General features: G+C 68.2%; 205 protein-coding genes, 1 tRNA gene, 1 pseudogene and 1 riboswitch (1 of these 208 cut by a window edge). Of the genes and pseudogenes, 110 read left to right on the forward strand and 97 right to left on the reverse strand.

Annotated features, from left to right (window positions below; all coding sequences use genetic code 11):
- The 18 genes from HWX09_RS20410 to HWX09_RS20495 all read left to right on the forward strand — a co-directional run.
- On the forward strand, positions 1-175 hold the 3' portion of the coding sequence (locus HWX09_RS20410) for a DUF3683 domain-containing protein (RefSeq protein ID WP_027785406.1). The gene continues 3,851 nt to the left of window position 1, outside the view; the window shows 175 of its 4,026 coding nt (coding positions 3,852-4,026); the start codon falls outside the window, past its left edge; the stop codon is at positions 173-175.
- An 85-nt stretch (positions 176-260) separates the two neighbouring features.
- The gene (locus HWX09_RS20415; RefSeq protein WP_027785405.1) at positions 261-704 is read left to right on the forward strand and encodes an HIT family protein; all 444 of its coding nucleotides are present in this window, start codon (positions 261-263) and stop codon (positions 702-704) included.
- Complete coding sequence (locus HWX09_RS20420; protein WP_027785404.1) at positions 701-1,114, forward strand: DUF971 domain-containing protein; 414 nt, start codon at positions 701-703, stop codon at positions 1,112-1,114. The genes HWX09_RS20415 and HWX09_RS20420 overlap by 4 nt, the downstream gene beginning before the upstream one ends.
- A gap of 52 nt (positions 1,115-1,166) precedes the next feature.
- A complete protein-coding gene (gene ubiE / locus HWX09_RS20425; RefSeq protein WP_027785403.1) occupies positions 1,167-1,898 on the forward strand; it encodes a bifunctional demethylmenaquinone methyltransferase/2-methoxy-6-polyprenyl-1,4-benzoquinol methylase UbiE in 732 nt (243 codons plus the stop codon).
- Between the two features lie 41 nt (positions 1,899-1,939).
- The gene (locus tag HWX09_RS20430) at positions 1,940-2,974 is read left to right on the forward strand and encodes a TIM44-like domain-containing protein (protein WP_027785402.1); all 1,035 of its coding nucleotides are present in this window, start codon (positions 1,940-1,942) and stop codon (positions 2,972-2,974) included.
- A 164-nt stretch (positions 2,975-3,138) separates the two neighbouring features.
- Entirely contained in the window at positions 3,139-3,765 is a 627-nt protein-coding gene (locus HWX09_RS20435; RefSeq protein WP_027785401.1) for an SCP2 sterol-binding domain-containing protein, read from the forward strand.
- 12 nt (positions 3,766-3,777) lie between these two features.
- The gene (gene ubiB / locus HWX09_RS20440; RefSeq protein WP_027785400.1) at positions 3,778-5,355 is read left to right on the forward strand and encodes a ubiquinone biosynthesis regulatory protein kinase UbiB; all 1,578 of its coding nucleotides are present in this window, start codon (positions 3,778-3,780) and stop codon (positions 5,353-5,355) included.
- A 17-nt stretch (positions 5,356-5,372) separates the two neighbouring features.
- Positions 5,373-5,999 (forward strand): SAM-dependent methyltransferase, encoded by a 627-nt coding sequence (locus tag HWX09_RS20445; protein WP_027785399.1) that lies wholly within the window; start codon positions 5,373-5,375, stop codon positions 5,997-5,999.
- Between the two features lie 95 nt (positions 6,000-6,094).
- Entirely contained in the window at positions 6,095-6,415 is a 321-nt protein-coding gene (locus tag HWX09_RS20450) for an FmdB family zinc ribbon protein (protein ID WP_027785398.1), read from the forward strand.
- A 61-nt stretch (positions 6,416-6,476) separates the two neighbouring features.
- Complete coding sequence (locus HWX09_RS20455) at positions 6,477-7,127, forward strand: DUF502 domain-containing protein (RefSeq protein ID WP_027785397.1); 651 nt, start codon at positions 6,477-6,479, stop codon at positions 7,125-7,127.
- A gap of 67 nt (positions 7,128-7,194) precedes the next feature.
- Complete coding sequence (gene aspS / locus HWX09_RS20460) at positions 7,195-8,997, forward strand: aspartate--tRNA ligase (protein ID WP_027785396.1); 1,803 nt, start codon at positions 7,195-7,197, stop codon at positions 8,995-8,997.
- Positions 8,998-9,153: 156 nt separating this feature from the next.
- Positions 9,154-9,648: a dihydroneopterin triphosphate diphosphatase gene (gene nudB, locus HWX09_RS20465; RefSeq protein ID WP_027785395.1), complete on the forward strand. Its 495-nt coding sequence runs from the start codon at positions 9,154-9,156 to the stop codon at positions 9,646-9,648.
- Positions 9,645-10,919: a cardiolipin synthase ClsB gene (gene clsB / locus HWX09_RS20470; protein ID WP_027785394.1), complete on the forward strand. Its 1,275-nt coding sequence runs from the start codon at positions 9,645-9,647 to the stop codon at positions 10,917-10,919. The genes nudB and clsB overlap by 4 nt, the downstream gene beginning before the upstream one ends.
- A 200-nt stretch (positions 10,920-11,119) precedes the next feature.
- Positions 11,120-11,719: a TetR/AcrR family transcriptional regulator gene (locus HWX09_RS20475; RefSeq protein WP_006485742.1), complete on the forward strand. Its 600-nt coding sequence runs from the start codon at positions 11,120-11,122 to the stop codon at positions 11,717-11,719.
- Between the two features lie 58 nt (positions 11,720-11,777).
- Complete coding sequence (locus HWX09_RS20480; RefSeq protein WP_027785393.1) at positions 11,778-13,565, forward strand: acyl-CoA dehydrogenase C-terminal domain-containing protein; 1,788 nt, start codon at positions 11,778-11,780, stop codon at positions 13,563-13,565.
- Positions 13,566-13,678: 113 nt separating this feature from the next.
- Entirely contained in the window at positions 13,679-16,114 is a 2,436-nt protein-coding gene (locus HWX09_RS20485) for a 3-hydroxyacyl-CoA dehydrogenase/enoyl-CoA hydratase family protein (protein WP_027785392.1), read from the forward strand.
- 31 nt (positions 16,115-16,145) lie between these two features.
- Positions 16,146-17,345 carry an acetyl-CoA C-acyltransferase gene (locus tag HWX09_RS20490; RefSeq protein ID WP_027785391.1) on the forward strand — a complete coding sequence of 400 codons (1,200 nt, stop codon included), beginning with the start codon at positions 16,146-16,148 and terminating at the stop codon, positions 17,343-17,345.
- 91 nt (positions 17,346-17,436) lie between these two features.
- The gene (locus HWX09_RS20495) at positions 17,437-18,204 is read left to right on the forward strand and encodes an enoyl-CoA hydratase (protein ID WP_027785390.1); all 768 of its coding nucleotides are present in this window, start codon (positions 17,437-17,439) and stop codon (positions 18,202-18,204) included.
- Between the two features lie 45 nt (positions 18,205-18,249).
- On the opposite strand, the gene fdhD is transcribed toward HWX09_RS20495, so the two are convergent.
- Positions 18,250-19,104, reverse strand: coding sequence for a formate dehydrogenase accessory sulfurtransferase FdhD (gene fdhD, locus HWX09_RS20500; protein ID WP_089499158.1), 855 nt, complete (start codon positions 19,102-19,104; stop codon positions 18,250-18,252).
- A gap of 114 nt (positions 19,105-19,218) precedes the next feature.
- Here fdhD and HWX09_RS20505 point away from each other — a divergent pair, with 114 nt between their 5' ends.
- Positions 19,219-19,701: a nitrate reductase associated protein gene (locus tag HWX09_RS20505; protein WP_027785388.1), complete on the forward strand. Its 483-nt coding sequence runs from the start codon at positions 19,219-19,221 to the stop codon at positions 19,699-19,701.
- A gap of 34 nt (positions 19,702-19,735) precedes the next feature.
- Here the strand turns inward: HWX09_RS20505 and HWX09_RS20510 are convergent, their stop codons facing one another.
- Positions 19,736-20,131: an acyl-CoA thioesterase gene (locus tag HWX09_RS20510; protein ID WP_027785387.1), complete on the reverse strand. Its 396-nt coding sequence runs from the start codon at positions 20,129-20,131 to the stop codon at positions 19,736-19,738.
- A gap of 176 nt (positions 20,132-20,307) precedes the next feature.
- Between HWX09_RS20510 and HWX09_RS20515 the strand changes: the two genes are divergently transcribed.
- A complete protein-coding gene (locus tag HWX09_RS20515) occupies positions 20,308-22,179 on the forward strand; it encodes an ABC transporter ATP-binding protein/permease (RefSeq protein WP_027785386.1) in 1,872 nt (623 codons plus the stop codon).
- 216 nt (positions 22,180-22,395) lie between these two features.
- Here HWX09_RS20515 and murU read toward each other — a convergent pair whose 3' ends face one another.
- Together murU and HWX09_RS20525 are read right to left on the reverse strand one after the other, a co-directional pair.
- Positions 22,396-23,118 (reverse strand): N-acetylmuramate alpha-1-phosphate uridylyltransferase MurU, encoded by a 723-nt coding sequence (gene murU / locus HWX09_RS20520; RefSeq protein ID WP_027785385.1) that lies wholly within the window; start codon positions 23,116-23,118, stop codon positions 22,396-22,398.
- Positions 23,119-23,140: 22 nt separating this feature from the next.
- Positions 23,141-24,190: a phosphotransferase gene (locus HWX09_RS20525; protein ID WP_027785384.1), complete on the reverse strand. Its 1,050-nt coding sequence runs from the start codon at positions 24,188-24,190 to the stop codon at positions 23,141-23,143.
- Positions 24,191-24,413: 223 nt separating this feature from the next.
- On the opposite strand from HWX09_RS20525, the gene HWX09_RS20530 reads away from it, so the two are divergent.
- Genes HWX09_RS20530 through rsmA form a run of 4 tightly spaced genes read left to right on the forward strand, consistent with a single transcriptional unit; the run spans position 24,414 to position 30,070 of the window.
- A complete protein-coding gene (locus tag HWX09_RS20530; protein ID WP_027785383.1) occupies positions 24,414-26,774 on the forward strand; it encodes an LPS-assembly protein LptD in 2,361 nt (786 codons plus the stop codon).
- A 51-nt stretch (positions 26,775-26,825) separates the two neighbouring features.
- Entirely contained in the window at positions 26,826-28,184 is a 1,359-nt protein-coding gene (locus HWX09_RS20535; protein ID WP_027785382.1) for a peptidylprolyl isomerase, read from the forward strand.
- Between the two features lie 11 nt (positions 28,185-28,195).
- Positions 28,196-29,194 carry a 4-hydroxythreonine-4-phosphate dehydrogenase PdxA gene (gene pdxA / locus HWX09_RS20540; RefSeq protein WP_027785381.1) on the forward strand — a complete coding sequence of 333 codons (999 nt, stop codon included), beginning with the start codon at positions 28,196-28,198 and terminating at the stop codon, positions 29,192-29,194.
- A 48-nt stretch (positions 29,195-29,242) separates the two neighbouring features.
- Entirely contained in the window at positions 29,243-30,070 is an 828-nt protein-coding gene (rsmA, locus tag HWX09_RS20545) for a 16S rRNA (adenine(1518)-N(6)/adenine(1519)-N(6))-dimethyltransferase RsmA (protein ID WP_027785380.1), read from the forward strand.
- Between the two features lie 84 nt (positions 30,071-30,154).
- Here rsmA and HWX09_RS20550 read toward each other — a convergent pair whose 3' ends face one another.
- Positions 30,155-31,090, reverse strand: a complete 936-nt coding sequence (locus HWX09_RS20550) for a DMT family transporter (protein WP_027785379.1) — start codon at positions 31,088-31,090, stop codon at positions 30,155-30,157.
- Positions 31,091-31,485: 395 nt separating this feature from the next.
- Here HWX09_RS20550 and gloA point away from each other — a divergent pair, with 395 nt between their 5' ends.
- On the forward strand, positions 31,486-31,869 hold the full coding sequence (gene gloA, locus HWX09_RS20555) for a lactoylglutathione lyase (protein ID WP_006477863.1): 384 nt from the start codon (positions 31,486-31,488) through the stop codon (positions 31,867-31,869).
- A gap of 108 nt (positions 31,870-31,977) precedes the next feature.
- Here the strand turns inward: gloA and HWX09_RS20560 are convergent, their stop codons facing one another.
- The 5 genes from HWX09_RS20560 to glyQ are packed head-to-tail and all read right to left on the reverse strand — an operon-like array spanning position 31,978 to position 37,419.
- Entirely contained in the window at positions 31,978-32,865 is an 888-nt protein-coding gene (locus tag HWX09_RS20560) for a SprT family zinc-dependent metalloprotease (RefSeq protein WP_027785378.1), read from the reverse strand.
- A 45-nt stretch (positions 32,866-32,910) separates the two neighbouring features.
- Positions 32,911-33,675, reverse strand: coding sequence for a lysophospholipid acyltransferase family protein (locus tag HWX09_RS20565; protein WP_027785377.1), 765 nt, complete (start codon positions 33,673-33,675; stop codon positions 32,911-32,913).
- Positions 33,676-33,718: 43 nt separating this feature from the next.
- Positions 33,719-34,282, reverse strand: a complete 564-nt coding sequence (gmhB, locus tag HWX09_RS20570) for a D-glycero-beta-D-manno-heptose 1,7-bisphosphate 7-phosphatase (protein ID WP_027785376.1) — start codon at positions 34,280-34,282, stop codon at positions 33,719-33,721.
- Between the two features lie 10 nt (positions 34,283-34,292).
- Positions 34,293-36,392, reverse strand: a complete 2,100-nt coding sequence (gene glyS, locus HWX09_RS20575; RefSeq protein ID WP_027785375.1) for a glycine--tRNA ligase subunit beta — start codon at positions 36,390-36,392, stop codon at positions 34,293-34,295.
- Positions 36,393-36,414: 22 nt separating this feature from the next.
- The gene (glyQ, locus tag HWX09_RS20580; RefSeq protein WP_080681364.1) at positions 36,415-37,419 is read right to left on the reverse strand and encodes a glycine--tRNA ligase subunit alpha; all 1,005 of its coding nucleotides are present in this window, start codon (positions 37,417-37,419) and stop codon (positions 36,415-36,417) included.
- A 286-nt stretch (positions 37,420-37,705) separates the two neighbouring features.
- On the opposite strand from glyQ, the gene HWX09_RS20585 reads away from it, so the two are divergent.
- Positions 37,706-39,379 (forward strand): hypothetical protein, encoded by a 1,674-nt coding sequence (locus tag HWX09_RS20585; RefSeq protein ID WP_034185489.1) that lies wholly within the window; start codon positions 37,706-37,708, stop codon positions 39,377-39,379.
- A gap of 46 nt (positions 39,380-39,425) precedes the next feature.
- On the opposite strand, the gene lnt is transcribed toward HWX09_RS20585, so the two are convergent.
- From lnt to HWX09_RS20625, 8 genes are all read right to left on the reverse strand, one after another.
- On the reverse strand, positions 39,426-41,126 hold the full coding sequence (lnt, locus tag HWX09_RS20590; protein WP_027785373.1) for an apolipoprotein N-acyltransferase: 1,701 nt from the start codon (positions 41,124-41,126) through the stop codon (positions 39,426-39,428).
- 53 nt (positions 41,127-41,179) lie between these two features.
- Positions 41,180-42,067, reverse strand: a complete 888-nt coding sequence (locus HWX09_RS20595; RefSeq protein ID WP_027785372.1) for a transporter associated domain-containing protein — start codon at positions 42,065-42,067, stop codon at positions 41,180-41,182.
- Between the two features lie 306 nt (positions 42,068-42,373).
- A complete protein-coding gene (locus tag HWX09_RS20600; RefSeq protein WP_167375372.1) occupies positions 42,374-42,523 on the reverse strand; it encodes a hypothetical protein in 150 nt (49 codons plus the stop codon).
- 70 nt (positions 42,524-42,593) lie between these two features.
- Positions 42,594-43,226: a gamma-glutamylcyclotransferase gene (locus HWX09_RS20605; RefSeq protein WP_027785371.1), complete on the reverse strand. Its 633-nt coding sequence runs from the start codon at positions 43,224-43,226 to the stop codon at positions 42,594-42,596.
- An 11-nt stretch (positions 43,227-43,237) separates the two neighbouring features.
- On the reverse strand, positions 43,238-44,014 hold the full coding sequence (gene ybeY, locus HWX09_RS20610) for an rRNA maturation RNase YbeY (protein WP_027785370.1): 777 nt from the start codon (positions 44,012-44,014) through the stop codon (positions 43,238-43,240).
- 132 nt (positions 44,015-44,146) lie between these two features.
- Positions 44,147-45,190: a PhoH family protein gene (locus HWX09_RS20615; protein WP_027785369.1), complete on the reverse strand. Its 1,044-nt coding sequence runs from the start codon at positions 45,188-45,190 to the stop codon at positions 44,147-44,149.
- A 33-nt stretch (positions 45,191-45,223) separates the two neighbouring features.
- A complete protein-coding gene (gene miaB, locus HWX09_RS20620) occupies positions 45,224-46,597 on the reverse strand; it encodes a tRNA (N6-isopentenyl adenosine(37)-C2)-methylthiotransferase MiaB (RefSeq protein WP_027785368.1) in 1,374 nt (457 codons plus the stop codon).
- A 214-nt stretch (positions 46,598-46,811) separates the two neighbouring features.
- The gene (locus tag HWX09_RS20625; RefSeq protein ID WP_027785367.1) at positions 46,812-47,744 is read right to left on the reverse strand and encodes a LysR family transcriptional regulator; all 933 of its coding nucleotides are present in this window, start codon (positions 47,742-47,744) and stop codon (positions 46,812-46,814) included.
- 146 nt (positions 47,745-47,890) lie between these two features.
- Between HWX09_RS20625 and HWX09_RS20630 the strand changes: the two genes are divergently transcribed.
- The 3 genes from HWX09_RS20630 to ribB all read left to right on the forward strand — a co-directional run bounded on the left by HWX09_RS20630 (position 47,891) and on the right by ribB (position 51,137).
- Entirely contained in the window at positions 47,891-49,066 is a 1,176-nt protein-coding gene (locus tag HWX09_RS20630) for an MFS transporter (protein WP_027785366.1), read from the forward strand.
- 219 nt (positions 49,067-49,285) lie between these two features.
- Positions 49,286-49,972 (forward strand): XRE family transcriptional regulator, encoded by a 687-nt coding sequence (locus HWX09_RS20635; protein ID WP_027785365.1) that lies wholly within the window; start codon positions 49,286-49,288, stop codon positions 49,970-49,972.
- Positions 49,973-50,159: 187 nt separating this feature from the next.
- Positions 50,160-50,308, forward strand: a riboswitch (FMN riboswitch).
- A gap of 118 nt (positions 50,309-50,426) precedes the next feature.
- Positions 50,427-51,137 carry a 3,4-dihydroxy-2-butanone-4-phosphate synthase gene (gene ribB / locus HWX09_RS20640; RefSeq protein ID WP_027785364.1) on the forward strand — a complete coding sequence of 237 codons (711 nt, stop codon included), beginning with the start codon at positions 50,427-50,429 and terminating at the stop codon, positions 51,135-51,137.
- Between the two features lie 71 nt (positions 51,138-51,208).
- Here the strand turns inward: ribB and HWX09_RS20645 are convergent, their stop codons facing one another.
- The 5 genes from HWX09_RS20645 to HWX09_RS20665 form a co-directional block, all read right to left on the reverse strand.
- Positions 51,209-51,895 carry an HAD-IA family hydrolase gene (locus tag HWX09_RS20645; RefSeq protein ID WP_027785363.1) on the reverse strand — a complete coding sequence of 229 codons (687 nt, stop codon included), beginning with the start codon at positions 51,893-51,895 and terminating at the stop codon, positions 51,209-51,211.
- Between the two features lie 188 nt (positions 51,896-52,083).
- The gene (iolG, locus tag HWX09_RS20650) at positions 52,084-53,070 is read right to left on the reverse strand and encodes an inositol 2-dehydrogenase (protein ID WP_027785362.1); all 987 of its coding nucleotides are present in this window, start codon (positions 53,068-53,070) and stop codon (positions 52,084-52,086) included.
- A gap of 75 nt (positions 53,071-53,145) precedes the next feature.
- Positions 53,146-53,973 (reverse strand): TIM barrel protein, encoded by an 828-nt coding sequence (locus tag HWX09_RS20655; RefSeq protein ID WP_027785361.1) that lies wholly within the window; start codon positions 53,971-53,973, stop codon positions 53,146-53,148.
- Positions 53,974-54,011: 38 nt separating this feature from the next.
- Positions 54,012-55,031, reverse strand: a complete 1,020-nt coding sequence (locus HWX09_RS20660; RefSeq protein WP_027785360.1) for a hypothetical protein — start codon at positions 55,029-55,031, stop codon at positions 54,012-54,014.
- A 143-nt stretch (positions 55,032-55,174) separates the two neighbouring features.
- Entirely contained in the window at positions 55,175-56,239 is a 1,065-nt protein-coding gene (locus HWX09_RS20665) for a LacI family DNA-binding transcriptional regulator (protein WP_027785359.1), read from the reverse strand.
- A gap of 165 nt (positions 56,240-56,404) precedes the next feature.
- On the opposite strand from HWX09_RS20665, the gene HWX09_RS20670 reads away from it, so the two are divergent.
- The 3 genes from HWX09_RS20670 to HWX09_RS20680 are packed head-to-tail and all read left to right on the forward strand — an operon-like array spanning position 56,405 to position 59,086.
- Positions 56,405-57,487, forward strand: coding sequence for a fatty acid desaturase family protein (locus tag HWX09_RS20670; RefSeq protein WP_027785358.1), 1,083 nt, complete (start codon positions 56,405-56,407; stop codon positions 57,485-57,487).
- A 35-nt stretch (positions 57,488-57,522) separates the two neighbouring features.
- Positions 57,523-57,831, forward strand: coding sequence for a non-heme iron oxygenase ferredoxin subunit (locus HWX09_RS20675; protein ID WP_027785357.1), 309 nt, complete (start codon positions 57,523-57,525; stop codon positions 57,829-57,831).
- Positions 57,832-57,835: 4 nt separating this feature from the next.
- Positions 57,836-59,086 (forward strand): FAD-dependent oxidoreductase, encoded by a 1,251-nt coding sequence (locus HWX09_RS20680; protein ID WP_027785356.1) that lies wholly within the window; start codon positions 57,836-57,838, stop codon positions 59,084-59,086.
- Between the two features lie 60 nt (positions 59,087-59,146).
- Here HWX09_RS20680 and HWX09_RS20685 read toward each other — a convergent pair whose 3' ends face one another.
- The 3 genes from HWX09_RS20685 to glpD all read right to left on the reverse strand — a co-directional run bounded on the left by HWX09_RS20685 (position 59,147) and on the right by glpD (position 63,074).
- Positions 59,147-59,863 (reverse strand): MIP/aquaporin family protein, encoded by a 717-nt coding sequence (locus HWX09_RS20685; RefSeq protein ID WP_027785355.1) that lies wholly within the window; start codon positions 59,861-59,863, stop codon positions 59,147-59,149.
- An 80-nt stretch (positions 59,864-59,943) separates the two neighbouring features.
- Positions 59,944-61,446, reverse strand: a complete 1,503-nt coding sequence (glpK, locus tag HWX09_RS20690) for a glycerol kinase GlpK (RefSeq protein WP_027785354.1) — start codon at positions 61,444-61,446, stop codon at positions 59,944-59,946.
- 104 nt (positions 61,447-61,550) lie between these two features.
- Positions 61,551-63,074 carry a glycerol-3-phosphate dehydrogenase gene (glpD, locus tag HWX09_RS20695; protein ID WP_027785353.1) on the reverse strand — a complete coding sequence of 508 codons (1,524 nt, stop codon included), beginning with the start codon at positions 63,072-63,074 and terminating at the stop codon, positions 61,551-61,553.
- A 162-nt stretch (positions 63,075-63,236) separates the two neighbouring features.
- Here glpD and HWX09_RS20700 point away from each other — a divergent pair, with 162 nt between their 5' ends.
- A complete protein-coding gene (locus HWX09_RS20700; protein ID WP_027785352.1) occupies positions 63,237-63,605 on the forward strand; it encodes a hypothetical protein in 369 nt (122 codons plus the stop codon).
- 88 nt (positions 63,606-63,693) lie between these two features.
- Here HWX09_RS20700 and HWX09_RS20705 read toward each other — a convergent pair whose 3' ends face one another.
- The gene (locus HWX09_RS20705) at positions 63,694-63,891 is read right to left on the reverse strand and encodes a hypothetical protein (RefSeq protein ID WP_006477892.1); all 198 of its coding nucleotides are present in this window, start codon (positions 63,889-63,891) and stop codon (positions 63,694-63,696) included.
- A gap of 301 nt (positions 63,892-64,192) precedes the next feature.
- Entirely contained in the window at positions 64,193-64,972 is a 780-nt protein-coding gene (locus tag HWX09_RS20710) for a DeoR/GlpR family DNA-binding transcription regulator (RefSeq protein WP_027785351.1), read from the reverse strand.
- A gap of 211 nt (positions 64,973-65,183) precedes the next feature.
- Between HWX09_RS20710 and HWX09_RS20715 the strand changes: the two genes are divergently transcribed.
- From HWX09_RS20715 to HWX09_RS20725, 3 genes are all read left to right on the forward strand, one after another.
- The gene (locus HWX09_RS20715) at positions 65,184-66,824 is read left to right on the forward strand and encodes a gamma-glutamyltransferase family protein (protein WP_027785350.1); all 1,641 of its coding nucleotides are present in this window, start codon (positions 65,184-65,186) and stop codon (positions 66,822-66,824) included.
- Between the two features lie 340 nt (positions 66,825-67,164).
- Positions 67,165-67,992, forward strand: coding sequence for a ferritin-like domain-containing protein (locus HWX09_RS20720; protein ID WP_027785349.1), 828 nt, complete (start codon positions 67,165-67,167; stop codon positions 67,990-67,992).
- 70 nt (positions 67,993-68,062) lie between these two features.
- Positions 68,063-68,569, forward strand: a complete 507-nt coding sequence (locus HWX09_RS20725; protein WP_027785348.1) for a hypothetical protein — start codon at positions 68,063-68,065, stop codon at positions 68,567-68,569.
- Here the strand turns inward: HWX09_RS20725 and HWX09_RS20730 are convergent.
- The 3 genes from HWX09_RS20730 to HWX09_RS20740 all read right to left on the reverse strand — a co-directional run bounded on the left by HWX09_RS20730 (position 68,563) and on the right by HWX09_RS20740 (position 72,249).
- Positions 68,563-70,029 carry a DEAD/DEAH box helicase gene (locus tag HWX09_RS20730; protein ID WP_027785347.1) on the reverse strand — a complete coding sequence of 489 codons (1,467 nt, stop codon included), beginning with the start codon at positions 70,027-70,029 and terminating at the stop codon, positions 68,563-68,565. The genes HWX09_RS20725 and HWX09_RS20730 overlap by 7 nt on opposite strands.
- A 137-nt stretch (positions 70,030-70,166) precedes the next feature.
- Positions 70,167-71,465 carry a cytochrome c gene (locus tag HWX09_RS20735; RefSeq protein ID WP_027785346.1) on the reverse strand — a complete coding sequence of 433 codons (1,299 nt, stop codon included), beginning with the start codon at positions 71,463-71,465 and terminating at the stop codon, positions 70,167-70,169.
- 19 nt (positions 71,466-71,484) lie between these two features.
- Positions 71,485-72,249 (reverse strand): c-type cytochrome, encoded by a 765-nt coding sequence (locus HWX09_RS20740; RefSeq protein WP_027785345.1) that lies wholly within the window; start codon positions 72,247-72,249, stop codon positions 71,485-71,487.
- A gap of 378 nt (positions 72,250-72,627) precedes the next feature.
- On the opposite strand from HWX09_RS20740, the gene HWX09_RS20745 reads away from it, so the two are divergent.
- Positions 72,628-73,560 carry a CopD family protein gene (locus tag HWX09_RS20745; RefSeq protein ID WP_027785344.1) on the forward strand — a complete coding sequence of 311 codons (933 nt, stop codon included), beginning with the start codon at positions 72,628-72,630 and terminating at the stop codon, positions 73,558-73,560.
- Between the two features lie 175 nt (positions 73,561-73,735).
- On the opposite strand, the gene dgoD is transcribed toward HWX09_RS20745, so the two are convergent.
- On the reverse strand, positions 73,736-74,884 hold the full coding sequence (gene dgoD / locus HWX09_RS20750; RefSeq protein WP_027785343.1) for a galactonate dehydratase: 1,149 nt from the start codon (positions 74,882-74,884) through the stop codon (positions 73,736-73,738).
- Between the two features lie 146 nt (positions 74,885-75,030).
- Between dgoD and HWX09_RS20755 the strand changes: the two genes are divergently transcribed.
- Positions 75,031-75,714: a FadR/GntR family transcriptional regulator gene (locus tag HWX09_RS20755; RefSeq protein ID WP_034185441.1), complete on the forward strand. Its 684-nt coding sequence runs from the start codon at positions 75,031-75,033 to the stop codon at positions 75,712-75,714.
- Between the two features lie 28 nt (positions 75,715-75,742).
- Here HWX09_RS20755 and HWX09_RS20760 read toward each other — a convergent pair whose 3' ends face one another.
- Entirely contained in the window at positions 75,743-75,991 is a 249-nt protein-coding gene (locus HWX09_RS20760; protein WP_027785341.1) for a DUF1272 domain-containing protein, read from the reverse strand.
- 148 nt (positions 75,992-76,139) lie between these two features.
- Between HWX09_RS20760 and HWX09_RS20765 the strand changes: the two genes are divergently transcribed.
- Complete coding sequence (locus tag HWX09_RS20765; protein ID WP_027785340.1) at positions 76,140-76,487, forward strand: GFA family protein; 348 nt, start codon at positions 76,140-76,142, stop codon at positions 76,485-76,487.
- A 39-nt stretch (positions 76,488-76,526) separates the two neighbouring features.
- Here the strand turns inward: HWX09_RS20765 and HWX09_RS20770 are convergent, their stop codons facing one another.
- Both HWX09_RS20770 and HWX09_RS20775 read right to left on the reverse strand, forming a co-directional pair.
- Positions 76,527-79,634 carry a transglycosylase domain-containing protein gene (locus HWX09_RS20770; RefSeq protein WP_027785339.1) on the reverse strand — a complete coding sequence of 1,036 codons (3,108 nt, stop codon included), beginning with the start codon at positions 79,632-79,634 and terminating at the stop codon, positions 76,527-76,529.
- A 246-nt stretch (positions 79,635-79,880) separates the two neighbouring features.
- Positions 79,881-80,768: a LysR family transcriptional regulator gene (locus HWX09_RS20775; protein WP_027785338.1), complete on the reverse strand. Its 888-nt coding sequence runs from the start codon at positions 80,766-80,768 to the stop codon at positions 79,881-79,883.
- 575 nt (positions 80,769-81,343) lie between these two features.
- On the opposite strand from HWX09_RS20775, the gene HWX09_RS20780 reads away from it, so the two are divergent.
- Positions 81,344-81,628 carry a PAAR domain-containing protein gene (locus HWX09_RS20780; RefSeq protein ID WP_027785337.1) on the forward strand — a complete coding sequence of 95 codons (285 nt, stop codon included), beginning with the start codon at positions 81,344-81,346 and terminating at the stop codon, positions 81,626-81,628.
- A gap of 86 nt (positions 81,629-81,714) precedes the next feature.
- On the opposite strand, the gene HWX09_RS20785 is transcribed toward HWX09_RS20780, so the two are convergent.
- Together HWX09_RS20785 and HWX09_RS20790 are read right to left on the reverse strand one after the other, a co-directional pair.
- On the reverse strand, positions 81,715-82,026 hold the full coding sequence (locus tag HWX09_RS20785) for a cupin domain-containing protein (protein ID WP_027785336.1): 312 nt from the start codon (positions 82,024-82,026) through the stop codon (positions 81,715-81,717).
- A 59-nt stretch (positions 82,027-82,085) separates the two neighbouring features.
- Positions 82,086-82,769 (reverse strand): DJ-1/PfpI family protein, encoded by a 684-nt coding sequence (locus tag HWX09_RS20790; protein ID WP_027785335.1) that lies wholly within the window; start codon positions 82,767-82,769, stop codon positions 82,086-82,088.
- Positions 82,770-82,886: 117 nt separating this feature from the next.
- Between HWX09_RS20790 and HWX09_RS20795 the strand changes: the two genes are divergently transcribed.
- Both HWX09_RS20795 and HWX09_RS20800 read left to right on the forward strand, forming a co-directional pair.
- Complete coding sequence (locus HWX09_RS20795; protein WP_027785334.1) at positions 82,887-83,861, forward strand: GlxA family transcriptional regulator; 975 nt, start codon at positions 82,887-82,889, stop codon at positions 83,859-83,861.
- A 175-nt stretch (positions 83,862-84,036) separates the two neighbouring features.
- Entirely contained in the window at positions 84,037-85,008 is a 972-nt protein-coding gene (locus HWX09_RS20800) for a LysR family transcriptional regulator (protein ID WP_027785333.1), read from the forward strand.
- A gap of 232 nt (positions 85,009-85,240) precedes the next feature.
- On the opposite strand, the gene HWX09_RS20805 is transcribed toward HWX09_RS20800, so the two are convergent.
- The 4 genes from HWX09_RS20805 to HWX09_RS20820 all read right to left on the reverse strand — a co-directional run bounded on the left by HWX09_RS20805 (position 85,241) and on the right by HWX09_RS20820 (position 89,656).
- A tRNA-Met gene (locus HWX09_RS20805) sits at positions 85,241-85,317 on the reverse strand.
- A gap of 159 nt (positions 85,318-85,476) precedes the next feature.
- Positions 85,477-87,135 (reverse strand): MFS transporter, encoded by a 1,659-nt coding sequence (locus tag HWX09_RS20810; RefSeq protein ID WP_027785332.1) that lies wholly within the window; start codon positions 87,133-87,135, stop codon positions 85,477-85,479.
- 227 nt (positions 87,136-87,362) lie between these two features.
- Positions 87,363-88,910 carry a sensor histidine kinase gene (locus HWX09_RS20815; RefSeq protein WP_027785331.1) on the reverse strand — a complete coding sequence of 516 codons (1,548 nt, stop codon included), beginning with the start codon at positions 88,908-88,910 and terminating at the stop codon, positions 87,363-87,365.
- Between the two features lie 17 nt (positions 88,911-88,927).
- Complete coding sequence (locus HWX09_RS20820) at positions 88,928-89,656, reverse strand: response regulator transcription factor (protein WP_027785330.1); 729 nt, start codon at positions 89,654-89,656, stop codon at positions 88,928-88,930.
- 186 nt (positions 89,657-89,842) lie between these two features.
- Here HWX09_RS20820 and recA point away from each other — a divergent pair, with 186 nt between their 5' ends.
- The 9 genes from recA to HWX09_RS20865 all read left to right on the forward strand — a co-directional run bounded on the left by recA (position 89,843) and on the right by HWX09_RS20865 (position 99,002).
- Positions 89,843-90,913, forward strand: a complete 1,071-nt coding sequence (gene recA / locus HWX09_RS20825) for a recombinase RecA (protein WP_027785329.1) — start codon at positions 89,843-89,845, stop codon at positions 90,911-90,913.
- Positions 90,913-91,776, forward strand: coding sequence for a recombination regulator RecX (gene recX / locus HWX09_RS20830; RefSeq protein ID WP_027785328.1), 864 nt, complete (start codon positions 90,913-90,915; stop codon positions 91,774-91,776). Before recA ends, recX begins: the two co-directional genes overlap by 1 nt.
- A gap of 145 nt (positions 91,777-91,921) precedes the next feature.
- Positions 91,922-92,530: a DUF2889 domain-containing protein gene (locus HWX09_RS20835; RefSeq protein WP_027785327.1), complete on the forward strand. Its 609-nt coding sequence runs from the start codon at positions 91,922-91,924 to the stop codon at positions 92,528-92,530.
- A 68-nt stretch (positions 92,531-92,598) separates the two neighbouring features.
- The gene (sucC, locus tag HWX09_RS20840) at positions 92,599-93,765 is read left to right on the forward strand and encodes an ADP-forming succinate--CoA ligase subunit beta (RefSeq protein ID WP_006491644.1); all 1,167 of its coding nucleotides are present in this window, start codon (positions 92,599-92,601) and stop codon (positions 93,763-93,765) included.
- Positions 93,766-93,829: 64 nt separating this feature from the next.
- A complete protein-coding gene (sucD, locus tag HWX09_RS20845; protein ID WP_006477916.1) occupies positions 93,830-94,711 on the forward strand; it encodes a succinate--CoA ligase subunit alpha in 882 nt (293 codons plus the stop codon).
- 156 nt (positions 94,712-94,867) lie between these two features.
- Positions 94,868-95,572, forward strand: coding sequence for a TerC family protein (locus HWX09_RS20850; protein ID WP_027785326.1), 705 nt, complete (start codon positions 94,868-94,870; stop codon positions 95,570-95,572).
- Between the two features lie 97 nt (positions 95,573-95,669).
- Positions 95,670-96,266: a pilin gene (locus HWX09_RS20855; protein WP_027785325.1), complete on the forward strand. Its 597-nt coding sequence runs from the start codon at positions 95,670-95,672 to the stop codon at positions 96,264-96,266.
- A 156-nt stretch (positions 96,267-96,422) separates the two neighbouring features.
- The gene (locus HWX09_RS20860) at positions 96,423-98,201 is read left to right on the forward strand and encodes a Wzy polymerase domain-containing protein (RefSeq protein WP_027785324.1); all 1,779 of its coding nucleotides are present in this window, start codon (positions 96,423-96,425) and stop codon (positions 98,199-98,201) included.
- A gap of 450 nt (positions 98,202-98,651) precedes the next feature.
- Positions 98,652-99,002 (forward strand): TonB family protein, encoded by a 351-nt coding sequence (locus HWX09_RS20865; RefSeq protein WP_027785323.1) that lies wholly within the window; start codon positions 98,652-98,654, stop codon positions 99,000-99,002.
- A 96-nt stretch (positions 99,003-99,098) separates the two neighbouring features.
- Here HWX09_RS20865 and HWX09_RS20870 read toward each other — a convergent pair whose 3' ends face one another.
- The 6 genes from HWX09_RS20870 to moaC form a co-directional block, all read right to left on the reverse strand.
- Positions 99,099-100,301, reverse strand: a complete 1,203-nt coding sequence (locus tag HWX09_RS20870) for a hypothetical protein (RefSeq protein ID WP_027785322.1) — start codon at positions 100,299-100,301, stop codon at positions 99,099-99,101.
- Between the two features lie 31 nt (positions 100,302-100,332).
- The gene (locus tag HWX09_RS20875) at positions 100,333-101,610 is read right to left on the reverse strand and encodes a glycosyl hydrolase (protein WP_051421406.1); all 1,278 of its coding nucleotides are present in this window, start codon (positions 101,608-101,610) and stop codon (positions 100,333-100,335) included.
- Positions 101,611-101,783: 173 nt separating this feature from the next.
- Positions 101,784-102,935 (reverse strand): hypothetical protein, encoded by a 1,152-nt coding sequence (locus HWX09_RS20880; RefSeq protein ID WP_027785320.1) that lies wholly within the window; start codon positions 102,933-102,935, stop codon positions 101,784-101,786.
- 79 nt (positions 102,936-103,014) lie between these two features.
- Positions 103,015-103,881 (reverse strand): hypothetical protein, encoded by an 867-nt coding sequence (locus HWX09_RS20885; protein WP_027785319.1) that lies wholly within the window; start codon positions 103,879-103,881, stop codon positions 103,015-103,017.
- Positions 103,874-106,561, reverse strand: coding sequence for a type VI secretion system tip protein VgrG (locus HWX09_RS20890; protein ID WP_027785318.1), 2,688 nt, complete (start codon positions 106,559-106,561; stop codon positions 103,874-103,876). The genes HWX09_RS20885 and HWX09_RS20890 overlap by 8 nt, the downstream gene beginning before the upstream one ends.
- 112 nt (positions 106,562-106,673) lie before the next feature.
- The gene (gene moaC, locus HWX09_RS20895) at positions 106,674-107,162 is read right to left on the reverse strand and encodes a cyclic pyranopterin monophosphate synthase MoaC (RefSeq protein WP_027785317.1); all 489 of its coding nucleotides are present in this window, start codon (positions 107,160-107,162) and stop codon (positions 106,674-106,676) included.
- A gap of 269 nt (positions 107,163-107,431) precedes the next feature.
- On the opposite strand from moaC, the gene HWX09_RS20900 reads away from it, so the two are divergent.
- Positions 107,432-109,126 (forward strand): M48 family metalloprotease, encoded by a 1,695-nt coding sequence (locus HWX09_RS20900; RefSeq protein ID WP_027785316.1) that lies wholly within the window; start codon positions 107,432-107,434, stop codon positions 109,124-109,126.
- 39 nt (positions 109,127-109,165) lie between these two features.
- Here HWX09_RS20900 and HWX09_RS20905 read toward each other — a convergent pair whose 3' ends face one another.
- From HWX09_RS20905 to HWX09_RS20930, 6 genes are all read right to left on the reverse strand, one after another.
- The gene (locus HWX09_RS20905) at positions 109,166-109,753 is read right to left on the reverse strand and encodes a DUF2946 family protein (RefSeq protein WP_027785315.1); all 588 of its coding nucleotides are present in this window, start codon (positions 109,751-109,753) and stop codon (positions 109,166-109,168) included.
- On the reverse strand, positions 109,746-110,783 hold the full coding sequence (locus tag HWX09_RS20910) for a hydrolase (protein ID WP_027785314.1): 1,038 nt from the start codon (positions 110,781-110,783) through the stop codon (positions 109,746-109,748). The genes HWX09_RS20905 and HWX09_RS20910 overlap by 8 nt, the downstream gene beginning before the upstream one ends.
- Before the next feature lie 33 nt (positions 110,784-110,816).
- A complete protein-coding gene (locus HWX09_RS20915; protein ID WP_027785313.1) occupies positions 110,817-111,263 on the reverse strand; it encodes a nuclear transport factor 2 family protein in 447 nt (148 codons plus the stop codon).
- A gap of 115 nt (positions 111,264-111,378) precedes the next feature.
- Positions 111,379-112,416, reverse strand: a complete 1,038-nt coding sequence (gene waaF, locus HWX09_RS20920) for a lipopolysaccharide heptosyltransferase II (RefSeq protein ID WP_027785312.1) — start codon at positions 112,414-112,416, stop codon at positions 111,379-111,381.
- A gap of 140 nt (positions 112,417-112,556) precedes the next feature.
- The gene (locus HWX09_RS20925) at positions 112,557-112,751 is read right to left on the reverse strand and encodes a zinc-finger domain-containing protein (RefSeq protein WP_006749970.1); all 195 of its coding nucleotides are present in this window, start codon (positions 112,749-112,751) and stop codon (positions 112,557-112,559) included.
- Between the two features lie 50 nt (positions 112,752-112,801).
- Positions 112,802-113,725: a branched-chain amino acid transaminase gene (locus tag HWX09_RS20930; RefSeq protein WP_027785311.1), complete on the reverse strand. Its 924-nt coding sequence runs from the start codon at positions 113,723-113,725 to the stop codon at positions 112,802-112,804.
- 207 nt (positions 113,726-113,932) lie between these two features.
- On the opposite strand from HWX09_RS20930, the gene HWX09_RS20935 reads away from it, so the two are divergent.
- From HWX09_RS20935 to HWX09_RS20945, 3 genes are all read left to right on the forward strand, one after another.
- Positions 113,933-114,688 carry an AzlC family ABC transporter permease gene (locus HWX09_RS20935; protein WP_027785310.1) on the forward strand — a complete coding sequence of 252 codons (756 nt, stop codon included), beginning with the start codon at positions 113,933-113,935 and terminating at the stop codon, positions 114,686-114,688.
- On the forward strand, positions 114,685-115,008 hold the full coding sequence (locus HWX09_RS20940) for an AzlD domain-containing protein (protein ID WP_027785309.1): 324 nt from the start codon (positions 114,685-114,687) through the stop codon (positions 115,006-115,008). The genes HWX09_RS20935 and HWX09_RS20940 overlap by 4 nt, the downstream gene beginning before the upstream one ends.
- 280 nt (positions 115,009-115,288) lie before the next feature.
- Positions 115,289-116,485: a phosphoglycerate kinase gene (locus tag HWX09_RS20945; protein WP_027785308.1), complete on the forward strand. Its 1,197-nt coding sequence runs from the start codon at positions 115,289-115,291 to the stop codon at positions 116,483-116,485.
- A 157-nt stretch (positions 116,486-116,642) separates the two neighbouring features.
- Here the strand turns inward: HWX09_RS20945 and HWX09_RS33860 are convergent, their stop codons facing one another.
- Complete coding sequence (locus tag HWX09_RS33860) at positions 116,643-116,771, reverse strand: hypothetical protein (RefSeq protein ID WP_256980619.1); 129 nt, start codon at positions 116,769-116,771, stop codon at positions 116,643-116,645.
- Here HWX09_RS33860 and pyk point away from each other — a divergent pair.
- The 6 genes from pyk to HWX09_RS20975 all read left to right on the forward strand — a co-directional run bounded on the left by pyk (position 116,770) and on the right by HWX09_RS20975 (position 123,602).
- Positions 116,770-118,206, forward strand: coding sequence for a pyruvate kinase (gene pyk / locus HWX09_RS20950; protein WP_027785307.1), 1,437 nt, complete (start codon positions 116,770-116,772; stop codon positions 118,204-118,206). The genes HWX09_RS33860 and pyk overlap by 2 nt on opposite strands.
- A 293-nt stretch (positions 118,207-118,499) precedes the next feature.
- Positions 118,500-119,564 carry a class II fructose-bisphosphate aldolase gene (fba, locus tag HWX09_RS20955; protein WP_027785306.1) on the forward strand — a complete coding sequence of 355 codons (1,065 nt, stop codon included), beginning with the start codon at positions 118,500-118,502 and terminating at the stop codon, positions 119,562-119,564.
- Between the two features lie 233 nt (positions 119,565-119,797).
- Complete coding sequence (locus HWX09_RS20960; protein ID WP_027785305.1) at positions 119,798-120,688, forward strand: phosphoribosylaminoimidazolesuccinocarboxamide synthase; 891 nt, start codon at positions 119,798-119,800, stop codon at positions 120,686-120,688.
- A gap of 65 nt (positions 120,689-120,753) precedes the next feature.
- A complete protein-coding gene (gene purE / locus HWX09_RS20965; protein WP_027785304.1) occupies positions 120,754-121,275 on the forward strand; it encodes a 5-(carboxyamino)imidazole ribonucleotide mutase in 522 nt (173 codons plus the stop codon).
- A gap of 90 nt (positions 121,276-121,365) precedes the next feature.
- Positions 121,366-122,562, forward strand: a complete 1,197-nt coding sequence (locus tag HWX09_RS20970) for a 5-(carboxyamino)imidazole ribonucleotide synthase (RefSeq protein WP_027785303.1) — start codon at positions 121,366-121,368, stop codon at positions 122,560-122,562.
- Positions 122,563-122,573: 11 nt separating this feature from the next.
- The gene (locus HWX09_RS20975) at positions 122,574-123,602 is read left to right on the forward strand and encodes an L-threonylcarbamoyladenylate synthase (protein WP_027785302.1); all 1,029 of its coding nucleotides are present in this window, start codon (positions 122,574-122,576) and stop codon (positions 123,600-123,602) included.
- Between the two features lie 81 nt (positions 123,603-123,683).
- On the opposite strand, the gene HWX09_RS20980 is transcribed toward HWX09_RS20975, so the two are convergent.
- From HWX09_RS20980 to dacB, 3 genes are all read right to left on the reverse strand, one after another.
- Positions 123,684-124,823: an SGNH/GDSL hydrolase family protein gene (locus tag HWX09_RS20980; protein WP_027785301.1), complete on the reverse strand. Its 1,140-nt coding sequence runs from the start codon at positions 124,821-124,823 to the stop codon at positions 123,684-123,686.
- A gap of 96 nt (positions 124,824-124,919) precedes the next feature.
- The gene (locus HWX09_RS20985) at positions 124,920-125,834 is read right to left on the reverse strand and encodes a sterol desaturase family protein (protein WP_027785300.1); all 915 of its coding nucleotides are present in this window, start codon (positions 125,832-125,834) and stop codon (positions 124,920-124,922) included.
- A 331-nt stretch (positions 125,835-126,165) separates the two neighbouring features.
- Positions 126,166-127,719: a D-alanyl-D-alanine carboxypeptidase/D-alanyl-D-alanine-endopeptidase gene (gene dacB, locus HWX09_RS20990; protein WP_027785299.1), complete on the reverse strand. Its 1,554-nt coding sequence runs from the start codon at positions 127,717-127,719 to the stop codon at positions 126,166-126,168.
- A 184-nt stretch (positions 127,720-127,903) separates the two neighbouring features.
- On the opposite strand from dacB, the gene HWX09_RS20995 reads away from it, so the two are divergent.
- The 6 genes from HWX09_RS20995 to HWX09_RS21020 all read left to right on the forward strand — a co-directional run bounded on the left by HWX09_RS20995 (position 127,904) and on the right by HWX09_RS21020 (position 133,282).
- Positions 127,904-128,566 (forward strand): response regulator, encoded by a 663-nt coding sequence (locus HWX09_RS20995; protein ID WP_006481728.1) that lies wholly within the window; start codon positions 127,904-127,906, stop codon positions 128,564-128,566.
- 3 nt (positions 128,567-128,569) lie between these two features.
- The gene (locus tag HWX09_RS21000; protein ID WP_027785298.1) at positions 128,570-129,916 is read left to right on the forward strand and encodes an ATP-binding protein; all 1,347 of its coding nucleotides are present in this window, start codon (positions 128,570-128,572) and stop codon (positions 129,914-129,916) included.
- Between the two features lie 112 nt (positions 129,917-130,028).
- Positions 130,029-131,513, forward strand: a complete 1,485-nt coding sequence (locus tag HWX09_RS21005) for a DegQ family serine endoprotease (protein WP_027785297.1) — start codon at positions 130,029-130,031, stop codon at positions 131,511-131,513.
- A 105-nt stretch (positions 131,514-131,618) separates the two neighbouring features.
- A complete protein-coding gene (locus HWX09_RS21010; RefSeq protein WP_027785296.1) occupies positions 131,619-132,056 on the forward strand; it encodes a carboxypeptidase-like regulatory domain-containing protein in 438 nt (145 codons plus the stop codon).
- Positions 132,057-132,186: 130 nt separating this feature from the next.
- On the forward strand, positions 132,187-132,546 hold the full coding sequence (locus HWX09_RS21015) for a DUF427 domain-containing protein (RefSeq protein ID WP_027785295.1): 360 nt from the start codon (positions 132,187-132,189) through the stop codon (positions 132,544-132,546).
- A 28-nt stretch (positions 132,547-132,574) separates the two neighbouring features.
- Positions 132,575-133,282 (forward strand): SRPBCC domain-containing protein, encoded by a 708-nt coding sequence (locus HWX09_RS21020; protein ID WP_027785294.1) that lies wholly within the window; start codon positions 132,575-132,577, stop codon positions 133,280-133,282.
- A 51-nt stretch (positions 133,283-133,333) separates the two neighbouring features.
- Here the strand turns inward: HWX09_RS21020 and HWX09_RS21025 are convergent, their stop codons facing one another.
- Positions 133,334-134,350: a helix-turn-helix domain-containing protein gene (locus tag HWX09_RS21025; protein ID WP_027785293.1), complete on the reverse strand. Its 1,017-nt coding sequence runs from the start codon at positions 134,348-134,350 to the stop codon at positions 133,334-133,336.
- Between the two features lie 152 nt (positions 134,351-134,502).
- Between HWX09_RS21025 and HWX09_RS21030 the strand changes: the two genes are divergently transcribed.
- The gene (locus HWX09_RS21030; RefSeq protein ID WP_027785292.1) at positions 134,503-135,171 is read left to right on the forward strand and encodes a cysteine hydrolase family protein; all 669 of its coding nucleotides are present in this window, start codon (positions 134,503-134,505) and stop codon (positions 135,169-135,171) included.
- A 37-nt stretch (positions 135,172-135,208) separates the two neighbouring features.
- Here HWX09_RS21030 and HWX09_RS21035 read toward each other — a convergent pair whose 3' ends face one another.
- Positions 135,209-135,850, reverse strand: a complete 642-nt coding sequence (locus tag HWX09_RS21035; RefSeq protein WP_027785291.1) for a TetR family transcriptional regulator — start codon at positions 135,848-135,850, stop codon at positions 135,209-135,211.
- A 400-nt stretch (positions 135,851-136,250) separates the two neighbouring features.
- Here HWX09_RS21035 and HWX09_RS21040 point away from each other — a divergent pair, with 400 nt between their 5' ends.
- Genes HWX09_RS21040 through HWX09_RS21050 form a run of 3 tightly spaced genes read left to right on the forward strand, consistent with a single transcriptional unit; the run spans position 136,251 to position 142,264 of the window.
- Complete coding sequence (locus HWX09_RS21040; protein WP_027785290.1) at positions 136,251-137,525, forward strand: efflux RND transporter periplasmic adaptor subunit; 1,275 nt, start codon at positions 136,251-136,253, stop codon at positions 137,523-137,525.
- A gap of 15 nt (positions 137,526-137,540) precedes the next feature.
- Complete coding sequence (gene bpeB / locus HWX09_RS21045; RefSeq protein ID WP_027785289.1) at positions 137,541-140,741, forward strand: efflux RND transporter permease BpeB; 3,201 nt, start codon at positions 137,541-137,543, stop codon at positions 140,739-140,741.
- A complete protein-coding gene (locus HWX09_RS21050; protein WP_027785288.1) occupies positions 140,741-142,264 on the forward strand; it encodes an efflux transporter outer membrane subunit in 1,524 nt (507 codons plus the stop codon). Before bpeB ends, HWX09_RS21050 begins: the two co-directional genes overlap by 1 nt.
- 402 nt (positions 142,265-142,666) lie before the next feature.
- Here HWX09_RS21050 and HWX09_RS21055 read toward each other — a convergent pair whose 3' ends face one another.
- Positions 142,667-144,043 carry a nucleobase:cation symporter-2 family protein gene (locus HWX09_RS21055; RefSeq protein WP_027785287.1) on the reverse strand — a complete coding sequence of 459 codons (1,377 nt, stop codon included), beginning with the start codon at positions 144,041-144,043 and terminating at the stop codon, positions 142,667-142,669.
- 439 nt (positions 144,044-144,482) lie between these two features.
- On the opposite strand from HWX09_RS21055, the gene HWX09_RS21060 reads away from it, so the two are divergent.
- From HWX09_RS21060 to HWX09_RS21080, 5 genes are all read left to right on the forward strand, one after another.
- A complete protein-coding gene (locus tag HWX09_RS21060; RefSeq protein WP_027785286.1) occupies positions 144,483-145,934 on the forward strand; it encodes an FGGY family carbohydrate kinase in 1,452 nt (483 codons plus the stop codon).
- Positions 145,935-146,147: 213 nt separating this feature from the next.
- On the forward strand, positions 146,148-147,254 hold the full coding sequence (locus HWX09_RS21065) for an S-(hydroxymethyl)glutathione dehydrogenase/class III alcohol dehydrogenase (RefSeq protein ID WP_027785285.1): 1,107 nt from the start codon (positions 146,148-146,150) through the stop codon (positions 147,252-147,254).
- Between the two features lie 16 nt (positions 147,255-147,270).
- The gene (fghA, locus tag HWX09_RS21070; RefSeq protein WP_027785284.1) at positions 147,271-148,119 is read left to right on the forward strand and encodes an S-formylglutathione hydrolase; all 849 of its coding nucleotides are present in this window, start codon (positions 147,271-147,273) and stop codon (positions 148,117-148,119) included.
- A 198-nt stretch (positions 148,120-148,317) separates the two neighbouring features.
- Positions 148,318-148,977, forward strand: coding sequence for a hypothetical protein (locus HWX09_RS21075; protein WP_027785283.1), 660 nt, complete (start codon positions 148,318-148,320; stop codon positions 148,975-148,977).
- Between the two features lie 17 nt (positions 148,978-148,994).
- Positions 148,995-149,291 (forward strand): hypothetical protein, encoded by a 297-nt coding sequence (locus HWX09_RS21080; RefSeq protein WP_155257376.1) that lies wholly within the window; start codon positions 148,995-148,997, stop codon positions 149,289-149,291.
- A gap of 24 nt (positions 149,292-149,315) precedes the next feature.
- Here the strand turns inward: HWX09_RS21080 and HWX09_RS21085 are convergent, their stop codons facing one another.
- The 4 genes from HWX09_RS21085 to HWX09_RS21100 are packed head-to-tail and all read right to left on the reverse strand — an operon-like array spanning position 149,316 to position 152,424.
- Complete coding sequence (locus HWX09_RS21085; protein ID WP_027785282.1) at positions 149,316-150,098, reverse strand: metal ABC transporter permease; 783 nt, start codon at positions 150,096-150,098, stop codon at positions 149,316-149,318.
- Positions 150,091-150,981, reverse strand: a complete 891-nt coding sequence (locus tag HWX09_RS21090) for an ABC transporter ATP-binding protein (protein WP_027785281.1) — start codon at positions 150,979-150,981, stop codon at positions 150,091-150,093. Before HWX09_RS21090 ends, HWX09_RS21085 begins: the two co-directional genes overlap by 8 nt.
- A gap of 17 nt (positions 150,982-150,998) precedes the next feature.
- A complete protein-coding gene (locus HWX09_RS21095; RefSeq protein WP_027785280.1) occupies positions 150,999-151,916 on the reverse strand; it encodes a metal ABC transporter solute-binding protein in 918 nt (305 codons plus the stop codon).
- A 46-nt stretch (positions 151,917-151,962) separates the two neighbouring features.
- Positions 151,963-152,424 carry a Fur family transcriptional regulator gene (locus HWX09_RS21100; protein ID WP_027785279.1) on the reverse strand — a complete coding sequence of 154 codons (462 nt, stop codon included), beginning with the start codon at positions 152,422-152,424 and terminating at the stop codon, positions 151,963-151,965.
- Between the two features lie 338 nt (positions 152,425-152,762).
- On the opposite strand from HWX09_RS21100, the gene HWX09_RS21105 reads away from it, so the two are divergent.
- The 8 genes from HWX09_RS21105 (at position 152,763) to ugpC (ending at position 161,085) form a co-directional block, all read left to right on the forward strand.
- Entirely contained in the window at positions 152,763-153,539 is a 777-nt protein-coding gene (locus HWX09_RS21105) for an L-iditol 2-dehydrogenase (protein WP_027785278.1), read from the forward strand.
- Between the two features lie 72 nt (positions 153,540-153,611).
- Positions 153,612-154,568 (forward strand): sugar kinase, encoded by a 957-nt coding sequence (locus HWX09_RS21110; protein WP_027785277.1) that lies wholly within the window; start codon positions 153,612-153,614, stop codon positions 154,566-154,568.
- The gene (locus HWX09_RS21115; protein ID WP_027785276.1) at positions 154,556-155,917 is read left to right on the forward strand and encodes a D-tagatose-bisphosphate aldolase, class II, non-catalytic subunit; all 1,362 of its coding nucleotides are present in this window, start codon (positions 154,556-154,558) and stop codon (positions 155,915-155,917) included. Before HWX09_RS21110 ends, HWX09_RS21115 begins: the two co-directional genes overlap by 13 nt.
- A gap of 72 nt (positions 155,918-155,989) precedes the next feature.
- Positions 155,990-157,315, forward strand: coding sequence for a sugar ABC transporter substrate-binding protein (locus HWX09_RS21120; protein WP_027785275.1), 1,326 nt, complete (start codon positions 155,990-155,992; stop codon positions 157,313-157,315).
- Positions 157,316-157,429: 114 nt separating this feature from the next.
- Entirely contained in the window at positions 157,430-158,377 is a 948-nt protein-coding gene (locus HWX09_RS21125; protein ID WP_027785274.1) for a sugar ABC transporter permease, read from the forward strand.
- Positions 158,374-159,225 (forward strand): carbohydrate ABC transporter permease, encoded by an 852-nt coding sequence (locus tag HWX09_RS21130; RefSeq protein WP_027785273.1) that lies wholly within the window; start codon positions 158,374-158,376, stop codon positions 159,223-159,225. The genes HWX09_RS21125 and HWX09_RS21130 overlap by 4 nt, the downstream gene beginning before the upstream one ends.
- Entirely contained in the window at positions 159,222-159,920 is a 699-nt protein-coding gene (locus HWX09_RS21135) for an HAD family phosphatase (RefSeq protein ID WP_027785272.1), read from the forward strand. The genes HWX09_RS21130 and HWX09_RS21135 overlap by 4 nt, the downstream gene beginning before the upstream one ends.
- 55 nt (positions 159,921-159,975) lie before the next feature.
- Entirely contained in the window at positions 159,976-161,085 is a 1,110-nt protein-coding gene (ugpC, locus tag HWX09_RS21140) for a sn-glycerol-3-phosphate ABC transporter ATP-binding protein UgpC (protein ID WP_027785271.1), read from the forward strand.
- A gap of 150 nt (positions 161,086-161,235) precedes the next feature.
- On the opposite strand, the gene HWX09_RS21145 is transcribed toward ugpC, so the two are convergent.
- From HWX09_RS21145 to HWX09_RS21160, 4 genes are all read right to left on the reverse strand, one after another.
- Positions 161,236-162,240, reverse strand: a complete 1,005-nt coding sequence (locus HWX09_RS21145; RefSeq protein ID WP_027785270.1) for a sugar-binding transcriptional regulator — start codon at positions 162,238-162,240, stop codon at positions 161,236-161,238.
- Positions 162,241-162,302: 62 nt separating this feature from the next.
- A complete protein-coding gene (xylB, locus tag HWX09_RS21150) occupies positions 162,303-163,784 on the reverse strand; it encodes a xylulokinase (RefSeq protein ID WP_027785269.1) in 1,482 nt (493 codons plus the stop codon).
- A gap of 107 nt (positions 163,785-163,891) precedes the next feature.
- Positions 163,892-165,286, reverse strand: coding sequence for a D-arabinitol 4-dehydrogenase (dalD, locus tag HWX09_RS21155; protein ID WP_027785268.1), 1,395 nt, complete (start codon positions 165,284-165,286; stop codon positions 163,892-163,894).
- Positions 165,287-165,458: 172 nt separating this feature from the next.
- The gene (locus HWX09_RS21160; protein WP_027785267.1) at positions 165,459-166,370 is read right to left on the reverse strand and encodes a LysR family transcriptional regulator; all 912 of its coding nucleotides are present in this window, start codon (positions 166,368-166,370) and stop codon (positions 165,459-165,461) included.
- A 97-nt stretch (positions 166,371-166,467) separates the two neighbouring features.
- Between HWX09_RS21160 and mdlC the strand changes: the two genes are divergently transcribed.
- From mdlC to HWX09_RS21180, 4 genes are all read left to right on the forward strand, one after another.
- Positions 166,468-168,075, forward strand: coding sequence for a benzoylformate decarboxylase (gene mdlC, locus HWX09_RS21165; protein ID WP_027785266.1), 1,608 nt, complete (start codon positions 166,468-166,470; stop codon positions 168,073-168,075).
- A gap of 29 nt (positions 168,076-168,104) precedes the next feature.
- Positions 168,105-169,556: an aldehyde dehydrogenase family protein gene (locus tag HWX09_RS21170; RefSeq protein WP_027785265.1), complete on the forward strand. Its 1,452-nt coding sequence runs from the start codon at positions 168,105-168,107 to the stop codon at positions 169,554-169,556.
- Between the two features lie 14 nt (positions 169,557-169,570).
- Positions 169,571-170,515, forward strand: coding sequence for a 2-dehydropantoate 2-reductase (locus HWX09_RS21175; protein WP_027785264.1), 945 nt, complete (start codon positions 169,571-169,573; stop codon positions 170,513-170,515).
- Positions 170,516-170,773: 258 nt separating this feature from the next.
- On the forward strand, positions 170,774-172,180 hold the full coding sequence (locus HWX09_RS21180) for an MFS transporter (protein ID WP_027785263.1): 1,407 nt from the start codon (positions 170,774-170,776) through the stop codon (positions 172,178-172,180).
- A gap of 20 nt (positions 172,181-172,200) precedes the next feature.
- On the opposite strand, the gene kynA is transcribed toward HWX09_RS21180, so the two are convergent.
- From kynA to kynB, 3 genes are all read right to left on the reverse strand, one after another.
- On the reverse strand, positions 172,201-173,133 hold the full coding sequence (gene kynA / locus HWX09_RS21185) for a tryptophan 2,3-dioxygenase (RefSeq protein WP_027785262.1): 933 nt from the start codon (positions 173,131-173,133) through the stop codon (positions 172,201-172,203).
- A 90-nt stretch (positions 173,134-173,223) separates the two neighbouring features.
- A complete protein-coding gene (gene kynU / locus HWX09_RS21190; RefSeq protein WP_027785261.1) occupies positions 173,224-174,474 on the reverse strand; it encodes a kynureninase in 1,251 nt (416 codons plus the stop codon).
- 30 nt (positions 174,475-174,504) lie between these two features.
- Positions 174,505-175,146, reverse strand: coding sequence for an arylformamidase (gene kynB / locus HWX09_RS21195; protein WP_027785260.1), 642 nt, complete (start codon positions 175,144-175,146; stop codon positions 174,505-174,507).
- Positions 175,147-175,276: 130 nt separating this feature from the next.
- Here kynB and HWX09_RS21200 point away from each other — a divergent pair, with 130 nt between their 5' ends.
- The gene (locus tag HWX09_RS21200) at positions 175,277-175,777 is read left to right on the forward strand and encodes an Lrp/AsnC family transcriptional regulator (RefSeq protein ID WP_006477992.1); all 501 of its coding nucleotides are present in this window, start codon (positions 175,277-175,279) and stop codon (positions 175,775-175,777) included.
- Here HWX09_RS21200 and HWX09_RS21205 read toward each other — a convergent pair.
- The 4 genes from HWX09_RS21205 to HWX09_RS21220 all read right to left on the reverse strand — a co-directional run bounded on the left by HWX09_RS21205 (position 175,764) and on the right by HWX09_RS21220 (position 178,952).
- The gene (locus HWX09_RS21205) at positions 175,764-176,273 is read right to left on the reverse strand and encodes a flavin reductase family protein (RefSeq protein ID WP_027785259.1); all 510 of its coding nucleotides are present in this window, start codon (positions 176,271-176,273) and stop codon (positions 175,764-175,766) included. The genes HWX09_RS21200 and HWX09_RS21205 overlap by 14 nt on opposite strands.
- 279 nt (positions 176,274-176,552) lie before the next feature.
- Positions 176,553-177,218, reverse strand: coding sequence for a hypothetical protein (locus HWX09_RS21210; protein WP_027785258.1), 666 nt, complete (start codon positions 177,216-177,218; stop codon positions 176,553-176,555).
- Positions 177,215-178,621, reverse strand: a complete 1,407-nt coding sequence (locus tag HWX09_RS21215; protein ID WP_027785257.1) for a selenium-binding protein SBP56-related protein — start codon at positions 178,619-178,621, stop codon at positions 177,215-177,217. Before HWX09_RS21215 ends, HWX09_RS21210 begins: the two co-directional genes overlap by 4 nt.
- 85 nt (positions 178,622-178,706) lie before the next feature.
- Positions 178,707-178,952, reverse strand: a complete 246-nt coding sequence (locus HWX09_RS21220; RefSeq protein WP_155257375.1) for a hypothetical protein — start codon at positions 178,950-178,952, stop codon at positions 178,707-178,709.
- 233 nt (positions 178,953-179,185) lie between these two features.
- Here HWX09_RS21220 and msrA point away from each other — a divergent pair, with 233 nt between their 5' ends.
- On the forward strand, positions 179,186-179,746 hold the full coding sequence (msrA, locus tag HWX09_RS21225) for a peptide-methionine (S)-S-oxide reductase MsrA (RefSeq protein WP_027785256.1): 561 nt from the start codon (positions 179,186-179,188) through the stop codon (positions 179,744-179,746).
- Positions 179,747-179,768: 22 nt separating this feature from the next.
- Here the strand turns inward: msrA and HWX09_RS21230 are convergent, their stop codons facing one another.
- The 3 genes from HWX09_RS21230 to pdxH form a co-directional block, all read right to left on the reverse strand.
- Positions 179,769-181,067 carry a DUF72 domain-containing protein gene (locus HWX09_RS21230; RefSeq protein WP_027785255.1) on the reverse strand — a complete coding sequence of 433 codons (1,299 nt, stop codon included), beginning with the start codon at positions 181,065-181,067 and terminating at the stop codon, positions 179,769-179,771.
- 23 nt (positions 181,068-181,090) lie between these two features.
- The gene (locus HWX09_RS21235; protein ID WP_027785254.1) at positions 181,091-182,311 is read right to left on the reverse strand and encodes a cyclopropane-fatty-acyl-phospholipid synthase family protein; all 1,221 of its coding nucleotides are present in this window, start codon (positions 182,309-182,311) and stop codon (positions 181,091-181,093) included.
- Between the two features lie 121 nt (positions 182,312-182,432).
- The gene (gene pdxH / locus HWX09_RS21240; RefSeq protein ID WP_027785253.1) at positions 182,433-183,077 is read right to left on the reverse strand and encodes a pyridoxamine 5'-phosphate oxidase; all 645 of its coding nucleotides are present in this window, start codon (positions 183,075-183,077) and stop codon (positions 182,433-182,435) included.
- Between the two features lie 128 nt (positions 183,078-183,205).
- On the opposite strand from pdxH, the gene tcdA reads away from it, so the two are divergent.
- A complete protein-coding gene (tcdA, locus tag HWX09_RS21245) occupies positions 183,206-184,063 on the forward strand; it encodes a tRNA cyclic N6-threonylcarbamoyladenosine(37) synthase TcdA (protein WP_027785252.1) in 858 nt (285 codons plus the stop codon).
- A 103-nt stretch (positions 184,064-184,166) separates the two neighbouring features.
- Here the strand turns inward: tcdA and trxA are convergent, their stop codons facing one another.
- Positions 184,167-185,015 carry a thioredoxin gene (gene trxA / locus HWX09_RS21250; RefSeq protein ID WP_027785251.1) on the reverse strand — a complete coding sequence of 283 codons (849 nt, stop codon included), beginning with the start codon at positions 185,013-185,015 and terminating at the stop codon, positions 184,167-184,169.
- Positions 185,016-185,067: 52 nt separating this feature from the next.
- Positions 185,068-185,949 (reverse strand): pirin family protein, encoded by an 882-nt coding sequence (locus HWX09_RS21255; RefSeq protein WP_027785250.1) that lies wholly within the window; start codon positions 185,947-185,949, stop codon positions 185,068-185,070.
- A 258-nt stretch (positions 185,950-186,207) separates the two neighbouring features.
- On the opposite strand from HWX09_RS21255, the gene HWX09_RS21260 reads away from it, so the two are divergent.
- Positions 186,208-187,086, forward strand: coding sequence for an EamA family transporter (locus HWX09_RS21260; RefSeq protein ID WP_027785249.1), 879 nt, complete (start codon positions 186,208-186,210; stop codon positions 187,084-187,086).
- Positions 187,087-187,131: 45 nt separating this feature from the next.
- Here HWX09_RS21260 and HWX09_RS21265 read toward each other — a convergent pair whose 3' ends face one another.
- Together HWX09_RS21265 and tsaE are read right to left on the reverse strand one after the other, a co-directional pair.
- A complete protein-coding gene (locus tag HWX09_RS21265; protein WP_027785248.1) occupies positions 187,132-188,658 on the reverse strand; it encodes an N-acetylmuramoyl-L-alanine amidase in 1,527 nt (508 codons plus the stop codon).
- On the reverse strand, positions 188,640-189,191 hold the full coding sequence (gene tsaE, locus HWX09_RS21270; RefSeq protein WP_027785247.1) for a tRNA (adenosine(37)-N6)-threonylcarbamoyltransferase complex ATPase subunit type 1 TsaE: 552 nt from the start codon (positions 189,189-189,191) through the stop codon (positions 188,640-188,642). Before tsaE ends, HWX09_RS21265 begins: the two co-directional genes overlap by 19 nt.
- 17 nt (positions 189,192-189,208) lie before the next feature.
- On the opposite strand from tsaE, the gene queG reads away from it, so the two are divergent.
- The 3 genes from queG to xerD all read left to right on the forward strand — a co-directional run bounded on the left by queG (position 189,209) and on the right by xerD (position 191,926).
- On the forward strand, positions 189,209-190,444 hold the full coding sequence (gene queG, locus HWX09_RS21275) for a tRNA epoxyqueuosine(34) reductase QueG (RefSeq protein WP_027785246.1): 1,236 nt from the start codon (positions 189,209-189,211) through the stop codon (positions 190,442-190,444).
- Positions 190,445-190,508: 64 nt separating this feature from the next.
- Positions 190,509-190,979, forward strand: a complete 471-nt coding sequence (locus HWX09_RS21280; RefSeq protein ID WP_006496476.1) for a methylated-DNA--[protein]-cysteine S-methyltransferase — start codon at positions 190,509-190,511, stop codon at positions 190,977-190,979.
- On the forward strand, positions 190,976-191,926 hold the full coding sequence (xerD, locus tag HWX09_RS21285) for a site-specific tyrosine recombinase XerD (protein WP_027785245.1): 951 nt from the start codon (positions 190,976-190,978) through the stop codon (positions 191,924-191,926). Before HWX09_RS21280 ends, xerD begins: the two co-directional genes overlap by 4 nt.
- 64 nt (positions 191,927-191,990) lie before the next feature.
- On the opposite strand, the gene HWX09_RS21290 is transcribed toward xerD, so the two are convergent.
- Positions 191,991-193,553, reverse strand: coding sequence for an AMP-binding protein (locus tag HWX09_RS21290; RefSeq protein WP_027785244.1), 1,563 nt, complete (start codon positions 193,551-193,553; stop codon positions 191,991-191,993).
- A 263-nt stretch (positions 193,554-193,816) separates the two neighbouring features.
- On the opposite strand from HWX09_RS21290, the gene ybaK reads away from it, so the two are divergent.
- The gene (gene ybaK, locus HWX09_RS21295) at positions 193,817-194,308 is read left to right on the forward strand and encodes a Cys-tRNA(Pro) deacylase (RefSeq protein ID WP_027785243.1); all 492 of its coding nucleotides are present in this window, start codon (positions 193,817-193,819) and stop codon (positions 194,306-194,308) included.
- Positions 194,309-194,424: 116 nt separating this feature from the next.
- Complete coding sequence (plsY, locus tag HWX09_RS21300; protein ID WP_027785242.1) at positions 194,425-195,063, forward strand: glycerol-3-phosphate 1-O-acyltransferase PlsY; 639 nt, start codon at positions 194,425-194,427, stop codon at positions 195,061-195,063.
- Between the two features lie 80 nt (positions 195,064-195,143).
- On the opposite strand, the gene HWX09_RS21305 is transcribed toward plsY, so the two are convergent.
- On the reverse strand, positions 195,144-195,629 hold the full coding sequence (locus HWX09_RS21305; protein ID WP_006482217.1) for a YajQ family cyclic di-GMP-binding protein: 486 nt from the start codon (positions 195,627-195,629) through the stop codon (positions 195,144-195,146).
- Between the two features lie 136 nt (positions 195,630-195,765).
- Here HWX09_RS21305 and murB point away from each other — a divergent pair, with 136 nt between their 5' ends.
- Positions 195,766-196,815, forward strand: a complete 1,050-nt coding sequence (murB, locus tag HWX09_RS21310) for a UDP-N-acetylmuramate dehydrogenase (protein ID WP_027785241.1) — start codon at positions 195,766-195,768, stop codon at positions 196,813-196,815.
- Between the two features lie 86 nt (positions 196,816-196,901).
- Here murB and argF read toward each other — a convergent pair whose 3' ends face one another.
- Positions 196,902-197,831, reverse strand: coding sequence for an ornithine carbamoyltransferase (gene argF, locus HWX09_RS21315; RefSeq protein WP_027785240.1), 930 nt, complete (start codon positions 197,829-197,831; stop codon positions 196,902-196,904).
- 412 nt (positions 197,832-198,243) lie between these two features.
- Here argF and HWX09_RS21320 point away from each other — a divergent pair, with 412 nt between their 5' ends.
- Positions 198,244-198,564 (forward strand): DUF3579 domain-containing protein, encoded by a 321-nt coding sequence (locus HWX09_RS21320; protein WP_011546046.1) that lies wholly within the window; start codon positions 198,244-198,246, stop codon positions 198,562-198,564.
- A gap of 156 nt (positions 198,565-198,720) precedes the next feature.
- On the opposite strand, the gene rpsT is transcribed toward HWX09_RS21320, so the two are convergent.
- On the reverse strand, positions 198,721-198,993 hold the full coding sequence (gene rpsT, locus HWX09_RS21325; protein ID WP_011352994.1) for a 30S ribosomal protein S20: 273 nt from the start codon (positions 198,991-198,993) through the stop codon (positions 198,721-198,723).
- Between the two features lie 302 nt (positions 198,994-199,295).
- Here rpsT and murJ point away from each other — a divergent pair, with 302 nt between their 5' ends.
- Together murJ and HWX09_RS21335 are read left to right on the forward strand one after the other, a co-directional pair.
- Positions 199,296-200,846 carry a murein biosynthesis integral membrane protein MurJ gene (murJ, locus tag HWX09_RS21330; protein WP_027785239.1) on the forward strand — a complete coding sequence of 517 codons (1,551 nt, stop codon included), beginning with the start codon at positions 199,296-199,298 and terminating at the stop codon, positions 200,844-200,846.
- Positions 200,847-200,854: 8 nt separating this feature from the next.
- On the forward strand, positions 200,855-201,697 hold the full coding sequence (locus HWX09_RS21335; RefSeq protein ID WP_027785238.1) for a SirB1 family protein: 843 nt from the start codon (positions 200,855-200,857) through the stop codon (positions 201,695-201,697).
- 76 nt (positions 201,698-201,773) lie between these two features.
- Here the strand turns inward: HWX09_RS21335 and HWX09_RS21340 are convergent.
- The 5 genes and pseudogenes from HWX09_RS21340 to lpxK form a co-directional block, all read right to left on the reverse strand.
- Positions 201,774-201,962, reverse strand: a pseudogene (locus HWX09_RS21340) (3-hydroxyacyl-CoA dehydrogenase); the annotation flags it as partial.
- Between the two features lie 79 nt (positions 201,963-202,041).
- The gene (gene adk, locus HWX09_RS21345) at positions 202,042-202,704 is read right to left on the reverse strand and encodes an adenylate kinase (protein WP_027785236.1); all 663 of its coding nucleotides are present in this window, start codon (positions 202,702-202,704) and stop codon (positions 202,042-202,044) included.
- 208 nt (positions 202,705-202,912) lie between these two features.
- Complete coding sequence (kdsB, locus tag HWX09_RS21350) at positions 202,913-203,704, reverse strand: 3-deoxy-manno-octulosonate cytidylyltransferase (protein WP_027785235.1); 792 nt, start codon at positions 203,702-203,704, stop codon at positions 202,913-202,915.
- Positions 203,705-203,828: 124 nt separating this feature from the next.
- On the reverse strand, positions 203,829-204,023 hold the full coding sequence (locus HWX09_RS21355) for a Trm112 family protein (RefSeq protein WP_006482216.1): 195 nt from the start codon (positions 204,021-204,023) through the stop codon (positions 203,829-203,831).
- Positions 204,004-205,032, reverse strand: coding sequence for a tetraacyldisaccharide 4'-kinase (gene lpxK / locus HWX09_RS21360; protein WP_027785234.1), 1,029 nt, complete (start codon positions 205,030-205,032; stop codon positions 204,004-204,006). Before lpxK ends, HWX09_RS21355 begins: the two co-directional genes overlap by 20 nt.
- A gap of 450 nt (positions 205,033-205,482) precedes the next feature.
- Between lpxK and xseA the strand changes: the two genes are divergently transcribed.
- Together xseA and sodB are read left to right on the forward strand one after the other, a co-directional pair.
- Complete coding sequence (gene xseA, locus HWX09_RS21365) at positions 205,483-206,865, forward strand: exodeoxyribonuclease VII large subunit (protein WP_027785233.1); 1,383 nt, start codon at positions 205,483-205,485, stop codon at positions 206,863-206,865.
- A gap of 230 nt (positions 206,866-207,095) precedes the next feature.
- The gene (gene sodB / locus HWX09_RS21370; RefSeq protein WP_027785232.1) at positions 207,096-207,674 is read left to right on the forward strand and encodes a superoxide dismutase [Fe]; all 579 of its coding nucleotides are present in this window, start codon (positions 207,096-207,098) and stop codon (positions 207,672-207,674) included.
- Between the two features lie 104 nt (positions 207,675-207,778).
- Here the strand turns inward: sodB and chrA are convergent, their stop codons facing one another.
- Both chrA and HWX09_RS21380 read right to left on the reverse strand, forming a co-directional pair.
- Positions 207,779-208,990, reverse strand: a complete 1,212-nt coding sequence (gene chrA, locus HWX09_RS21375) for a chromate efflux transporter (RefSeq protein WP_027785231.1) — start codon at positions 208,988-208,990, stop codon at positions 207,779-207,781.
- 108 nt (positions 208,991-209,098) lie between these two features.
- Positions 209,099-209,806: a Crp/Fnr family transcriptional regulator gene (locus tag HWX09_RS21380; protein WP_027785230.1), complete on the reverse strand. Its 708-nt coding sequence runs from the start codon at positions 209,804-209,806 to the stop codon at positions 209,099-209,101.
- 81 nt (positions 209,807-209,887) lie between these two features.
- Here HWX09_RS21380 and HWX09_RS21385 point away from each other — a divergent pair, with 81 nt between their 5' ends.
- From HWX09_RS21385 to HWX09_RS21395, 3 genes are all read left to right on the forward strand, one after another.
- Complete coding sequence (locus HWX09_RS21385) at positions 209,888-210,412, forward strand: Mpo1-like protein (protein WP_027785229.1); 525 nt, start codon at positions 209,888-209,890, stop codon at positions 210,410-210,412.
- Positions 210,405-211,460 carry a 2-dehydropantoate 2-reductase gene (locus HWX09_RS21390; RefSeq protein WP_027785228.1) on the forward strand — a complete coding sequence of 352 codons (1,056 nt, stop codon included), beginning with the start codon at positions 210,405-210,407 and terminating at the stop codon, positions 211,458-211,460. Before HWX09_RS21385 ends, HWX09_RS21390 begins: the two co-directional genes overlap by 8 nt.
- Positions 211,461-211,562: 102 nt before the next feature.
- A complete protein-coding gene (locus HWX09_RS21395; RefSeq protein ID WP_027785227.1) occupies positions 211,563-212,168 on the forward strand; it encodes a methyltransferase domain-containing protein in 606 nt (201 codons plus the stop codon).
- A gap of 19 nt (positions 212,169-212,187) precedes the next feature.
- Here HWX09_RS21395 and HWX09_RS21400 read toward each other — a convergent pair whose 3' ends face one another.
- On the reverse strand, positions 212,188-213,462 hold the full coding sequence (locus tag HWX09_RS21400; RefSeq protein WP_027785226.1) for an EAL domain-containing protein: 1,275 nt from the start codon (positions 213,460-213,462) through the stop codon (positions 212,188-212,190).
- Between the two features lie 168 nt (positions 213,463-213,630).
- Entirely contained in the window at positions 213,631-215,067 is a 1,437-nt protein-coding gene (gene mdtD, locus HWX09_RS21405) for a multidrug transporter subunit MdtD (protein ID WP_011694373.1), read from the reverse strand.
- A 237-nt stretch (positions 215,068-215,304) separates the two neighbouring features.
- Between mdtD and HWX09_RS21410 the strand changes: the two genes are divergently transcribed.
- Positions 215,305-215,628 carry a DUF2917 domain-containing protein gene (locus tag HWX09_RS21410; protein ID WP_027785225.1) on the forward strand — a complete coding sequence of 108 codons (324 nt, stop codon included), beginning with the start codon at positions 215,305-215,307 and terminating at the stop codon, positions 215,626-215,628.
- On the opposite strand, the gene HWX09_RS21415 is transcribed toward HWX09_RS21410, so the two are convergent.
- Positions 215,601-216,833, reverse strand: coding sequence for a citrate/2-methylcitrate synthase (locus tag HWX09_RS21415; RefSeq protein WP_027785224.1), 1,233 nt, complete (start codon positions 216,831-216,833; stop codon positions 215,601-215,603). The genes HWX09_RS21410 and HWX09_RS21415 overlap by 28 nt on opposite strands.
- A gap of 140 nt (positions 216,834-216,973) precedes the next feature.
- Here HWX09_RS21415 and HWX09_RS21420 point away from each other — a divergent pair, with 140 nt between their 5' ends.
- Positions 216,974-218,365: a CoA transferase gene (locus tag HWX09_RS21420; protein WP_027785223.1), complete on the forward strand. Its 1,392-nt coding sequence runs from the start codon at positions 216,974-216,976 to the stop codon at positions 218,363-218,365.
- A 22-nt stretch (positions 218,366-218,387) separates the two neighbouring features.
- On the opposite strand, the gene HWX09_RS21425 is transcribed toward HWX09_RS21420, so the two are convergent.
- Positions 218,388-219,134 (reverse strand): GntR family transcriptional regulator, encoded by a 747-nt coding sequence (locus HWX09_RS21425; RefSeq protein WP_006489667.1) that lies wholly within the window; start codon positions 219,132-219,134, stop codon positions 218,388-218,390.
- Between the two features lie 166 nt (positions 219,135-219,300).
- Here HWX09_RS21425 and HWX09_RS21430 point away from each other — a divergent pair, with 166 nt between their 5' ends.
- Together HWX09_RS21430 and HWX09_RS33865 are read left to right on the forward strand one after the other, a co-directional pair.
- Positions 219,301-220,146 (forward strand): aldo/keto reductase, encoded by an 846-nt coding sequence (locus HWX09_RS21430; protein ID WP_027785222.1) that lies wholly within the window; start codon positions 219,301-219,303, stop codon positions 220,144-220,146.
- Between the two features lie 60 nt (positions 220,147-220,206).
- A partial coding sequence (locus HWX09_RS33865) for a hypothetical protein (protein WP_175888593.1) occupies positions 220,207-220,713 on the forward strand: 507 nt, incomplete at its 3' end.

The following is a 220,713-nucleotide window of genomic DNA, read 5'->3' on the forward strand; positions in this document are numbered from 1 at the left end:
GATCCTGACGAGCTGCCCGTCGTGCCTGCAGGGGCTGTCGCGCTACAACGAGGACGCGAACCTCGAAGCCGACTACATCGTGGTCGAGATCGCGCGCCAGGTGCTCGGCGAGAACTGGATGGCCGATTATGTCGCACGGGCGAACCATGGCGGGATCGAGCGCGTGCTGGTCTAATGCGGGCATGACGACCGCCCGATCGGGCCGGGAATGAGCGGGCGCCGGTGCAGCCATGCCGGCGCCCGTCCACATGGGAGCGACGATGGAATGCGTGTTTTGCCGTGAAGACGGCGGCGAGGTGCTCTGGCAGGACGACGTGCTGCGCGTCGTGCTCGCGACGGGCGAGCACGACTACCCGGGCTTCTGCCGGGTGATCTGGGGCGCGCACGTGGCCGAGTTCTCCGATCTTGGCGAGCCCGAGCGGGCACATCTGATGCGCGTGGTCTACGCGGTCGAGCGGGCCGTGCGCCGCGTGATGCAGCCGAACAAGGTGAATCTCGCGAGCCTCGGCAACATGGTGCCGCACGTGCACTGGCACGTGATTCCGCGCTTTTCCAACGATGCCCATTTCCCGCAGCCCGTGTGGGCGCCGCGCCAGCGCAGCGTGTCCGAGGCGCTGCTGCGCTCGCGCGCGGCACAGGCCTCGCTGCTGCACAATGCGGTGCGCGAGGAAATTCAACGCATGACCGATTCGAGGCAGCCATGAGCGGTTTGACTTCCACGACGCCGATTCCGTCCGGCGTCGTCGTGCACGCGGTATCGCGCGTGCTCGAATTGCAGTACCCGAACGGCGAGAACTTCCGGATTCCGTTCGAGCTGATGCGCGTGTATTCGCCGTCGGCCGAGGTACGTGGCCACGGACCGGGCCAGGAGACGTTGCAGACCGGCAAGCGCGAAGTGACGATCACCGCGCTTGAGGGCGTGGGCAATTACGCGCTGCAGCCGACGTTCTCCGACGGCCATTCGACCGGCATCTACTCGTGGGACCTGCTGTACGAACTGGCGACGCAGCAGGACGCGCTGTGGCGCGACTATTTCGACAAACTGAAGGCGGCGGGCGTCGAGCGCGACGCGCCGATGCAGGCGGCCGGCGCGCCGCACGGCCACTGCCACTGAAATCGACGGCGCCCGCTCGGCGCCGTCTTGCCATTTACTGAGGATCAACGCGATGAGCAAAACCCACTTCGGCTTCGAAAGCGTCGAGGAAAACGAAAAAGCGAAGAAAGTGGCGGGCGTGTTTCATTCGGTCGCGAGCAACTACGATCTGATGAACGACCTGATGTCGGCGGGCATGCACCGCGCGTGGAAGGCGTTCACGATCGCGCAGGCGAATGTGCGCCCGGGCTTCAAGGTGCTCGACATCGCGGCCGGCACCGGCGACCTGACCAGGTCGTTCGCGAAGGCGGCCGGGCCGACGGGCGAGGTCTGGCATACCGACATCAACGAATCGATGCTGCGCGTCGGCCGCGACCGGCTGCTCGACAAGGGTGTCGTGACGCCGTCGCTGCTGTGCGACGCCGAGAAAATTCCGTTTCCGGACAACTACTTCGACGTGGTCACGGTCGCGTTCGGGCTGCGCAACATGACGCACAAGGATGCCGCGCTGGCCGAGATGCGCCGCGTGACGAAGCCCGGCGGCCGCGTGATGGTGCTGGAATTCTCGAAAGTCTGGGACCCGCTGAAAAAAGCGTACGATCTGTATTCTTTCAAAGTATTACCGTGGCTTGGCGACAAGTTCGCGAAAGATGCTGAAAGTTATCGGTATCTTGCTGAATCTATCCGGATGCACCCCGATCAGGACACGCTGAAGACGATGATGGAACAAGCGGGCCTCGATGCCGTCAAATATTACAATTTGTCAGGTGGCGTGGTAGCTTTACACCTAGGGACCAAGTACTAAGGGGTTCTTTCCCTACATTCGTCTTACATTCGGAGAAGCTGATGTCTGAATCGCGTTCGTTGTTCAACCGTAGCAAACCGTCGAAGCCGTGGGCTCGACGGGTCGGCACGCTGCTGATGGTCGGCCTGCTCACGGCCGGCACGTTCGCATCGCTCGACGCCGAAGCCCGGCGCATGGGCGGCGGGCGCAGCATCGGCCGCCAGAATTCCACCGTCACGCAGCGCCAGGCCACGCCGCCTGCGCAGCAGCCGATGCAGCAGGCCGCGCCGTCGCAGGCGCAGCGTGCGAACCCGGCTGCGCCCACGCCGGCCGCGCAGCCCAACCGCTCGCGCTGGCTCGGGCCGATCGCCGGGCTCGCGGCCGGCCTCGGCATCGCGGCGCTGCTGTCGCACTTCGGCCTCGGCGGCGCATTCGCGAGCATGATGGCGAACGTCATCGTGATCGCGTTGCTCGCCATGGTCGGCATCTGGCTGATCCGCAAGTTCATGAACCGCCGTCGCCCGCAGGAGCCGGCGTATTCGGTCGGCGGCGCTGCGTCGTCGTCGGGCGGCTACTCGCAAAGCCCGTCGTTCCAGCAGGGCAACACCGGCAGCAACTACGCGGGTAGCGGCAGCAGCTATGCGAACGAAGCGCAGGGCGTGTTCGGCGGCGGCGGTGCAGCGGCCGCCGGCGCGGCCGCGGCGGCAGCGGCGCCGCTGCAGGTGCCGGCCGGCTTCGACACCGAAGCGTTCCTGCGCAGCGCGAAAGTCTATTTCGTGCGCCTGCAGGCGGCGTGGGACCAGGGCAACCTGGCCGACATCCGCGAGTTCACGACGCCCGAAATGTTCGCCGAGATCAAGATCGACCTCGATTCGCGCGGCAACGAAGCGAACCAGACCGATGTCGTGCAGCTCGACGCGGAACTGGTCGCGATCGAGGATCGCGGCATCGAGCAGTCGGCGAGCGTGCGCTTCCACGGCCTGATCCGCGAATCGGCGAATACGTCGGCCGCGCCGTTCGACGAAGTCTGGAACCTGTCGAAGTCGGGCAGTCAGGGCTGGCTGCTCGCGGGTATCCAGCAGATCAACACGCACTGAGCGTGGCCGGCGGCCCGCGCCGCCGGGCGCCCGGGCGACGGCCGCCGCACTGCGACCGCTTGCCGCCCGGGTGTACGGTCAGGCACGGTCTGCCGACGATCCGACGTTACAATAGAAACCCGCGTGGGCGCCCGGCCCGCGCGGGTTTTTTCTTTCCCAGCCCGATGACCTTTGCCGCCAAGCCTTTTGCTGCTGCCGTCAATCACCTGCTCGCGCGCGAATCGTGGGCGCGCGACCGCCTGATTCCCTATGCGGGCAAGACTGCCCGCATCGACGTGCCTCCCGTCACGCTCACGCTGCTGGTGCAGCCCGACGGCTATCTGTCGGCCGTCGACGCGCACGATGCGCAACAGGTCGACGTGTCGATCGCGCTGGCCGGCGACACGCTCGCCGCGTTCCTGCAGGGCGGCCAGGCGGCCGTGATGAAGCACGTGAAGATCGAAGGCGACGCGGAATTCGCGACGCAGATCGCGAAGCTGGCCGAGCACCTGCGCTGGGAACCGGAAGAAGATCTCGCGAAGCTGGTCGGCGACGCGGCGGCGTACCGGATCGCGACGGTCGTGCGCGACGCCGGGGCGCGCGCGCGCCGCACTGGCCGCAACGTGCTCGATTCCGTCGCCGAATACTGGCTCGACGAGAACCCGCAAGTCGTCCGGCGCGCGTCGCTCGGCGGCTTCGACGCCGAACTGGCGCGCGCACGCGATGCGCTCGCACGGGTCGAAAAGCGGGTCGAGCGACTCGAACAAAAAATCGGCGCGCGCACGGGTTCCGGCCCGCGCGGCGCGCACTGAGGGCCGCAGGGCATGCGCATTTTCCGTTTCATCAAGATTGTCTACACCGTCATCCGCTTTGGTCTCGACGAAGTGATGCTGTCCCGGATCGACGACCGGCGCGTGAAGCTGCTGTTGCGGATCACGACGATCGGCCGCCGCTATTCCGATCCGCCCGCCGTGCGGCTGCGCCACGCGCTCGAAAGCCTCGGCCCGATCTTCGTGAAGTTCGGCCAGGTGCTGTCGACGCGCCGCGATCTGCTGTCGGTCGATTTCGCGAACGAACTCGCGAAGCTGCAGGACCAGGTGCCGCCGTTCGATTCGGCGGTCGCGATCGCGATCATCGAGAAGTCGCTTGGCGCGCCGGTCGACGAGCTGTTCGACGAATTCGAGCGCGAGCCGATCGCGAGCGCGTCGATCGCGCAGGTGCATTTCGCGAAGCTCAAGGAGGGCGTGCACGCGGGCAAGGCCGTCGCGGTCAAGGTGCTGCGCCCGAACATGCTGTCCGTCATCGATTCCGATCTCGCGCTGATGCGCGACATCGCGATCTGGACCGAGCGCATGTGGGCCGACGGCCGGCGCCTGAAGCCGCGCGAGGTCGTCGCCGAATTCGACAAGTACCTGCACGACGAGCTCGACCTGATGCGCGAGGCCGCCAACGGCAGCCAGCTGCGCCGCAACTTCGCGGGCCTCGACCTGCTGCTCGTGCCCGAGATGTTCTGGGATTTCTCGACGTCGCAGGTGCTCGTGATGGAGCGCATGACCGGCGTGCCGATCAGCCAAGTCGAGACGCTGCGCTCGGCCGGCGTCGACATCAAGAAGCTCGCGCGCGAAGGCGTCGAGATCTTCTTCACGCAGGTGTTTCGCGACGGCTTCTTCCATGCGGACATGCACCCCGGCAACATCCAGGTGAGCCTCGATCCGAACACGTTCGGCCGCTATATCGCGCTCGATTTCGGGATCGTCGGTGCGCTGTCCGATTTCGACAAGAATTATCTCGCGCAGAACTTCCTCGCGTTCTTCAAGCGCGACTACCACCGCGTCGCGACGCTCCACCTCGAATCGGGCTGGGTGCCGCCCGAGACGCGCGTCGAGGAGCTCGAAAGCGCGATCCGCGCGGTGTGCGAGCCGTATTTCGACCGCGCGCTGAAGGACATCTCGCTCGGCCAGGTGCTGATGCGCCTGTTCTCGACGTCGCGCCGCTTCAACGTCGAGATTCAGCCGCAGCTCGTGCTGCTGCAGAAGACGATGCTGAACGTCGAAGGGCTCGGCCGCTCGCTCGACCCCGAGCTCGACCTGTGGAAGACCGCGAAGCCGTATCTCGAGCGCTGGATGACCGAGCAGATCGGCTTGCGCGGCTGGTACGAGCGGTTCAAGGTCGAGGCGCCGCAGTGGAGCAAGACGCTGCCGCAATTGCCGCGCCTGATTCACCATGCGATGGCCGCGCGCCACGACGCACCGCGCGCCGCGAGCGAGGAGCTGATGCGCCAGGTCCTCGTCGAGCAGAAACGGACGAACCGGCTGCTGCAGGCGTTGCTGATCTTCGGCCTGGCCGTCGGCGTCGGGGCGCTGGTCGCGCGCGTGCTGCTCGCGCTCGCGTACGGCGCTTGATCGAAAGGAGCATGGCGATGTCCGATCCGAAGCAACCGGCCGCACCGTCGGCCGCCGATTTCGCGACGCGCGACCCGGGTAGCGCGTCGTTCTGGAACGAGCGCTTCGAACGCGGCGTGACGCCGTGGGAATTCGGCGGCGTGCCGGACGGTTTTCGTGAGTTCGCCCATCGGCTCGAGCCGTGCGCGGTGCTGATTCCCGGCTGCGGCAGCGCGCAGGAGGCCGGATGGCTCGCGCAGGCCGGCTGGCCGGTGCGTGCGATCGATTTCGCCGCGCAGGCGGTCGCTGCCGCGAAGGCACAGCTCGGCGCGCATGCGGACGTCGTCGAGCAGGCCGATTTTTTCCAGTACCGGCCGCCGTTCGACGTGCAGTGGGTGTACGAGCGTGCGTTCCTGTGCGCGCTGCCGCCGAGCTTGCGCGCCGGCTATGCGGCGCGGATGGCCGAGCTGCTGCCCGCGGACGGATTGCTGGCCGGCTATTTCTTCGTGGTGGCGAAACCGAAGGGGCCGCCGTTCGGGATCGAGCGTGCGGAACTCGATGCGCTGCTTGCCCCGCACTTCGAGCTGGTCGAGGAGTTGCCCGTGACCGATTCGCTGGCCGTGTTCGACGGGCACGAGCGCTGGCTCACGTGGCGTCGCCGCTGATGCGCGGGCGTCACGGCCAATGCCGGAGCGCGCCCGGGTTTCGGCTATAATTCAAGGTTTTGCAAGCCGTTTCCAGTTTCTGCGGGAAAAATATCATGCCGATCTACGCCTATCGATGCGAAGCGTGCGGTTTCGCGAAGGACGTGCTCCAGAAGATGAGCGACGCGCCGCTGTCGCAATGCCCTGAATGCGGGAAGGATGCTTTTCGCAAACAGGTGACCGCCGCCGGTTTCCAGCTGAAGGGCTCGGGGTGGTACGTCACCGATTTCCGCGGCGGCTCGGGCGACGCGGCGCCGGCAGCACCCGCCACGGCTGAACCCGCCGCGGCCGCGCCGGCTGCGTCGAGCAGTTCGGGCAGCACCACGGCGACGAGCGCCGCGCCGGCTCCGGCCGCGACGCCCGCCGCCGGCAGTTGACCGTCGCGGCCCGGCCGGGTCGCGACCAACCCGCGCTTCCAGCGCGGTTCATTGACGGCAGATGATGAAAAAGACGACCCTGAAAACGGTGTTCCTGACCGGCCTGCTGGTTCTCGTCCCGCTCGCGATCACGCTGTGGGTGCTCGGCCTCATCATCGGCACGATGGACCAGACGCTGCTCCTGCTGCCCGAATCGTGGCAGCCCGAGCGGATGCTCGGCTTCCATCTGCCGGGGATCGGCGCGGTGCTGACGCTCGCGTTCATCTTCGTGGTCGGGCTGGCCACGCAGAACTTCATCGGCCAGAAGCTCGTCACGTGGTGGAACGCGGTCGTGCGTCACATCCCGGTCGTCGGGCCGATCTACACGAGCGTCAAGCAGGTATCGGACACGCTGCTGTCGAGCAGCGGCAACGCGTTCCGCAAGGCGCTCCTGATCGAATACCCGCGCCGCGGCTCGTATACGATCGCGTTTCTGACCGGCGCGCCCGGCGGCGACGTGGTCAACCATCTGACGGAAGAGTACGTGAGCGTGTACGTGCCCACGACGCCGAACCCGACGTCGGGCTTCTTCCTGATGCTGCCGAAGAGCGAAGTCATCGAACTCGACATGTCGGTCGATGCCGCGCTCAAGTACATCGTCTCGATGGGCGTCGTGGCGCCTTCGGCGCCGGCTCCGGCGCCCGCCCGCCGCCCCGTCGAGCCGCCGCTGTAAGTAAAGAATCATCGCCCGGGCCGCGCGTTGCGGCGCCCGTTGATCAAACCGAACGAAAGCAAACATCATGTCGATGCGTACTGAATACTGCGGTCTCGTGACCGAACACCTGCTGGGCCAAACCGTGTCGCTGTGCGGCTGGGTGCAGCGCCGCCGCGATCACGGCGGTGTGATCTTCATCGACCTGCGCGATCGTGAAGGCCTCGTGCAGGTGGTATGCGACCCGGATCGCGCCGAGATGTTCGCGACCGCCGAAGGCGTGCGCAACGAATTCTGCGTGCAGATCAAGGGTCTCGTGCGCAACCGTCCGGACGGCACGGTCAACGCTGGCCTGAAGAGCGGCAAGATCGAAGTGCTGTGCCACGAACTGAACGTGCTGAACGCGTCGGTCACGCCGCCGTTCCAGCTCGACGACGACAACCTGTCGGAAACGACGCGTCTCACGCACCGCGTGCTCGACCTGCGCCGCCCGCAGATGCAGCACAACCTGCGCCTGCGCTACCGTGTCGCGATCGAGGCGCGCAAGTACCTCGACGAGCAGGGCTTCATCGACATCGAAACGCCGATGCTGACGAAGAGCACGCCGGAAGGCGCGCGCGACTACCTCGTGCCGTCGCGCGTGAACGCGGGCCAGTTCTTCGCGCTGCCGCAGTCGCCGCAGCTGTTCAAGCAGCTGCTGATGGTCGCGAACTTCGACCGTTACTACCAGATCACCAAGTGCTTCCGCGACGAGGACCTCCGCGCCGACCGCCAGCCGGAATTCACGCAGATCGACTGCGAGACGTCGTTCCTCGGCGAGCAGGAAATCCGCGACCTGTTCGAAGACATGATCCGTCACATCTTCAAGACGACGATCGACGTCGAGCTCGACGCGAAATTCCCGGTGATGCCGTACTCGGAAGCGATGGCGCGTTTCGGTTCGGACAAGCCGGACCTGCGCGTGCAGCTCGAATTCACCGAGCTGACCGACGCGATGAAGGACGTCGACTTCAAGGTGTTCAGCACGCCGGCCAACGCGAAGGACGGCCGGGTCGCGGCGCTGCGCGTGCCGAAGGGCGGCGAGCTGTCGCGCGGCGACATCGACGGCTACACGGAATTCGTGCGCATCTACGGCGCGAAGGGCCTCGCATGGATCAAGGTCAACGAGAAGGCAAAGGGCCGCGACGGCCTGCAGAGCCCGATCGTCAAGAACCTGCACGACGCATCCGTCGCGGCGATCCTCGAGCGCACCGGCGCTGAAGACGGCGACATCATCTTCTTCGCGGCCGACCGCGCGAAGGTCGTCAACGACAGCCTCGGCGCACTGCGCCTGAAGATCGGCCATTCGGAATTCGGCAAGGCGAACGGTCTCGTCCAGGCCGGCTGGAAGCCGCTGTGGGTCGTGGACTTCCCGATGTTCGAGTACGACGACGAAGACGCGCGCTACGTCGCCGCGCACCATCCGTTCACGAGCCCGAAGGACGAGCACCTCGAGTACCTCGAGACCGACCCGGGCCGCTGCCTCGCGAAGGCGTACGACATGGTGCTGAACGGCTGGGAAATCGGCGGCGGCTCGGTGCGTATCCACCGCGAGGAAGTGCAGAGCAAGGTGTTCCGCGCGCTGAAGATCGGCGCGGAAGAAGCGCAGCTGAAGTTCGGCTTCCTGCTGGACGCGCTGCAGTACGGCGCGCCGCCGCACGGCGGTATCGCATTCGGTCTCGACCGCATCGTCACGATGATGGCCGGCGCCGATTCGATCCGCGACGTGATCGCCTTCCCGAAGACGCAGCGTGCGCAGGACCTGCTCACGCAGGCGCCGAGCCCGGTCGACGAGCGTCAACTGCGCGAACTGCACATCCGGCTGCGTCAGCCGGAGCAGCCGAAGGCGTAACGCCGCCGCGCAGGTCGTGTGTGCGGTCATGCCCACACGACACCCCTGAAAAAGGCGCAGCGATGCGCCTTTTTCATTTTTTGCGGTACAGTCGCAGCACTTGCCGCACGTTCCGGGCACGGGCCGACGCACGGCCCCGTGCCGCATGAAACAAAGATGACGAAGCCGCCGAAAATCCCCGAATCCGTTCTCGTCGTGATCTACACGCCCGAGCTCGATGTGCTCGTGATCAAGCGTGCCGACCAGTCCGATTTCTGGCAATCGGTCACCGGCTCGAAGGACGCGCTCGACGAGCCGCTCGCGCTCACCGCCGCGCGCGAAGTGGCCGAGGAGACCGGCATCGCGATCGGCACGCCGGACGTGCCGGCCACCGCGCTCGTCGACTGGCATCACCGGATCGAATACACGATCTATCCTCAATACCTGCACCGCTATGCGCCGGGCGTCACGCGCAACGTCGAGCACTGGTTCGGCCTGTGCGTGCCGCATCGCGTCGACGTGACGCTGTCGCCGCGCGAGCATGTCGATCATGCGTGGCTGCCTTTCCGCGAAGCGGCCGCGCGCTGCTTCTCGCCGTCGAACGCCGAAGCGATCCTGCAATTGCCCGCGCGCGTGGCACTCGCGCGTGCGCCGCACGGCTCGTCCGCATGAATGCGGAGACCCGCAAGCGTTTCGCGCAATTGCGGCAGATGTTCCTGCAGGAGCGGGGCTCCGCGTCGCGGCTCGCGTTTACGGCCGGCAATACGGTGCGGCTGTGCGAAACCGGCGGCGAATTCTTCCAGGCGCTCATCGATCGGATCGACGCCGCCCGCGAGCAGGTGATGCTCGAAACCTACATCTTCTGCGACGACGACGCCGGTCGCCCGGTGTCGGCCGCGCTGATCCGCGCGGTGCAGCGCGGCGTGCGCGTGCGCGTGATCACCGACGGCATCGGCACCGCGCGCCTGCCGCTGTTCGACACGTGGGCCGAGTCCGGCGTCGAGCACTGCGTCTACAACCGCTTCCTGTTCGGCCGCTTCGGCTTCTCGCGCACGCACCGCAAGCTCGCGGTGATCGATCATGCGGTCGCGTTCTGCGGCGGCATCAACATCGTCGACGACTACACGCAGGGCAGCGCGACGCTGCCGTTCCCGCGCTGGGATTTCGCGGTCGAGATGGTCGGGCCCGCGGTGTCCGACGTGCGCGCCGCGTTCGAGCTGCAGTGGCACCGGATCCAGTTCGGCCACAAGCCCTATGCGCAGTACGCGGCCGGGCTGCACGGCGGCGAAGCGTTCCCGGAGATGTTCCGGCGCTGGATGCGCAGCCACCGGTGGATCAAGGCCGGCGCGCTGCGGGTCGTGACCGAGCCGAGCGTCGCGTTCGTCGCGCGCGACAACGTCGTGAACCGCCGCGCGATCGAGAAGGCCTATCTCGCGGCGATCGGTCAGGCACGCCAGCGGATCCTGCTCGCGAATCCGTATTTCATGCCGGGCCGCAAGCTGCGCCGCGCGCTGACGGGCGCGGCACGGCGCGGCGTCGACGTGCGGGTGCTGATAGGCCGCAAGGAGTTCGCGGCGCTCGATACGGCCGTGCCGTTCCTCTATCACACGCTGCTGCGCGCGGGCGTGCGCGTCGCCGAATACGACAAGACGATCCTGCACGGCAAGGTCGCCGTGATCGACGACAACTGGGCGACGGTCGGCTCGTCGAATCTGGACGCGCTGAGCCTGATGCTGAACAATGAAGCGAACGTCGTGCTGGTGCGCTACGATGCGGTGACGAACCAGTTGCGCGACGCGATCGCCACCGCGTTCGCCGAAGGCCGGGAGATCGACGCCGCGCGCTTCGCCGCGCGCCCGCGCGTCGAGCGGCTGCTGAACTGGCTCGCGTACACCACGTATCGTGTCGTGATGAAGGCGCTGACGGTCGGCGGTTACGATTGACGCCGACTAAGTATTCGCTTCAAAAAATCTGTCCGCACGTTCGTGCGGAAAAGCCGCTCCGGTCTCGCCGGAATCGCGCAAAATAGCGGCTCGGTTAGACACCGGTTTCTAATAATTTCCTTGTTTCGCGAGCGGCCGCACTCAATAATAGTACGGCCGTTCGATTTTATTCGAACCCCCGAACGGTTACAGAAATAGCTATGCGAAAAGGCGAACAGACGCGTGCCGCGATACTCGAAGCTGCTTTGGACCTCGCCAGCCGTGACGGGCTGGAGGGGCTGACGATCGGCCTGCTGGCCGAGCGCATGCAGATGAGCAAGAGCGGCGTGTTCGCGCACTTCGGTTCGCGCGAAGACCTGCAGGTCGAGGTCGTGCGCGAGTATCACCATCGTTTCGAAAACGAGGTGTTCTTTCCGAGCCTGCGCGAGTCGCGCGGTCTGCCGCGTCTTCGGGCGATGCTGGCGCGCTGGATCGAGAAGCGCATCCAGGAGGTGACGACCGGGTGCATCTACATCAGCGGCGCAGTGGAGTACGACGACCGCCCGGACAGCCCCGTGCGCGAGCAGTTGATCGCGAGCGTGACCGCCTGGCGTGCCGCGTTGCTGCGCGCCATTTCGCAGGCGATGGAAGAAGGGCATCTGCGCACGGACACGGATCCGGAACTGATGCTCTTCGAGTTGTACAGCTTCACGCTCGGCCTGCATCACGACGCACGCTTCCTGCATTCGCCGGACGCCGTGCGCCTCACGTGGGCCGCGCTGGAAAAGACGATTGTTTCGTATCAGAGCGAGAGCCGTTAGCGGCGCGTGAACCGCCCGCCAGGAGCTCGAGCCGTTTTGCCCACCTTTGGAGAGAGTCATGGGACAGTACGCCGCGCCGCTGCGCGACATGCAATTCGTGTTGCACGAGCTTCTGAACGTCGAAGCCGAAGTCAAGCAAATGCCCAAGCATGCGGACCTCGACGCCGACACGATCAACCAGGTCCTCGAGGAAGCGGGCAAGTTCTGCTCCGAGGTACTGTTCCCGCTGAACCAGGTCGGCGACCGCGAAGGCTGCACCTATGAAGGCGACGGCGTCGTGAAGACCCCGACCGGCTTCAAGGAAGCGTATCGGCAATACGTCGAGGCCGGCTGGCCGGCGCTCGGCTGCGATCCGGAATACGGCGGCCAGGGCCTGCCCGCGTTCGTGAACAACGCACTCTACGAAATGCTGAACTCGGCGAACCAGGCATGGACGATGTATCCGGGCCTGTCGCACGGCGCGTATGAATGCCTGCACGCGCACGGCGCGCCGGAACTGCAGCAGCAATACCTGCCGAAGCTTGTGTCGGGCGAATGGACGGGCACGATGTGCCTGACCGAGCCGCACTGCGGCACCGACCTCGGCATCCTGCGTACCAAGGCCGAACCGAACGGCGACGGCTCGTACTCGATCAGCGGCACGAAGATCTTCATCTCGAGCGGCGAGCACGACATGTCGAAGAACATCGTCCACCTCGTGCTCGCGCGCCTGCCGGACGCGCCGCAAGGCACGAAGGGGATCTCGCTGTTCATCGTGCCGAAGTTCATTCCGGACGCTTCGGGCGAGCCGGGCGAACGCAACGGCATCAAGTGCGGCTCGATCGAACACAAGATGGGCATCCACGGCAATTCGACGTGCGTGATGAACCTCGACGGCGCGAAGGGCTGGATGGTCGGCGAGCCGAACAAGGGCTTGAACGCGATGTTCGTGATGATGAATGCCGCGCGCCTCGGCGTCGGCATGCAGGGCCTCGGCCTCACGGAAGTCGCGTACCAGAACTCGCTGACGTACGCGAAGGAACGCCTGCAGATGCGCTCGCTGACGGGCCCGAAGGCGCCGGACAAGCCGGCCGACCCGATCATCGTGCACCCGGACGTGCGCCGCATGCTGCTTACGCAGAAGGCCTACGCGGAAGGCGCGCGCGCGTTCACGTACTGGTCCGCGCTGCAGATCGACAAGGAACTGTCGCACGCCGACGAAGCGGTGCGCAAGGAAGCGGCCGACCTCGTCGCGCTGCTCACGCCGATCATCAAGGCGTTCCTGACCGACAACGCGTTCGAGTCGACCAACCACGCGATGCAGATCTACGGCGGCCACGGCTTCATCTCCGAGTGGGGCATGGAGCAATACGTGCGCGACGCGCGGATCAACATGATCTACGAAGGCACGAACTCGATCCAGTCGCTCGACCTGCTGGGCCGCAAGGTGCTCGGCGACATGGGCGCGAAGCTGAAGAAGTTCGGCAAGCTCGTGACGGAATTCGCGGAAGCCGAAGGCGTGAAGCCGGAAATGGCCGAGTTCATCAACCCGCTCGCCGACATCGGCGAGAAGGTGCAGAAGCTGACGATGGAAATCGGCATGAAGGCGATGCAGAACCCCGACGAAGTCGGCGCTGCGGCCGTGCCGTACCTGCGCACCGTCGGCCACCTGGTGTTCTCGTACTTCTGGGCGCGGATGGCGCGCCTCGCACTCGACAACGAAGCATCGGGGGATCCGTTCTACAAGTCGAAGCTCGCGACGGCCCGCTTCTATTTCGCGCGTCTGCTGCCCGAGACGGCATCGACGATCCGCGCCGCGCGCGCGGGTTCGAAGACGCTGATGGAAGTCGACGAATCGCTGTTCTGACGCGAGTCCGGGCGGTGCGCGTCGCGCGCCGCCCGAACGCAACGGTTCCTGGTACTCACTTCGCCGTGCAGCCCTCACATTCCGCGCTGCACGACACTATCCGGAGACATCCCGTGAGCAATTTCCTGATTCGCAAGGTCGCCGTGCTGGGCGCCGGCGTGATGGGCGCGCAGATCGCCGCGCACCTCGTCAACGCGCGCGTGCCGGTGCTGCTGTTCGACCTGCCGGCCAAGGAAGGCCCGAAAAACGCGATCGCGCTGAAGGCGATCGAGAACCTGAAGAAGCTGTCGCCCGCGCCGTTCGGCGTGAAGGACGATGCGAAGTACCTCGAGGCGGCCAACTACGAAGACGACATCGCGAAGCTGGCGGAATGCGACGTCGTGATCGAGGCGATCGCCGAGCGGATGGACTGGAAGCACGACCTGTACAAGAAGGTCGCGCCGCACATCGCGCCGAACGCGATCTTCGCGACCAACACGTCGGGCCTGTCGATCACGAAGCTGTCCGAAGGTTTCTCGGACGAGTTGAAGTCGCGCTTCTGCGGCGTGCACTTCTTCAACCCGCCGCGCTACATGCACCTCGTCGAGCTGATCCCGACCGCGCATACGCGCCCGGAGATCCTCGACCAGCTCGAAACCTTCCTGACGAGCGTCGTCGGCAAGGGCGTCGTGCGCGCGAAGGATACGCCGAACTTCATCGCGAACCGTGTCGGCATCTTCTCGATCCTCGCGGTGATCACCGAGGCCGCGAAGTTCGGCCTGCGCTTCGACGAAGTCGACGATTTGACGGGCAGCCGCCTCGGCCGCGCCAAGTCGGCGACGTTCCGCACCGCGGACGTGGTCGGCCTCGACACGATGGCGCACGTGATCAAGACGATGCAGGACAACCTCGCCGACGATCCGTTCTTCCCGGTCTACCAGACGCCTGCCGTGCTCGCCGAGCTGGTGAAGCAGGGCGCGCTCGGCCAGAAGACGGGCGGCGGTTTCTACAAGAAGGAAGGCAAGGCGATCAAGGTGCTCGACGCGAAGACGGGCACCTACGTCGATTCGGGCGCGAAGGCGGACGAAACGGTCGGCCGCATCCTGAAGCGCCCGCCGGCCGAGCGCCTGAAGCTGCTGCGCGAGACGGACCATCCGCACGCGCAGTTCCTGTGGTCGATCTTCCGCGACGTGTTCCACTACATCGGCGTGCATCTCGAATCGATCGCCGACAACGCGCGCGACGTCGATCTCGCGATCCGCTGGGGCTTCGGCTGGAACGAGGGCCCGTTCGAAGGCTGGCAGGCCGCCGGCTGGAAGCAGGTTGCCGAGTGGGTGCAGGAAGACATCGCGGCCGGCAAGGCGCTCGCGAACGTGCCGCTTCCGTCGTGGGTGCTCGAAGGCCCGGTCGCCGAGAAGGGCGGCGTGCACACGGCCGAAGGCTCGTGGGCGCCGGCATCGAAGCGCTTCGTGCCGCGTTCGGACCTCGCGGTCTACGACAAGCAGGTGTTCCGTGCGCCGCTGCTCGGCGAAGCGGGCGCCGATCCGAAGACGTACGGCAAGACGCTGTTCGAAACCGACGCGGTGCGCGCGTGGGTCGACGATCGTGCCGGCGAGGACGACGTCGTGATCGTGTCGTTCAAGTCGAAGATGAACACGATCGGACCGAGCGTGATCGACGGCCTCGTGCAGGCGATCGAACTCGCGGAGAAGGACTACAAGGGCGTGGTGATCTGGCAGCCGACGTCGCTGAAGCTCGGCACGCCGGGCGGCCCGTTCTCGGCCGGCGCGAACCTCGAGGAGGCGATGCCCGCGTTCATGATGGGCGGCGCAAAGGGCATCGAGCCGTTCGTGAAGAAGTTCCAGGAAGGCATGCTGCGCGTGAAGTACGCGAACGTGCCGGTGGTGGTGGCCGTGTCGGGCATCGCGCTCGGCGGCGGGTGCGAGCTGATGCTGCACAGCGCGAAGCGTGTCGTGCACGTCGAGAGCTACATCGGTCTCGTCGAAGTGGGCGTCGGCCTCGTGCCGGCGGGCGGCGGCCTGAAGGAAGCGGCGCTGCGCGCGGCGGACGCCGCGACGGCCGCGAACGCGACCACCGACATCCTGAAGTTCGTCACGAAGTCGTTCGAGAACGCGGCGATGGCGAAGGTGTCGGCGTCCGCGCACGACGCACGCGCGATGGGTTACGTGAAGCCGTCCGACACGATCGTCTTCAACGTGTTCGAACTGCTCGACACCGCGAAGAAGGAAGCGCGTGCGCTGGCCGCCGTCGGCTACCGTGCGCCGCTGCGTGCGAAGGACGTGCCGGTGGCAGGCCGCTCGGCGATCGCGACGATCAAGGCATCGCTCGTCAACATGCGCGACGGCCGCTTCATCAGCGACCACGACTACCTGATCGCGAGCCGCATCGCCGAAGCGGTGTGCGGCGGCGACGTCGAAGCCGGCAGCCTCGTCGACGAGCAGTGGCTGCTCGCGCTGGAGCGCCGTGCGTTCGTCGAGTTGCTCGGCACGCAGAAGACGCAGGAACGGATCATGGGCATGTTGCAGACCGGCAAGCCGGTGCGTAACTGAGCGAGCGGACAGAGCGGACAAGGAGTCTGAAATGAGCAAACAATTGCAAGACGCATACATCGTCGCCGCCAGCCGCACGCCGATCGGCAAGGCTCCGCGCGGTGTGTTCAAGAACACGCGGCCGGACGAGCTGCTGGTCCACGCGATCAAGTCGGCGGTCGCGCAGGTGCCCGGCTTCGACACGAAGCTGATCGAGGACGCGATCATCGGCTGCGCGATTCCGGAAGCCGAGCAGGGCCTGAACGTCGCGCGCATGGGCGCGCTGCTCGCCGGCCTGCCGCAGACGGTCGGCGGCGTGACGGTCAACCGCTTCTGCGCGTCGGGCATCACCGCGCTGGCGATGGCGGCCGACCGGATCCGCGTCGGCGAATCGGACGCGATCTTCGCGGGCGGCTGCGAGTCGATGAGCATGGTGCCGATGATGGGCAACAAGCCGTCGATGTCGCCGCACATCTTCGATCGCAACGAAGATTTCGGCATCGCGTACGGGATGGGCCTGACGGCCGAGCGCGTCGCCGAGCAGTGGAAGGTGAGCCGCGAGGACCAGGACGCGTTCTCGGTCGAGTCGCACCGCAAGGCGCTCGCCGCGCAGCAGGCCGGCGAGTTCAACGACGAGATCGCCGCCTACACGATCACCGAGCGCTTCCCGAACCTCGCGACCGGCGAAATCGACGTGAAGACGCGCGAGATCAAGCTCGACGAAGGTCCGCGCGCGGATACGTCGATCGAAGGCCTCGCGAAGCTGCGCACGGTATTCGCGAACAAGGGCTCGGTCACGGCCGGCAACAGCTCGCAGACGTCGGACGGCGCCGGCGCGCTGCTCGTCGTGTCGGAGAAAGTGCTGAAGGCGTTCAACCTGACGCCGCTCGCGCGCTTCGTGAGCTTCGCGGTGCGCGGCGTGCCGCCGGAAATCATGGGCATCGGCCCGAAGGAAGCGATTCCGGCCGCGTTGAAGGCCGCCGGCCTGAAGCAGGACGATCTCGACTGGATCGAGCTGAACGAAGCGTTCGCCGCCCAATCGCTGGCGGTGATGCGCGACCTCGGCCTCGATCCGTCGAAGGTCAACCCGATGGGCGGCGCGATCGCACTGGGCCACCCGCTCGGCGCGACCGGCGCGATCCGCGCGGCGACCGTCGTGCACGGCCTGCGCCGCCGCAACCTGAAGTACGGGATGGTCACGATGTGCGTCGGCACCGGCATGGGCGCCGCGGGCATCATCGAACGCCTGTAAGCGGGACGCGACGAAAAGCGACGACGGTGCGCGGGCCACGAGCTCGCGCACCGTTTTTTATTCCGGTAGAGGACAGTTCAAGGAGACGGTTGTGGCCGACATTCAAGTGGAGCGCGCCGACGGCGTGATGACGATCACGATCGCGCGCCCGGCGAAGAAGAACGCGCTGACGGCGGCGATGTACCAGACGATGGCCGATGCGCTCGCCGACGCGCAGGAAGACAAGGCGGTCCGCGTGATCCTGCTGCGCGGCAGCGACGGCAATTTCAGCGCGGGGAACGATCTCGAGGATTTCCTGAAGTCGCCGCCGAAGGACGATACCGCGTCGGTCTTCCAGTTTCTGGCGCGGATCAGCAGCGCGAGCAAGCCGATCGTGGCGGCGGTGCCGGGCATCGCGGTGGGCGTCGGCGTGACGATGCTGCTGCACTGCGATCTGGTCTACGCGGCCGATACCGCGACGTTCTCGCTGCCGTTCGCGCAGCTCGGGCTGTGCCCGGAAGCCGCGTCGAGCGCGCTGCTGCCGCGCCTGGCCGGCCATCAGGTCGCCGCCGAGAAGCTGTTGCTCGGCGAAGCGTTCGACGCGCTGGAGGCGCACCGGATCGGCATCGTCAATCGCGTGCTGCCGGCGGCCGAACTCGACGCATTCGCGGCGAAGCAGGCGGCGAAGCTGGCGGCGTTGCCTGCGGCATCGCTGCGTGTGACGAAGGCGCTGTTGAAGGATACGGGCGGCGTGGCGACGCCCGCGCGGATGGCCGAGGAGGCGCGCCACTTCGCCGCGATGCTGCGCGCGCCGGAAGCGCGCGAGGCGATGACGGCGTTCTTCGAGAAGCGCAAGCCGGATTTCCGTCAGTTCGACTGATGGAGCGGGCCGCGCCGGCGGCGGATCGCCGGCGCGCGATTGCGATCAGGCCGTGCCGTAGTCGACGTGGCCCGTTTCGCGGCAGAAGCTGACGAGCCGCAAGCCGGCCGCCTTCGCGATCTCGATCGCGAGCGACGACGGTGCGGAGATGGTCGCGACCAGCGGGATGCCGACCCGCGCGGCCTTGCGTACGAGCTCGTAGCTCGCGCGGCTCGACAGGAACACGAAGCCGTCGGTGGTGTCGGCGCGCGACAGCACGAGCGAGCCGATCAGCTTGTCGAGCGCATTGTGGCGGCCGACGTCCTCGAAGGCCATCCGGATCGCGCCTGTTGCGTCGCACCACGCGGCCGCATGCAGGCCGCCGGTCAGTTTCGTGAGCGCCTGGTGTGCCGGCAGCGCATGCGCGGCACGCGCGAGCGCGTCGGGCGCGAGGCGCGCGAGAAAGCCGGTATCGGGCACGCGTTCGGGCGCAAGGTCGAGCAGGTCGATGCTTTCGATGCCGCAGACGCCGCAGCCCGTGCGCCCCGCGAGCGCGCGGCGCCGGTCCTTCAGCGCGGCGAACGCCTGCTGGACGACTTCCAGGTGGACTTCCGCATGCGGCAGCGGCGCGTCGGCGTGCAGGATCACCTCGATGTCCTTGATGTCGCTGCCGCGCGCAACGATCCCTTCCGAGATCGCGAAGCCGACCGCGAACGCTTCGAGGTCGCATGGCGTACACATCATCACTGCGTGCGAGATGCCGTTGAAGACGAGTGCGACCGGCCATTCCTGGCCGACGAAGTCGTGCGCGGTCTGGACCGCGCCGCCGCGCGTGCGGCTCACGGGCAGCTCGATCGCGCCGCGCGGTTCATCGCGAAGTTCGTCGCGCGGTTCGTCTGATTGGGTCGGATTCACGAGCACTCCCGTTGATTCGAAGCACGGCCGGCGACGATCGTGCCGCCACCCGCGCGCAGAGGTTCTAAAATACCTCAGGCAAGCCGGCCGCGCCGGCATCCGCCACGTCAGGTAACGACCATGGGACTCAGCGACGCTCCGTTGCTCTTCAACTTCGAACACGATTCGTCGGAAAACTTCACGTATATCCCGATGATCGTGCGTTTCAATCTCGATCGCTTCGGGCTGCGGATTTCGCTCGAACAGTGGCAACTGCTGCCGCTCGAGGACCGCAAGCTGCTCGCGCGCTTTCCGGCCGACGACGACACCGCGATCGAGCCCAACTTCGATCACGCGCTGTTCGAAATGCTGCGCACGCACGCCGATCTGGAGCCGTCATGGTTCCAGCCGGACGAGCAGCCGGCCTGGCGCGTCGTCGATACGGTGCCGGAGTCGCTCGTGGAGCAGAGCGCGCTGGCCGGGCTGCCGGCGCCCGCGCTCGTGCAGTGGCAGCGGCTCGCACCGTTCCAGCGCTACGTGCTCGTCAAGCTGTCGCGCAAGCCGACGCTGAATCACGATTTCCTGCCCGCGATGCGGGAGTTCGGGCTGACGGCCACGCACTGACGGCCGCCTGCCGCGCTGCGACGGCGCCTGCCCGTCAGAGCGGCGGCAGTTGCCGCGGCTTGCGGTCGGAGCCGGTCGCGACGTACGTGAGCGTCGCTTCGGTCACCTTCACGACTTCGCCCATGAGGCGCATGCGCTGGGCGTACACCTCGACGTCGACCGTGATCGACGTATTGCCGGTGCGCATGATGGTGGCGTAGAAGCTCAGCAGGTCGCCGACGAATACCGGTTGCTTGAACACGAACGAGTTGACCGCGACCGTCGCGACACGGCCGTTCGCGCGCTGGCTCGCGGGAATCGAGCCGGCGATGTCGACCTGCGACATGATCCAGCCGCCGAACACGTCGCCGTGAACGTTCGCGTCGTGCGGTTGCGGGACGACGCGCAGCGCGGGCTGCTTCTGCGGGAGATCGAGGGTCGAATCGGTCATGGCGGGGGCTTTCATCCTGTAATAAATGGGCCGCCGCGCGCAGCCCGGCCGGCGAGGGCGCCGGCAGCGGCGCGAAGCGGCTTCTGCGACAATACAACGTTCGCAAATTGTACGAGAAAGCGCGCGAGCCGGCCGCCGATACGCGCGTCCGGTGTCGCCGCACAACCCTTCCCTCCATGCGCCGATTTCCCGCTTCCGGCGAGCCCGCGCCGGCTTCGACCGGGCCTCGCAACGACTGGCAGACCATCCGGTCGCTGCTGCCGTACCTGACCACCTACAAATGGCGCGTCGCGCTCGCGCTCGGCTGCCTGATCGGTGCGAAGGTCGCGAACCTCGGCGTGCCGGTCGTGATGAAGCGCATCGTCGACCATCTGTCCTACGTGCAGCAGCTCACCGCGCTCGGCCGTGCCGAGCAGTCGGCCGGCATCGTGCTCGCGGGCGGCGTCGGGCTCCTGGTTCTCGCGTATGCGCTCGTGCGGCTGTCGACGTCGCTCTTCACCGAGCTGCGCGAAATCCTGTTCTCGAAGGTCACCGAGAGCGCGGTGCGCCAGCTCGCGCTGCAGGTGTTCCGGCATCTGCACGGGCTGTCGCTGCGGTTTCACCTCGAACGCCAGACGGGCGGCATGTCGCGCGACATCGAGCGCGGCACGCGCGGCATCCAGCAACTGATTTCGTATTCGCTGTACAGCATCCTGCCGACGCTCGTCGAGGTCGGGCTCGTGCTCGGCTTCTTCGTGGTCAAGTACGAGGCCTACTACGCATACGTGACGTTCGCGGCGCTGGTCACGTACATCGTGTTCACCGTGAAGGTCACCAACTGGCGCACGCACTTTCGCCGCACGATGAACGAACTCGATTCGCGCGCGAACTCGCGGGCAATCGACTCGCTGATCAACTACGAGACGGTGAAGTACTTCGGCAACGAGGAGTGGGAGGCGCAGCGCTACGACGAGAACCTGAAGCGCTACCGGAAGGCCGCGATCCGCTCGCAGAACTCGCTGTCGGTGCTGAACTTCGGCCAGCAGGCAATCATCGGCACGGGGCTCGTGTTCATCCTGTGGCGCGCGACCCAGGGCGTGCTCGCAGGCAAGCTGACGCTCGGCGATCTCGTGCTGATCAACACGTTCATGCTGCAGCTGTACATTCCGCTGAACTTCCTCGGCGTCGTCTATCGCGAGCTGAAGCAGAGCCTGACCGACATGGACCGGATGTTCGGGCTGCTGTCGGCGCCGAAGGAGGTGGCCGATCGGCCCGATGCGCCGCCGCTCGCGGTGGCCGGCGCGCAGGTGCGTTTCGAGCACGTGAACTTCGCGTACGAGCCGTCGCGGCAGATCCTGCACGACGTGACGTTTACGATCGATGCCGGCACGACGACCGCGGTGGTCGGCCACAGCGGTTCGGGGAAGTCGACGCTGTCGCGGCTGCTGTTCCGCTTCTACGATCTCGATCGGCAGGCGGGCGGCGCGATCCGGATCGACGGCCAGGATATCCGCGACGTCACTCAGGAATCGCTGCGTGCATCGATCGGGATCGTGCCGCAGGACACCGTGCTGTTCAACGACTCGATCTACTACAACATCGCGTACGGCCGGCCGACCGCGACCCGCGACGAGGTGGTCGCGGCCGCGCGCGCCGCGCACATCCACGATTTCATCGAAAGTCTGCCGAAGGGCTATGACACGCCGGTCGGCGAGCGCGGGCTGAAGCTGTCGGGCGGCGAGAAGCAGCGCGTCGCGATCGCGCGCACGCTGCTGAAGGATCCGCCGGTGCTGCTGTTCGACGAAGCGACGTCGGCGCTCGATTCGCGCTCGGAACGCGCGATCCAGCACGAACTCGACCAGATCGCGCGGCATCGCACGACGCTCGTGATCGCTCACCGGCTGTCGACGGTCGTGCACGCGCAGCAGATCCTCGTGATGGACCACGGGCGGATCGTCGAGCGCGGCACGCACGACGAACTCGTGCGCGCCGACGGGCTGTATGCGCAGATGTGGGCGCTGCAGCAGCAACGCGCGGCGGCCGGCGGAGAAGAGGCCGAGGCCGCGTGAGTGCGGGTGTCGCACGAGGCGGTGCGCGGCCCGGGCGGGCGGGTTGCCGGCTGTCCGGCAGCGTGGCGGCGGCACGGCCGGGTGAACCGGCGGGGCGTTCGCTCCACTCGATTCCGGATCGGTTCGCGGCCGGTTGACCGGGCGCCGTCGTCGACCCGTCAGCCCATCGGCCCATCGGCCGCCGCGCCGGCGAACCGGCAGTCAGCCGCGAAACGATCAGCCCGCGGCGGCGCGCAGCCGCGCGTCGAGTTCGCCGAGCTGCGCGGGCGTGCCGACGTTCTCCCAGATTCCTTCGTACAGTTCGCCGCTCGCGTGGCCGGCTTCGATCGCCGCGCGATAGTACGGCGTCAGCGCGCGCCGCGTGCCGGGCGCCAGGTCGCGGAACATCCGCGTGTCGTACAGGCCGATGTTGCCGAACGTGAAGCGCGCGGCGCCGTCGAGCGCGAGACGGCTGTCGTCGCCGAGCGCGAAGTCGCCGGCCGGATGGAACGGCGGGTTCGGCACCATCACGAGGTGCATTGCCGGCGTATCGAGCACGGCCATCCGGGCGGCGCGCGGTGCGAGCGTCCGGTAGTCGAACGCGCAGTACACGTCGCCGCTGACGGCCGCGAACACGGCCGGCTGGCCGTCGCGCTCGAGCAGCGGCAGCGCCTGCGCGATGCCGCCGGCGGTTTCCAGCGCTTCGCCCTCGGCCGAATACGCGAGCCGCACGCCCCAGCGCGAACCGTCGCCGAGCGCGGTTTCGATCTGCTCGCCGAGCCATGCGTGGTTGATCACGATGGTCTCGATGCCCGCACGCGCGAGCGCCTCGATCTGCCACACGATCAGCGGCTTGCCGCCGGCTTCGAGCAGCGGCTTCGGGCGGGTGTCGGTCAGCGGGCGCATCCGTTCGCCGCGCCCGGCGGCGAAAATCATCGCCGTGGTCAGGGTAGTGCTCATGTTCGACTGGGTGTGAGGACGCTCAGAACGTATAGCCGACGTCGGCCGGTGCGTTGCCCTCGAACTCGTCGAGCAGCTTCGCGAACGGCCCGAGCGGGCGGTAGCGCAGCGCGACCTTGCGCGCATACGCGAGGAAGCGCGGCAGGTCGTTCAGATAATGCGGCTTGCCGTCGCGGTAGTTGATGCGCGCGAACAGGCCGAGGATCTTGATATGGCGTTGCAGCCCCATCCATTCCAGCTGACGGTAGAACTCGCCGAAGTCGGGATCGACCGGCAGGCCGGCCTTTTTGGCCTTTTCCCAGTAGTACGCGAAGCAGTCGAGCTCGAACTCCTCGTCCCAACTGACGAATGCGTCGCGCAGCAGCGACACGACGTCGTACGTCAGCGGCCCGTACACGGCATCCTGGAAGTCGAGCACGCCCGGGTTCGGCTCGCACACCATCAGGTTGCGCGGCATGAAGTCGCGCAGCATGAAGCCCTGCGGCTGCGCGTGCGCGCTCGCGACCAGCAGCGCGAACGTGCGGTCGAGCGTGCCGCGCATCGCGTCGGTGACGGGCTTGCCGAGGTGGCGGCCGACGAACCATTCGGGCAGCAGCTCCATTTCGCGGCGCAGGAACGCTTCGTCGAACGGCGGCAGCACGTCGGGCTTCGACGTGAGCTGGAAGCGGATCAGCGCATCGAGCGCGGCGCGCATCAGGGCTCGCGCGGCGGCCGGATCGGCCGGATCGAGCACCGAGATGTACGACGTGCGGCCGAGGTCGGTCACGAGCATGAAGCCCGCGTCGAAATCGTGGGCCAGCACGTCCGGCACGTGGTCGCCGGCCGCGGCGAGCAGCTGCGCGACCTGGACGAACTCGCGGCACTTCTCGGGCGGCGGCGCATCGACCGCGATCAGCGTGCCGCCGGTGCTGGCGGCCGACGCGACGCGGAAATAGCGGCGGAAACTGGCGTCCGACGAGGCGGGCGCGAGCGTCGACAGGTCGAGGGCATACCGCTCGGCGAGCGGGTGCAGCCACGCGGTGAGCGCTTCGAGGCGGGCGTCGGGCTGGGATGCGGCGGATGGGGGCGTCATGAAACTCGGCGGAGGGGGGAACGTCTTGCCATATAATACCCCACGACTTTTTTGACGCGCCCCGCGTCAGCTTCCGCCGTGCAGGCCCGCCGCCTGTCGCGCCGTCCGCCCGATCGCCTCCCCGGTTTGCGAAGAGCCGCAGTCGCGGCTCGACGGCGCGGCCCGCCGCGCGCGAAGGTGCCGTGCAGATGCGGCTGACAAGGGGCGATTCGCCAAACGATAGATGCCGCCCAAACCGCTATTCCCGAATGTTTTCCCCGGTGACGGGGCGCCGCGCAAACGGCGGCTCGCGCTCGCGCTGCTGGCCGTGCCCGGCCTCGTGCCGGCCGTGTCGTACGCGCAGCTGTCGGGTGCGGCTGCGCAGCCGCAGCCGCTCGACTCGCCGTGGGATCTGCGTCTCGCGCCCCAGCTCGAGGATCATCCGCTGAAGGACGGCGCGAAGCCGGCCGCCTTCGTGATCGCCGACCATACGAGCGGCACCGCCGAGCAGGACCTCGCCGCGAAGGGTTCGGCCGAGCTGCGGCGCGGCGACGCCGTCGTGAAGGCCGACGCGATCCACTACGATCAGGATACCGACATGGCCGATGCGTACGGCCAGGTCAAGGTGGTCAATGGCGGTACGTCGTTCGCGGGCCCCGAGGCGCACCTGAAGATCGAGGCGAGCCAGGGCTTCATGACCGCGCCGAAGTATCACTTCAACGTGACGGGCGGGTCGGGCAGCGCGGAGCGCGTCGACATGGTCGACAACGAGCGCTCGGTGTTCGTCAACGGCACGTATACGGCGTGCCAGTGCTCGACGAACCCCGCGTGGTACATCAAGGGCAGCCGCTTCGATTTCGATACGGGCGCCGACGAGGGCACCGCGCGCAACGGCGTGCTGTTCTTCCAGGGCGTGCCGATCTTCGCGAGCCCGTGGATGACGTTCCCGCTGTCGGGCGAGCGGCGCAGCGGCCTGCTGCCGCCGACGTTCTCGATGAACTCGAACAACGGCTTCGAGCTGTCGCTGCCGTACTACTTCAACATCGCGCCGAACCGCGACCTCACGCTCACGCCGCGCATCATCTCGCGGCGCGGCGTGATGGCCGAAGCGACGTTCCGTTACCTGTCGCCGTCGTATTCGGGCACGTTTACGGCCAATTACCTGCCGGATGACCGGCTCGCGCACCGCAACCGCTACGCGATCTACTGGCAGCACCAGCAGAATTTCGGCGGCGGCTTCGGCGGCTACGTCTACTTCAACAAGGTCTCGGACAACACGTATCCCGAAGACCTCGGGTCGGCGAACCAGTTCATCAACGGCACGCAGACGCTGTACCAGCAGGAAGCCGGCCTCACGTACAACAACGGCCCGTGGTCGGTGCTCGCGCGCTACCAGCACTGGCAGACGCTGCCGCCGTCGATCGCGCCGTACAGCCGCGAGCCGCAGTTGAACGTGAAGTACACGAAGTACAACGTCGGCGGCTTCGACTTCGGCGCGGAAGCCGACTATTCGCGGTTTCGCATCACGACCGCCGATGCGACCCAGGGCGACCGGATCGTCTTCAACCCGTACATCTCGTACGGCGTGTACGGCCCCGGCTACTTCGCCGTGCCGAAGGTCCAGTACCACTTCGCGTCGTACGACCTGAACTACCTGTCGTCGACCACGCCGAACAGCCCGAAGCGTTTCACCGAGTCGATCCCGACCGTGAGCTTCGATTCGGGCCTGATCTTCGATCGTTCGGTGCGCCTGTTCGGCCAGGACTTCATCCAGACCCTCGAGCCGCGCCTGTACTACGTGTACACGCCGTATCGCGACCAGTCCAACGCGCCGCTGTTCGACACCGCGGAATCGGACTTCGGCCTCGCGGAGATCTACCAGCCGAACACGTACGTCGGTAACGACCGGATCGCCGATGCGAACCGGATCACGGCCGGCCTGACGTCGCGCTTCATCGATCCGCGCACCGGCGACGAGCGCGCGCGCTTCGTGATCGCGCAGCAGTACTACTTCGCCGATCAGCGCGTCACGCTGAACCCCGGGCAGAGCGCCGTGCTGGCGCGTCACTCGGACCTGATCGTCGGCGCCGCGCTGAAGCTCGGCTCGGGCTTCATGTCGGAAACGGCGTTCCAGTACAACCAGAACAACAACCAGCTCGTGAAGTCGAGCGTCGGTTTCGGCTACAGCCCGGGCGAGCGCCGCGTGATCAACGTCGGCTACCGCTATACGCGCGCGAACACCACGCTCGACAACCAGCCGATCAACCAGTTCCTGGTGTCCGCGCAATGGCCGCTCACGCGCCGCCTGTATGCGATCGGCCGTTTCAACTACGACCTCGCCGGAGATCGCGTGGTCGACGGTCTGGTCGGCTTACAATACGACGCGGATTGCTGGGCGCTCGGAGTCGGGGTGCAGCGGGCCGCGAACGGCATCAATTCGTCGGGACAGCAGAACTCGTCGACGCGATTCATGATGCAACTGACGCTCAAGGGCTTGTCGACCGTCGACAACGGCCTCGTGTCCGCATTCCGCGCCGGGGTGCCGGGCTACACGCCGTTGCCGCCGCCGCCGCCGCCGATGTCCCGCTTCAGCAACTACGAGTAACGCCGGCATGTCTGCACCGGTCAGCACGATTTCAATGGAGTTTCAGTGGCAATGAAGAAAACCCTTCGTTTCGCGGCAGTCGTGTCCAGCCTCGCCGCGTCCGCCGCGCTGCTCGCCGCCGCGCCGGCCGCGGCGCAGGCGCTCGGTTCGCAAGGTGCGCAGCTCGCCGACGAAGTCGTCGCGGTCGTCAACAACGACGTGATCACGGGCCGCGAACTCGACCAGCGCGTGGGCCTGATCGCACGCCGGCTGCAGCAGCAGAACGCGCCGGTGCCGCCGGCCGACCAGTTGCGCGCGCAGGTGCTGAACCAGATGGTGCTCGAACGTATCCAGGTGCAGAAGGCCAAGGACGACGGGATCCGCATCGACGATGCGACCGTGCAGGCCACGCTGCAGCGCCTCGCGCAGGCGAACGGGATGACGCTCGACCAGTACCGCGCGCGTCTCGAGGCGCAAGGCGTGCCCTGGAGCATCTTCACGAACGACGCGCGCACCGAGCTGATGCTGTCGAAGCTGCGCGAGCGCGAGGTCGACGGCAAGATCACGGTGTCGGACGCCGAGGTCGCGAACTACATTGCGAGCCAGCGCGGGCCGAACGCGTCGCAGCAGCAGGACCTGCGCTTCCAGCACATCTTCATCAAGGCGCCCACCAACGCGCCGCAGGCCGATATCGAAGCCGCGCAGAAGAAGGCCGAAGCGCTGCTGCAGCAGGCGAAGTCGGGCGCCGATTTCGAGCGGCTCGCAAAGAACAACTCCGAAGCGAACGACGCGAAGAAGGGCGGCGATCTCGGCTTCAAGGCGCCGAGCGCGCTGCCGGCCGAGGTCGTCGACGCCGCGTCGAAGCTGCGCCCGGGCCAGGTCAACCCGACGCTGATCCGCGTGCCGGACGGCTTCGAGATCGTGCGTCTCGTCGACCGCCGCCAGAGCCAGGGCGCGAGCGCCGCGGCGCCGAAGATCGTCCAGACGCACGTGCGCCACATCCTGCTGCGCGTCGGCGAAGGCAAGTCGGAAGGCCAGGCGCGTCAGCAACTGGTCGACATCCGCAACCAGGTCGAGGCCGGCGGCGATTTCGCGAAGTTCGCGCGCACCTACTCGCAGGACGGTTCGGCCTCGCAGGGCGGCGATCTCGGCTGGATCAGCCCGGGCGAGACCGTGCCGGAATTCGAGCGCGCGATGAACAACCTGCAGGACGGCCAGATCAGCCAGCCGATTCGTACCGAATACGGCTACCACCTGATCCAGGTGCTGAACCGCCGCGAGGCGGAAGGGTCGGTGCAGCAGCAGATGGACATCGCCCGTCAGGCGATCGGCCAGCGCAAGGCCGAACAGGCGTATGCCGACTGGCTGCGCGAACTGCGCGATTCGTCGTACGTGCAGTACAAGATCGGCGGCGTCGGCCCGGCGAACTGAGCGAGCATCGGATGACCACGCCCGCGCTGCAGATCGCGATCACGACCGGCGAACCCGCGGGGGTCGGCCCGGAGCTGACCGTGCAGGCGCTGCGTGACGCCGCGCAGCGCTGGCCCGACGCGCATTTCACCGTGCTCGGCGATGCGGCGCTGCTCGACGCGCGGGCGGCGGCGGTCGGCGCTGGCCCGGCCGCGCTGGCCGCATTGGCCGGCAGCACGCAGGTGTCGGTCGCGCATCATGCGCTGGCCGTGCCCGCGCAGGCGGGCAAGCTCGACGCGGCGAACGGCCGCTACGTGCTCGGGCTGCTCGACGCGGCGATCGACGGCGCGCTGGCGGGCCGGTACGACGCGATCGTCACCGCGCCGCTGCAGAAGAGCACGATCAACGATGCGGGCGTGCCATTCACCGGGCATACCGAATACCTGGCCGAACGCACGCATACGCCGCGCGTCGTGATGATGCTGGCGGGCACCGGCGACCGGCCGTTGCGCGTCGCGCTCGCGACCACGCACCTGCCGCTGAAGGACGTATCGGCCGCGCTGACGATCGACGGGCTCGTCGAGACGCTCGCGATCATCGATCGCGACCTGCGGCGCGACTTCGGTCTTGCCGCGCCGCGCATCCTCGTGACGGGCCTGAACCCGCACGCGGGCGAGAACGGTTATCTCGGCCGCGAGGAGATCGACGTGATTTCGCCGGCGCTGGCCCGCGCGAACGCGCAGCGCATCGACGCGCGCGGCCCGTATCCGGCCGACACGCTGTTCCAGCCGCGCCATCTGGCCGACGCCGATTGCGTGCTCGCGATGTTCCATGACCAGGGCCTGCCCGTGCTGAAGTACGCGACGTTCGGCGAGGGCATCAACGTGACGCTCGGGCTGCCGATCATCCGTACGTCGGTCGATCACGGCACCGCGCTCGATCTGGCCGGCACGGGCCGCGCGGATCCGGGCAGCATGATCGCCGCGCTCGACACGGCCGTCACGATGGCGCGCCATCGCCGCGCAGCCTGACGCTGCCGGTTTTACCCCATTCGTCGTATTTTTCGTTTTACTGAGTCGATGTCGAACAGCAGACAGCACCAAGGCCATTTCGCGCGCAAGCGCTTCGGGCAGAACTTCCTCGTCGATCACGGCGTGATCGACTCGATCGTCGCGACGATCGGCCCCGCGCGCGGCCAGCGGATGGTCGAGATCGGCCCCGGGCTCGGCGCGCTGACCGGGCCGCTGATCGAGCGTCTCGCGACGCCCGAGTCGCCGCTGCACGCGGTCGAGCTCGACCGCGACCTGATCGGGCGCCTGCAGCAACGCTTCGGCGCGCTGCTGGAGCTGCACGCGGGCGACGCGCTCGCGTTCGACTTCCGTTCGCTCGCGTCGCCTGGCGACAAGCCGTCGCTCCGGATCGTCGGCAACCTGCCGTACAACATTTCCAGCCCGCTGCTGTTTCATCTGATGACGTTCGCCGATGCGGTCATCGACCAGCATTTCATGCTGCAGAACGAAGTCGTCGAGCGGATGGTCGCGGAGCCGGGCACGAAGGCGTTTTCGCGATTGTCGGTGATGCTGCAGTACCGCTACGTGATGGAAAAGATGCTTGACGTGCCGCCGGAATCGTTCCAGCCGCCGCCGAAGGTCGATTCGGCGATCGTCCGGATGATTCCGTACGAGCCGCACGAACTGCCGGACGTCGACCCGGTGCTGCTCGGCGAAATCGTCACGGCCGCGTTCTCGCAGCGCCGCAAGATGCTGCGCAATACGCTCGGCGATTACCGCGAGACCATCGATTTCGATGCGCTCGGCTTCGATCTCGCGCGCCGTGCGGAGGACGTGAGCGTGGCCGAATACGTCGGCGTCGCACAGGTGCTTGCGGCGCGGCGCAAGGCCGGATGACGCGCGTGGCGCGAGCCGTCGACCGTATCGAAGAGGCTGCCTGACCGGCAGCTTTTTTATTGCCCGCGCGTCTTGCGCCGGTCGTCACGTCCGCCGGCGCGGCGGCGCGTTGACGAGCGCGATGCCGGTCAGCACCAGCGCGGCCGCGGACATGAAGCGCCAGCCGACCGTTTCGCCGAGCAGCAGCACGCCGAACGCGACGCCGAACAGCGGCGACAGGAACGTGAACACGGACAGCCGGGACGCGCTGTAGCGCGTCAGCAGCCAGAACCACGACAGGTAGCTGACGAACGCGACGATCACCGACTGGTACGCGAGACTCGCCAGCGCGATCGGCGTGACCCGCACGAACGACACCTGGCCGAACAGCGCGGCGAGCGCGACCAGTACGACCGCCGATACCGCGAGCTGGTAGAACAGCGTCTTGCTCGCGCTGGCCCGCGCGAGCGCCGTCGAGCGTACGACCACCGTCGTCGCGGCCCACATCGCACCGCCGAGGATCCCGAGCGCGTCGCCGGCGAGCCCGGCCAGCACGGATGCGCCGGGCGCGCGCGGCTTCAGGAAACCGTCCGCGAACGCGAGCGCGATGCCGGCGAATGCGAGGCCGACGCCGGCCCATTGCGTGCGCTGCAGCCGCTCGCCCGGTGCGAACAGGTGCAGGCCGAGCGCGGTGAAGCAGGGCGCCGTGTACAGAAAGATCGCCATGTGCGACGCGCTCGTGAGCGTCAGCCCGAAGAACACGCAGACGAATTCGCCGGCGAACAGCGCACCGGCCGCGAGCCCCGCGCCGAATGTGCCGTCCGCCTGAAACAGCGGCGTGCCGCGCGTGCGGGCCCAGCCCCAGAGCAGCATCGCGGCGATCACCGAGCGTAGCCCGGCCTGGAACATCGGCGCGATCGCGGCGTTCGTGCTCTTGATCGCGACCTGCTGGAAGCCCCAGATCGCGCACAGCAGCAGCATCAGGCCGACGGCGCGCGTGTCGAGCGCGCGGCGCACGGGGGCGGCGGCAAGCGCGGTCATCGGCGAACCTCGCGGGTGCGGTACGGCGACGACGAGGTCAGGCGGGCGGCGCGTCCGGCGCGCTCGGATCGGCGGTTTCGCACGGCAGTGGGACGTAGGGAAGAGTGGGTGGTCGCGGTCGGGCGGCGGCATGCATGCCCGCTTTTGGTGCGAAGTAGAAGGATGTTACCCGATCGGCGTGGGGGCCGGGCGAGCCGGGTCGTGCCGTTTTCCGCCGCGGCGCTCGTGCTCGCGAGGGGCCAACCGATGCGCCGCATCGGCCACGCATTGGCTCGGCGCGCCCGGCTAAGCGCCCCAGCCAGGCGCCCCAACTAGGCGCTCCGGCGCCGCCAGCGAAATACACCCGACTCCGGTAGAATTTCCGGCTCTGGAAAGTCCCCACAGGAGTACAACACATGCGTTTGCTGCATACGATGCTGCGAGTCGGCGATCTCGACCGCTCGATCAAGTTCTACACCGAGTTGCTCGGCATGAAGCTGCTGCGCCGCGAGGATTATCCGGAAGGCAAGTTCACGCTCGCGTTCGTCGGCTACGAAGACGAGAGCACGGGCACCGTGATCGAGCTGACTCACAACTGGGAGACGCCGTCCTACGATCTCGGCAACGGCTTCGGCCATCTGGCGGTGGCGGTCGACGATGCATACGCGGCCTGCGAGAAGATCAAGGCGCAAGGCGGCAAGGTCACGCGCGAGGCGGGCCCGATGAAGCACGGCACGACCGTGATCGCGTTCGTCGAGGATCCGGACGGCTACAAGATCGAGTTCATCCAGAAGAAGTAAGCGGCGGATGAACCGGGCTGCGGCGTGCGACGTGCGCCGCAGCAGCGAAACAGGGCGGTGCGGGGTAACCCGCACCGCCCTGTTTCGTTGGCGGCCAAGCCGCGCGTGTCAGAGCGACGGCAGCAGTTCGGGCGGGTGATGCTTGAGCGTGTGCCGCGCTTCGCGGAACTCGGGGAAGATCGATTCGACGGTCTGCCAGAAGGCCGGGCTGTGGTTCATCTCGCGCAGGTGCGACAGCTCGTGCGCGACGACGTAGTCGATGATCGACATCGGAAAATGGATCAGCCGCCAGTTCAGGCGGATCTTGCCGTCGCTCGAGCAACTGCCCCAACGCGTCGCGGCCGACGACAGCGCGTACATCGAATACGTGACGCCGAGCTTTTCCGCGTAGACCACGAGGCGTTCACCGAAGATGCGTTTCGCTTCGCCTTGCAGCCAGCCCTGCACGCGATCCTTGATCTGCTGCATGTCGGCCTGCACGGGCAGCGGCAGCGACAGACGCAGCGCATCGGCATCGAAGGCGACGGCGCCCGCGCCGAGCGCGATCGTCACCGTCTTGCCGAGATACGGCAGTTGCGCGCCGTCGCGCCAGTCGATCTGCGGCAGCGCGCGCTGCTCGGTGCGCGTCTTCCACTCCGCGAGCTTCGCGAAGATCCAGCGTTGTTTCTCGGCGATCGCCGCTTCGATGTCGGCGAGCGTGACCCAGCGCGGCGCGGTGATCGACAGCCCGCTGCCGTCGATCGTGAAGCCGATCGTGCGGCGCGCCGAGCGCTTCAGCCGGTATTCGAGCACGCGGCTGTCGAGCGCGAACGTGCGCACGCGTGAGCGATCGGGTGCCGGGCCCGGATCGAGCGGCGCGGCGGGGGCGGCTTCGGGCGGCGCCGGCGGCGCGGCAGGCGCCGACGGCGCCGCGGCCGGCCCGTCGAAGAGCGGCAGATCCATCTGGCGATGATCGAGGGCCACGACGGCAGGCCGTGGCCGCGGACGCTGTTTCATCAGTTCGCTTCTTTTTGTCGTACGCAACGGCTGCAATCCGGGGCTTCAGGCGCGCGCGGCATCGCGGGTGCCGGCGTTGCCCGCCTGACGATATGCATCGGGATCGATGCGGCGCATTTCCGCTTCGATCCATGCTTCGACCTGCGAGTTCAATGCGTCGGGCGTCAGCCCTTCGCTGGGGATCGGCTTGCCGATCGACACCGTGACGACGCCCGGGAATTTCGTGAACGAGTTGCGCGGCCACACACGACCTGCATTGTGCGCGATCGGCACGACCGGCGTGCCGGTTTCGATCGCGAAACGCGCGCCGCCCGTCTTGTACTTGCCCTGCTTGCCGACCGGCGTGCGCGTGCCTTCGGGGAACATGATCATCCATGCGCCTTCCGACAGGCGCTTCTTGCCCTGGCGGATCACGGAGGTGAACGCGTTCTTGCCTTCCTTGCGGTTGATGTTGACCATGTGCAGCAGCCCGAGCGCCCAGCCGAAGAACGGCACGTACAGCAGCTCGCGCTTGAACACGTAGCAGAGCGGCTTGGGCATCAGCGCCGGAAACGCGAGCGTCTCCCACGCGGACTGGTGCTTCGACAGCAGCACGGCCGGGCCGTCGGGCAGGTTCTCCATCCCTTCGATCCGATAGTGGATGCCGTTCAGCCAGCGCACGACCCACAGCGTCGACTTGCACCAGCCGGCCGCCATCCAGTAGCGCGCGTCGGGGCGCATGAACGGAAACGCGATGAAGCACGCGGTGGCGTACGGCACCGTGTACAGGATGAAGTAGATCAGCAGCAGCAGGGAGCGGACGAAGCGCATCGGCGTGAGTCTGGCGTTGGGGAGGATGCGCGCGGCAGCCGCATCACTCGTGTTCGTGTGAAAGAAAATCGAGCGCAAACGCGCGCAGGTCGTCGTGGACTTTCGTGCCGTCCGGCAGATTGCCCGCGGCGAGCGTCTTCTTGCCCTTGCCGGTCAGTACGAGGTGCGGCTGGAAGCCGACCGCGACGCCGGCCTGCAGGTCGCGCAGCGAATCGCCGACGGCCGGCGTGTGGCCGGGATCGATCTCGAAGCGCTCGGCGATCATCTGCATCATGCCGGGTTTCGGCTTGCGGCAGTCGCAGTGATCCTCGGCCGTGTGCGGGCAGAAGAACACCGCGTCGATGCGCGCGCCGACCGCGGCCGCCGCGCGATGCATTTTCAGGTGCATCGCGTTGAGCGCGGCCATGTCGAACAGCCCGCGACCGATGCCGGACTGGTTGGTCGCGACGACCACGCGGTAGCCCGCGTGGTTGAGCCGGGCAATCGCCTCGAAGCTGCCGGGCAGCGCGATCCATTCGTCGGGCGTCTTGATGAACGCGTCCGAATCGACGTTGATCACGCCGTCCCGGTCGAGGACGACGAGCTTTCGGTTGGGGCTGATCGGCATCGTGCGGCCCTTATGCGGCGAGCTTCGAGATGTCGGCGACGCAGTTCATCTGCTGGTGCAGCGCGGACAGCAGCGCGAGACGGTTCGCGCGCAGTGCCGGATCGTCCGCGTTGACCATCACGTCGTTGAAGAACGTGTCGACCGGCGCGCGCAGCGCGGCGAGCGCCGACAGCGCGCCCGTGTACGCACGCGCCTCGAGCTGCGACTGCACGTGCGGCGTGACGGCCGCGAGCTGTTCGTGCAGCGCCTTCTCGGCGGCCTCGACGAGCAGCGTCGGCTGCACCGCGCCGTTCGCGCCGCCTTCCGACTTCTTCAGGATGTTCGAGATCCGCTTGTTCGCGGCCGCGAGCGCTTCGGCTTCCGCGAGGTGCGTGAATTCGCGCACCGCGTCGAGGCGCGCGACGAGATCGTCGATGCGCGTCGGGTTCAGGCTCAGCACTGCGTCGATTTCGCCGGCCGAATAGCCGCGCTCGCGCAGCAGGCCGCGCAGGCGATCCATGAAGAACGCGAAGATGGCGTCGGTCGATTCGGCGACGCCCGGCACGCCGTCGAAGCGTGCATGGGCCGTGCGCAGCAGCGCCACGAGATCGAGCGGCAGCTGCTTCTCGAGCAGCAGGCGCAGCACGCCGAGCGCGTGGCGGCGCAGCGCGAACGGATCCTTCTCGCCGGTCGGCGCGAGGCCGATGCCCCAGATGCCGACGATCGTTTCGAGCTTGTCGGCGAGCGCGACGGCGGTCGACACCGGCGTGGTCGGCAGTGCGTCGCCGGAGAAGCGCGGCTGGTAGTGCTCGGCGCAGGCGAGCGCGACGTCGTCGGCTTCGCCGTCGTGGCGCGCGTAGTACGTGCCCATCGTGCCCTGCAGTTCCGGGAACTCGCCGACCATGTCGGTCAGCAGGTCGGCCTTCGCGAGACGCGCGGCGCGCTTCGCATGGATGGTGTCGGCGCCGATCGCCGGGGCGATCTCGCCGGCCAGCGCCTCGAGGCGTTCGACGCGTGCGAGCGCCGAACCGAGCTTGTTGTGATAGACGACGTTCGCGAGCTGCGGCACGCGCTCGGCGAGCGGCTTCTTCTTGTCCTGCTCGAAGAAGAACTTCGCATCGGCGAGGCGCGGGCGCACGACGCGCTCGTTGCCTTCGATGATCTCGCCCGGCGTCTTCGTCTCGATGTTCGAGACGATCAGGAAGCGCGAGCGCAGCTTGCCGCCGACGTCGGTCAGCGCGAAATACTTCTGGTTCGTCTGCATCGTGAGGATCAGGCATTCCTGCGGCACCTGCAGGAATTCGTCCTCGAAACGGCACGGATAGACGACCGGCCATTCGACCAGCGACGTCACTTCGTCGAGCAGCGATTCGGGCATCACGACCGTGTCGCCGTTCGCGTGCTCGTTCAGCTGCGTGCGGATCGTTTCGCGGCGATCGGCGAAATGCGCGATCACGCGGCCCTTGTCGCGCAGCGTGTCGGCGTACGCGTGCGCATGCTGGATCGCGACGAGGCCGTCGGACAGGAAGCGGTGGCCGAGCGTGGTGTCGCCGGCGTCGACGCCGAACGCGGTGACGGGCACGACGCGGTCGTCGTGCAGCACCGTCAGACGATGCACCGGGCGCACGAACTTCACGTCCGAGCCGTCCGGGCGCTGGTACGTCATGAATTTCGGGATCGGCAGCTTCGCGAGCGCTTCGTCGAGCGCGGCCTGCAGGCCGTCGGCGAGCGTGGCGCCGGCCGCCGAATAGTTGATGAAGAACGCTTCGGCCTTGCCGTCCTGCGCGCGCTCGAGATCGGCGATCGACGCGTTCGGGTGGCCGAGCGCCGCGAGCTTCTTCGCGAGCGGGGCGGTCGGCTTGCCTTCGGCGTCGAGCGCGACCGACACGGGCAGGACCTTTTCGCGGACCTGGCGATCGGGCGCGACGGCGCGCACGTTCTGCACGACGACCGCGAGGCGGCGCGGCGTGGCGTAGCGTTCGAACACGAGTTCGCCTTCGACGAGGTCGCGCGCCGCGAGGCGTTGCGCGAGACCTTCGGCGAATGCGTCGCCGAGGCGCGCGAGGGCCTTCGGCGGCAGCTCTTCGGTCAGCAGTTCGACGAGCAGGGGGGCGGGATGATTATGCGTCATGGTTGGAATGAATCTCGTCTCGTCAGTCCTGATCGATCTTGCGTTCGACCTTGAGCGGCGGCGCCCATGCCGGCTGCGCGGCGTCCTGGGCGTCGGTGGTGAGGCCCGGCACGCCCGGCGGGTTGCCGAGCATCGGGAAGCCGAGCTTCTCGCGCGAGTCGTAGTAAGCCTGCGCGACGAGACGCGACAGCGCGCGGATACGGCCGATGTACGCTGCCCGCTCGGTGACCGAGATCGCGCCGCGCGCGTCGAGCAGGTTGAACGTGTGGCCGGCCTTCAGCACGAGTTCGTACGCGGGCAGCGCGAGCTGCGCGTCGATCATCTTCTTCGCTTCCGCCTCGTAGCTGTTGAAGAACGTGAACAGCAGGTCGACGTTCGCGTGCTCGAAGTTGTAGGTCGACTGCTCGACCTCGTTCTGGTGGTACACGTCGCCATACGACAGGCGGCGCAGCTCGGGGCCGTTCGGGCCTTGCTCTTCCCACTCGGTCCACACGAGGTCGTACACGTTCTCGACCTTCTGCAGGTACATCGCGAGGCGTTCGAGGCCATACGTGATCTCGCCGAGCACTGGCTTGCATTCGAGACCGCCGACTTCCTGGAAATACGTGAACTGCGTGACTTCCATGCCGTTCAGCCACACTTCCCAGCCGAGCCCCCACGCGCCGAGCGTCGGGTTCTCCCAGTCGTCCTCGACGAAGCGCACGTCGTTCTGCTTCAGGTCGAAGCCGAGCGCTGCGAGCGAGCCGAGGTACAGGTCGAGGATGTTTTCCGGCGCCGGCTTGAGCACGACCTGGTACTGGTAGTAGTGCTGCAGGCGGTTCGGATTCTCGCCGTAGCGGCCGTCCTTCGGGCGGCGCGACGGTTGCACGTACGCGGCGCGCCACGGCTCGGGGCCGACCGCGCGCAGGAACGTGTGGACGTGCGACGTGCCCGCGCCGACTTCCATGTCGATGGGCTGGAGCAAGGCGCAACCCTGCTTGTCCCAGTAGGACTGCAGCGTCAGGATGATTTGCTGAAACGTAAGCATGAAGAGCCTTCGTGGCGCTGGCGCTCCGTTGCGGACGGCGCTCCGGGCGGGCCCGGAGGGTCGGCTCGCGCGGCGGCGCGGCTTGTTAGTGTGCTGAAACGCGTAATTTTACCGGATCGGCGACCGGATGCGGCCGGAAGGCGGATGCAGGCATTGCCGCACCGGTCCGGCGGCCCGCGCATACGGGCTCGGGCGCCCATGTCACGGCGCTTCGCGCGGGCGTTAAGATGCGCGTATTGCGGTGCGCGTCGTGCGTGCCGCGTCACTGCTTGCCGATGCCGATTGCATGGACGAACCGACCGACATTCTGATTCCGCTGCTTCCGCCGTTCCTCGCACTGCTCGGGCGCGCCGCCGACGCGCAGGCGCGCGGCGAGCGCTCCGCGCACGAGCTGTGGCTCGCCGCCGCCGCCCATCTGCATGCGGTCGATGCGGCGGCGATCGCGCAGTTCACGGCCACGCTGGTTGCCCGACAGCGCATGGCCGACGCGGTTGCGCTCGCCGAATGCGCGGCGCGTGCGCAGCCGGGCGCGGACGCGTACTTCAACCACGGCTACGCGCTGCAGATGGCCGGCCGCCACGCGGATGCCGTCGCACCGTACCGCGCGGCGCTGGCGCTCGATGCCGGCTGGCCGTCGCTGCGCAACAACCTCGCGATCGCGCTGCGGCTGTCGGGCGGTGACCGCGCGGACGAGATCGCGCTGCTCGATGCGGCCGTGAAGCACGATCCGCACGACGTGCAGGCGTGGATCAATCTCGTCGTCGCGCGAATCGCGGCGCAGGATCTGGACGGTGCGCTCGCGTGCGCCGCGCGGCTCGCCGACCTCGCGCCCGACAACGCGCTGGCGATGAACAACGTCGCGATGGCGATGAAGGAGGCGCAGCGCTGGGACGATGCCGAGCGCCATGCGACGCGCGCGTGCGAGCTGGCGCCCGACGATGCGTCGTACCGCTTCAATCTCGCGATCATCCAGCTCGTGCGCGGCAACCACGCGGCCGGCTGGCGCGGCCACGAGGCGCGCTGGGACGGCGCGGGCGAGTTGCGAGGCCGCCGGCCGGCGCTGCCGGGCCCGCGCTGGCAGGGCGAGCCGCTCGCCGGCAAGACGCTGCTGGTGTGGGGCGAGCAGGGGCTCGGCGACGTGCTGCAGTTCTGCCGCTTCGTCGCGCCGCTCGCCGAACGCGTGCATCGCGAGGGCGGCCGGCTCGCGTGGAATACGTTTCCGGCGCTCGGCACGCTGATGCAGCGCAGCCTCGGCGCGCACGCGGACACGTTCGGCGCGGGCGGCGGCGTCGACGCGCTGCCGGCATTCGATTACGAAGTGCCGCTGATCGGCCTGCCGCTGATGCTCGGCATGGAGGCATCGACGCTCGCCGCATCGGTGCCGTATCTGCGGGCCGAGCCGGGCGCACGCGACGCATGGCGCGCGCGGCTCGCGGGCGACGGCCGGCTGAAGGTCGGCCTCGTGTGGACGGGCAGTGCGGGCCATCAGCGCAATCCGTTCCGGCGCGTCGGGCTCGAGCGCTATGCCGACGCGTTTCGCGACATCGAGGGCGTCACGTTCCATTCGCTGCAGCCGGGGGCGGACGCGGATGTCGCCGCCGCGCGCGCGGCAGGTTTCGCGATCGAGGACTACACGGCCGAACTGAAGAGCTTCGACGATACGGCGGCGTTCATCGGCGCGCTGGATCTCGTGATCACCGTGTGCACGTCGGTCGCGCACCTGGCCGGCGCGCTCGGCGCGCGCACCTGGGTGCTGCTCGACGTGAATCCGCACTGGCCGTGGCTGCTCGATCGCCGGGACAGCCCGTGGTATCCGACCGCGACGTTGTACCGGCAGCCGACGTTCGGCGCGTGGGGGCCGGTAATGGAGGAAGTGAGCCGCGACCTGCGGCGGGTCGCCGCGCGGCAGGAACCGTCGAATCAATCGAATCAATCGGACCAGTCGACCCGGCAGGCCTGAACGGCCGGTTCGCGGTCACGGGCCGCCGCGCGGCCGGCCCGTTGCGTCATTGCGCTTCGTCGCCGCCGTGCCGCCGGCCGTTGCGTCGGCGCAGCCCGGGCCCGAACGTGAAGCCGAACGCGAGCAGCACGAACGACACCGCGAGCACGATGTTGTTGCCGCTCGTCACGTACGGCGTGAAGCCGCTCGTGCCTTCGATCCGCACGTCGAGCGAGCCGATCGTGAACGGCTTCAGCTGGCCGAGCACGCGACCGTGCGCGTCGATCGCGGCCGTCATCCCCGTGTTGGTCGAGCGCAGCATCGGCCGGCCCGTTTCGAGCGAGCGCATCCGCGCGATCTGCAGATGCTGGTCGAGCGCGATCGTGTCGCCGAACCACGCGAGATTCGTCACGTTGACGAGCACGCCGGGCGGCTGCGGGTTGTCGCGGATCGTCGCGGCGATTTCCTCGCCGAACAAGTCCTCGTAGCAGATGTCGGCCATGACCGGCTGGTTGTGCACGAGGAACGGTTTCTGCACGGGCGCGCCGCGCGCGAAGTCGCCGAGCGGCATCTTCATCAGATTGACGAACCACCGGAAGCCCCACGGAATGAATTCGCCGAAGGGCACGAGGTGATGCTTGTCGTAGTGATAGATGTCGCGCGAGTTCGGCGTCACGCCGTACAGGCTGTTCGTGTAATCGACGTAGCGGCCGTCTTCCGTCACCGACGCACCGACCGCGCCGAACAGCACGGCCGAACCGGTCGTGTCGCTGAACTTGCGGATCGCGACGGCGAACGGTTCGGGCAGTTCCTGGATCATCACCGCGATCGCGGTCTCGGGCGTGACGATCAGGTCGGCCGGCTTCTCGACGATCATCTGCTGGTACATCTTGATCGCCGCGTCGATGCCTTCCTGCTCGAACTTGATGTCCTGCTTCACGTTGCCCTGCAGCAGCCGCACGGTGAGCGGCGCGTTCGCGGGCACGGTCCACGTGATTTGCGACAGCCCGAGGCCGGCCGCGACGAGCGCGACGGCGATGACTGCCGGCGCGGCGATGCGCACGCGGGCGTTGCCGTTCGATGAGCCGTCGCCGCCGTCACGCGCCGGCGACGGGCGGGCGGCGGCGAGCGCCTGCACGACCAGTGCGGCGAACAGCGCGAGCACCCACGCGATCCCGTACACGCCGACCACCGGCGCAAAGCCCGCGAACGGGCCATCGACCTGCGGGTAGCCGCTGCCGAGCCAGGGAAAGCCGGTGAACACGGTGCCGCGCAGCCATTCGCCGAGCGCCCACGCGCTCGCGAACGCGAATGCGCCGTGCCAGGTCGGCGAGAACGGCCGCGGGTCGGGCTCGCGGCGATGCCACGCATGGCCCGCGCAGAACGACCACAGCCCGGCCGAGAGCGCGGGGTACAGCGATAGATACAGCGAGAACAGCACGAGCGCGCCGCCGGCGAGCGGCGCGGCCATCTCGCCGTACACGTGCATGCTGATGTAGAGCCACCACACGCCGCTGATGAAGTTGCCGAAGCCGAACGCGCCGCCGGTGAGCGCGGCGCCGCGCCAGCTCGACGTGCGCGTCAGCTGCGCGAAAAACCAGACGAATACGATGAGCTGCAGCCAGCCGCCATGCGGCGTGGGCGCGAAGGCGAGCGTGTTGGCCGCGCCGGCGAGCAGCGCGGCCGGATAGTGCCAGCGCGGCAGTGCGCGGCCGGGCGTCGGCGCAAGAAGGCCGCCAGCCGGGCGGGACGGGATCGGATCGTCCATGTGAAGCGGAAGAGGGGCGAGCGGTTGAAGGAGGCGCGGCTGGCGCGCAACGGTCAGTCTTCGTGCGAGGTTTCGGCGCGACGGCTGGCGAGCGGGTTGCGGCGCACCAGCAGCACGTGAACCTGGCGCGCATCGCCGCGCTGGATCTCGAACACGAGATTGCCGAGCTGCAGCTTCTCGCCGCGGTGCGGCACGCGTCCGAAATGATGGGTGATGAGCCCGCCGATCGTGTCGACTTCGTCGTCGGGGAAATCGGTGCCGAACACCTCGTTGAACTGCTCGATCTCGGTGAGCGCGCGCACGCGGTAGCGGCCGTCCGGCCCCGCGATGATGTTGCCGGCTTCCTCGTCGAAGTCGTATTCGTCCTCGATGTCGCCGACGATCTGTTCGAGCACGTCCTCGATCGTGATCAGACCCGCGACGCCGCCGTATTCGTCGACGACGATCGCCAGATGGTTGCGGTTCACGCGGAAGTCGTGCAGCAGCACGTTCAGCCGCTTCGATTCCGGAATGAACACGGCCGGGCGCAGCATCCCGCGCACGTCGAACTCTTCCTCGGCATAGAAGCGCAGCAGATCCTTCGCGAGCAGCACGCCGATCACGTTGTCGCGGTTCTCTTCGTACACCGGGTAGCGCGAGTGCGCCTTTTCGAGGACGAACGGGATGAAATCCTCGGGCTTGTCGGCGATGTTGATCGCGTCCATTTGCGCGCGCGGCACCATGATGTCTCGCGCGCACAGATCGGATACCTGGAACACGCCTTCGATCATCGACAGCGAATCGGCGTCGATCAGGTTGCGTTCGTGGGCGTCCTGGAGGATTTCCAGCAATTCGCCGCGGGATTCGGGCTCGGGCGAGATGAAGTCGGTCAGGCGCTCGAGCAGCGAGCGCTTTTCTTGCGGTTTGTCGGTTGGCTTACGACTGGGATACGAATCGTTCATGGTGGTGCGCCCGGGTCATGCCGGGGCGCGCGGTCACGGAGTAGGCAAGGATACACCAAGGGCACGACGCGGCCGTGTCACCCGGCCGCACGGCCAGGATGGGCGGCACGCGCGGGCCCCGCTCGCAGGCGGCCGCGCCGGGCGCGACGTCGTCCTCGGGTCCATCCTATCGCAGAAAGAGCCGGCGGGGCGCGATGGCCAAAAAACGGTGGCGGAAAGGGCTGCGGGAAGGGCTGCGCGCCCCGACGCGGGAAACGGCCGACGACGGCGGCATTCTGCCGCAGGCGGGCGCCGCCGGTGCGCGGCTCAGAACCGCATGCCGGCCGAGCAGCCGCCGGCGGCCGCGCCGTTGGTCGCGGCGCCGCCGCAGCCGAGTATCCCGCAGCCGGACAGCGCGACGCTCGCGGCGACGAGCAGCGCGGCGACTCTGCAGCGGGACCAGCGTGACGGTTTCATCGGCAGTCTCCTCGTGCGGATGCGCGGGCGGCGCTGTGTCGCATGGCGGCAGGCCGGGCGTCGTGTCGGATCACCGGCATCGCGCGAGCAACCCTTCCAGCGCGCGGTCGGGGATGCCGCTCGCGCGCAGCGCGTCGACCGTGCGGCTCACGTAGTCGAGCGTCGTGCCGTAGCGGCCGGCCGCGCAGCCGAACACTTCCTTCACGACGGGGTCGGTCAGCTTGCCCGTATAGGTCGGTGCGTCGCGGCGCATCACGAACGCGAGCGCGTTCACGCGTTCGCCGGTCTCGAGCGAGCACGGCAGCCACGCGGGCCGGTACGAGCCCATCGGCATCTCGCGTTTCCACAATGTCTCGAGATGCGGCTGCGCGGTCGGGCCGGAGAGCCGGAACGCGATGCCCGCGCACGAGCCGCCGCGATCGAGCGCGAGCACGAGGCCCGGCCGTTCGGGGGTGCCGCGGTTCACGCGCGACCACAGGTAGAGCCCGCGGTGATAGCCGTGCACCTTGCCGCGCACGGCGGCGACGGTCGGCAGCCCGGGGTTCCAGATCAGCGAGCCATAGCCGAACAGCCAGAGATCCTGCCGGCCGTCCCAGTCGCGCATCGTATGCGCGAGCGACGCCGCGAGCTCGTCCTCCGTCAGCAGACGGCCTTCGCCGATCGACGGCGGGTAGGCGGGCGGCAGCATCGCGGCGTTACGCATCGGGGGAAGGCTTACTGATACGGGTTCGGGAAACCCAGTTTCGCGAGGATGTCGACTTCGAGCGCTTCCATTTCGGCCGCGTCCTCGTCGCTCGTCTCGTGGTCGTAGCCCTGCGCGTGCAGCGCGCCGTGCACCAGCAGGTGCGCGTAATGCGCCATGAGCGGCTTGCCCTGGTCGTGCGCCTCCTTCTCGACCACCGGGCAGCACAGCACGAGGTCGCCGATCACGGTGCCGTCGGGCGCCGCGTCGTACGCGAAGGTCAGCACGTTGGTCGGATAGTCCTTGTGGCGGTAGCCGGCGTTCAGCGTACGGCCTTCGTTTTCGCCGACGAAGCGCACGGTGAGCTGCGCGCTCGCGAACAGCGCCGGCTCGATCCATTCGGCGATCAGCTTGCGCTTGGGCAGCGTCTTGCGCACGTCGCTCGTGATCTCGTCGCCGTACTGCACGGACAGCTCGAATTCCAGCGCGCGCGGCTCGTCTTCCGGATCGTCCTCGCGCGGCGCGAATTCGGCGCCGACGTGCAGCGTCACGCTGTCGTAGTGCTCGGGCTGCAGCGCGAGCTTCGCACGCATCGCCGGATCGTTGTGCTGCGCGACGATCGCGACAGCCGCGTCGCCCGAGCTGCCCGACAGGTCGAACATCAGGCTGCGGCCGTCCGGGAAGTCGATTCGCAGCCCTTGTGCGTTGACGGTCCGGGCCTTGCCCTTCGCGTCGAACAGCGAAAGGCGGGGAGATTCCGACGCGGCGGACGGGGCGCGGCCGGATTTGCGGGAACGGGAGGATTTCATGACGCGTGCGGCGATTGGGACGCGTTGAGGATACACCAAACGACCGATCGCGCCCGAATTCGCCCGGGCGAAAAAAAGCCCGGCGCGCCGTCTGGCGGGCCGGGCCGGCAGGTCGGGGCAGCGCGCCGCCGCTCAGCCGTCCTGATGCTGCGCGTGGAATTCGTCGTACGCCTCGACGATGCGCGCGACGAGCGGATGGCGCACCACGTCCGCGCTCGTGAAGCGCGTGAGCGCGATGCCGCGCACGCCGCCGAGCACCTGTTGCGCCTCGACGAGGCCGCTCTTGTGGCCGCGCGGCAGGTCGACCTGGCTCGTGTCGCCCGTGACGACCGCCTTCGAGCCGAAGCCGATCCGCGTGAGGAACATCTTCATCTGCTCGGGCGTCGTGTTCTGCGCCTCGTCGAGGATGATGAACGCGTGGTTCAGCGTGCGGCCGCGCATGTACGCGAGCGGTGCGATCTCGATCATCTGGCGCTCGAACATCTTGGCCGTCTTGTCGAAGCCGAGCAGGTCGTACAGCGCGTCGTACAGCGGCCGCAGGTACGGGTCGACCTTCTGCGCGAGATCGCCCGGCAGGAAGCCGAGCCGCTCGCCGGCCTCGACGGCCGGACGCGTCAGCACGATCCGCTTGACCTGGTCGCGCTCGAGCGCGTCGACCGCGCACGCGACCGCGAGATAGGTCTTGCCGGTGCCGGCCGGCCCGATGCCGAACGTCACGTCGTGCGACAGGATCTGCTTCAGGTATTCGCGCTGCGCGGGCGTGCGGCCGCGCAGGTCGGCGCGCCGCGTGTAGAGCTTCGGCGCGGCTTCCTCGAGCGCTTCGTCGTCGAGCGGCCCGGCGGGTTCGTCGAACGGATGGTCGGGGTCGCCGCGAAAGCGCACGTCGAGCGGTTCCTGGCGGCCGTTGCCGGCCGTGTGGCGCACTTCGACCAGCGCGAGCTGGATGTCGTCGACCGACAGCGGATCGCGCGCGCGGTTGTAGAAATTTTCGAGCGCGGCGAGCGCGAGCTTGGCGCCGCGCCCGCGGATCGTGATCCGGTGGCCGCGCCGCGCGAGCGTGACGTCGAGCGCCTGTTCGATCTGCCGCAGGTTTTCGTCGAGCGGGCCGCAGAGGTTGGCGAGGCGCGCGTTGTCGTCGCGCGGGGCGGTGAATTCCAGTGCTTGGACGGTCTTCAAAGTAGCGTCGGGCTCCTGTCGGGCGTCAGTCGGTCAGTGGGTGGCCGCGCTCGCGTCGTCGCTGACGAGCACGAGCTCGCCGCGCAGCGAGTGCGGGTACGCATGGTTGATCTTCACGTCGATCATCTGGCCGATCAGGCGCGGGTGCGACGCGAGCGGCGCCGGGAAATTCACGACCCGGTTGTTCTCGGTGCGGCCCGCGAGTTCGTTCGGGTCCTTGCGCGACGGGCCCTCGACGAGGATCCGCTCGACCTTCCCGACCATCGACTGGCTGATGCGCGCGACGTTCTCCTCGATCGTCGCCTGCAGATGTTGCAGGCGTTTGAGCTTCACTTCGCGCGGCGTGTCGTCGGCGAGGTTCGCGGCCGGCGTGCCGGGGCGCGGGCTGTAGATGAACGAGAAGCTGGTGTCGTAGCTCATGTCGTGCACGAGCGCCATCATCTTGTCGAAATCCTCCTCGGTCTCGCCGGGGAAGCCGACGATCATGTCGGTCGACAGCGACAGGTCGGGGCGGATCGCGCGCAGCTTGCGGATCACCGACTTGTATTCGAGCACCGTGTAGCCGCGCTTCATCGCCATCAGGATGCGGTCGGAGCCGTGCTGGACCGGCAAGTGCAGGTGGTTCACGAGCTTCGGCACCTTCGCGTAGGTATCGATCAGGCGCTGCGTGAATTCCTTCGGATGCGACGTCGTGTAGCGGATCCGCTCGATGCCGGGGATGTCGGCGACGTATTCGATCAGCGTCGCGAAATCGGCGATGTCGGTCGAACCGGCCGTCAGCGCGCCGCGGTAGGCGTTGACGTTCTGGCCGAGCAGCGTGACTTCGCGCACGCCCTGGTCGGCGAGGCCGGCCACTTCGGTCAGCACGTCGTCGAGCGGGCGCGACACTTCATCGCCGCGCGTGTACGGCACCACGCAGTAGCTGCAGTACTTCGAGCAGCCTTCCATGATCGACACGAACGCGCTCGGCCCCTCGACGCGCGCGGGCGGCAGGTGGTCGAACTTCTCGATTTCAGGGAACGTGATGTCGACCTGCGCGCGGCCGCTCGCGCGGCGCGCGTCGATCATCTGCGGCAGGCGGTGCAGGGTTTGCGGGCCGAACACGAGGTCGACGTACGGTGCGCGCGACACGATCGACGCGCCTTCCTGGCTCGCGACGCAGCCGCCGACGCCGATCAGGAGGCCCGGCTTCGCTTCCTTCAGCTCGCGTACCCGGCCGAGATCGGAGAACACCTTCTCCTGCGCCTTCTCGCGCACCGAGCACGTGTTGAACAGGATGATGTCCGCGTCTTCCGGCGTGTCGGTCTTTTCGAGGCCTTCGGCCGCATTGAGCACGTCCACCATCTTGTCCGAGTCGTACTCGTTCATCTGGCAGCCGAAGGTCTTTACGTAAACTTTCTTGGTCATGGGGATTCGCCGTTCGCAGTGGTTGACCTGGGGGCGTCGTCAAGGGTGAGTCGGGACGGCCGTGCGCGGCACGCGAATCGCGCGCAGCGGGCAGGAAAGGCCGTCGGGAAAGCCGTCCATTATAGCTTTTCACGCCACGGCGGACGGGCGGCCGGTTGCGGGCGCGCGACGCCGGCTCGCGGGTTCCGACCCCTCTATGACGGGAGGGCGGCCGTCATTGGCACGCGTTCAGCAAGTCGTTGAGCGCCGCTTCCTCGCGCGCGAAGCGTTCGACAAGAAAATCGAGCAGCACGCGCACGCGCGGCGCCATGTAGCGCTTGCCGTGATAGATCGCGTGCAGCGGCGCATCCTGGTGCCGCCAGTCGGGCAGCAGCACGCGCAGCCGGCCCGCGCGGACGTCGTCGGCGATATCCCACAGCGACTTCAGCGCAATGCCGTGGCCGCGCAGCGTCCATTCGCGCGTGAGGCCGCCGTCGTTGGTCTCGAACGCGGTCGACACGGGTACCGTATGGATCTGCACTTCGTCGCCGCGCGTGAAGTGCCAGACGTTCATCGGGCCGGACGCGATCGTGATCACGTTGCACGGAAAGCGGGCCAGATCGTGCGGATCGGCCGGCACGCCATGGCGCTCGACGAACGACGGCGCCGCGCACAGCACGCGCCGGTTGGTCGCGAGGCGGCGGGCAATCAGCGCGCCGTCGGGCGGCGCGGCGAAGCGGATCGCGAGATCGATCTCGTCCTGCCAAAGGTTCGACGACGAATCGGACGCCGTCAGCGAGAACGTGACGCCCGGATGAAGCGTCGTGAATGCGTCGAGCCAGTCGAGCAGCTGGTTGCGGCCGAAATCGGACGTCGACGACAGCCGCACCTTGCCGCTCACGACGTTGCGGCCCTCCTGCAGCATCGCATCCGCGTCGTCGAGTGCCTGCAGTGCCTGGCGGCAGCAGTTCAGGTACAGCTTGCCTTCGTCGGTGAGCCGCAATTGCCGCGTCGAGCGTTCGAACAGGCGCGTCGCGATCTTCGCCTCGAGCTTCGCGAGCCGTGCGCTCGCGGCGGCCGGCGTGAGGTTCAGCTTGCGCCCGGCGGCGGACAGGCTGCCCAGCTCGGCCGCCTCGACGAACAGCCGGATGTCGCCCAGTCGGTCCATGCGATTTTCCAGAAATATTTGAAAATGGTTCAAATGCCACGCCAATTATCAAATATAGGCGTCTTCGGGACAATGCGCGCACATCCCGCTTCTTGTGCGGTGCGGCACCGACCCGGCGCCGCGGCCGCCGCCTTCCGGAGAACGTCATGCCCCTTCCGTTACTGGCGCTCGCGATCAGCGCCTTCGCCATCGGCACCACCGAATTCATCATCATGGGCCTGTTGCCCGAAGTCGCGCACGACCTGGCCGTGTCGCTGCCGTCGGCTGGTCTCCTCGTCACCGGCTACGCGCTGGGCGTCGCGGTCGGCGCGCCGCTGCTCGCGGTGCTGACGAGCCGCATGCCGCGCAAGGCCGCGCTGCAGTTGCTGATGGCGATCTTCATCGTCGGCAACGTGCTGTGCGCGATCGCGTCCGGCTACGCGATGCTGATGGTCGCGCGCGTGGTCACGTCGTTCGCGCACGGTTCGTTCTTCGGCATCGGCGCGGTGGTCGCCGCGTCGCTCGTGCCGGCCGACAAGCGCGCGAGCGCGATCGCGCTGATGTTCACGGGGCTCACGCTGTCGAATGTGCTCGGCGTGCCGTTCGGCACGTTCGTCGGCCAGTTGCTCGGCTGGCGCGCGTCGTTCTGGATCGTCGCCGCGCTCGGCGTGCTCGCGCTCGGCGGCGTGGCCGCGCTGGTGCCGAACCGCCACGACAGCGGGCCGGTCGGCCTCGGCCACGAAGTGCGCGTGCTGAAGGAGCCGCAGGTGTGGCTCGCGCTGCTGATGACCGTGCTCGGCTTCGGCGGCGTGTTCGTCGTGTTCACCTACGTCGCGCCGATTCTCGAGACCGTGTCGGGTTATTCGCCGCGCGCGGTCGCGCTGATCCTCGTGCTGTTCGGCGCGGGGCTGACGATCGGCAATACGATCGGCGGCAAGCTCGCCGACCGCGCGCTGATGCCGTCGCTGATCGCGATCCTCGTCGCGCTGATGGCCGTGATGGCCGTGTTCGCGAAGACGAGCCACCTGCCGGTCGCGGCCGCCGTCACCGTATTCGTCTGGGGGATCGCCGCGTTCGCGACGGTGCCGCCGCTGCAGGCGCGCGTGGTCGAGAAGGCCGCGAGCGCGCCGCATCTCGCGTCGACGCTGAACATCGGCGCGTTCAACGTCGGCAATGCGGGCGGTGCGTGGCTCGGCGGCGTCGCGCTGGAGCACGGCTTCGCGCTCGATGCGCTGCCGTGGGTCGCGGTCGCGGTGACGTTCGCGGCGCTCGTCGTCACGGGGTTCGCGATGCGGCTCGATGCGCGCGGCCCGGCGCGCGGCGCGGCGCGGGCGGCGCAGTGAGCGTCGCCGCGGCGCTTGCCGCGGGCGACGCCATGGCGGCAGGAAAAGGTTCGCGAGAAACGCATTCCTCCGCGATGCTGATAACGGTGTGAAGATAACTTCGTTTGCCCGTGCAGGGGCGGGTGATAGCGTCTCGATACGCGCCATGACCGGCGCAACCCGATTCCGATTCCGGCTTACCCCCTACGCAGGGCCGCGCGGCGGCCCGGAGGCAATGCTATGTCTTCATCCCTGGCGCTCGTGCGCGACGTGTCTTCCTTCGAGTCCGGCAATGCCGCCGACCTGCGCGCGTCCGCGTCGCTCGACGCGCTCGAGCAGGTCGTCGGCGTGAACCTCGCGCGCTTGCGCGCCGAGCGGCAACTGTCGCTCGATGCGCTCGCGCGGCTGTCCGGCGTGTCGCGCGCGATGCTCGCGCAGATCGAATCGGCGCGCAGCGTGCCGTCGATCAAGGTGCTCTGCAAGATCGCGGCGGCGCTGAAGGTGTCGGTCGCCGCGTTCCTGCGGCGCCATGCGGTGAACGGTTTCGAGCACCTGGCGGCCGAGCGCGCGTCGCGCGTCGTCAGCTCGAACGGCCGCTTCTCGGCACGTGCGCTGTACCCGGAAGGCGAGCCGGCCGCGGCCGAATTCCACGAGCTGCGGATCGCGCCGCTGCATACCGAACCCGGCGCGCGCCGCGCACCCGGCACGACGGTCAACCTCGTCGTCAGCGAAGGCACGCTCGAAGTCAGCGTGCACGACCGCCGCCAGTTGCTCGCGACCGGCGACGCGATCGTGTTCGATGCCGACCAGCCGTACAGCCTGCGCAACCCGGGCGACAGCGAGGCGCGTGCGTTCCGCGTGACCGTGAGCCCCGAGGTGCCGCCGCGCTGGCTCGTGCCCGACGCGGCGCACGCGGCCGCCAACTGATCGCGCGGGCCGCGCGGCGCGACTGCGTTCCCCGACTTTCGCTGGACCGCGGGTCGGTCCGCCGGCCGTTTGGACGACGCCGTTAGACGGGGTCGTCAGTAAGGTTTTACCGGTAGTTCGCTGCGCGTCGCGCGCGGCTGTTGTATGCTTGGCCCGCCGGTGACGGGGCGTTCCCGTCCGGCAATCAGTGCGTCTTCAGGGCGGGGCGAAATTCCCCACCGGCGGTAGGCTGGCGTAAGCCGGCGAGCCCGCGAGCGCCCGCGCATCCGCGCGGGGTCAGCAGATCTGGTCGAATGCCAGAGCCGACGGTTACAGTCCGGATGAGAGAAGATGTGCAGATAGTCATGTCCGTCAGGGCCGCTTCGCGCTGCATGCGAAGCGGGTTGTCGTTCTGTCTGTTTGCAATGCCCTGAAACGTTTTTCGCCCAAATCGTATTTGCGAGGAGCGTTTCACATGTCCTTGATGTCCGTTTCGTCGGCGCCCGCCGACGCCTTTGCCGATCTCCCGTTGCTGGATTCCGAACCGGTGCCGCCGCGCATCGCCGCTGCGCTCGACGCGATGCGCGCCGGCCGCGCGGTCGTGCTGCAGGACGACCACGACCGCGAGAACGAAGCCGACCTGATCGTCGCCGCCGAGCGCATCACGCCCGAGACGATGGCGCTGCTGATCCGCGAGTGCAGCGGCATCGTGTGCCTGTGCCTGACCGACGACACGGTGCGCGCGCTCGAGCTGCCGCCGATGGTGCAGACCAACGAAAGCCGCAACGGCACCGCGTTCACCGTGTCGATCGAGGCGCGCGAAGGCGTGCATACCGGCGTGTCGGCGGCCGATCGCGTGACGACGATCCGCGCGGCGATCGCCGACGGCGCCAGGCCGCACGACATCGTGCGGCCCGGCCACGTGTTTCCGTTGCGTGCGCAACCGGGCGGCGTGCTGGCGCGCCGCGGTCACACCGAAGGCACGGTCGACCTGTCGATCCTCGCGGGCCTGAAGCCGGCCGGCGTGCTGTGCGAGCTGATGAATCCGGACGGCACGATGACGCGCGGCGACGATGTCGAGCGCTTCGCGCAACGGCACGGGCTGCCGATGCTGACGATCGCGGAGCTCGTCGAGTTCCGCGAGGCGCTGGCGGCGGCGCGCGAACGCTGCTGCGAGCCGGCCTGAGCGAGGGAAGGGCGGGCGCGTTCGCGCGCCCGGGGCGCGGCCGGATCGACCCGATCCGGCCCGCATGACAATCAGGACTGCACGTCGCCGAATTCGCCGCGCATGCCGGCTTCGACGAGCGCCGGCAGTTCGTCCATTTTGCGCATGATCCGCGTGATGCCCATCGCGCGCAGCGCATCCGCGTAGTTGTCGGGGATGTGGCTCGCGCCGACGAACGCGATCGTCTTCATCCCGGCCGCCCGCGCGGCATTCAACCCCGAGATGCTGTCCTCGACGACGACGCAGCGCGCCGGCGCGACGCCGAGCGTGTGCGCCGCATGCAGGTAGACGTCCGGGTAGGGCTTCGGCCGCGCGACCTGTTCGGAGCTGAACACGCGCTCGCCGAAGATCTCGGTGAGCGATGCGCGCTTCAGCGAGCTGCGCACGCGCACGAGCCTGCTGTTCGACACGACGGCGGCCGGCAGCGTGACCTTCAGCAGCGCGTCGCGCACGCCGCTGATCGGCGCGAGCGATTGCGCGAGCGCGACTTCGATGTTGTGCTCGATGGTCTCGATGAAGTTGGCGGGCATCTCGACCCCGAAGCGGGATTCGATGCCGGTGAGGAAACGCGACGTCTGCTGGCCGAATGCCGACTTCGCGGCGGCTTCGAAATCGAGGTTGGGGAACGTGGCGGACAGCGTGTCGAGCAGCACGCGGTCGGCGATGACTTCGCTGTCGACGAGCACGCCGTCGCAGTCGCAGATGAGGTGATCGAGCATGGTGATGAAAACGCGGGATATCGGCGACGCCGATCGATTCGCCATCATACGTGCTTTCACGCGCGGGCCGCGCGACGGGGCGGCAAATTTGCCCGATGCGGCCGTGCCGGTGCGGCATGCCGTGCCGGTGTGCCGCCGGGCGCGCGGCGGCGGCCCGCTTGCCCGGATCGCCGCCCCCGTTTGCTGCGTTACAGCTCGATCACGCGCCCCGTTTGCCACGACGTCATCGCGGCTTCGGCCAGTTCGAGCGCGGCGAGCCCGTCGTCGATCGTCGTCCTGACCGGCGTGCCGTCGCGCAGCGCGTCGACGAAATGCGCGATCTCGGCCGCGTACGCATGCCGGTAGCGTTCGAGGAAGAACGGCTCCGGCACGTCCGTCGCGATGCCGCCCGCGAGCCATGCGCTCACCTCGGTCGGCCGCACGTTGCCGGCCTGCAGCATCCCGTGGCTGCCGAGCAGTTCGAAGCGCTGGTCGTAGCCGTAGGCCGCGCGCCGCGACGTGTTGATCTGGCACAGCAATCCGCGTCGCGTGCGAATCGTCACGGCGGTCGAATCGATGTCGCCGGCGTCGCGCACGGCCGGATCGGTCAGGCAACTGCCCGTCGCGTGCAGCGTCTGCGCTTCGTCGCCGAGGATCCAGCGGAACACGTCGAAGTCGTGGATCAGCATGTCCTTGAAAATGCCGCCCGAGCTGCGGATGTAGTCGGCCGGCGGCGCGCCCGGATCGCGGCTCGTGACGACCAGCATTTCCGGCGCGCCGATCTCACCGCGCTCGACGCGTGCCTTCAGCGCCGCGAAGGTCGGGTCGAAGCGGCGCTGGAAGCCGATCATGCAGGTCACGCCGGTGCGCCGCACGACGTCCGCGCACGCACGCGAGCGTTCGACGGTGAGGTCGACCGGCTTCTCGCAGAACACCGCCTTGCCCGCGTTCGCGGCCGCGACGATCAGGTCCGCGTGCGTGTCGGTGCTCGACGCGATCACGACGGCCCGCACCGACGCATCGCCGAGCGCGCGCTCGATGTCGGCGACTTGCGCGCCATGCGTGTGGGCGAGTGCTTCGGCCGACGGCGCGTGCCGGTCGATCACGTACTTCAGTGTCGCGCCCGGATGGCGCGCGAGATTCGCCGCGTGGATCTTGCCGATTCTGCCCGCGCCGAACAAAGCGAATTCGATCATTTCGTCTTCCTCTGGATTCCGTTGTTTTCCCGATGTGCGACCGGTGTGGGCCTGCGCACCGTTACGACCGTCCGCTCAGCGATCCGTCAGCTCGCCGCGCACGTAGTCGATGCTCGCCCGCAGCCGGTCTTCGATGTCGCCGGCTTCGGCGATCTCGCTCGCGAACGGCTCGAACGACAACGCGCTGCGGTAGCCGCGCGCGAGCAGCTCGCGCAGTTGCCGGATGTTGCCGAGCCGGTCGGCGCCGCCGACCAGCACGCGGTGGCCGTCGCGCATCCGGTCGACCGGCAGGTCGGCTTCCTCGACACCCGAGATGTGCACGAGGCCCGTCAGGTTCGGGAAGAAGATGTCTTCGCCGGCGAGGTGATGGTGGAACGTGTCGTGCACGAGCCGGAACACCGGCTCGCCCGCCGCCGCGTAGATGCCCTTCACCGCGTCCGACTTGCGGCGCAGCGCGCATTCCTCGAAACCGAGCGGCTCGATGAAGCCGAGCAGGCCGCGGGCTTGAAGGATCGGCTTCAACGCCTTCAGCGCCGTCACGAGATCCGCATGGCGGGCGTCGGCGCCGCGCGTGTCGCCGCGGCTGTTGGTCGGGCACAGCACCAGCGCACGCGCGCCGCATTGCGCCGCGTAGTCGGCCAGCACGGTCGCCTCGTCCGCGCGTTCGGCGTTCCATTGCTCGAAGCGCTGCAGCGCGTTGATCGTCAGGATCGTCACGCCGCCGGCCTCGGCCGTCGCGCGTACGGCGGCAGCCGGCGTGCCGTCGGCGAGCTCGACGCCATCGAGATCGTTGCGGATCTCGATCGTGTCGACGCCGAGGCGCTGGCACAGCGCGACGTAGCGGTCGAACGGCAAGCGCGGCGCGCTCATCCGGTTCAGCGAAAAGTGGAAGGCTTGCGTCATCGTTCTGTCCTTGGGGCTTGAGTGGGGCGGGGTCCGAATCAGGCGCCGGCGTGCGCGGCGAGTGCCTGCCACGCGTCGCGCAGCCATTGCGCGCACGCGACGTTGTTGTCGAAGATCGAATAGCGTGCGCCGCCGCCGTAGTCGGGAAACGGGATGAACTCGCAACTGATCTGTTCGAGTCGTGGCGGCTGCGCGTGAGCGGGAGCCCGCGCTTGCACTTGCGTCTGCAGCAACTGGCGCAGCGCGGCTTTCCACGGGTCGAGCGCCGCCGCACGCCATTCGCCGTGATAGGCGCCCGGCGCGGGTGCGACGAACGGGTACTGGATGCCGCGGCCGGGCCTGCCGTCCGTGCGGCGCATCCAGCGGTTGTCGGGATTGTTCGGCGTCACGCTGCGCGCATGCGCGTGGCCGACCCAACCGCGCGCGATCCAGTCGGCATAGATCGCGGCGGGAGACGCCGGGTCGAGCATCGCGCGGCCGCCGTCGGCCGATTCGCGCAGGCCCGCTGCGTCGAGTTCGGCGCGATTGCCGATCTTGAACAGCAGGTGCGAATGATCGAGGGTGATCCGGAACGGTGCGCCGGCCTGCTCGACATGCCGCGCGACGCGCGCCACGCGCGCGAAATCCTCGCTCCACATGTCGACGTGCACTTCGAGGCTCGGCAGGCAGTTGACCGGCTCGCCCAATGCGTACGCGCGCAGATAGAAGTCGGCAACTTCGCGGTCCGACAGCGGATGGCCGTCCGCGTGATGCGCGAACAACTGGCAGTTGAGCACCGTGCTGCCGAAGCGCGCGCCTGCCGCGACGATCTCGGCGACATGCGCTTCGTCGCGGCCCGCGTACCAGATGCCGCCGATGACGCGAATGGGCAGCGCGTGGCGGTCGACCAGCGCGAAATAGGGCGACAGGTCTTCGCCGCGCATGGGATTCTTTTCGATGTAATCGAACACGCCGGCGGCGGCGACCCTCCGGAAACGCTCGGCGGGCGAGGGCGGCGGCAGCCCGTCGTGCTCGAGCACGCCGTCGAGGTTCACGCCGATGAGGATCGGTTCAGCCATCGTCTCCTGTCCGTTGTCGTCTATCGATGACTGACCAATGTACGGATGCGTGGCGCGGACTGCATGACAAACGTTGACGAAAAATCGCCAATGGCGTGGTCGATTTTTTCGCCACGCGCACGCGGCCCGCCGGGCGGCGGGATTCACGCCTGCAGGTACGCGCTGGTCCTCACGTTCGCCGGGCAGAACACGCGGAATTCGACCGGGTCGTCCGGCGGCGGCTGTTCGACGATGCCGCACGCATGCAGCACGTGCTGCAGCGCGGAAATCGCCTGCCCGTCGGGATCCTGGTCGATCGCGAGATCCATCGCGCCGGCTTCGATGAAGGTGCGGTGCTGGTCGATCATCTCGTGGCCGATCCACACGACGCGCCCGACCGCGCCGGCCTTGCGCAGCGCCGCTTCGATGCCGGCCGACCCGGCGCCGCTGTTGTAGATCGCGACCACGTCGTCGTGCGCCTGCAGCGCCTTCGACACGACGCGATAGCAGCGGTCGTCCTGGTCGAGCGTCTCGAATGGCGCGTCGTCGCAGCGTAGGGCGGCGAACGCGTCGGCGAGCTGGTCGCGGCAGCCGGCCATCCGGTCGGCGTGCGCGCGGTAGCCCATCCGGCCGCCGAGCAGCAGCACGCGGCCGGGACGCGCCGCGAGGCGGCCGATGTAGTAGCCGGCCGTGCGTCCGGCGCGATAGTTGTCGATGCCGGCAAAGTGCGCACGGTCGATGCCGCCGATGTCGGTGACCATCGTGACGACGGTCTCGCCACGCGCGATCGCGCCGGCCAGCGCGTCGCGCATGCGGGCCGTGTCGTGCGCGGTGACGATCAGCGCCGCGCGCCGGTACGCGGGCCGCTCGATCAGCACGGCGGCGCGCTCGTCGTCGGCGGCGGGCAGGATCGACCGGTGCACGACCACGCGCCGGTCGAGCATCTGCAGCGAGCGCTGCAGCGCCTGCTGCAACCGTCGGAAGAACGGCGCGTCGGTATCCGGCAGCAGCACGTCGACGTGGATCAGCCCATGCCGCGTGTCGGGCAGTTGCCGCGGCACGCCGAGCTGCCGCGCGGCCGCCACCACGCGTTCGCGCGCCTGCGCGGAGACGCTGCCGCGCTCGTTCAGGACGCGGTCGACGGTCGTCGTGCTGACGCCGGCGAGCGCCGCGATCTCGTCGAAGCGCGCGGTGCGCTTGCGCCAGCGCGGCCCGGATTCACCTGCCATGGTCGTCTCCATCGTGAGGGTCGCCATCGATCGCGTGGCGTTGTCGGGAACGCTAAAGCCATGGCGAAATTTCGTCAACGTTTCGATTGAGGCGGGGCGGCCGGTCGCCTAATTTCGGTCTTGTTGCGAAGCGCTTGCCGCGCACGAGAACCCGAGGAGACAGAAGTGGCCCATACCGACGACCCGGCGCGCGAGCGCGCGGCAGCGCGCCGTCAGGAATACCGAATGATCGGCGGCGCCGGCGAGCGCGCGCATGCGGCCGGGCTCGTCAACGCCGCGTGGTACCGGTGCGCGGTGCCGCGGCCGCTGATGAAGCAGCTGATGCAGCGCGGCGATGCGCGTGCGATTCGCGATACGCTGGTCTGGTACGCGGCGATCGCGATCAGCGGCGCGCTCGCGTGGCTGGCGTGGCGTGCGCATTCGGCGTGGGCGATCCCGGCGTTCTTCGTGTACGGCACGCTTTACTGCAGCCCGGCCGATTCGCGCTGGCACGAATGCGGGCACGGCACCGCGTTCCGCACGCGCTGGATGAACGACGCGTTGTATCAGGTCGCGTCGTTCCAGGTGTTCCGCCGCGCGACCGCCTGGCGCTGGAGCCATGCACGCCATCACACCGATACGCTGGTCGTCGGGCGCGATCCGGAAATCGCCGCGCCGAAGCCGACCGACTGGCTCGCGCTCGCGCTGAACGTCGTCGCGCTGAAGCACGTGGCCGGCGAGCTGCGCAAGATGATCGCGGTGTCGGTCACCGGCCGGCTCGACGACGAGGAGCGGACCTACGTGCCCGAATCGGAATGGCCGAAGGTCGTGCGCGAGTCGCGCATCCATCTCGCGATCTACATGCTGGTGACGGGCGCCGCGGTGTACTGGCACACGATCCTGCCGCTGCTCTACATCGGGCTGCCGAGCCTCTACGGCGCGTGGCTGTACCTGTATTTCGGCCTCACGCAGCACGCGGGCATGCCGGAGAACGTGCTCGATCACCGGCGCAACTGCAGGACCGTGATGATGAATCCGGTGTTCCGCTTCCTGTACTGGAACATGAACTATCACGTCGAGCACCACATGTTCCCGATGGTGCCGTTCCATGCGCTGCCGAAGCTGCACGACGCCGTGAAGGCCGACATGCCGCCGCCGTACCGCAGCACGCTGGCGGCCTATGCGGAGATCGTGCCGGCGCTGATTCGGCAGACCCGCGACCCGTCCGATTGCGTCGTGCGGCCGGTGCCCGATGCCGCGCGTGCATGAACGTTGCCGAACATCCAACGAAGGAGACACACACCATGACGCAATGGATCGACACCGGCGCGCTCCACGACATCGATGACGAAGACGTCGCGCGCTTCGATCATGCCGGCCGCACGTACGCGATCTACCGGATCGACGGTGAGGTTTACGCAAGCGACGGCCTGTGCACGCACGAGCAGGTGCATCTCGCGGACGGGCTCGTGATGGATCACGTGATCGAATGCCCGAAGCACAATGGCCGCTTCGACGTGCGCGACGGCCGGCCGCTGTCCGCGCCCGCCTGCGAGAAGCTGCGAACGTACCGCGCGAAGATCGAGGACGGCCGCATCCTGATCGAGGTATGACGCGATGACCAGCGACCGGGTGATGGCGATCGTCGGCGCCGGCCATGCGGGCGGCCGCGCGGCGCAGGTGTTGCGCGCGTCCGGCTGGCGCGGGCGCATCGTGCTGATCGGCGCGGAGCCGCATCCGCCGTACGAGCGGCCGCCGTTGTCGAAGGGCGTGCTGACGGGCGAGCGCGACGCGGCGCAATGCCGGTTGCGCGATGCCGAAGCATGGGCGGCCGATCGTATCGAGCGGATCGTCGCGACCGTCGAGCGCATCGATCCGCCCGCACGCGAAGTGCGCATGTCGGGCGGGCGCGTGCTCGGCTACGACGCGCTGCTGCTGGCCACCGGCGGCCGCGCGCGCCGTCTGGCCGTGCCGGGCGCGGCGCTCGACGGCGTATTCGCGTTGCGCACGCTCGACGACGCGGCCGCGATCGGCGCGCGGCTCGTGCCCGACGCGCGGATCGTGCTGATCGGCGGCGGCTTCATCGGTCTCGAAGTCGCGGCGTCGGCGCGCCAGCGCGGCTGCCGCGTGACCGTGCTCGATGCGGCGCCGCGGCTGCTGGGCCGCGCGGTGCCGCAAGCCATCGCGACGCGCGTGCATGCGCTTCACGACGAGCAGGGCGTGGCGATCCGTTTGAACCGGAAACCGGTTGCGATCGAGCGGACCTCGGGCGGTGCGCTGGCCGTCGTGCTCGACGACGGCGACACGCTGCTCGCCGACACGGTCGTGGCCGGCATCGGCATCGACCCGGCCGACGAGCTGGCGCGCGACGCAGGCCTCGCGGTCGAGCGCGGCATCATCGTGAATGCGCAGCTCGAGACCTCGGCGCGCGGCATTTTCGCGGCCGGCGACGTCGCGGTGTTTCCGAGCGTGTTGTCGGGCCGCCCGCTTCGGCAGGAGACGTGGCACGGCGCCGAGACGCAGGCGCACGTCGCCGCCCGCAACATGCTCGGCGCGGGCGAACCGTATCGCGACACGCCGTGGTTCTGGTCCGATCAATACGATGCGCAGTTGCAGGTGGCCGGCGAGCCGGCGCTCGGCACGCAGTCGGTCGCGCGCGTGCTCGGCGACGATGCGCACATCCATTTCCATTTCGACGCGGCCTCTCGGCTCGTCGCGGCGAGCGGCTTCGGCCGTGCAGCGGGATTCGCGAAGGAAATGCGGGTGGCGAGAATGCTGGTCGAGCGCGGGATCGAGGTGACGCCGGCGGCGGTCGCGGACGTCGGCGTGAAGCTGAAGTCGCTGGTGGCGGCCGTGAACGACCGGTAGAAAAACGCAAGGCAGTGAAGCGCGCGGCAGGGCAGGCCGCGCGCTTCGTTCAAACCGCGATCAGATCGTCGCGTGCAGGTGCAGATACAGGCCGGCTGCCGCCGCGCCGCCGAGCAGCGGGCCGACGACCGGCACCCATGCATAGCGCCAGTCGCTGTCGCGCTTGCCGGGGATCGGCAGCAGCGCGTGCATGATGCGCGGCGACAGGTCGCGCGCGGGGCTCATCGCATAGCCGGTCGGGCCGCCGAGCGAGATGCCGATGCCGAGCACCAGCAGGCCGACGGGCAGCGCGTCGAGTGCGCCGAGGCCGACCTGCGGCGACGCGAGGTACAGCACGCCGAGGATCAGCACGAACGTGCAGATCGCTTCGGTCAGCACGTTGTGCGTGACGCTGCGGATCGCCGGCGCCGTGCAGAACACGGCGAGCTTCAGGTCCGCATCGGCTTCCTTCGCGAAGTGCTGGCGATACGCGAGCCACACGAGCAACGCGCCCGCCATCCCGCCGAGCATCTGCGCGAGCACGTAGCCGCCGACTTTCGACCACGCGAACTTGCCCGCGAGCGCGAGGCTGATCGTGACGATCGGGTTCAGGTGCGCGCCGCTGAACGACGCGGTCACGTAGACGGCGACGAATACCGCCATCGCCCAGCCCATCACGATCACGATCAGGTCCGCACCTTTGCCCTTGGTCTTTGCAAGCAGCACGTTCGCGACCGCGCCGTTGCCGAGCAGCACGAGGATCGCCGTGCCGATGAATTCCGCAATATAAGGTGACATGTTGTCTCTCGTAGATTGCGGCGGACTCGCGCGTCGCGCGGTCCGCCGGTGTTGTTGTATTTCGTTCGAGCGTGTTGCGGTTACTGCGTGTCGTCGGCCCAGGCCTTCGCGGCGCGTACCGCGCGCTGCCAGCCGGCCATGCGCTGCTCGACCTGCTCCTTCGGCATCGACGGCGCGAAGCGGCGATCGAGCTGCCACTGGTTCCGCACTTCGTCGAGGTTCTTCCAGTAGCCGATCGCGAGGCCCGCGAGGTAGGCCGCGCCGAGCGCGGTCGTCTCGGTGATCTGCGGACGCACCGCGTCGACGCCGAGCAGGTCGGCCTGGAACTGCATCAGCAGGTCGTTCGCGCTTGCGCCGCCGTCCACCCGCAGCTCGCCGATGCTGATGCCCGAATCGGCTTCCATCGCGGCCAGCACGTCGAGCGACTGGTATGCGATTGCATCGAGCGCCGCACGGGCGAGATGCGCGGCGCTCGTGCCGCGCGTGACGCCGAACACCGAGCCGCGCGCCCGCGCGTTCCAGTGCGGCGCGCCGAGGCCGGCAAACGCGGGTACGAGGTAGACGCCGTCGGTATGCGGCACGCTGGCCGCGAGCGCCTCGATTTCCGCGGCCGTCTTGATGATGCCGACGCCGTCGCGCAGCCACTGCACGACCGCGCCCGCGATGAAGATGCTGCCTTCGAGCGCGTACTGGACGTCGTCGCCGATTTGCCACGCGATCGTGGTGACGAGGTTGTTCTTCGACTCGATCGGCTTGTCGCCGGTGTTCATCATCAGGAAGCAGCCGGTGCCGTAGGTGTTCTTCACCATGCCCGAGGTCGTGCACATCTGGCCGAACAGCGCAGCGTGCTGGTCGCCGGCGATGCCCGCGAGCGGGATCTTCGACGCGAACACGGTGGTCTTCGTGTGGCCGTAGATCTCCGACGACGCCTTCACTTCCGGCAGCATGCTGCGCGGAATGTCGAGCAGTTCGAGCAGCTCGCTGTCCCACTCGCGCGTATGGATGTTGAACAGCATCGTGCGCGACGCGTTGGTCACGTCGGTCACGTGCAGTTCGTGCTTCGTGAAGTTCCACACGAGCCAGCTGTCGACGGTGCCGAACGCGAGCTTGCCCTGGCGGGCCTTGTCGCGCGCCCCCGGCACGTTGTCGAGGATCCAGCGGATCTTCGTCGCGGAGAAGTACGAGTCGATCGGCAGGCCGGTCTTCGCGCGCACCTTCGCTTCGAGGCCCTGCTTCTTCAGCGAATCGCAGAAGTCGGCCGTGCGGCGATCCTGCCAGACGATCGCGTTGTAGACGGGCTGGCCCGTCTCGCGATCCCAGACGATCGTCGTTTCACGCTGGTTGGTGATGCCGATCGCGGCGATCGACGTGCCGTTCAGGCCCGTGCGCGTGACGGCTTCCGCGGCGACGCCGGCTTGCGTCGACCAGATTTCCTGTGGGTCGTGCTCGACCCAGCCGGGTTGGGGGTAGATCTGTTCGAATTCCTTCTGGGCGATCGATACGATATTGCCCTGGCGATCGAACAGCATCGCGCGGGAACTCGTGGTGCCCTGGTCAAGCGCGAGGATGTACTGGTCCTGCATGTCTCTCATCTCCATCCGTGGATTGGCTTAGTTGTGATGCGCGCCGCATGTGGGCGGCGCGTCGGTGAGTCAACGTCGGTCAGGCAACTGCAACTGCATTCGAATCAGGCGTGCGGCGCATGCGCGGCGGCGAACCATGCGTCGACCGCGGCGGTTACGGCATCGAGCGTGCCGGGCGCGACGTGCAGCCCGAGCTTCGAGCGGCGCCACAGCACGTCCTGCGCGCAGGTCGCCCATTCGGCGTCGCGCAGGTAGCGCAGTTCCGCGTCGTGGATGCCCGGCGCGATTTCGGCGCCCAGATCGGCAAGCGACTTCGCGCCGTCGATCACGCGCTCCGCACGGGTGCCGTACGCGCGCGCATAGCGGCGCGCGAGTGCGGCGGGCAGCCACGGATGGCGTTTCGCGAACGCGCCGGCGAATACGTCGAACTTCGCGTTCGCGATGTCGCCGCCCGGCAGCGCGACGCCGGCCGTCCAGGTCTTCGCGTCGCGGCCGAGCGCGCGGCACAGCATGTCGCCGGCTTCTTCCGCGAGCTTGCGGAACGTGGTGATCTTGCCGCCGAACACCGACAGCAGCGGGGCGCCCGCGCCGTCGTCGAGTTCGAGACGATAGTCGCGCGTCACGGCCGATGCGTTCGTCGCGTTCTCGTCTTCCAGCAGCGGGCGCACGCCCGAATAGGTCCAGTGCACGTCGGCCGGCGAGATCTTGCGCTTGAAGTAGCGGTTGATCGAATCGCACAGGTACTGCGTCTCGTCGCGATCGATCGCGACCTTCGCGGGATCGTTCGTGTATTCGACGTCGGTCGTGCCGATCAGCGTGAAGTCGTGCTCGTACGGAATCGCGAAGATGATCCGCTTGTCCGGGTTCTGGAAGATGTACGCGTGATCGTGATCGAACAGGCGGCGCGTGATGATGTGGCTGCCCTTCACGAGCCGCACGCTGTGATGCGCACCGCGGCCGAGCGCGCCGTGCAGCACTTCGCCGACCCACGGGCCGGCCGCGTTCGCGATCGCGCGCGCATGCACGACGCGGATCGACCCGTCGGCCTGCTGCAGCCGCGCTTCCCATTCTTCGCCGCGGCGTTCGGCGGAAACGAGCTTGGTGCGCGTCAGGATCGCGGCGCCGCGCTCCTTCGCATCCATCGCGTTCAGCACGACGAGGCGGGCGTCGTCGACCCAGCCGTCGGAATACACGAAGCCGCGCTTGATCGAGTCGATCAGCGGCGCGCCGGCCGCATGGCGGCGCATGTCGATGCCGCGCGAGCCGGGCAGCAGTTCGCGTTTCGCGAGGTGATCGTAGAGGAACAGGCCGATGCGGATCAGCCAGGCCGGGCGCAGGTTCGGCATGTGCGGCATCACGAAGCGCAGCGGCCACATGATGTGCGGCGCCGCGCGCAGCAGCGTTTCGCGTTCCTGCAGCGCCTTGCGCACCAGGCCGAATTCGTTGTACTCGAGGTAACGCAGGCCGCCGTGAATCAGCTTCGTGCTGGACGACGACGTGTGCGACGCGAGGTCGTCCTGCTCGCAGAGCATGACCGACAGGCCGCGGCCGGCCGCGTCGCGCGCGATCCCCGCGCCGTTGATGCCGCCGCCGACGACGAGCAGATCGTAGCGATTCGGTTGGGTCACCTGCTGTCCTTATCGTCTGTTGAAATAGGGCGAACATGAAATGTTCGAATTCGAAATTTAACGAACGAAATCGAAAAAGTAAAGTTCGAAAAAGCGGGGCCAGTAGCGCGCGACACGATCCCGGACGATACTGGCGGAATCGACCGTTTCGCGAGGTGAATCATGCGTATTGGGATGTGGGCCGGCGTGTGCGCCGTCCTTCTGGCGGGGTGCGGCGTCGGTACGCCGCCGCTCGCCGGCAACTGGCGGGCGCCGTCGTTCGTCGACCTGCAGACGGCGTGCGGCGGCGCGGCGCGCGACTGGGGCGCGGACGCGCGGCCGGTCTACTCGACGCTGTACGACGCGTACGTCGCGAAACGGTATCGCGGGCTGAGCGAAGCGAACTATTGTGCGTTCGTAAACGAACTTTCGGCCCACTATGTGGCGCCCGACGCGGCGGCGCGCGCCGGCTGGATCGCCTATTTCAACGGGGCGCGCGCGCAGGCCATCAGCTGGCGGGCGGCGGTCGATCCGACGCTGCGCGGCGGCTGAAGCCGGCAGCGGCGAACGGACGGGCGGGAGGCCGGAACGACCGCGCGGCCGGATGCCGGCCGCGCGATCAGGTCAGGAACAGCGGGACTTACGAATAGCGGTACTTGATGGATCGCAGCGCGGCGTCGCCGGTCTCGGTCACGCAGTATTTGCGCCCCGAGCCGAGCCCTTCCAGGCGGACGAGCTGTTGTTCGAGCAGGATGTCCAGTTCATCCCGATCCATATCGCGCTGATCAGGCGCGTCCTTCACAAGCAAGAGCGTGGCGAATTCATGCGGACTCAGCATCGTTCTCTCCATGGCAATCGGACTGCCCGCGCGGCCGGCGCGTACGCCGCCGCGCGATACCCCGCGGGGGTATGGCTTGGGGGGAAAAGCTGCATTCGCCGGCCTGCGATTCGCACCGCCCTGGCACAGGCGGATCGGCGAACGGGCCGGGGAACTGGAGTCTAGTCGAGCGCGCAGGCAACGACAAATCGTGCCCCGTTAATTTTCCGTTTGACAGAAACGCATGCCACAAGCGGTTCGCGCGCGGCGCCAACTTCTTGATTTCACTTGAAGTTTCAGGTGCGGTGCAGCATCGCGAGCGTCATTCCGCGACGTACACCTGGGTGCCGGCGGCGGCCACCGTATCGGCCATGTCGGACGGCAGCGGCTTGTCGGTGAAAAGCGCGTGCACCTGGCTCAGATGGCCTTGGCGCACCAGCGCCGGGCGGCCCACCTTCGAATGGTCGGTCACGAGGTAGACCGTGCGCGCATGCTGCATGATCGCCTCGGCCACGCGCACCTCGCGCGTGTCGAAATCGCGCAGCGTGCCGTCGGCCTCGATCGCCGACGTGCCGATGATCGCGTAGTCGACCTTGAACTGGCGGATGAAGTCGATCGCGAGTTCGCCGACGATGCCCTTGTCCCACGGCCGCACGATGCCGCCCGTGATCAGCACCTCGCAGTCGGGGTAGCCGCTCATCATCGACGCGACGTTCAGGTTGTTCGTGATCACGTGCAGCCCGTGATGGCGGTTCAGCGCGCGCGCGACTTCCTCGGTCGTCGTGCCGAGATTGATGAACAGCGACGCCTGGTCGGGGATGTGCGACGCCGCGAGCGCCGCGATGCGCCGCTTCTCGTCGTGGAACATCCGCTGGCGCGCCGTGTACGACACGTTCTCCGAGCTGGTCGGCAGGCTCGCGCCGCCGTGGTAGCGGCGCAGCAGATTCAGGTCGGCGAGCCAGTTCACGTCGCGGCGGATCGTCTGCGGCGTCACCGCGAAATGCGCGGCGAGATCGTCGACGGTCACGAAGCCGTCGCGCTGCACCCATTCGAGCAGTTCCTGCTGGCGCGCGTTGAGGGTGAGGCGGGGATCTCGGGTCATGGCTCGATGGTCGTGTCGTGAGACGGAGCGGGTATTGTAAGGGCGGCAACGGCGTTCGGCCGGCCTGCCGGACGTCGGCGCGCATGATTCATGCGGAAATTGCATGGATTCATGTGACAAATGAATTTGCGCGATTGCGCCGATCGCGCTGCAATGGCGGATTGCCCGCTCGTGCGGGCGCGTTCATTCGGCTTTCGACGAGGTGGTAGCGATGACTGACTTCAACTGGCACAACCCGTATCCGTCGACCCGCATCCCGGTGTTCGCGCGCAACGTCGTGTCGACGTCGCACCCGCTTGCCGCGCAGGCCGGGCTGCGGATGCTGTGGAAGGGCGGCAACGCGGTGGATGCGGCGCTGGCCGCCGCCGCCGCGATCACGGTCGTCGAGCCCGTGTCGTGCGGGCTCGGCGGCGACGCATTCGCGCTCGTGTGGGACGGCGAGCGGCTGTCCGGGCTGAATGCATCGGGCGTGGCGCCCGCCGCCTGGAACGTCGACTACTTCCGCAAGCGTCACGGCGCGGACGCGCGCGGCATCGCGAACAAGCCGACGCGCGGCTGGGACACCGTCACCGTGCCGGGCGTGATCGCGGGCTGGGAAGCGCTGCACGCGAAGTTCGGTTCGCTGCCGTTCGCGGACCTGCTCGAGCCGGCGATCGAGATCGCGGAGCGCGGCTATTCGGTGCCGCCGATCGTCGCGCACAAGTGGGCGGCGGCCGTTCCCGAACTGCAGGGCCTGCCCGGCTTCGCGGACACCTTCATGCCGCGCGGCCGCGCGCCGCTCGTCGGCGAACGCATGTGCCTGCCCGGTCATGCGCAGACGCTGCGCACGCTCGCGAAGGACGGTGCCCGTGCATTCTACGAAGGCGCGCTCGCCGAGCGTATCGCCGCGTTCGCACGCGAAGGCGGCGGGGCGCTGACCGAAGCCGACCTGCGCGCGTACCGGCCGGAATGGGTCGAGCCGATCGGCAAGCGCTTCGGCCGCCACACGATTCACGAGATCCCGCCGAACGGGCAGGGCATCGCCGCGCTGATCGCGCTCGGCATCGCCGAGTATGCGGGCGTGACCGAATGGCCAGTGGACTCGGTCGATTCGCAGCATCTGCAGATCGAGGCGATGAAGCTCGCGTTCGCGGACGTCTATCGCTACGTCGCCGATCCGCGCGCGATGGACGTCACGCCCGAACAGATGCTCGACGATGCGTATCTCGCCGAACGCGCGAAGCTGATCGATCCTGCACGTGCGACGCACTTCGCCGCCGGCCGCCCGCATTCGGGCGGCACGATCTATCTGTCGGCGGCCGACGAACGCGGAATGATGGTGAGCTTCATCCAGTCGAACTACATGGGCTTCGGTTCCGGGCTCGTCGTGCCCGGCACGGGCATTGCGCTGCAGAACCGCGGGCACGGCTTCTCGATGGACCCGGCTTCGCCGAACGTCGTCGCGGGCGGCAAGCGGCCGTTCCACACGATCATCCCGGCGTTCGTCACCGAGGAAGCCAACGGCCGCACCGAGGCCGTGATGAGCTTCGGCGTGATGGGCGGCGACATGCAGCCGCAGGGCCATCTGCAGACCGTCGTGCGGATGCTCGGTTACGGCCAGCAGCCGCAGGCCGCGTGTTGCGCGCCGCGCTGGAAGGTCAACCGCGACTTCACGCTCGACGTCGAGGCGACGATGAACCGCGCGACGGTCGACGCGCTGGCCGCCCGCGGCCACACGATCAAGTCGGTCGACGATCCTTACATGGATTTCGGTTCGGGGCAGTTCGTCTGGCGCCTCGATCCCGACGATCCGGAGCGCGGCTACGTGGCCGCGAGCGACAGCCGGCGCGACGGGCTGGCGGCCGGTTTCTGACGGATCGCTTCCAGCTTTCCCGGCGGTTTTCCGGCAGTTTCCCTGCATCACGGGCGGCCCTGCGGCCGCCCGTTTTCGTTTGGGCACCGGCGCATACCATCGAATGCGCGCAAGCGGTTTGAAGGTCCCGTCTAACGAACGGCAACGGACGCCGTGGAACTGCGCCTCTCGGGCATGGTCAGTGCTTTGGAGCACGAACATCAAAGTCCGGCTAAGATGCCAGCATGGTTCGGCCGGACCGATTCACTATAAACGCAAGTAAAACGCCGCCTGCGGATCGGCTGGCGCCTGTGCCCCAGGCATGGGCCGGCCTCCGCGCGACGACTGGGAGCGCACCACCATGGACACCAAAACCACGCATGTGATGCCGTGGCGTATCGAGGACATCGACCTGAACCGGATCGATCGTCAGCGTGCCGCCGCGAACGAGGATCTGTTGCTGCTGCTGTGCGCATCGTCGTTCATCGAAAGCGGCTCGGATCTCTATACGAGCAATCTGAGCGAGTTCTTCAACGACGATCCGGAAGTCTCCGCATGGCTCAACAATGCATGGGAGCACGAAGAATTGCAGCACGGCCGCGCGCTGAAGGCGTACATCGCGCACGTGTGGCCCGAGTTCGACTGGGATACCGCGTTCGCGAATTTCTTTGCCGAGTATTCGAAGACCTGCTCGGTCGAGGCCTTCGAAAAAACCCGCGCGCTTGAAATGGTCGCACGCTGCGTCGTCGAGACGGGCACGGCCACGCTCTATCGCGCGATCAACGAATGCTCGGACGAGCCGGTGCTGAAGGAAATCACCGACAACATCCGCACGGACGAAGTGCGCCACTACAAGCACTTCTTCAAGTTCTTCAAGAAGTACAACCAGGTCGAGGGCAACGGCCGGCTCGCGGTGCTCGGGGCACTCGCGCGCCGCGTGATGGAAATCAAGAACGAGGATTCCGAGATCGCGCTGCGCCACGTATTCGCGATCCGCTATCCGGATCGCGTCGGCGACAGCCAATACAACCGCGAGCGCGTCGCACGCATCAGTTCGCTGGTCCGGCGCAACCTGTCGGCCGACATGTGCGTGAAGATGCTGCTCAAGCCGCTCGATCTGCCCGCGAGGATCCAGCCGGGCGTGCACTATCCGCTCACGAAGATCACGCGGCACGTTTTCATGCGCTGATCGCCGCGGCGCGGCCCGTCGCGCGTATGCTGGCGCATCCTCATCCGATCCGCACCCGGGCCACGCCATCATGACCGATCCCCATCGCCACGCGCTCGAGCAATGGACGTTCGACGCGTGGCCGTCCGCCGTCGTGTCGCTGTTCGACGGCACCGCACTCGAGCGTCATGCCGATATCGCCGCGTCGCTGATCGTCGCGACCGACGACGGCCAGTTGCGCACGACGCTGCTCGGCGTCGGCGAGATCTATGCACACGATGCGCGCACGCTGCTGATCGCGCTCTGGCCGCAGTCGCGGGCGGCGCGCGCGATCGCGCAACGGCGCACCGCCGCGTTGACGCTCGTCGCGGACGGTGCGTTCTTTCAGGCACAACTGGAGATGGCGCCGCTCGAAGGAGACTTCGGCGGACTGGCCGGATTCGCCGCGACGATCGCGCACGGCGATGCGCAGCGGGTCGGCTATGCGCGTCTCGCGACAGGCGTCACGTTCACGCTGGAAGGGGAGCGCGCCGCGGTGCTCGCACGCTGGCAGCGCCAGATCGAGCACCTGCGGCGCGCGGCCGCGCGGCTTCAGTGACCGCGCTGGCCGCTGCGCGACGAACGGTTGCGGTTCGCGTGCGCGGCGTTGCCGCTCGCCGGGCGCGCGCCGTTGCCGCCGCCCGCCGGACGTCCGCCGCTATTGCCCGCGGCGCCGCCTTGCGTGCGCGGCTTCGCGGCCTTCTGCGGTGCAGCTTTCGCTTGCGCGGCCTTAGGTTGCGCGTTGCCGTCGCGTTTCGCGGCCGGCTGGCCTGAGCCGCTGCCACGCGGCTGACGATTGCCGCCGCCGCCGCCACCGCCACCACCGCGCGGTTGCTGTTGCCCGCGGCGCTGCTGGATCGGTTCCGGCTTCGCGTTCGGATCGGGTTCGAAGCCCGCGATCACTTCCTGCGGGATCTCGCGCTTGATCAGCCGCTCGATGTCGCGCAGCAGCTGCTTTTCGTCGACGCACACGAGCGACACGGCTTCGCCGGTCGCGCCTGCGCGGCCCGTGCGGCCGATCCGGTGCACGTAATCCTCGGGCACGTTCGGCAGGTCGAAGTTGACGACGTGCGGCAACTGGTCGATGTCGATCCCGCGCGCGGCGATATCGGTCGCGACGAGCACCTGCAGCGTGCTGGTCTTGAACTCGGCCAGCGCGCGCGTACGGGCCGACTGGCTCTTGTTGCCGTGGATCGCCATCGCGCTGATGCCGTCCTTCGTCAGTTGCTCCGCAAGCCGGTTCGCGCCGTGCTTGGTGCGCGTGAACACGAGCACCTGGAACCAGTTGTGTTCGCGGATCAGGTGCGTGAGCAGCTCGCGCTTGCGGTCGCGGTCGACCGGGTGGATCTTCTGCGCGACGCTCTCGGCGGTCGTGTTGCGGCGGGCGACCTCGATCAGCGCGGGCGAGTCGAGCAGGTTGTCGGCAAGCGCCTTGATTTCATCGGAGAAGGTGGCCGAGAACAGCAGGTTCTGGCGCTTCGGCGGCAGCTTCGCGAGCACGCGCTTGATGTCGTGGATGAAGCCCATGTCGAGCATCCGGTCGGCTTCGTCGAGCACGAGGATGTCGAGATTCGACAGGTCGATGGTCTTCTGCTGCATGTGGTCGAGCAGGCGCCCCGGCGTCGCGACGACGATGTCGACGCCGCGCTTGAGCGCATCGATCTGCGGATTGATGCTGACGCCGCCGAACATCACGGTCGAGCGCAGCTTCACGTACTTGCTGTACGCGCGGACGCTTTCCTCGACCTGGGCGGCGAGTTCGCGCGTCGGCGTGAGGATCAGTGCGCGCACCGCGCGCTTCGCGCCACGGTGCTCGGCATAGAACGTGTGCAGGCGTTGCAGGATCGGCAGCGTGAAGCCGGCGGTCTTGCCGGTGCCGGTCTGTGCGCCGGCGAGCAGGTCGCCGCCGCCGAGGACGGCCGGGATCGCCTGCTGCTGGATCGGGGTCGGCGACGTGTAGCCGAGCTCGTTGACCGCCTTGACCAGCGGTTCGGCCAGGCCGAGAGATTCGAAAGACATAGATACCACTCTTGAGTTTTATGATCGGCGATGCGTCGCGCGGCCCGCGCGGCAAACCCGCATCGCAAAACAGCCAAAAAGCAAAAGGGCGCGGCCGCGGTTTCCCGCAGCCGCGCCCCGTGTGTGTGAGCCGCTTCTTAGTCGAGCGGCGCGGAACGCAGATCGCTCACCTGTTGCGGCGAGATCGGCGTACCGTTGTTACCCCAAGACATCCGAATATACGTGACGACCGCCGCTACCTCCTGGTTCGACAGCGACTGTGCGAACGGCGGCATCCCATACGGACGCGGATTCTTGAACGTGCTCGGCGGGTAGCCGCCATTCAGCACCATGCGGATCGGGTTGACGGCCGATTCCATCATGATCGAGTGGTTGCCCGCGAGCGGCGGATAGGCCGGCGGCTTGCCGGCGCCGGTTTCGGCGTGGCAGGTCGCGCAGTTGTCCGCGTAGATCTTCTTGCCCTGGTCGAACAGCGCGTTGCCGAACTGCTTCGACGGCTCGTACTGCATGTTCTTCGGCGCTTCAGCCTTCTGCGGGATCGACTTCAGGTACGTCGACATCGCGCGCGTATCTTCGTCGCTCATGTACTGCAGGCTGTTGTGGACCACGTCCGCCATCGGGCCGAACACTGCGCCCTTGTGCGACACGCCGGCTTGCAGCAGGTCGGACAGCTCCTGCACGTGCCAGTCGCCGAGGCCGAGTTCCTTGTCGTTCGTCAGCGACGGCGCATACCAGTTCTGCAGCGGGATCAGGCCGCCGGCGAACGCCGACGAGCTCACCGGGCCGCCCATCATGTTGATCGACGTGTGGCACATCGAGCAGTGGCCGAGGCCTTCGACGAGATACGCGCCGCGGTTCCATTCGACCGACTTCGTCGGATCCGGCTTGTACTCGCCTTCCTTGAAGAACAGCGTGCGCCAGCCGATCAGCAGGTTGCGGTTGTTGAACGGGAACTTCAGTTCGTGCGGACGGCTCGGCACCGACACCGGCGCCACCGAGCGCAGGTACGCGTAGATCGCGTCCGAATCGGCGCGCGTGACCTTCGTGTAGCTCGCGAACGGGAAGCCCGGGTAGAGCAGGCTGCCGTCCTTCGAGCGACCCGTGTGCATCGCACGGTAGAAGTCGTCCGACGTCCACTTGCCGATACCGTTCTGGTCGTCCGGCGTGATGTTCGGCGTGTACATCGTGCCGAACGGCGTCGCCATCGGCAGGCCGCCCGCGAACGACTTGCCGCCGCGCACGGTGTGGCACGCGATACAGTCGCCGACGCGCGCGAGGTATTCGCCCTTCTTGATCAGCGCGGCCTGATCGGCCGGCGTGGCCGCGACGGCGGCAGCGCCGTGCAGCGTGTCGTTGCCCGGCCACAGGACCGGTACGAGGGCGGCGGCCGCGACGATCGCGACGGCCGAGAGTGCAAACAGGGACTTGCGTTTCATTGTGTCTGTCTCCCTTGCCTTATTGCGGTTCGCTGCCGCAGGCGAGCGGAGTCTTCATCGAACGCGCCGGGGCCGGCACGGGGTTGGCGGGCGCCGGTTGCGCGGCGAGCCATGCGGTCACGGCCGTCACGTCTTCGTCGGAAAGCTTCGCGGCGATGTCGTGCATGCAATCGGGCGCCTTCGCGTGGCGGTTGCCCGAGCGCCATGCGCCGAGCTGCGCGCTCAGGTAATCGGCGTGCAGGCCGACGAGGCCCGGAATCGCCGGCTGCATGCCGGTCAGCCCCGCGCCGTGGCAGGCCACGCAGGCCGGCAGCTTGCGGGACGGGTCGCCCTGCGTGACGAGCTGCTTGCCGCGTGCGAGCGTCGTGGCCGGCAGCGTCGGCTTCGCCGGCGTCGGGTACGGCGGACGTTCGGCCGAGAAGTGCTCGGCGATTTCGCGCAGGTAGTCGTCGTTCAGGTACGTGAGCAGGTAATTCATCGGCGGGTACTTGCGCCGGCCGTCACGGAAGTTGACGAGCTGGTTGTACAGGTACTCGGCCGGCTTGCCGGCAAGACGCGGGAAATAGTCGTTGTCCGTGCCCTGGCCGTGAACGCCGTGGCATGCGGTACAGCCGCGCACGCGCTCGGCCATGGTATCGGGTGCCTTGAGCGGCGCCTGCTGGGCGTGCGCTTGCTCCGTGGGCTTGGTCTGCGCTTGGGCAGCGCTCATAAGGCCCGCGCCGCCGATCATCAGAACGGCGAACAGCGGACGGAAGAGGCGTCTTGAAGACACACGAGACTCCATGTTTATTCGTCGGGGACCTTGTCCGGGCTACGATCGGCTCGGCGCATGGACGGCAGGACAGCCGGGCTGCTGCGACGCGGCATTCTATCATCGATGGGTAATGACGGCTATTTGACGAAAGGACATCGGTTCCTGTCTGTTTGCGACTTGCGACAATTTGACGCGCATTGCGCAACGCTCGAGTGAACCGGCGTGCGCTTTCGCCCTCGAAGACCGTACACTCGCGGGTCGCGCGGCGCCGCCTCCGCCGCAGGTCCAGTCATTTCTCCCGTTTCCGGATTCATCGATGACGTTTCTTACCGTGCCGTTGCCTGCCTCACGCTGTCCGTCCCGTTGCCGCCGCACTGCCGGCCTGCCGCTTGCGGGAGGGAATGCGCGATGAAGTTCGACAGCTTGTGGATCGGTCAGGTCGCGCTCGCGGCGCTGATGGATGCGGCGTTCGCGATGGCGGTCGGCTCGGCGCTGCTCAAGGCGTGGCTCGGCAAGGACGGCGCGCGGCCGGTCGTCGCGCCGTCGCATCCCGCATGGCTGCGTGCGCAACATTCGCTGGTCGCGGCGGCGCTGGCGCTGGTGCTCGCCGATCTCGGCTGGCTCGTCTACGAGGCCGCGACGATGAGCGGTGCGGGGCTCGGCGGCGCGTTCGCCGCGATGCCCGTCATGCTGATGCAGACGCATACGGGATTCGCGTGGAGCGTCGCGTTCGCCGGCGCGGTGGTGCTCGCGTTCGTGGCGCTCGCGAAGCCGGACGGTCCGCTCGCGCATGCGGTGCTGTGGCTCGCGGTGATCGTGGTCGCGGCCGGCAAGGCGTCGCTCGGCCATGCGGCCGATAGCGGCGTGCTGTCCGCGGCGGTCGGCGTGCAGACGCTGCACCTGCTGGCCACTGCCGTCTGGGGCGGCCTCGTGCTCGCGGGTGGGCTCGCGGTGCTGCCGGCGCTGGGTACGTCGGTCGCGCGCGGCGCGCTGATCCGCATCGGCCAGCGCCTGTCGCGTACGTCGATCGCCGCGGTCGTCTTCGTGCTCGGCACCGGCGTGCTCAACGCGATCCGCGGGCTCGGCGGCTCGCTCGCGCCGCTCGACGGCAGCACGTGGGGGCGCGTGTTGCTGCTGAAGCTGCTGCTCGTCGCGCTCGCGCTCGTGCTCGGCGGGCTCAACCGCTTCTCGGCGCTGCCGCGCCTGCGCCGCACCGCGTCGACCGAGGACGCGCACACGTTTCGCAACATCCTGCATCTCGAAGGGATGACGATGATCGGCGTGTTCGTCGCGGCCGCCGTGCTGTCGTTCAGCGTGCCGGGGTTCGCGGCGCTCGGCTGACGGCAGGTTCCGCGCGGCGCAATGCAAGCGCGCAATGCAGGGACGCGAAGGGCGTGCGCCACGCATGGCATGCTCGCCGCGCATGCAAAAACGGCCGCCTGTCAGTTCATCGGGCGGCCGTACTCGAGTCGATGCGGATCGCGCCGGCCGCGGCCGCGCGCGTTGCGCATCGCACTCACCACTCGGCGACGCTGCCGTCCGCGTGGCGCCACACAGGGTTGCGCCAGCGATGGCCCGTCTTCGCCATCTCGCGCACCTTCTCCTCGTTCACGTCGATGCCGAGCCCCGGGCCCTGCGGGATCGCGACGAAGCCGTCTTCGTAGCGGAACACCTCGGGGTTGCGCAGGTAGTCGAGCAGGTCGTTGCCCTGGTTGTAATGGATGCCGAGGCTCTGTTCCTGGATGAATGCGTTGTAGCTGACCGCGTCGAGCTGCAGGCACGCGGCGAGCGCGATGGGTCCGAGCGGGCAGTGCAATGCGAGCGCGACGTCGTAGCTTTCCGCGAGCGTCGCGATCTTGCGGCACTCGGTGATGCCGCCCGCGTGCGACGCGTCCGGCTGAATGATGTCGACGTAGCCGCCCGCGAGGACGTGCTTGAAGTCCCAGCGCGAGTACAGCCGTTCGCCGAGCGCGATCGGCGTGTTGGTCTGGTTGACGATGTCGCGCAGCGCCTCGGCGTTCTCCGACAGCACCGGCTCCTCGATGAACATCAGCTTGTACGGATCGAGTTCCTTCGCCAGCACCTTCGCCATCGGCTTGTGCACGCGGCCGTGGAAGTCGACGCCGATCCCCACGTGCGGGCCGACCGCGTCGCGCACCGCCGCGACGTTGGCGATCACCTGCTCGACCTTGTCGTAGGTGTCGACGATCTGCAGCTCTTCGGAGCCGTTCATCTTCACGGCCTTGAAGCCGCGCTCGACGACCGCGCGCGCATTGTTCGCGACGTCGCTCGGCCGGTCGCCGCCGATCCACGAATACACCTTGATGCGATCGCGCACCTGGCCGCCCAGCAGCGCGTGCACGGGCACGCCGTGATGCTTGCCCTTGATGTCCCACAGCGCCTGGTCGACGCCCGCGATCGCGCTCATCATGATCGGGCCGCCGCGGTAGAAGCCCGCGCGGTACATCACCTGCCAGTGATCCTCGATCAGGAGCGGGTCGCGGCCGACGAGGTAGTCGGCCAGTTCCTGCACGGCGGCCTCGACCGTGTGCGCGCGACCTTCGACGACCGGCTCGCCCCAGCCGATGATGCCCTCGTCGGTTTCGATCTTGAGGAACAGCCAACGGGGCGGGACGACGAACGTTTCGAGGCGGGTGATTTTCATGACGCGAGTCTCCATGATTGACCGGCGCGGCCGTGCCGACGCGGCACACGATCCGTGCTTTCGCGATTATCCTAGCGTAGTCGAATAAAAAATAGTATTAATAGCATTAATGTGCAGATAGTGGGCACCGCACCCGACGGAGAACGATCATTCAACGCGACCTGCATGGACAGACGGCCTTCCGGCTCGCGACGGCGATCCTGCGCGGCGACTATCCGCCCGAATCGCTGTTGCCGAGGGAACCCGACCTGATGGAGATGTACGGCGTGAGCCGCACGGTGATGCGCGAGGCGTTGCGCACGCTGACGTCGAAGGGGCTGGTCGAATCGCGGCCGAAAGTCGGCACGCGCGTACGTCCGCGCCGTGCGTGGAACCTGCTCGATGCCGATCTGCTCGACTGGTATGCGCGCGTCGCGCCGCCCCTCGCGTTCGCGCTCAAGCTGCAGGAGATGCGCGAGATGATCGAGCCGTACGCGGCCGCGCTGGCCGCGCGCACCCATACGCCCGACGCGTTCGACGCGATCGAGGGCGCGGCGCGCGCGATGGCGGCCGCGCGCAACGTCGACGAATGGGTGCGCGCCGACCTGCGCTTTCACCTGAGCGTGCTGGAGGCCGGCGGCAACGAGCTGCTGGTGCCGCTCGGCGCGCTGATCGATCGTACGCTCGAGGCGCAACTGCAGCTGAACGCGCGTCGGGCGGACGTGTACAACGCGTCGCTTGCCGAGCACACGGCCGTCAGCGACGCGATCCGCGTGCGCGACGAGGACGGCGCGCGCCGCGCGATGGCGACGCTGCTCGCGGTGACGCGCGCGCGAATCGAGATGTCGTGACGGGAGCAGGGCGGCCGGTGCCGCGCCGTCAGGCGGCGTTCGCGCAGCCGCCCGGCTTGTGGATGCGCTCCGTCGACGCCGGGTACTTCGCGAGCAGGCTCGCCGGCCGCCGCGGGCGAGCGACCAGGTCGCCGCCGCAGTTCGGGCAGCGGCCCTTCAGCACGTCGTCCGCGCAGGTCGCGCAAAACGTGCACTCGAATGTACAGATGCGCGCGTCCGCCGAATCGGGCGGCAGGTCCTTGTCGCAGCATTCGCAACCGGGGCGCAGTTCGAGCATGATGGTCTCCTGGGTCGGTGAGGGATGGGCGCCGCCCGGACATTGCGTGCGGCGCGTGCGAGCGCTACTGTACGCGTTTGGATCGGCCCGGCCAACGGTGTCCCGCCCGGGCGCCGGCGACGCGCACGGGCCGCACCGGGAGACGACCATGCTTTATCGCGGAAGCTGTCACTGCGGCGACGTGACGTTCGAGGCGGAAGGCGACCTGCAGGGCGTGATGGCGTGCAACTGCTCGATCTGCCACCGCAAGGGTGCGCTGATGTGGTTCGTGCCGCGCGACCACATGAAGCTGCTGACGCCCGACGAGAATCTGGCGACCTACCTGTTCAACAAGCACGTGATCCGGCATCGCTTCTGCAAGCGCTGCGGGATTCACGCGTTCGGCGAAGGCGTCCACCCGGACGGCACCGCGATGGCCGCGATCAACGTGCGCTGCCTCGAGGGCGTCGACCTCGACGCGCTGCCCGTCACGCACTACGACGGCCGCTCGCGCTGAGCGGCGCGCCGGCGCGGGCGCCTGCGCGCCGCGATCGGATCAGGACGGTTGCACGGCGGCCGCGTTCGGCGCAGGCGTTTCCGCCTGCGGTGCGGGCCCCGCGGTGCGCGTGCCGGCGTCGGCCGGGCGTTCGATCAGCGGCGCGAGCGCGGGCGCCATCGACTTCAGCAACTGCACGGCCATCGCGCTCGTGAAGTCGTAGCGTGCCGCATACGGCTCGTGCGCGGTCGCCGTCAGCACGCCGAAGAACCGGTCGCCGAGTGCGAACACGAAGGTGCCGCTGCGGTTGACCTTGCGCGACTCGATCAGCCGCGCGCCGCGCGCATAGACGTTGAATCGCTGATCGCCCGTCCCCGTCTTGCCATATACGTCGAGCGTCTTGCCGTCCGGCAGCGTGAGCCCGCCCGCGAGGCGGCGCGCGGTGCCGTGGAGCACGACGTCGCGCAGCAGCGTGTGCGTCACGTTGACGATCTCCGGCGACAGCATCGGCTGCGGCTGCGCGGCCGCGCGCACGAAGCGGGTTTCGTACGGCGTGCCCTTCGCGAAATCGAGCCGCGTGATCGTCTCGGTCGGCGCCTTCTGGCCGCCGTTCGCGACCAGGCCGATCAATTTCGCGAGCGCGTCGGGCTGGTCGCCCGATGCGCCGATCGCGGCCGCGTAGGACGGCGTCACTTCCGCGAACGGGTAGCCGAGCGCGCGCCACGACTTCGTGATCTCCGCATACGCGCGCAGCTCGACCATGCGGCGGATGCGCCGGTCCTGCGTCGCGTGGTAGCGGGTCTTGTACAACCATGAATACGTGTAGAAACGCACCTCGCGGCTGTCGCGCTGAACGTCGGCGAGCGCTGCGCCCGGGTGCGCGCGCAGGTAGTTGAGCGTCCACAGCGCGAGCGGATGGACGCTCGCGATATAGCCGCGGTCGTTGAGGTTGAAGCGGTCGATCGCGTACTTCGCATAGAGCGCGGCGAGATCGTCGTCGGACAGCGTCGCGGCCGGCGTGCCCTTCAGTTGCGCGCGCATCTGCGCATCGAACCATGCGAGCGATTCGTTCGGCGCGACGCTGCGTAGCACCGTCGCGATCTTCGGCGGCGACTTGCGTACGTCGCGCAGCATCAGCGCGAGCGCGTCGTCGGGCGCCTTGCCCGCATAGCGCGTGTAGTACCGCTTCACGTAGACCTGGCTTTCGCCGTCGACGAATTGCTGAAGGTAATGCTGGCGCTGCGCCGGATCGCCGAGCCACGACGACGACGGCCCGGCCGCTTGCAGCGTCTCGTAGTGGACGATGTCGCGCATCAGCCGCACGAACACGAGGTTGACCGAGTGCTCGAACGCCGCGTGCAGCGTCATGATGCGGCCGTTGTCCGACTTCTCGAAGTTGGAGAACACCTGCGCGCCGCCGCCCGTGTAGAACACGTCGGGGCTCGCCGAATACTTGCGTTCGACGGCCGCATCGAGCATCGCCTGCAGCGAGCGGTCGCGCGTATGCGACAGGTAGTCGAGTGCCCAGCGCGACAGCCCGTCGATCGGATCGGGCTTCACGCGCGCCAGCGCCGCGTTCGACAGGTTCGCATAGCGCGCATGCAGATCGGAGACGATCTGCAGGTACGTGATCAGCGTGCGCAGCTTCGCGGTCGAGCCGAGGTTGATGCGGCCGCCGCGATTCACGTCGAACGGCTGGTTCACGCTGTCGGTCTGCACGCGCAGCAGGTTCGCGCCGTTGCGGTGTTCGTACAGCGTGAAGCTGTACGTGAGGTGCGACGGGTCGTCCTTCGGCGCGAGCATCTCGAAACCGTACAGGCCGGCGGCCTGCGCGCCGTCGCGCGTCGACGCCTGCGCGAGCCGCTGGGCGACCGCCTGCTGCACGCCGTTGTCGAGGGTGCTGGTAGCCTGCAGATCGAGCTGGTCGAGCTGGTACAGGTCGCCGATGCCGAGCGCCGACAGCAGCGACGCGCGCGCGGAGGTTACGGCCTTGCGCGACACGAACGACTGCACGCGCGCGGCGGCCGGCGGCGCGCTGCGTTCGATCTGCGCGGCGAGCGCGGCATCGCGCAGCGCGGGCGAGATCACGCCGCCGTTCGACAGCAGCCGCAGGTAGCTGTCGGTCAGCTTCTGCAGCGCCGGATAGCCGCGGTTGAGGAAGTACGACGGCGCGCGCTGCGCGATCAGCAGCGACAACACCTCGCGGAACGTCTTGCCCTGCTGGTCGACGTTGTCGCCGGTCGTCGGCGCGGACAGCACGCGGTTGACGTCGTTGAAGTCGCGGCCGTACCACGCGGCGAGACCGTCGCCGATGCCGGTGATTTCGCCCACGTGCGGCCGCGCGGCGAGCGGCACCGAGTTCAGGTAGCGCACGACGATCGTGCGGCGCGCGAGCATCGTTTGCGGGCCGTTCAGGTAGGCGCGCACCGACGCGGAGGCGATCTGCCGCAGCTTCTCGGGCGGCGTCGCGGTGCGGCCCTCGGGCGAATGGCGGAACTTCTCGATCTGCGTCGCGAGCGTGCTGCCGCCCGGGCGCGACTGATGGCGGTTGACGACGTGCAGCGCCTGGTCGGCGAGCGCGCGGCTGAAGCGCCCCCAGTCGATCGCCGGGTTGCGGTTCGGTTCGTTCGCGTCGAGCAGGTAGCGATCCTCGATGAATAGCAGCGAATCGGTGATCACGCGCGGCACGGTGTCGAAGTCGGCATAGACGCGCTGCGGAAACACGGTCGCGAACAGCGGCGAGCCGGTCGAATCGAACAGCATCAGGCCCGTCTGGTCTTTCTCTTCGTAAGGGAGAAACAGCCCGCGCTGGCCAAGCGACAGCATCCGTTGCGAATCGCGCGCCTGCTCGCTGACGACGAAGCCGCGCGCGAGCAGCCGCTGCTGGAACGCGGGAATCATCGCGTAGCCGAAGCGCTGGTCGTACGGGCCGTTCGCGGGGAAGCGGATGTGATCGCTCGGCCCCGCTTCGACCGTGTAGCCGACGTCGCGGGTGAGCTCGGACAGGTAGTGCGCCTGCAGCCGGGATGTTTCGATCTCGGTCTGCACAAGCCGCGCGACGATCGCCACCGCGATCAGCAGTGCGGCGAGCAAGGACCACTTGACCCACGTCCAGACCGATGCGAGACCGGTCACGCGCGGCAGGATACGATTCAGCGGCCGATTCATGGCGGCGTCTCCCTGAGGGCGCGGTTATCCGGCCGCACCCTATTGAGGATTAGTGTAGTCCTCCGCGGCGGGCTGCCAAGGCCGGTTGACTACCGAGATGCGCCGGCGCAACAGGCGTGCCCATACCGGCCGAGCGACCGGCCAACGGCCGCAGGAGCCCCAGCCGGCGCGCCGCCCGGGCCATGCGACGGTCGAACGGGCAGCGGTGAATCGGCGTGAAAAATGGTGCGCGATTCCACGGTTCATTCAACTGACGAAATGGTCGATCAGGTGATCGACGAAAAGCCGGGCCTTGCGCGGAAAGTGCCGCCGGCTCGGATACGCGACATTCATTTCGAGCGCCTCGAGCCGATAGCCGGGCAGCAGCGCCAGCAGCCGGCCGTCGTCGAGATCCGACTCGACGAGGAAGTCGGGCAGGACCGCGACGCCCATGCCGGACAACGCCCAGTTCCGGATCAGCCCGACGTTGTTCGACGACGCGGACTTGTTCGGACGCACGGTGATGCGCGTCTGGTCGTGATCGAACGACAGGTATTCGCCCATGAAATCGGCATGGAATGCCAGGCATGCGTGCGACGCGAGATCATGCGGATGCATGGGCGCGCCATGCCGGTCGACATATTGCGGCGCGGCGCAGACGATCTGCTTGAGCCGCGTGAGCGGGCGCTTCACCAGTGTGTTGTTGCTGATGTGCTGGGACAGCAGCAGGCCGACGTCGAAGCCCTCCGACACGAGGTCGACGTGACGATCCACGATCGTGACTTCCGGCACGATGGCCGGGTGGCGCATCTTGAACGCGTCGATGGCCGGCGCGAGCACGTGCATGCCGAACATGACCGGCGCGGCGATTTTCAGCGATCCGATCGGTTCGTGATGCATCGATGCGATCGTTTCCTCGACCCGGTCGATTTCGTCGATCACGTGACGTATCTGCGCCAGATAGAGATGGCCCGCGTCGGTCAGCGACAGGCTGCGGGTGGTGCGATTCAGCAGGCGGGCGCCGAGCCGATCCTCGATGCTCATGACGAGGCGGGTGGCCGACGAATTGGATATGTTCAGTTCCGTGGCCGCGCGCACGAAACTACGAAGTTCGGCGACCTTGACGAAGAGTCGCATCGGTAGGAGTTCGTCCATTTTTTTATCGATATATAGAAAGTGTTGATTGAATTCTATCTATCGGTTTACTGAATTTTAATGGGCTTTTTTTACGAATGATTATTATGGAATTGCGTATTTATCGGGTGTGAGAACGGCCGGAGAATGATGGGTTCCGAGGTGGGTAGGTCGTTGAATCAATGATTTGATTCGGTTTGCTATTAAACCTTTTTGGTGGGATTGTATTTAGTAATTGTACGAAAATATAGGTTAATTTTTTATTAAAGCATCCGCTATTCTCGATGCAATGTGATGCCGAGCCGGATGTGTCCTGTCGTCACGGCAGCTTCGCGCGATTGCGTCGACGCATGGCTTCGACGAAGCAGTGGATCGGGTAGCCGCAGGCAACCGGGCAGCGCATCGCGGCTCGTGAGCACACCGGGGCGCCGGATAGCCGCGCGCGACGCATACTTCTTGCAGCCGCCGGTTGGTGCCGCGGGAGGCGCGTGTCGCGGCGACGAGCGATGATATGCTCGCGGAACGCCCGCGATCGACGGGCAGTTTGCCCGCGCGCGACTGCGTTGCGCGGCGTTTCCGAGGGAAGAACCGACATCATGAGCCGCAAATTCATTCTGAAGGGCGACACGACCGATCACGGCGGCGTCGTGCTCGAAGGGATCGCCAATTCGTCGTTCGACGGGCGCGAACTCGCATACCTCGGCGCATCCGTGTTCTGTGCGGCGTGCAAGTCGCCGGGCGTGATCGTGTCGGACGGCGGCGAGCGCACGATGACCGTGATGGGTAAGGTCGTTGCCCTCGAACACGACTTGTGCCAGTGCCAGTGCACGCCGCAGCCGAAACTGATCGCGTCGCAGGCCACCGGGACCATCTCGGCGTAAAACGCGCCGCGCGGATGCAGCCACGCGGAGGCAGCCGCGCGGACGCAGTTGCCCTCCGGGCGGCATCGATGCACGGGCGCTTGCCGTCAGGCGCTGCCTTCGGTCTCGATCACGAGGATGCGCGCGGCGCCGAGCGGATGCGCGACGTGCTCGGTGCCGACCGTCGCGTGGAAGACGTCGCCCGTTTCGAGCACCGTCGCGTGCTCGACGCCTGCGTCGCGGTAGCGCATCTCGACGCGGCCATCGAGCACCGCGAACACCTCCTCGCCGTCGTTCACATGCCAGCGATACGGCTGGTCGGTCCAGTGCAGCCGGACCGTGATGCCGTTCAGGTTCGCGATGTCGAGGGCGCCCCACGCGCGGTCCGCCGTGAATGCGGCGCTCCGGATGATGTTCATCGATGTGTTCCCCGGCACGCGTGCGCGCCGCTTTCCAGTGATTTTCCCGACATCCGCATTCAGCGCGACGTGGCGCGCAGCGCCTGCTCGACGATCTGCTTACGCTTCGCGAAGCCGGCCGCCGAACGCTCGGTGACGCGCTCCACGACCGCGGCCGGCGCGGTGTCGGGCGAGCCGGCGTCGAACGGCGGCGCGGGCGCGTATTCGAGCTGCAGCTGGATCGCCTGCGCTTCCTCGTCGCCGACCAGCTCCGCGGCGATCGTCAGCGCGAAATCGATGCCGGCCGTCACGCCGCCGCCCGTGACCAGGTTGCCGTCGCGCACGACACGCTCGCGCACGGGTATCGCACCGAGCGGTTCGAGCAGCGCGTGGTATCTCCAGTGCGTCGTCGCGCGCCGCCCGCGCAGCAGGCCGGCCACGCCGAGCAGTAGCGAGCCCGTGCAGACCGACGTCACGTAGCGCGCGGTGGCCGCGCGCCGTTGCACGAACGCGATCGTTTCGGCATCGAGCAGCAGCTCGTTGATGCCGATCCCGCCCGGGATGCAGATCACGTCGAGCGGCGGGCAGTCGTCGAACGTACAGGTCGGCGCGAGTGCGAGGCCGCTGCTCGACGCGACCGCGTCGCGCGACTTCCACACCAGATGGACGGCCGCATCCGGCAGCGACGCGAGCACGTCGTGCGGGCCGGTGAGGTCGAGTTGCTGGACGCCCGGAAAGACGAGAAGGCCGATATGCAGGGTCATGCGAAGGCTCCGAGAGGGAAGGGAACGCGCGCCGTTCGGCACGGGATGGACAGATCGATTCTAGGCGCGTAGTGTTTGGCGAAATCGCCATATCCCCCACGTTTTCAGCCAATGGACATGCCTGCCGCCGCCCCGCGTTCGATCCTGGTCCTCGCGTTTCCCCGTGCGCAATTGCTCGATGTGACGGGGCCGCTGCAGGTGTTCGCGTCCGTCAACGAGCTCGCGCTGGAGCGCGGGCAGCCGGCGCCGTATGCGCCGCGCGTCGTGGCCGTCGAAGCGGGGCCCGTCGAGACGTCGTCGGGCCTCGTCGTGATGGCCGAGTCGCTCAGCGCGGCCGCGCGCCGTCCGGATACGCTGATCGTCGCCGGCGGCAAGGGCGTGCATGCGGCATCGAAGGATGCGCGGGTGGTGCGCTGGGTGCGGCAGCAGGCCGGGCGCGCGCGGCGCGTGGCGTCCGTCTGCACCGGCGCGTTTCTGCTCGCGGAAGCCGGCCTGCTCGACGGCCGGCGCGCGGTCACGCATTGGGCGCGCTGCGACGAATTCGCGGCGCGCTACCCGAACGTGCGCGTCGAGCCGGACCCGATCTTCATCCGCGAAGGCGCGCTGTGGACGTCGGCCGGCGTGACGGCCGGCATCGATCTCGCGCTCGCGCTGGTCGAGGAGGATCTCGGGCGGGCGACCGCGCTCGACGTCGCGCGAGAACTCGTCGTGTTCCTGAAGCGTCCGGGCGGGCAGGCGCAGTTCAGCACGATGCTGTCGATGCAGCGCACCGCCGACCGGTTCGGCGAGCTGCACGCATGGATGGCCGAGCACCTGACGGCCGACTTGTCAGTGCCCGCGCTCGCCGAGCGCGTGAGCATGAGCGAGCGCAGCTTCGTGCGCCACTATCGCGCGGAAACCGGCCGCACGCCCGCGCGCGCGGTCGAGCAGATCCGTGTCGAGGCCGCGCAACGCCTGCTCGGCGAAACGGCGTGGCCCGTCAAGCGGATTGCCGGGCGTTGCGGTTTCGGTTCCGAGGAGACGCTGCGGCGCAGCTTCGTGCGCGTGCTCGGCGTGTCGCCGCAGGGGTATCGCGAGCGGTTCGTGCGCTAACGTTGGACGGATGAGCGGGGCCGGCGCGACGCCGCCCGGAACTGATTGGAAACGGGTCGATTTCCAGTCCGAAGCATTGGAACTATTCAGGATATGAGAACAATGGACGGGGGCTTGTGCCGCGCCCGTCGCGCGCTCTATTCTGTTCCGTTGGCGATTCGAAGGGGGAAGCAGCATGGACCGCATTCAGGCAATGGAAGTTTTTACCCGCGTGGTCGACGCGAACAGCTTCACGCGGGCGGCCGACACGCTTGCGATGCCGCGCGCGTCGGTGACGACCATCATCCAGAATCTCGAGGCGCTGCTCGGCGTGCGCCTGATGCACCGGACGACGCGCCGGCTGTCGCTGACGCAGGAGGGCGCTGCGTACTACGAGCATTGCATGAAGATCATCGCGGAGATCGCCGAGGCCGACGCGAGTTTCCAGGCCGGCAACCGCAAGCCGAGCGGCATGCTGCGCGTTCACATGCCGAGTTCGCTCGGGCGGCGCATCGTGCTGCCGTCGCTGTCGGTCTTCCGGCAGCGCTATCCGGACATCACGCTCGAGCTGGGGCTGTCCGACCGCTACGTCGATCCGGTCGAGGAAGGCATCGACTGCATGATCCGGGTCGGGCCGCTCGAGGATTCGTCGATGGTCGCGCGGCGCATCGGGATGCTGAAGCGCGTGACGTGCGCGTCGCCCGATTACCTCGCCCGCCACGGCGAGCCGAACGAGATTGCCGATCTCGTCGATCATCATGCGGTGAATTTTCGTTCGAGCCATGGCGCGCGGGCGATTCCGTGGGTGTTCATGATCGACGGCAAGCCATTCGAGGTGCGGATGAACGCCAGCGTCACGGTCAACGATTCGGATGCGTACGTGACGTGCGGGCTCGAAGGCTTCGGGATGATCCAGCCGACGCTGTTCATGGTGCTGCCGAACCTGCTCGACGGCTCGCTGGTCGAGGTGCTGCCGGACTGCAATCCGAAGCCGAAACCGATCTCGATCGTCTATCCGCACAACCGGCATCTGTCGCAGAAGGTGCGCGTGTTCGCCGACTGGATCGCGGAGCTGTTCGAGTCGACGCCGGCGCTGGAGGGTGGGGAAAACTGGCGGGGGAAGGTGGAGGTGCAGGCGGCGCTCCAGAGAGGGGCGGTGGCCGTGTGACGCTGCGCATCGGCGCGCAGCGCTTGGCGCCGTTTCGGTTGCTCCGTCAAATGCCGCCGCTGCACGATCCGTGCCGTGGGCGGCCGAGTGGCTGATGGGCCGGGCTGGATCATCATCGATGCGTGAGCGAGTGGGGTGTTGATGCAGACGGGGATGTTGCGACAGGAAGTCACTGACGCGTGACGCAATGAAAAAAGCCGCTGTTCCTTTCGAAACAGCGGCTTTTCGCATTTGGTGGCGAATCAGGGATTCGAACCCCGGACCTGCGGATTATGATTCCGTCGCTCTAACCGACTGAGCTAATTCGCCGAAGACTTGAATTATGTCGATCGGCCGTCCGGCTGTCAATACCTTTTTCCATCTTTCCCGAAAAAAGTTGCCGCCGCCCCGTGCCGACCTCCATCACGGCCGGGAGCCGGCCACCGGAAGGCGTATCTCCGCCGGCCGTCCCCCGCTCCACGCACACCATCAATCCTGCGCGTAGATGTCCGAGTCCTTCGTCTCCTTGACGAACAGCAGGCCGATCACGAAGGTGGCCAGCGCGATCACGATCGGGTACCAGAGCCCCGAATAGATGTTGCCCTTCGCCGCGACGATCGCGAACGCGGTCGCCGGCAGGAAGCCGCCGAACCAGCCGTTGCCGATGTGATAGGGCAGCGACATCGACGTGTAGCGGATCCGCGTCGGGAACATCTCGACCAGCATCGCGGCGATCGGGCCGTAGACCATCGTCACGTAGATCACGAGGATCGTCAGGATCACGATCGTCATCGGCCAGTTGAGTTGCGCCGGGTCGGCCTTCGCCGGGTAGCCGGCCCCCTTCAGCGTCGACGCGAGCGTCTTGTCGAACGCGGCGCCCTGCGCCTTCGCGTCGGCCGCCTTGCCGTCGTAGGTCTGGATCACCGTGTCGCCGACCTTGATTTCAGCCGGCGTACCGGCCGGCGCCGCGACGTTCTCGTAGTTCAGGCCGGCCTTCGCGAGCGCGCCCTTCGCGATGTCGCACGAGCTGGTGAACTTCGACGTACCGACCGGGTTGAACTGGAACGAACAGGTGGCCGGATCGGCGACGACCGTGATCGGCGCCTTCTGCGTCGCGAGTTCGAGCTGCGGATTCGCGTAGTGCGTGAGCGCCTTGAACAGCGGGAAGTAGGTCAGCGCCGCGATCAGGCAGCCGGCGAGGATGATCGGCTTGCGGCCGATCTTGTCCGACAGCGAACCGAAGAACAGGAAGAACGGCGTGCCGATCAGGAGCGCGATCGCGATCAGGATGTTCGCGCTGGCGCCGTCGACCTTCAGCGTCTGCGTGAGGAAGAACAGCGCGTAGAACTGGCCCGTGTACCACACGACGGCCTGGCCGGCCGTCAGGCCGATGAGCGCGAGGATCACGATCTTCAGGTTCTTCCACTGGCCGAATGCTTCGGTCAGCGGCGCCTTCGACGTCTTGCCCTCCGCCTTGATGCGCAGGAACACCGGCGATTCGTTCAGCTGCAGCCGGATCCACACCGACACCGCGAGCAGCAGGATCGACGCGACGAACGGCACGCGCCAGCCCCAGCTGCCGAACGCTTCCTCGCCGATGAACGTGCGCACGCCGAGGATCACGAGCAGCGACAGGAACAGGCCGAGCGTGGCCGTCGTCTGGATCCACGCGGTGTAGAAGCCGCGCCGGTTGGCCGGCGCATGCTCGGCGACGTAGGTCGCCGCGCCGCCGTACTCGCCGCCGAGCGCGAGGCCCTGCAGCAGCCGCATCGCGATGAAGATCACGGGGGCGGCGATGCCGATCGATGCGTAACCGGGCAGGAAGCCGACCACGAACGTCGAGACGCCCATGATCACGATCGTCACGAGGAACGTGTGCTTGCGGCCGACGAGGTCGCCGAGCCGGCCGAACACGATCGCGCCGAACGGCCGCACCGCGAAGCCGGCGGCGAAGCCGAGCAGCGTGAAGATGAACGCGGCGGTCGGATTGACGCCGGAGAAGAAGCTCTTGCTGATGTAGGCCGCGAGTGACCCGGCCAGGTAAAAGTCGTACCACTCGAACACGGTGCCGAGCGACGACGCGAAGATCACCTTCTTCTCTTCGCCCGTCATCGGCGAGTGCGAAATTTGCCCGCCTAACGTTGCCATGAATCGTCTCCAAGTCCCTTGATATAGATGTGCGGCCGCCTTGGGAGGGGCGGGCCTGTCGACGATTATTGGCACGGAAACTTACGGCGCACTGACTCGCGCGTACAAAACGACTGCGCGTTAACCCGTGTCGAATCGGTCGCTTCGCGAGCCGATCGTGGCACGAACGTCCGGTAAATCGCCGGTTTCGACGTATTCGCGCCGAGCCGCGGCGATGCGCGTCAGGGTTAATCCGGGGCGGTGTCGGTGAGCGGCAGGCTGATGCGCACGAGCGTGCCGGCGAGGCGCGGCGCGTGCTGGTAGACGTGATCGTCGAGCGTCAGCGTGCCGCCGTGCTGCGCGGCGATCTCGCGCACGATCGCGAGCCCGAGGCCGCTGCCGTCGCCTTCGCGGCCGAGGATCCGGTAGAAGCGCTCGACGACACGCTCGCGCTCGCCGGCCGGGATGCCCGGGCCCGTATCCTCGACTTCGAGATGCACGAGCCGCGCCGCGGGCTCGGCACGCACGCGCACGGTGATGCGACCGCCTTCGGGCGTATAGCGGATCGCGTTGTCGACCAGGTTGCCGAGCATCTCGCGCAGCATCACCGGATTGCCGTCGACGTCGAGCGGCGCGTCGTCGTCCGGGCCTTCGTACCCGAGGTCCATGCGTTTCGCGAGCGCGGCCTGTACCCAGTCGCGCACCGTGCGCCGCGCGAGCGCGGCGATCTCGACCGGCTCGAACGTGAGCCCGCTCGCGCGGTTCTCGGCGCGCGCGAGCGCAAGCAGTTGCGTGACGAGCCGCGCGGCCTGCTCGGAGCTCGTCGCGATCTGCTCGAGCGAGCGCTGCACGTCGGGCGGCACCGGGTGGCGCAGCGCGAACTCGGCCTGCGTGCGCAGGCCCGCGAGCGGCGTCTTCATCTGGTGCGCGGCGTCGGCGATGAAGCGTTTCTGCAGCGCCATGTTCTGTTCGAGCCGCGCGAGCAGGTCGTTGAACGACGTGACGAGCGGTTCGATCTCGGGCGGCGCGCGCTGCGCCTCGACGGGCGACAGGTCATCGGGCCGCCGCGCGCGAATGTGCGCCTGCAGCGCGTTGAGCGGTGCGAGCCCGCGCGACAGCCCGAACCAGACGAGCAGGATCGCGAGCGGCAGGATCACGAATTGCGGCAGGATCACGCCCTTGATGATGTCGTTCGCGAGCGCGTTGCGCTTGTCGAGCGTTTCGCCGACCTGCACGAGCACGGGCTGCGCGCCGCTCGCCTGCGGCAGCTCGACGGTCGTATACGCGACGCGCACGTCGTTGCCGCGCAGCAGGTCGTCGCGGAACACGACGACGCCCGGCGGCGGGCGGTCCTCGTCGCGCGGCAGCGGCATGTCGGCCTCGCCCGCGACCAGCTCGCCGCGCGTGCCGAGCACCTGGAAGTAGACGCTGTCGACGTTGTCCGCGCGCAGGAAGTCGCGCGTTTGCTCCGGCAGCGTCAGCTCGGCGACGCCGTTGACCGGGTGGATCTGCCGTGCGAGCACGTATGCGTTGGTCTCGAGCGCGCGGTCGAACGGGCTGTTCGCGATCGTTTTCGCGACGAGATAGGTGACGGCGATGCTCATCGGCCACAACAGCAGCAGCGGCGCGAGCATCCAGTCGAGGATTTCGCCGAACAGCGAGCGCGGGCGCGGCGTTTCGGGCGATTCGGTTTCGTCGGGCGGCGCGAACGGGTTCTCGTAGCGCGCGTCGCGCGCCTCGTCGGCAGCCGACGACGGCGCGCCGGTCGGGTGGCGGGAATGGGCCGGCGTGGCCATCGCGGCGCCGCCCGGCGTCAGCGCAGCGGCGTGCCGGCCGCCGCGGGCTGGGGCGCCGCCGTGTTGGCCGGCGTCGCGGGCGCGACTTTCTCGAGGCAATAGCCGAGGCCGCGCACGGTCGAGATCCGCACGCCGCTCGGTTCGATCTTCTTGCGCAGCCGGTGCACGTAGACTTCGATCGCGTTGTTGCTGACTTCCTCGCCCCATTCGCACAGATGATCGACGAGCTGTTCCTTCGACACGAGGCGGCCGATCCGCTGCAGCAGCACCTCGAGCAGGCCGAGTTCGCGCGCGGAGAGATCGAGCACGTGATCGTTCGCATACGCGATGCGGCCGACCTGGTCGAACGCGAGCGAGCCATGGCGCACGACGGTCGGGCCGCCGCCGGCGCCGCGCCGGGTCAGCGCGCGCACGCGCGCCTCGAGCTCGTTGAGCGCGAACGGCTTGGCCATGTAGTCGTCGGCGCCGAGGTCGAGCCCCTTCACGCGTTCGTCGACGCTGTCGGCGGCGGTCAGGATCAGCACGGGCAGATTGGAATTGCGTGCGCGCAGGCGCTTGAGGACGTCGAGCCCGGACATTTTCGGTAGCCCGAGATCGAGGATCAGCAGGTCGAAAGTCTGCATGGACAGCGCGGTGTCGGCGTCGACGCCGCTCTTCACGTGATCGACGGCATAGCCCGATTGGCGGAGTGACCGGGTGAGGCCGTCCGCGAGTATGCTGTCGTCTTCGGCGATGAGAATTCGCATGTTGCTGACCGATGCCGGCAGGGCGTTCTCGCCGGTGCGGCTGTCTCCGAAGTTATTCGTGTACAACGCTCTGCATTGCGGGCTTGCACAAAACACTGTTTTTTTATACAGTGTCTGAATTCGTGGGCAGCGCTTGAAGCGGGCGCGCCTCCAACAGACGCTGCTCATCATAGCAAAGGACGATTCATGGAAGATAGCAAGAAGGGCTCCGGGATGACCGCCGAGAAGAGCAAGGCGCTGGCGGCCGCACTCGCGCAGATCGAGAAGCAGTTCGGCAAAGGGTCGATCATGCGCATGGGCGACGCCGAGGCGGCCGAGGACATCCAGGTCGTCTCCACGGGTTCGCTGGGTCTCGACATCGCGCTTGGCGTCGGCGGCCTGCCGCGCGGCCGGGTGGTCGAGATCTACGGTCCGGAATCGTCCGGTAAAACCACGCTCACGCTGCAGGTCATCGCCGAACTGCAGAAGATCGGCGGCACGGCAGCCTTCATCGATGCCGAGCACGCGCTCGACGTTCAGTACGCGTCGAAGCTCGGCGTGAACGTGCCGGAACTGCTGATCTCGCAGCCGGACACCGGCGAGCAGGCGCTGGAAATCACCGACGCGCTGGTGCGCTCGGGCTCGATCGACATGATCGTCATCGACTCGGTCGCGGCGCTCGTGCCGAAGGCCGAAATCGAAGGCGAGATGGGCGATTCGCTGCCGGGCCTGCAGGCTCGCCTGATGTCGCAGGCGCTGCGCAAGCTGACCGGCACGATCAAGCGCACGAACTGCCTCGTGATCTTCATCAACCAGATCCGGATGAAGATCGGCGTGATGTTCGGCAATCCGGAAACCACGACGGGCGGCAACGCACTGAAGTTCTACTCGTCGGTGCGTCTCGACATCCGCCGGATCGGCTCGATCAAGAAGAACGACGAGGTGATCGGCAACGAGACCCGCGTGAAGGTCGTCAAGAACAAGGTGGCGCCGCCGTTCCGCGAAGCGATCTTCGACATCCTGTATGGCGAAGGCATTTCGCGTCAGGGCGAGATCATCGATCTCGGCGTGCAGGCGAAGATCGTCGACAAGGCGGGCGCCTGGTACAGCTACAACGGCGAGAAGATCGGCCAGGGCAAGGACAACGCGCGCGAATTCCTGCGTGAGAATCCGGAAATCGCACGCGAGATCGAGAACCGCATTCGCGAATCGCTCGGCGTCGTCGCAATGCCTGATGGCGCTGGCAACGAAGCCGAGGTGTTGGACGAAGAAGAGTGATGGTCGGGCGCCGAGGTCAGGCTGGCGAGACGGAAGAGAGCGACGCGCCCGAAACGGCGGGTCGCTCCGGCCGGCGAGCCGGATCCTCGGGCGCCGACCGGCGGGACGCAGGCGGCAACGCCGCGAACCGCACCGCGACGAGGGCATCCGACGATGCCCTCGTTTCATTTGAGATTGCCGCACCGGACGATCCGTTCGACGACGATGAGTCGTTCGACGCACACGATCGCTCCCGCCGTCGCGTGTCCGGTGTCCGCTTCCCGGGCGATCGCGCAGCCGATTCGCCCGCGGCAGAAGATGTCTATACGCGCAGCAGCCAGCATCCGCGCCGCACACGCCGCGCAGCCGGCGCGTCTTCCGGCGCTGCTTCAAGCGACGCTCCGGGCGCCGGCGAGCGCAAGTCGTCGAAGCCGCCGCGGTCGTTGAAGGGCCGCGCGCTCGGCTATCTGTCGAGGCGCGAATACAGCCGCACGGAGCTCGCGCGCAAGCTCGCCCCCTACGTCGGCGAGGACGAATCCGTCGAACCGGTCCTCGATGCGCTGGAAAAGGAAGGCTGGCTGTCCGACGCGCGCTTCGCCGAGAGCCTCGTGCATCGCCGCGCATCGCGCGTCGGCGTCGCGCGCATCGTCAGCGAGCTGAAGCGCCATGCGGTCGGTGACAGTCTCGTCGAAGAGGTGAATGCGCAATTGCGCGAGACCGAGTTGACGCGCGCGCAGGCCGTCTGGCGCAAGAAATTCGGTGCACTGCCGCAAACGCCCGCGGAGCGCGCGAAGCAGGCGCGCTTCCTTGCCGCCCGCGGCTTCTCGAGTGCGACCATCGTGAAGTTGCTGAAAGTCGGCGACGATTTCCCGATCGACGACTGACGCGCCCGGCCGCGCGTGTGGCGCGCGATTTTGCTGCATTGCAACCGCTTCCGGCAGGCGGGAATACCCGCCGTCGCGGCAAACTGTCTCAAATACCCAATATGCTAAAATCCACCGGTTTTCCTCTTCGGCCTCAACCTCCAGCATGCCGCTATCCGAGCCCGTGCCCCGTCAGTTGCGACATCGACGCGCAATCCGAGCGGAAGCCTACGAGCGCGGCGACGGCTTGTGGGACATCGAAGCCTGCCTGACCGACCACAAGCCGCGCGATGTCGCACTTGCGTCGGGCATCCGGCCCCAGGGCCTGCCGATCCACGAACTCTGGCTGCGCGTGACCATCGATCGTGACCTCAATGTCGTCGACGCCGAAGCGTCTTCGGAATGGGTGCCCTATCCCGGTCACTGTCAATCCGCCCCGCCTGCCTATCGGGCCCTCATCGGGCTCAATCTCTTCCGCAATTTCCGCCGCAACGCGAACCGGCTGCTCGCCGGCGTCGCAGGCTGTTCCCATCTCACCGAACTGTGCGCCGTGCTGCCGACGGCCGCGATCCAGGCGTTCGCCGGTGATGTGTGGAACGTGCGCGAGGAGGGCGGCGAAGGGCCGGATCATGACGGCGTGCACGCCGAACCGCCGTTCCAGCTCGGCCGCTGCCGTGCGCTGCGATTCGACGGCGAGGTCGTGCGGCAGTACTACCCGCGCTGGTATGGCCCGATTCGGCCGGATCTGCCCGGTGAAGGCAGCACGAAGGAATGAACGGAAATCATTCGAAGAAGCGTCTTAAGCGACATTTCATCCAACTCTCAGACTGAAGGGAATCACGCATGAAGATTCACGAGTACCAGGGTAAGGAAATCCTGCGGAAATTCGGCGTCGCGGTACCGCGCGGCAAGCCGGCGTTCTCGGTGGACGAGGCCGTCAAGGTGGCGGAAGAGCTCGGCGGCCCGGTTTGGGTCGTGAAGGCTCAGATTCACGCAGGCGGCCGTGGCAAGGGCGGCGGCGTGAAGGTGGCGAAGTCGATCGAACAGGTGCGCGAATACGCGAACCAGATCCTCGGCATGCAGCTCGTCACGCACCAGACCGGTCCGGAAGGCCAGAAGGTCAACCGCCTGATGATCGAGGAAGGCGCCGACATCAAGCAGGAACTGTATGTCAGCCTCGTCGTCGATCGCGTGTCGCAAAAGATCGTTCTGATGGGTTCGAGCGAAGGCGGCATGGACATCGAGGAAGTCGCCGAAAAGCATCCGGAACTGATCCACAAGGTCATCGTCGAGCCGTCGACGGGCCTGCTGGATGCCCAGGCCGACGATCTCGCCGCGAAGATCGGCGTGCCGGCTGCGTCGATTCCGCAAGCGCGCGCGATCCTGCAAGGCCTGTACAAGGCATTCTGGGAAACCGACGCATCGCTGGCTGAAATCAACCCGCTGAACGTCTCCGGCGACGGCAAGGTCACCGCACTCGACGCGAAGTTCAACTTCGACTCGAACGCGCTGTTCCGTCACCCGGAAATCGTCGCGTACCGCGATCTGGACGAAGAAGATCCGGCTGAAATCGAAGCGTCGAAGTTCGACCTCGCGTACATCTCGCTCGACGGCAACATCGGCTGCCTCGTGAACGGCGCAGGCCTAGCGATGGCGACGATGGACACCATCAAGCTGTTCGGCGGCGAACCGGCGAACTTCCTGGACGTCGGCGGTGGCGCGACGACCGAGAAGGTCACCGAAGCGTTCAAGCTGATGCTGAAGAACCCGGGTCTGAAGGCGATCCTCGTGAACATCTTCGGCGGCATCATGCGCTGCGACGTGATCGCGGAAGGCGTGATCGCCGGTTCGAAGGCCGTGAACCTGAACGTGCCGCTCGTCGTGCGCATGAAGGGCACGAACGAAGACCTCGGCAAGAAGATGCTGGCCGATTCGGGCCTGCCGATCATCTCGGCTGACAGCATGGAAGAGGCTGCGCAGAAGGTCGTCGCGGCTGCCGCAGGCAAGTAACGCTATCGAATACGCATGGCGGCGCGGCTTGCACGCGACGCCCATCGAACAGAGGTCAAAATACATGTCGATTCTGATCAACAAGGACACGAAGGTCATCACGCAGGGCATTACCGGCAAAACCGGTCAGTTCCATACGCGCGCCTGCCGTGAATACGCAAACGGCCGCGAAGCATTCGTCGCGGGCGTGAACCCGAAGAAGGCCGGCGAGGATTTCGAAGGCATTCCGATCTACGCGAGCGTCAAGGAAGCGAAGGCGGAAACCGGCGCGACCGTGTCGGTTATCTACGTTCCGCCGGCAGGCGCAGCCGCTGCGATCTGGGAAGCGGTCGAAGCCGATCTGGATCTCGCGATCTGCATCACGGAAGGCATCCCCGTCCGTGACATGATCGAAGTGAAGGACCGCATGCGTCGCGAAGGCCGCAAGACGCTGCTGCTCGGGCCGAACTGCCCGGGCACGATCACGCCGGACGAACTGAAGATCGGCATCATGCCGGGTCACATCCACCGCAAGGGCCGCATCGGCGTCGTGTCGCGTTCGGGCACGCTGACGTATGAAGCAGTTGCCCAGCTGACGGCACTCGGCCTCGGCCAGTCGTCGGCAGTCGGTATCGGCGGCGACCCGATCAACGGTCTGAAGCACATCGACGTGATGAAGATGTTCAACGACGATCCGGATACGGATGCGGTCGTGATGATCGGCGAAATCGGCGGTCCGGACGAAGCCAACGCCGCCGAGTGGATCAAGGACAACATGAAGAAGCCGGTCGTCGGCTTCATCGCTGGCGTCACGGCGCCTCCGGGCAAGCGCATGGGCCACGCCGGCGCGCTGATCTCGGGCGGTGCGGATACGGCCGAAGCGAAGCTGGAAATCATGGAAGCGTGCGGCATCACCGTCACGCGCAACCCGTCGGAAATGGGCCGTCTGCTGAAGAAGGCGCTGTAATCATTTCCCTCGGGCTCGTCCTGCAGAAAACGCCGGCTTAGCCGGCGTTTTTTGTTATGCTCGCGCAATGAATTCGTAAGCACCGGGCATGCGTCCTGCATGTGCCGGCGATGAACCGGGTCGCCCGCGGGCGGCCGCCGTCCTTTCCTCACGGCCATGCTCGAATTCCTGACCTCGCTGCACTGGGGCGCCATTCTCCAGATCGTCATCATCGATATCCTGCTCGGCGGCGACAACGCGGTCGTGATCGCGCTCGCGTGCCGCAATCTGCCGGCGAACCAGCGGCTGCGCGGCGTCGTCTGGGGCACCGCAGGGGCGATCCTGCTGCGTGTCGCGCTGATCACGTTCGCGGTGGCGCTGCTCGACGTGCCGTTCCTGAAGCTCGGCGGCGGGCTGCTGCTGCTGTGGATCGGCATCAAGCTGATGGCGCCGGCCGCCGACGCGCACGACAACATCAAGCCGGCCGACCGGCTGTGGGACGCCGTGAAGACGATCGTGATCGCCGATGCGGTCATGAGCCTCGACAACGTGATCGCGATCGCCGGCGCGGCCGAGCAGGCCGATCCGTCGCACCGGCTCGCGCTCGTGATCTTCGGGCTCGTCGTCAGCGTGCCGATCATCGTATGGGGCAGCACGCTGGTGCTGAAGCTGCTCGACCGTTTCCCGGTCGTCGTGGCGTTGGGCGCCGGGCTGCTCGGCTGGATCGCGGGCGGGTTGATCGTGAACGACCCGGTTGGCGATCGCTGGCCGGTGCTCGATACGCCGTCGGTGGTGTACGGCGCGAGCATCGCCGGCGCGCTGTTCGTCGTCGCGATCGGTTACGCGCTCAGGAAACGCCGCAACGTGCCGCACGCGCACTGACTGGCCATCCGGCCGACTGTCGGCCTCGCGGCCCGCTGGCTACGATCGAGACGCCTGCCTGTATCGGCAGGCGTTTTTCGTTTCCGGAGCCCCTGTCATGTTCGAAGCCTTTTCCGTTTCCCTGTTCCGTCGCGTTGCCGCCGATCTCCGGCGCGCGAACCGGCCGTCGCCGCGCTGGCGGCCGGCCGGCTTCACGCTGATCGAACTGATGATCGTGCTGGCGATCGTCGGCGTCGTCGCGGCCTACGCGATTCCCGCGTACCAGGATTACCTCGCGCGGTCGCGCGTCGGCGAGGGGCTTGCGCTCGCGTCGTCCGCGCGGCTCGCGGTTGCCGACAATGCCGCGAGCGGCGCGAGCCTCGACGGTGGCTACAGCCCGCCTGCCGCGACCCGCAACGTCGAATCCGTCACGATCGACGGCGCTACCGGGCAGATCAGGGTCGCGTTCACCTCCCACGTGGCCGCGGCCGGCGCGAATACGCTGGTGCTCGTGCCGTCTGCGCCCGACAAGGCCGATGCGCCCACCGCGCGCGTGCCGCTCAAAAAGGGGGCGATACAGGCGGGCGCGATTGCGTGGGAATGCTTTGCCGCCGGCAAGGACGCATCGTCGCTGCCGGCGCCGGGAGCGGGGCCGTTGCCGGGAGACGCCGCGACGCTGCCCGCGAAATATGCACCCGCGGAGTGCCGCGCGTAAGGCCGGCGCAGAAGGCGGGCGGCCGCGCATGCGGCCTGCCGGCCGCCGATTCGGCCGGCGGGGGCTGCGGCCCCGCGCCGGTTCGCGGAGCGACAGCCCCGCACAGAGCGGGGAAAGTTTTGTATAGTGCGCCGGTTGCTGACATCCGGTTCGCTCATGCCTTCTACTTTTTCCCGTTCGTTGTCGCTCGTTGCGCTGGCTGTCGCCCTGATCTTGCCGTACGCGATCACGAATCACACGTATCCGATCCCGACCTTCTATTCCGAGTTTTCCGCGCTGGTGCTGTATCTGCTGGTAGGCGTGTCCGTCGTGCTGCTCGCGCGCACCGGCCGTCCGACCGAGCCGTTTGCCGCGCCGGCTGCGTTCGCCGTGCCGCTCGGCTTCGCGGTGGTGCTGATCGCGCAGGTTGCGCTGATCCCGCTCAAGGTGCCGTCGATGAACTGGCTGGCGATCGGTTATCTCGCCGCCGCGCTGGTTGCAATGCAGGCCGGCTACGCGCTTGCGCGCGACGGGATGGCGGAAATCGTGTCGCGGATGATGGCCGGTGCGCTGCTGGTCGGCGGCGTGTTCGCGGTCGGGACCCAGATCGTGCAGCTGTTCCACCTCGAGTCGGCCGTCTCGCCGTTCGTCGTGGTGTACAACATCGCGGTCGACCGCCGTCCATACGGCAACATGGCGCAGGCGAATCACCTGGCCAGCTACATCGCCTTTGCGCTCGCGGGTGCGCTGTACCTGGTGCAGACTCGCCGGCTCGCGGTGTGGGCGTGGCTCGCGCTGTCGCTCGTGCTGTCGGTCGGTCTCGCGCTGACCGTGTCGCGCGGGCCGTGGCTGCAGGTCGCGGTGATGGTCGTCGCGGGCTTCTGGATGGCGTGGGTCGAATCGCGCCGCACGCCCGGCAATGCGCGTGCATGGCTGATACCGGTCGTGCTCGCGGTCGCCTTCATCGCGGTGAACGTCGCGGTGCGCTGGGCCAACGTGCACTACCACCTGAATCTCGCGGAGTCGGCCGCCGACCGGATGCGCGACGCCGGGCAGATCGCGCCGCGCCTCGCGCTGTGGAAGTACGGGCTCGCGATGTTCCGCGAGCATCCGCTACTCGGGGTCGGTTGGGGCGAATTTCCGTCGCACCAGTTCGCGCTCGTGCGCACGCTCGGCGGCGTCGAGATCGCGAACAATTCGCACGACATCTTCATCGACCTGCTCGCGAAGTCCGGTCTCGTCGGGCTCGGCGTGCTCGCCGTCACGCTCGTCACGTGGTTCGTACGCGCGGTGCGGGCGCCGCAGTCGAGCATGCGCGTGTTCGGCTTCGCGCTGATCGGCATCCTGCTGATGCATGCGCTGGTCGAGTATCCGCAGCAATACATGTTCTTCCTGCTGCCGGCGATGTTCGTGATCGGGTTGCTTGAGGTGAGGCCGCTGCGTGTCCTGCCGGGGCGTGCGGCATTCGGGCTGTTCGCGGTGCTGTCGTTCGGCGGCGTGCTGGCGGCGGTGCCCGTGCTGCGCGACTACCAGCGCGCGGAAGTGCTCTATTACGGCAGCAGCCCGGCCGAGCAGTACCGCGATGCGCCGTCGCTGCTGTTCGGCGCGTGGGGCGATTACGGTGCGGCGACGCTGCTCCCGATTTCGCGGGACGATTTGCCGGCCAAGCTCGCCGCGCACGAGCGTGCGATCGCGCTGCTGCCGGGCGAGACGGTGCTGCGCCGCTACGCGGTGCTGCAGGCGCTGGCCGGCCGCGAAGCCGACGCCCTCGATACCGTCGCGCGCCTGCATGTGTTTGCGAAGGAATTGAAGGACTGGCCGCAACAGCTGGCCTCGTTGTACAAGCTGTGCGACCAGGAGCCGGCGCTGAAGGCATTCCGGGCGGCCGTCGTCGCGAAGTACGGGGAAGTGCCGGCCGATGAGGGCGACGATTCGGACGACGACGATTCGGATTGACGCAGATCGTGCCCGCCGGAACGGGGAATGCCGGCGTCGATTGCGTCGCGCTGAAGGCGGCTGACGTCGGAGCAACACGACGCGGCGCGTAGCGTGCCGATCCGGTCGGGTCTCGATTACCTCGCGGATCGCGCGGATTCCGGTCGAATGGGCGGCGATTCGCGTCAACCATTGTCAAATTGCCGCCGCTGGCGGGGCGGCGCGTGCACAATGCGCGAAAGCGTCGGCGTGCGCGCCGGCGTGGGGCGTAGCCGGCGCGAACACGGAAACTTCCCGGCTATCCGGGCATTTCGCCGGGCAGGATCGCGGTCGAGCCTGGCTCGCCGTGCGGCCGTAACGGGGCGCCGGTCCGATGGCCGCGGCGCAGTGCGACACACGCGATGCGGGCGGGGAGGGCTTCCGTCGCGCGGCGCGTGTGCCCAGAACAGTGCTGAAGAACGATATTCGACCATGGCCATTCGCTCGACCTACCTGATCCTGCCCGCCGTCGCGATGCTGTTTTCCGGCTGCGCGATGCTGTCGTCGTCACAGGAAAGCAAGCTGACCTGCCACATTCCGCGTGCCGTCTATCCGGATACCGCGAAGCCGCTCACGCGTCCGGTGACCGTGCTGGTGCGTGCGTTGATGACGACGTCCGGCGAAGCGCAGAACGTCACCGTGACGACGAGCAGCCGCAATGCGGCGGCCGATCGCGCGGCCGTCGAAGCGATGACGCACGCGACCTGTGCGCAGACGGGCGCGACCGCGAATCCGTTCCTGCTGACCCAGCCGTTCGTGTTCGAGCCGCAGCGCGGGCAGTGATGTGCGGACGGCGCGCTGCGCGCCGTTTTCCGTCCGTTTTTGCCGCTGGCCGGCGGCCCCGTTTCGCGCGGCCGTTGCGCCGCGCATGCCCGATGTTCAGTGCTGCGGCATCAGGTTCGCGCCGCGGCAGGCCGGTTCGGCCGAATTGCGCAGCCCGAGCATCGTGAATCCGTTGCGCTCCTGGCGAATCAGCGCATAGCGCCGCGCGACCGTTTCCCCGCTCTTGCCCGTCAGATCCAGTTCGACCTGAAAGCGGTCCTTGCTGTCCGAGCAGCCGCGCACGGGGCCGTACGCGAAGCCGGTATCGGGCGCCTTGCTTTCCGCGTTGAATGCCTGTCGGGTTTTCAGCGCGGCCGCTGCTGCGGCGGGCTCGCTCCATTCGCGCGCAAGCGCATCGTCCACCTTCAGCCATTCGTCGACGAAATCCCGGCCGTTGAGCGCCGCGGGCTGCACGCGTTGCACGGTGTCGCCGTCGACGCGGTAGCGGAAGATGCCCGGCCGAGTAATGACTTCGCTGTCGAGCGAGCCGACCGTCGTGCGCAGCTCGAAGCCGTCTGGGCGCACCTTGAACCGGATCGCGTCGTCGTCGATCACGTAGCCGTGTTCGGTACGGAACAGCGTGCGTTGCGCGGTCGAGCCGTTTGCCGGTGCGACCACGTCCGCGCCGAACCGGCTCCAGCGCGACGAGCACCACGGCGTGCCGTGGACGACGGCGACCTGCCCGCCGGGCAGCGCCGAGAACCAGAAGCCGCCGCCGTAGGCGCCGCCGATGTCCTTGTAATCGTCGGCCTGCCAGCGCAGCACGCGCCGCCAGCCGCCGTTTTCCCATGCGTACGCGGTGAGCAGGTTGTCGTCGCCGCACGCGATGTCGAAGCCGGCTCGTACGAACAGAAGTGGGCGGGACGTGCCGCCGCGCTCGACATCGACGTCCGGATTGCGGCCGAACGCCGATTCGCCGTTTTTCGGCGCGGCCGACTGGGCCGGCACGCCGAGCGCAGCCGCGAACGTGCGTTTCAGTGCTGCCTGGTCGACGTGTTCGTCGCTGCACGCGAGCCGTGCGTCGATCGCGCCGACGAGCGCCTGCTTGTATGCGCGAAGCGCGTCGCGCAGCGGCGGCGAGACGTCGACGTTGCCGCCGCCATCGCCTTGCGGATTGCGGACCTGCTGGACGAGGTGCTGCGCGTCGATTGCCGCGCGTGCGGCGGTGTCGGCGGCGGGGCAGGTGCCGGCCGCGAACGCGGCGGCCGGTGTGGCGGCAATCCACAGCGAGAGCGCGGCGTAATGCAGCGTCTTCATCATCGAATGGTTTCTCAGGTTGTAGCGAGGGGGTTCAGTCTTTTGAAGCGGGGGCATTTCGCATCGGGAATGACAGCTTCTTCAGTCTCGCGCCGAGCAGCGAATAGAGCGTGTTCGTATCCGGATCGAAGTACTTGCTGCGATAGATCGTCTCGTCGTCAGTCTGTTTCCAGGTCTTGCCAGCATCAGTGCTACTGAACATCCGGGCGACCGGTGGATCATCGATCGCCTGCTTGGGATCGATCGCGTACACGAGCAGCAAGCCGTCGCGGCCCACGTCGAGGCCACCCAGAATGAGCTTCTTGTCGAACGTCGCCACTTGCCGGACATGCTCGGGTTGCGCGTTCGTCCATGTGGAAAGTACGCCGGTCCGGTGTCCGCGCTCCCGTGCTGCGTCGATGTTGCTCTCATTGTCGAGGCGGGACAGCGCGTAAAGCGCGTAGCTCCCCGCCGTGGCAGGTGTCGACTCGAGCCGGACGACTGTCTGGTCCGGCAGGACGGCATCCGGGACGAACGCCTGCTGATCCGGGGCGAGCCGATATATGACGCTGCGGGCAGGGGCTGTTGCCGATCGATCGACATGGTAAGCCACTCGCAGTACGCCGTCCGGGCCCAGGCTCACACCTTTGAACTGGCGCCGAGTTTCACCGGGGACAATCGCGCCCGGCGGTGGCGCGATCTGCTTCCAGGATTCGCCGCCGTCGGATGTGCGTCGGACGGTAGGGCCCCAGCCGATCGCGTAGCCGTGCTCCGCATCGATGAAAAGGAATTGATCGATATCTTCGTGCTCGGGCCATTCGAGCCGTGACCAATGGCGGCCGCCGTCGAGCGATTTCCAGACTCGGGTTTGATGCGGGACGAGATCGTCTGTAGTACGCGCAGACGTGTAGCTCATCCAGCTGGCACTGATCAAGTGGATGTTCCCGTCGCGCGAATGCCACCATGCGGTTTTCTGGCCGGGTGCCTGAAAGTAGCGCTGCAGCCCGTGATCGATCGTGCCGCGGAAGAAATTCGCGGTTCGCCGATTCAGCGTTTCTCCCGCATTGTTCATCCACGCTTCGGTGGGTTCGGCGACCATCGGTCTTTTCCACTCGCTGGCAGGCTTCAGCGTAATCACGGGATCGGAGACCGTGAGCGACATGATCGTGCTGCCATCAAGGTAGAAATCCCCACCACCCACCGGCGGGTCCGGCCACGTGACCTCCGACGAAACGGTTTCCCATCGAGGGCCCGTGCTTTCGTACAGAAAAGCTAGCGCGGCGCTGCCGAGCGCGATGGCGGCCAGTCGCTTCAATTTGGATCGATTGCGCATGGGGACCGACGGAAGTCGAAGGACGAATTCGGGTTGGCGCTTGACTGGCCTCGCGCGCGACGGTTTTGCCTGATCACTGAACCGCGCCGTTATGTTTGCTCGTGCGACCGGTTATGTCGCGGGCTTCGTCGAGTTCTGCGGACGCAGCCCGCGCCAAGCACGTCGGGCGGCAATCAGAATTGCCGCTTCCTCAGCGTGTAGGCAAACACCGAGTAGAGCGTATTCGATTCAGGATCAAAGTAGCCGCCCTGCGAAGCCTTGTCGGTGGTCTGCTGCCACGTTTTGCCGTCGTCGGTGCTGCTGATGGTCAGGTCGATGGGCGAGCCACCGCCGTTGGCGGTGTTGGGATCGGTAGCGTGGACTAGCACGACGCCGTTGCGCCCCGCGCTCAGCCCGTTGAGCGTCAAGTGGCCTTCGAATGTGTGCAACTCCCGGATGTGATCGGGGTGCTCGCTGGTCCAGGCTGAAATGACACCTGCACCGTGGCTGCCGCCGGATTCACCACTCGCGCGCGACAGCGCATACAGGGTGTAATCTCGAGCGGGGGCCGGCGGTGATTCGAGGCCGACGACGACTTGTCCGGGCAGCACCGCTTCCTGGGTGAAGTCCTGCTGATCCCAGCCGAGCCGACTGACGATGCCGGTCGGTTGCGGATGCGCGACGTCGGCGCTCAGATAGGCGACGCGCAATGTGCCGTCCGGGCCGAGGTTGGTACCGTCGAAAGTTCTACGCGACTTCCCCTGGACGATCGCGCCTGGAGGCTCCTTGATTTCCTGCCACGATTGGCCACCGTCTGCCGTTCGCCAGACGTGTGGCCCCCAGCCGATCGCGTAGCCACGTTGAGCATCGATGAACAGCAACCGGCTGATGTTATGGTCCGCCGGCCACTGGAGCTGGGACCAGTGCTGGCCGCCATCGCTCGATTTCCAGAGCTTGGTGGTCTGAGGGACCGCGCCGTCGTCGGGGCGAGGCGCCTTGTAATCCATCCAGCCGGTACTGACGTACAGGACGCGCCAGTCGGGCGAGTACCACCATGACGCGGTCTGGCCCGGTTGCTGGAAGTGACGTGCGACGCTGCCGCCCAGGGTGCCGCGCAGGAAACTGACGGTGGACCGGTTCAGGCGCTCGTTCGAGTCGTCCATCCACGATTCGGCGAACTCCGCGACGTCAGGGTTCTTCTGCTCGCTTTCAGGCTTGAACGTGAGTTCCGGTCTCGCAACCTTCAACGACATGAAGTCGTTGCGTTGCACGCGAAATGCGCCTGCGCCGTACGGCTTGTCGTTGCGCATGAATTCGGTCGATACCGTTTCCCACCCTGAAGTCATTTCCGTATATCCGTAAATAGCGATCGGCAGAACAAGAACGCATCCCGCGATCAAAAGCCATCGTTTGCCTTTTCGCATGTCACTTCACCAGCAGTCTTCCGAGCGCCTTGCCGACCGGATCGTCGACATCCCATTCCTCGGTCTTTTTCCGGAGAACGGGGATGCCCGAATCGAAAGCCTGCCCCCACGTCTTTCCTTCGCCCCATTCCTGGATGTTCGGACGCATCCCGATCTTGACGAGATCCGTGATCGGCAGGTCCGCCAATCCTCCGTCAAGGTAGGCCATCGGGTGCGTCTTGAACGCGAACTCCTTGAATTTTTCGTTGTTCATTTCCAGTTCGAATTGCGGCCAGGTCATATCGACCCCGCCGTTCCCCGGTGTCGGGCTGGCCATCTGGATCGTATTGCCCATCATGTTCTGGTTCAGGCCGTCTTCCATGTTGGCCTGGAGCAGCTTCCGCGCCTTGTTCAACCACGCTTTCCCCTGGGCGGACAGTCGCGGGAGAAGGTTGGCGCCATAGTCGGAGCAATAGTAGTAGCCGTAGCTGATGTAGTAATCGGGCGGTTTATGTCCGCATCCGATATGACGCATCATGAAGTTTCCATGCCGCGACCAGTCGGAATCCGAACTGCCAGGCTCGATCAGTTGCTCGCGCCGATGCAGGAGGCGGTGCGCGACATCGGAGTCGGTCCATGGGTCCCACGAGAGGGCGAAGCCCTTGATGGTCGACCAAATGCTCGACATGCTGACCTTTTCAACCGTTTCCAGATAGGCGCCGTGAAGCGGTCGATAGTAGAACGGACAGGTGCCGACGATCCATTTCGGCGCCGGCGTTACATGCTTGTCACAGATATTGATCTCTACCTTCGGCCGATCCTTGTACCCCGTCGGCGTCAGCATCCCCGAGCCGGTCCCGAGCACCTTTTCCTGTTGTCCGTCAGCCATTCGATTTCCCTAGAAACTTGACGACGACGTCATGGGGCACATGGCTCTGTGTGAGCCCCGTCTCTCCCGCCGCGTTGGTGACGCCTTCCGAGAGCAGCTTGCCGTTCGAGAACATCTGATAGCGCGTGTTCGCGACCGGAATGTCGGTGCCGGCCCAGTGCGCGATGAACGCCTGATCGTAGTTGCCGGTCGAGTTCGGCAGCGCCGGCATGGTTTGCGACAGGTGGGTGGGGCCGCTGAACGCATGCTGCGCACCCTTGATGTCGATCTTGCCGGGCGCGTGCACTTCGATGTTGCCGTCGGCGATGCGGATGTAGGCGCCGCCGGACGTGAGCAGGATTTCCTTGGCCGCGGCACCTTCGATCGATTGCGTGACGGCGATCAGCTTCAGCGCCTTCTGTGCGGTCAGCTCGATGTTGTCCGCGTGCGCCTGGACTTCGACCTTGCCCTTGCCGGCGAACAGCTTCATCCCCGCGTTCTGTGCGAACAGGCTGATCCGGTCGAGGACGCTCGCGATCAGCGATTTTCCGGCGGCGACGTGCGTGCTTTGCCCGCTGACGAGGTTGATGTGCTGGTCCGCGGCAAGCTGCGTGGACTGCTGCGTGGACATCGCGATGCCGGCCGGGCTGCCGAACAGCATCACGGGCTCCTTGAACGCATTGGCGCTGCCGGTTCCGCCGCCGGCGGTTCGGCCACCCGATGCATTGCCGCTCACGCTGTTCTGCGTCGCGTCGGTGAACTGCTTCAACGCCGCGTGGCCGGGGTCGAGCGACTCGCCTTGATGCTGGGTGCCGACATCCGACATCGCCTCCATCAGGCCTTCCGCGCGGACGAGTTGCTGTTGCGTCTCCTCGACATCGAGCGGTTGGCTTGCCGGCCGTTTCGGATGCGTCGTGACGTACAGCCCGCGGTTCGCGCGAACTGCGCCGAAGGCGTCGGATCGCAGGTCGAAACCGCTGCCGAGATAGCTGCCGCGGTTATTGCCTGTGTGATCGATCAGGTAGCCGAGGTGCAGATGCGCGTTGGCCTGGCTGCTGTACAGGTGAATGCGGTTTTGCGCTGTCGCGTCGTCGAGCACCAGCTGGTTGTAGCCGGCGCCCGCATATTCCTTCGACCGGTATCCGGACAGGATGCCGTTGCTGTGCCATTGCGGGCTCGTCGCGCCGTTGTACAGCTTTCCGACGACGATCGGGCGATCGCAGTCGCCGCCGAGAAAGTCGATCAGCACTTCTTCGCTGCTGCGGTGGGGGTGAACGGCGCCATAGCCGTTGCCCGAATCGGACGCGGCGGCACGCAGCCAGCACGACGCCTTTTCGTCGCCGTCGTTGAGGCGATCCCAGTGGAAGCGGACCTTGATCCGGTTGAGTTCGTCGGTATGGACTTCCTCGCCTTGCGGCGCGACGACGATCGCCGATTGCAGATGCATCGGCGGTTTCGCATGCTCGAACGGGCTGCGGAACGGCACCGTCGTGCGCTGCGCTTCGATGCTGACCTGGAAAAAGCCCTCGCTGCCGTCCGGATGGGAAACGCGCGACAGGTCCGGGCCGCTCGACTGCACGATGTCGCCGATTTCGGCCTGCAGGCTGTGCGGGAACCCGGCCTGCGGATCGGCGACGGGCAGATTGTTCGCGATGATCCACGCAGTCTCGATCACGGCGAATTCGCGCTGGCCGGCATCATCCTTGTCGTGCGCGGGGTGTTCGGCCAGTTCGAAAGTGCGTCCCGCGTCCATGCGGCGCACGCCGCCGATGCCATGAAAGCGCTTCGCGTGCGACTCCTGCTCCTCCATCCAGATTTTCGATAGATGGTCGCCGCGGGACTGTTCGGGGTAGGTATAGGCGCCCGTGTATTCGTAGACTTCGAGTTGCTGCGGCAGGTCGCCCTGGTTCGCGATCGTCGGCGTATGGGTTGCCTTCGGATTCGATGCTGTGGGCGGCTGCTTGTAGTCGAACGTGCGCGTGGTGCGTGCGACGCTTCGCAGCGTTCGGGAGCCGGAGAACTGGACGAGTGAATCGGCTTCGTCTTTTGCGCCGGCGTGATGAAAGCGGACTGTTTGTGGCGACAGCGCGAGTAGCGCGTCAATCCGGTCGACGACGACGAGTTTGTGCGACTTGCCGTCGTCCGCCTGCTCCCAGAAGCCGTACAGGCCTTCCGATTCCATCAGGCGATGCATGAAATTCCAGTCGTCTTCGTATTGCATGCAGAACGAGCGGGACGGCAGCGGCTGGTAGAGCTTGAAGGTGAAGCGCCCCTTGGCCTGCGGGTGCTGGTTCAGCACGTCGGCGATGATGTCGTCTGCCGACCGGTCCTGCCAGATGCGCTGATCGCGGCGGAACTTCAGGAAGTGCAGGAACGACGCAAAGACGATCTGATAGTGCGTGACGCCGCTGTCCGATCCGAGCCGGCGGGCGGCATGTACGTAGCCGTGGTGAGGTGCGTACGACCGGTCGGCCTGCTGGATCCACAGCGTCACCGGCTGGGCGATCAGTTTCTTGAGTTCGAGGTTGTCCGATACCGAGACGGTATCGACGGTGAACTCGAAATGGCGCCCGAGCCGCGATCGTCCCTTGACGCGATGCGGCAGCAGGACGTCGGGGCCGAGCGGCGTATCCAGTTTGACAAGCCGCTCGTGCTGAACCGGTCCGGCCAGCAATGCGCTTCTTGACGCTTGCGAATTCATCACCAGTGCTCGCTTTTTTTGTGCTGGTTCGCACGCTCTCCCGTGCGGAATCCGGTAATTGTATGAGAAAAACCGGTTCTATCTCGAATTTACAGGCGGGCGGTCCCTGGCTTCAACCCACCGCGTCTTCCGCCTTCCAGTCCCCCGACTTCCCGCCGCGCTTCTCCCGCACGCTTACATCCGTGATCACCATCCCGCGATCCACGGCCTTGCACATGTCGTAGACGGTCAGCAGCCCGACCTGGACGGCCGTCAGCGCTTCCATCTCGACGCCGGTCCGGCCGAACGTCTCGACCTGCACGACGCAATGCACGCCCGGCAGCGCGTCGTCGAGTTCGAAGTCGACGGCCACGCGCGTCAGCGCGAGCGGGTGGCACAGCGGAATGAGATCGGCCGTGCGCTTCGCGCCCTGGATCGCCGCGATGCGCGCGACGCCGAGCACGTCGCCCTTCTTGGCCTTGCCGTCGCGGATCAGCGCGAACGTGGCCGGCAGCATCCGGATCGTGCCGCGCGCGATCGCGATGCGTTGCGTTTCCTGCTTGCCGCCGACGTCGACCATGTGCGCATGGCCGGCGGCATCGAAATGGGTGAGTCCTGACATGGCTTCCTCTAGTGGAACGGAGTGCGCTCGCACGTCCGTCGATCCTGCTTCGCGATCGGCCGGGCGCCGAATCAGGTATCGGCGCTAAGAACCGATCCAACCTCTCAACGGGCGCCTATCATAGCAGCGGCGTTCGCGTCGCCGCAGGCGCAGATGACGCACGTTCGGCACGGGACAGTCGTCTCGGCGCCGGTACAATGACCCGAATATTCAGACCAAACGCCGCGATGCGCGCCGGTGCGCGGGACGGCGTCGTTTTTCATCCTGCCATGCGTGTCAAACAGTTGCTTGCCGTGTCGCTGTCGGCGGCGCTCGTGCTGCCGCCGGGCGGCCATGCGCAGAGCGCATCCGCGCCACCGCTCGAGCCGGCGGCCGGCGGCTCGACGTCGATTTCCACCGTGCCGTCCGGCATCGCGACCGGCGTATTCGGCACGTACGGCGGCGCGGAGAGCCGGTTGTCGGGCGCGGGCGGTGCGTCGGTGCCAGTCGCGAGCCTGCGCGCGCCGCTGCGTGCGCTGGAGCTGCCCGATCTCGGCGACGGCTCCGGCGGCTCGCTGACGCCGCGCGCCGAGCGCCGGCTCGGCGAGCGCGTGATGCGAGAAGTGCGGCGCGATCCCGACTATCTCGACGACTGGCTCGTGCGCGACTATCTGAACGCGATGGCGGCGCGGCTCGCGGCCGCGGCGGCGGCGCGCTACATCGGCGGCTACACGCCGGACTTCGACCTGTTCCCGGTGCGCGATCCGCAGATCAATGCGTTCTCGATGCCGGGCGGCTTCATCGGGATCAACAGCGGGCTGGTCGTGACGACGCAGACGGAGTCGGAGCTCGCATCGGTGGTCGGCCATGAGATGGGCCACGTGCTGCAGCGGCACATCGCACGGATGATCGGCGCGAGCGAGAAGTCCGGCTACACGGCGCTCGCGACGATGCTGCTCGGCGTGCTGGCCGGCGTGCTCGCGCGCAGCGGCGATCTCGGCAGCGCGATCGCGATGGGCGGGCAGGCGTATGCGGTCGACAACCAATTGCGCTTCTCGCGCTCGGCCGAGCGCGAGGCCGATCGCGTCGGCTTCCAGCTGCTCGCGGGGGCCGGCTACGACCCGTACGGGATGCCGGGCTTCTTCGAGCGGCTCGATCGCGCGTCGATGGGCGATGCGGGCGTGCCGGCCTATGCGCGCACGCACCCGCTGACCGGCGAGCGGATTGCCGACATGGAGGACCGTGCGCGCCGCGCGCCGTACCGGCAGCCGCGCCAGTCGGCCGAATACGGGTTCGTGCGCGCGCGGCTGCGCATCCTGCAGAACCGGGCGCCGACCGACATCTCGGCCGAGGCGCGCCGGATGCAGCTCGAGATCGACGATCGCACGGCCCCGAACGTCGCGGCGAACTGGTACGGCATCGCGCTCGCGCACACGCTGCTCGGCCAGTACGACGCGGCGGACAAGGCGCTCGCGTCGGCGCGCGGCGCGTTCGATGCGCGCGAGCGGCGCGACGACGACCCGGCGAGCAGCTCGCCGAGTCTCGACGTGCTGGCCGCCGACATCGCCCGCCGCGCGGGCCGAACCGACGACGCGGTACGGCTCTCGGCGCTCGCGCAGCGGCGCTGGCCGGCGTCGCACGCGGCGATCGTCGCGCACCTGCAGGCGCTGATCGCGGCGCGCCGCTTCGCCGAAGCGCAGACGCTCGCACGGGCGCAGGCCAAGGCCGACCCCGAACAGCCGGACTGGTGGGATTACCTCGCGAAGTCGAGCGACGGCAAGGGCGACGTGCTCGCGCGGCGCCGGGCGCTGGCGGAGAAACTGGCGCTCGACGGCGCGTGGCCGTCGGCGATCCGGCAACTGAAGGAAGCGCGCGACGCGAAGGACGTGTCGTTCTACGAGCAGTCGATCATCGGCGCGCGGCTGCTGGAATTCGAGGCGCGCTACAAGGAAGAGCGCGACGACGAGAAGAACGGCCGCGGGTAGCGGCCGCCGCGCGGCGCACGCGGACGCCGTCGCGACGGGTCAGCAGCCGCTGCCGGCCGCGTCGCGCGCGTGACGCGCCGGGCTCGCGACGTAGCCGAACCGGCCGGGCACGTCGGCGCACGCGATGCTGCCGAGCGGCAGCGTGCGGCCGTCGCGCCAGCGCAGCACGGGCGGCTCGGCATCGAAATCCGCGTGATCGGAGAACAGCCCGAGGTCGTGATCGTGCAGCGCCGCGATGCGCGCGGGGGTGCCGGCCTCGCGAAACAGCACGCCGCCGCCGTCGTCGAGCCAGACCGCATCCGGTTCGAACGGGGCGCCCGTTTGGTCGGTGAGCGCAAGCTGCCCGTCGCGTTCGGCGAGCCGGACGACCCACGGTGTATACGCGAGTTCGACGTACACGCGCTGCGGCCCGTTCTGGAAGAACCACTGGCCCTGCGCGTCGCATGCATAGTTGCGGCCGATGAACGCGTTCAGCGCCGCATGCCGGACCGGCGAGCCGAGCTCGCCGGCCGCCTGCGCCGCGTCGTCGCGCAGCCGCCAGGCGCCGCGCCGGTCGAGCAGCAGCCAGCCGGTGCAATCCGGCACGTTCGGCCATTTGGCGAGCGCCTGCCTGACGATGTCATCCATGGTCGACGAATCTCGAGCAATAGCCGAACACCCGCGCCGACAGCCAGTCGAGGCGGCCGGGGAACGGCCCGGTCATGAAACCCGCATGGCCGCCGTGCGCGGGCTGGTCGAGCTCGACGGCCGGCGACACGTCGGCCGGGCCCGGCAGCGCCGATTCGGGCAGGAACGGATCGTTGCGGGCGTTGAGGATCAAGGTCGGCACGTCGATCGCGGGCAGCAGCGGCCGCGTGGTCGCCTTCGTCCAGTAGTCGTCCGCGTTCGCGAAACCGTGCAGCGGCGCGGTCACGACCTCGTCGAAGTCGCGCATCGTCACGGCCTGCAGCATCGCTTCGCGGTCGAACAGGCCCGGATACTGGTCGAGCTTGGCGAGTGCCTTGCGTTTGAGCGTCTTCAGGAAGCTGCGCGTATAGACCATCGCGAACCCCTGCGACAGCGCGCGGCCGCCCGCGTGCACGTCGATCGGCGTCGAGATCGCGGCGGCGGCATGCACGATCGACGTGTCGCTGCGGTGCTCGCCGAGCCAGCGCAGCAGCACGTTGCCGCCGAGCGACACGCCCGCCGCGACCAGCGGCCCGCGATGCTGCGCGGCGAGCCGGCGCAGGATCCAGTCGACCTCGGCGCTGTCGGCGAGATGGTAGAAGCGCGGCTGGCGGTTGATCTCGCCGCTGCAACTGCGGAAGTGCGGCACGACGGCGTGCCACCCCTTCGCGCGCGCGGTCGCCATCATCGCGAGCGCGTAGTGCGAGCCGGAGCTGCCTTCGAGGCCGTGGAACAGCACGAACAGCGGCGCGTCGGGCGCCGGCGCCGCGCTGTCGAGATGCGCGACCCAGTCGAGATCGATGAAGTCGTGGTCGGGGGTTTCCCATCGCTCTCGCCGGTAAGCGACAAGCGGACGCCGCGCGAACAGCGCGGGCACGATGGTTTGCACATGGCTGTTGGGCAGCCAGCGCGGTGCGCGATAGCGCAATGAATCGTCGTCGGGGGCCGGGGCCCCGGTCAGCGGCGAGGTGGGCGGAGAAGCCGTACTCATGATCGCCCCGCTAATGCGTTGCTTCGTTCTTCGTCAGTGCAGCGGACCCTGCCCGTGACGGATCTTCGCGGCGAATTGTCCGGCCGCTCGTTCAGGAATCGGGCTCGCGTGGATGTGCGCGATGCGCCATTCGCCGCGTTCGTGAATCATCACGTACGTCGCGAAAACCATGTCGGGTTCGGCCGTCAGGTCGGCCTGCTGATGCGCTTCGGCGATCGTATAGACGACCGTGCCGAGGCTGTCGTACACGCGGATGTCGAGCGGCTCGATCGTGACCGGACGCGTCGCGAGCCGATTGGCGAGCCCCCCGCGGATCTGGTCGAGGCCGTGCAGATGCTCGCCGTCCGCCCATACGCAGCTGGCGAAATCCTCGTCGATCCACAACGCCAGCAGCGCGTCGAGATTGGCATCCGCGACGGCCTGGTAGTAGGCGTTCAGCGTATCGGCAGCGGCTTCGAAAAGACGGGCAAAACGTGGCATCGGGGTTGTCTCTCGCGCGCATCGCGCGCCATATTCAGCACGGCGGCCCGGATCGAGCCGCCGCACACCGGTGAATCGGATTGCCCGGCGCGCCGTGCGACGCTGCCGGTCAGGGTCAGCGCTGCCCGACGAGCATGCCGCGCAAATCGCCGAATACCTGCTCGGGACCGAGTTCGCGCAGGCACTTCAGATGGCCGAGCGGGCACTCGCGTTCGAAGCAGGGACTGCATTCGAGATGCAGCCATTGTACCTTCGCCAGGTCCGACAGCGGAGGGGTGTGGCGCGGATCGGTCGATCCGTACAGCGCGACGAGCGGCCGGCGCAGCGCGGCGGCGACGTGCATCAGGCCCGAATCGTTGGTGACGACCGCGTTCGCGCGCGCGATCAGCGCACACGCCTCGGACAACGACGTCTGCCCGCACAGGTTGCGCACGTTCGGCGCGTGGTCGGCGATCGCCTGCGCGGCCGCGGCATCCTTCTGCGAGCCGAGCGCGACGATCTGCGTATACGGGAACGACTGGTGGACGATGGTCGCGAGCGACGCGAAATGCTCGGGCGGCCAACGCTTGGCCGGGCCGTATTCGGCGCCGGGGCAGAACACGACGAGCGGCTTGCGCGTATCGAGATTGAAACGTGCGGACACGCGCGCCGTCTCGTTCAGGTCGGCGTCCAGGCGCGGCGCGGGCAGCGTCTTCATCGACTCGGGCAGCTTCGCCCCCGGCGCGTACGCGAGCGCCGCGTAATGGGTCGTCATCGGCGGCCGCTCGCCCGACTTGGTCGGATTCGCGTGCCGCACGTTCAGCAGCCCGTAGCGGTGCTCGCCCGTATAGCCGATCCGCAGCGGGATGTTCGCGAGCCACGGGATCACCGCGGACTTCAGCGAATTCGGCAGCACGTACGCCGCGTCGTAGCCGACGTCGCGCAGGTCGCTCGCGAGCTGCCAGCGGCGCAGCAGTTGCAGCTTGCCGTGCGCGAGATCGGTCGCGTAGACATCGTGGATCTCGGGCATCCGCTCGAGCACGGGCGCGACCCACGAGGGCGCGACGGCATCGATCGCGATGCGGGGATGGAGCTTTTTCAGCAGCGCAAAAAGCGGCTGCGCCATCAATGCGTCACCGATCCAGTTCGGTGCGATAACCAGCGCTCGACGCATCAGGTCGACTTCCGATGTCGTAATGAAGCACGGCGCACGGGCGCCGCGTTCGGGTTGCCAGAATGGGGAAGGGCGGCGCGCCGGACCTCCGGCTGCGCCGCCTTGCGGATAGGCGGGCCCTCGGGCCCGGCCGTCGTGGCTCAGTGGCCCTTGACGACCTCGCCGTCGCGCAGCTTGTAGCGCGTGCCGCAGTACGGGCAGCGCGCCTCGCCGTGCGACACGTCGATGAAGACGCGCGGGTGAGCGCTCCAGCGCGCCATGGCCGGGTTCGGGCAGTAGGCGGGAAGATCCTTGGCCGTCAGCTCGACCAGCGGCATTTCCTTGATTTCACTCATGAGACTTTCTCTTATCACTCTTTTGTGGGGCGGTCGGTGGCGCGGCGCGCTCAGACCTTCGTCAGCCAGTGCGCGTACTTCGCGTTCTTGCCCGACACGATATCGAAAAACGCCGACTGGAGCTTTTCCGTGACGGGGCCGCGTGCGCCGCTGCCGATCGTGCGGTTGTCGAGCTCGCGGATCGGCGTGACTTCGGCGGCCGTGCCGGTGAAGAACGCTTCGTCGGCCGTGTAGACCTCGTCGCGCGTGATGCGCTTCTCGATCACGTCGATGCCGGCGTCCTTCGCGAGCGTGATGACCGTGTCGCGCGTGATGCCGTCCAGGCACGACGACAGGTCCGGCGTGTACAGCTTGCCGTTGTTCACGAGGAAGAAGTTCTCGCCGGAGCCTTCCGACACGTAGCCGTCGACGTCGAGCAGCAGCGCTTCGTCGTAGCCGTCGGCCGTCGCTTCCTGGTTCGCGAGAATCGAGTTCACGTACCAGCCCGACGCCTTCGCGCGCACCATCGACACGTTCACGTGATGGCGCGTGAACGACGAGGTCTTCACGCGGATGCCCTTCGCGAGGCCCTCTTCGCCGAGGTACGCGCCCCACGGCCACGCGGCGATCGCGACGTGGATCGTGTTGCCCTTCGCGGCCACGCCGAGCTTTTCCGAGCCGACCCAGATGATCGGGCGCAGGTAGCACGACTCGAGCCGGTTCTCGCGCACGACCGCGAGTTGCGCGGCTTCGAGCGTTTCGCGGTCGAACGGCACGTCCATCTGGAAGATCTTCGCCGAATTCAGCAGACGTTTGGTGTGCTCGCGCAGGCGGAAGATCGCGGTGCTGCCGTCGGCCGCCTTGTACGCGCGCACGCCCTCGAAGACGCCCATGCCGTAGTGCAGCGTGTGGGTCAGGACGTGGATCTTGGCGTCGCGCCAGTCGATCAGCTTGCCGTCCATCCAGATCTTGCCGTCGCGGTCGGCCATTGACATAGGATTCTCCTGGAAGCGGTGGGGTGCTGCGGGGTGTATGCAGCGTTGAGCCGGAAAGACGCTTATTTTAGCGTCATTTGGTGGCGATCCGGTCGGCCGGCGCGGGGCCGGCGCTATAATCGTCCGGTACCGATTCCAATAACGATGGGTCGCACCGGCAGGAGGCGCCGGCGGCCCCATGAACCGCCCGCTGCGGCCCGCTTTCCGATGCTCGCTCGATTGTCCGCCACCGACCGCTTCGCGCTGATCCAGGGCGCGCGCGACTATTCCCCGACACTGATGGCGATCCTGTCCTGGGGTCTCGTCACCGGCGTCGCGATGAGCAAGTCCGTGATGACGCTCGGGCAGGCGAGCGCGATGTCGCTGTTCGTCTACGCGGGCTCGTCGCAGCTCGCGGTGCTGCCGCTCCTCGCGGCGAAGCTGCCGATCTGGACCGTGCTGCTCACGGCCGCGATGGTCAACCTGCGCTTCGTGATCTTCAGCGCCGGGCTGGCGCCCCATTTTTCCTACCTGCCGCTGTGGCGGCGCCTCGCGATCGGCTATTTCAACGGCGACGTGATCTACCTGCTGTTCCAGAAACAGGGCTTCGCGTACGGCCGCGTGCCGGGCAAGGAAGCGTATTTCTGGGGGATGGCGCTCGCGAGCTGGGCGTCGTGGCAGGTGTCGTCGCTCGCCGGCATCCTGCTCGCGAGCATCTTTCCCGCGAGCTGGGGGCTGGAGCTGGCCGGCACGCTCGCGCTGATCCCGATCATGGTGTCGGCGGTCGCGAACCGCTCGACGCTCGCGGCCGTCGCGGTCGCCGGGATCGTGTCGCTGGTCGCGTTCGACCTGCCGTACCGGCTCGCGCTGCCGCTGGCGGTGTTCGCCGCGCTCGCGGCCGGCTGCGCGGCCGATTTCTTCGTCGAGCGGGCCGACTGGCGGCGCATCCGTACCGAAACCGTGCACGAAAAGGACATCGAATGAGCGCGACCGAGATCTGGATCGTCATCGTCGGGATGACGATCGTCACGGCCGTCACCCGCGCGCTGTTCCTGATCGGCGGCGAGCGCACCGTGCTGCCCGAGCGCGCGCAGCGCGCGCTGCGCTACGCGCCGGCCGCCGCGCTGGTCGCCGTCGTGCTGCCCGACGTGCTCGAAACGCCGGCCGGGCTGTCGTTCGCGCTGTCCAACCATCCGTTCTACGCAGCGCTCGCCGGCTTCGGCTGGTTTTTGTGGCGGCGCAGCATGCTCGGCACGATCGTCGTCGGCATGCTCGTGTTCACCGCGCTGCGCCTGATCTTCTGATGAGCAGCCATTCCGGCTTGCCGGGCGCCGGATGCCTGCGTCCGGGTATTGCTGCATTGCGGCAAAACGGCGGTTCCGGCGCGCGATCCCAAATAGGCGGAATTCGCCGCCGCACGGGTCAGTCTGCCGGGTGGATCGGCTAGAATGCCCGTTCAAGATTTTTTACCCGTGCGCGTCATGCGAACCGCCAGCCACGGCCGCATCCGGCGCCCTTTCGCGGCAGCCCGCGCACGTCCAGCGTGAACCCCCTTTCCCCATCCACTACTTCAATCTGTTCAACATGAGCCAAGTCAAGCGTCTTACCGACCTGATCGCCGCCGGCCAGCTCGCCGGCAAGCGGGTGTTCATCCGTGCCGACCTGAACGTCCCGCAGGACGATCACGGCAACATCACCGAGGACACGCGCGTGCGTGCGTCCGTGCCCGCCATCCAGGCCGCGCTCGATGCCGGCGCGGCCGTGATGGTCACGTCGCACCTCGGCCGTCCGACCGAGGGCGAATTCAAGCCGGAAGACTCGCTCGCGCCGGTCGCGAAGCGTCTCGCCGAACTGCTCGGGCGCGACGTGCCGCTCGTGGCGAACTGGGTCGAGAACGGCGTGAACGTCGCGCCGGGCCAGGTCGTGCTGCTCGAGAATTGCCGCGTGAACAAGGGCGAGAAGAAGAATTCGGACGAACTCGCGCAAAAGATGGCGAAGCTCTGCGACGTGTACGTGAACGACGCGTTCGGCACCGCGCACCGTGCGGAAGCGACCACCCATGGGATCGCGAAGTACGCGCCGGTCGCATGCGCGGGCCCGCTGCTGGCGGCCGAACTCGACGCGCTCGGCAAGGCGCTCGGCAACCCGGCGCGCCCGCTGGTGGCGATCGTCGCCGGCTCGAAGGTGTCGACCAAGCTGACCATCCTGAAGTCGCTGGCCGGCAAGGTCGACCAGCTGATCGTCGGCGGCGGCATCGCGAACACGTTCATGCTCGCGGCCGGCCTGTCGATCGGCAAGTCGCTCGCGGAAGCCGATCTCGTCGCCGAGGCGAAGGCGATCATCGACGAAGCGCGCGAGCGCGGCGCGTCGGTGCCGATCCCGACCGACGTCGTCACCGCCAAGGAATTCTCGCCGACGGCCGCAGCCACGGTGAAGCAGGTCGCCGACATCGAGGCGGACGACATGATCCTCGACATCGGCCCCGATACGGCCAAGGCGCTCGCGAGCCAGCTCGAGAAGGCCGGCACGATCGTGTGGAACGGGCCGGTGGGCGTGTTCGAGTTCGACCAGTTCGGCAACGGCACCAGGACGCTCGCCGAAGCGATCGCCAAATCGTCCGCGTTCTCGATCGCGGGCGGCGGCGACACGCTCGCGGCCATCGCGAAGTACGGCATCCACGACCAGGTCAGCTATATCTCCACGGGCGGCGGCGCCTTCCTCGAGTTCCTCGAGGGGAAGAAGCTGCCGGCGGTGGAAGTGCTCGAAACGCGGGCGGCCTGAGCGTGGCGACGCGCGCAGGGGCGACCAAGGCCGCGCGCTCCGCGAAAGCGGAGCAGCCGGCCGGCGCGGGCAAGCGCAAACGCGCGCCCGCGCGGGCGAACACCGCCCCGCGCGCACCGGCGGCCGCCGGCGACGCGGCCGTGCAGCACCACGAGATTCAGAACAAAGCGATGCCGGGCGCGAGCACCGGCACGCCCACCGGAGCGACGGCCGCTGGGCCTGCCGCTTCCGGCTCTCGCAGCGTTTCACCCAGCGCATCCACCTTGATCCAGATGAGGAGTTTCATGCAGCGCGCCACCAAGATAGTCGCCACGATCGGCCCGGCCTCCAGTTCGCCGGAGATTCTGCTGCAGATGATGCAGGCGGGCCTCGACGTCGTGCGGCTCAATTTTTCGCACGGCACGGCCGACGATCACCGCCAGCGCGCCGAGATGGTGCGCGAGGCCGCCCGCAAGATTGGCCGCGAGATCGCGATCATGGCCGACCTCCAGGGCCCGAAGATCCGCGTCGGCAAGTTCGAGAACGGCAAGACCACGCTCGAGCCGGGCCAGGCTTTCATCCTCGATGCGGGCTGCGAACTCGGCAACGACGAGCGCGTCGGCCTCGACTACAAGGAACTGCCGCGCGACCTGAAGCCGGGCGACCTGCTGCTGCTGAACGACGGCCTGATCGTGCTGACCGTCGAGCGCGTGCTCGGCGACGAGATCCACACGACCGTCAAGGTGGGCGGCGAGCTGTCGAACAACAAGGGGATCAACCGCCAGGGCGGCGGCCTGTCGGCTCCGGCGCTGACCGCGAAGGACATGGAAGACATCCGCACCGCGATGTCGCTCGGCGCGGATCTGGTGGCGGTGTCGTTCCCGAAGAACGCGACCGACATGGAAATGGCGCGCCAGCTCGCGAACATCGCGGGCGCGCCGTACGGCATCAAGCCGAAGATGATCGCGAAGATCGAGCGCGCGGAAGCGATTCCGGCGCTGCAGAGCATCCTCGACGCGTCCGACGGCATCATGGTCGCGCGCGGCGACCTCGCGGTGGAAGTGGGCAACGCGGCCGTGCCGGCGCTGCAGAAGCGGATGATCCGGATGGCGCGCGAGTCGAACAAGCTCGTGATCACCGCGACGCAGATGATGGAATCGATGATCTACGCACCGGTGCCGACCCGCGCGGAAGTGTCGGACGTCGCGAACGCGGTGCTCGACGGCACCGACGCGGTGATGCTGTCGGCCGAGACGGCCGCCGGCAAGTACCCGGTCGTCACGATCGAGACGATGGCGGCCGTGTGCGTCGAGGCGGAAAAATCGGAGCACGTCGAGCTGGACAAGGATTTCCTCGACCGCACGTTCACGCGGATCGACCAGTCGATCGCGATGGGCGCGCTGTTCACCGCGTATCACCTCGGCGCGAAGGCGATCATCGCGCTGACCGAATCGGGCGCGACCGCGCTGTGGATGTCGCGTCACTACACGCACGTGCCGATCTTCGCGCTGACGCCGCGCGTCGGCAGCGAGCGCACGATGGCGCTGTACCGCAACGTGACGCCGCTGCACGTCGACTTCAACAGCGACCGCGATTCGGCGCTGCAGGCGGCGCTCGAGATCGTCGTCAAGCAGGGTTACGTGCAGCATGGCGACATGGTCGTGCTGACCGTCGGCGAGCCGATGGGGCAGGCGGGCGGCACCAACACGCTGAAGATCGTGCGGGTCGGCGAGCACTATTGAGCGCCGGCCGGGCCGCATCGAGCCGGCCGGAATCGATCCGGCACTGTTTTTTGCGCGAAAGCCGCGCGGGGTCCGAAGCCCCGCGCGGCTTTTTTTCTTCTTTTTGGCCGCATTGTGCCGTGCGAACGTAACAAATTGCGAGCGGGCGCCACTCGGCGGTCGGAATCGGAGGCGCTTCGCGATAAAATGCGGCTATTCGACGCTCAGCCGCGCCGTGCCGCCCCGGTCTGGACCGGGAGCGAGCGCCGCGCCGGCGTCAGGGCGCACCGGTTTTCATTCCAAGGAGTTCCACAATGCCTCTCGTATCAATGCGTCAATTGCTGGACCACGCGGCAGAGCACGGTTACGGCCTGCCGGCCTTCAACGTGAACAACCTGGAGCAGATCCAGGCGATCATGGCGGCGGCGGATCAGGTCGGCGCGCCCGTGATCATGCAGGCATCGGCCGGCGCGCGTAAGTATGCGGGCGAGCCGTTCCTGCGCCACCTGATCGAAGCCGCGGTCGAATCGTATCCGCACATCCCGGTCGTGATGCACCAGGATCACGGCCAGTCGCCGGCCGTCTGCACGGCCGCGATCCGCAGCGGCTTCACGAGCGTGATGATGGACGGTTCGCTCGAAGCCGACGGCAAGACGGTCGCGTCGTACGAGTACAACGTCGACGTGTCGCGCAAGGTCGTCGAGATGGCGCACTCGATCGGCGTGACGGTCGAGGCCGAACTCGGCGTGCTGGGCTCGCTCGAGACGATGAAGGGCGACAAGGAAGACGGCCACGGCGCGGAAGGCACGATGACCCGCGAGCAGCTGCTGACCGATCCGGAGCAGGCCGCCGACTTCGTGAAGCTCACGCAGTGCGATGCGCTCGCGATCGCGATCGGCACGTCGCACGGCGCGTACAAGTTCTCGAAGAAGCCGACGGGCGACATCCTGTCGATCCAGCGCATCAAGGAAATCCACGCGCGCATCCCGAACACGCACCTCGTGATGCACGGTTCGTCGTCGGTGCCGCAGGAACTGCTGGCCGAGATCCGCGAATTCGGCGGCGACATGAAGGAAACCTACGGCGTGCCGGTCGAGGAAATCCAGGAAGGCATCAAGCACGGCGTGCGCAAGATCAACATCGACACCGACCTGCGTCTCGCGATCACCGGCGCGATCCGCCGCTACCTGTTCGAGAATCCGGGCAAGTTCGATCCGCGCGACTACCTGAAGCCCGCGCGCGAAGCCGCGAAGAAGGTGTGCGTCGACCGTTACCTCGCGTTCGGCTGCGAAGGCCAGGCCGGCAAGATCAAGCCGGTGTCGCTCGACAAGATCGCCGAGCAGTACAAGTCGGGCGCGCTCGCACAGGTCGTGCGCTGAGACTGTAGTACGATTGCCCCGCCCGGTTTTGCCGCCGGGCATGGGCTGGCCGCCGGGCTGGCCGGATCCGATCCGGCCCCGGCAGCCGTTCCGTCCGGCCGAACGAGGGCCGGCCGGCAGCCGTCCGGGCGCTGCGCCCGCCGGTTCGCCGACGTATTGCAAGACCGCCGTTCCCGCCTGCCGCGGGGAACGGCGTTTCCCTTTTTGTTTGGCTCCTTATCTGCGAAAAGACGATGTCTACCCTTTACGAATCCACGCTCCGCTCGCTGCCGCTCCTCGGTCGCGGCAAGGTTCGCGATAACTACGCGGTCGGCAACGACAAGCTCCTGATCGTCACGACCGATCGCCTGTCGGCCTTCGACGTGGTGATGGGCGAGCCGATTCCGAACAAGGGCCGCGTGCTGAACCAGATGGCGAACTTCTGGTTCGACAAGCTCGCGCACATCGTGCCGAATCACCTGACGGGCGACGCGCCGGAAGCGGTCGTCGCGGCCGACGAGGTCGAGCAGGTAAAGGGCCGCGGCGTGGTCGTCAAGCGCCTCGAGCCGATCATGATCGAAGCGGTCGTGCGCGGCTACCTGGCCGGCAGCGGCTGGAAGGAATACCAGGCGTCGGGCGCCGTCTGCGGCGTGCAGCTGCCGGAAGGCCTGCAGAACGCGCAGAAGCTGCCCGAGCCGATCTTCACGCCGGCCGCGAAGGCCGAGATGGGCGAGCACGACGAGAACATCACGTTCGAGGAAACCGAGCGCCGCATCGGCACCGAGCTGGCCGCGACGATCCGCGACATCTCGATCCGCCTGTACAAGGAAGCGGCCGACTACGCGGCGACGCGCGGCATCATCATCGCCGACACGAAGTTCGAATTCGGCCTCGACAACCACGGCAAGCTGTACCTGATGGACGAAGTGCTGACCGCCGATTCGTCGCGCTTCTGGCCGGCCGACCAGTACGAAGTCGGCACGAACCCGCCGTCGTTCGACAAGCAGTTCGTGCGCGACTGGCTCGAGGCGCAGCCGTGGGGCAAGACGGCGCCGGCGCCGGCGCTGCCGGCCGACGTCGTCGAGAAGACGGCCGCGAAGTACCAGGAAGCGCTCGAGCGCATCACGGGCCAGTCGCTCGCCTGACGGAGCTTTGCATGGGACCGGAGTAAGTGCCGAAGCACTGACTCCGATCGACAGGAACACACGAAATGAATGAAAAGCAAACTGCCCACACGCACAGCGCGCCGCTCGTCGGCGTGCTGATGGGTTCGAGTTCCGACTGGGACGTGATGAAGCATGCGGTCGCCGTCCTGCAGGAATTCGGCGTGCCGTACGAAGCGAAGGTCGTGTCCGCGCACCGGATGCCCGACGAGATGTTCGACTATGCGGAGAAGGCGCGCGAGCGCGGGCTGCGCGCGATCATCGCGGGCGCCGGCGGCGCCGCGCACCTGCCCGGCATGCTGGCCGCGAAGACCACGGTACCCGTGCTCGGCGTGCCGGTCGCGAGCAAGTATCTGAAGGGTGTCGATTCGCTGCACTCGATCGTGCAGATGCCGAAGGGCGTGCCCGTCGCGACGTTCGCGATCGGCGAGGCCGGCGCCGCGAATGCCGCGCTGTTCGCGGTGTCGATCCTGTCCGGCAATTCGGTCGACTACGCGAACCGGCTCGCGGCGTTCCGCGTGCGCCAGAACGAAGCCGCGCACGCGATGGTGCTGCCGCCGCTGGAATGACGGCGTGGCGCGCGGCCGCACGAGGCGGCCGGCGCCGGATTTTCCCACTGCGGCGGGCATTTCCGCGTTCCGCCGCGACCGACCACTGACATGACCGCAACTCCTGATTCCGTTTCCCCGATCCTGCCCGGCGCGTGGCTGGGCATGGTCGGCGGTGGCCAGCTCGGCCGCATGTTCTGCTTTGCCGCCCAGTCGATGGGCTATCGCGTCGCCGTGCTCGATCCCGATCCGGCGAGCCCCGCCGGCGCGGTCGCCGATCGCCATCTGCGCGCGGCGTACGACGACGAAGCCGCACTCGCCGAACTGGCGGACCTGTGCGAGGCCGTATCGACGGAATTCGAGAACGTGCCGGCCGCGAGCCTCGATTTCCTCGCGCGCACGACGTTCGTCGCACCGGCCGGCCGCTGCGTCGCGGTCGCTCAGGACCGGATCGCGGAGAAGCGTTTCATCGAGGCGTCGGGCGTGCCGGTCGCGCCGCACGTCGTGATCGAATCGGCGGCGGCGCTCGCCGCGCTCGACGATGCCGCGCTCGACGCGGTGCTGCCGGGCATCCTGAAGACGGCCCGCCTCGGCTACGACGGCAAGGGCCAGGTGCGCGTCGCCACCGCGCGGGAAGCGCGCGACGCGCATGCCGCGCTCGGCGGCGTGCCGTGCGTGCTGGAGAAGCGCCTGCCGCTGAAATACGAGGTGTCGGCGCTGATCGCGCGCGGCGCGGACGGCCGCTCGGCCGCCTTCCCGCTCGCGCAGAACGTGCATCACAACGGCATCCTCGCGCTGACGATCGTGCCGGCGCCGGCGGCCGGTGCCGCGCGCGTCGACGAGGCGCAGCAGGCGGCCGTGCGGATCGCCGATACGCTCGGCTACGTCGGCGTGCTGTGCGTCGAATTCTTCGTGCTGGAGGACGGCTCGTTCGTCGCGAACGAAATGGCGCCGCGCCCGCACAACTCCGGCCACTACACGGTCGATGCGTGCGCAACGAGCCAGTTCGAGCAGCAGGTGCGCGCGATGACGCGCATGCCGCTCGGCAACCCGCGCCAGCATTCGCCGGCCGCGATGCTGAACATCCTCGGCGACGTGTGGTTCCCCGACGGTGCGGCAGCCGATGCCGTCACGCCGCCGTGGGACACGGTCGCCGCGATGCCGGCCGCGCACCTGCACCTGTACGGCAAGGAAGAGGCGCGCGTCGGCCGCAAGATGGGTCACGTGAACTTCACGGCCGAGACGCGCGACGAAGCCGTAGCCGCCGCCAACGCGTGCGCGCAACTGCTGCGCGTGCCGCTCGACTGAGGCGCGGGCCGATGTCCATCGATCTCCCGACGCACGTGACGCCCGCGCAGATCGACGCGGCCGCCGCGTTGCTCGACGCGGGCCAGCTCGTTGCATTTCCGACCGAAACCGTCTACGGGCTCGGCGGCGACGCGGCCAATCCCGAGGCCGTCGCGCGCATCTATGCGGCGAAAGGGCGGCCGGCGAACCATCCGGTGATCGTGCATCTGCCGCCCGGCGGCGATCCGGGCTACTGGGCCGACGACTTGCCGCCCGACGCGCACGCGCTGATCGATGCGTTCTGGCCGGGCCCGCTGACGCTGATCCTGAAGCGCCATGCGCGCATTCCGGATGCCGTGAGCGGCGGGCAGGATTCGGTCGGGCTGCGCTGTCCGTCGCATCCGGTCGCACAGGCGCTGCTGGCCGCGTTCAGCGCACGGCGCGGCGGCCACGGCGGCGTGGCGGCGCCGTCCGCGAACCGGTTCGGCCACGTGAGTCCGACGACCGCGCAACACGTGCGCGACGAATTCGGCGATACCGTGCACGTACTCGACGGCGGCGCATCCGAAGTCGGCATCGAGTCGACGATCCTCGACCTGTCGCGCGGCTTCCCGGCGCTGCTGCGCCCGGGCCACGTGACGCCTCGACAGATCGCCGACGTGCTCGGCCGCGCGCCGAAGCTGCCGGACGGCAGCGACGCGACCGCGCCGCGCGCGTCGGGCACGCTGAAAGCGCATTACGCGCCGCGCACGCCGCTCGCGCTGCTGCCGTTCGACGCGCTCGAGCCGCTGCTCGCGGCCGCGCAAACCGACGGCGAGCGCGTCGCGCTCGTCGCACGCGCGTCGCGGGCAGGACACTGGGCGCGGGCCGACGGCGTGCATTTCATCGCGGCGCCCGAAGATCCGCAGGCCTATGCACGCGACCTGTACGGCATGCTGCGGGCGCTCGACCGCGCGCAGGTCGCGCGCATCCTCGTCGAGAAGCTGCCCGAGACCGTCGAATGGATCGCGGTCAACGATCGCCTCGGCCGCGCGGCGGCTGCCTTCGAAGCGCGCGACTGACGCGCTCGGGCGCCTGCCGAATGAAAAACGCCCGACCGGCGAACCGGTCGGGCGTTTTCGTTTGGGCGCGTGGCCGGCGGCTTACTTGCCGACGCCGGATTTCGCGATCTGCTGTTCGACGTATTGCGCGAACAGCGCGTGCAGGCGCGTCGCCGGGTGGACCATGTCGGCGAACATGTAGGTCTGGTCCGCGTTCGCGACCGTGTAGGTCTGCGGCGAGCAGAACAGCGACGAGCCGAACGCGGTCGCGTTCGCGACGCCGTACTGCGTGGCGGCCTGGACCATCGCCTTCAGGTTGCAGGCGGTGTCGGTATTCGACACGCTGAAGCCGTTCGCCTTGTAGTTGGCCGCGATGCCGTCCTGCCACGTGAACGAATCGACCATCGCGACCTTCGTCGGGTCGACCTTCAGCGCGGCGAGCGTGCCGACGAGCGTCTGGTTGAACAGGCCCGACAGTTGCGTGAACGCGGCCTGCGTGCCGCCCTGCAGCGCGAGCGGCGTGCCGCCGATGTCCGGCACGTTCGCGACGAACACGTGCGTCGCGCCCGCCGCGACGATCTGCTGGACGATCCCGCCGAGCTGCTGCGCGGCCAGGCCGATCGCCTGCGCCGCCGCGAGTTGCGCGGCCGGCGTATTGCCTTGCGCCTGCGCGACCTGGGCCTGGTAGAAGATGTCGTTCGCGCCGCCGTTGATCAGCACGATCTGGCCGGCGTTGAAGCTGCCGTGCTGCGTCAGGTACTGCTTGACCTGGTCGGCGATCGGCGTCGTCGTCGCCTGTGCGTAGTCGGGGTTCGGCACGCTGGCGTCCGCATGGCCGATGCCCGGCTGCAGCGTCACGCGCGAGCCGCCCTGCGCGTAGCCGAGGCCGCCCGTCGCCTGCAGCGGGATGCCGAAGCCGCCCTGGTTCGCGGGCTGCAGCGTGTCGCCGTAGTACTGCGCGACGTCCTGCGTCCATACCTGGCCCGGGTTGGTCGTGAAGCGGCCGCCGCCGAAGCCGAGCTTGATCTGCGAGTAGGTGCCGACGTCGGACAGGCTGTCGCCGAACGACACGATCTGCATCTTCACGCCCGACGGCGGCGTGTTCGACGCGCTGCTGCCGTTGTTGTCGTCACCGCCGCCGCATGCGGCGAGCAGCGCGAGCGCGGCGCCGGCGATCGCGACTTGCGCGGTGCGCAGCATGCGCTGACGCGTGCGGGAAGGTGCGTGTTGTTGTGTCTGCATCGTTCGATCTCCTCGTAGATATGGCCCTGATGTGTTTCTCATCTGCCGCGTGCCTGCTCGGTTCCGGGCTGCGCGGCGGCCGTTGGCTGAAACGGTTTATCGGTCGCGCGCAACCGCCAGCGGCACGGTGCGCGGATCCTGGTTCGCGGCCTCGGCAATCTGCGCATGATAAGCGCTCGCCCACTCGGGCGGGCCGAAAATCGCGCGCAGCTTGTTGCGCCATCCGTCGACGCGCCACGCGTCGGACGCCATCGCCACCCACTCGTGGAAGGTCGCGACGAGCGGGTTGTTCGAGCCGAGCCGTTCGACGATTCCGTACCGCGGCGGATCGTCGGGCGTTTCCTCGACATAGCTGCCGAACAGGCGATCCCAGATCACCAGGACGCCTGCGTAATTGCGGTCGATGTAGCGCGGGTTGCGCGCATGGTGGGCGCGGTGGATCGACGGCGTGTTCAGCACGTATTCGAGCCAGCCGAGCTTGCCGATCGCCTGGGTGTGCACGAAGAACTGGAACGCGAGGTTGATCAGCACGATGCCGACGACCTGTTGCGGCGGAAAGCCGGCGAACGCGAGCGGCAGCCAGAACAGCCACATGCCCGCGATCGGGTACATCAGGCTCTGACGGAACGCGGTCGAGAAATTCATCCGTTCGGACGAGTGGTGCACGACGTGCGCGGCCCACAGCCAGCGCACGCGATGGCTCGCGCGATGGAACACGTAGTAGAGGAAGTCCTGCGCGACGAACAGCACCGCGAACGACAGCCAGCCGTCGTGCCACGTGTAGACGCGATAGTGCCGGTAGCAGTACGCATAAACGGGAATCACGAACAGCCATGCGATCTTGTCGGCGCCCTGGTGCATCAGCGCGAGCGCCGCGTTGCACAGCGTGTCGCGCCACGCATAGATGCGGTCCTGCGCACGGGTGCGGGCGAGGTGCCAGGCCTCCCACGCGATGCAGAGCAGGAAGACGGGCGCCAGCGCGAGCAGAAGCAATTCGACGTCGAATCGCATGGGCGTGTCTCCTTCGTTCCCCTGCAAGCCATCGGGCCGGGCGTGTGGCCCGTTGTAGATATCGGTCAGGCCAACAGCCTACGCAATCGCCACGCGCTAGGCGAGGGGGCAGCGTAGAGGGTTCCCTCTGAGGACAGGGTTTCTACGGAATCCGTACTGCACGGGGCCGGGCGGTGCGGCCCCGTTTTATGCATGCGGCGTACGCGCGGGGCGTCGCGCGACGGTGGCGCGGGCGTTTCAAACCGCGCGGCGCGAGATTTCGCGGGCGGCGCGGTGCGGGGCGCGCGCGGGCCGCCCTGTCACGACGGCCCGCTGCGCGGGGCACGGATCGTCAGTGCGCGCCCGCGTAGATCCACTCGAGCAGCGTGTCGTGCGCGGCGCGCGCGCCTTCCGCGTGATCGTTGTTGATGAAGCTGACGACGACGTAGCTCTGGCCGTCCGCACCGGCGACGTAACCGGCGATCGCGCGCACGTCGCGCAGCGTGCCGGTCTTGATGTGCGCGTTGCCGAGCACGCCCGCGTTGGTGAGGCGGTTCTTCATCGTGCCGTCGATGCCCGCGATCGGCAGCGAATCGACGAACGCCTGCGCGACGGGGCTCGCGTTCGCGGCCTGCAGCAGCGCGGCGAGCGACAGCGCGCTCACATGTTCTTCGCGCGACAGCCCCGAGCCGTTCTCGAGCACGAGGTCGGGCATCGCGATGCCGTTCTTCTGCAGGAACGCCTGGATCGCGCGGCTCGACTGCTCGGGCGTCGCGGGCGGCTTGCCGCTGACCGCGCCGATCGTCAGGAACAGGTTGCGCGCCATCACGTTGTTGCTGAACTTGTTGATGTCGTAGACGATGCTGCCGAGCACCGGGCTGTGATGCACGGCGAGCGGCCGCGCGGTGACGGGCACCTTGCCTTCGCTCACGGGCCCCGCGATCGTGCCGCCGTCCTGCTGCCACAGCGCGAGGAAGCCGCGTGCGAAGAACGTCGTGTGATCGAGGATCGCGAGGTTGGTCGTGTGCGCGCCGCAGCGCAGCGGGTAGTCGCCGGCGAACGACGCGGTCATGATCCCGCCGCCGGCCGTCAGCGTCGGGCGCGCGGCCGCGGCGGCCGCGCTGCACGAGCCCGAGCCTTCGACGAGCTGGTTGTCGATCGACAGGTCCGCGAGCGGCGGCAGCACGTCGACGGCGACCTTGCCGTCATCGCCCGGCGTGACCGTGAACGACACGGCCTTGAACGCATACAGCAACGGATCGGGGCCGACGTTGTACGGCGCGCTGGCATCGTCGTCGAACGACGGCAGGTCGCGCGTCGACGCCGCGAAATAGCTCTTGTCGAGCACGAGACCGCCGGCCACGCGCTTGACGCCTGCCTTGCGCAGTTTGTCGACGAGGTCGATCAGCTCTTCGGGCACGAGCTTCGGATCGCCGGTGCCCTTGATGTACAGATTGCCCTGCAGCGTGCCGTCGGGGTCGATCGTGCCGTCCGTGTACGCGGTGGTGCGCCAGCGGTAGTCGGGGCCGAGGATCGACAGGCCCGAGAAGGTCGTCACGAGCTTCATCGTCGAGGCCGGCAGCATCGGCCGGCTCGCATTCCATGCGATCAGCGGTTGCGGATCGCCGACGCGCTCGACGACGACGCTCATCGCCGACGCCGGCACCTTCGCGCGCTGCAGCGCGACGAGCACGGATGCCGGCAGGCCGGCCGCGCGCGCGGCGGGCGACACGACGGCGGTCTTGCGCGCTTCCTTGCGCGCTTCCTTGTGGGATTTCTTGCGGGCCTGCGCGGACGGCGCGAACGCGAGGGCCGTGCACGTGGCGACGACGGCGGCCGCCCGCAGACAGACGCGGGCGCGGGGGGCGAACCGGGCGGAAAGGGCGGAAAGATCGAAAATCGGCATGGGCGAATACGGGAAAAGCAGGGGCTCGGGCAGGACGCGCGGGGCGCGGAAGCGCACATTGTAGAGACAAGTCGGGGCAGGTCCCTTGCAATCCGCCTTACTGTTGCATTGCACGGTGCCGCGCACGCGATTCGCGGCGCTACAATGGTCGCCGTGTTTGACTCGCCCATGGATGGCTGTCCCGATGCGGATTCTGCTTGTCGAAGATGATCGAATGATCGCCGAAGGCGTGCGCAAGGCGCTGCGCTCGGACGGCTTTGCGGTCGACTGGGTGCAGGACGGCGACGCCGCGCTCACGGCGCTCGGCGGCGAGACGTACGATCTGCTGCTGCTCGATCTCGGCCTGCCGAAGCGCGACGGCATCGACGTGCTGCGCACGCTGCGCGGGCGCGGGCTGGCGCTGCCGGTGCTGATCGTCACAGCGCGCGACGCCGTCGCCGATCGCGTGAAGGGGCTCGACGCCGGCGCCGACGACTATCTCGTCAAGCCGTTCGATCTCGACGAGCTGGGCGCGCGCATGCGCGCGCTGATCCGCCGCCAGGCCGGCCGCAGCGAGTCGCTGATCCGCCACGGCGCGCTGACGCTCGATCCCGCGTCGCACCAGGTGACGCTCGACGGCGCGCCCGTCGCGCTGTCCGCGCGCGAGTTCGCGCTGCTCGAGGCGCTGCTCGCGCGGCCGGGCGCGGTGCTGTCGAAGAGCCAGCTCGAGGAGAAGATGTACGGCTGGGGCGAGGAGATCGGCAGCAACACGGTCGAGGTCTACATCCACGCGCTGCGCAAGAAGCTCGGCTCGGACCTGATCCGCAACGTGCGCGGGCTCGGCTACATGGTCGTCAAGGAAAGCTGACGCGTGCGGTCGATTCGTCATCAATTGCTGATCTGGCTGCTCGCGATCGTCGTCGCGGGCGTGGGCATGGCCGGCTGGCTCATCTACCGGCAGGCGCTCGCCGAAGCGAACGAACTGTTCGACTACCAGTTGCAGGAAATCGCCGCGGCGCTGCCGTCGGAGCCGTTCTCGCAGGTGTTCGGCTCGCGCACCAACGGCGACGAAGGCATCGTGATCCAGATCTGGAATCGCAACGGCGTGCTGATGTACTTCTCGCATCCGCGTGCGCCGATCGCGCCGCGCGCGGAGCTCGGCTTCTCGACCGAGCGCACCGATCGCGGCGAATGGCGCGTGTACGGCGCGATCGTCGGCGACAACGTCGTGCAGCTCGCGCAGCCGCTGTCGGTGCGCAACCGGCTGGCGGCGAACGTCGCGCTGCGCACGCTGTGGCCGCTGATCGTGCTGCTGCCGTTCCTCGGCGCGGCCGTGTGGGGGATCGTCGGGCGCGGGCTCGCGCCGCTCGCCCGCGTGACGCGCGCGGTCGAGGCGCGCCGCCCGGAAGCGCTCGATTCGCTGCCCGACGCGCGCCTGCCGCTCGAGGTGCAGCCGCTCGTGCGGGCGCTGAACGGGCTGCTCGCGCGGCTGTCGGCGGCGCTCGACACGCAGAAGGCGTTCGTCGCCGACGCCGCGCACGAATTGCGCACGCCGCTCGCGGCCGTGCAGATCCAGGCGCAGCTCGTCGCTCGCGCGAAGGACGATGCGTCGCGCCGCGAGGCGATCGCGGATCTCCAGGACGGCGTGTCGCGCGCGACGCGTCTCACCGAGCAGCTGCTCGCGCTCGCGCGCGCCGAGCCGGACGGCGCGACGATGCGCGAACCGGTCGACCTGCAGGCGCTGCTCGCCGAATGCGTGACCGCGCATGCGCCGCTCGCGCAGCGGCACGACATCGATCTCGGCTTCGAGGAAACGCGCGCGGCGAGCGTCGTCGCGGACGTCGGCGCGCTGCGCGTGATGTTCGGCAACCTGCTCGACAACGCGGTGAAGTACACGCCGGACGGCGGCCGCATCGACGTGTCGCTGACGCGCGACGCGGCCGGCCGCGCGTGCGTGCAGATCGCCGACAGCGGGCCGGGCATTCCGGCCGACGAGCGCGAGCGCGTGTTCGACCGCTTCTATCGCGACAGCACGGCGCGCGCGCGCACCGACGTGTCGGGCAGCGGGCTCGGGCTCGCGATCGTCAAGCGCGTGGCGGCGCAGCAGGGCGCGACGGTGTCGCTCGGCGATGCGGCCGCGGGCGGCCTGCTCGTCAGCGTCGTGTTCCGCGATGCGGAGATGCCGGCCCCGGCGCCGCAGCCTTCCGAATCCGTCTGAAGAGGCGGCGCCGGCGGGGTGCCGGCAGCCGCTTAAGCCCGGCTTAAGGCTGATTAAGCCTCCTTTAAGTCAGGGTCGTTACGCTGCGTCCTAACAAAGAGGAGGTCCTACGATGAACACCCGATTCCTTGCGCGCGGCACCGTCGCGGTCGCCGTGGCGGCCGCCCTGTCGGCCGGCTATTTCGCCGGCACCCGCCGCGCCGATCCGCAGATCATCACGCCCGCGCAGGCGGCCGCATTGATGCCGGCAGAAGCCGCGGCCAAGACCGGCATTCCCGATTTCTCCGGGCTCGTCGAGACCTACGGCCCGGCGGTCGTGAACATCAGCGCGAAGCACGTCGTGAAGCAGGTGTCGCGGCGCGCGCCGCAGCCGCAACTGCCGATCGATCCGAGCGACCCGTTCTACCAGTTCTTCAAGCACTTCTACGGCCAGGTGCCGGGCATGGGCGGCGACGCGCAACCGGACGATCAGCCGAGCGCGAGCCTCGGGTCGGGCTTCATCGTCAGTGCCGACGGATACATCCTCACCAATGCACACGTGATCGACGGCGCGAACGTCGTCACGGTCAAGCTGACCGACAAGCGCGAATACAAGGCGAAGGTCGTCGGCTCCGACAAGCAGTCCGACGTCGCCGTGCTGAAGATCGACGCGAGCGGCCTGCCGACCGTGAAGATCGGCGACCCGGCGCAGAGCAAGGTCGGCCAGTGGGTCGTCGCGATCGGCTCGCCGTACGGCTTCGACAACACGGTCACGTCGGGCATCATCAGCGCGAAGTCGCGCGCGCTGCCGGACGAGAACTACACGCCGTTCATCCAGACCGACGTGCCGGTGAACCCCGGCAACTCGGGCGGCCCGCTGTTCAACCTGCAGGGCGAGGTGATCGGCATCAACTCGATGATCTACTCGCAGACGGGCGGCTTCCAGGGCCTGTCGTTCGCGATCCCGATCAACGAGGCGATCAAGGTGAAGGACGAGCTCGTGAAGACGGGCCACGTGAGCCGCGGCCGCCTCGGCGTCGCGGTGCAGGGGCTGAACCAGACGCTCGCGAGCTCGTTCGGGCTGCAGAAGCCGGACGGCGCGCTCGTCAGCTCGGTCGACGCCAATGGTCCGGCCGCGAAGGCCGGCCTGCAGCCGGGCGACGTGATCCTGTCGGTCAACGGTTCGCCGGTCGCCGATTCGACGTCGCTGCCCGCGCAGATCGCGAACCTGAAGCCGGGTTCGAAGGCCGACCTGCAGATCTGGCGCGACAAGTCGAAGAAGTCGATCAGCGTGACGCTCGGCGCGATGGCCGATGCGAAGCTCGCGTCGAACGACGGCGGGCCGGTCGAACAGGGCCGCCTGGGTGTCGCGGTGCGTCCGCTGTCGCCGCAGGAGCGCAGCGCCAGCAACCTGTCGCACGGGCTGATCGTGCAGCAGGCCGGCGGGCCGGCCGCCAACGCGGGTATCCAGCCGGGCGACGTGATCCTCGCGGTCAACGGCCGCCCGGTCACGAGCCCCGAGCAGTTGCGCGACGCGGTGAAGGGCGCGGGCAACAGTCTTGCTCTGCTGATCCAGCGCGATAATGCACAGATCTTCGTGCCGGTCGACCTGAGCTGACCGGCCACGGCCGACGGCCGGTCTGGCCGGCCGCGGCGGGCGCCGCCGCCGTGCGACGCGCGTGACGCTGCGCCCCGTATGTGTTCCGACCCCAAGGAGAGAGCCATGCAATATCTACGCAACGTGTCCCGATTTGCCGTCGCCGCGGCGCTGACCGCCGGCCTCGCGGCGGGGGCGACCGCCGCGTACGCGCAGTCGGACGGCCTGCCCGCCGCGAGCCAGCAAGGCGATGTCAGCTACGTGTCGGGCGGTATCGGCAAGGACCAGTCGACGGCATTCCAGAGTAACGAGGCGTCATGGCCGCTGGCGCTGCGCTTCACCGGCAAGGGCGGCGAGTTCCTGGCCGACGTCCATGTCCGGATCGTCGACGGCAAGGGCACCGAGGTGCTGGCGACCGACGCGCGCGGGCCGTACATGCTGGTGAAGCTGCCGCCGGGGCGCTATACGGTGCACGCGTCGTACCAGGGCAGCGACGAATCGCGTGCCGTCACGGTCGGCGCGAAGGGCGGCGCGAAAGCCGCGTTCCAGTGGAGTGCGCAGTAGCCCGCCGCGCGCGGCCCGGGCCCCGGGCGCGCAATCGGACGAAGTTTCGCCCATAATGAAAGCCACGGCATGCGTGCCGTGGCTTTTTTCGTTTCCTGCCCCGGCCTGGAGGCCGCCCGAAGGAGAAACGATGTCCGATGCAGCCGACCCTCGACTCGAAATCGTGCCGAACCGTCATCGCGTGCGCGTGATTCATCGCGGCATCACCTATGCCGATTCGCACGGCGCGCTGACCGTGCGCGAAGCGGGGCTCCCGGACATCCATTACCTGCCGCGCGGCGACGTCAACATGCGCCGGCTCGTGAAATCCGGCGTCACGACGGTCTGCCCGTTCAGGGGGCAAGCCGTGCATTTCGACTTGCAGACGGAAGACGGCATGATCGAGAACGCCGCATGGAGTTACGAAGAACCGAAGGAGGCGGCGGCCGTGCTCGCGCACTACGTCGCCTTCGATGTCGCACGGGTCGACAGTCTCGTCGAGACGTCCTGATGCGGCGCGCGTTCATCGGGGAGGCGTCATGGAACTGAACGACACGTTACGCGTACCGCTCGCGCCGCCTGTCGTGCGGGATGCGCTGGAGGATCTCGCGCTGTTGCGGGCGAGCTTCGATCATTGCGAATCGTTCGTGAAACTCGCACACGGCGAGTTCGCGCTGACGATCACGGTGCCGCTCGGCCCGCTGCGCGCCCGCTACGACGTGCGCGCGCATGCGGCCGCCGAGCAGGGCGACGCGGAAGGGCAGCCGCGCCGCGTGCTCAACTTCAAGGCGCGGGCCGACGGCCTCGGCGCGCTGCGCGGCCAGGTCGAACTCGTGCTGGTGCCGGTCGACGATGCGAGCGCCACGCGAATCGAGTACGTGGTGTGGGCGACGGCGAGCGGGCCGCTCGCCGAACTGCCGGGGCGGCAGATCGACAATGCGCTGCGCGAATGGACCGACACGTTCTTTCGCGAGTTCTGCGCGGTCGTGCAGGCGAAGCACGGTCTCGCGCCGAATCGCGCGAGCGCCCCTGCGCAGCGACGCCAGCACGTATTTTTGCGGCCGGCATCGCTGGTGGCCGCGACGAAGCGCTCGCTGCCGCCGCATCTCGGCGGCGCGCTGAGCGGGCGTGCGGCGAGCGCGCTCCGGCATCGCGATTCCGGCACGGTGCCCGTGTGGGCGTGGGCGGCGATGATCGTGTTCGTCGCGCTGCTGCTTTACGCGGCACGCTGGTTCAACGGCGGCTGATCAGCCGCCCGGTTCCGCGTCACGGCCTGCCCGCCGCCCGGGCAGCGGGCGTCACCGTCCCGCGCCGGCGCCGGCTTCGGCGCCGCGAAATTCCCTTCGATACGCAGACGGCGACGTGCCGAGCGCGCCCGCGAAATGCTGGCGCAACGACACGCTCGAGCCATAGCCGGCCGCCTGCGCGATCGCGTCGATCGATTGTCCGGTGGTTTCCAGCAGATGCTGGGCGCGCGCGAGCCGTTCGGCCTGCAGCCACGCGGTGACGGTCGTGCCCGTCGCCTGGCGGAAGTGGCGCGTGAACGTGCGCCGGCTCATCAGCACGCGTTCGGCGAGCGAATCGACGCTGTGCGCGGCGTCGAGGTGGGCGCGCACCCAGTCGAGCAGGCCCGCGAGCCGCGCATCGCGCGGATGCGCGGCGACCGGCTGCGGCACGTACTGGGCCTGGCCGCCCTGGCGGTGCGGCGGGATCACGAGGCGGCGCGCGATCCGGTTCGCGGCGTCCGAGCCGAAGCGTCGCCGCACGACGTGCAGGCAGCAGTCGAGCCCCGCGGCCGTGCCGGCCGACGTCATCAGGTTGCCGTCGTCGACGTACAGCACGTCGGGATCGAGTTTCACGCGCGGAAAGCGCCGTGCGAAATCGTCGGCCCACGCCCAGTGCGTGGTGGCCGGGCGGCCGTCGAGCAGGCCGGCCGCGGCGAGCACGTAAGCGCCGAGACACAGGCCGACGAGTTCGGCGCCGCGCGCGGCAACCGCGCGCACGGCATCGAGCAGCGCGTCGGGCGGCGCTTCGTCCGGGTCGCGCCAGGACGGCACGATGACGATGTCCGCATCGTCGAGCGCGCCGAGCCCGTGCGGCGCGGTGATCGTGAAGCCGCCCGTCGTCGCGAGCGGGCCGCGCTCGGCCGAGCAGACGCGGAACTCGAACGCGGGAGACGCGGCCGCGTCGCGCTCCTTGCCGAATACGACCGACGGCACCGACAGGTGGAACGGGCTGATGCCGTCGTACGCGATCACGGCGACGACGGTCGGAATGGATGAGGCGGATGGAACGGGCGGCGCGGCGGCGAGCATGGCGGGCTCCGGAAAGGCGATGGCCCGATTTTATCGAAGAATGGCTATCGGGCCACTATCGGCACCGGCCACGCGGCTCGACAATGCATCGCATCGCACTGCTGGCCGTCCCGCCCCGGGGCGGGGCAGCGCCTCCGGCCAAGGAGCCCACCATGTCGAACGCCGTCCCGCATTCCGCTTCCTCCCTTTCCGCTGCCCGCCGCGCGCTGATCGTGATCGACGTGCAGAACGAATACGTGACGGGCAACCTGCCGATCGAATACCCGCCGCTCGACGTGTCGCTCGCGAACATCGGCCGCGCGATCGACGCCGCGCACGCGGCCGGCGTGCCGGTGATCGTGGTGCAGCACGTCGCGCCGGCCGGTGCGCCGATCTTCGCGCCCGGCACCGACGGCGTCGCGCTGCACGCGGTGGTGGCCAGCCGGCCGTACGCGTATCGTATCGAGAAGGCGCAGGCCAGCTCGTTCGCCGGCACCGATCTCGCCGCGTGGCTCGATGCGCACGGCATCGACACGCTCGCGGTGGCCGGCTACATGACGCACAACTGCAATGCGTCGACGGTCTATCACGCGGCGCATGCGGGGCTGAAGGTCGAGTACCTGGACGACGCGACGGGCGCGCTGCCGTACGAGAACGAAGCGGGCGCGGCGAGCGCCGAGGAGATTCACCGCGCGTATGCGGTGGTGTTTCAGTCGAATTTCGCGGCCGTGATGTCGACCGACGCGTGGATCGCGGGACTGGCCGGCGCGCCGATGCCTTCGTGCGATTCGGTGGCCGCGTCGAACCGGCGGGCTCGCGCGCATCGCGCGAAGGCGGCCTGACCCGGCGCGGCAACCGTGCGCGCCATGCGCCGCGCGGTCAGTCGGGATCCTTCAGCATCGCCGGGCTGTAGCGCAGCATGTCGAAGCAGCCGTCGACGAGCTTTTCCGCATGCTGCTCGGCGTCGATCTCGTCGGGCAGCATCAGCATGTCGCGCACGAACCCGCTGACGAGCGTGTGCAGCATCAGCGTCGCGCGCCACGTATCGAGCCGCTCGGGCAACAGCTTGAGCCCCACGGCCACCGCGAGATCGGCGTCGATCATGTGCAGCGCCTCGCTCATTCCCGCGCGATTGCGTTGCAGCAGCGGCTCCATGTCCGCGACGTACTCGCACTTCATGAACAGGATGCTGAACACGCGCCGCAGCTGCGGGTCGCGCTGCACGCCGAGCAGGCACCAGATCAGGATCTGACGCACCTTCTCGAGCGGATTGCCGCCCGGCGCGTCGGGCGGCATCCGCTTCAGTTCGTCGATCGGCAGGAACACGCGGTCGAACATCGCATCGAAGAGTTCGCTCTTGTTCGCGAAATGCCAATAGATCGCGCCGCGCGTCACGCCGGCGTGCTGGGCGATGTCCGCGAGCGACGTATGCGATACGCCTTTCTCGAAGAACACGTGTTCGGCGGCGTCGAGAATGCGATTGCGCGTCTCGAGCGCCTCCTCCTTGGTACGTCTGACCATATGCAGGCCTGATTGGATCGATCGTCGGTGAATATAGGGTCCGCAACCCCTCGTCGCCGTCATGGAGACGGGCTATGCTTGCTGGTCGTAACAATCTGTAAGACTGGGCAGCCGGCGGAGTACAAACGGGCTTTTTACATACATTCGTGAATGTATATACAATACCACCCTACGATCGAATGACCCAAGTGGCAATCAGTTAATATCCCACTCTGCTGATTCCCGCCCTAGTACCAGTCCGCAGTACGCGGCATCCCCGTCGGCACGGAGGTCTCGTGCCGACGTGCTGTATCTAGCAGTCCAGTAATTCAGGTGTTCGATCTGCGCCGCGAGGCGCATCCGTGTTGCGCTCCGGTCGGGCGCGGCACTTATTCCATTGGTTATACACAGAGGTCGCTCCATGCGCGTCGAACGGGTTCCATACCGCTTAATCACTGTCGCGACGGCCGCCGTTTTCCTGGCCGCGTGCGGCAAAAAAGAATCGGCACCGCCGCCGCAAACGCCGGAAGTCGGCGTCGTCACCGTCCAACCGCAATCCGTACCGGTCTTCACCGACCTGCCGGGCCGCACCAGTGCTTTCCTCGTCGCGCAAGTGCGCGCACGGGTCGACGGCATCGTGCTGCGCCGTGAATTCACCGAAGGCACCGACGTCAAGGCCGGCCAGCGCCTCTACAAGATCGATCCGGCGCCGTACATCGCCGCGCTGAACAGCGCGAAGGCGACGCTCGCGAAGGCGCAGGCGAACCTCGTCACGCAGAACGCGCTGGTCGCGCGCTACAAGGTGCTGGTCGCCGCGAACGCGGTCAGCAAGCAGGACTACGACAACGCGGTCGCCACGCAGGGTCAGGCCGCGGCGGACGTCGCGGCCGGCAAGGCGGCGGTCGACACCGCGCAGATCAACCTCGGCTACACGGATGTCGTGTCGCCGATCAGCGGCCGCGTCGGCATCTCGCAGGTGACGCCGGGCGCATACGTGCAGGCGAGCCAGGCGACGCTGATGTCGACGGTGCAGCAACTCGACCCGGTGTACGTCGACCTCACGCAGTCGAGCCTCGAAGGGCTGAAGCTGCGTCAGGACGTGCAGAGCGGCCGTCTGAAGACGAGCGGCCCGGGCGCGGCGAAGGTGTCGCTGATCCTGGAAGACGGCAAGACCTACTCGGAGTCGGGCAAGCTGCAGTTCTCGGACGTGACGGTCGACCAGACCACCGGCTCGGTGACGATCCGCGCGGTCTTCCCGAACCCGGGCCGCGTGCTGTTGCCGGGGATGTTCGTGCGCGCACGGATCGAGGAAGGCGTGAACGAGAACGCGTTCCTGGTGCCGCAGATCGGCGTCACGCATGACCAGAAGGGCCAGGCGGTCGCGATGGTGGTGAACGCCAGCAACAAGGTCGAGCCGCGTCCGCTGAAGACCACCGGCATGCAAGGCCCGAACTGGATCGTCGAAGGCGGTCTGCAGGCGGGCGATCACGTGATCGTGCAAGGCGTCGACAAGGTGCGCCCGGGCGCGACCGTGAAGTCGGTCCCCGCGCAGCTCGCTCCGGCGGCCGATGCCGCCTCGGGTACTGCTGCCCCCGCCGCGCCGGCCGCCGCCGGGTCCGGCACCGCCGCCGCTTCCGGTGCCGCCGCATCGGGCGCCGCGCCCGCGAGTGCTGCCGCTGCTTCGAGCGCGAAATAACAGGGAGCCTGTTTCATGGCAAAGTTTTTTATCGATCGCCCGATCTTCGCGTGGGTGATCGCCATCATCCTGATGCTGGCCGGGGTTGCGGCGATCTTCACGCTGCCGATCTCGCAGTATCCGACGATCGCGCCGCCATCTATCCAGATCACCGCGAACTACCCGGGCGCTTCCGCGAAGACGGTGGAAGACACGGTGACGCAGGTGATCGAGCAGCAGATGAGCGGTCTCGACAACTTCCTGTACATGTCGTCGACGAGTGACGACTCGGGCAACGCAACGATCACGCTGACCTTCGCGCCGGGCACCAACGCCGATATCGCGCAGGTGCAGGTGCAGAACAAGCTGTCGCTCGCGACGCCGGTTCTGCCGCAGGTCGTGCAGCAACTCGGTCTGTCGGTCACGAAGTCGAGCAGCAGCTTCCTGCTGGTGCTCGCCTTCAACTCCGAAGACGGCAGCATGAACAAGTACGACCTCGCGAACTTCGTGGCGTCGCACGTGAAGGACCCGATCAGCCGGTTGAACGGCGTCGGTACCGTCACGCTGTTCGGCTCGCAGTACGCGATGCGGATCTGGCTCGACCCGAACCGCCTGACCAACTACGGCCTCACGCCGGTCGACGTCAGCTCCGCGATCACCGCGCAGAACGTGCAGATCGCGGGCGGCCAGATCGGCGGCACGCCGGCGAAGCCGGGCACCGTGCTGCAGGCGACGATCACCGAATCGACGCTGCTGCAGACGCCCGAGCAGTTCGGCAACATCCTGCTGAAGGTCAACCAGGACGGCTCGCAGGTTCGCCTGAAGGACGTCGCGCAGATCGGCCTCGGCGGCGAAAACTACAACTTCGACACGAAGTACAACGGTCAGCCGACCGCGGCACTCGGTATCCAGCTCGCGACCAACGCGAACGCGCTCGCGACCGCGAAGGCCGTGCGCGCGAAGATCGACGAGCTCGCACCGTTCTTCCCGCACGGCCTCGTCGTGAAGTACCCGTACGACACGACGCCGTTCGTGAAGCTGTCGATCGAGGAAGTGGTCAAGACGCTGCTCGAAGGTATCGTGCTCGTGTTCCTCGTGATGTATCTGTTCCTGCAGAACCTGCGGGCGACGATCATCCCGACGATCGCGGTGCCGGTCGTGCTGCTCGGCACGTTCGCGATCATGTCGCTGGTGGGCTTCTCGATCAACACGCTGTCGATGTTCGGCCTCGTGCTCGCGATCGGCCTGCTGGTCGACGATGCGATCGTGGTGGTCGAGAACGTCGAGCGCGTGATGGCGGAGGAGGGACTGTCGCCGAAGGAGGCGACCCGCAAGGCGATGGGCCAGATTACCGGCGCACTCGTCGGCGTGGCGCTCGTGCTGTCGGCGGTGTTCGTGCCGGTGGCGTTCTCCGGCGGCTCGGTCGGCGCGATCTATCGTCAGTTCTCGCTGACGATCGTGTCGGCGATGGTGCTGTCGGTGCTGGTCGCGTTGATTCTGACGCCGGCCCTGTGCGCGACGATCCTGAAGCCGATCGAGAAGGGACATCACGAAGAGAAGAAGGGCTTCTTCGGCTGGTTCAACCGCACGTTCAACAACAGCCGCGACAAGTACCACGTCGGCGTGCACCACGTGATCAAGCGCTCGGGCCGCTGGCTCATCATCTATCTGGTCGTGATCGTCGCGGTCGGGCTGCTGTTCGTGCGCCTGCCGAAGTCGTTCCTGCCCGATGAAGACCAGGGCCTGATGTTCGTGATCGTGCAGACGCCGTCGGGTTCGACGCAGGAAACGACCGCGAAGACGCTCGCGAACATTTCCGACTACCTGCTGAAGGACGAGAAGGAAATCGTCGAATCGGCGTTCACGGTCAACGGCTTCAGCTTCGCGGGCCGCGGCCAGAACTCGGGTCTCGTGTTCGTGCGCCTGCGGGACTACTCGCAGCGCCAGCATGCGAACCAGAAGGTGCAGGCGTTGATCGGCCGGATGTTCGGGCGCTACGCGGGCTACAAGGACGCGCTCGTGATCCCGTTCAACCCGCCGTCGATTCCCGAACTCGGCACGGCCGCCGGCTTCGACTTCGAGCTGACGGACAACGCCGGTCTTGGCCACGACGCGCTGATGGCCGCACGTAACCAGCTGCTCGGGATGGCTTCGAAGGATCCGACGCTGCAGGGTGTCCGTCCGAACGGCCTGAACGATACGCCGCAGTACAAGGTCGACATCGACCGCGAGAAGGCGAATGCACTGGGCGTGACGGCGGATGCGATCGACCAGACGTTCTCGATCGCGTGGGCGTCGAAGTACGTGAACAACTTCCTCGACACCGACGGCCGGATCAAGAAGGTGTACGTGCAGGCCGACGCGCCGTTCCGGATGACGCCGGAAGACATGAACATCTGGTACGTGCGCAACGGGTCGGGCGGGATGGTGCCGTTCAGCGCGTTCGCGACCGGTCACTGGACGTACGGTTCGCCGAAGCTCGAGCGCTACAACGGCGTGTCGGCGATGGAAATCCAGGGTCAGGCCGCACCGGGCAAGTCGACCGGTCAGGCGATGACCGCGATGGAAGGGCTCGCGAAGAAGCTGCCGGTCGGTATCGGCTATTCGTGGACCGGCCTGTCGTTCCAGGAAATCCAGTCCGGCTCGCAGGCGCCGATCCTGTACGCGATCTCGATCCTCGTCGTGTTCCTGTGTCTCGCGGCGCTGTATGAAAGCTGGTCGATCCCGTTCTCGGTGATCATGGTGGTGCCGCTCGGCGTGATCGGCGCACTGCTTGCGGCGACGATGCGCGGCCTCGAGAACGACGTGTTCTTCCAGGTCGGCCTGCTGACCACCGTGGGCTTGTCCGCGAAGAACGCGATTCTGATCGTCGAGTTCGCGCGCGAACTGCAGCTGACGGAGAAGATGGGGCCGATCGAGGCCGCGCTGGAAGCAGCGCGCCTGCGGCTGCGTCCGATCCTGATGACGTCGCTCGCGTTCATTCTCGGCGTGATGCCGCTCGCGATCAGCAACGGCGCGGGTTCGGCAAGCCAGCACGCGATCGGTACGGGCGTGATCGGCGGGATGATCACGGCGACGTTCCTCGCGATCTTCATGATCCCGATGTTCTTCGTGAAGATCCGTGCGATCTTCAGCGGCGAGAAGGAAGACGTCGACGAGGCGCTGCGCCTGGCTCAGGCGCACTCGCACCACGAAGAGACGCCGGGCAACGGCGACGAAGGCAACAAGGGACAGTGATGATGCAAAAACACGCTTTGACTGCAATCGCAGTCGCGCTCTTTGCCACGGGCTGCACGATGGCGCCGCATTACAAGCGGCCCGACGCACCCGTCGCGCAGGCGTACCCGGCCGGCGGCGTCTACGCGACGCAGCCGGGCGCGGCCGGCGCGCGCAGCGCGAATGGCCAGGCGGCGACCGCCATCGGCTGGCGCGAGTTCTTCGTCGATCCGCGCCTGCAGCGGCTGATCGAGATCGCGCTGAAGAACAACCGCGACCTGCGCGTGTCGGTGCTGAACATCGAGGCGGCGCGCGCGCAGTACCAGATCACGCGCGCGGGGCTGTTCCCGACGCTCGACGGTACGGGCACGGGGAATATTCAGCGCTATCCGGCCGGTGTGTCGCAGACTGGCCGGCCGCTGATCTCGCGCGTCTACAACGTCGGGCTTTCGGCATCGTGGGAACTCGACCTGTTCGGCCGCGTGCAGAGCCTGAAGGATCAGGCGCTCGCGCAGTACCTGTCGACGTCGTACGCGCGGCAGGCGTCGGAGATCTCGCTGGTGTCGCAGGTGGCGGATCAATACCTGACGCTACTGTCGACCGACGATCTGCTGAAGGTCACGGAAGACACGCTGAAATCCGCACAGGCGTCGTACGACCTGACCAAGCTGCAGTTCGACAACGGCACGGGCTCCGAGCTCGAGCTGCGTCAGGCGCAGACGGTGGTCGAGACGGCGCTCGCGAACCAGCAGGCACAGGCCCGTGCCCGCGCGCAGGCGCTGAACGCGCTGGTGCTGCTGATCGGCGAGCCGCTGCCGGACGATCTGCCGCCGGGCATGCCGCTCGATGCGCAGAACCTGCTGACGGACGTGCCGCCTGGCCTGCCGTCGGATCTGCTCGCGCGTCGTCCTGACGTGATGCAGGCCGAGCAGACGCTGCTGGCCGCGAACGCGAACATCGGCGCGGCCCGCGCGGCGTTCTTCCCGAAGATCTCGTTGACCGCGGCATTCGGCACCGCGAGCCCGACGCTCGGCGGCCTGTTCAAGGCCGGCACGGCGGCGTGGTCGTTCGCGCCGAACATCGCGCTGCCGATCTTCGAAGGTGGGCAGAACATCGCCAATCTCGATCTCGCGCACGTGCAGAAGCGCATCGAGATCGCGAACTACGAGAAGGCGATCCAGTCGGCGTTCCGCGAAGTGTCGGACGGCCTCGCCGCACGCGGCACGTACGACCAGCAGATCGCGGCGCTGGAGCGCAACGAGCACGCGCAGCAGCGCCGCTTCGACTTGTCGGACCTGCGTTACAAGAACGGTGTCGACAGCTACCTGTCGGTGCTGACCGCGCAGACGGATCTGTACTCGGCGCAGCAGTCGCTGATCAGCGCGCGCCTGGCGCGCTGGACGAACCTGGTCGACCTGTACCGTGCACTGGGAGGCGGCTGGATCCAGCGCGCAGGCGAAGCGCCGCGCGCGCCGGATGCACCGGTCGACTACGACAAGGCGGCCGCTCCGGCGCCTGCGTCGGCAACCGCGACGAACGGGTAAGCGCGACGGAGGGCGGGGGCGGGCAGCCGCTCCTGTTCATCGAGCCGGCTATAACCGGCGATACGCGGAAACGAAAACGCCACGGATGCAAGTCCGTGGCGTTTCTTTTTTGGGTGGTCGCATCGCATGGGGCAGGGATCGTTGCCGTGACGATGCCTGCATCGGACTCGGGTGACTGCGGTGACGCGGGTGACGCAGGTGATTCCGCTGATTCCGGTCACGCCGGCCCGCTCGGCCAATCGGCCAACCGGCATCCGTGGCCATTCTGCCGCCTGCCAGCGCGTTCCTCATCCTCTATCGATCGCGCCAGCCCCGCCTAATCCGCGGCCCGCCAAGCAAAACGCCACGGCATGCCGTGGCGTTTTTCCTTACCGCCGTGCGCCGTCGTCCGGCGCGGCGCGATCAGTGGTGCACGTCGACCGGACGCCCATCGAAGTCGTGCCCGGCGCGCCGAATCTCGCAGCGTGCATCCTTTTCGCCTTTCACGCCGTTGAACACGATGTTCAGGATCACGGCCGTCGCCGATGCGAGCAGGATGCCGCTGTGCAGGATCGGCGCGAGCGCCGGCGGCAGCTTCGAGAAGAAGTGCGGCGACACGACCGGCACGAGGCCCATGCCGACGCTCACGGCGACGATGAACAGGTTGTGCGAGTTGCTCACGAAGTCGGCCTTCGACAGCACCTTGATGCCGTTCGCGGCGACCATCCCGAACATCACGATGCCTGCGCCGCCGAGCACGAACGGTGGCACCGACGCGACGACCTGCGCCATCTTCGGGAACAGGCCGAGCAGCACGAGGATCACGCCGCCCGTCGCACACACGAAGCGGCTCTTCACGCCCGTCACGCCGATCAGGCCGACGTTCTGCGAGAACGACGTATGCGGGAACGAGTTGAAGATGCCGCCGATCAGCGTGCCGAGGCCGTCGACGCGCAGGCCGCGCACGAGGCGCTCCTGGTTGACCGGGCGATCGACCATGTCGCCGACCGCGAGGAACATGCCGGTCGATTCGATGAACGTGACGAACATCACCGTGACCATGGTCACGATCGACAGCGGATCGAAGTGCGGCAGGCCGAAGTGGAACGGCATCACGAAGCCGACCCACGGCGCATGCGACACGCCGTCGGTGTTCACGCGGCCGATCGCGAACGCGATCACGAAGCCGGCGACGATGCCGAGCAGCACCGAGATGTTCGCGATGAAGCCGCGGCCGAACTTGTTGATCAGCAGGATCAGCGTGAGCACGAGCAGCGACAGGCCGAGATAGACCGGGCTGCCGTACTCGGGGTTGCCGACGCCGCCGGCCGCCCAGTTGATGCCCACTTCCATCAGCGACAGCCCGATCACGGCGATCACCGTGCCGACGACCACGGGCGGGAAGAACCGCAACAGCTTGCCGATCATCGGCGCGAGCACGATGCCGATGATGCCGGCGGCGATGGTCGAGCCGAAGATGTCGAGAATGCCGAGGCCGGGGTTCGTGCCGATCGCGATCATCGGGCCGACCGCCGCGAACGTGCAGCCCATGATGACGGGCAGGCGGATCCCGAAGATCCACAGGCCGAGCGTCTGGATCAGCGTGGCGATGCCACACGAAAACAGATCGGCGCTGATCAGGAACGCGATCTGGTCTTTCGGCAGCTTGAGCGCCGCGCCGACGATAAGCGGCACGGCGACGGCGCCGGCGTACATGACGAGGACGTGCTGCAGGCCAAGCGTTACCAGCTTGCCGGTCGGCAGCACCTCATCGCACGGATGGACCGTGTTCGATTGCATCTGTCTCACTCCATGATCTTGTTTTCGGGGTGATACGAAGTTATTCGGAATGAATCCATGCAACAAGAGCACTGGGTTCTATTCCGCTCTTTGCTGGTTCGATATGCCGCTTCGGCATGGAGCAGGGGCTCGATCATCGGGAAACTGCCGCAGGAGTGAGGTGTACCGGTTTTATAGCGCTTCAAAATAGCGCCGGCCCCCATGTCAAATATGGGTCCTTTTATGGTGTGTATCGGGCGGGCCGCATAGTGGCAAAAAGCGGGGTGCGGAAATCGTGCCGGGTTAACCCGCGAACGGCCGCTTTCGCGCGCAAGGTGCGGCCCGGTGGAACGCGGCGACCCGACCGCACGTTCGATGCGTCGAAGCGGTGGCCAAAACCGGGGCGCACGTCGCGATCCCGTTATCATCGATATCCGTTCATACGAATCCTCTTCACGTCATGCGCCTGCTCGGAATCGACCTCGGCACCGGCTCCGTCAAACTCGTCACGCTCGATGCCGACGGCGTCGAGCGGGCGGTTGCGAGCGAACCTTACGGGTTGTCGTCGCCGCAGCCCGGCTGGGCGGAAATCGCGCCCGCCACCTGGTGGCAGGCACTCATGCGCGCGGCCGCGCGGCTGCCGGCCGACGAGCGTGCGCGGGTGGCGGCGATCGGCTTCTCGGGCCAGATGCATGGCGTCGTGCTGATCGACGCGGCCGGCCAGCCGGTGCGGCCCGCGCTGCTGTGGCCCGACACGCGCGCGGCGCGCGAGGCGGATGCGGCCGGCTGGCCGGCGGCCGGATTGCCCGTCGCACCGAATCCCGTCGCGCCCGGCATGGCGGGCCCGCTGTTGCGCTGGCTGGCCACGCACGAACCCGATGCGCTGCGTGCCGCGCGCTGGGCCGTGCAGCCGAAGGACTGGCTGCGCATCGCGCTCGGCGGCGACGTGGCGGCCGATCCGAGCGACGCGTGCGCAACCGCGCTCGCGACGCCCGACGGCGCGTGGGATATCGCGTTGATCGACGCGCTCGGCCTGCCGGCCGACCGCTTCGCGCCGGTTCGTGCGTCCACGGCGCGCGGCGGCGTGCTCGGCGCGCAGCCCGCCGCCGCGCTCGGCCTGCCGGCCGGCGTGCCGCTCGCGACGGGCGCGGCCGATACCGCGTGCGCGGCGCTCGGCAGCGGGCTGGCCGAGGCGGGCGATGCGCTGCTGACGACCGGCAGCGGCGGGCAGATCGTCGTCCTCGCGGATGCGTTGCCGCCCGCGCGGCGCGGCTTGCACCGCTATCGTGCGGCGGCCGGCGGCGGCTATTACACGATGGCGGCGATGCAGAACGTCGGGCTCGCGCTCGAAGCCGTGCGCGGCTGGCTCGGCTACGCGCGATGGGCCGATGCGTATGACGACGCGTTCGCGCAGCCGGCGTCCGAACGGCTGTGCTTCCTGCCGTACCTGACCGGCGAGCGTTCGCCGTGGATGAACCCCGATGCGCGCGGCGGCTGGCTTGGCCTCGGGCTGGGCGACACGCGCGGCGCGATGATGCGCGCCGCGTTCGAAGGCGTCGCGTTCGCGTTGCGCGCGGGGCTCGATGCGATCCGCGACGCCGATCGCGGCGACGCGGTGACGACGCTGCGCCTCGCCGGCGGCGGCTCGGTCGATCCGCGCTGGCGCCAGTTGCTCGCGGATGCGCTCGGCGCGTCGCTGCAGGCGATCGATTGCCCGAACGCCGCGACGCGCGGCGCCGCGCTGCTCGCGGGCGTCGCGATCGGGCATTGGCGCGAGGATGCGTTGCGCGCGCTGGCGCCGAGCGCGTCGCCGGTTGCCGCGCCGCAGGACGATCGCCTGCTTGCTGCACGCCACGCGCGCTTCGTCGATCTGTACGCGCGCACGGATGCATGGTTCACGACGGGCGTTTAAACTCGGACATTTGTTCTTTTGCGTCAGCGATGACGCATCCTGGCAAGCCGGCGACCGTTTCGCGCACGCGATGCGCGGCGGGAGCGGCCATCATGGCGAGCACGAGATTCTTGCGCCGTGCCGCGCGGCACGGCTTCGACCGCTTTGCATGACACCCCGGCAGGCGCCGCACGCCGGCCCGGGCCGATCTCACAGACACACAGGAGTGACACGATGAAAACGAAAGCCGCGATTGCATGGAAGGCGGGTGCGCCGCTGACGATCGAGGAAGTCGATCTCGAAGGGCCGCGCGCCGGCGAAGTGCTGATCGAAGTGAAGGCGACGGGCATCTGCCACACCGACTACTACACGCTGTCGGGCGCCGATCCGGAAGGGATCTTCCCGGCGATCCTCGGCCATGAAGGCGCGGGCGTGGTGGTCGACGTCGGCCCCGGCGTCGGCACCGTGAGGAAGGGCGACCACGTGATTCCGCTCTACACGCCCGAATGCCGCGAGTGCAAGTTCTGCCTGTCGCGCAAGACCAACCTGTGTCAGAAGATCCGCGCGACGCAGGGCAAGGGCCTGATGCCCGACGCGACGTCGCGTTTCTCGCTCGACGGCAAGCCGCTGTTCCACTACATGGGCACGTCGACGTTCTCGAACTACATCGTCGTGCCGGAGATCGCGGTCGCGAAGGTGCGCGAGGACGCGCCGTTCGACAAGATCTGCTACATCGGCTGCGGCGTGACGACGGGCGTCGGCGCGGTCGTGTACTCGGCGAAGGTCGAGGCCGGTGCGAACGTCGTCGTGTTCGGCCTCGGCGGGATCGGCCTGAACGTGATCCAGGGCGCGAAGATGGTCGGCGCTGACAAGATCATCGGCGTCGACATCAACCCGAAGCGCGTCGAGCTCGCGAAGAAGTTCGGGATGACGCACTTCATCAACCCGAACGAAGTCGAGAACGTCGTCGACCACATCGTGCAGTTGACCGACGGCGGCGCCGATTACTCGTTCGAATGCGTGGGCAACGTGAAGCTGATGCGCCAGGCGCTCGAATGCACGCACAAGGGCTGGGGCCAGTCGTTCATCATCGGCGTGGCCGCGGCCGGCGAGGAAATCAGCACGCGTCCGTTCCAACTCGTGACGGGCCGCGAGTGGAAGGGTTCGGCGTTCGGCGGCGCGCGCGGCCGCACCGACGTGCCGAAGATCGTCGACTGGTACATGGAAGGCAAGCTCAACATCGACGACCTGATCACGCACACGCTGCCGCTCGAGCGGATCAACGAAGGCTTCGACCTGATGAAGGCCGGCGAGTCGATCCGCTCGGTCGTGCTGTACTGACCGGGAGCGCACCGCCATGCTCGAACTCGTTTCCTCGCATGCGTGCCACGGCGGCGAGCAGCGTTTCTACCGTCACGATTCGGCAGCCATCGGCCTGCCGATGAAGTTTTCGGTGTACCTGCCGCCGCAGGCCGCGCACGCGCGCGTGCCGGCGCTGTTCTATCTCGCGGGGCTCACGTGCACCGACGAGACGTTCGCGATCAAGGCCGGCGCGCAGCAATACGCGGCGCAGCACGGCATCGCGCTCGTGATGCCGGATACGAGCCCGCGCGGCGCGGGCGTGCCGGGCGAGACCGACGCGTGGGACTTCGGCGTCGGCGCGGGTTTCTACGTCGATGCGACCGAAGCGCCGTGGTCGACGCATTACCGGATGGAGTCGTACGTGACGGGCGAACTGCGCGAGCTCGTCGCGGCCGAGCTGCCGATCGAGGGCGCGCGGCTCGGCATCTTCGGCCACTCGATGGGCGGGCACGGGGCGCTGACGCTCGCGTTGCGCCATCCGGGGCTTTACCGGTCGGTGTCGGCGTTCGCGCCGATCGCCGCGCCGACGCGCTGCCCGTGGGGCGAGAAGGCGTTCTCCGGTTATCTCGGCGCCGATCGCGACGCGTGGAAGCAGCACGACGCCAGCGAACTCGTCGCGCACGCGGATGCACCGAAGTTCGCGGAAGGCATTCTCGTCGATCAGGGGCTGGCCGATCAGTTCCTCGCGAACCAGCTGAACCCCGACGTGTTCGAAGCCGCCTGCGCGAAGGCCGGCCAGCCGCTGACGCTGCGCCGCCATCCGGGCTACGACCACGGCTACTACTTCATCTCGACGTTCGTCGCCGATCACCTCGCGCATCACGCGCGCGTGCTGGCACGATGAACCGTCTCTGACGCCACGTCGCCGCGCTCCAATGGGCGACGTGGCTGTCATTCTTCGATACGCATCCGGGGGCACGCCCGGGAAAATCACTCGCTGCCGCAAATTCGTACTCGTTCTATAGGATACCAAATCGATTCGCCGAATAATGATCGACGATTTAATCGTGGTGAAATTTGTTCGAGCGAGGCTTTGACCTGAATGGGCGACATGATTTGCGAGCTGTCGAACAACTCCCCGAACTGGGGGGTGATCAATCTGTTTGCGTGGAAACTTGTGCCCGAGCGATGGAATGGCGGCATCAAATACATCCAGGCGTTCAAGGATGCGTGGGTCATGCACAACAAGTCGCATATCGGGGCAGCAGCGGGGCGAAACCGTCTACCCCGGGAATTGCTCGCGGGCGTATGTTGGATCGAGGTCGGCGGCGACCCTGAATTCATCGATCGCGTTGCATTTGAAGTGCGTACGTTTGACTGGAGTGGTCCGCCGTTTGTCGACAGGCATCTGACGCTGACACGTCATCCAGCGATGACATCGTTCGGCCCGGTGAGCATGCAGCTTCGCACGGCAGCACAAACACTCGGAATGGATCCGTCGCAAATGTCAGCGTCGCAATTCCGGAGTTTGGCCCATTGCCTTCAACGCGATATTTTTAATATCGATGTGGTTGCGCGTCACGTGGCCCAATTGGCGAAGCGCGATGGATTCCGATATCCGTTTTTGATGGAGCAAATTCGGATAATCGGCGCTCGCTACAACCGAGGAAGTGGGTTGTCTCTCGAGCAAGTAAGACAAAATACCAGCTACGGTAACTTCATCGTTACGCATTGGCCGCGCTTTGCTCGGCTCATGCGGTAATGCATCAGGATGCAAACATGACTCGTCTCCTTCGCTTCATCATTCATGTCGCATGTGTCATCGGATTGTTCGTCGTTATCGCGATCACCGGGAACAAATATGCGTGGATGCATGAAATGGATCCGTCCGTCGCGATCGACGCGATCAAGGATGAAGCTGGCGACCCTACGCTGGTCAGCTATGCGTTGCTCATGTTCGTTGCGATCACACAGATCGTGTTGCTCGCGAGGTCCGGGGCCACGGGTGCCAAACCGTGGATCGGGTTCCTGATCCTCGCGGCCACGGGTGTGTGCGCATGGAGAACGATCGTGTAACGCTATCCGCTGGCATGCAGGTCATCATGCCCTGCGCAACAGGCTCGCGCCATACACGAGCGCCGACAGCGCGGTGATCCAGAAGCTCGTCGGCCAGTCGGTGTGATACGCGAGCACGATGCCGGCCCACGCCTCGAACAGCGCGAACAGCGCGGCGAGCAGCACGCCCGTCGACAGTCGCGTCGACACGTTCTGCGCGGCCGCCGCCGGCCCGACCAGCAGCGTGAACACGAGCAGCACGCCGACGATCTGCGTCGCCGCGGCCACCGCGAGCGCGCACACCGCGAGGAACAGCATCGACACCGTGCGCAGCGACACGCCCTTGGCTTCGGCCAGCTCGGGCTGCAGCGATGCGAACAACAGCGGCCGCGCGATCAGCGCGAGCGCGGCGAGGCTCACCGCGCCGATGCCGGCGAGCACCGCCAGCGTGTCGTGACTGACCGCGAGCACGTTGCCGAACAGCAGCGCGGTGACCTGCGTCGCGAACGACGTGTAGAAGTGCAGGAACAGCAGGCCGCAGCCGAGCGCGCCCGACAGGATCACGCCGATCGCGACGTCGCGGCCCGCGAGCCGTTCGCCGAGCGCGCCCATCCCGATCCCGGCCGCGAGCGTGAAGCCGACCATCCCCCAGATCGGCGAGATGCCGAGCAGCACCGCGCCCGTCGCGCCGGTGAAGCCGACGTGCGACAGCGCGTGGCCGGCGAAGGTCTGCCCGCGCAGCACCAGGAAATAGCCGACGATGCCCGCGAGCACCGCGACGATGCCCGACGCCGCGAAGGCGTTGATCATGAAGTCGTATTCAAACATCGTGCGAATGCCCGGGATGGGCGTGTCCGTGGTGGTGATGGCCGTGGCCGCCGCCACCGCCGTGCGAATGGCTGTCGTCGTCCTCGTGCTCGTGGTCGTGCTTCTCGATCTCGACGTCGCCCGACATCACGAAGATCTTGCCGTTCACACGCATCACGTCGATCGGCGATCCGTAGAGCCGCGACAGCACGGGCTTCGTGATCACCTCGTCGACGGTGCCGAGCGCCGCGACGCCGTTGCCGAGATAGAGCACGCGGTCGAGCGCGTTCAGCAGCGGATTCAGTTCGTGCGCGGAGAACAGCACGGTGATGCCGAGTTCGCGCTGCACGTTGCGCACGAGTTCGACGACGCCGCGCTGATGGTTCGGATCGAGGCTGATCAGCGGCTCGTCGAGCAGCAGCAGTTTCGGGTTGCCGAGCAGGCATTGCGCAAGCAGCAGGCGCTGCCGTTCGCCGCCCGACAGCTCGGACAGCGGGCGGCGCGCGAGCGACGGGCCGCCGACGAGGTCGAGCACGCGATCGACGTCGCGGCGCGTGGCCGCGTTCGTATGCGGCAGGCCCCAGCGGTGGCCGTCGGCGGCCATCGCGACGAAGTCGTAGCCGCGCATCCGGCGGTTCGCGAGGCCGCTCCTGATCTGCGGCATGTAGCCGATCGACGCGTTGCCGCGCACGACCGGCACGCCGCCGACCGACAGCGTGCCGGCCGACAGGGGAACGAGGCCGAGCACCGCGCGCATCAGCGTCGTCTTGCCCGCGCCGTTGGGCCCGAGCACGCCGACGAATTCGCCGGGCCCGATCGAGAAGCTGACGTCGCGCAGGATCGTGCGTCCGCCCAGTTCGAGCGTGACGCGATCGACGGCGAGCGCGTGAGGAGTGGCGGTCATGGCGTTACGGTCATCTATTACTTGCCGGCTGAAAGCGCATTGCCGAGCGCGTCGAGCTGGCCGATCATCCATTGCTGGAAAGTCTGGCCGGCCGGCTGCGTCTCGGTGACGCTGACGGTCGGCACGCCGCCGTCGCGCGCGATTTTCAGCATGCGCTTGGTCATCGGTTCCTCGGCCTGGCTGTTGTAGATCAGCGCGCGCACCTGCTTCTTGCGCAGATCGCCCTCGAACGCGGCGACGTCCTGCGCACTCGCCTCCGTGTCGTTCATCGTCGCGAGCTGGAAGCGCTGGTTGCGCATGTCGAGGCCGATCGCGTCCGACATATAGCCGAACACGGGCTCGGTGGCCGTCACGGGCACGCCCTTGTACTTCGCGCGCAGCGCGGCGACCTTGTCGTCGACGGGCTTCAGCGACGCGACGAACTTCCGCAGGTTCGCATCGTACTCGGCCTTGTTCGCCGGGTCGGCGCGGCCGAGCTCGGCCGCGATCGCGCGTGCGGCGGCCGGCATCGTCGCCGGGTCGTACCACAGGTGCGGGTTGTCGCCGGCCTTCTTGCCGACCAGCTCGGCGACGACGATCGTCGCGCGCTTTGCCTGCTTCGATGCGCCGAGCAGCTTGCCCATCCACGGATCGTAGTTGGCGCCGTTGTAGATCACGACCTGCGCGTGCTGGAGCGCGCGGGCCGTCTTCGGGCTCGCTTCGAACAGGTGCGGATCCTGATCGGGATTGCTGAGGATGCTCGTGACCGCGACATGGCGGCCGCCGATTTGCGACGCGACGTCGCCGTAGAAATTCTCCGCGGCGACGACGTCGACGGTCGCGGCCTGCGCGAACGAGGGCGCGGCGAACGACAGTGCGGCGACGGCGGCGGCGGCGGCCAACCAGCGGACAGGCGACAGGGCACGCCGCGACGCGCGCTTCAGGGCAATGGACATGGAACTCCTCGTTGGAAGGGCGGCGCGTACGCCGCGCGATTCGGCGTCAGCGCTGGGCGGGCTTGCGCTTGCAGTGCCCGCACAAGCCGCTCAACTCGACGACCTGGTGGTGGACTTCGAAACCGTGTGCGGGCCCGCTCGCGGACAGCTGCTTCGCGAGATCGCCGCCGGGAATCTCGACGGTGTCGCCGCACGCATCGCAGATCAGGAACTGGCCTTCGTGCGGCACGCCGATCTCGCAGCAGGCGAAGAACGCGTTCTTCGATTCGATCCGGTGGATGAAGCCGTGCTCGACGAGGAAATCCAGCGCGCGATAGACGGTCGTCGGCGGCACGCGGCCGCGCTGCGGTTCGAGTTCCGCGAGCAGGTCGTACGCGCCGATCGGGCGCTGCGCGGCCAGCACGCGTTCGTAGACCTGGCGGCGCAGCGGCGTCCACGCGAGCCCGTGCTCGGCGGCGAATGCGTCGGCCCGGGACAGCCGGGCGTCAATGGACGATGAGGTAGCCATGGCGTGAAGCAGGGCGATGAAACACAGTATCGCGATGATATAACGTATCGCCGCGCCGTGCAGCGCGAATTCCGTTTCCCCCGTTTCCCGCCTTCGCTCCGTCCCCTTCACCGTTGATTCCACCGCGCCGCACCGTGGGCCGCGCGCGTTGCCGTGCGGGGCCGGCGGGGCGGCGTCGTGCACAGCCGTGCCGCAGCGCGTCATAGAAAGCCGTCGCGTCGTCTTGACAGCGCGTATCGCGTATCCGATCATTCGATCACTAACAGAGCAATTGATCGGTCGGAGAGCGTTCGCTCACTTCGCGACCGTCGAGCAGCAGAACGAACCGGAGACAGGCAGTGAGACTGGAAGACAAGGTCGCGATCCTGACGGGCGCCGCAAGCGGCATCGGCGAGGCGGTCGCGCAACGCTATCTGGACGAGGGCGCGCGCTGCGTGCTCGTCGACCTGAAGCCGGCAGGCGGCTCGCTCGCGCGGCTGATCGAGGCGAACCCCGGCCGCGTGGTGGCGGTCACGGCCGACGTCACGCGCCGCGACGACATCGAGCGGATCGTCGCGACGGCGATCGAGCGCTTCGGCGGCGTCGACATCCTGTTCAACAACGCGGCGCTGTTCGACATGCGCCCGATCCTCGACGAATCGTGGGACGTGTTCGACCGGCTGTTCTCGGTCAACGTCAAAGGGCTGTTCTTCCTGATGCAGGCCGTCGCTCAGCGGATGGTCGAGCAGGGGCGCGGCGGCAAGATCGTCAATATGTCGTCGCAGGCCGGCCGTCGCGGCGAGGCACTCGTTTCGCACTACTGCGCGACCAAGGCCGCGGTGATCAGCTATACGCAGTCGGCCGCGCTCGCGCTCGCGCCGCACCGGATCAACGTGAACGGCATCGCGCCGGGCGTGGTCGACACGCCGATGTGGGAGCAGGTCGACGCGCTGTTCGCGCGTTACGAGAACCGGCCGCTCGGCGAGAAGAAGCGGCTCGTGGGCGAAGCCGTGCCGCTCGGCCGCATGGGCGTGCCGGGCGACCTGACGGGCGCCGCGCTGTTCCTCGCGTCGGCCGACGCCGACTACATCACCGCCCAGACGCTGAACGTCGACGGCGGCAACTGGATGAGCTGACATGCCGCCGCTCGCACGCGCAACCCAGGTGGATTCGCTGAACGCGGCCGCCGCCGCACGAGGGCACGCCTGATGGCCGAGATCGTCGTCGCCGGCGAACTGCTGGCCGAATTCGTCGCCGCCGAGCGCGGCCAGGGCTTCGATACGCCGGGCCTGTTCGCCGGACCGTTCCCGAGCGGTGCGCCCGCGATCTTCGCCGATCAGGCCGCCCGGCTCGGCGCGCGCGTCGCGTATGCGGGCTGCGTCGGCCGCGACGCGTTCGGCGACGCGATCGTCGCGCGGCTCGCCCGCGACGGCGTCGACGTCGCGCGCATCCGCCGCGTCGCACGTCCGACCGGCACCGCGTTCGTCGCGTATCGCGACGACGGCTCGCGCAGCTTCGTCTTCACGTTGTCGACCAGTGCGGCCGCGTGCGTCGATGCGTCCGACGTCGACGCCGCGATGTTCGACGGCTGCCGCTATTTCCACGTGATGGGCTCGTCGCTGACGAGCGAATCGGCGATCGCGGCGGTGCAGCGCGGGGTGATCGAGGCCGCGCGCGCCGGCGCGAAGGTGTCGTTCGATCCGAACGTGCGGCCCGAGATGCTGAGTTTTCGACCGATGCGCGCGGCACTCGACGAGATGCTCGCCGCGTGCCACCTGTTCCTGCCGAGCGAAGCCGACCTGCCGTTCTTCTGCGGGCCGCAGCCGGCCGAGCGCGCGATCGCGGGCCTGCTCGCGACGCATCCGCTGCTCGAGCGCGTCGTGCTGAAGCGCGGCGCCGAAGGCAGTATCGCGTTCGACCGCGCGAGCCGCGTCGAGGCATCGGCTTTTCCGGTCGACGAACTCGATCCGACCGGCGCCGGCGACTGCTTCGGCGGCACGCTGGTCGCGAGCCTCGTCGCGGGCGTGCCGATCGAGGTCGCGCTGCGCCGCGCGAACGCGGCCGGCGCGATCGCGGTCACGCGGCGCGGCCCGATGGAAGGCAACAGCAGCGCGGCCGAGATCGACCGTTTCCTGACCGAACGAGGTATCGCATGTCCGGCCTGACGACCGTTGCCGAGCGCACGCGCACCGCGCACGCGGACACCGTGCTGCGGATGATTTTCGACGCGAACCGCGCGGACGCGCAGCGCGGCATCTATTCGATCTGCAGCGCGCACCGGCTCGTGCTGGAGGCCGCGTGCGAAGCCGCGCGCACGGACGGCTCGCCGCTGCTGATCGAGGCGACCTGCAATCAAGTGAATCATCTCGGCGGCTATACGGGCATGACGCCGGCCGATTTTCGCCGCGACGTCGATGCGATCGCCGCGCGCTGCGGGCTCGCGCCGTCGGCGCTCGTGCTCGGCGGCGATCATCTCGGCCCGAACCCGTGGCGGCACCGCCGCGCGGCCGACGCGATGCGCGAGGCCGGTGCGATGGTCGCCGCGTATGTCGAAGCCGGATTCGAAAAGATTCACCTCGATGCGAGCATGGCGTGCGCGGACGATCCGGCGCGGCTCGACGATCGCACGATCGCCGCGCGCGCGGCCGAGCTGTGCCGCGTGGCGGAAGACGCGGCGGCGCGTGCCGGCGTCGCGCCCGTCTACGTGATCGGCACCGAGGTGCCGACGCCGGGCGGCGAAGTCAGCGGCGATGCAGGCGAGGCAAGCAACGACGCGATCGCGCAAATCGCGGTCACGCGCGGCGACAGCATCGCGGCGACGCTCGACGCGCACCGCCGCGCGTTCTCGGCGGCCGGGCTCGACGACGCGTGGACGCGCGTCGTCGCGATCGTCGCGCAGCCGGGCGTCGACTTCGACGATCGCCACGTGCTCGACTACGACAGCGCCAAGGCGGCGTCATTGGGCGCGAGTATCCTGCAGACACCGCGCCTCGTGTTCGAAGCGCATTCGACCGATTACCAGACCGAAGCCGCGCTTGCCGCGCTCGTGCGCGACCACTTCGCGGTGTTGAAGGTCGGCCCCGCGCTGACGTTCGCGCTGCGCGAGGCGCTGTTCGCGCTGACGTTCATCGAGGACGCGCTGATCGACGACGTCGCGCAACGCTCGCGGTTGCGCGAGGTGGTCGACGCGGCGATGCGCGCGCAGCCCGAGCACTGGGCGCCGTACTACCGCGGCGACGAGACCGAGCAGCGGCTCGCGCGCCAGTTCAGCTACAGCGACCGCATCCGCTATTACTGGCTGCAGCCGGCCGTCGCGGCCGCGGTCGAGCAACTGTTTTCCAACCTCGCGCGGCAGCCGGTGCCGGAGACGCTCGTCGCGCAATGGCTGCCGGACGTGTACGCGGCGTGCCGCGCGGGCGGCCTCGCAAGGGAACCGCGCGCATGGGTGCGCCATCGGATACGCGACGTGATCGCGCACTATGCGCGCGCGTGCGGCATGCAGCGGCCGGCGTGACGGGCCGCGAAGGAAACGACGCAACACCGACGACCAACCGACGATACTTCGAACAATCACAGGAGACATGCCATGCAACGAAAGATGCTCGACGCCGCCGCACGCTGCTTCGCCGGAGCCGCGCTCGCGACGGCCGCGTGCGCGGCGTCCGCCGGCACGCTGACGATCGCGACGCTGAACAACCCCGACATGATCGAGTTGAAGAAGCTGTCGCCGGCGTTCGAGAAGGCGAACCCCGACATCAAGCTGAACTGGGTGATCCTCGAGGAGAACGTGCTGCGCCAGCGCGCGACGACCGACATCACGACCGGCAGCGGCCAGTTCGACGTGATGGCGATCGGCACCTATGAAACGCCGCAGTGGGGCAAGCGCGGCTGGCTCGCGCCGATCACGGGCCTGCCGGCCGACTACGATCTCAACGACATCGTGAAGACCGCGCGCGACAGCCTGTCGTACAACGGCCAGCTCTACGCGCTGCCGTTCTACGTGGAAAGCTCGATGACGTTCTACCGCAAGGATCTGTTCGCGGCGAAGGGGCTGAAGATGCCCGACCAGCCGACCTACGACCAGATCGCCGAATTCGCGGACAAGCTCACCGACAAGTCGAAGGGCACCTACGGGATCTGCCTGCGCGGCAAGGCCGGCTGGGGCGAGAACATGGCGTACGTGTCGACGGTCGTGAACACGTTCGGCGGGCGCTGGTTCGACGAGAACTGGAACGCGCAGCTGACGTCGCCCGAATGGAAGAAGGCGATCAATTTCTACGTGAACCTGCTGAAGAAGAACGGCCCGCCGGGAGCGAGCTCGAACGGCTTCAACGAGAACCTGACGCTGACCGCGTCCGGCAAGTGCGCGATGTGGATCGACGCGACGGTCGCGGCCGGGATGCTCTACAACAAGCAGCAGTCGCAGGTGGCCGACAAGATCGGCTTCGCGGCCGCGCCGGTCGCCGCCACGCCGAAGGGCTCGCACTGGCTGTGGGCGTGGGCGCTGGCCGTGCCGAAGACGTCGAAGCAGCAGGATGCCGCGCGCAAGTTCATCGCGTGGGCGACGTCGAAGCAGTACATCGAGATGGTCGGCAAGGACGAGGGCTGGGCGTCGGTGCCGCCGGGCACGCGCACGTCGACGTATCAGCGCCCCGAGTACAAGGCCGCCGCGCCGTTCTCGGACTTCGTGCTGAAGGCGATCGAGACGGCCGACCCGAACGATCCGTCGCTGAAGAAGGTGCCGTACACGGGCGTGCAGTACGTCGGGATTCCTGAATTCCAGTCGTTCGGCACGGTGGTCGGCCAGTCGATCGCGGGTGCGGTCGCGGGCCAGATGTCGGTCGACCAGGCGCTCGCCGCCGGGCAGGCCGCCGCCGACCGCGCGGTGCGGCAGGCCGGCTACAAGAAGTAACGCGCAAGCCGTCGCACGGCTCGCATCGTGCGCCGTTGCGCACGGCGCGGGCCGGCGAAGCCGACAGGCGGGCAGGCCGTTCGCGCCCGCGCATCAACCGGAGGGACTCCGATCATGCGTCACCTGCGTCTTCCCCTGAGTCACGCGCCGTCGGTCGGCGACGCGTCGTTGCCGCCCGGCGCGCCGCGCCGTGCGCGCGGCGGCGCGAGCTGGCTCGTGTCGCCGTCCGTCGCGGTGCTGCTGCTGTGGATGTCGATTCCGCTCGCGATGACGATCTGGTATTCGTTCTCGCGCTACAACCTGCTGAACCCGGACGTGAAGGGCTTCGCCGGGCTCGACAACTACCGTTTCCTCGCGACCGATCCGTCGTTCCTGCCCGCGATCTGGCACACGCTCGTGCTGATCGGCGCGGTGCTCGCGATCACCGTGGTCGGCGGCGTGCTGATGGCCGTGCTGTTCGACCGCAAGTTCTACGGGCAGGGCGTCGCGCGCCTGCTCGCGATCGCGCCGTTCTTCGTGATGCCGACCGTCTCCGCGCTGATCTGGAAGAACATGATCCTGCATCCGGTGTACGGGCTCGTCGCGAACGCGATGCGCGCGCTCGGGATGACGCCGATCGACTGGTTCGCCGATTACCCGCTGACCGCCGTGATCATCATCGTCGCGTGGCAGTGGCTGCCGTTCGCGTTCCTGATCCTGTTCACCGCGATCCAGTCGCTCGACCAGGAGCAGAAGGAAGCCGCGCGCATCGATGGCGCCGGCCCGATCGCGATGTTCTTCTACATCACGCTGCCGCACCTGAAGCGCGCGATCGCCGTGGTCGTGATGATGGAGACGATCTTCCTGCTGTCGATCTTCGCGGAAATCTACACGACGACCGGCGGCGGCCCGGGCGACGCGACGACCAACCTGTCTTACCTGATCTACGCGCTCGGCCTGCAGCAGTTCGACGTCGGCCTCGCATCCGCGGGCGGCATCATCGCCGTCGTGGTCGCGAACGTCGTGTCGTTCTTCCTCGTGCGGATGCTCGCGCGCAACCTGAAGGGGGAATACGAAAAATGAGCGACCTGACCTTCGCAGGCCGGCGCACGCCGGCCGTATTCGACCTCGTGCGGCGCGCGCTGCCCGGCACGCTCGCGTGGCTGATCGCGCTGCTGCTGTTCTTCCCGATCTTCTGGATGGCGATCACCGCGTTCAAGACCGAGCAGCAGGCGTACGCGTCGACGCTGTTCTTCATGCCGACGCTCGACAGCTTCCGCGAGGTGTTCGCGCGCAGCAACTACTTCGCGTTCGCATGGAATTCGGTGCTGATCTCGGCCGGCGTCACGGTGATCTCGCTGCTGTTCGCGGTGCCGGCCGCGTACGCGATGGCGTTCTTCCCGAACCACCGCACGCAGAAGGTGCTGCTGTGGATGCTGTCGACGAAGATGATGCCGTCGGTCGGCGTGCTGGTGCCGATCTACCTGCTGTGGAAGAACGCCGGGCTGCTCGACACGGTGTCGGGGCTCGTGATCGTCTACACGCTGATCAACCTGCCGATCGCGGTGTGGATGACCTTCACGTACTTCAACGAGATCCCGAAGGACATCCTCGAAGCCGGGCGCATCGACGGCGCGTCGACGTGGCAGGAGATCGTCTACCTGCTGATGCCGATGGCGCTGCCGGGGCTCGCGTCCACCGCGCTGCTGCTCGTGATCCTGTCGTGGAACGAGGCGTTCTGGAGCATCAACCTGTCGAGCTCGAACGCCGCGCCGCTGACCGTGTTCATCGCGTCGTACTCGAGTCCCGAAGGGTTGTTCTGGGCGAAGCTGTCCGCGGCTTCGCTGCTCGCGGTCGCGCCGATCCTGATCGTCGGCTGGCTGTCGCAGAAGCAGCTCGTGCGGGGGCTCACGTTCGGGGCGGTCAAATGAGGGGGCCAAGCGCAGGGACGAACGTGCTGATCTGCGACTGCGACGGCGTGCTGATCGACAGCGAGGCCGTGGCCGCCGACGTGATCGTGCGCGAACTCGATGCGCGCTGGCCGGGCGTCGATGCGCGGCCGGCCGTGATGCCGCTGCTCGGGCTGCGCATCGAGCGCGTGCTGGCGGGCGCGAGCGAAGCGGTGGGGCGCACGCTGTCGGCCGACGACGTCGACGCGATCCGCCGCGCGGTCGAGGCGGCGGCCGTCAACGCGCCGATGGTCGACGGCATCGACGCGGCGCTTGCAGCGATCGAGCTGACGACCGCCTGCGCGAGCAACAGCTATCGCGCGTACGTCGAATCGGCGCTCGCGCGCACCGGTCTCGCGCGCTTTTTCGGCGACCGGTTGTTCTGCGCGGATTCGGTCGCACGGCCGAAGCCGGCGCCGGACGTGTATCTGGCGGCCGCGCGCACGCTCGGCGCGGCGCCCGCGAACTGCCTCGTCGTCGAGGACAGCGTGACCGGCATCACCGCCGCGGCCGCGGCCGGCATGACCGTGCTCGGCTTCGTCGGCGGCGGGCACGCGTCGGCCGCGCAGATCGACGCGTTGCGCGGCATCGGCGCGCGTCACGTATTCGACGACATGCACGAGCTGCCCGGCTACGTCGCGCGCTGGCAGGCGACGGGCGCGGTGCTGCCGAACTAGCAACGATCAAGCGCCGCCGATCAGGCGGCGCATCACGAACGAACGGAGACAGATCATGGCAAGCGTGCTCCTGCGCAACATCGCGAAGCGCTACGACGACACCGAAGTGCTGCGCAACGTGAACCTCGACATCGCCGACGGCGAATTCGTCGTATTCGTCGGGCCGAGCGGCTGCGGCAAATCCACGCTGATGCGGATGATCGCCGGCCTGGAAGACATTTCGAACGGCGACCTGCTGATCGACGGCGCGAAGGTCAACGACGTGCCGAGCGCGAAGCGCGGCATCGCGATGGTGTTCCAGTCGTATGCGCTGTACCCGCACATGACGCTGTACGACAACATGGCGTTCGGCCTCAAGCTCGCGGGCGCGAAGAAGCCCGAGATCGACCAGGCCGTGAAGCAGGCCGCCAGGATCCTGCACATCGATCACCTGCTCGACCGCAAGCCGAAACAGCTGTCCGGCGGCCAGCGGCAGCGCGTCGCGATCGGCCGCGCGATCACGCGCAAGCCGAAGGTGTTCCTGTTCGACGAACCGCTGTCGAACCTCGACGCCGCGCTGCGCGTGAAGATGCGGCTGGAATTCGCGCGGCTGCACGACGAGCTGAAGACGACGATGATCTACGTGACGCACGACCAGGTCGAGGCGATGACGCTCGCCGACAAGATCGTCGTGCTGTCGGGCGGCGCGGTGCAGCAGGTCGGCACGCCGAACGCGCTGTATCACGCGCCGGCGAACCAGTTCGTCGCGGGCTTCATCGGCTCGCCGAAGATGAACTTCCTGAAGGGCACGGTCGAATCGGCCGATGCGGGCGGCGTGCTCGTGCGGTTCGACAGCGGCGAGACGCAGCGCGTCGCGGTCGAAGCCGCAGGGCTGCAACGCGGCGCCGCGGTGACCGTCGGCGTGCGGCCCGAGCACCTGCTGGTCGATGCAGCGGCGGACGGCGTCGCCGCGCGGACGATGGCCGTCGAGTCGCTCGGCGACGCCGCGTATCTGTATGCGGAGTCGGCCATCGCGCCGGACGGGCTGATCGCGCGGATTCCGCCGCTCGACACGTACCGCACCGGCGACGTGCTGCGCGTGCATGCGCAGGCCGAACATTGCCACCTGTTCGACGAGCACGGGCAGGCGTTCCGCCGATTGAGCGTGCACGCGAAGGCTGCGTGACGGGGTAGGGGCGGGCGGCGGTCGATTGCCGCCTGCGCAGAGCGTTTTCCCGAAGCGGTGACGGGCACGTGCAGGCCGATTGCGCGGACGTTCGCCGGCGCCGGCCAAGGGGAGAGAAGGTCGCCCGCTGCACGCCTTCTCAGGCCGTACTCATGCGCCGAGCGCGGCGCGCGCGCAGGTTTCGTCGGTGACGAGCCCCGACAGCCAGCCGCCGCGCAGCGCGGCAATCACCGCGTCGTGTTTCTTCGGGCCGCCCGCGAACGCGATCGTCGGCAGCTTCGGCGGCGTGGCGAGCGCGACGCTCGTCACGCGCGCGCTCGTCGACACGGTGATCTGCGTGCCCTGCGCGTCGATCGGCACGCCGAGCAGTTCGGCCACCGCGCCGAGCGCGGTCATCTCGTCGCGCTCCTGTTCGGTGATGAAGCCGTCTTCGTAGAGCGGGCAGTGCAGGCCGATGTTGCCGATCCCGACGAACGCGACGTCGGCCTCGCCTGACAGCGCCTCGACGATCCGGTACAGCCGGTGATTGCACCACTGCGCGCGCTCGGCGTCGCTGTCGGCGAACAGCGGCGCGGGCAGCAGGAAATGCTTGCTGCCGGTTTTCTCGGAGATGTACTGCGCGACGTCGTAGCGGTTCGACGAGCCGTCGGCCGCGATCGCGCCGACCATCGACACGAGCCGATGCTGCGGGCGCTCGATCTGCGCGATCTGCGCGACCGCGGCCTTCAGCGTGCGGCCGCTGCTGACCGCGATCACCATCGGCCGCGTTTCGTTCAGGTAGCGCTCCATCACCTGCGCGCCGGCGACCGCGAGCTTGCGGTCGATCGCGTCGGGCGCGTCGGCGTCGACGGGCACGACTTCGCACATCGCGAGGCCGTAGCGTTTCGACAGTTGCGCGCCGAGATCGAGACAGTCGGCCAGCTGATGGTCGACGCGCACACGGATCAGATTCTTCTCGACCGCGAACGCGACGAGGCGCTGCGCGACGGGGCGCGACACCTGCAGCTTTTCGGCGATTTCGTTCTGCGTGTCGCCCGCGACGTAATAGAGCCACGCGGCGCGCGTGGCGAGATCGAGTTTTTCTGAGGACTTGGACACGATAACGATTCGGTTCGGATCTGGGGGCCGCCCCGCGGACCGGCCGGCGGGCCGCATGACGGCATCCACTGTACCGCAGTCGCGCGCACGTCCGGCCGCCGCGCGCGCGAGCGCGGCGCCTACGCGAGCCGTGCGCGCGACGGTTCGTACAACGGCCGCACGTGACGGTACAGCGCGCGGAACGCATCGAGGCGTTCGCGCAGCCGCGCATGGCGGGCGGCGTCCGGTGCGTATTCGGCGCGCACCGGCGGCTTGGTCAGCACCGCATGCGGATCGCCGCCGACGGCGAGCCAGCCGAGCCGCGCCGCGCCGAGCGCCGCGCCCGTTTCGCCGCCGCCGATCTGGCGCGTGCGCACGTTCAGCGCGTCCGCGATCAGTTGCGCCCAGAACGCGCTGCGCGCGCCGCCGCCGATCAGCGACAACTGGTCGGTTTCGACGCCGGCCGCATGCAGCGCGTCGAGGCCGTCGGCGAGGCCGAGCGTCACGCCTTCGAGCACCGCATAGCCGAGGTGTGCGCGCTCGGTCGCGTGCGTCATCCCGAAGAACGCGCCCTGCGCGTACGGATCGTTGTGCGGCGTGCGCTCGCCCGACAGGTAGGGCAGGAACAGCGGCGCTGCCGCGAGCGCGTCGGCGTCGAGCGCCGCGACTTCGGCGAGCAGCGCGGGCTCGTCGGTGCCGGTCAGCTTGCAGACCCAGCGCAGGCAGCTCGCGGCCGACAGCACGACGCTCATCAGTTGCCAGCGATCGGGAATCGCATGGCAGAACGCATGCACGGCCGATGCGGGATTCGGCATGAAGCGGTCGCCGACTACGCTCAGCACCCCGGACGTGCCGAGCGACACGAAGCCGTCGCCCGCATGGATCGCACCGATGCCGAGTGCGCTCGTCGCGTTGTCGCCGCCGCCGCCCGCGACCACGACGGCCTCCGACAGCCCGAGCTCGCGTGCGATGTCCGCGCGCAGCGTGCCGGACGGCGCGTTGCCCTCGACGATGCGCGGCATCTGCTCGCGCGTCATCCCGCACGCGGCGAGCAGTGCGTCGGACCAGTCGCGGCGTGCAACGTCGAGCCATAGCGTGCCGGCGGCGTCCGACGGGTCCGACACCTTCGCGCCGGTCAGCCGGAATCGCAGGTAGTCCTTCGGCATCAGCACGCACGCGGTCGCCGCGAACACGTCGGGCTCGTGCTTCGCGACCCACAGCAGTTTCGGCGCGGTGAAGCCGGGCATCGCGAGGTTGCCGGCCAGCGCGTGGAGATCGGGCGCGCGTTCGGTGAGCAGCGCGCATTCGTCGGCGCTGCGCATGTCGTTCCACAGGATCGCGGGGCGCAGCACGCGATCGTCGCGGCCGAGCAGCACCGCGCCGTGCATCTGACCCGACAGGCCGATGCCGCGCACCTGCGCGAACGCCTGGGAGTGCCGTTCGCGCAGTGCCGCGAGCGCGGCGAGCGTGCCTTGCCACCAGTCGTCCGGATGCTGTTCGGCCCAGCGCGGATGCGGCCGCGACACCGTGAACGGCGAGCCGGCGGTGCCGACGACCGCGCCGTCCGGGGCGAGCAGCAGCACCTTCACTTCCGAGGTGCCGAGGTCGATGCCGAGATACATGAGCGATCCGTTCCGTCAGAGAGGAGTCGCTACTTTAGTCGCGCGGCCGGGCACCTGCCAAGGCTGGTTCGCCCGGATGCACGCTCGTGCGTGGCGGCCGCCGCGCGTCAGCGCTGCGCGAGCCATCCGTCGACGCGCCAAAGCCCGCCGCGCAACGCCTCGAACAGCGCCGCGTTGCCGGCCAGCGACCCCCACAGCGGGCGGCTTGCGCACAGCGCGACGACCGGGTCGTCGGCTTCGACGATCGCACGCGCGGCGCTTTCGTCCATCACGCCGTCCTGGTACGCATACGGCAGCGTGCCGCGCGCCCAGCGTTGGAGAAAGCGCAGGAACAGCGCGGGCAGCACGGCGGTGGCGACCGGCGCGGCGCCGCGCGCGAACGATTCGACGAGCGTCGGCGCGATGAAGCCGGGGATCTTCGAGAAGCCGTCGGCCGCGACGCGCTGGTTCGTGTCGAGCACGTACTGGTTGCCGAAGCGCTCGAGCACGACGTCGCGGTAGCGCGCGAGATCGAGCGGGCTCGGCGTCAGGCACGGGATCACGTCCTGCGTCACATAGTCGTGCGCGAAGCGGCGGATCGCGGCGTCGTGCGTGCCTTCGTGGATATACGTAAGCCCCGCCAGCGTGCCGGCCCATGCAATGCAGCTGTGCGTCGCGTTGAGGATGCGGATCTTCGCTTCCTCGTACGGATGGACGTCGTCGACGAGTTCCGCGCCGGCCAGTTCCCAGCGCGGCCGGCCGGCCGCGAAGCGGTCCTCGATCACCCACTGGATGAACGCTTCGCCCATCACCGGGCATGCGTCGTCGATGCCGGTGGCCGCGCGCACGCGCTCGCGCACGTCGTCGGTCGGGCGCGGCGTGATGCGGTCGACCATCGCGCTGGGCGTCGCGACGTTCGCATCGAACCACGCGATGAGATCCGTTTCGCCGCGCCGTTCGAGGAATTCGCGCATCCCCGCGCGAAAGCGTGCGCCGTTGTTGCGCAGGTTGTCGCAGCTTTGCAGCGTGAGCGGGCCCGCGCCGCGCTTCACGCGTTCGGCGAGCAGCGCCGCGAGCGCACCGTACAGGGTCGTGCGCGCGCCCTGCAGGTCGGCTGCGAGATCGGCGTTCGCCAGGTCGAGCCGGTTGTGTTCGTCGAGGTAGTAGCCGCCTTCGGTGACGGTGAACGACACGATCCGGCAGGCCGGATCGGCGCCGGCGTCGATCAGCGCGGCGAGATCGATCGACCACGGCAGCACGCGCGTGATCGAACGGACCGTCTCGTAGGCGCGCTCGCCTTGCGGCGTGACGGTTTCGAGTGTGTACGCGCCATGTTGCGCGGCGAGCGCGTCCATCGTCGCGCGCATGTCGTCGCGGATGTTGCCGACGGTCAGCGACCAGCGTTCGTCGGCCGGCACGGCCGCGTTCACGCGATGCAGATACCACGCCTGATGCGCGCGGTGAAACGAGCCCGCGCCGATGTGCAGCAGCACGGGCGTGCGGGCGGAGGGCGATTCACTCATCCGGTGTCTCCTTTTCCTGCCTGTCTATCCTGCCGAATACGATCATTTGCTCTTTGTGTGAGCGAATGATCGTATTCGGGCGAGCGAAAGTCAAGGCGGGGAAATGGCATTTCGATGGTGCGCTGCGGCGGTGCGCGGGCAGGGCAGGCGCGACGGAGCGGGCGGAAAAGCGTCAGCGCCCTTCGCGCGTGAGTGCGACGAGTTCGTCGAGCAGCTTGCCGGCCGGCCCCGGCAGGATCCCGTGGCGGCGCCGGAAGGCGGTGAGCGTGCGCACCGCGACCACTTCGCGCACGGGCAGCGTGTCGATCGTGCCGGCGCGCTGCTCGGCGCCAACCATTGGCTCGGCCATCCAGCTCAGGAAGCCCGCGTGCGCGACTAGGCTCTTCAGCGTCGTGACCGAGCGCGTCTCGACCGCGATGTCGGGCAGCGCGAGCCCGTGCGCGTCGAAGGTCGCGCGCATGTGGTCGAACGGCGCGGTGCCGCGCGGCGGAAGCGCCCAGCGTGCGTGCAGCGTATCGGCGAGCGTCGGCGCACGGCCGAGCGCGCGCAGCGGATGGTGCGGCGCCGCAACGATATGGCTGCGATCTTCCCAGCGGCATTCGGGGATCGCGACGATCTCGTCGGTATCGGGCCCGTGCGCGGACAGCGCGAGGTCGATCTCGTGTTTGTTCAGCCCTTCCGCGAGCCGGTCCCACACGCCTTCGAGGATCTCGACGCGCAGGTTCGGCCAGCGGTCGAGCACGCGGCCGACCGCGACCGGCAGCACGAGGCTCGCGATGCTGCCCACCGTGCCGACCTTGATCGTGCCCTTCGCGAACCCGCGCATCGCGTCGAGCTCCTCGCGCGCATGCTCGGCCTCGTGCTGCAGCAGCGTCGCGTGCGGCAGCAGCGCTTCGCCGAATGCGGTGAGCTGCACCCCCTTCGAATGGCGCTCGAACAACGGCGCGCCGACCTGCTCCTCGAGCCGCTTCAGGATCCGGCTCAGCGCCGGCTGCGTGACGTGCAGCGCGTCGGCCGCGCGGCCGAGGCTGCCGCACGCGACGATCGTCGTGAACGCGCGCAGTTGTCGGAGATCGAAAGTCATGCCGGAGCGTAATGGCTTTTTGCAGAAAATACAGTATCGGTGAATGGCTTGCGCTTCGATACTGTGGAAACCGCCAAGCCATCGAGGAGCGCCGAGCATGTCCGGTCACCCGCCCCCTTCCGCCGCATCGATCACCGTTCGCGATGCGGTCATCGACTTGCTCCGCCAGTTCGGCATCGACCGCGTGTTCGGCAATCCCGGCTCGACCGAGCTGCCGATGTTCCGCGACTTCCCCGACGATTTCCGCTACGTGCTCGGCCTGCACGAAGCCGTCGTGGTCGGAATGGCCGACGGCCATGCGCAGGCCACCGGCAATGCGGCGGTCGTCAATCTGCATTCGGCGGCGGGCGTCGGCAACGCGATGGGCAATCTCTTTACCGCGTTCAAGAACCGCACGCCGCTGATCGTCACCGCGGGCCAGCAGGCGCGCGCGATTCTGCCGTTCGATCCGTTCCTCGGCGCGACGCAGGCCGCCGAGCTGCCGAAGCCTTACGTGAAATGGAGCATCGAGCCCGCTCGCGCGCAGGACGTGCCGGCCGCGATCGCGCGTGCGTACCGCATCGCGATGCAGGAGCCCCGCGGCCCCGTGTTCGTGTCGATTCCGGTCGACGACTGGGACCAGCCGGCCGAGCGGCTGCCGCGGCGCGACGTCAGCAGCATCGTGCGGCCCGATCCCGACGCGCTCGCGCGGCTCGGCGACGCGCTCGACGCCGCGCGGCGCCCCGCATTCGTGGTCGGCGCGGCCGTCGATCGCGCGGGCGCGTGGGACGAGGCCGTGCGTCTGGCCGAGCGGCACCGTGCGCGCGTGTACGTCGCGCCGATGTCGGGGCGCTGCAGCTTCCCCGAGGACCATCCGCTGTTCGCCGGCTTCCTGCCCGCGATCCGCGAGAAGATCGTCGAGCGGCTCGACGGGCACGATCTCGTATTCGCGTTCGGCGCGCCCGCGTTCACCTATCACATCGAAGGCTTCGGCCCGCACGTGCCGCCGGGTGCGACGCTCTTGCAGCTCGTCGACGATCCGGGCATTGCCGCCTGGACGCCGTTGGGCGATGCGGTCGTCGGCAATCTGCGGCTCGCCGCGCGCGACCTGCTGGCGCGGCCCGCGCCGCCCGAGCGGCCGATGCCCGCGCCGCGCCCGCCGCACGTACGTGTCGACCCGCCCGCCGCCGGCGAGCGCATGTCGGTCGCGTTCGCGCTGCAGACGCTCGCCGACGTGCGCGACGCGCACGACATCGTCGTCGAGGAGGCGCCGAGCGCGCGGTCGGTGATGCAGGAGCATCTGCCGTTCACGCGCAGCGGCACGTTCTACACGATGGACAGCGGCGGCCTGGGCTACGGGATGCCGGCCGCCGTCGGCGTCGCGCTCGCGCGGCCCGGCCGGCGTGTGATCGGGCTGATCGGCGACGGCTCGAGCCTGTATTCGATCCAGGCGCTGTGGAGCGCCGCGCAGCTGAAACTGCCGATCACGTTCGTGATCCTGAACAACCGGCGTTACGCGGCGCTGCAGGATTTCGCGCCCGTGTTCGGCTTCGGCCCCGGCGACCCGGTGCAGGGCACCGATCTGCCCGACCTGGATTTCGTCGCGCTCGCGCAAGGGATGGGTTGCCGCGGCGTGCGCGTCGCCGATGCCGGCCGCCTGCGCGACACGCTGACCGACGCGCTGCGGGCCGCGACGCCGGTCGTCGTCGAAGTCGAGATTGCCTGACGCGCCGCGCGCGTCTTTCCGGAGATTCCATGCAAACCGTAGCGATGCTGATCGGCGGCGAACGCCGCCACTCGTCCGGCGGCGCGACCTTCGTGCGCCGCAACCCGCTCGACGGCGAAATCGCGTCGGTCGCGCCCGCGGGCACCGTCGACGATGCGCGCGCGGCGGCCGATGCGGCCGCCCGTGCGTTTCCCGAATGGGCCGCGCTCGGCCCCGGCGCGCGACGCGCCTTGCTGCTGAAGGCGGCCGCCGCGCTCGAAGCGAAACACGAGCAGTTCGTCGCCGCGATGGCGGCCGAAACGGGTGCATCCGCGCTGTGGGCCGGCTTCAACGTGCGGCTTGCGGCGAGCGGGCTCGTCGAGGCCGCGTCGCTGACCACGCAGGTCGGCGGCGAGCTGATCCCGTCCGACGTGCCCGGCTCGCTCGCGATGGGCGTGCGGCAGCCGGCCGGCGTCGTGCTTGGCATCGCGCCGTGGAATGCGCCGGTGATCCTCGCGACGCGCGCGCTCGCGCTGCCGCTCGCATGCGGCAACACGATCGTGCTGAAAGGATCGGAACTGTGCCCCGTCACGCACGGGCTCGTCGTGGAGGCGCTGCAGGAGGCCGGGCTGCCGCCGGGCGTCGTCAACTTCGTGACGAACGCGCCCGACGATGCGGGCGCCGTCGTCGATGCATTGATCGCGCATCCGGCCGTGCGCCGCGTGAATTTCACCGGCTCGACGCGGGTCGGGCGGATCGTCGCCGAAGCGTGCGCGCGTCACCTGAAGCCGTCGGTGCTGGAACTCGGCGGCAAGGCGCCGTTCGTCGTGCTCGACGACGCCGATCTCGACGCGGCGGTCGCCGCGGCCGCATTCGGCGCATTCGCGAATTCCGGGCAGATCTGCATGTCGACCGAGCGCATCGTCGTCGATGCGTCGATCGCCGACGCGTTCGTCGCGAAGCTCGTCGACAAGGCCGCATCGCTGCCGCTGGGCGACCCGCGCAACGGGCCCGTCGTGCTCGGTTCGCTGATCGACGCGAAGGCCGTCGAGCGCTGCAACGCGCTGATCGACGATGCGCTCGCGCACGGCGCGACGCTGCTGTGCGGCGGCAAGGCCGACAGCACGCTGTTTCCCGCCACGCTGCTCGACCACGTGACGCCGGCGATGCGCCTCTACGCGGAAGAATCGTTCGGCCCGGTGAAGGGCATCGTGCGCGTCGACGGCGAGGAGGCCGCGATCCGCTGCGCGAACGACAACGCGTTCGGGCTGGCGTCGGCCGTGTTCAGCCGCGACGTCGCGCGGGCGCTGCGTGTCGCCGCGCGTATCGAATCGGGCATCTGTCACGTGAACGGCCCGACCGTGCACGACGAGGCGCAGATGCCGTTCGGCGGCGTGAAGGACAGCGGCTTCGGCCACTTCGGCGGCCACGCCGGCATCGCCGCGTTCACCGACCTGCGCTGGATCACCGTGCAGACGGCGCCGCGCCACTATCCGTTCTGACGAGGCCGCCGACGATGAGAATCGCGATTCTGGGAGCGGGCGCGATGGGCTCGCTGTTCGGCGGGCGGCTCGCCGAAAGCGGCGAAGCCGTCACGCTGATCGACGTGAACGATACGCATCTCGATGCAATCCGTCGCGACGGGCTGCGCATCGACGACGATCGCGGCGAACGGCGCATTCGCACGCTGCAGGCCGTGCGGCCGGAAGCCGCGAATGCGCATGCGGCCGCCGCGCCCGACACACCGTTCGACCTGCTGATCGTTTTCACGAAATCGCTGCACACGCGGGCGGCGCTCGACGGCGTGCGCGCGCTGCTGACGCCGGGCACGTTCGTGCTGACGCTGCAGAACGGGCTCGGCAACGTCGAGACGCTGAATGCGTTCGTGCCGCTCGAGCGCATCCTGGTCGGCGTGACGACGTGGCCGGCCGATGCGGCCGGACCCGCGCACGTGCGCTCGCACGGCGCCGGCACGATCCGCATGATGACGGCCGACGGCGCGGCGCGCCCGTTCGCGACGGCCGTGGCCGACGCGCTGTCGCGCGCGGGGCTCGCGTGCACGCTCGATGCCGACGTATGGGCCGCGATCTGGGAGAAGGTCGCGTTCAATGCGGCGCTCAACACGCTGTGCGCGGCGACGGGCTGCACCGTCGACCAGCTCGGCCATCATCACGACGGTCCGCGGCTCGCGCTGGCGATCGCGGCCGAGACCGCCGCCGTCGCGCGCGCGAAGGGCATCGCGGTCGACGGCGAACGCATCGCGCGCAACGTCGAGCATGCGATCCGCGAACATCGCGGCCATCGCCCGTCGATGCTGCAGGACGTGCTCGCGGGCCGCCGCACCGAGATCGACGCGATCAACGGCAAGGTCGTCGCGGCCGCGCGCGAAGCGGGTGTCGCGGCGCCGCATGCCGAGACGCTGCTCGCGCTCGTCCGGCTGATCGACGCACGGACGCACTGAGCAACAGGCCGGCGGCCGGCTGGCGCCGCGTGACGATACGGATGCCGCGCACGCGAGGCGATGGCGTCGGATCGTGAAGGGTCGGACAGGACGCCGGCGCCGATGCATGGGCGCCGGCCGACTGCGCACCACGAGATCCGGGCACGCGTGTGCGCCAGCCCGGACAACAGGAGACGCCATGAAAGCCATCGAATACCCTCGTCTTGCCGCGCGCCGTTCGCGCACGTCGACGCCCGCGTGCGGCGCCCGGGAGGTCGCATGAGCACGCGCGACGCACTGGATGGACGGCTCCCGCCGTCGGTCGACATCGGCACGACGCTCGACGACGGCCCGTTCACGCCGATGCAGCGCGTCGTCGTGCTGCTCGCCGCGCTCGCGATCGTGCTCGACGGCTTCGACGGGCAGCTGATCGGATTCGCGATTCCCGTGCTGATCCGCGAGTGGGGCATCACGCGCGGCGCGTTCGCGCCGGCCGTCGCGGCGGGGCTGGTCGGGATGGGTATCGGCAGCGCGTGCGCGGGGATCGTCGCGGACCGCTTCGGGCGCCGCCAGGCCGTGATCGGCAGCGTGTTCCTGTTCGGCATCGCGACCTGCGCGATCGGCTTCGCACCCGACGTCGCGACGATCGCGATGCTGCGCTTCTGCGCGGGGCTCGGGATCGGCGGCGCGCTGCCGACGGCCACGACGATGACCGCCGAATACACGCCCGCGCGCCGCCGCACGATGATGGTGACCGCGACGATCGTCTGCGTGCCGCTCGGCGGGATGCTGGCCGGCCTGTTCGCGCACGAGGTGCTGCCGCGCTACGGCTGGCGCGGGCTGTTCTTCGCGGGCGGTGCGTTGCCGCTCGTGCTCGGCTTCGTGCTCGTGCGCGCACTGCCCGAATCGCCGCGCTATCTCGCGCGGCGCCCCGCACGCTGGCCGGAACTCGGCGCGCTGCTCGCGCGGATGCAGCGGCCGGTCGCGCCGGGTACCGTGTTCACCGATACGAAGGACGCCCGCGCGCCCGGCGGCCGCGGCGGCTTCGGCACGCTGTTCGCGAGCGGCCACGCGCGCGACACGATCGCGCTGTGGTGCGCGTTCTTCATGTGCCTGCTCGCCGTGTACGCGGCGTTCAGCTGGCTGCCGACGATGCTCGCGGCGAGCGGATTGAGCGTGTCGGTCGCGGGCTCGGGACTCACCGCGTACAACCTCGGCGGCGTGATCGGCGCGCTGCTGTGCGCATGGGCGATCGCGCATGCGGGGTCGCGCTGGCCGCTCGCGCTGTGCAGCATCGGCGGCGCGGCGAGCGCGGTGTGGCTGATGGGCGTCGATGCGAGCCGCCATACGGGCTGGCTGATCGTCGGGCTCGGCCTGCACGGGCTGTTCGTCAATGCAGTGCAGTCGACGATGTATGCGCTGTGTGCGTACATCTACCCCACGGCCGTGCGCGCGACCGGCACCGCGAGTGCGCTCGCGTTCGGCCGGCTCGGCGCGATCCTCAGCGCGTTCGCGGGCGCGATCGTGATCACGGCGGGCGGCGCGGGTGCGTACCTGACGATGCTGGCCGTCGCGATGGGCGTGGTATGCGTCGCGCTGCTCGCGGTGCGGCGGCACATTCCGCGGCTGTCGCGCGCGCATGCGCCGCCGCGCGAAGGGGAGGAACTCGCTCGCACGCCGTCGTGACTGCGGCCGCGTGACGGGCGTTACAGCGTGGTGCGCACGTGCCAGAGTTCGGGGAACAGCACGACGTCGAGCATCTTGCGCAGATACGGCGCGCCGCTGGTGCCGCCGGTGCCCTGCTTGAAGCCGATGATGCGTTCCACCGTGGTCACGTGACGGAAGCGCCACTGGCGAAACGCATCCTCGAGATCGACCAGTTCCTCGGCCATCTCGTACAGCTCCCAGTGCTGCTGCGGATGACGATAGACCTCGAGCCACGCGGCTTCGACCGTTTCGTCGTGACGCGTCGGCTGCGTCCAGTCGCGATCGAGCCGCCCGGGCGCGATCGCGAACCCGCGCCGTGCGAGCAGGCGCACGACCTCGTCGTAGAACGACGGCGCCTCGAGCGTCGCGCGCACCTGTTCGAGGATGTCGGGCCGGTGCGCATGCGGCTGCAGCATCTGCGCGTTCTTGTTGCCGAGCAGGAATTCGAGCTGGCGATACTGGTACGACTGGAAGCCCGACGACTGGCCGAGATACGGCCGCATCGCCGAATATTCGGACGGCGTCATCGTCGACAGCACGTTCCACGCCTGCACCAGTTGCTCGAGGATGCGCGACACGCGCGCGAGCATCTTGAACGCGGGCGGTAGCGCGTCGGTGCGCACCGCGTCGAGCGCGCCGCGCAGCTCGAACAGCGCGAGTTTCATCCACAGCTCGCTCGTCTGATGCTGGATGATGAACAGCATCTCGTTGTGATCGGGCGACAGCGGATGCTGCGCATCGAGGATCGAATTCAGCGACAGGTAGTCGCCGTAGCTCATCGACTTCGAGAAATCGAGCTGCGCGTCGTGCCAGCCGCCTTCAGCGGCTTCGCCCGGCACGTGCGACGCTTCGTGCGCGGCTTGCGCCGGCTGGGCGGCGCGTGCGCCCGAGAACGGGCAGCCTGCCGGCGCGTCGCCGCCAGGGGGCTGCATATGACCAGAATTCACGACTTTCTCCAGATTTGAATGACGAACGCGCGGCGTGCGCTGCGCATGCAACCGCGGCGCGCCGCGCAAAAACGGTCAGGTCACCGCACCGCGTTCGGCGAACTCGGGCGCCTTCCACGCGTCGGTGGCGAGGATGTCGCGCAGCGTCTCGACCGCATCCCATACGTCGGCGAAGCGCGTATAGAGCGGCGTGAAGCCGAAGCGCAGCACGTACGGCTCGCGGTAGTCGCCGATCACGCCGCGCGCGATCAGCGCCTGCATCACTTCGTAGCCGTGCGGATGCTCGAAGCTCGCCTGCGAGCCGCGCTGGTGATGCGCGCGCGGCGTGACGAGCTTCAGCGACAGGCCGGCGCAGCGCGCTTCGACGAGCGCGATGAACGCGTCGGTCAGCGCGAGCGACTTGCGGCGGATCGTCTGCATGTCGGTCTGCAGGAACACGTCGAGGCCGCATTCGACCATCGACATCGACACGATCGGCTGCGTGCCGCACAGAAAGCGCGCGATGCCCGGATCGGGCGCGAAGCCCGGCTGCATCGCGAACGGCGCGCGGTGGCCCCACCAGCCCGACAGCGGCTGCGAGAAATGCGCGAGATGGCGCTGCGGCACCCACACGAACGCGGGCGAGCCGGGGCCGCCGTTCAGGTACTTGTACGTGCAGCCGACCGCGCCGTCCGCCCGTGCGCCGTTCAGGTCGACCGGCACCGCGCCGGCCGAGTGCGCGAGATCCCACAGCATCAGCGCGCCCGCGTCGTGCACGAGCTGCGTGACGGCCGGCATGTCGTGCATGTAGCCGGTGCGGTAGTTCACGTGCGTGATCATCGCGACGGCCGTGTCCGCGCCGAGCGCGCCGGGCAGGTCGGCCGGATCGTCGATCAGGCGCAGTTCGTAGTCGCCGCCGAGCTGCTCGATCAAGCCCTGCGCGATGTACAGGTCGGTCGGGAAGTTCGAGCGCTCCGACACGATCACGCGGCGCTCGGGCGCACGCTCGGCCTGGTGGCGCAGCATCGCCGACAGCAGCTTGAACAGGTTGATCGAGATGGTGTCGGTGACGACCGTCTCGCCGGGCGCGCCGCCGATCAGCGTCGCGAGTTTGTCGCCGAGGCGGCGCGGCAGCGCAAACCAGCCGGCCGTGTTCCAGCTGCGGATCAGGCCTTCGCCCCATTCGGCGCCGATCACCTGCTGCGCGCGGGCAGCCGAGGCGCGCGGTTGCGCGCCGAGCGAGTTGCCGTCGAGGTAGATCACGCCGTCGGGCAGCGAGAACTGCTCGCGCAGCGGGGCCAGCGGGTCGTCGCGGTCGAGCGCGAGCGCGTCTTCACGGGTCTTGATCATCATGATGTGGGGTCGTAGGTCGGGTAATCAGGAAGCCTGCGCGGGCAGGGCGCGCAGCACCGCGCGCACGGGGCTCGCGTCGAGCGTCGCGAATTTCAGCGGCAGCGCGATCAGTTCGTAGTCGCCGGCCGGCACGTCGTCGAGCACGATCCCTTCGAGGATCGCCATCCGGTGCGCGCGCACGCGGTGATGCGCATCCATCGTCTTCGATTCCTGCGGGTCGAGCGACGGTGTGTCGATGCCGATCAGCTTCACGCCGTGCGCGGCGAGCAGGTCGACGGTGTCGGGCGCGACCGCACAGAAATGGCTGTCCCATTGCTCGACGCTGGCACGCTCGTACGTGCGCAGCAGCACGCGCGGCGGCACGCCGTCGAGCGCCGCGGCGACGTCGGCCGGCCGCACGACCGGCGATGCGCCGATGCAATGGATCACGCGGCACGGGCCGAGATAGGTGTCGAGCGATACCGCGCCGATCGGTGCGCCGTCGGCGTCGTAGTGCAGCGGCGCGTCGCAGTGCGCGCCCGTGTGCGGCGACAGCGTCAGGCGCGCGACGTTGACCGGCGAACCGGCCTCCATCCGCCACACGCGTTCGACGGAAACCGGCGTATCGCCCGGCCACACGGGGGTGGCGGGGCTGACAGGCGGCGAGATGTCCCAGAGTATGTCCATGGCATGACGAATCGGTGAGTCGATCCTTCGAATGATAGGTGGACGCTCGCAGCAAGTGCTTGCGAAATAAACATGGACAATCCGCCGGATTGGCAGATAATTCGAATCAGAGGGAAAACGGGGACCATAAATGCACGCGATCACGCTCGATGCCACCGACTGCCGGATCCTGGCGGTATTGCAGGAGGAGGGCAGAATCAGCAATCTCGACCTGGCCGAACGCATCTCGCTTTCGCCATCCGCCTGCCTGCGCCGCATGCGCCTGCTCGAGGAGCAGGGCGTGATCGAGCACTATCGCGCGTGCCTGAGCCGCGAGAAGCTCGGCTTCGAGCTCGAGGCGTTCGTGCAGGTGTCGATGCGCAACGAAGAGAATCAATGGCACGAGCGCTTCGCGGAAGCGCTGCGCGAATGGCCGGAGGTGGTCGGCGCGTTCGTCGTGACGGGCGAGAGCCACTATCTGTTGCGCGTGCTCGCGCACAACCTCAAGCACTATTCGGATTTCGTGCTGAACCGCCTCTACAAGGCGCCCGGCGTGATGGACATCCGTTCGAACATCGTGCTGCAGACGCTGAAGGACGAAGCCGGCGCGCCGGTCGGCCTGGCGCGCACGGGGGCGATCAAAGCGGTGTGAGGCCGTGGAAGCCGCCGCCGTGGAACACGAGCGGCGGTGCCGTTTCCGATATGGCGCGCACGCCGCAGCGTTCCACTTCGCCGACGAAGATCACGTGGTCGCCTTCGTCGTATCGGCTGCGGTTGTGGCATTCGAACCACGCGAGCGCGCCGTCGAGCACGGGCATCCCCGAGTTGCCGGCCACATGCGCGATTCCTTCGAAGCGGTCGCCCTTGTAAGTCGAGAAGCGCTTGCACAGGTCCAGTTGCGACGCCGCGAGCACGTTCACCACGTAATGGCTGTTGCCGCGGAACACGGGCGTCGACGCCGATTTGTGCGCGAGGCTCCACAGCACGAGCGGCGGATCGAGCGAAACCGAATTGAACGAGCTGGCGGTGATGCCGATCAACTGACCGGACGGCGCCTGCGTCGTGATCACCGTCACGCCCGTCGCGAACTGGCCGAGCGCCTGCCGGAAGGCGGCCGAGTCGAAATCCGGCGGATTGGCGTGGCTCATCGGGCAGCCATCCGGAACGGGACGGGCGGGCGCGACGCGACACGGGTGTGACGGGCGCGGCGGACGAAAGACGACAAGGCGGTGGAAGGGGAAGGGATGCGCATGGCCCGATTTTAGCGGAATCGGGGCCGCCGGGCCCGGTCGGGCGGTGCAGCGCGACGGCAGGGTGACGTAGCGAACACTGCGGCGCGCGGCCGGCGGCGCCGTTCTGTCGCGTTTTTCAACGATGCGGCCGGTCACGCCGGCGCCGGGTTGCCCGGGCAGGCATCGCGACCCGTGCTATCGCCCCGCCGCCAGCCCGAGCGACAACGCACCGGTCACGATCAGGCTCGACGCCCACACCGCATCGAGATTGAACCAGCTGCGCGACACGAACTTCAGCCCGAGATAGCGGTACACGAGCCACGCGAGTCCGCCGCCGGTGGCGATCATCGCGGCCGCGTGCACGGCCGCGACGACGAGCGCCATGCCGAGATGCGCATCGACGAGCAGCGCGGCCGCGCGATGGCCGGCATCCCGGTCGAGCCCGCAAAGGCCGAGGTAGATCGGCACGAGCATCAGCCCCGCGCCGTGCGCGAGCGCGACCGCGAACGACCACAGGCCGAGCCGCGCCGGCGCAATCCGCGCGAGCGCCCGCGGATGCCGGCGCCGGATCAGCAGCACCGCGCCGAAGCCGATCACGAGTGCGCTCGCGCCGATCCGGATCGCCGACTGCCATGCGAGCAGCGCCGCAAGCAGTCCGAACGGCAGCATCACCGCGAAGACGGCGAGCGTATGACCGAGCGCGAGATAGCCGAGCGCGGCGACGAGCGCGGCGCCGCGGCGCGTCATCAGCGCGTTCGACACCGCGAGCGGCCAGCCCATCGCCGGGTTGAGCCCGTGATAGACGCCGCTCGCGAGCACCGCCGCCCACAACGCGAACGGCGCGTGAAGGCCGGCGCTCAACGCGTGACCGACGGATAGCAGAACGAGTCGGTCGAGCAGTCGCCGCCTTCGAGCCGGATCTGGTGCGCGCGATAGCCGTCGGGGAATTCGACCCAGTAGTCGTCGGCGAGCGTCAGCCCGCCGTCGGGCCCCGCGTGCGCAAGCACCTGCGCGGCCGGCACGCCGTCCGGATAGAACTGGTCGTCCCACGTCGAATAGAGCGAGTTGGTCCAGTACACGCGCCGGCCGTCGCGGCTGATCTCGACCATCTGCGGGCCGCCCGCGAACGTGCGGCCGTTCGAATGCGGCGCACGGCGCGCGATGCCGCCGATGCGTACCGACCCGGCCAGCACCGGATTGTGCGGATCCGACACGTCGTACTGGCGCATCTCGCCCGTGCCCCAGCACGACACGTACAGGAACCGGTCGTCGAGCGACAGGTCGATGTCGGTCACGAGCGGCGGCACCGCGCCGAATCCTTGCAGCAGCGGCGGCAGCTCGTCGGCTGAGGCCGGCTCCGCCGGGATCGTCGCGGTCTTCTTCGCATGGAACTTGCCGCCTTCGCGCCACCAGGTCCAGATCGAACCTTCGAGATTGGTCGTATCGACCACGACGCCGACGAACCCGTACTCGCGCACCGGGTCGTGCGCGGGCCGCACCTCGAGCGCCATCTGGTGCTGCGCGCCGAGATCGATCGTCTGCACGTTGCGTCGCGCGCGCAGGTCCCAGAAATGCAGCCGGTGCCCGTACTTGTTCGCGAGCAGATCCTCGGGGACGATCCCGTTCTCGAATTGCGGCGGCAGCGCCCATTCGCTCGACACCATGTAGTCGCGCGGCAGGTTCCACCAGAAGTCGTAATGCTTGTCCTGCGGGCCGCGGTCGATCTCCCAGCGGCCGAGCACGTCGAAGGTCTCGCAATCCATGATGAAGATGCCGGGCGCGCCGTCGGTGCCGTCCTTGCCCGCGCCGCCGAGCGTGCTCACGTAGATGCCCTCGGGGCCGCAATGCACGGTGTGCGGCCGCGAATAGCCGGTCTTCGCGAAGATCTCGTCGGGCTCGATGATCTTGTGGATGCGCGCCTGCGTCGGATGCGGCTTCGTGTCGATCACGTAGATGCGCGACGAGCGCAGGCCGGGGATGATCAGGAAGCGGCGCTCGAGGAACGCATGGCCGGTGAGCGGCGACAGCGACGACGAGCACGCATTCCAGCCGAAGTGGTGAAACTCGTCGCCGGTGTTCGGCATCGTCACCGTGTGCACGATCTTGCCGTACGTCGGCGAACCGGGCTTCACGTCGATCACGGCGAGCGCGTCGGGTCTGGAAAAATCGGGGCTCAGCAACAACGTATACGCGAATGCTTCGGCCGGCGCCTGCATCGCGAGCTCGGGCGAAGCGTGAAACGTCGGGTCAGGCCGCATGCTCATGGCGATGTCCTCTCGATGATGTCGGATCGTGGACGCACGGCCGTTCGTCGCGGGCGTGCGGACTGCGGTTGCCGCGCGGCGCGCATCACGCCGGCGGAGCGATCGGCAGGCGCAGGCACGCGTCGGCGACGTGCGCGATGCCGTGCACCAGGTAGTGAAAGCGGGAAAAGGCGAAGGGGCTGCCGCGCGGCGTCCACCGTGAAACGGGTACGCGCCATCGCGATGGTGCGCTTGACGTATCGGCGACCGGGCCCGCGGGGCAGGCGATATCCGTTAAGGCGTACATATCGATGTTCCGGCAGATGATGTTGACATCGGGGCAGGCATGCATCGGACGCTGCGCGGGCGTGACGGGTTGGCCGTCGCTTGCGCGTGCCTAAGTGTAGACGAGAAATCCGCGGCGGGTCGCGCGCGACGCCTGGCCGCTCCGCCAGGTACGCGCGCGAGTGAGATACTTGACGCAGTGCCGTTGTCCGCCCGCATCACGGGGCGCGCGACGGCGACGCGAAACGATGGCGCCGGCGCCTGCGTGCCGGCTGCCGTCATCCACGAGGGACTGATTTCATGGGGAACGAGATGCTTGAAACCGCGACGCTGGGAGGCGGGTGTTTCTGGTGCACGGAGGCCGTGTTTCTCGACGTCGACGGCGTGACGGCCGTCCAGTCGGGTTACGCGGGCGGCCATACGCGCAATCCCGGCTATCGCGACATCTGCGAGGGCGACACGGGCCACGCGGAAGTCGTCAACGTGACGTTCGATCCGGCGCGCATCGGTTATCGCGAGATCCTCGAGATCTTCTTCGCGACGCACGATCCGACCCAGTTGAACCGGCAGGGCAACGACGTCGGCACGCAGTACCGGTCGGTCGTGTTCACGCATTCGGATGCGCAGCGCGACACGGCGCTCGACGTGATCCGCGCGCTCGAGCACGAACAGGTGTTCGGACAGCCGATCGTCACGCAGGTCGTGCCACTCGACGGCAACTACTGGCCGGCGGAGGACTATCACCAGAACTATTACGCGCGGAACCCGGGGCAGGGCTATTGCTCGGTCGTGATCGGGCCGAAGCTCGCGAAATTCCGGCAGAAGTTCTCGCACCGGCTGAAGTCGCTGCGCGGCGCATGAGCGTCGGCGGCGGCGACCGGCGTCACGCCGCCTCGTTGCGCCACTGCGCGCACGCGGCGGCGATTTCGCGTGCGAGCGCGATGCACGACAGCGGCGCGGAGCCTTCCGCCTTGTTGTTGATCGTGATGATCACCGGCTGCCCGGCCAGCGCGTAGCGCGCGGCCAGTTCGGCGAGCGCCGAGCGCGTGGCCGGATCCTCGTCGACGAGCTTGTCGAACGGCTCGTATTTCGCCTTCGCCTGCTCGTACTTGAAGCCGCCGTGCAGGCTCCAGCGCACGATCAGCGGGCCCGGCGCGTCGCCGTCGAGCAGCGCGAGCGCGGCGGCCTGGCGCAGCGGGTCGGGCATCCGCGCGTGCAGGCCGACGCAGTAGCGCACGCCGAGCGCGGCCAGCGCACGGATGAAGCGCGGCGTGAGCAGGCTCGCGTCGCGGATCTCGATCGCGTAGCGCGTGCCGTCGGCGTCAGGCGGCAGCGGCGGCAGCGCCGCGAAGAACGCGGCGAGCCGGTCGATCAGCGCGGCCGGTTCCGCGAGCAGTTGATCAGGCAGCGGCGAGAACTGGAACACGAGCACGCCGGCTTTCCGGCCGAGCCCGTCGAGACACGGCTGCACGAATTCGCGGGTCGCGAGCGACGCATCGAGGAAGGTCGGGTTCGGTCCGGACGGCTCGCCGCGCCGGCCGCGGATCACCGCGTCGGTCACCGCGGCCGGCGCCTTCACGACGAAGCGGAAATCGTCGGGTACCTGCTGCGCGTAGCGCAGGTAATCGGCCACCGACAGCGGGCCGTAGAACGACCGGTCGAGGCTGACGCTCCTGAGCAGCGGATGGGCGCCATACGCTTCGAGCCCTTCGCGCGACAGCTTCGTCTGCGCGAAATCGCCGTCGTAGACGATGCCGTTCCAGCCGGGGAAATACCACGACGACGTGCCGAGCCGCACGTTCGGCGGCAGGCCGGCCGCGGCGTCGGCCACGTCCGCCGGGATCGGCGCGGGAAGCACGCCGCGCTTGCGGCGGCCTTTCTTCGGCGCGGCGGCCGGCGGGGACGGTTCGTCCCACAGCAGCCCGGACGACGGTGCGGGTGCGTCGTCGGCGGCGGGGCGGGAAGTCATGCGGGCGGGCGGCGCCGGTTGCGCGTCGTCCTGCGCGTGCGGCATCACGTGCTCGTCGGGGCTGGCGGGGCGGCCGCCGTCCGCGTGCGACGCGCGTGCGGCGTCCGTCGGCACGCCGAACAGGTCGAATTGTCCGTCGGCGTGCGACTCGTTGGCGTCGTCGTGATGTTGTCGTTCGGGCGGCGCCGTGCGCCGCGTCCTGCCGTCACCCATGCATGCCCAGCGTGAGGCGCCGCCTAGCGCGGCAGCGCGTGTTCGTACATGTAGCGCCGCGACCACGGCAGCGTTTTCGCGCTGCGTCCGGCCTTGCGGCACACGATCTGGAAGATCGACACGTCGTCGTGCTCGAACGCATAAGCGCAGCCGGCAAGATACACGCGCCAGATCCGGAATTTCTCGTCGTCGACGAGCTTTCTCGCTTCTTCGGCTTTCGCTTCGAAGTTTTCCGTCCAGATATCGAGCGTGCGCGCATAGTGCCGGCGCAGGCTTTCGACGTCAACCGCCTCGAGTCCGCCGCGCTGCGCCGCTTCGAGCGCGAGGCTGATGTGCGGCAGCTCGCCGTCCGGGAATACGTAGCGATCGATGAATTCGCCGCCGCCGAGCGCCGTTTCGCCGCTTTCCGCGTCGGTCGACGTGATCCCGTGGTTCATCGCGATGCCGTCGTCGGCGAGCAGGTCATGCACGCGCGAGAAGTAGAGCGGTAGGTTCTTGCGGCCGACGTGCTCGAACATCCCGACGCTCGTGATGCGGTCGAACTGGCCGTCGATCTCGCGGTAATCCTGCAGACGAATCTCGATCTTGTCTTCGAGCCCCGCGGCCTTCACGCGCGCGGTCGCGAGGTCGAACTGGTTCTGCGACAGCGTCACGCCGAGACACGTCGCGCCGAATTTCTGCGCGGCGCGCAGCACGAGCGCGCCCCAGCCGCAGCCGATGTCGAGCAGGCGCTGGCCGGGCTCAAGCCGGATCTTCGTCAGGATGTGGTCGATCTTCTTGATCTGCGCGGTGGCGAGATCCTCGTCGCCGTTCTCGAAGTACGCGCACGAGTACACCATGTTCTCGTCGAGCCACAACCGATAGAACTCGTTCGAGACGTCGTAGTGGTACTGGATCGCCTTCCTGTCGGTGTTCTTCGTGTGATTGAAGTAGCGCTTCACGCGTGCGAGCTTGCTCGCGCTCGTCACGGTGCTGCGCGCGAGCGAGTAGCCGATGTTGATGATGTCCGACAGCTTGCCTTCGATGTCGATCTTGCCCTTCACGTACGCCTCGCCGAGATTGTCGAGGCTCGGTTCGAGCAGCAGCGGCAACGCCGACGCGCTGTTCACCTTGAGCGTGACCTGCGGTGCGCTGAAGGTGCCGAAATCGAGTTGATCGCCGTTCCATAGCACGAGGCGCGCCGGTATGTTCGCTTTCGCCCGTACTTCGTCCGCCCACTGTGCCAGCTTCTTTTCCCAGAACATTTGGATTCTCCGTTTGTTCGTTGAATCGAATACAGCCAAGTATCTTGACCGGCGCCCGCCGCTTGCGAGGCGGGCGCCCGGATGCAACACGAAACACGACCGGCGTGCGCCGGCGCCGCGCTTACGGCGACAGGCGCGAGATCGTCCAGCCCGGCGACGCCGCGGCGTCGCGCGTATAGAGCAGGCGGTCGTGCAGCCGCGACGGGCGCCCCTGCCAGAACTCGATCGAGTCGGGCACGAGGCGGTAGCCGCCCCAGTGCGGCGGGCGCGGCGGGTTGTCGCCGTAGCGTTCGCTGACGGCCCGTTCGCGCGCCTCGAGCGTCGCGCGGCTGTCGATCACGGCGCTTTGCTCCGACGCCCATGCGCCGATGCGCGAGCCGAGCGGGCGCGACGCGAAATAGCGGTCGCTTTCTTCCGCGCTGGTTTTCTCGATCCGGCCTTCGATGCGCACCTGGCGCTCGAGCTCGATCCAGTAGAACAGTAGCGCGGCTTGCGGATGCACGGCGAGATCGTGCCCCTTGCGGCTTTCGTAATTGGTGAAGAAGACGAACCCACGTTCGTCGACGCCCTTGATGAGCACGATCCGGGCCGACGGCCGGCCGTCGGCGCCGACGGTCGCGAGCGTCATCGTGTTCGGCTCGGGCAGCTTGGCGGCGAGCGCCTCCTTGAACCAGCGATCGAACTGGGCGAACGGGTCGGGGGCGGCATCGGCTTCGTCGAGCGAAGCACGCGAATAGTTGATGCGGAGATCGGCGAGAGTCGTCATGTTATGCAAACGCTTCAATCTGGGGCCAGTATAGCGAACGCGCGAGAATCGTGCGTGCACAGTGGCGCGTGCGAGCGGGGAGTTCAGGCAGAATAGAGGGCTGCTCGACTTACGTTTTCCTTGCTGCCATGTCCTCCGCCGACGCTGCCCCGCCCAGTTCTTCTGATCTTACCCCGACCCCGGAAATCCAGCTTGACGTGGATCGCGCGCGGCGTTTCGGCGGCGTCGCGCGCCTGTATGGCGCGCCGGCGGCCGCCGCCTTCGAGCGGGCGCACGTCGCGGTGATCGGGATCGGCGGCGTCGGGTCGTGGGCGGCCGAGGCGCTCGCGCGCAACGCGGTCGGCACGCTCACGCTGATCGATCTCGACAACGTCGCGGAAAGCAATACGAACCGGCAGGTCCATGCGCTCGACGGCAATTACGGCAAGCCGAAGGTCGACGCGATGGCCGAGCGGATCGCGCTGATCGATCCCGCGTGCCGCGTGAACCGGATCGAGGATTTCGTCGAGCCCGACAACTTCGACGCGCTGCTCGGCGGCGGCTTCGACTACGTGATCGATGCGATCGACAGCGTGCGCACGAAGGTCGCGCTGATCGCATGGTGCGTCGCGAAACGGCAGCCGTTGATCGTCGTCGGCGGCGCGGGCGGGCAGCTCGACCCGACGCGCATCCGCATCGACGACCTCGCGCTGACGATCCAGGATCCGCTGCTGTCGAAAGTGCGCGCGCAGTTGCGCAAGCAGCACGGTTTTCCGCGCGGGCCGAAGGCGCGCTTCAAGGTCAGCGCCGTGTATTCGGACGAGCCGCTGATCTATCCGGAAGCGGCGGCCTGCGACATCGAGGACGGCGCCGAGCCGTCCGCGGCCGCGCACGTCGCGGGGCTCAACTGCGCGGGCTTCGGTTCGAGCGTGTGCGTGACCGCGAGCTTCGGTTTCGCGGCTGCCGCGCATGCGCTGCGGGCGATCGCGGCACAGGCGGCCGGCTGAGCCCGCGGTGCGCGGACAGCGAAGGGTGATGGCGCGGCACGGGTAACGTGCCGCGCGCGATACGGCGATACGGCGGGGCCGTCGCGGCCGGGCCGCTTGCGCATCAGTTGAGCGCCATGCTCAGCTTGCGTCGCCATGCGGCGACGAGGTCGGGTTGATCGCCGGCCAGTTCGAACACCGAGATCATCGTGCGGCGGCCGAGGTCGTCGCCGTAGGCGCGATCGCGCGTCACGATTTCCAGTAACTGTTCCAGCGCGCCTTCGTACGCACGCCGCGCGATCAGGCTCTGCGCGAGGTCGAAGCGCGCGTCGAGATCGGCCGGGTTCGCCGCGATGCGCGCTTCGAGCGCGTCGGTCGGAGGCAGGTCGGCCGTGGCTTCGAGCGCGTCGAAACGGGTCTTGATCGCCTGGTAGCGGGGGTCGCCGTTCTGCACGGTTTGCGGCGACAGGCGTTCGGTCTCGGCGCGCGCGGCGTCGACCTCGTTGCGCGCGAGCAGCAGCTCGATCAGGTCGAGGCGCGCGTCGTCGTAGCCGGGGTTCAGCGCGAGCGCCGCTTCGAGGTGCGCGAGCGCCTCGTCGAAGCGCTGTTCGGCCATCGCATACTGCGCGGCGCGGCGCTCGGCTTCCTCGGCCGCCGGCAGCAGCCGGTCGAGGAACGCGCGCAACTGGCCTTCGGGCAGCACGCCGACGAACTGGTCGACCGGGCGCCCGTCGGCGAACGCGATCACGTGCGGAATGCTGCGTGTCTGGAAGTGCGCGGCGAGTTCCTGGTTCTCGTCGACGTTGACCTTCACGAGCTTCCAGCGGCCTGCATAGTCGGCCTCGAGCTTTTCCAGCAGCGGGCCGAGCGTCTTGCAGGGGCCGCACCACGGCGCCCAGAAGTCGACCAGCACGGGCATGTCCAGCGACGCCTCGATGACGTCTTTCTCGAATGTGGCAAGCGTGGTGTCCATGTCGTTCTCTTCCGTTCGAATATCGTCAGGATGGGGGCGGCGCGCCGCTTTTTCAACGCGGCTTCGATTCGGGCAGCGGAATCCACTCGGTTTCGCCCGGCACCTTGCCCATCTCCTGGCGCGTCCAGGCCGCTTTCGCATGCTCGATGGCCTCGCGGCTGCTCGCGACGAAATTCCACTCGATGAAGCGTTCGCCGTCGATCTTGTCGCCGCCGAGCAGCATCGCGCGCGCGCCGCCGCCGCTCGTCAACGTGACCGTCGCGCCCAGCGCGAGCACGGCCATCCGTTCGGCCGGCACCGGCGTGCCGTCGATCGCGAGTTCTCCGTCGACCACGTAGACCGCGCGCTCCTCGTGCGACGCATCGAGTTCGAGCCGGCCGCCTGCCGTGAATTCGGCCGCGACGTACAGCGTGCGCGAGAACGTCGTCACGGGCGAGCGCAGCCCGAACGCGTCGCCGGCAATCACCGTCAGCGTGACGCCGTCTTCGTCGCGCTTGGGCAGCGTATCGGCCGCGTGGTGCTCGAACGACGGCTCGGTCGACTCGTGCGCTTGCGGCAGCGCGACCCAGGTCTGGATCCCGTGCACGGTATGGCCGCTGGCGCGCTGCGCGTCCGGCGTGCGCTCCGAGTGGACGATCCCGCGGCCGGCCGTCATCCAGTTCACGTCGCCCGGCACGATTTCCTGCCGCGAGCCGAGGCTGTCGCGGTGCAGGATCGCGCCGTCGAACAGGTAGGTGACCGTCGCGAGCCCGATGTGCGGATGCGGGCGCACGTCGAGCCCCGTGCCGGCCGGCAGCGCCGCGGGCCCCATGTGATCGAAGAAGATGAACGGGCCGACGAGGCGTGCGGCGAGCGCGGGCAGCGTGCGGCGCACCTGCAGGTTGCCGATGTCGCGCACGTGCGGCTTCAGCAGGGCTTTGATCGAGTCGGTCATGGCGGGTCTCGTGGGAACGGCTGGATTGCCGGTCATTGTACTGGCGGCGCGGCGGCGCGCGTGATGGGGCCCGCGAAACGCGCTCGGCCCGATGCGGCCGCGGCAGGCACGCGTCGTGCGGCGTCCAGCGCGTTGCGCAAGCCGCTGCGCGCGCCGCGGATTCCATGCGCGCCGCACGGGTATCGGGCCGGGCGACGAAACCCGGTAGACTGGCCGGCTTCACAACGACGATTCGACAATCGAAGGGAGACGCCGATGATGGCCCCGAAGGACTTGCTGCTCGCGCTGGTCGTGATCCTGGCGTGGGGCGTGAACTTCGTCGTGATCAAGGTCGGCCTGCACGGCATGCCGCCGATGCTGCTCGGCGCGCTGCGCTTCACGCTCGCGGCCGTGCCCGCGGTATTCTTCGTGCGCCGGCCGCAAATTTCGTGGCGGCTGCTGGTGCTGTACGGCGCGACGATCCAGCTCGGGCAGTTCGTGTTCCTGTTCACCGGCATGTACGTCGGCATGCCGGCCGGCCTCGCATCGCTCGTGCTGCAGTCGCAGGCGTTCTTCACGCTGGTGTTCGCGATGCTGTTCCTCGGCGAGCGGCTGCGCGCGCAGAACCTGATCGGCCTCGCGATCGCCGCGGGCGGGCTCGTCGTGATCGCCGCGCAGGGCGGCCGCGCGATGACGCTCGCGGGCTTCCTGCTGACGATCTGCGCGGCCGCGATGTGGGCCGTCGGCAATATCGTCACGAAGAAGGTCGGGAAGGCGAACCTCGTGTCGCTCGTCGTGTGGGCCAGCCTCGTGCCGCCCGTGCCGTTCTTCCTGCTGTCGCTGTGGTTCGAAGGGCCGCGGCGGATCGCGACCGCGCTCGCCGGGCTGAACGCCGCGTCGATCTTCGCGGTCGTCTATCTCGCGTTCGTCGCGACGCTGCTCGGTTACGGGCTGTGGAGCCGCCTGCTGTCGCGCTACCCGGCCGCGCAGGTCGCGCAGTTCTCGCTGCTGGTGCCGATCGTCGGGCTCGCGTCGTCGGCGCTGCTGCTCGACGAGCATCTGACGCACACGCAGCTGATCGGCGCCGCGCTCGTGATGGGCGGGCTCGCGGTGAACGTGTTCGGCGGGAAACTGCTGAGCCGCTTCGCGGCGTCGTGACGCGCCGGCACGCGCTGCGTGCCGGCGGCAGGGTACGGGTGGCGCTCAGGCCATCCGGTTCTTCGCGAGCGGCGGATTCGCGGCGAAATAACGCTTGATGCCGCGGAAGATCGCGTCGGCCATCTCGTCGCGATAGCTGTCGTCGTTGAGCCGGCGCTCTTCGTCCGGGTTGCTGATGAACGCGGTCTCGACGAGGATCGACGGAATGTCGGGCGCCTTCAGCACCGCGAACCCGGCCTGCTCGACCGAGCCCTTGTGCAGCTTGTTGATCCCGCCCACTTCCTTCAGCACGTAGTTGCCGTAGCGCAGCGAGTCGCGGATCTGCGCGGTCGTCGACATGTCGAACAGCGCGCGGTTCACCGCCGCGTCCGCCGTCTTGATGTTGATGCCGCCGATCAGGTCGGACGAATTCTCCTTGTTCGCCATCCAGCGCGCCGCGGCGCTCGTCGCGCCGTGGTCGGACAGCGCGAACACCGACGAGCCGCGCGCGGACGGCGTCGTGAACGCGTCCGCGTGGATCGACACGAAGAGATCCGCGCCGACGCGGCGCGCTTTCTGCACGCGTACGTTCAGCGGCACGAAGAAATCGGCGTCGCGCGTCATCATCGCGCGCATGTTCGGCGCGGCGTCGATCTTCGCGCGCAGCTTCTTCGCGATGTCGAGCGCGATGTGCTTCTCGTACGTGCCGCCGCCGCCGATCGCACCCGGATCCTCGCCGCCGTGGCCCGGGTCGATCGCGACCGTCAGCAGCCGCACGGTGCCGCCCTTGCCGGATTTCGGCGCGGTGAACTTGTAGGTGTCGCCGTCGTCGTCGTTGTCGTCGCGGCGCGCGATGACGGGCGGCGGCTTGACGGCCGGCTTCGCGGGCGTCGACGGCGTGCCGGCGGCCGGCGGCGCATGCGGCGTGGCCGGCGTGTTCTGCGCGAAACGCTGGAAGAATGCGTCGCTGTTGTCGCCCGCGGCGGGCGGCGGCGTGCCCGGACCGGCCAGCCCGCCCGGTGGCTGCATCTGCTGCGCGCGCGCGGTGTCGTTGAGCGCCTGTTCCTTGCGTTCCGTCTGCGCGATCAGGTCGGACAGCGGGTCGGGCGCGACGGCCGGATACAGGTCGAACACGAGCCGGTACTTGTACGTGCCGACGGGCGGCAGCGTGAACACCTGCGGTTTCACCGAGCCTTTCAGGTCGAACACCATCCGCACGACGTGCGGCTGATACTGGCCGACGCGCACCGACTGGATCTGCGGATCGTTCGGCGTGATCTTCGACACGAGGTCGCGCAGCGCCTGGTCGAGGTCGAGGCCGCTCAGGTCGACGACGAGACGGTCGGGACCCTGCAGCAACTGTTGGCTATTCTGCAGCGGCTGGTCGGATTCGATCGTGACGCGCGTGTAATCGCGCGCGGGCCACACGCGCACGCCGAGCACCGACGACGCGTGCGCGAGCCGCGGCGCGACGAGGCCGAGCACCAGCGTCGACGCCCCCGCGCGCAGAATTTGACGGCGCCGCCAGTTGTGCGTCGCGGTGGCCGCCGATTCGATCGAGCGGAACGGTTTGATCAACATCTTTCGAGACATGCCTTTCCTGAAGCGCTGTACGCCCGGACGGTGAGGGCGCGGCCGTCGCCGTCCACGTCGAGCGAAAAAACCAGATCGGGCACGCCGAGCAGGGCGCCCGCCTGTTGCGGCCATTCGACGAGGCAGATCGCGCTGGAATTGAAATATTCGCGAAAGCCTGCGTCGGACCATTCGGCCGGATCGTTGAATCGATACAGATCGAAGTGATAGACCTCGAGTTCCCCATCGCTGCGTTCGAGCGCGTACGGCTCGACGAGCGTATAGGTCGGGCTGCGCACGCGCCCCGGGTGGCCGAGGCCGCGCAGGATCGCGCGCACGAGCGTCGTCTTGCCCGCGCCGAGATCGCCGATCAGCTGGATCTGCAGCCCGTCGAACGCGTGTGCTCGGACGAGCTCGGTGCGCGCCGCGTCGAGCGCGTGCGCGAAGCGCGTGCCGAAGGCCTCGGTTGCCGCTTCGTCGGCGAGCGCGATCACGCGCTCCGCGAGCGGGGCGGGCAACGTGGCGTGAGGCGGTTGGCTGGACGTGGCTGGCATTCTCGTAAAATAGTGCGATGAACCGACTACCGGAACACGCCGCATCCGACAGGCCTTCGACTCGTGACGAAGGCGCGGCGCCGTGCGCGCTCGACGATGCGGCGTTGACTGCGCTCGCCGCTCGCATCAGGGCGTGGGGGCGCGAATTGGGTTTCGGGGCGATCGGCATCAGCGATACCGATCTCTCGGATGCCGAAGCGGGCCTCGCCGCCTGGCTGGAAGCCGGTTACCACGGCGAAATGGATTATATGGCGAAACATGGGATGAAACGCGCGCGGCCGGCCGAACTTGTGGCCGGTACGCGACGCGTGATCTCCGTGCGGCTCGCCTATTTGCCGGCCCAAACGCTCGCCGACGGTGCGCCCGGTGGCGAGCCCGGCGCGCTCGTCCCGCACGACTGGCGCGCGCGCGAACGGGCGCGGCTCGACGATCCGCAGGCGGCCGTCGTGTCGATCTATGCGCGCGGCCGCGACTATCACAAGGTGCTGCGCAACCGGCTGCAGACGCTCGCGGAGCGCATCGAGCACGAGATCGGCGGGTTCGGCTACCGCGTGTTCACCGATTCGGCGCCCGTGCTCGAAGTCGAGCTCGCGCAGAAGGCCGGCGTCGGCTGGCGCGGCAAGCATACGTTGCTGCTGCAGCGCGATGCCGGCTCGCTGTTCTTCCTCGGCGAAATCTACGTCGACGTTGCGCTGCCGACCGACGCGCACACGTCGCCCGACACCGCGCCCGAGACGCCCGGCGCGCACTGCGGCAGTTGCACGCGCTGCATCGACGCATGCCCGACCGGCGCGATCGTCGAGCCATACCGCGTCGACGCGCGCCGCTGCATCTCGTACCTGACGATCGAATTGAAAGGTAGCATCCCCGAACCGCTGCGGCCGATGATCGGCAATCGCGTGTACGGCTGCGACGACTGCCAGCTCGTGTGCCCGTGGAACAAGTTCGCGCAGGCCGCGCCCGTCGCCGATTTCGACGTGCGGCACGGCCTCGATCGCGCGACGCTCGTCGAGCTGTTCGCGTGGGACGCCGACGCGTTCGATACGCGGATGCAGGGCAGCGCGATCCGGCGCATCGGCTACGAAAGCTGGCTGCGCAATCTCGCGGTCGGGCTCGGCAATGCGCTGCGCGCCGGCGCGGACCGGCTCGCGCCGCCCGCGCGCGACGCGATCGTCGCCGCGCTGCGCGCGCGGGCCGACGATCCGTCGCCGGTCGTGCGCGAGCATGTCGAATGGGCGCTGCGAGCCGCGTGAAGGCGGCGTAAAGTGTCGTCGGCGCGCGGCAGGGCCGCGCGCATTCCTCGGTCAGGAGAAGGCAATGTTCAACGCAGTGATCGACGCGCCGTTCGGCAAGGTCGGCATCCGCACGGATGCCGCGGTGGTGCGCGAGATCGTCTATCTGCCCGAATCGATGAAGTCGGTCGATCCGGATTCGGCGCTCGCGAAGCGCGCGGTCAAGCAGATCGAACGTTATTTCGAGCGCGCGTCCGCACGCTTCGATCTGCCGCTCGCCGACGTCGGCAGCGCATTCCAGCACCGCGTGTGGGACGTGATCAGCGACATCCCGCCCGGTACGGTGCTGACCTACGGCCAGGTCGCGAAGCGGATCGGCAGCGCGCCGCGCGCGGTCGGCCAGGCGTGCGGCGCGAATTACTTTCCGCTCGTGATTCCGTGCCATCGCGTCGTCGCGGCGGGCGGGCTCGGCGGGTTCGCGAACCATGACGACAATGGCTATTACCAGCAAGTGAAGCGCTGGCTGCTGACGCACGAGGGCGTGCCGTACCGATGAGCGAACCACTGATTTCCCCCGAAAACGACGGCGATGCCGTCGCGGCATCGCCCGCGCTGCTCGCGAGCCGCGCGTCGATCGACGTGTTCTGCGATGCGCTGTGGCTCGAACACGGGCTCGCGCGCAACACGCTCGATGCGTACCGGCGCGACCTGGCGCTGTTTTCCCAATGGCTGGCCGCGACGCACGACGCGCCGCTCGACGCGGCCGACGAGGCGATGGTGACGGGCTACATCGCGGCGCGCAGCGACGGCAAGGCGACGTCGTCGAACCGGCGACTGTCCGTGTTCCGCCGCTATTACGGCTGGGCCGTGCGCGAGCATCGCGCAAACGCCGACCCGACGCTGCGGATCACGTCCGCGAAACAGGCGGCCCGGTTCCCGTCGACGCTGTCCGAGGCGCAGGTCGAGGCGCTGCTCGGCGCGCCCGACATCGGCACGCCGCTCGGCCTGCGCGATCGCACGATGCTCGAGCTGATGTATGCGAGCGGGCTGCGCGTGAGCGAGCTCGTCACGCTGAAGACGGTAGAGGTCGGCCTCAACGAAGGCGTCGTGCGCGTGATGGGCAAGGGTTCGAAGGAGCGGCTCGTGCCGTTCGGCGAAGTCGCGCACGGCTGGATCGAACGCTACCTGCGCGATGCGCGGCCGGCGCTGCTCGGCGCGCGCGCGGCCGACGCACTGTTCGTGACCGCACGCGGCGACGGGATGACCCGCCAGCAGTTCTGGAACATCATCAAGCGTCACGCGCAGCAGGCCGACGTGCGCGCGCACCTGTCGCCGCACACGCTGCGGCACGCGTTCGCGACGCACCTGCTGAACCACGGCGCCGACCTGCGCGTCGTGCAGTTGCTGCTCGGCCACAGCGACATCTCGACCACGCAGATCTATACGCACGTCGCGCGCGAACGGCTCAAGACGCTGCACGCGCAGCATCACCCGCGCGGCTGACGCGCGACGCGTGCATGCGGCGCGGCGCGGGCGCCGATGCGGGAGCCGGCGCGCGGCGCCCGCGTCAGACCAGCTCGCGCAGCCGGTGCTTGAGCACCTTGCCGGTCGACGCGGCCGGCAGCGCAGCGAGCACGCGGATATGCGCAGGGCGTTTGTAAGCCGCGAGCCGATCCGCGCACCATGCATGCAATGCCGCCTCGTCCGCCGTCGCGCCCGGCAGCAGCTCGACGAACGCGAGCACTTCCTCGTTGCCTTCGATCGCGCGGCCGATCACGGCCGCCTGCACGACGTCCGGATGCGCGTTCAGCACCTGTTCGACCTCGACCGGATAGACGTTGAAGCCCGAGCGGATGATCAGCTCCTTGCTGCGGCCCGCGATCGTCACCGCGCCGTCCGCCTCCTGCCGCGCGAGATCGCCGGTGCTCAGCCAGCCGTCCGGCGACACGGCGGCGCGCGTCGCGTCCGCGTTGCGGTAGTAGCCGAGCATCACGTTCGGCCCGCGCACGCGGATCTCGCCGACTTCGCCCGGCGGCACGTCGGTGCCGTCCGGCGCGACGATCCGCATGTCGACGCCCGGAATCGGCACGCCGACCGAACTGTCCGTGCGCGGCGCATCGAGCGGCGTCTGCGTGATCGTCGGGCTGCTTTCGGTCATGCCGTAGCCGTTGTGCAGCGGCACGCCGTACAGGCGCTCGACGCGGGCCTTCAGGCTCGCATCGAGCGGCGAGCCGCCCGAATACGCGAAGCGCAGCCGCGGTGCGCGCCAGGCATGGCCGTGCGTATGAAGGTGTTCGAGCAGCTTCGCGTGCATCGCGGGCACGCCCTGGAAGATCGTGACGCCTTCGTCGGCGAGCGCGACGCGGACGGCTTCCGGCGAGAAGCGCGGCGCGAGCCGCAGCGTCGCGCCCGCATACAGGCTGCCCAGGCACACCGACGCGAGGCCGTACACGTGGGACACGGGCAGCACCGTGTAGACGGCGTCGTCGGGCGACACGCGGCGCAGCGTGCTCGACGTCGCCGCGATGAACAGCAGGTTGCGGTGCGACAGCATCACGCCTTTCGGCGTACCGGTCGTGCCCGTCGTGTAGATCAGCGCCGCGCATTGCTCGGCGCCGTCGGCGGCCACCGGTTCGGCGGGCGCGCTCGCATCGACCCGATACGACCACGCGCCGATGTCGACCGGCAGCGCACCGGCGGGCGTGGCGCCGAGCCGCTCGGCATGGGCGCGCGCCTCGGGCGAGACGTCCGTCGTGAACGCGATCAGCTTCGGGCGCGCGTGCGCGGCGATCGCGTCGAGCTCGGCGGCCGACAGCCGCGCGTTCGATACGAGCGCCCAGGCGTCGATGCGGGCGGCCGCGAACAGCAGCACGATCTGCGCGATGCAGTTTTCCGCGACGATCATCACGCGGTCGCCGCCTTGCACGCCGAGGCTCGCCAGCCGCGCTGCCGCCGCGTCGACGGCCCGCGCCAGCTCGCCGTACGACACGCGGCGTGCATCTTCGATCAGTGCCGGATGCGCGGGCGACTGCACGGCCCGATGGGCGGGCACGTCGGCAATGCGACGCGGCAGCGCCGCGAGCAGTGCATCGACGTCGAGCGCTTCGGACGAACGGGGTGGCGAGGACATGGCGTCTCCAGAAGAGGGGCCGGCGGTGGCCGACGATATTGGCGAACGATCGTGCCATGACGGCGCGCGCGCCACAATCGGGCAATCGGGCAATCGGGCAATAGCGCTTCGCGATGTCCGCAACGATGATGAATGCAATCGTCGTCGCGATGGGGCGGGCCACCGGGCGGAAAGACGGGCCGCGAGTATACCGCCGGCGCGGGCCCGCCATTGCGCGCCCGCCGATCGTTCGCCATTGGATCGTTCGCCATTAAAATGCCGCCATGAGCAAATCCAGACACGTGTCCGAAACCCCCGCGACCCAACTGCTGCGCCGTCATGGCGTCGCATTCGGCGAGCATCCGTACGAATACGTCGAGCATGGCGGCACCGGCGAATCGGCGCGCCAGCTCGACGTCGACGAGCACAGCGTCGTGAAGACGCTCGTGATGGAAGACGAACACGCGAAGCCGCTGATCGTGCTGATGCACGGCGACCGCACCGTGTCGACGAAGAATCTCGCGCGGCAGATCGGCGCGAAGCGCGTCGAGCCATGCAAGCCCGAGGTTGCGAACCGCCATTCGGGCTATCTCGTCGGCGGCACGTCGCCGTTCGGCACACGCAAGGCGATGCCCGTCTACGTCGAGGCGACGATCCTCGAATTGCCGACGATCTACGTCAACGGCGGCCGGCGCGGCTACCTCGTCAGCCTCGCGCCGGCGGTGCTCACGTCGCTGCTCGGCGCGCAGCCCGTGCAGTGCGCGAGCGTCGACTGAGGGTTTCACCTTCGTGGCAGTCCGCGCCCGTTCGGTAGAATGGGCGCCGTTTCGGCTTGCCGGCTTGCCGCGCACCGCCGTCCCTTTCCCGATACGTTGAAAAAAGAGTTCCCCGCATGCAGATCCTGCTCGCCGCCCTCGTTGCCTACCTGATCGGTTCGGTGTCGTTCGCCGTCGTCGTCAGCGCCACGATGGGCCTGGCCGACCCGCGTTCGTACGGGTCGAAGAATCCCGGCGCGACCAACGTGCTGCGCAGCGGCAACAAGAAGGCCGCGATCCTGACGCTCGTCGGCGACGCGTTCAAGGGCTGGATCGCCGTCTGGCTCGCCCGGCACTTCGGCCTGCCCGACGTCGCGGTCGCGTGGGTCGCGATCGCCGTGTTCCTCGGCCATCTGTACCCGGTGTTCTTCCGCTTCCAGGGCGGCAAGGGTGTCGCGACCGCGGCCGGCGTGCTGCTCGCCGTGCATCCGGTGCTCGGGCTCGCGACCGCGCTGACCTGGCTGATCGTCGCGTTCTTCTTCCGCTATTCGTCGCTCGCGGCGCTGGTGGCGGCCGTGTTCGCGCCGGTGTTCGACGTGTTCCTGTTCGGCACCGGCCATAACCCGGTCGCATGGGCCGTGCTCGCGATGAGCGTGCTGCTCGTGTGGCGTCACCGCGGCAACATCTCGAAGCTGCTTGCGGGGCAGGAGAGCCGGATCGGCGACAAGAAGAAGGCGGCCGCGGACGGCGGCGCGCAGGACGGCGGCAAAGCCTGAGAAGGCGCGGCGCTTGCCGCGCGCCGGGCGCGCCGCGCATGCGGGGCCCGGCCGGAAGACGCGACTTGGCCGGCGGCCGATCAGTCGCGGAAGTTGTTGAAGTCGAGGGGCGTGTCGGTCACGTCCTTGCGCAGCATCGCGATCGTGCTCTGCAGGTCGTCGCGCTTCGTGCCCGATATGCGCACCGCGTCGCCCTGGATGCTCGCCTGCACCTTGATCTTGCTGTCCTTCACGAGGCGCACGATCTTCTTCGCGAGGTCGCCCGTCACGCCTTTCTTCACGGTGACGATCTGCTTGACCTTGTCGCCGCCGATCTTCTCGACCTTGCCGTAGTCGAGGAAGCGCACGTCGACGTTGCGCTTGGCCAGCTTGCCGATCAGCACGTCCTTGACCTGGCCGAGCTTGAAATCGTCGTCGGCGAACAGCGTCAGCTCGCGTTCCTTCTGCTCGACGCGTGCGTCGGAGCCCTTGAAGTCGAAGCGCGTCGAAATTTCCTTGTTCGACTGCTCGATGGCGTTCTTCACTTCGATCATGTTCGCTTCGGAAACGACGTCGAACGATGGCATGGCATTCTCCCTTGAGATGCGGGCACCCGGCTCGCGCGCGGGCACTCGCTATAATTGCGGACTGTTTGCCATTTTACCGATGCCCCTCCGTTTGCCCAAGGCCGGCCATGCGCCGCCCGGGCCGACGTGACCGCGAATGCCGATGCCTCCTGACGATTCCGCCCTGTCGCTGCTTCCCGACCATCCGCTCGCCGCGCACAACACGTTCGGCATTGCCGCGCGCGCGCGCTTCGCCGCGCGCGTCACGCAGGCGGCCCAGTTCGAGGCGCTGCATCGCGACCCGCGGGTCGCGAACCTGCCGCGGCTCGTGCTCGGCGGCGGCAGCAATATCGTGTTCACGCGCGATTTCGACGGCGTCGTGCTGCTCGACGAGATCGCGGGCCGCCGCGTCGTGCGCGAGGACGGCGAGGCGTGGTACGTCGAGGCCGGCGGCGGCGAGAACTGGCACGCGTTCGTCGCGTGGACGCTCGAGCACGGGATGCCGGGCCTCGAGAATCTCGCGCTGATCCCGGGCACCGTCGGCGCCGCGCCGATCCAGAACATCGGCGCGTACGGCCTCGAGATGAAGGTGTATTTCGATTCGCTGGTCGCGGTCGAGCTGGCGACGGGGCGCCGCGAGCGTTTCGACGCCGCGCGCTGCGCGTTCGGCTATCGCGACAGTTTCTTCAAGCGGGAAGGGCGCGGCCGGTTCGCGATCGTCGCGGTGACGTTCCGGCTGCCGAAGCGATGGGCGCCGCGGCTCGGCTACGCGGACGTCACGCGCGAGCTCGACGCGCGCGGCATCGCGCCCGATGCGGCGACGCCGCGCGACGTGTTCGATGCGGTCGTCGCGATCCGCCGCGCGAAGCTGCCCGATCCGCTGGTGCTCGGCAATGCGGGCAGTTTCTTCAAGAATCCGGTGATCGATGCCGCGCAGTTCGATGCGCTGCGCGCCCGCGCGCCGGATGTCGTGTCGTATCCGCAGCCGGACGGGCACGTGAAGCTCGCGGCCGGCTGGCTGATCGACCGCTGCGGCTGGAAGGGGCGCGCACTCGGGGCGGCGGCCGTGCACGATCGCCAGGCGCTCGTGCTCGTCAATCGCGGCGGCGCGACCGGCGCCGACGTGCTTGCGCTGGCGCGGGCGATCCAGACCGACGTGCGCGCGCGGTTCGGCGTCGAGCTGGAGGCCGAACCGGTCTGCCTGTAACGCCGCGCGCGCCGGTTTTGGCGCATCCAAACGGAAAGCGCCGATCGTCGACCGGCGCTTTTTTTACGCGTGTGCGTTGCGGCGCGTCAGTGCTTGAGGCGGCCGAGCAGCAGGAACTCCATCAGCGCCTTCTGCACGTGCAGGCGGTTTTCCGCTTCGTCCCACACGACGCTCTGCGGGCCGTCGATCACGCCGGCCGTCACCTCCTCGCCGCGGTGCGCGGGCAGGCAATGCATGAAGAGGGCATCCGGATTAGCATGGCCCATCATTTCCTCGTCGACGCACCAGTCGGCGAATGCCTGCTTGCGCGCCTCGTTCTCGGCCTCGAAACCCATGCTCGTCCACACGTCGGTCGTCACGAGATCGGCGCCCTTGCACGCTTCGTTCGGATCGTCGAATACCTCGTAGAACGGCGCGCTGTCGGGCGACACGAGCTTCATGTCGAGCGCATAGCCGGGCGGCGTCGACAGGCGCAGCTTGAAGCCGAGGATCTGCGCGGCTTCGATCCACGTGTACAGCATGTTGTTCGCGTCGCCGACCCACGCGACGGTCTTGCCGGCGATCGGGCCGCGGTGTTCGTAGTACGTGAAGATGTCGGCGAGCACCTGGCAAGGGTGGTAGTCGTTGGTCAGGCCGTTGATCACCGGGACGCGGGAGTTCTGCGCGAAGCGTGTGATCACGTCCTGCTCGAACGTGCGGATCATGATGATGTCGACCATGCGCGAGATGACCTGCGCGGAATCCTCGACGGGTTCGCCGCGGCCGAGTTGCGTATCGCGCGTGCTCATGAAGACGGCGTGGCCGCCGAGCTGGAAGATCCCGGCCTCGAACGACAGGCGCGTGCGCGTCGAGCTCTTCTCGAAGATCATCGCGAGCGTGCGGTCGTGCAGCGGGTGATAGGTCTCGTAGTTCTTGAACTTGCGCTTCAGGATACCCGTGCGTTCGAGCACGTACTCGTAGTCTTCCAGCGAGAAATCCTTGAACTGCAGGTAGTGACGAATGGTTTTGGCGGTCATGAAACGAAATACGGCGGGTCTCACCCGGCAGCGAGGCCGGACGGCGCCGCCGTCGGGTGTGGATAACTCAAAGCAGCATAAAGGATTTTCCGTGCTTTGACGAGCCGTGGCGCGACGCGGAGCGGGATCGTCGCGCGCGACCGGCGGTGCCGGAAAGGGGGCGTCGGGACGACGCGCGATGGCGCGCTGCGGTATAATTCAAAAGTTTTCTCCAGCCCGGCAGGCAAGGCTTTTCGCGCTCTGCCGGACACAAGCCGTGCGCTGCACAAATCCGGTGCAGCCCACCGGCGGCGCGCATCGACGCCCCGTTTTCGGGATATCGATTGGCTCGTGCCGCCGACCCTCCAGCTTTGTGTTCGCGTACCCAGGCGCCGTTGCCTGGGCATCGCCGGGCCGTCACTTGGGTAACCACATGGCTGAAACCCCTCCGACCGAATTTTTCATCCAGGGCATCACGAAAGACGGGAAAAAGTTTCGCCCGAGCGACTGGTCGGAACGTCTGGCCGGTGTGATGGCCTGCTTCGGGCCGGGGGCCAGCGGGCCGAATGCGCGTCTCAAGTATTCGCTGTACGTGCGCCCGACGATGCTCGGCGACCTGAAATGCGTGATCCTCGATTCGCGGTTGCGCGACATCGAACCGATGGCTTTCGATTTCGTGCTGAATTTCGCGAAGGACAACAACCTCGTCGTGACCGAGGCGTGCGAGCTGCCGGACTACAACACGAAGAAGTAAGTCATGCCGACGGGCGAGGGCGCGTGCCGCACCGGCCCGGGCACATGCCGCCACCGCGCGTGATACGCAGGCGACAGGCAACAAAAAAACCCGCGTAAGCGGGTTTTTTTGCGATCGCAGGAAACAGGAGCGCCCGCGCGAGCGGGCGCACCAGATTTACGCTGCTGCCTGCAGGCCCTTGACGGCTGCGGCCAGGCGGCTCTTGCTGCGAGCGGCCTTGTTCTTGTGAACGATCTTCTTGTCGGCGATCGTGTCGATCGTCTTCACGGCAGCCTTGAACAGATCGGCAGCCTTGGCTTGGTCGCCGGCGTCGACAGCCTTGCGAACAGCCTTGATCGCGGTACGGAATTTCGAGCGCAGCGCCGAGTTGTGCGAATTTGCCTTCGCGGCTTGGCGGGCGCGCTTGCGTGCTTGTGCGGAGTTAGCCATGACGGTTCCTTATCCTGTCCTGTTTCCAGAGCTTGGAGCCTAGACGGCCAAGCGCTGCTTTTCGATCCGTCCCCTGAGAGCGATTGCCCAGGGGCGCATAAAAAACGGTGATTTTACCGGAGCCGACACATGGAAACGTCAGGCGCAACGCATGTGGCAAGCCCAGAAACGGCGGATTATAGCAACAAAATCAAGCGCGTGGCAAGTTTGGCGTCATCATGGCATGCCGGGCCGGTGCGGCGGGTGCGCTTTTCGGCATCCGGCCATGCCGGGTCGCGCAACGTCCGTATAATAAGCGCCCCATGAATCTATTCCGAGCCCTGCTGACGGTCAGCGGCTTCACGCTGCTGTCGCGCGTGACCGGACTGGCCCGCGAGACGCTGATCGCCCGTGCGTTCGGCGCCAGTCAATACACCGACGCGTTCTACGTCGCCTTCCGTATCCCGAACCTGCTGCGCCGCCTGTCCGCCGAAGGCGCGTTCTCGCAGGCGTTCGTGCCGATCCTCGCCGAGTTCAAGAACCAGCAGGGGCACGATGCGACGAAGGCGCTCGTCGACGCGATGTCCACCGTGCTCGCGTGGGCGCTGGCCGTGCTGTCGGTCATCGGCATCGCCGGCGCGTCGTGGGTCGTGTTCGCGGTCGCCTCCGGCCTGCACAGCGACGGCCAGGCGTTCCCGCTCGCGGTCACGATGACGCGGATCATGTTCCCGTACATCGTGTTCATTTCGCTGACCACGCTCGCCTCGGGCGTGCTGAACACGTACAAGAGCTTCTCGCTGCCCGCGTTCGCGCCGGTGCTGCTCAACGTCGCGTTCATCGGCGCGGCCGTGTTCGTCGCGCCGCACCTGAAGGTGCCGGTCTACGCGCTCGCGTGGGCCGTCATCGTCGGCGGCGTGCTGCAGTTTCTCGTGCAGCTGCCGGGCCTGAAGAAGATCGACATGGTGCCGCTGATCGGCCTCAACCCGCTGCGCGCGCTGCGTCATCCGGGCGTGAAGCGCGTGCTCGCGAAGATGGTGCCCGCGACGTTCGCGGTGTCCGTCGCGCAATTGTCGCTGATCATCAACACCAACATCGCGTCGCGGCTCGGGCAGGGCGCCGTGTCGTGGATCAATTACGCCGACCGCCTGATGGAATTCCCGACGGCGCTGCTCGGCGTCGCGCTCGGCACGATCCTGCTGCCGAGCCTGTCGAAGGCGCACGTCGACGCCGATTCGCACGAATATTCGGCGCTGCTCGACTGGGGGCTGCGCGTCACGTTCCTGCTCGCGGCGCCGAGCGCGCTCGCGCTGTTTTTCTTCGCGACGCCGCTCACCGCGACGCTGTTCAACTACGGCAAGTTCGACGCGCATACCGTCACGATGGTCGCGCGCGCGCTCGCCACCTACGGGATCGGCCTCGTCGGCATCATCCTGATCAAGATCCTCGCGCCGGGCTTCTATGCGAAGCAGGACATCAAGACGCCCGTGAAGATCGCGATCGGCGTGCTGATCGTCACGCAGCTCTCGAACTACGTGTTCGTGCCGCTGATCGGCCACGCGGGCCTTACGCTGAGCATCGGCGTCGGTGCGTGCCTGAACTCGCTGCTGCTGTTCCTCGGGCTGCGCAAGCGCGGCATTTACCAGCCTTCGCCGGGCTGGCTGCGCTTCTTCGTGCAGCTCGTCGGCGCGGCGCTCGTGCTCGCGGGCCTGATGCACTGGTGCGCGATCAGTTTCGACTGGACCGGGATGCGCGCGCAGCCGCTCGATCGCATTGCGCTGATGGCTGCGTGCCTCGTGCTGTTTGCTGCACTATATTTCGGTATGTTGTGGGTGATGGGCTTCAAATACGCTTACTTCAGAAGGCGCGCCAAGTGACGACCGCAATGACCCGCGTCCTCGACTACTTCAGCACGCTCGTGGCGGACGACGACAGTCTGCCCGTCACGGAAGCGGCGCTGTCGCTGGCGCAGGACGCGTATCCCGACCTCGACCTGCAGGGCACGCTGGCCGAACTCGACATGCTGGCGGCGCGGCTGCGCCGGCGGCTCGCCGACGATACGGACCTCAAGGGCCGTGTCGCCGCGCTGAACGACTTCTTCTTCCGCGAGCTCGGTTTCGCGTGCAATCACAACGATTACTACGACCCCGATAACAGCCACCTGAACGCCGTGCTGAAACGGCGGCGCGGGATCCCGATCTCGCTGTCGGTGCTGTACCTGGAGCTCGCCGAGCAGATCGGCGTGCCGGCGCGCGGCGTCTCGTTCCCCGGCCATTTCCTGCTGCGCGTGACGCTGCCGGACGGCGACCTGATCATCGATCCGACCAACGGCCATTCGCTGTCCGAAGCCGAGATGGTCGAGATGCTCGAGCCGTACGTCGCGCGTGCGGCCGGTGCGGTCGACAGCGCGTTGCGCGCGCTGCTGCAGCCCGCGACGAGCCGCGAGATCATCGCGCGGATGCTGCGCAACCTGAAGACGGTCTATCTGCAGACGGAACGCTGGCAGCGGCTGCTCGCGGTGCAGCAGCGGCTCGTGATCCTGTTGCCCGAGCAGCTCGACGAAGTGCGCGACCGCGGCTTCGCGTATGCGCGGCTCGACTACCTGCGTCCCGCGCTCGAGGATCTCGAGCAGTATCTCGGCGAGCGGCCGGAGGCGGAAGACGCGACCGTCGTCGAGTCGCAGGTCAGCGAATTGCGGCAGCGGATGCAGCGCGACGGCGAGGATTGAGTCGCCCGCGCGCCGGTGCCGGTACACGGAAAGAACGCACGCCCGCATCGCGGGCGTTTTTCTTGCGCGCGTGCCGTTACTTCGACTGCATCCGGACCGCGCCGTCGAGCATCGGATTCTCGACGATCTGGCGCACCCGCATCGCGTATTCGGCCGGCTTGCCGAGCCGCGGCGGGAACGGCACCATCGCGCCGAGCGCGTCCGGGAGCACGCCGAGCAGCATCAGCGTCTCGAACAGGCCGGGCGCGACCGTCATCACGCGGACACGCGCACGGCCGTGCCAATCGCAGCAGGCGAAAAAAAACCGCCCGGAGCGGGCGGCTTGCGGGGGCGCGACGTGCTGCTTACTTCAGTGCGCCAAACGCGCGCTCGCGGATTTCGTCGACGCTGCCGAGGCCCGAGATCTTGCGATACTGCGGCGCCTTCAGGCCGTTTTCCTCGCCGCGCTGCGCCCAGTCGCCGTAGTACGTGATCAGGGGCTTGGTCTGCGCTTCGTACACCTCGAGACGCTTTTTGACGGTTTCTTCCTTGTCGTCGTCGCGCTGGATCAGCGGTTCGCCCGTCACGTCGTCGTGGCCTTCGACCTTCGGCGGGTTGAACTTGACGTGGTACGTGCGCCCCGATGCCGGGTGCGTGCGGCGGCCGCTCATGCGTTCGATGATTTCCGAGAACGGGACGTCGATCTCGAGCACGTAGTCGATCGCGACGCCGGCTTCCTTCATCGCGTCAGCCTGCGCGATCGTGCGCGGGAAGCCGTCGAACAGATAGCCGTTCGCGCAATCGGATTCCTTCAGGCGTTCCTTGACGAGGCCGATGATCAGCGCATCCGGCACGAGCTTGCCGGCGTCCATGTAGCCCTTCGCCTCGACGCCGAGCGGCGTGCCGGCCTTCACGGCCGCGCGCAGCATGTCGCCCGTCGAGATTTGCGGGATGCCGAATTTTTCCTTGATGAAGTTTGCCTGGGTGCCCTTTCCCGCGCCGGGCGCGCCCAACAGGATCAAACGCATGGTGATATCTCCAAGTATGTAGATTCGTGAGGCGAGACATAAAGGCGTCGGCGACGGCGGGCGCGGGGCTTGCCCGGCGCGAGGCGGACCGGTCTGATGCGGCGCGTCGGCCAGGGCGACGCGCGGCTGCCGGCAGGGCCACGGGTGGGGTCAAGCGAGGACGCGCTGGTCGCGGACGGCTCGCACAATCGCCTGATTATGCCACGGGTTATTTTGAGCCCGGCTGAAAAAGGGCCTGCACGCGCGCGAGATCGGCCGGCGTGTCGATGCCGGCTTCGGGCGCGGACTCGGTGATCAGCACCGCGATGCGCTCGCCGTGCCACAGCGCGCGCAGCTGTTCGAGCTGCTCGGCCTGTTCGATCGGCGCCTGCGCGAGCGACGGATAGGTGCGCAGGAAACGCGCGCGATACGCATAGAGGCCGATGTGCCGGTAGACCGGGAAAGCCGGTGCAGGCATGGTCGCGACGTCCGGCCAGTGCGGCTGGTACGCGTCGCGGCTCCACGGAATCGGCGCGCGCGAGAAGTACAGCGCGACGCTCTGCGCGTCGAGCGCGACCTTCACGACGTTCGGGTTGAACACGTCGGCCGCATCGTGGATCGGGTGAGCCGCGGTCGCGATCGCGCACGCCGGATGCGCGGCCAGGTGCGACGCTACGTCGCGCACGAGCACGGGGTCGATCAGCGGCTCGTCGCCCTGTACGTTGACGACGACGGTGTCGTCGCGCCAGCCGAAGGCCGCCGCGACTTCCGCGAGCCGGTCGGTGCCGGACGGATGATCGGCGCGGGTGAGCACCGCTTCGAAGCCGTGATCGCGCGCCGCGTCGAGCACGCTCTGCGCGTCGGAGGCGACGAGCACCTGCTGCGCGCCCGCCTCGCGCGCGCGCTCGGCGACACGCACGACCATCGGCTTGCCGCCGAGATCGGCGAGCGGCTTGTTCGGGAGCCGCGTCGACGCGAGCCGGGCGGGAATGACGGCGATGAAGGGTGGCGGGTGAGTCATCGGGGAGTGCTGGGAAGGACGGGGCGGGCGACGCCGGAAGCCGGTCGCCCGGCGGAGTGCGGCGACCCGGCCGGGGCCGGGCCGTCGGTGTCGAATCGGTGCGCCGGGCGAGCGGCGCGGCGGTTCAGCGGCCGGCCGGGTCGACCGGCGTGCCTTCGACGGTCTGGCGCGCTTCGTCGACGAGCATCACGGGGATGCCGTCGCGGATCGGGTAGGCGAGCTTGTCCGCGTTGCAGATCAGCTCCTGCGCGGCACGGTCGTAGTGGAGCGGGCCTTTGCAGATAGGGCACACAATGATTTCAAGCAGGCGAGCGTCCACGGAGTTTCTCCACAACGAGGGCAATGAGGCGAGGGTCGAGCGCGGCTTCGACGGGGACAACCCACAGTCGGGCGTCGCGCCAGGAAGCGCCCAATTTTACTGCATCCTTCTCGGTGATCAGGATCGCATCGACGGCATCGTCGACGAACGGATTGTCGGCGAACGCGTAATGGTCGGGCAGCGCGCGGGTCGCCGGCGCGAGGCCGGCCGCGCGCAGCGTCGCGAAGAAGCGTTCCGGCGCGCCGATGCCGGCCGCGGCGAGCACACGTTCGTTCGCGAATTGCGACAGCGGGCGGCGCAGCGCGGGCTGATCGAGATGCCACGCGGCGCCCGGCGTCAGCGCGAGCGCATAGGTGTCGGGCCACGGCGGCAGCGCGCCGCTGTACGGATCGTTGACGAGCGTGGCGTCGCGGTGCCGCGACAGCGGCTCGCGCAGCGGGCCGGCCGGCAGCAGGAAGCCGTTGCCGCCGAGCCGGTGGTCGAATACGACGAGTTCGACGGTACGCGCGAGACGGTAATGCTGCAGGCCGTCGTCGCTGACGATCACGTCGACGTCCGGATGGGCGGCGCGTAGCGCCTGCGCGGTCGCGACGCGGTCCGGGCACACCCACACGGGCGCGCCGGTGCGGCGCGCGATCAGCAGCGGTTCGTCGCCGGCCGCGTCCGCCCGCGACGCCGGCGTGACGGCGGTCGGCGCCTTCACGTTCGCGCCATAGCCGCGCGACACGACGCCGGGCGTGAAGCCGGCCGCGCGCAGCGCGTCGACGAGCGCGATCACGGTCGGCGTCTTGCCGGTGCCGCCCACGGTCACGTTGCCGACCACGACCACCGGCACGCCGACGTCGACCGGCTGCTTCCAGCCTTGCGCGTAAGCGGTGCGGCGCAGCGCCGCGCACAGGCCGAACACGCATGCGAACGGCGTGAGCGCCCACGCGAGCGCGCCGCGCCGCTGCCATTCGCGTGTCAGGCGCGCTTCGAGTCGCGCGAGCGGGCCGCCGGGCGCGCTCATCGGGCCGGGCGCGGCGCGTGGTGCGCCGCGGCGAGGGACGGATTCGTCAAGGCGGATTCTCCGTTGGGCGGCGCATGCCGCAGGGTCCGTGGAAGGCGGCACTCTAGCGCGCCGCACGCCGGCGCGGCAAGCGCGACCGGCCGCCGCCGCTCGCGGGGCCGGATCGGGGCGGCCTGTGGATAACTCTGTGAAAAACTCCCCGGTCGATTGCCTCAAACGCCCGCCCGGCGGGCATCGAATCGGATGAGAATCGTTTCGAAAGGTTTAAAAAATTATAAAAATCAATGCGTTACGGAGAATTGTCTGGTGTTTTTTGCGGTTTCGGACCGTTTTACGCGGACGAATGTCAGCATGTGGACACCTTTGCGTGCGCGGCGGCGAATGCGGCGGCGCTGGACGCGGCTCGCGTGTCGGACTATCGTGACGCCGCCAGCATTCATCCGACCGCCCATGCTTTCCGATTCCCCTTTTTCCGCACCCGGCGCCACGCGCGGCGGCGACGAAGTGATTCCCGTTTCGGCGCTCAATCGTGCGATTTCGACGATGCTCGAGCGTTCGTTCCCGCTGCTGTGGATTTCCGGCGAAGTGTCGAATTTCACGCGCGCCGCGAGCGGCCACTGGTATTTCTCGATCAAGGACCAGCAGGCGCAGATGCGCTGCGTGATGTTCCGCGGTCGCGCGCAATACGCCGAATTCACGCCGCGCGAAGGCGACCGCATCGAGGTGCGCGCGGTCGTCACGATGTACGAGCCGCGCGGCGAAGTGCAGCTCAACGTCGAAGCCGTGCGGCGCACCGGGCAGGGGCGCCTGTACGAGGCGTTCCTGCGGCTGAAGGCGCAGCTCGAAGGCGAGGGCCTGTTCGCCGCCGAGCGCAAGCGGCCGTTGCCGGCCCACCCGCGCGCGATCGGCATCGTCACGTCGCTGCAGGCCGCCGCGCTGCGCGACGTGCTGACCACGCTCGCCCGGCGCGCGCCGCACATTCCCGTGATCGTCTATCCGGCCCCCGTGCAGGGCGCCGGTTCCGCCGAAAAGCTCGTCGCGGCCGTCGCGACCGCAAATGCGCGGCGCGAGGTCGACGTGCTGCTGGTCTGTCGCGGCGGCGGCTCGATCGAGGATTTGTGGTCGTTCAACGACGAGGCGCTGGCGCGCGCGATCGCGGCGAGCGAACTGCCGGTCGTCAGCGGCGTCGGGCACGAAACCGACTTCACGATCGCGGATTTCGCGGCCGACCTGCGCGCGCCGACGCCGACGGGCGCGGCCGAACTCGCGAGCCCGCAGCGCGCGCTGCTGCTGCGCGAGGTCGACGACCGCCAGCGGGCGCTCGCGCGCTGCATGGCGCGCCGGCTCGAACAGCGTGCGCAGCAGCTCGACTGGCTCGCACGCCGGCTCGTGAGCCCGACCGAGCGGCTGCAGCGGCAGCGCACGCACGTCGAGCAGCTCGCGGTGCGGCTGGCGTCGGCGGCGTCGCGGCCGGTGCGCGATGCACGAGCCCGTTTCGCGCTCGCGCAGCTGCGCTGGCAGCGCGCGCGGCCCGATCCGTCACAGGCGCGCCACGTGCTCGCGGGGCTGTCGCAACGTCTCGCGAGCGCATTGGAGCGCCGTCATGAACGCGACACGGCACGTGTGTCAGCCTGTGCGGCACGGCTCGAGGTGCTGAGCCCGCAGCGCACGCTCGAGCGCGGCTATGCGGCGCTGATCGATGCGCAGACGGGCCGCGCGGTGCGCGCGCCGAACGCGCTGAAGCCGCAGCGGCGCCTGACCGTGCATCTCGCCGAAGGCTCGGCCGACGTGTCGCTCGCCGACGTGCAGCCGCGGCTGACCGATACGATCTGACGTAAGCGGCGCGAGCGACACGCGAGGAACGTCGCCACGCGTGCAGCGCGGCCGGGCACGAATGCTGCGCATCGTCGGGTTCGTCCTGCCGGACGTTGCGCCAGCATCGCTTTTCCGCATACCGCGGATAAATGGCCCGTGAGTTTGCGGGGTTATTCGTCCTCGCCTACAATCGGACGCTCGGCAGCATTCAACACAAGCCCCCCTACATACTCAACGAAGGAATCGCCATGGCTCATACGCTCCCGCCGCTCCCGTACGCCGAAGACGCACTCGCGCCGACCATCTCGGCCGAGACGATCCAGTACCACTACGGCAAGCACCATCAGGCTTATGTGACGAACCTGAACAATCTGATCCCGGGCACGGAATTCGAAAACCTGCCGCTGGAAGAGATCGTGAAGAAGTCGTCGGGCGGCATCTTCAACAACGCCGCGCAAATCTGGAACCACACGTTCTTCTGGAACAGCCTGTCGCCGAACGGCGGCGGCGCACCGACGGGCGCGCTGGGCGATGCGATCAACGCGAAGTGGGGTTCGTACGACGCATTCAAGGAAGCGTTCACGAAGGCCGCGGTCGGCACGTTCGGTTCGGGCTGGGCATGGCTCGTGAAGAAGGCCGACGGTTCGCTCGACATCGTGTCGACGAGCAACGCCGCCACGCCGCTGACGACCGCCGACAAGGCACTGCTGACGATCGACGTGTGGGAACACGCGTACTACATCGACTACCGCAACGCACGTCCGAAGTTCGTCGAAGCGTTCTGGAACATCGTGAACTGGGACTTCGCAGCGAAGAACTTCGCGTAAGTCCGGCGCCTGCGCGCCGCCACGGCGCGCGCGGCATCGAAAAAAGCCCTCGTTTCCGAGGGCTTTTTGTTTTTGCGCGGCCCGAACGTGCCGCGTTCGCCGGTTCAGCCCACCATGCCGAACAGCCAGCCGAGCGCCGCGCTCGCGATCACGACTGCCCACGGCGGCACGCGCCAGAACACCAGCGCGACGAAGGCGACCAGTGCGGCGGCCAGGTCGCGCGGCGCGACGATCGTGTCGGTCCAGACCGGGTGATAGAGCGCGGCGAGCAGCAGCCCGACGACGGCCGCATTCACGCCGGCGAGCGCGGCCTGCATCCGCGTGCTGCGGCGCAGGCGTTCCCAGAACGGTGCGGTGCCGGCGATGAGCAGGAACGACGGCGCGAAGATCGACACGAGTGCGATCGTGCCGCCGAGCCAGCCGTTCGGCGCATCGCGCAGCGACGCTCCGAGGAAGGCGGAGAACGTGAACAGCGGCCCCGGTACGGCCTGCGCGACCCCATACCCGGCGAGAAACGCCGAATCGCCGACCCAGCCGGGTGCGACCACCGCCGCCTGCAGCAGCGGCAGCACCACATGGCCGCCGCCGAACACGAGCGCACCGGTGCGGAAGAACGCATCGACGACGGCGAGCGTATCGGAGCGCAGTGCGTGGGCCGCGAACGGCACGGCGACGAGCAGCGCCGCGAACACCGCGAGCCACAGCACGCCTGCCCGCGGCGACACGTGCAGCGGCAACGGTTCATGCGCGTCGCGCGCCGGTTGCGGCAGCAGCACGAGACCGGCCGCTGCGGCCACGACGATCACCGCGACCTGCGTCCAGGCGGCCGGCGCGAGCAGCGCGACGCACGCGGCCGCGGCCATCAGCGTGACGCGCCGCGCATCCGGGCACAGCGTGCGCGCCATGCCCCACACGGCCTGCGCGATCACCGCGACCGACACGATGCGCAGCCCGTGCAGTGCGCCGGCTTCGATCGGCGCGCCCGTAGCATGCACGCCGAGTGCGAACAGCATCATCAGCAGCGCCGACGGCAGCGTGAAACCGAGCCACGCGGCGAACATGCCGGCATAGCCGGCACGCGCGAGACCGATCGCCATCCCGACCTGGCTGCTCGCCGGCCCCGGCAGGAACTGGCACAGCCCGACGAGATCCGCATAAGTGCGCTCGGTGAGCCAGCCGCGCCGCGTGACGAATTCCGCGCGAAAGTAGCCGAGATGCGCGACCGGCCCCCCGAACGACGTCAGGCCGAGCCGCAGGAACGCGATGAATACGGGCCACGGGTGACGGGCGGGGGCGGGGAGGGTCGACGTGTTCAAGGGGCGGTGCGCGCGACGGATGGAACGAGCCGCCACGATAGCGCATCGCGGCGGCTGCGGGCAGCGCGTCGCGGTGGATAAAGACCGATAGCGGCCGTTATGCGGCGTTCAGTGCGTGCCGTCGCCGAGCCCGCTCGCGCGGCGCAACGCGTCGATGTCCACGAGTTCGATCTCGCCGACGTGCAGCCGCACGACGCCGTCGGCCTGCAGCGCCTTCAGCAACTGGTTGGTGGTCTGCCGCGTCAGCGACAGCATCGACGCGAGCGTTTCCTGCGACAGCCGGACGTGCGTGCGCCCGGCGCTGATGCCGCCGTAGCCTTCGGCGATCATCAGCAGTCGCGCGGCGAGCCGCTGCGCGGCCGGCATCACGCTCATCGACTCGACGGTCAGGAAGCTCAGGCGCAGCTTTTGCGCCATCAGCAGCGCGAACTGCCGCCAGTATTGCGGCGTCGTATCGAGGATCGCGAGCAGCGCGGCCTGCGGTACGTGCAGCAGCAGCGCGTCGTCGAGTGCAATGGCGTCGTGCGTGCGCGGCTGGCCGTCGAACAACGCGATCTCGCCGAACCACGTGACGGGTTCGGCCACCGTCAGCAGCGCTTCCTTGCCCTGCGGATCGACCGCACCTATCGTGAGTGAACCGGCCAGTACCGCGTACAGCCCGCACGGCGGGTCGCCGCGCCGGAACAGCGCGTGGCCGGACGGCAGACGGCGCAGCGTCGCGCGGGCGATCAGCTCCGCGCGCAGCGCGGGCGGCAGCGCGGCGAACCACGGGTTCGCTTCGATCTGCGGCAGGTACGGGGCGAGCGAGGAAGGCATGGGCACGCGATGTCGGGTAGCTGACAGAGGTTCTCGGGCGTGACGCGCATCATAGCGCTCAATAACCGATCAGGAGACGCGATGAAGACCCTCGAAGACCATCTTTCCCAGTATGCGGCCTACCATCGCGACGCGCGCAACATCGCGACGCATCTGGTCGGCATCCCGATGATCGTGTTCGCGGTCGAGGTGTTGCTGTCGCGGCCGGCGATCGGGGCGCTGGCCGGCATCGCGTTGTCGCCGGCGCTGCTGCTCGTCGTCGTGTCCGCGGTGTTCTACCTGCGTCTCGACCTGCGGTTCGGGATCGTGATGGCCGTGCTGCTCGCGCTCGGCCTGTGGGCCGCGCAGTCGCTGGCGCGGCTGCCGACCGCGCAGTGGCTCGCGATCGGCGTCGGCGCGTTCGTCGTCGGCTGGATCGTGCAGTTCGTCGGGCACTGGTTCGAAGGCCGCAAGCCCGCGTTCGTCGACGATCTGGTCGGCCTGATCGTCGGGCCGCTGTTCGTCGTCGCCGAGGTCGCGTTCTTCGCGGGGCTGCGCAGCGACGTGCGCCGCGAAGTCGAGCGGCGCGCGGGCCCCGTGCATGGGGGCCCGCATTCGCATGTCTGACGGGCCGGCCGGGCCGGTCTGCGTGTTCGGCGCGGGGGCGCTCGGCTGCTATCTCGGCGGCCGCCTCGCGGCGGGCGGCGCGGATGTGACGCTCGTCGGCCGCGCGCGGATCGGCGACGCGATTCATCGGCACGGGCTCACGCTGACCGATCGGCGCGGCTATCGCGCGGCGCTCGCGCCGGCCGATGTCGGATTCGCGACCGATCCGGCCTCGGCGGCCGACGCACGGCTCGTGCTCGTCGCGGTGAAGTCGGGCGCCACGCGCGAGGCCGCCGCGCAGCTGGCCGGCGTGCTGCGGCCCGGCACCATCGTGATCAGCTTCCAGAACGGCCTGCACCATGCCGACACGCTGCGCGACGCGTTGCCGCAAGCAACCGTGCTGGCCGGCATGGTGCCGTTCAACGTGATCGAGCGCGGGCCCGGCGCGTTTCACCAGGGTTCGGCCGGCACGCTCGCGGCCGAGGCGGCGCCGGCGCTGCAGCCGTTCACCGGCATGTTCGCGCGCGCCGGATTGCCGCTCGTGCTGCATCGCGACATGCGCGCCGTACAGTGGGCGAAGCTGCTGCTCAACCTGAACAATCCGATCAATGCGCTCGCGAACCTGCCGCTGCGCGACGAACTCGCCCAACGCACGTACCGGCGCTGCGTCGCATTGGTCCAGCGCGAGGCGCTGCACTGGCTGGCGCGGGCCGCGCTCCGGCCCGCGCGGTTGACGCCGCTGCCGGCCGCGTGGATCCCGGCCGTGCTCGATCTGCCCGATGCGGCTTTTCGGGTGCTCGGCGGCCGGATGCTGGCGATCGATCCGTTGGCGAGATCGTCGATGTCCGACGATCTCGCGGCGGGCCGCGCGACCGAAGTCGACTGGATCAACGGTGAAATCGTGCGGCTGGCCGGGCGCTTCGGTGCGTCGGCGCCGGTCAATGCGCGACTCTGCGTGCTCGTCCACGACGCTGAAAGCGCGGCGGCGCGCCCGGCGTGGCGAGGCGATGCACTGTGGGCCGATCTGTCCGCGCAGGTGCCGCACGCGGGCCACGTGCCGGCCGGGTAGGCTGGGTAGGCCGGCGTCGCACCATCCGCCGTCGCCACGGGCCGTGCGCAACGGCTAAGATGCGGAGTGCGTCATACGACGCGCCTTTGCGGAGCAATCGCCATGGTGGATCGCCCAACTCTCGATGCCTACGATGCGCATGCGGCGCAATTCGCACAGGACTGGCTCGACCAGGCCGCACCCGACGACATGTACGCGCTGCTCGAACAGCATTTCTCGCCGGGGCTGACCGCCGACGTCGGTTGCGGCGCGGGGCGCGACACGGCCTGGCTCGCGTCGCGCGGCTTCGACGTGCGCGGCTACGACGCGAGCGCCGCGCTGCTCGACGAGGCGCGGCGGCGCCATCGGGGTCTGGTTTTCGAGCTGGCCGCGTTGCCGGCGCTGGCCGGCGTACCGTCCGGCGCGTTTCGCAACGTGCTGTGCGAAACGGTCGTCATGCATCTCGAACAGGCGGACGCAGCCGCGGCCGCCGCGCGGCTGGCCGATCTGCTGATGCCGGGCGGCACGTTGTACCTGAGCTGGCGGGTGGCCGGAAACGGCGTGTTGCGCGACGAGCGCGGCCGCCTCTATACGCCGCTCGACTCGGCGCGGATGCATGCGGCGCTGGGCGCCGGCGTGCACGTGATCGACGAACACGAAGTCGTCAGCGCGTCGTCCGGCAAGCGCGTGCACCGGCTGATCGTGCGCAAGGCGGGCGGCGACGCGTGAACGCGGCGCGCTATCGGGTTCAGTCGCGGTTGAGCGCCGCTTCCCAGTTGATGTCGACGCAGAGCACCTGCATGCCCGTCGCGGCAGGTGCGGCGATCGACGCGGTCACGCACAGGTGCGCCTCGTTGATCGACAGGTAGGGCGGCGTCAGATGCACGCCGCCCGGCGCGCGCATCGCGTCGATGAAATACGGGCGGCGTTCCCAGCTCGCGCCCTCGGAATGCAGCAGCGGCCGGAAGCGCTTCGCGCGTTGCGACACGCTGCCGCGCGCGAGCACGTTGTCGCCGATCTGGCGGCCCGACGCGTCGAGCAGGAAGCAGCGCGCGGTCTCGGGCAGCCCGAGCACGGCGGCGGCCGCATCGGTGAGCGATTCGCCCGCGCCGAGCTTGCGGCTCGCTTCCTCCAGCGCGGCGACGTACGGCGCGAGCCGTTCCGCCTGCGTGCGCTCGCGCTGCGCGACGCGCAGCCGCAGCGCGGCCGACAGCGTATCCATGCAGCCCGCGGCGGCCTGCGGCTGCACGGGATCGACGCTCGGCCCCGCAAAGTACTGGCCCTGCACGAAATCGACGTCGCATTCGAGCGCGATCAGTGCGTCGCGTTCGGTCGTGAGCCCGCCCATCAGCACGAGCTGCCCGGATTCGTGCAGCAGCGACACGAGCCCCGGCAGCACGCGTTCGAGATGCGAGTGCTCGCTCGCCTGCGCGAGGATGCCGCGGTCGAGCGTGACGATGTCGGGATGCAGATGCCATACGCGATCGACGTTCGAATGCTTCGCGCCGAACCCGACGAGCGCGATCAGGAAGCCGGCCTTGCGCAGGCCGTCGATGATCGCCGCATAGCGCGGCGTTTCGCCGCCGGCCTGCTCGGGCACCTCGAGCACCACGCGGTGCGGCGGCAGCCCGAGCGCCTTCAGGTTCGCGAGCAGCGCGTCGCCGTAGATTGTGTCCATCAGCGCGGCCGGATGCAGGCTCAGGAAGAGCCATTCGTCGTGGCTGTCGAACGCGTGGAAGTTACCGAGATGCAGCGATTCGGCGAGCCGGCCGAGCTCGAGCAGGTCGCCGCGCCGCGCCGCCTGCGTGAATACCTCGTGCGACGCCACCTGACGGCTTTCCTCGTCGTGCGCGCGCAGCGACGCGTGATAGCCGATCGCGCGCCGGTGCGACACCGAGAAAACGGGCTGGAACACGCTGAACACCGTGTAGCCGCCGTACAGCACGGTGCGCCGGTTCCCGTCGTCGCCGGCGACCGGGCGGGGCGGCTGAAAGCCGGGGGGATCGATTTCGATCATGCTCATGATGTCGGCCGAAGGAAGATTGCCAGTTTACCCACAGAATAGGCCAGCAAGAAGCATGCACGGCGGGGCGCCGCGCGCGGCCGCTCGTCGCGGCCGGCTCGCGCACGCGCGCCGCGCCGCGTTGCACCGCGATGGTGCGCGCGCGCCCGATTCGGCGCGCACCGCGCGTCACGCGCGCTCGGACGGGTCGGTCTTGCGCGCTGTGCTGCGGATCTCGGGCGCGAGCTGCGCGAAGATCCACGCGGACGCGGCCGTGATGATCCCGACGCAGATGAACGTCGCATGGAACGCCGGCAGCGTGTTGCTCGGCGTCACGGTGCGCAGCATGCCGGTGAACGTCGCGAGCAGCGCGCCGGCGACCGTGACGCCGAGGCTCATCGACAGCATCTGCACGAGCGAGAAGAGGCTGTTGCCGCTGCTCGCGCCGCCGGTGCCGAGATCCTTCAGCGTCAGCGTGTTCATCGCGGTGAACTGCATCGAGTTGAAGCCGCCGAACAGCGCGAGATGCACGACCTTCACCCACACCGGCACCGTGTCGCGCATCAGGGCGAAGCTCGCCATCATCACGCCGACCATGATCGTGTTCGCGAGCAGCACCTTGCGGTAGCCGTGCTGCGTGATCAGGCGCGTGATGATCCGCTTCGAGAACATGCCGGCCGCCGCGACCGGCAGCATCATCAGCCCGGCCTCGAACGCCGAATAGCCGAGGCTCACCTGCAGCAGCAGCGGAATCAGGTACGGCATCGCGCCGCTGCCGATCCGCGCGAACAGATTGCCGAGCAGCCCGACGCTGAACGTGTGGATCTTGAACAACTCCAGCGAGAAGATCGGCTGCGGTGCGCGCACCGCGTACAGCCCGTACGCGACGAAGCACGCGAGGCTCAGGATCAGCAGCACCAGCACGGCCGCGTGCTGCATGCCGAGATCGGCGAGCCCGTCGAGCGACAGCGAGATCGCGACCATCCCGATCGTCAGCAGCAGATAGCCCTTCAGGTCGAAGCGGCCGGCGGCCGGGTTGCGCGAATCGGGCATCGAATAGAAGGTCGCGATGCAGCCCGCGACGCCGACCGGCACGTTGATCAGGAAGATCCAGTGCCACGACGCGATCTTCACGAGCCAGCCGCCGAGCGTCGGCCCGATCAGCGGGCCGATCAGGCCCGGAATCGCGACGAACGACAGCGCGGGCAGGTAGCGCTCGGCCGGGAACGTGCGCAGCACCGCGAGCCGTCCGACCGGCAGCAGCATCGCGCCGCCGACGCCCTGCACGACGCGGAACGCGACGAGCTGCGTCAGCGTATGGGCGTTCGCGCACAGCAGCGAGCCGAGCGAGAACACCAGGATCGCGCTGAAGAACACGCGCCGCGTACCGAACGTATCGGCGAGCCAGCCCGACACGGGGATCATCACCGCCATCGTCAGCGAGTACGCGATCACGACCGATTGCATCCGCAGCGGCGATTCGCCGAGGCTCGCGGCCATCGACGGCAGCGCCGTGTTGACGATCGTCGCGTCGAGCGTCTGCATGAAGAAGCCCGTCGCAACGAGCCAGAGCATCACGGTGAGGTTCTTTTCGCCGGGAGCGGCGGCGGGGGGGCGTTGGAACATGACGGCAGGGGCGGTGGCGCGGGACAGCCGACATTGTAGGGAAAGCCGCCGCGCCGTGCAGTTTGGGGCCGGGATGTCATGCGGCCGCGACCTGCCGTTCCGGCCCGACCGCCGGAAGCCTGTCTCCGTCGGGCGGCCGGTACAGTTCAGCCAAAAGTGTCTGCGGCCGTATCTGTCCGTGTGCGGCAGCTATCCGAAATACTGGTGCCATTGAACCCGTGCGACCAGGAGGCCGTCATGCGCGAACTGCGACTTTACGTGATGGACGGCGACGAGCCGGCGGGACGGTGGCGGATCGTCGATCGCACGCTGCTCGAGGTGGCCGAAGGCGACGTGTGGGTGACCGTCGAGGGTCGGCCCGACGATCACTGGCTGGGCGCGGGCGCCTCGCTGACGTTGCTGCCCGGCACGCGCGCGTGGGTCAGCGCCGGGCCGGGCGGCGCGACGTTCGCGTTCGGCCCGCTCGCGGCGCCAGCCGAGCGCTGCACGTCCGCATGGTGGCGCCCGTTCGCCGCGTGGCGCGGCGGCCGGCGTCACGCGGGTGCGTCGCTGCCGACGTAGCGCGCCCGGGGCCGGATCAGCTTGCCGTCCGCATATTGTTCGAGCGCGTGGGCGATCCAGCCGGCCGTGCGGCCGGCCGCGAACAGGGTGAACGCCGCGCCGTCGGGCAGCGCGAGCGTGCGCTCCAGCACCGCGAGCGCGAAATCGATCGTCGGCCGCAGGCCCGTCGCCGCTTCGACGTGTGCGGCGAGCGCGCGCGCCATGTGCAGCGCTGGGCGGTCGGGTACCGCCGCATGCAGCGCATCGAGCAGCGCCCGCGCGCGCGGGTCGCCGTCGGGATACAGCGGGTGCGCGAAGCCGGACAGGGCCGTGCGGGCGCCGTCCGCGCGTTCGTCGTGCGCCAGCCGCAGCGCCAGGTAGCGATCGAGATCGGCGGCGCGGGCCGCTTCGTCGAGCAGCGTGCCGGCGCGGAACGTCTCGCCGCCGTGGCGCGGTCCCGACAGCGCCGCGAGCCCACCCGAGATCGCGCCGAACAGATGGGTGCCGGTCGACGCGATGCAGCGCACCGCGAAGGTCGACGGATTCAGTTCGTGATCGGCGCACAGCACGAGCGCACGCCGCAGCAGGTCGGCTTCGTCGCGCCGCCGCACGCGCCACGCTGCCGCGAGCTGGCGGTGCACGGGCGCGTCGCCCGGCGCGATGCCGGCGAGCGCGGCCGTCGCGATACGCAGCAGCAGCGCCGCGGCATCGAGCTGGGCGTCGCGCCCCTGCGCCCACCGGCGCGGCAGCGACGCGGCCGCGGCCGGCAGCAGCACCAGTGTCCGTTCGAGCGGCGCGAGATGCGCCCAGCGACGCGCCCAGTCGTCCCACTGCGCCGCGTCGAAACCGGTCGATGCGAGCGACGTGGCGGCCAGCCGCGCGGGCGGACAGTCCCATAGCCGCGCGGCCGTTTCCTCGAGTGTCGCGGCGTCGGCCAGCGCGATCGCATCGGCGCCGCGGTAGCGCAGGCGGCCGTCGGCGATCTGCGTGATCCGCGATTCCAGGACCGGCACGCCCCAGTCGAGCGAGCGTTCGGCGACACCGCCCGCGCGTTTCGCGTCGGCGCGGCGGCGCGCGAGCAGGCGCACCTCGTTCGCGTCGTAGCGGCGGCGCTTGGTGGCGCCATCGGGCAGCGAGCGCAGCAGGCCGCGGCTCACGTACGCGTAGAGGGTGCTCACGCTGACGCCGAGCATGCCGGCGGCTTCCTGCGCACTGACGGATGTCATGCCGGTTGCTCCTGTCGCCGCGCATGAAGCGCGGGCCCGCTACAACTATTCGTTATGTATTGATTCGCGCAATCAAGATTGATCGTGCCTGTCGCGAATTCTAGACTCGATTCCGTCTCCTCAACGGCGTCTCCTTCACCATGACACCCGAATTCGCATTGGCGCATCTTTGGCAACTCGCAGACGGCGAGCGCGACGCGCTGGCCCGCACGACCGTGACCGGGCAGGACCCGACGTTGCCGTCGACGTTTCATGTCGGCACGCTTGCCGCCGCGACGATCGCCGCAGCCGGGCTCGCGGCAGCCGAATGCCATCGGCTGCGAACGGGCGTCGCGCAATCGATCGACGTGTCGGTGCGCGACGCGCTCGTGGCGTTCCGCAGCGAACGCTACCTGCGCGTGGACGACGGGCCGCCGCCGGAATTGCGCCATCCGGTGACCGGCTTCTTCGAGACGGGCGAGGGACGCTGGATTCAGTTGCATGCGAATTTCCCGCATCACCTGCGCGGCATTCTCGGCGTGCTCGGCTGCGGCTCGCAGCCCGCCGACGTGGCCGCGGCGATCCGCACGTGGGACGGCGCGGCACTCGATACCGCGCTGGCCGATGCCGGCCTGTGCGCGGCATTGATCAGAACCCCTGACGAATGGGCGGCTCACGAGCAGGCGCGCGCGATCGCGTCGCTGCCGCTGTTCGAGATCGAGCGGATCGGCGACGCGCCGGCCGAGCCGATCGGCCGCGGCGAAGCCGGCCAGCCGCTGGCCGGCGTGCGCGTGCTCGATCTCACGCGCATCATCGCGGGGCCGGTCGCGGGCCGCACGCTGGCGTCGCACGGCGCGCAGACGCTGCTCGTTAATGGTCCACACCTGCCGAACATCGCGCCGCTCGTAATCGACAACGGGCGCGGCAAGCGCTCGACGTGGATCGATCTGCGCGACGCGGCAGGCGTCGATACGCTGCACGCGCTGGTGCGCGACGCGGACGTGTTTCTGCAGTCGTACCGGCCCGGCGCGCTCTCGGCGCGCGGCTTCTCGCCGCAGGCCCTGGCGGCGCGGCGGCCCGGCGTCGTCTACGTGTCGGTGTCGGCGTACGGGCATGCAGGATCGTGGGCGAAGCGGCGCGGTTTCGACAGCCTCGTGCAGTCGGCGAGCGGAATCGCATGGCAGGAGCAGCAGGCCGCGCGGGCGAGCGGGCCGCGCCATCTGCCGTGCCAGGCGCTCGACCATGCGACGGGGTATCTCGCCGCGTTCGGCGCGATGATCGCGCTCGCACGGCGCGCACGCGAAGGGGGAAGCTGGCACGTGCGGATGTCGCTCGCGCAGACGGGGCGCTGGCTGCAGTCGTTCGGCGCCGTGCCGGACGGGCTGCAGGCGCCCGATCTCGCGCTTGCCGACGTGCGGGACAGGATCGACCGCATCGCGTCGCCGTTCGGCGTGCTCGACACCGTGCGGCCGGCCGAACGGTTGTCGGCGACGCCGCCGTCGTTCGCGCGTCCGCCCGTGCCGCTCGGCACCGACGACGCGCGCTGGCTATGAGGGCCGGCGACGCTCGCTCGCGTTACTTGCGCAGTTCGACGACGAAATCGTAGTAGTCGTTGCGGCAGTAGGTATCGGTCAGTTCGATCGCGCGCTGGTCGGACGTATAGCCGATCCGCGTGATCAGCAGGAGTGCGTCGTGCGGGGCGATACCCATCTGCTCGGCGATCTCGTCGGTCGCGTTGACCGCGCGGAAATGCTGCAGCGCGCGCACGATCGGCGTGCCGCGCGCTTCGAGATAGCTGTACAGCGAGCCGACGATCGCCTGGGGATCGGGAATCAGCGTTGCGGGGAACGTCGAATTCTCGACGGCCATCACGATGCCATCGGCGAGCCGCAGACGTTTCAGGCGTGTAACCGATGCGGCCGGCGACAGTCCGAGCTGGATCACTTCATCGCGGTTCGCCGGCTGAATTTCGCGCGCGAGCCACTGCGAGCTCGGTTTGAAGCCGCGGCGCTCGAGCATTTCGCTGAAGCTCGACAGTCGCGACAGCGGATCCTCGTAGCGTGGCTGGATGAAGTTGCCCGCGCCCTGGGTGCGGCGGATCAAGCCTTGCTCGACGAGCAGCGCGATCGCCTTGCGCGCGGTGATGCGCGACACGCCGAGCGCTTCGGACAACACACGCTCGGAAGGCAGCGCTTCGCCGGCCGTCCAGCGGTTGTCGTGGATCGCATCGCCGAGCTTGCGGGCGAGCTGCAGGTAGAGCGGCGTATCGTTGTCGGGGTCGGGGCGCAGGTCCTGCCAGCGGTCGTCCGTGGGTGCCTTCATACAATGGGTATCGATCAGGTTGCGGCCATTCTAAGTCATCATGCCGCGCCGTTATAGCCGGTTTTTGCCGTGCAATAGGCCGGGGGCGCACCGATTGACTACACTGATGCGTCGTATCCGATGCTTCGGCCGCGGTGTGCGGCCACGAATCCGCAACGAGGAACGCATGACAGACACGATCGCCACGGTCGTTTTGCCGAACGGCGAGACGATTCCGAAGCTGGGCTTGGGCACCTGGGAAATGGGCGAGCGGCCGGCGCGGCGCGCGGACGAGATCGCCGCGCTGCGCGAGGGCGTCGAACTCGGGATGACGCTGGTCGATACGGCCGAGATGTATGGCGACGGCGCGACCGAGGAACTGGTCGGCGACGCGCTCGCGGGCCTGCGCGACGACGTGTTTCTCGTCAGCAAGGTCTATCCGCACCATGCGAGCCGGCGCGGCGTCGTCGCCGCGTGCGACGCGAGCTTGAAGCGCCTGCGTACCGATCGCCTCGACCTGTACCTGCTGCACTGGCGCGGATCGGTGCCGCTCGAGGAAACCGTCGAGGGCTTCGACGCGTTGCAACGTGCGGGCAAGATCCGCCACTGGGGCGTGAGCAACTTCGATACGGCCGACATGGCCGAACTCGTCGACGAGGCGGGCGGCGATGCGTGCGCGACCAACCAGATTCTCTACAACATCGCGCGACGCGGTCCGGAATTCGACCTGCTGCCGTGGCTGGCCGAGCACCGGATTCCGGCGATGGCGTACAGCCCGGTCGATCACGGGCGTCTGCCGAAACACTCGCCGCTCGACGAGATCGCGAGGCTGCGCGGCGTGTCGGTGACGCGCGTCGCACTGGCATGGGTGCTCGCGCAGCCGGGTGTATTCGCGATTCCGAAGGCGTCGCGGATCGAACACGTGCGCGACAACCGCGCCGCGCTCGATTTCGTGTTGAGCGATGACGAGCGCGCGCAGCTTGACGCATATTTCCGTCCGCCGCGCAGCAAGCGCGCGCTCGAGATGCTCTGACCGTATTCGGCCGGGCAACGCTTCGGGTCAGTGGTTGCCGCCGGACGATCCGCCGTTGCCGTGACCGCCGCCATTGCCGTTGCCGGCGCCACGGCCGTTGCCGACGCCATTGGCCCCGCCGTTGCCGGCGCCGCCACTGCCATTGCCGTTGCCGTTGCCACCGCCATTGCCGTGGCCGCCGGTGCCATGAGCGCCGCCGCTGCCGCTGCCGCTGCTTCCGCCGCTCCCGCCGCTCCCGCCGCCGTTGCCCGAGCCACCACTGGCGTTGCCGTGGCCTCCACCGCCGGCACCGCCAGCGCCACCGTTGCCGTTGCCACGACCGTTGGCGCCGCCATTGCCGGCTCCGCCACTGCCGTTGCCATTGCCGTTGCCGCCACCATTCCCGTGACCGCCGGTGCCGTGACCGCCGCCGCCGTCGCCGTGACCGCCGGTGCCGCCGTCGCCATGGCCGCTGCCATTGCCGTGACCACCATCGCCGTCGCCATGACCGCCGCTGCCACCGTCGCCATGGCCGCCGCCATTGCCGTGGCCACCACCGCCGTCGCCATGACCGCCGCCGCCACCGTC

Origin of the sequence: Burkholderia sp. BCC1208 (assembly GCF_902833095.1) — a bacterium.
Lineage (GTDB): Bacteria > Pseudomonadota > Gammaproteobacteria > Burkholderiales > Burkholderiaceae > Burkholderia.

Excerpts from the sequence above, each read along its gene's own strand:
- clsB (WP_027785394.1), top strand. The coding sequence starts at position 9,645 with ATGAATGCGGAGACCCGCAAGCGTTTCGCGCAATTGCGGCAGATGTTC.
- murJ (WP_027785239.1), top strand. The coding sequence starts at position 199,296 with ATGAATCTATTCCGAGCCCTGCTGACGGTCAGCGGCTTCACGCTGCTG.
- HWX09_RS20530 (WP_027785383.1), top strand. The coding sequence starts at position 24,414 with ATGCCGCCCAAACCGCTATTCCCGAATGTTTTCCCCGGTGACGGGGCG.
- HWX09_RS20910 (WP_027785314.1), bottom strand. The coding sequence starts at position 110,783 with ATGAGTACGGCTTCTCCGCCCACCTCGCCGCTGACCGGGGCCCCGGCC.
- HWX09_RS21205 (WP_027785259.1), bottom strand. The coding sequence starts at position 176,273 with ATGAGCCACGCCAATCCGCCGGATTTCGACTCGGCCGCCTTCCGGCAG.
- rpsT (WP_011352994.1), bottom strand. The coding sequence starts at position 198,993 with ATGGCTAACTCCGCACAAGCACGCAAGCGCGCCCGCCAAGCCGCGAAG.
- HWX09_RS21215 (WP_027785257.1), bottom strand. The coding sequence starts at position 178,621 with ATGAGCATGCGGCCTGACCCGACGTTTCACGCTTCGCCCGAGCTCGCG.
- HWX09_RS20445 (WP_027785399.1), top strand. The coding sequence starts at position 5,373 with ATGTCCGATCCGAAGCAACCGGCCGCACCGTCGGCCGCCGATTTCGCG.
- dalD (WP_027785268.1), bottom strand. The coding sequence starts at position 165,286 with ATGAGTGAATCGCCCTCCGCCCGCACGCCCGTGCTGCTGCACATCGGC.
- HWX09_RS21040 (WP_027785290.1), top strand. The coding sequence starts at position 136,251 with ATGCGCGTCGAACGGGTTCCATACCGCTTAATCACTGTCGCGACGGCC.
- trxA (WP_027785251.1), bottom strand. The coding sequence starts at position 185,015 with ATGGACACCACGCTTGCCACATTCGAGAAAGACGTCATCGAGGCGTCG.
- HWX09_RS20510 (WP_027785387.1), bottom strand. The coding sequence starts at position 20,131 with ATGACCGATTCGACCCTCGATCTCCCGCAGAAGCAGCCCGCGCTGCGC.
- rsmA (WP_027785380.1), top strand. The coding sequence starts at position 29,243 with ATGTCGAACAGCAGACAGCACCAAGGCCATTTCGCGCGCAAGCGCTTC.
- glyS (WP_027785375.1), bottom strand. The coding sequence starts at position 36,392 with ATGACGCATAATCATCCCGCCCCCCTGCTCGTCGAACTGCTGACCGAA.
- HWX09_RS20850 (WP_027785326.1), top strand. The coding sequence starts at position 94,868 with ATGCTCGAATTCCTGACCTCGCTGCACTGGGGCGCCATTCTCCAGATC.
- queG (WP_027785246.1), top strand. The coding sequence starts at position 189,209 with ATGAACCGACTACCGGAACACGCCGCATCCGACAGGCCTTCGACTCGT.
- adk (WP_027785236.1), bottom strand. The coding sequence starts at position 202,704 with ATGCGTTTGATCCTGTTGGGCGCGCCCGGCGCGGGAAAGGGCACCCAG.
- tsaE (WP_027785247.1), bottom strand. The coding sequence starts at position 189,191 with ATGCCAGCCACGTCCAGCCAACCGCCTCACGCCACGTTGCCCGCCCCG.
- HWX09_RS20645 (WP_027785363.1), bottom strand. The coding sequence starts at position 51,895 with ATGCTCGATCACCTCATCTGCGACTGCGACGGCGTGCTCGTCGACAGC.
- HWX09_RS20835 (WP_027785327.1), top strand. The coding sequence starts at position 91,922 with ATGCCGCTATCCGAGCCCGTGCCCCGTCAGTTGCGACATCGACGCGCA.
- HWX09_RS20600 (WP_167375372.1), bottom strand. The coding sequence starts at position 42,523 with ATGAAACCGTCACGCTGGTCCCGCTGCAGAGTCGCCGCGCTGCTCGTC.
- HWX09_RS21200 (WP_006477992.1), top strand. The coding sequence starts at position 175,277 with ATGCACGCGATCACGCTCGATGCCACCGACTGCCGGATCCTGGCGGTA.
- dacB (WP_027785299.1), bottom strand. The coding sequence starts at position 127,719 with ATGCCGATTTTCGATCTTTCCGCCCTTTCCGCCCGGTTCGCCCCCCGC.
- HWX09_RS20985 (WP_027785300.1), bottom strand. The coding sequence starts at position 125,834 with ATGCGATTCGACGTCGAATTGCTTCTGCTCGCGCTGGCGCCCGTCTTC.
- msrA (WP_027785256.1), top strand. The coding sequence starts at position 179,186 with ATGGGGAACGAGATGCTTGAAACCGCGACGCTGGGAGGCGGGTGTTTC.
- kdsB (WP_027785235.1), bottom strand. The coding sequence starts at position 203,704 with ATGACTCACCCGCCACCCTTCATCGCCGTCATTCCCGCCCGGCTCGCG.
- kynA (WP_027785262.1), bottom strand. The coding sequence starts at position 173,133 with ATGCAGCCCCCTGGCGGCGACGCGCCGGCAGGCTGCCCGTTCTCGGGC.
- HWX09_RS20725 (WP_027785348.1), top strand. The coding sequence starts at position 68,063 with ATGACCGATCCCCATCGCCACGCGCTCGAGCAATGGACGTTCGACGCG.
- HWX09_RS21100 (WP_027785279.1), bottom strand. The coding sequence starts at position 152,424 with ATGGCTACCTCATCGTCCATTGACGCCCGGCTGTCCCGGGCCGACGCA.
- HWX09_RS21265 (WP_027785248.1), bottom strand. The coding sequence starts at position 188,658 with ATGTCTCGAAAGATGTTGATCAAACCGTTCCGCTCGATCGAATCGGCG.
- HWX09_RS20565 (WP_027785377.1), bottom strand. The coding sequence starts at position 33,675 with ATGCGCTTCGTCCGCTCCCTGCTGCTGCTGATCTACTTCATCCTGTAC.
- HWX09_RS21125 (WP_027785274.1), top strand. The coding sequence starts at position 157,430 with ATGCGTCACCTGCGTCTTCCCCTGAGTCACGCGCCGTCGGTCGGCGAC.
- moaC (WP_027785317.1), bottom strand. The coding sequence starts at position 107,162 with ATGTCAGGACTCACCCATTTCGATGCCGCCGGCCATGCGCACATGGTC.
- HWX09_RS21020 (WP_027785294.1), top strand. The coding sequence starts at position 132,575 with ATGGAACTGAACGACACGTTACGCGTACCGCTCGCGCCGCCTGTCGTG.
- HWX09_RS21080 (WP_155257376.1), top strand. The coding sequence starts at position 148,995 with ATGACTCGTCTCCTTCGCTTCATCATTCATGTCGCATGTGTCATCGGA.
- HWX09_RS20550 (WP_027785379.1), bottom strand. The coding sequence starts at position 31,090 with ATGACCGCGCTTGCCGCCGCCCCCGTGCGCCGCGCGCTCGACACGCGC.
- HWX09_RS20450 (WP_027785398.1), top strand. The coding sequence starts at position 6,095 with ATGCCGATCTACGCCTATCGATGCGAAGCGTGCGGTTTCGCGAAGGAC.
- ybeY (WP_027785370.1), bottom strand. The coding sequence starts at position 44,014 with ATGAAATCCTCCCGTTCCCGCAAATCCGGCCGCGCCCCGTCCGCCGCG.
- HWX09_RS20715 (WP_027785350.1), top strand. The coding sequence starts at position 65,184 with ATGACTGACTTCAACTGGCACAACCCGTATCCGTCGACCCGCATCCCG.
- HWX09_RS21220 (WP_155257375.1), bottom strand. The coding sequence starts at position 178,952 with ATGCATGCCTGCCCCGATGTCAACATCATCTGCCGGAACATCGATATG.
- HWX09_RS21180 (WP_027785263.1), top strand. The coding sequence starts at position 170,774 with ATGAGCACGCGCGACGCACTGGATGGACGGCTCCCGCCGTCGGTCGAC.
- dgoD (WP_027785343.1), bottom strand. The coding sequence starts at position 74,884 with ATGAAAATCACCCGCCTCGAAACGTTCGTCGTCCCGCCCCGTTGGCTG.
- HWX09_RS20660 (WP_027785360.1), bottom strand. The coding sequence starts at position 55,031 with ATGGCTGAACCGATCCTCATCGGCGTGAACCTCGACGGCGTGCTCGAG.
- ybaK (WP_027785243.1), top strand. The coding sequence starts at position 193,817 with ATGAGCAAATCCAGACACGTGTCCGAAACCCCCGCGACCCAACTGCTG.
- HWX09_RS21260 (WP_027785249.1), top strand. The coding sequence starts at position 186,208 with ATGGCCCCGAAGGACTTGCTGCTCGCGCTGGTCGTGATCCTGGCGTGG.
- HWX09_RS20700 (WP_027785352.1), top strand. The coding sequence starts at position 63,237 with ATGCGTATTGGGATGTGGGCCGGCGTGTGCGCCGTCCTTCTGGCGGGG.
- HWX09_RS20625 (WP_027785367.1), bottom strand. The coding sequence starts at position 47,744 with ATGGACCGACTGGGCGACATCCGGCTGTTCGTCGAGGCGGCCGAGCTG.
- HWX09_RS20775 (WP_027785338.1), bottom strand. The coding sequence starts at position 80,768 with ATGGACGAACTCCTACCGATGCGACTCTTCGTCAAGGTCGCCGAACTT.
- HWX09_RS21160 (WP_027785267.1), bottom strand. The coding sequence starts at position 166,370 with ATGACTTTCGATCTCCGACAACTGCGCGCGTTCACGACGATCGTCGCG.
- HWX09_RS20780 (WP_027785337.1), top strand. The coding sequence starts at position 81,344 with ATGAGCCGCAAATTCATTCTGAAGGGCGACACGACCGATCACGGCGGC.
- HWX09_RS21035 (WP_027785291.1), bottom strand. The coding sequence starts at position 135,850 with ATGGTCAGACGTACCAAGGAGGAGGCGCTCGAGACGCGCAATCGCATT.
- HWX09_RS21110 (WP_027785277.1), top strand. The coding sequence starts at position 153,612 with ATGGCCGAGATCGTCGTCGCCGGCGAACTGCTGGCCGAATTCGTCGCC.
- purE (WP_027785304.1), top strand. The coding sequence starts at position 120,754 with ATGAATGAAAAGCAAACTGCCCACACGCACAGCGCGCCGCTCGTCGGC.
- HWX09_RS21145 (WP_027785270.1), bottom strand. The coding sequence starts at position 162,240 with ATGCGGCCCGCCGGCCGGTCCGCGGGGCGGCCCCCAGATCCGAACCGA.
- sucD (WP_006477916.1), top strand. The coding sequence starts at position 93,830 with ATGTCGATTCTGATCAACAAGGACACGAAGGTCATCACGCAGGGCATT.
- HWX09_RS21390 (WP_027785228.1), top strand. The coding sequence starts at position 210,405 with ATGTCTGACGGGCCGGCCGGGCCGGTCTGCGTGTTCGGCGCGGGGGCG.
- HWX09_RS20975 (WP_027785302.1), top strand. The coding sequence starts at position 122,574 with ATGTCCATCGATCTCCCGACGCACGTGACGCCCGCGCAGATCGACGCG.
- pyk (WP_027785307.1), top strand. The coding sequence starts at position 116,770 with ATGCAGCGCGCCACCAAGATAGTCGCCACGATCGGCCCGGCCTCCAGT.
- ubiB (WP_027785400.1), top strand. The coding sequence starts at position 3,778 with ATGCGCATTTTCCGTTTCATCAAGATTGTCTACACCGTCATCCGCTTT.
- tcdA (WP_027785252.1), top strand. The coding sequence starts at position 183,206 with ATGTCCTCCGCCGACGCTGCCCCGCCCAGTTCTTCTGATCTTACCCCG.
- HWX09_RS20855 (WP_027785325.1), top strand. The coding sequence starts at position 95,670 with ATGTTCGAAGCCTTTTCCGTTTCCCTGTTCCGTCGCGTTGCCGCCGAT.
- fghA (WP_027785284.1), top strand. The coding sequence starts at position 147,271 with ATGCTCGAACTCGTTTCCTCGCATGCGTGCCACGGCGGCGAGCAGCGT.
- argF (WP_027785240.1), bottom strand. The coding sequence starts at position 197,831 with ATGACCGCCAAAACCATTCGTCACTACCTGCAGTTCAAGGATTTCTCG.
- HWX09_RS20655 (WP_027785361.1), bottom strand. The coding sequence starts at position 53,973 with ATGACGCAAGCCTTCCACTTTTCGCTGAACCGGATGAGCGCGCCGCGC.
- HWX09_RS21255 (WP_027785250.1), bottom strand. The coding sequence starts at position 185,949 with ATGACCGACTCGATCAAAGCCCTGCTGAAGCCGCACGTGCGCGACATC.
- HWX09_RS20885 (WP_027785319.1), bottom strand. The coding sequence starts at position 103,881 with ATGGCTGACGGACAACAGGAAAAGGTGCTCGGGACCGGCTCGGGGATG.
- mdlC (WP_027785266.1), top strand. The coding sequence starts at position 166,468 with ATGTCCGGTCACCCGCCCCCTTCCGCCGCATCGATCACCGTTCGCGAT.
- HWX09_RS21090 (WP_027785281.1), bottom strand. The coding sequence starts at position 150,981 with ATGACCGCCACTCCTCACGCGCTCGCCGTCGATCGCGTCACGCTCGAA.
- HWX09_RS21130 (WP_027785273.1), top strand. The coding sequence starts at position 158,374 with ATGAGCGACCTGACCTTCGCAGGCCGGCGCACGCCGGCCGTATTCGAC.
- HWX09_RS20720 (WP_027785349.1), top strand. The coding sequence starts at position 67,165 with ATGGACACCAAAACCACGCATGTGATGCCGTGGCGTATCGAGGACATC.
- murB (WP_027785241.1), top strand. The coding sequence starts at position 195,766 with ATGCCGATGCCTCCTGACGATTCCGCCCTGTCGCTGCTTCCCGACCAT.
- HWX09_RS20730 (WP_027785347.1), bottom strand. The coding sequence starts at position 70,029 with ATGTCTTTCGAATCTCTCGGCCTGGCCGAACCGCTGGTCAAGGCGGTC.
- HWX09_RS20420 (WP_027785404.1), top strand. The coding sequence starts at position 701 with ATGAGCGGTTTGACTTCCACGACGCCGATTCCGTCCGGCGTCGTCGTG.
- HWX09_RS20875 (WP_051421406.1), bottom strand. The coding sequence starts at position 101,610 with ATGCGCAATCGATCCAAATTGAAGCGACTGGCCGCCATCGCGCTCGGC.
- HWX09_RS20745 (WP_027785344.1), top strand. The coding sequence starts at position 72,628 with ATGAAGTTCGACAGCTTGTGGATCGGTCAGGTCGCGCTCGCGGCGCTG.
- HWX09_RS20665 (WP_027785359.1), bottom strand. The coding sequence starts at position 56,239 with ATGGCAGGTGAATCCGGGCCGCGCTGGCGCAAGCGCACCGCGCGCTTC.
- HWX09_RS20935 (WP_027785310.1), top strand. The coding sequence starts at position 113,933 with ATGCTCGCTCGATTGTCCGCCACCGACCGCTTCGCGCTGATCCAGGGC.
- HWX09_RS21230 (WP_027785255.1), bottom strand. The coding sequence starts at position 181,067 with ATGGGTGACGGCAGGACGCGGCGCACGGCGCCGCCCGAACGACAACAT.
- HWX09_RS20870 (WP_027785322.1), bottom strand. The coding sequence starts at position 100,301 with ATGATGAAGACGCTGCATTACGCCGCGCTCTCGCTGTGGATTGCCGCC.
- HWX09_RS20945 (WP_027785308.1), top strand. The coding sequence starts at position 115,289 with ATGAGCCAAGTCAAGCGTCTTACCGACCTGATCGCCGCCGGCCAGCTC.
- waaF (WP_027785312.1), bottom strand. The coding sequence starts at position 112,416 with ATGCGTCGAGCGCTGGTTATCGCACCGAACTGGATCGGTGACGCATTG.
- HWX09_RS20800 (WP_027785333.1), top strand. The coding sequence starts at position 84,037 with ATGGACCGCATTCAGGCAATGGAAGTTTTTACCCGCGTGGTCGACGCG.
- HWX09_RS20770 (WP_027785339.1), bottom strand. The coding sequence starts at position 79,634 with ATGAATCGGCCGCTGAATCGTATCCTGCCGCGCGTGACCGGTCTCGCA.
- HWX09_RS20735 (WP_027785346.1), bottom strand. The coding sequence starts at position 71,465 with ATGAAACGCAAGTCCCTGTTTGCACTCTCGGCCGTCGCGATCGTCGCG.
- HWX09_RS20560 (WP_027785378.1), bottom strand. The coding sequence starts at position 32,865 with ATGAAACAGCGTCCGCGGCCACGGCCTGCCGTCGTGGCCCTCGATCAT.
- HWX09_RS20860 (WP_027785324.1), top strand. The coding sequence starts at position 96,423 with ATGCCTTCTACTTTTTCCCGTTCGTTGTCGCTCGTTGCGCTGGCTGTC.
- glpK (WP_027785354.1), bottom strand. The coding sequence starts at position 61,446 with ATGCAGGACCAGTACATCCTCGCGCTTGACCAGGGCACCACGAGTTCC.
- xylB (WP_027785269.1), bottom strand. The coding sequence starts at position 163,784 with ATGTATCTCGGCATCGACCTCGGCACCTCGGAAGTGAAGGTGCTGCTG.
- HWX09_RS21115 (WP_027785276.1), top strand. The coding sequence starts at position 154,556 with ATGTCCGGCCTGACGACCGTTGCCGAGCGCACGCGCACCGCGCACGCG.
- HWX09_RS20905 (WP_027785315.1), bottom strand. The coding sequence starts at position 109,753 with ATGGATGACATCGTCAGGCAGGCGCTCGCCAAATGGCCGAACGTGCCG.
- ribB (WP_027785364.1), top strand. The coding sequence starts at position 50,427 with ATGTCCTTGATGTCCGTTTCGTCGGCGCCCGCCGACGCCTTTGCCGAT.
- glyQ (WP_080681364.1), bottom strand. The coding sequence starts at position 37,419 with ATGCTTACGTTTCAGCAAATCATCCTGACGCTGCAGTCCTACTGGGAC.
- HWX09_RS21320 (WP_011546046.1), top strand. The coding sequence starts at position 198,244 with ATGGCTGAAACCCCTCCGACCGAATTTTTCATCCAGGGCATCACGAAA.
- HWX09_RS20635 (WP_027785365.1), top strand. The coding sequence starts at position 49,286 with ATGTCTTCATCCCTGGCGCTCGTGCGCGACGTGTCTTCCTTCGAGTCC.
- HWX09_RS21395 (WP_027785227.1), top strand. The coding sequence starts at position 211,563 with ATGGTGGATCGCCCAACTCTCGATGCCTACGATGCGCATGCGGCGCAA.
- HWX09_RS21015 (WP_027785295.1), top strand. The coding sequence starts at position 132,187 with ATGTCCGATGCAGCCGACCCTCGACTCGAAATCGTGCCGAACCGTCAT.
- recX (WP_027785328.1), top strand. The coding sequence starts at position 90,913 with ATGGTCGGGCGCCGAGGTCAGGCTGGCGAGACGGAAGAGAGCGACGCG.
- HWX09_RS21005 (WP_027785297.1), top strand. The coding sequence starts at position 130,029 with ATGAACACCCGATTCCTTGCGCGCGGCACCGTCGCGGTCGCCGTGGCG.
- HWX09_RS20415 (WP_027785405.1), top strand. The coding sequence starts at position 261 with ATGGAATGCGTGTTTTGCCGTGAAGACGGCGGCGAGGTGCTCTGGCAG.
- sucC (WP_006491644.1), top strand. The coding sequence starts at position 92,599 with ATGAAGATTCACGAGTACCAGGGTAAGGAAATCCTGCGGAAATTCGGC.
- HWX09_RS21290 (WP_027785244.1), bottom strand. The coding sequence starts at position 193,553 with ATGTCCTCGCCACCCCGTTCGTCCGAAGCGCTCGACGTCGATGCACTG.
- HWX09_RS20960 (WP_027785305.1), top strand. The coding sequence starts at position 119,798 with ATGTCTACCCTTTACGAATCCACGCTCCGCTCGCTGCCGCTCCTCGGT.
- HWX09_RS20765 (WP_027785340.1), top strand. The coding sequence starts at position 76,140 with ATGCTTTATCGCGGAAGCTGTCACTGCGGCGACGTGACGTTCGAGGCG.
- HWX09_RS21170 (WP_027785265.1), top strand. The coding sequence starts at position 168,105 with ATGCAAACCGTAGCGATGCTGATCGGCGGCGAACGCCGCCACTCGTCC.
- HWX09_RS21030 (WP_027785292.1), top strand. The coding sequence starts at position 134,503 with ATGTCGAACGCCGTCCCGCATTCCGCTTCCTCCCTTTCCGCTGCCCGC.
- HWX09_RS20815 (WP_027785331.1), bottom strand. The coding sequence starts at position 88,910 with ATGGCCACGCCGGCCCATTCCCGCCACCCGACCGGCGCGCCGTCGTCG.
- HWX09_RS21175 (WP_027785264.1), top strand. The coding sequence starts at position 169,571 with ATGAGAATCGCGATTCTGGGAGCGGGCGCGATGGGCTCGCTGTTCGGC.
- bpeB (WP_027785289.1), top strand. The coding sequence starts at position 137,541 with ATGGCAAAGTTTTTTATCGATCGCCCGATCTTCGCGTGGGTGATCGCC.
- HWX09_RS21415 (WP_027785224.1), bottom strand. The coding sequence starts at position 216,833 with ATGACATCCGTCAGTGCGCAGGAAGCCGCCGGCATGCTCGGCGTCAGC.
- HWX09_RS20865 (WP_027785323.1), top strand. The coding sequence starts at position 98,652 with ATGGCCATTCGCTCGACCTACCTGATCCTGCCCGCCGTCGCGATGCTG.
- HWX09_RS20740 (WP_027785345.1), bottom strand. The coding sequence starts at position 72,249 with ATGGAGTCTCGTGTGTCTTCAAGACGCCTCTTCCGTCCGCTGTTCGCC.
- HWX09_RS20880 (WP_027785320.1), bottom strand. The coding sequence starts at position 102,935 with ATGACTTCAGGGTGGGAAACGGTATCGACCGAATTCATGCGCAACGAC.
- xseA (WP_027785233.1), top strand. The coding sequence starts at position 205,483 with ATGCTTTCCGATTCCCCTTTTTCCGCACCCGGCGCCACGCGCGGCGGC.
- HWX09_RS21280 (WP_006496476.1), top strand. The coding sequence starts at position 190,509 with ATGTTCAACGCAGTGATCGACGCGCCGTTCGGCAAGGTCGGCATCCGC.
- HWX09_RS20685 (WP_027785355.1), bottom strand. The coding sequence starts at position 59,863 with ATGTCACCTTATATTGCGGAATTCATCGGCACGGCGATCCTCGTGCTG.
- HWX09_RS21095 (WP_027785280.1), bottom strand. The coding sequence starts at position 151,916 with ATGTCCATTGCCCTGAAGCGCGCGTCGCGGCGTGCCCTGTCGCCTGTC.
- HWX09_RS20705 (WP_006477892.1), bottom strand. The coding sequence starts at position 63,891 with ATGCTGAGTCCGCATGAATTCGCCACGCTCTTGCTTGTGAAGGACGCG.
- HWX09_RS21305 (WP_006482217.1), bottom strand. The coding sequence starts at position 195,629 with ATGCCATCGTTCGACGTCGTTTCCGAAGCGAACATGATCGAAGTGAAG.
- HWX09_RS20505 (WP_027785388.1), top strand. The coding sequence starts at position 19,219 with ATGGGACTCAGCGACGCTCCGTTGCTCTTCAACTTCGAACACGATTCG.
- HWX09_RS20455 (WP_027785397.1), top strand. The coding sequence starts at position 6,477 with ATGATGAAAAAGACGACCCTGAAAACGGTGTTCCTGACCGGCCTGCTG.
- HWX09_RS20790 (WP_027785335.1), bottom strand. The coding sequence starts at position 82,769 with ATGACCCTGCATATCGGCCTTCTCGTCTTTCCGGGCGTCCAGCAACTC.
- gmhB (WP_027785376.1), bottom strand. The coding sequence starts at position 34,282 with ATGCCGATCAGCCCCAACCGAAAGCTCGTCGTCCTCGACCGGGACGGC.
- xerD (WP_027785245.1), top strand. The coding sequence starts at position 190,976 with ATGAGCGAACCACTGATTTCCCCCGAAAACGACGGCGATGCCGTCGCG.
- HWX09_RS20970 (WP_027785303.1), top strand. The coding sequence starts at position 121,366 with ATGACCGCAACTCCTGATTCCGTTTCCCCGATCCTGCCCGGCGCGTGG.
- ugpC (WP_027785271.1), top strand. The coding sequence starts at position 159,976 with ATGGCAAGCGTGCTCCTGCGCAACATCGCGAAGCGCTACGACGACACC.
- kynB (WP_027785260.1), bottom strand. The coding sequence starts at position 175,146 with ATGGACATACTCTGGGACATCTCGCCGCCTGTCAGCCCCGCCACCCCC.
- gloA (WP_006477863.1), top strand. The coding sequence starts at position 31,486 with ATGCGTTTGCTGCATACGATGCTGCGAGTCGGCGATCTCGACCGCTCG.
- lpxK (WP_027785234.1), bottom strand. The coding sequence starts at position 205,032 with ATGAGCGCGCCCGGCGGCCCGCTCGCGCGACTCGAAGCGCGCCTGACA.
- HWX09_RS21135 (WP_027785272.1), top strand. The coding sequence starts at position 159,222 with ATGAGGGGGCCAAGCGCAGGGACGAACGTGCTGATCTGCGACTGCGAC.
- ubiE (WP_027785403.1), top strand. The coding sequence starts at position 1,167 with ATGAGCAAAACCCACTTCGGCTTCGAAAGCGTCGAGGAAAACGAAAAA.
- HWX09_RS20430 (WP_027785402.1), top strand. The coding sequence starts at position 1,940 with ATGTCTGAATCGCGTTCGTTGTTCAACCGTAGCAAACCGTCGAAGCCG.
- HWX09_RS20940 (WP_027785309.1), top strand. The coding sequence starts at position 114,685 with ATGAGCGCGACCGAGATCTGGATCGTCATCGTCGGGATGACGATCGTC.
- HWX09_RS20760 (WP_027785341.1), bottom strand. The coding sequence starts at position 75,991 with ATGCTCGAACTGCGCCCCGGTTGCGAATGCTGCGACAAGGACCTGCCG.
- HWX09_RS21335 (WP_027785238.1), top strand. The coding sequence starts at position 200,855 with ATGACCCGCGTCCTCGACTACTTCAGCACGCTCGTGGCGGACGACGAC.
- recA (WP_027785329.1), top strand. The coding sequence starts at position 89,843 with ATGGAAGATAGCAAGAAGGGCTCCGGGATGACCGCCGAGAAGAGCAAG.
- HWX09_RS21420 (WP_027785223.1), top strand. The coding sequence starts at position 216,974 with ATGACACCCGAATTCGCATTGGCGCATCTTTGGCAACTCGCAGACGGC.
- HWX09_RS20515 (WP_027785386.1), top strand. The coding sequence starts at position 20,308 with ATGCGCCGATTTCCCGCTTCCGGCGAGCCCGCGCCGGCTTCGACCGGG.
- HWX09_RS20890 (WP_027785318.1), bottom strand. The coding sequence starts at position 106,561 with ATGAATTCGCAAGCGTCAAGAAGCGCATTGCTGGCCGGACCGGTTCAG.
- HWX09_RS21010 (WP_027785296.1), top strand. The coding sequence starts at position 131,619 with ATGCAATATCTACGCAACGTGTCCCGATTTGCCGTCGCCGCGGCGCTG.
- HWX09_RS21075 (WP_027785283.1), top strand. The coding sequence starts at position 148,318 with ATGGGCGACATGATTTGCGAGCTGTCGAACAACTCCCCGAACTGGGGG.
- HWX09_RS20995 (WP_006481728.1), top strand. The coding sequence starts at position 127,904 with ATGCGGATTCTGCTTGTCGAAGATGATCGAATGATCGCCGAAGGCGTG.
- HWX09_RS20915 (WP_027785313.1), bottom strand. The coding sequence starts at position 111,263 with ATGCCACGTTTTGCCCGTCTTTTCGAAGCCGCTGCCGATACGCTGAAC.
- HWX09_RS20925 (WP_006749970.1), bottom strand. The coding sequence starts at position 112,751 with ATGAGTGAAATCAAGGAAATGCCGCTGGTCGAGCTGACGGCCAAGGAT.
- HWX09_RS21380 (WP_027785230.1), bottom strand. The coding sequence starts at position 209,806 with ATGCCTTCCTCGCTCGCCCCGTACCTGCCGCAGATCGAAGCGAACCCG.
- HWX09_RS20490 (WP_027785391.1), top strand. The coding sequence starts at position 16,146 with ATGAGCAAACAATTGCAAGACGCATACATCGTCGCCGCCAGCCGCACG.
- HWX09_RS21055 (WP_027785287.1), bottom strand. The coding sequence starts at position 144,043 with ATGCAATCGAACACGGTCCATCCGTGCGATGAGGTGCTGCCGACCGGC.
- pdxH (WP_027785253.1), bottom strand. The coding sequence starts at position 183,077 with ATGACGACTCTCGCCGATCTCCGCATCAACTATTCGCGTGCTTCGCTC.
- HWX09_RS21425 (WP_006489667.1), bottom strand. The coding sequence starts at position 219,134 with ATGAAGGCACCCACGGACGACCGCTGGCAGGACCTGCGCCCCGACCCC.
- pdxA (WP_027785381.1), top strand. The coding sequence starts at position 28,196 with ATGACCACGCCCGCGCTGCAGATCGCGATCACGACCGGCGAACCCGCG.
- HWX09_RS20930 (WP_027785311.1), bottom strand. The coding sequence starts at position 113,725 with ATGTCAATGGCCGACCGCGACGGCAAGATCTGGATGGACGGCAAGCTG.
- HWX09_RS20710 (WP_027785351.1), bottom strand. The coding sequence starts at position 64,972 with ATGACCCGAGATCCCCGCCTCACCCTCAACGCGCGCCAGCAGGAACTG.
- HWX09_RS20475 (WP_006485742.1), top strand. The coding sequence starts at position 11,120 with ATGCGAAAAGGCGAACAGACGCGTGCCGCGATACTCGAAGCTGCTTTG.
- HWX09_RS21385 (WP_027785229.1), top strand. The coding sequence starts at position 209,888 with ATGAAGACCCTCGAAGACCATCTTTCCCAGTATGCGGCCTACCATCGC.
- HWX09_RS21065 (WP_027785285.1), top strand. The coding sequence starts at position 146,148 with ATGAAAACGAAAGCCGCGATTGCATGGAAGGCGGGTGCGCCGCTGACG.
- HWX09_RS33860 (WP_256980619.1), bottom strand. The coding sequence starts at position 116,771 with ATGAAACTCCTCATCTGGATCAAGGTGGATGCGCTGGGTGAAACGCTG.
- HWX09_RS21050 (WP_027785288.1), top strand. The coding sequence starts at position 140,741 with ATGATGCAAAAACACGCTTTGACTGCAATCGCAGTCGCGCTCTTTGCC.
- mdtD (WP_011694373.1), bottom strand. The coding sequence starts at position 215,067 with ATGTTCCAACGCCCCCCCGCCGCCGCTCCCGGCGAAAAGAACCTCACC.
- lnt (WP_027785373.1), bottom strand. The coding sequence starts at position 41,126 with ATGGACGATCCGATCCCGTCCCGCCCGGCTGGCGGCCTTCTTGCGCCG.
- HWX09_RS20680 (WP_027785356.1), top strand. The coding sequence starts at position 57,836 with ATGACCAGCGACCGGGTGATGGCGATCGTCGGCGCCGGCCATGCGGGC.
- HWX09_RS20480 (WP_027785393.1), top strand. The coding sequence starts at position 11,778 with ATGGGACAGTACGCCGCGCCGCTGCGCGACATGCAATTCGTGTTGCAC.
- HWX09_RS20785 (WP_027785336.1), bottom strand. The coding sequence starts at position 82,026 with ATGAACATCATCCGGAGCGCCGCATTCACGGCGGACCGCGCGTGGGGC.
- HWX09_RS20535 (WP_027785382.1), top strand. The coding sequence starts at position 26,826 with ATGAAGAAAACCCTTCGTTTCGCGGCAGTCGTGTCCAGCCTCGCCGCG.
- HWX09_RS20980 (WP_027785301.1), bottom strand. The coding sequence starts at position 124,823 with ATGCAGACACAACAACACGCACCTTCCCGCACGCGTCAGCGCATGCTG.
- HWX09_RS20795 (WP_027785334.1), top strand. The coding sequence starts at position 82,887 with ATGCCTGCCGCCGCCCCGCGTTCGATCCTGGTCCTCGCGTTTCCCCGT.
- aspS (WP_027785396.1), top strand. The coding sequence starts at position 7,195 with ATGTCGATGCGTACTGAATACTGCGGTCTCGTGACCGAACACCTGCTG.
- HWX09_RS20820 (WP_027785330.1), bottom strand. The coding sequence starts at position 89,656 with ATGCGAATTCTCATCGCCGAAGACGACAGCATACTCGCGGACGGCCTC.
- plsY (WP_027785242.1), top strand. The coding sequence starts at position 194,425 with ATGCAGATCCTGCTCGCCGCCCTCGTTGCCTACCTGATCGGTTCGGTG.
- HWX09_RS20605 (WP_027785371.1), bottom strand. The coding sequence starts at position 43,226 with ATGCGTAACGCCGCGATGCTGCCGCCCGCCTACCCGCCGTCGATCGGC.
- iolG (WP_027785362.1), bottom strand. The coding sequence starts at position 53,070 with ATGATCGAATTCGCTTTGTTCGGCGCGGGCAGAATCGGCAAGATCCAC.
- sodB (WP_027785232.1), top strand. The coding sequence starts at position 207,096 with ATGGCTCATACGCTCCCGCCGCTCCCGTACGCCGAAGACGCACTCGCG.
- HWX09_RS21060 (WP_027785286.1), top strand. The coding sequence starts at position 144,483 with ATGCGCCTGCTCGGAATCGACCTCGGCACCGGCTCCGTCAAACTCGTC.
- HWX09_RS20810 (WP_027785332.1), bottom strand. The coding sequence starts at position 87,135 with ATGGCAACGTTAGGCGGGCAAATTTCGCACTCGCCGATGACGGGCGAA.
- HWX09_RS20630 (WP_027785366.1), top strand. The coding sequence starts at position 47,891 with ATGCCCCTTCCGTTACTGGCGCTCGCGATCAGCGCCTTCGCCATCGGC.
- miaB (WP_027785368.1), bottom strand. The coding sequence starts at position 46,597 with ATGACCAAGAAAGTTTACGTAAAGACCTTCGGCTGCCAGATGAACGAG.
- HWX09_RS21085 (WP_027785282.1), bottom strand. The coding sequence starts at position 150,098 with ATGTTTGAATACGACTTCATGATCAACGCCTTCGCGGCGTCGGGCATC.
- fba (WP_027785306.1), top strand. The coding sequence starts at position 118,500 with ATGCCTCTCGTATCAATGCGTCAATTGCTGGACCACGCGGCAGAGCAC.
- HWX09_RS21235 (WP_027785254.1), bottom strand. The coding sequence starts at position 182,311 with ATGTTCTGGGAAAAGAAGCTGGCACAGTGGGCGGACGAAGTACGGGCG.
- HWX09_RS20595 (WP_027785372.1), bottom strand. The coding sequence starts at position 42,067 with ATGAACGATTCGTATCCCAGTCGTAAGCCAACCGACAAACCGCAAGAA.
- HWX09_RS21400 (WP_027785226.1), bottom strand. The coding sequence starts at position 213,462 with ATGAGCATGATCGAAATCGATCCCCCCGGCTTTCAGCCGCCCCGCCCG.
- HWX09_RS20585 (WP_034185489.1), top strand. The coding sequence starts at position 37,706 with ATGGACGAACCGACCGACATTCTGATTCCGCTGCTTCCGCCGTTCCTC.
- HWX09_RS20525 (WP_027785384.1), bottom strand. The coding sequence starts at position 24,190 with ATGACGCCCCCATCCGCCGCATCCCAGCCCGACGCCCGCCTCGAAGCG.
- murU (WP_027785385.1), bottom strand. The coding sequence starts at position 23,118 with ATGAGCACTACCCTGACCACGGCGATGATTTTCGCCGCCGGGCGCGGC.
- HWX09_RS21430 (WP_027785222.1), top strand. The coding sequence starts at position 219,301 with ATGACAGACACGATCGCCACGGTCGTTTTGCCGAACGGCGAGACGATT.
- HWX09_RS21025 (WP_027785293.1), bottom strand. The coding sequence starts at position 134,350 with ATGCTCGCCGCCGCGCCGCCCGTTCCATCCGCCTCATCCATTCCGACC.
- HWX09_RS20435 (WP_027785401.1), top strand. The coding sequence starts at position 3,139 with ATGACCTTTGCCGCCAAGCCTTTTGCTGCTGCCGTCAATCACCTGCTC.
- HWX09_RS21120 (WP_027785275.1), top strand. The coding sequence starts at position 155,990 with ATGCAACGAAAGATGCTCGACGCCGCCGCACGCTGCTTCGCCGGAGCC.
- HWX09_RS21410 (WP_027785225.1), top strand. The coding sequence starts at position 215,305 with ATGCGCGAACTGCGACTTTACGTGATGGACGGCGACGAGCCGGCGGGA.
- nudB (WP_027785395.1), top strand. The coding sequence starts at position 9,154 with ATGACGAAGCCGCCGAAAATCCCCGAATCCGTTCTCGTCGTGATCTAC.
- HWX09_RS20900 (WP_027785316.1), top strand. The coding sequence starts at position 107,432 with ATGCGTGTCAAACAGTTGCTTGCCGTGTCGCTGTCGGCGGCGCTCGTG.
- HWX09_RS20675 (WP_027785357.1), top strand. The coding sequence starts at position 57,523 with ATGACGCAATGGATCGACACCGGCGCGCTCCACGACATCGATGACGAA.